The organism is Bifidobacterium sp. ESL0775 (genome assembly GCF_029395475.1).
Lineage (GTDB): Bacteria > Actinomycetota > Actinomycetes > Actinomycetales > Bifidobacteriaceae > Bifidobacterium.
Genome location: NZ_CP113917.1, coordinates 922742 through 1153427 on the forward strand (window position 1 = coordinate 922742; position 230686 = coordinate 1153427).

General features: G+C 58.8%; 177 protein-coding genes, 2 tRNA genes, 2 pseudogenes and 2 riboswitches (1 of these 183 only partly in view). Of the genes and pseudogenes, 126 read left to right on the forward strand and 55 right to left on the reverse strand.

The genetic code is table 11. The annotated features are described in order from the left end of the window. Positions 1 to 183 precede the first annotated feature (183 nt). The gene (locus tag OZX73_RS03175; RefSeq protein ID WP_277150591.1) at positions 184 to 723 is read right to left on the reverse strand and encodes a peptidylprolyl isomerase; all 540 of its coding nucleotides are present in this window, start codon (positions 721 to 723) and stop codon (positions 184 to 186) included. A gap of 258 nt (positions 724 to 981) precedes the next feature. Between OZX73_RS03175 and OZX73_RS03180 the strand changes: the two genes are divergently transcribed. From OZX73_RS03180 to ileS, 6 genes are all read left to right on the forward strand, one after another. Continuing rightward, positions 982 to 2751: an NAD+ synthase gene (locus OZX73_RS03180; RefSeq protein ID WP_277150593.1), complete on the forward strand. Its 1770-nt coding sequence runs from the start codon at positions 982 to 984 to the stop codon at positions 2749 to 2751. A gap of 218 nt (positions 2752 to 2969) precedes the next feature. Further along, positions 2970 to 3857, forward strand: a complete 888-nt coding sequence (locus OZX73_RS03185) for a DUF4234 domain-containing protein (RefSeq protein ID WP_277150595.1) — start codon at positions 2970 to 2972, stop codon at positions 3855 to 3857. Between the two features lie 94 nt (positions 3858 to 3951). Then, positions 3952 to 4221, forward strand: a complete 270-nt coding sequence (locus OZX73_RS03190; protein WP_277150597.1) for a hypothetical protein — start codon at positions 3952 to 3954, stop codon at positions 4219 to 4221. 357 nt (positions 4222 to 4578) lie between these two features. Next, positions 4579 to 6954: a formate C-acetyltransferase gene (gene pflB, locus OZX73_RS03195; RefSeq protein ID WP_277150599.1), complete on the forward strand. Its 2376-nt coding sequence runs from the start codon at positions 4579 to 4581 to the stop codon at positions 6952 to 6954. Positions 6955 to 7194: 240 nt separating this feature from the next. Next, positions 7195 to 8076: a pyruvate formate-lyase-activating protein gene (gene pflA / locus OZX73_RS03200; RefSeq protein WP_277150908.1), complete on the forward strand. Its 882-nt coding sequence runs from the start codon at positions 7195 to 7197 to the stop codon at positions 8074 to 8076. A gap of 327 nt (positions 8077 to 8403) precedes the next feature. Further along, entirely contained in the window at positions 8404 to 11784 is a 3381-nt protein-coding gene (ileS, locus tag OZX73_RS03205) for a mupirocin-resistant isoleucine--tRNA ligase (protein WP_277150601.1), read from the forward strand. 133 nt (positions 11785 to 11917) lie between these two features. On the opposite strand, the gene OZX73_RS03210 is transcribed toward ileS, so the two are convergent. After that, positions 11918 to 12904: a DsbA family protein gene (locus OZX73_RS03210; RefSeq protein ID WP_277150603.1), complete on the reverse strand. Its 987-nt coding sequence runs from the start codon at positions 12902 to 12904 to the stop codon at positions 11918 to 11920. 350 nt (positions 12905 to 13254) lie between these two features. On the opposite strand from OZX73_RS03210, the gene OZX73_RS03215 reads away from it, so the two are divergent. Beyond that, positions 13255 to 14280, forward strand: coding sequence for a TraX family protein (locus tag OZX73_RS03215; protein WP_277150605.1), 1026 nt, complete (start codon positions 13255 to 13257; stop codon positions 14278 to 14280). 251 nt (positions 14281 to 14531) lie between these two features. Here OZX73_RS03215 and OZX73_RS03220 read toward each other — a convergent pair whose 3' ends face one another. After that, a complete protein-coding gene (locus OZX73_RS03220; protein WP_277150607.1) occupies positions 14532 to 15563 on the reverse strand; it encodes a thioredoxin domain-containing protein in 1032 nt (343 codons plus the stop codon). Positions 15564 to 15969: 406 nt separating this feature from the next. Between OZX73_RS03220 and OZX73_RS03225 the strand changes: the two genes are divergently transcribed. From OZX73_RS03225 to OZX73_RS03260, 8 genes are all read left to right on the forward strand, one after another. Further along, entirely contained in the window at positions 15970 to 16293 is a 324-nt protein-coding gene (locus tag OZX73_RS03225) for a type II toxin-antitoxin system RelE/ParE family toxin (RefSeq protein ID WP_277150610.1), read from the forward strand. Between the two features lie 66 nt (positions 16294 to 16359). Then, complete coding sequence (locus OZX73_RS03230; RefSeq protein ID WP_277150612.1) at positions 16360 to 16683, forward strand: type II toxin-antitoxin system Phd/YefM family antitoxin; 324 nt, start codon at positions 16360 to 16362, stop codon at positions 16681 to 16683. 165 nt (positions 16684 to 16848) lie between these two features. Continuing rightward, the gene (locus OZX73_RS03235; RefSeq protein WP_277150614.1) at positions 16849 to 17337 is read left to right on the forward strand and encodes an S-ribosylhomocysteine lyase; all 489 of its coding nucleotides are present in this window, start codon (positions 16849 to 16851) and stop codon (positions 17335 to 17337) included. A gap of 277 nt (positions 17338 to 17614) precedes the next feature. Further along, complete coding sequence (locus OZX73_RS03240) at positions 17615 to 18058, forward strand: N-acetyltransferase (protein ID WP_348519472.1); 444 nt, start codon at positions 17615 to 17617, stop codon at positions 18056 to 18058. A 294-nt stretch (positions 18059 to 18352) separates the two neighbouring features. Next, positions 18353 to 19711, forward strand: coding sequence for an alanine racemase (alr, locus tag OZX73_RS03245; RefSeq protein ID WP_277150618.1), 1359 nt, complete (start codon positions 18353 to 18355; stop codon positions 19709 to 19711). Positions 19712 to 19828: 117 nt separating this feature from the next. Next, positions 19829 to 21121: a deoxyguanosinetriphosphate triphosphohydrolase gene (locus OZX73_RS03250; RefSeq protein ID WP_277150621.1), complete on the forward strand. Its 1293-nt coding sequence runs from the start codon at positions 19829 to 19831 to the stop codon at positions 21119 to 21121. Between the two features lie 173 nt (positions 21122 to 21294). Further along, positions 21295 to 23433, forward strand: coding sequence for a DNA primase (gene dnaG / locus OZX73_RS03255; protein WP_277150623.1), 2139 nt, complete (start codon positions 21295 to 21297; stop codon positions 23431 to 23433). A gap of 560 nt (positions 23434 to 23993) precedes the next feature. Then, positions 23994 to 25187 carry an SLC13 family permease gene (locus tag OZX73_RS03260; RefSeq protein ID WP_277150625.1) on the forward strand — a complete coding sequence of 398 codons (1194 nt, stop codon included), beginning with the start codon at positions 23994 to 23996 and terminating at the stop codon, positions 25185 to 25187. A 15-nt stretch (positions 25188 to 25202) separates the two neighbouring features. On the opposite strand, the gene OZX73_RS03265 is transcribed toward OZX73_RS03260, so the two are convergent. After that, entirely contained in the window at positions 25203 to 26459 is a 1257-nt protein-coding gene (locus OZX73_RS03265; protein WP_277150627.1) for an ATP-binding protein, read from the reverse strand. A gap of 228 nt (positions 26460 to 26687) precedes the next feature. Here OZX73_RS03265 and OZX73_RS03270 point away from each other — a divergent pair, with 228 nt between their 5' ends. Together OZX73_RS03270 and OZX73_RS03275 are read left to right on the forward strand one after the other, a co-directional pair. Further along, a complete protein-coding gene (locus tag OZX73_RS03270; RefSeq protein WP_277150628.1) occupies positions 26688 to 27470 on the forward strand; it encodes an ABC transporter ATP-binding protein in 783 nt (260 codons plus the stop codon). Then, positions 27463 to 29508 (forward strand): hypothetical protein, encoded by a 2046-nt coding sequence (locus tag OZX73_RS03275; RefSeq protein WP_277150630.1) that lies wholly within the window; start codon positions 27463 to 27465, stop codon positions 29506 to 29508. Before OZX73_RS03270 ends, OZX73_RS03275 begins: the two co-directional genes overlap by 8 nt. A 159-nt stretch (positions 29509 to 29667) precedes the next feature. On the opposite strand, the gene OZX73_RS03280 is transcribed toward OZX73_RS03275, so the two are convergent. The 4 genes from OZX73_RS03280 to OZX73_RS03295 all read right to left on the reverse strand — a co-directional run bounded on the left by OZX73_RS03280 (position 29668) and on the right by OZX73_RS03295 (position 33216). Continuing rightward, positions 29668 to 30558 carry a response regulator transcription factor gene (locus OZX73_RS03280; protein ID WP_277150632.1) on the reverse strand — a complete coding sequence of 297 codons (891 nt, stop codon included), beginning with the start codon at positions 30556 to 30558 and terminating at the stop codon, positions 29668 to 29670. Continuing rightward, positions 30555 to 31841: a sensor histidine kinase gene (locus OZX73_RS03285; RefSeq protein WP_277150634.1), complete on the reverse strand. Its 1287-nt coding sequence runs from the start codon at positions 31839 to 31841 to the stop codon at positions 30555 to 30557. The genes OZX73_RS03280 and OZX73_RS03285 overlap by 4 nt, the downstream gene beginning before the upstream one ends. A 69-nt stretch (positions 31842 to 31910) precedes the next feature. Continuing rightward, positions 31911 to 31984, reverse strand: a tRNA-Arg gene (locus OZX73_RS03290). A gap of 128 nt (positions 31985 to 32112) precedes the next feature. Then, the gene (locus tag OZX73_RS03295) at positions 32113 to 33216 is read right to left on the reverse strand and encodes a glycerol dehydrogenase (RefSeq protein ID WP_277150636.1); all 1104 of its coding nucleotides are present in this window, start codon (positions 33214 to 33216) and stop codon (positions 32113 to 32115) included. Between the two features lie 233 nt (positions 33217 to 33449). Between OZX73_RS03295 and OZX73_RS03300 the strand changes: the two genes are divergently transcribed. The 4 genes from OZX73_RS03300 to OZX73_RS03315 all read left to right on the forward strand — a co-directional run bounded on the left by OZX73_RS03300 (position 33450) and on the right by OZX73_RS03315 (position 36357). Next, positions 33450 to 33758 carry a YhbY family RNA-binding protein gene (locus OZX73_RS03300; protein ID WP_277150638.1) on the forward strand — a complete coding sequence of 103 codons (309 nt, stop codon included), beginning with the start codon at positions 33450 to 33452 and terminating at the stop codon, positions 33756 to 33758. A 225-nt stretch (positions 33759 to 33983) separates the two neighbouring features. Continuing rightward, positions 33984 to 34481 carry a 5-(carboxyamino)imidazole ribonucleotide mutase gene (gene purE / locus OZX73_RS03305; RefSeq protein ID WP_277150640.1) on the forward strand — a complete coding sequence of 166 codons (498 nt, stop codon included), beginning with the start codon at positions 33984 to 33986 and terminating at the stop codon, positions 34479 to 34481. Next, the gene (gene purK / locus OZX73_RS03310) at positions 34465 to 35637 is read left to right on the forward strand and encodes a 5-(carboxyamino)imidazole ribonucleotide synthase (RefSeq protein ID WP_277150642.1); all 1173 of its coding nucleotides are present in this window, start codon (positions 34465 to 34467) and stop codon (positions 35635 to 35637) included. Before purE ends, purK begins: the two co-directional genes overlap by 17 nt. A gap of 282 nt (positions 35638 to 35919) precedes the next feature. Beyond that, entirely contained in the window at positions 35920 to 36357 is a 438-nt protein-coding gene (locus OZX73_RS03315; protein WP_277150909.1) for a transcriptional repressor, read from the forward strand. Between the two features lie 110 nt (positions 36358 to 36467). On the opposite strand, the gene OZX73_RS03320 is transcribed toward OZX73_RS03315, so the two are convergent. Together OZX73_RS03320 and OZX73_RS03325 are read right to left on the reverse strand one after the other, a co-directional pair. After that, positions 36468 to 39392, reverse strand: a complete 2925-nt coding sequence (locus OZX73_RS03320) for a DUF2156 domain-containing protein (RefSeq protein WP_277150644.1) — start codon at positions 39390 to 39392, stop codon at positions 36468 to 36470. Between the two features lie 90 nt (positions 39393 to 39482). Beyond that, a complete protein-coding gene (locus tag OZX73_RS03325) occupies positions 39483 to 40874 on the reverse strand; it encodes an alpha/beta hydrolase-fold protein (protein ID WP_277150646.1) in 1392 nt (463 codons plus the stop codon). 250 nt (positions 40875 to 41124) lie between these two features. On the opposite strand from OZX73_RS03325, the gene OZX73_RS03330 reads away from it, so the two are divergent. Further along, positions 41125 to 43383, forward strand: coding sequence for an LTA synthase family protein (locus tag OZX73_RS03330; RefSeq protein ID WP_277150648.1), 2259 nt, complete (start codon positions 41125 to 41127; stop codon positions 43381 to 43383). A 91-nt stretch (positions 43384 to 43474) separates the two neighbouring features. On the opposite strand, the gene OZX73_RS03335 is transcribed toward OZX73_RS03330, so the two are convergent. The 5 genes from OZX73_RS03335 to OZX73_RS03355 all read right to left on the reverse strand — a co-directional run bounded on the left by OZX73_RS03335 (position 43475) and on the right by OZX73_RS03355 (position 48281). Continuing rightward, positions 43475 to 44944 carry an ABC transporter permease gene (locus tag OZX73_RS03335; protein WP_277150650.1) on the reverse strand — a complete coding sequence of 490 codons (1470 nt, stop codon included), beginning with the start codon at positions 44942 to 44944 and terminating at the stop codon, positions 43475 to 43477. Then, complete coding sequence (locus OZX73_RS03340; RefSeq protein WP_277150652.1) at positions 44941 to 46407, reverse strand: ABC transporter permease; 1467 nt, start codon at positions 46405 to 46407, stop codon at positions 44941 to 44943. The genes OZX73_RS03335 and OZX73_RS03340 overlap by 4 nt, the downstream gene beginning before the upstream one ends. 70 nt (positions 46408 to 46477) lie before the next feature. Next, the gene (locus OZX73_RS03345) at positions 46478 to 47314 is read right to left on the reverse strand and encodes an ABC transporter ATP-binding protein (protein ID WP_277150910.1); all 837 of its coding nucleotides are present in this window, start codon (positions 47312 to 47314) and stop codon (positions 46478 to 46480) included. Between the two features lie 212 nt (positions 47315 to 47526). Then, a complete protein-coding gene (locus OZX73_RS03350) occupies positions 47527 to 47880 on the reverse strand; it encodes a hypothetical protein (protein ID WP_277150654.1) in 354 nt (117 codons plus the stop codon). A gap of 50 nt (positions 47881 to 47930) precedes the next feature. Beyond that, entirely contained in the window at positions 47931 to 48281 is a 351-nt protein-coding gene (locus tag OZX73_RS03355) for a hypothetical protein (RefSeq protein WP_277150656.1), read from the reverse strand. 273 nt (positions 48282 to 48554) lie between these two features. Between OZX73_RS03355 and OZX73_RS03360 the strand changes: the two genes are divergently transcribed. Genes OZX73_RS03360 through OZX73_RS03370 form a run of 3 tightly spaced genes read left to right on the forward strand, consistent with a single transcriptional unit; the run spans position 48555 to position 51604 of the window. Then, entirely contained in the window at positions 48555 to 48866 is a 312-nt protein-coding gene (locus tag OZX73_RS03360; RefSeq protein ID WP_277150658.1) for a hypothetical protein, read from the forward strand. Positions 48867 to 48911: 45 nt separating this feature from the next. Beyond that, positions 48912 to 50549, forward strand: coding sequence for an AAA family ATPase (locus OZX73_RS03365; protein ID WP_277150660.1), 1638 nt, complete (start codon positions 48912 to 48914; stop codon positions 50547 to 50549). Between the two features lie 44 nt (positions 50550 to 50593). Further along, the gene (locus OZX73_RS03370; protein ID WP_277150662.1) at positions 50594 to 51604 is read left to right on the forward strand and encodes a hypothetical protein; all 1011 of its coding nucleotides are present in this window, start codon (positions 50594 to 50596) and stop codon (positions 51602 to 51604) included. A gap of 3 nt (positions 51605 to 51607) precedes the next feature. On the opposite strand, the gene purD is transcribed toward OZX73_RS03370, so the two are convergent. The 6 genes and pseudogenes from purD to OZX73_RS03400 all read right to left on the reverse strand — a co-directional run bounded on the left by purD (position 51608) and on the right by OZX73_RS03400 (position 61689). Further along, positions 51608 to 52948 (reverse strand): phosphoribosylamine--glycine ligase, encoded by a 1341-nt coding sequence (gene purD, locus OZX73_RS03375; protein WP_277150664.1) that lies wholly within the window; start codon positions 52946 to 52948, stop codon positions 51608 to 51610. A 113-nt stretch (positions 52949 to 53061) separates the two neighbouring features. Continuing rightward, on the reverse strand, positions 53062 to 54102 hold the full coding sequence (gene purM, locus OZX73_RS03380; protein ID WP_277150666.1) for a phosphoribosylformylglycinamidine cyclo-ligase: 1041 nt from the start codon (positions 54100 to 54102) through the stop codon (positions 53062 to 53064). A gap of 1 nt (position 54103) precedes the next feature. Then, positions 54104 to 55678, reverse strand: coding sequence for an amidophosphoribosyltransferase (gene purF / locus OZX73_RS03385; protein ID WP_277150668.1), 1575 nt, complete (start codon positions 55676 to 55678; stop codon positions 54104 to 54106). Positions 55679 to 55754: 76 nt separating this feature from the next. Then, positions 55755 to 59639: pseudogene (locus OZX73_RS03390) on the reverse strand (phosphoribosylformylglycinamidine synthase); the annotation flags it as partial. Between the two features lie 117 nt (positions 59640 to 59756). After that, positions 59757 to 60506, reverse strand: coding sequence for a phosphoribosylaminoimidazolesuccinocarboxamide synthase (purC, locus tag OZX73_RS03395; protein ID WP_277150671.1), 750 nt, complete (start codon positions 60504 to 60506; stop codon positions 59757 to 59759). Positions 60507 to 60762: 256 nt separating this feature from the next. Then, positions 60763 to 61689 carry an Abi family protein gene (locus OZX73_RS03400; RefSeq protein ID WP_277150674.1) on the reverse strand — a complete coding sequence of 309 codons (927 nt, stop codon included), beginning with the start codon at positions 61687 to 61689 and terminating at the stop codon, positions 60763 to 60765. 350 nt (positions 61690 to 62039) lie between these two features. Here OZX73_RS03400 and OZX73_RS03405 point away from each other — a divergent pair, with 350 nt between their 5' ends. Then, the gene (locus OZX73_RS03405; protein WP_277150677.1) at positions 62040 to 63773 is read left to right on the forward strand and encodes an AAA family ATPase; all 1734 of its coding nucleotides are present in this window, start codon (positions 62040 to 62042) and stop codon (positions 63771 to 63773) included. Further along, positions 63770 to 64894: a hypothetical protein gene (locus OZX73_RS03410; RefSeq protein ID WP_277150679.1), complete on the forward strand. Its 1125-nt coding sequence runs from the start codon at positions 63770 to 63772 to the stop codon at positions 64892 to 64894. Before OZX73_RS03405 ends, OZX73_RS03410 begins: the two co-directional genes overlap by 4 nt. Here the strand turns inward: OZX73_RS03410 and purT are convergent. Then, positions 64872 to 66152: a formate-dependent phosphoribosylglycinamide formyltransferase gene (gene purT / locus OZX73_RS03415; RefSeq protein WP_277150681.1), complete on the reverse strand. Its 1281-nt coding sequence runs from the start codon at positions 66150 to 66152 to the stop codon at positions 64872 to 64874. The two genes, OZX73_RS03410 and purT, sit on opposite strands and share 23 nt — an antisense overlap. Positions 66153 to 66203: 51 nt before the next feature. Between purT and OZX73_RS03420 the strand changes: the two genes are divergently transcribed. Continuing rightward, positions 66204 to 67412: a glycosyltransferase gene (locus tag OZX73_RS03420; protein WP_277150683.1), complete on the forward strand. Its 1209-nt coding sequence runs from the start codon at positions 66204 to 66206 to the stop codon at positions 67410 to 67412. A gap of 181 nt (positions 67413 to 67593) precedes the next feature. Here OZX73_RS03420 and OZX73_RS03425 read toward each other — a convergent pair whose 3' ends face one another. Both OZX73_RS03425 and OZX73_RS03430 read right to left on the reverse strand, forming a co-directional pair. Beyond that, on the reverse strand, positions 67594 to 68619 hold the full coding sequence (locus OZX73_RS03425) for an aminotransferase class I/II-fold pyridoxal phosphate-dependent enzyme (RefSeq protein WP_277150685.1): 1026 nt from the start codon (positions 68617 to 68619) through the stop codon (positions 67594 to 67596). Positions 68620 to 68814: 195 nt separating this feature from the next. Further along, positions 68815 to 69705, reverse strand: coding sequence for a formate/nitrite transporter family protein (locus tag OZX73_RS03430; protein WP_277150688.1), 891 nt, complete (start codon positions 69703 to 69705; stop codon positions 68815 to 68817). Between the two features lie 440 nt (positions 69706 to 70145). Between OZX73_RS03430 and OZX73_RS03435 the strand changes: the two genes are divergently transcribed. From OZX73_RS03435 to OZX73_RS03450, 4 genes are all read left to right on the forward strand, one after another. Then, a complete protein-coding gene (locus tag OZX73_RS03435; RefSeq protein ID WP_277150690.1) occupies positions 70146 to 71186 on the forward strand; it encodes an ATP-binding cassette domain-containing protein in 1041 nt (346 codons plus the stop codon). Continuing rightward, entirely contained in the window at positions 71179 to 71859 is a 681-nt protein-coding gene (locus tag OZX73_RS03440) for a methionine ABC transporter permease (RefSeq protein WP_277150692.1), read from the forward strand. Before OZX73_RS03435 ends, OZX73_RS03440 begins: the two co-directional genes overlap by 8 nt. Before the next feature lie 143 nt (positions 71860 to 72002). After that, positions 72003 to 72860 (forward strand): MetQ/NlpA family ABC transporter substrate-binding protein, encoded by an 858-nt coding sequence (locus OZX73_RS03445; RefSeq protein WP_277150694.1) that lies wholly within the window; start codon positions 72003 to 72005, stop codon positions 72858 to 72860. 152 nt (positions 72861 to 73012) lie between these two features. Further along, positions 73013 to 73088: transfer RNA gene (locus tag OZX73_RS03450), tRNA-His, on the forward strand. Between the two features lie 90 nt (positions 73089 to 73178). Here OZX73_RS03450 and OZX73_RS03455 read toward each other — a convergent pair. Beyond that, on the reverse strand, positions 73179 to 74459 hold the full coding sequence (locus tag OZX73_RS03455) for a site-specific integrase (protein ID WP_277150696.1): 1281 nt from the start codon (positions 74457 to 74459) through the stop codon (positions 73179 to 73181). Positions 74460 to 74461: 2 nt separating this feature from the next. After that, the gene (locus OZX73_RS03460; RefSeq protein WP_277150698.1) at positions 74462 to 75079 is read right to left on the reverse strand and encodes a helix-turn-helix transcriptional regulator; all 618 of its coding nucleotides are present in this window, start codon (positions 75077 to 75079) and stop codon (positions 74462 to 74464) included. Between the two features lie 133 nt (positions 75080 to 75212). On the opposite strand from OZX73_RS03460, the gene OZX73_RS03465 reads away from it, so the two are divergent. Both OZX73_RS03465 and OZX73_RS03470 read left to right on the forward strand, forming a co-directional pair. After that, positions 75213 to 75476: a hypothetical protein gene (locus OZX73_RS03465; protein ID WP_277150701.1), complete on the forward strand. Its 264-nt coding sequence runs from the start codon at positions 75213 to 75215 to the stop codon at positions 75474 to 75476. Between the two features lie 5 nt (positions 75477 to 75481). Next, the gene (locus OZX73_RS03470) at positions 75482 to 75811 is read left to right on the forward strand and encodes a hypothetical protein (protein ID WP_277150703.1); all 330 of its coding nucleotides are present in this window, start codon (positions 75482 to 75484) and stop codon (positions 75809 to 75811) included. A 97-nt stretch (positions 75812 to 75908) separates the two neighbouring features. Here the strand turns inward: OZX73_RS03470 and OZX73_RS03475 are convergent, their stop codons facing one another. Then, positions 75909 to 76220, reverse strand: coding sequence for a hypothetical protein (locus tag OZX73_RS03475; RefSeq protein ID WP_277150705.1), 312 nt, complete (start codon positions 76218 to 76220; stop codon positions 75909 to 75911). Between OZX73_RS03475 and OZX73_RS03480 the strand changes: the two genes are divergently transcribed. From OZX73_RS03480 to OZX73_RS03505, 6 genes are all read left to right on the forward strand, one after another. After that, positions 76201 to 77322: a hypothetical protein gene (locus OZX73_RS03480; protein ID WP_277150706.1), complete on the forward strand. Its 1122-nt coding sequence runs from the start codon at positions 76201 to 76203 to the stop codon at positions 77320 to 77322. The two genes, OZX73_RS03475 and OZX73_RS03480, sit on opposite strands and share 20 nt — an antisense overlap. Before the next feature lie 277 nt (positions 77323 to 77599). Beyond that, positions 77600 to 77881 (forward strand): hypothetical protein, encoded by a 282-nt coding sequence (locus tag OZX73_RS03485; RefSeq protein WP_277150707.1) that lies wholly within the window; start codon positions 77600 to 77602, stop codon positions 77879 to 77881. Beyond that, positions 77866 to 78201 (forward strand): hypothetical protein, encoded by a 336-nt coding sequence (locus OZX73_RS03490; RefSeq protein ID WP_277150708.1) that lies wholly within the window; start codon positions 77866 to 77868, stop codon positions 78199 to 78201. The genes OZX73_RS03485 and OZX73_RS03490 overlap by 16 nt, the downstream gene beginning before the upstream one ends. Continuing rightward, the gene (locus tag OZX73_RS03495; protein ID WP_277150709.1) at positions 78198 to 78722 is read left to right on the forward strand and encodes a hypothetical protein; all 525 of its coding nucleotides are present in this window, start codon (positions 78198 to 78200) and stop codon (positions 78720 to 78722) included. Before OZX73_RS03490 ends, OZX73_RS03495 begins: the two co-directional genes overlap by 4 nt. Before the next feature lie 296 nt (positions 78723 to 79018). Beyond that, positions 79019 to 80785 carry an HK97 family phage prohead protease gene (locus tag OZX73_RS03500; RefSeq protein WP_277150710.1) on the forward strand — a complete coding sequence of 589 codons (1767 nt, stop codon included), beginning with the start codon at positions 79019 to 79021 and terminating at the stop codon, positions 80783 to 80785. After that, a complete protein-coding gene (locus OZX73_RS03505) occupies positions 80782 to 81102 on the forward strand; it encodes a hypothetical protein (protein ID WP_277150711.1) in 321 nt (106 codons plus the stop codon). The genes OZX73_RS03500 and OZX73_RS03505 overlap by 4 nt, the downstream gene beginning before the upstream one ends. Before the next feature lie 507 nt (positions 81103 to 81609). Here OZX73_RS03505 and OZX73_RS03510 read toward each other — a convergent pair. Next, entirely contained in the window at positions 81610 to 82956 is a 1347-nt protein-coding gene (locus tag OZX73_RS03510) for an aldehyde dehydrogenase family protein (protein WP_277150911.1), read from the reverse strand. Positions 82957 to 83140: 184 nt separating this feature from the next. Here OZX73_RS03510 and OZX73_RS03515 point away from each other — a divergent pair, with 184 nt between their 5' ends. The 22 genes and pseudogenes from OZX73_RS03515 to gmk all read left to right on the forward strand — a co-directional run bounded on the left by OZX73_RS03515 (position 83141) and on the right by gmk (position 108698). Next, positions 83141 to 84157, forward strand: a complete 1017-nt coding sequence (locus tag OZX73_RS03515) for an adenosine deaminase (protein WP_277150712.1) — start codon at positions 83141 to 83143, stop codon at positions 84155 to 84157. 446 nt (positions 84158 to 84603) lie between these two features. Next, the gene (gene rpsL, locus OZX73_RS03520; protein WP_277141808.1) at positions 84604 to 84975 is read left to right on the forward strand and encodes a 30S ribosomal protein S12; all 372 of its coding nucleotides are present in this window, start codon (positions 84604 to 84606) and stop codon (positions 84973 to 84975) included. A 5-nt stretch (positions 84976 to 84980) separates the two neighbouring features. Then, positions 84981 to 85451 (forward strand): 30S ribosomal protein S7, encoded by a 471-nt coding sequence (gene rpsG, locus OZX73_RS03525; protein WP_277141807.1) that lies wholly within the window; start codon positions 84981 to 84983, stop codon positions 85449 to 85451. 33 nt (positions 85452 to 85484) lie between these two features. Beyond that, the gene (gene fusA, locus OZX73_RS03530) at positions 85485 to 87614 is read left to right on the forward strand and encodes an elongation factor G (protein WP_277150713.1); all 2130 of its coding nucleotides are present in this window, start codon (positions 85485 to 85487) and stop codon (positions 87612 to 87614) included. 168 nt (positions 87615 to 87782) lie between these two features. Then, the gene (gene tuf, locus OZX73_RS03535) at positions 87783 to 88985 is read left to right on the forward strand and encodes an elongation factor Tu (RefSeq protein ID WP_277150714.1); all 1203 of its coding nucleotides are present in this window, start codon (positions 87783 to 87785) and stop codon (positions 88983 to 88985) included. Positions 88986 to 89175: 190 nt separating this feature from the next. Next, a complete protein-coding gene (efp, locus tag OZX73_RS03540; RefSeq protein WP_277150715.1) occupies positions 89176 to 89742 on the forward strand; it encodes an elongation factor P in 567 nt (188 codons plus the stop codon). A gap of 99 nt (positions 89743 to 89841) precedes the next feature. After that, positions 89842 to 90309 (forward strand): annotated as a pseudogene (gene nusB, locus OZX73_RS03545) (transcription antitermination factor NusB); the annotation flags it as partial. 655 nt (positions 90310 to 90964) lie between these two features. Next, on the forward strand, positions 90965 to 92272 hold the full coding sequence (gene carA / locus OZX73_RS03550) for a glutamine-hydrolyzing carbamoyl-phosphate synthase small subunit (RefSeq protein ID WP_277150716.1): 1308 nt from the start codon (positions 90965 to 90967) through the stop codon (positions 92270 to 92272). Continuing rightward, positions 92272 to 95643, forward strand: coding sequence for a carbamoyl-phosphate synthase large subunit (carB, locus tag OZX73_RS03555; RefSeq protein ID WP_277150717.1), 3372 nt, complete (start codon positions 92272 to 92274; stop codon positions 95641 to 95643). Before carA ends, carB begins: the two co-directional genes overlap by 1 nt. A 141-nt stretch (positions 95644 to 95784) precedes the next feature. Beyond that, entirely contained in the window at positions 95785 to 96771 is a 987-nt protein-coding gene (locus tag OZX73_RS03560) for a LacI family DNA-binding transcriptional regulator (RefSeq protein ID WP_277150718.1), read from the forward strand. A 142-nt stretch (positions 96772 to 96913) separates the two neighbouring features. Beyond that, positions 96914 to 97384, forward strand: a complete 471-nt coding sequence (locus tag OZX73_RS03565; protein ID WP_277150719.1) for a YhcH/YjgK/YiaL family protein — start codon at positions 96914 to 96916, stop codon at positions 97382 to 97384. A gap of 300 nt (positions 97385 to 97684) precedes the next feature. Continuing rightward, complete coding sequence (locus OZX73_RS03570) at positions 97685 to 98638, forward strand: NAD(P)-dependent oxidoreductase (protein WP_277150720.1); 954 nt, start codon at positions 97685 to 97687, stop codon at positions 98636 to 98638. A 24-nt stretch (positions 98639 to 98662) separates the two neighbouring features. Continuing rightward, the gene (locus tag OZX73_RS03575; RefSeq protein ID WP_277150722.1) at positions 98663 to 99676 is read left to right on the forward strand and encodes a hypothetical protein; all 1014 of its coding nucleotides are present in this window, start codon (positions 98663 to 98665) and stop codon (positions 99674 to 99676) included. A 1-nt stretch (position 99677) separates the two neighbouring features. Next, positions 99678 to 101198: an FGGY-family carbohydrate kinase gene (locus tag OZX73_RS03580; RefSeq protein ID WP_277150724.1), complete on the forward strand. Its 1521-nt coding sequence runs from the start codon at positions 99678 to 99680 to the stop codon at positions 101196 to 101198. After that, on the forward strand, positions 101195 to 102064 hold the full coding sequence (locus tag OZX73_RS03585; RefSeq protein ID WP_277150726.1) for an L-ribulose-5-phosphate 3-epimerase: 870 nt from the start codon (positions 101195 to 101197) through the stop codon (positions 102062 to 102064). Before OZX73_RS03580 ends, OZX73_RS03585 begins: the two co-directional genes overlap by 4 nt. A 396-nt stretch (positions 102065 to 102460) precedes the next feature. Next, entirely contained in the window at positions 102461 to 103915 is a 1455-nt protein-coding gene (locus OZX73_RS03590) for a PTS transporter subunit IIC (RefSeq protein ID WP_277150728.1), read from the forward strand. 26 nt (positions 103916 to 103941) lie between these two features. Then, the gene (locus OZX73_RS03595) at positions 103942 to 104910 is read left to right on the forward strand and encodes an amidohydrolase family protein (RefSeq protein WP_277150730.1); all 969 of its coding nucleotides are present in this window, start codon (positions 103942 to 103944) and stop codon (positions 104908 to 104910) included. Positions 104911 to 105260: 350 nt separating this feature from the next. Further along, positions 105261 to 105662 (forward strand): hypothetical protein, encoded by a 402-nt coding sequence (locus OZX73_RS03600; protein WP_277150732.1) that lies wholly within the window; start codon positions 105261 to 105263, stop codon positions 105660 to 105662. A 132-nt stretch (positions 105663 to 105794) separates the two neighbouring features. Next, complete coding sequence (locus OZX73_RS03605; RefSeq protein ID WP_277150734.1) at positions 105795 to 106118, forward strand: hypothetical protein; 324 nt, start codon at positions 105795 to 105797, stop codon at positions 106116 to 106118. Between the two features lie 67 nt (positions 106119 to 106185). After that, entirely contained in the window at positions 106186 to 106782 is a 597-nt protein-coding gene (locus tag OZX73_RS03610; RefSeq protein WP_277150736.1) for a hypothetical protein, read from the forward strand. A 45-nt stretch (positions 106783 to 106827) separates the two neighbouring features. After that, a complete protein-coding gene (locus OZX73_RS03615) occupies positions 106828 to 107970 on the forward strand; it encodes a hypothetical protein (protein ID WP_277150738.1) in 1143 nt (380 codons plus the stop codon). A gap of 83 nt (positions 107971 to 108053) precedes the next feature. After that, the gene (gmk, locus tag OZX73_RS03620) at positions 108054 to 108698 is read left to right on the forward strand and encodes a guanylate kinase (RefSeq protein WP_277150912.1); all 645 of its coding nucleotides are present in this window, start codon (positions 108054 to 108056) and stop codon (positions 108696 to 108698) included. A gap of 217 nt (positions 108699 to 108915) precedes the next feature. Here gmk and ilvD read toward each other — a convergent pair whose 3' ends face one another. After that, positions 108916 to 110775, reverse strand: coding sequence for a dihydroxy-acid dehydratase (gene ilvD / locus OZX73_RS03625; protein WP_277150740.1), 1860 nt, complete (start codon positions 110773 to 110775; stop codon positions 108916 to 108918). A gap of 114 nt (positions 110776 to 110889) precedes the next feature. On the opposite strand from ilvD, the gene OZX73_RS03630 reads away from it, so the two are divergent. The 9 genes from OZX73_RS03630 (at position 110890) to OZX73_RS03670 (ending at position 123140) form a co-directional block, all read left to right on the forward strand. After that, entirely contained in the window at positions 110890 to 111513 is a 624-nt protein-coding gene (locus OZX73_RS03630) for a hypothetical protein (RefSeq protein ID WP_277150742.1), read from the forward strand. 183 nt (positions 111514 to 111696) lie between these two features. Next, positions 111697 to 111990, forward strand: a complete 294-nt coding sequence (rpoZ, locus tag OZX73_RS03635) for a DNA-directed RNA polymerase subunit omega (RefSeq protein ID WP_277150744.1) — start codon at positions 111697 to 111699, stop codon at positions 111988 to 111990. A 211-nt stretch (positions 111991 to 112201) separates the two neighbouring features. Continuing rightward, a complete protein-coding gene (gene metK, locus OZX73_RS03640) occupies positions 112202 to 113425 on the forward strand; it encodes a methionine adenosyltransferase (RefSeq protein WP_277150913.1) in 1224 nt (407 codons plus the stop codon). Positions 113426 to 113640: 215 nt separating this feature from the next. Beyond that, positions 113641 to 114951 carry a class I SAM-dependent methyltransferase gene (locus tag OZX73_RS03645; protein WP_277150746.1) on the forward strand — a complete coding sequence of 437 codons (1311 nt, stop codon included), beginning with the start codon at positions 113641 to 113643 and terminating at the stop codon, positions 114949 to 114951. A gap of 194 nt (positions 114952 to 115145) precedes the next feature. Then, entirely contained in the window at positions 115146 to 117746 is a 2601-nt protein-coding gene (locus OZX73_RS03650; RefSeq protein ID WP_277150748.1) for a primosomal protein N', read from the forward strand. Between the two features lie 86 nt (positions 117747 to 117832). Then, on the forward strand, positions 117833 to 118540 hold the full coding sequence (locus OZX73_RS03655; protein WP_277150750.1) for an HAD family phosphatase: 708 nt from the start codon (positions 117833 to 117835) through the stop codon (positions 118538 to 118540). A 10-nt stretch (positions 118541 to 118550) separates the two neighbouring features. Further along, positions 118551 to 119594 (forward strand): methionyl-tRNA formyltransferase, encoded by a 1044-nt coding sequence (fmt, locus tag OZX73_RS03660; protein WP_277150752.1) that lies wholly within the window; start codon positions 118551 to 118553, stop codon positions 119592 to 119594. A 185-nt stretch (positions 119595 to 119779) separates the two neighbouring features. Beyond that, positions 119780 to 121321 carry a proteasome ATPase gene (gene arc, locus OZX73_RS03665; RefSeq protein WP_277150755.1) on the forward strand — a complete coding sequence of 514 codons (1542 nt, stop codon included), beginning with the start codon at positions 119780 to 119782 and terminating at the stop codon, positions 121319 to 121321. Positions 121322 to 121349: 28 nt separating this feature from the next. Then, the gene (locus OZX73_RS03670) at positions 121350 to 123140 is read left to right on the forward strand and encodes a proteasome accessory factor PafA2 family protein (RefSeq protein WP_277150757.1); all 1791 of its coding nucleotides are present in this window, start codon (positions 121350 to 121352) and stop codon (positions 123138 to 123140) included. 182 nt (positions 123141 to 123322) lie between these two features. Here OZX73_RS03670 and OZX73_RS03675 read toward each other — a convergent pair whose 3' ends face one another. The 13 genes from OZX73_RS03675 to OZX73_RS03735 form a co-directional block, all read right to left on the reverse strand. After that, a complete protein-coding gene (locus OZX73_RS03675; RefSeq protein ID WP_277150760.1) occupies positions 123323 to 124840 on the reverse strand; it encodes a proteasome accessory factor PafA2 family protein in 1518 nt (505 codons plus the stop codon). After that, positions 124840 to 125031, reverse strand: coding sequence for a ubiquitin-like protein Pup (locus tag OZX73_RS03680; RefSeq protein ID WP_277150762.1), 192 nt, complete (start codon positions 125029 to 125031; stop codon positions 124840 to 124842). Before OZX73_RS03680 ends, OZX73_RS03675 begins: the two co-directional genes overlap by 1 nt. A 59-nt stretch (positions 125032 to 125090) precedes the next feature. Beyond that, on the reverse strand, positions 125091 to 125948 hold the full coding sequence (locus tag OZX73_RS03685) for an inositol monophosphatase family protein (protein ID WP_277150764.1): 858 nt from the start codon (positions 125946 to 125948) through the stop codon (positions 125091 to 125093). Between the two features lie 137 nt (positions 125949 to 126085). Then, positions 126086 to 126370, reverse strand: a complete 285-nt coding sequence (locus OZX73_RS03690; protein ID WP_033521170.1) for an HU family DNA-binding protein — start codon at positions 126368 to 126370, stop codon at positions 126086 to 126088. A gap of 290 nt (positions 126371 to 126660) precedes the next feature. Further along, positions 126661 to 129213: a lysylphosphatidylglycerol synthase transmembrane domain-containing protein gene (locus tag OZX73_RS03695; protein WP_277150767.1), complete on the reverse strand. Its 2553-nt coding sequence runs from the start codon at positions 129211 to 129213 to the stop codon at positions 126661 to 126663. Next, positions 129210 to 130655: an adenylosuccinate lyase gene (purB, locus tag OZX73_RS03700; protein WP_277150769.1), complete on the reverse strand. Its 1446-nt coding sequence runs from the start codon at positions 130653 to 130655 to the stop codon at positions 129210 to 129212. Before purB ends, OZX73_RS03695 begins: the two co-directional genes overlap by 4 nt. Before the next feature lie 42 nt (positions 130656 to 130697). Then, a complete protein-coding gene (locus OZX73_RS03705; protein ID WP_277150771.1) occupies positions 130698 to 131369 on the reverse strand; it encodes a DUF6466 family protein in 672 nt (223 codons plus the stop codon). Next, positions 131366 to 132418: a vWA domain-containing protein gene (locus OZX73_RS03710; protein ID WP_277150914.1), complete on the reverse strand. Its 1053-nt coding sequence runs from the start codon at positions 132416 to 132418 to the stop codon at positions 131366 to 131368. Before OZX73_RS03710 ends, OZX73_RS03705 begins: the two co-directional genes overlap by 4 nt. A gap of 11 nt (positions 132419 to 132429) precedes the next feature. After that, the gene (locus tag OZX73_RS03715; protein WP_277150773.1) at positions 132430 to 133488 is read right to left on the reverse strand and encodes a VWA domain-containing protein; all 1059 of its coding nucleotides are present in this window, start codon (positions 133486 to 133488) and stop codon (positions 132430 to 132432) included. Further along, entirely contained in the window at positions 133485 to 134087 is a 603-nt protein-coding gene (locus OZX73_RS03720) for a hypothetical protein (protein ID WP_277150775.1), read from the reverse strand. Before OZX73_RS03720 ends, OZX73_RS03715 begins: the two co-directional genes overlap by 4 nt. Then, complete coding sequence (locus OZX73_RS03725) at positions 134084 to 135052, reverse strand: DUF58 domain-containing protein (protein WP_277150777.1); 969 nt, start codon at positions 135050 to 135052, stop codon at positions 134084 to 134086. The genes OZX73_RS03720 and OZX73_RS03725 overlap by 4 nt, the downstream gene beginning before the upstream one ends. Continuing rightward, a complete protein-coding gene (locus OZX73_RS03730) occupies positions 135049 to 136125 on the reverse strand; it encodes a MoxR family ATPase (protein WP_277150779.1) in 1077 nt (358 codons plus the stop codon). Before OZX73_RS03730 ends, OZX73_RS03725 begins: the two co-directional genes overlap by 4 nt. Before the next feature lie 34 nt (positions 136126 to 136159). Next, positions 136160 to 136909, reverse strand: a complete 750-nt coding sequence (locus OZX73_RS03735) for a uracil-DNA glycosylase (protein WP_277150781.1) — start codon at positions 136907 to 136909, stop codon at positions 136160 to 136162. A 119-nt stretch (positions 136910 to 137028) separates the two neighbouring features. Here OZX73_RS03735 and OZX73_RS03740 point away from each other — a divergent pair, with 119 nt between their 5' ends. From OZX73_RS03740 to OZX73_RS03785, 10 genes are all read left to right on the forward strand, one after another. Next, entirely contained in the window at positions 137029 to 137655 is a 627-nt protein-coding gene (locus OZX73_RS03740) for a LytR C-terminal domain-containing protein (RefSeq protein WP_277150783.1), read from the forward strand. Between the two features lie 213 nt (positions 137656 to 137868). Further along, positions 137869 to 138072, forward strand: a complete 204-nt coding sequence (locus tag OZX73_RS03745) for a cold-shock protein (protein ID WP_277141744.1) — start codon at positions 137869 to 137871, stop codon at positions 138070 to 138072. Between the two features lie 236 nt (positions 138073 to 138308). After that, positions 138309 to 139937 carry a chaperonin GroEL gene (gene groL / locus OZX73_RS03750; RefSeq protein WP_277150785.1) on the forward strand — a complete coding sequence of 543 codons (1629 nt, stop codon included), beginning with the start codon at positions 138309 to 138311 and terminating at the stop codon, positions 139935 to 139937. Between the two features lie 302 nt (positions 139938 to 140239). After that, positions 140240 to 141079 carry a hypothetical protein gene (locus OZX73_RS03755; RefSeq protein ID WP_277150787.1) on the forward strand — a complete coding sequence of 280 codons (840 nt, stop codon included), beginning with the start codon at positions 140240 to 140242 and terminating at the stop codon, positions 141077 to 141079. A 160-nt stretch (positions 141080 to 141239) separates the two neighbouring features. After that, complete coding sequence (locus tag OZX73_RS03760; RefSeq protein ID WP_277150789.1) at positions 141240 to 141983, forward strand: response regulator transcription factor; 744 nt, start codon at positions 141240 to 141242, stop codon at positions 141981 to 141983. Further along, complete coding sequence (locus OZX73_RS03765; RefSeq protein WP_277150791.1) at positions 141980 to 144076, forward strand: HAMP domain-containing sensor histidine kinase; 2097 nt, start codon at positions 141980 to 141982, stop codon at positions 144074 to 144076. Before OZX73_RS03760 ends, OZX73_RS03765 begins: the two co-directional genes overlap by 4 nt. A 128-nt stretch (positions 144077 to 144204) precedes the next feature. Continuing rightward, positions 144205 to 144594: a cold-shock protein gene (locus tag OZX73_RS03770; protein ID WP_277150793.1), complete on the forward strand. Its 390-nt coding sequence runs from the start codon at positions 144205 to 144207 to the stop codon at positions 144592 to 144594. Between the two features lie 35 nt (positions 144595 to 144629). Beyond that, the gene (locus OZX73_RS03775) at positions 144630 to 146180 is read left to right on the forward strand and encodes a DUF3027 domain-containing protein (protein ID WP_277150915.1); all 1551 of its coding nucleotides are present in this window, start codon (positions 144630 to 144632) and stop codon (positions 146178 to 146180) included. A gap of 125 nt (positions 146181 to 146305) precedes the next feature. Further along, positions 146306 to 149047: an ATP-dependent Clp protease ATP-binding subunit gene (locus OZX73_RS03780; protein WP_277150795.1), complete on the forward strand. Its 2742-nt coding sequence runs from the start codon at positions 146306 to 146308 to the stop codon at positions 149045 to 149047. Between the two features lie 329 nt (positions 149048 to 149376). Continuing rightward, positions 149377 to 149850, forward strand: coding sequence for a hypothetical protein (locus OZX73_RS03785; RefSeq protein ID WP_277150797.1), 474 nt, complete (start codon positions 149377 to 149379; stop codon positions 149848 to 149850). A 169-nt stretch (positions 149851 to 150019) separates the two neighbouring features. On the opposite strand, the gene OZX73_RS03790 is transcribed toward OZX73_RS03785, so the two are convergent. After that, on the reverse strand, positions 150020 to 150586 hold the full coding sequence (locus OZX73_RS03790) for a hypothetical protein (protein ID WP_277150799.1): 567 nt from the start codon (positions 150584 to 150586) through the stop codon (positions 150020 to 150022). A 301-nt stretch (positions 150587 to 150887) separates the two neighbouring features. On the opposite strand from OZX73_RS03790, the gene OZX73_RS03795 reads away from it, so the two are divergent. Next, the gene (locus tag OZX73_RS03795) at positions 150888 to 151301 is read left to right on the forward strand and encodes a hypothetical protein (RefSeq protein WP_277150801.1); all 414 of its coding nucleotides are present in this window, start codon (positions 150888 to 150890) and stop codon (positions 151299 to 151301) included. A 92-nt stretch (positions 151302 to 151393) separates the two neighbouring features. Here OZX73_RS03795 and OZX73_RS03800 read toward each other — a convergent pair whose 3' ends face one another. Continuing rightward, positions 151394 to 153004, reverse strand: coding sequence for a DUF349 domain-containing protein (locus OZX73_RS03800; protein ID WP_277150803.1), 1611 nt, complete (start codon positions 153002 to 153004; stop codon positions 151394 to 151396). Positions 153005 to 153095: 91 nt separating this feature from the next. On the opposite strand from OZX73_RS03800, the gene hisS reads away from it, so the two are divergent. The 10 genes from hisS (at position 153096) to OZX73_RS03850 (ending at position 165882) form a co-directional block, all read left to right on the forward strand. Then, on the forward strand, positions 153096 to 154496 hold the full coding sequence (gene hisS, locus OZX73_RS03805; protein WP_277150805.1) for a histidine--tRNA ligase: 1401 nt from the start codon (positions 153096 to 153098) through the stop codon (positions 154494 to 154496). 56 nt (positions 154497 to 154552) lie between these two features. Further along, positions 154553 to 156352 (forward strand): aspartate--tRNA ligase, encoded by a 1800-nt coding sequence (aspS, locus tag OZX73_RS03810; protein ID WP_277150807.1) that lies wholly within the window; start codon positions 154553 to 154555, stop codon positions 156350 to 156352. Positions 156353 to 156681: 329 nt separating this feature from the next. Then, entirely contained in the window at positions 156682 to 157464 is a 783-nt protein-coding gene (locus OZX73_RS03815) for an amino acid ABC transporter ATP-binding protein (protein WP_277150916.1), read from the forward strand. A gap of 153 nt (positions 157465 to 157617) precedes the next feature. Further along, positions 157618 to 158472 carry a glutamate ABC transporter substrate-binding protein gene (locus tag OZX73_RS03820; RefSeq protein WP_277150809.1) on the forward strand — a complete coding sequence of 285 codons (855 nt, stop codon included), beginning with the start codon at positions 157618 to 157620 and terminating at the stop codon, positions 158470 to 158472. Then, positions 158469 to 159146 carry an ABC transporter permease subunit gene (locus OZX73_RS03825; protein WP_277150811.1) on the forward strand — a complete coding sequence of 226 codons (678 nt, stop codon included), beginning with the start codon at positions 158469 to 158471 and terminating at the stop codon, positions 159144 to 159146. The genes OZX73_RS03820 and OZX73_RS03825 overlap by 4 nt, the downstream gene beginning before the upstream one ends. Positions 159147 to 159150: 4 nt before the next feature. Then, complete coding sequence (locus tag OZX73_RS03830) at positions 159151 to 160290, forward strand: amino acid ABC transporter permease (protein WP_277150813.1); 1140 nt, start codon at positions 159151 to 159153, stop codon at positions 160288 to 160290. A 22-nt stretch (positions 160291 to 160312) separates the two neighbouring features. Beyond that, on the forward strand, positions 160313 to 160576 hold the full coding sequence (locus tag OZX73_RS03835) for a hypothetical protein (RefSeq protein ID WP_277150815.1): 264 nt from the start codon (positions 160313 to 160315) through the stop codon (positions 160574 to 160576). Next, positions 160573 to 163143 (forward strand): DEAD/DEAH box helicase, encoded by a 2571-nt coding sequence (locus OZX73_RS03840; protein WP_277150817.1) that lies wholly within the window; start codon positions 160573 to 160575, stop codon positions 163141 to 163143. Before OZX73_RS03835 ends, OZX73_RS03840 begins: the two co-directional genes overlap by 4 nt. Before the next feature lie 62 nt (positions 163144 to 163205). Continuing rightward, positions 163206 to 164660, forward strand: a complete 1455-nt coding sequence (locus OZX73_RS03845; protein WP_277150819.1) for a replication-associated recombination protein A — start codon at positions 163206 to 163208, stop codon at positions 164658 to 164660. A 235-nt stretch (positions 164661 to 164895) separates the two neighbouring features. Next, entirely contained in the window at positions 164896 to 165882 is a 987-nt protein-coding gene (locus OZX73_RS03850) for a D-2-hydroxyacid dehydrogenase (RefSeq protein ID WP_277150917.1), read from the forward strand. A gap of 197 nt (positions 165883 to 166079) precedes the next feature. On the opposite strand, the gene OZX73_RS03855 is transcribed toward OZX73_RS03850, so the two are convergent. From OZX73_RS03855 to OZX73_RS03865, 3 genes are all read right to left on the reverse strand, one after another. Next, a complete protein-coding gene (locus OZX73_RS03855; protein ID WP_277150821.1) occupies positions 166080 to 167426 on the reverse strand; it encodes an amidohydrolase family protein in 1347 nt (448 codons plus the stop codon). Positions 167427 to 167560: 134 nt separating this feature from the next. Then, positions 167561 to 170158: an energy-coupling factor transporter ATPase gene (locus OZX73_RS03860; RefSeq protein WP_277150823.1), complete on the reverse strand. Its 2598-nt coding sequence runs from the start codon at positions 170156 to 170158 to the stop codon at positions 167561 to 167563. Between the two features lie 10 nt (positions 170159 to 170168). Beyond that, positions 170169 to 170927, reverse strand: coding sequence for an ECF transporter S component (locus OZX73_RS03865; protein ID WP_348519464.1), 759 nt, complete (start codon positions 170925 to 170927; stop codon positions 170169 to 170171). A 5-nt stretch (positions 170928 to 170932) separates the two neighbouring features. Continuing rightward, positions 170933 to 171085, reverse strand: a riboswitch (FMN riboswitch). Between the two features lie 182 nt (positions 171086 to 171267). Between OZX73_RS03865 and OZX73_RS03870 the strand changes: the two genes are divergently transcribed. The 3 genes from OZX73_RS03870 (at position 171268) to OZX73_RS03880 (ending at position 174706) form a co-directional block, all read left to right on the forward strand. Continuing rightward, entirely contained in the window at positions 171268 to 172305 is a 1038-nt protein-coding gene (locus tag OZX73_RS03870) for a glycosyltransferase (protein WP_277150919.1), read from the forward strand. Between the two features lie 227 nt (positions 172306 to 172532). Next, positions 172533 to 173300, forward strand: a complete 768-nt coding sequence (gene ppgK / locus OZX73_RS03875) for a polyphosphate--glucose phosphotransferase (RefSeq protein ID WP_277150825.1) — start codon at positions 172533 to 172535, stop codon at positions 173298 to 173300. Positions 173301 to 173506: 206 nt separating this feature from the next. Next, positions 173507 to 174706, forward strand: a complete 1200-nt coding sequence (locus OZX73_RS03880) for a pyridoxal phosphate-dependent aminotransferase (RefSeq protein ID WP_277150827.1) — start codon at positions 173507 to 173509, stop codon at positions 174704 to 174706. 87 nt (positions 174707 to 174793) lie between these two features. On the opposite strand, the gene OZX73_RS03885 is transcribed toward OZX73_RS03880, so the two are convergent. After that, the gene (locus OZX73_RS03885) at positions 174794 to 177244 is read right to left on the reverse strand and encodes a glycosyltransferase (RefSeq protein WP_277150829.1); all 2451 of its coding nucleotides are present in this window, start codon (positions 177242 to 177244) and stop codon (positions 174794 to 174796) included. A 50-nt stretch (positions 177245 to 177294) separates the two neighbouring features. Between OZX73_RS03885 and OZX73_RS03890 the strand changes: the two genes are divergently transcribed. The 3 genes from OZX73_RS03890 (at position 177295) to OZX73_RS03900 (ending at position 185158) form a co-directional block, all read left to right on the forward strand. Beyond that, a complete protein-coding gene (locus OZX73_RS03890) occupies positions 177295 to 180873 on the forward strand; it encodes a tetratricopeptide repeat protein (RefSeq protein WP_277150831.1) in 3579 nt (1192 codons plus the stop codon). Between the two features lie 119 nt (positions 180874 to 180992). Next, positions 180993 to 183836: an NAD-dependent DNA ligase LigA gene (gene ligA, locus OZX73_RS03895; RefSeq protein WP_277150832.1), complete on the forward strand. Its 2844-nt coding sequence runs from the start codon at positions 180993 to 180995 to the stop codon at positions 183834 to 183836. A 206-nt stretch (positions 183837 to 184042) separates the two neighbouring features. Next, on the forward strand, positions 184043 to 185158 hold the full coding sequence (locus OZX73_RS03900) for an Mrp/NBP35 family ATP-binding protein (protein WP_277150834.1): 1116 nt from the start codon (positions 184043 to 184045) through the stop codon (positions 185156 to 185158). A 153-nt stretch (positions 185159 to 185311) separates the two neighbouring features. On the opposite strand, the gene OZX73_RS03905 is transcribed toward OZX73_RS03900, so the two are convergent. The 5 genes from OZX73_RS03905 to OZX73_RS03925 form a co-directional block, all read right to left on the reverse strand. Then, positions 185312 to 186217 carry a zinc ribbon domain-containing protein gene (locus OZX73_RS03905; RefSeq protein ID WP_277150836.1) on the reverse strand — a complete coding sequence of 302 codons (906 nt, stop codon included), beginning with the start codon at positions 186215 to 186217 and terminating at the stop codon, positions 185312 to 185314. Positions 186218 to 186487: 270 nt separating this feature from the next. Beyond that, positions 186488 to 187924: a type I glutamate--ammonia ligase gene (glnA, locus tag OZX73_RS03910; protein WP_277150838.1), complete on the reverse strand. Its 1437-nt coding sequence runs from the start codon at positions 187922 to 187924 to the stop codon at positions 186488 to 186490. 187 nt (positions 187925 to 188111) lie between these two features. Next, positions 188112 to 188906, reverse strand: a complete 795-nt coding sequence (locus OZX73_RS03915) for a DUF4191 family protein (RefSeq protein ID WP_277150840.1) — start codon at positions 188904 to 188906, stop codon at positions 188112 to 188114. A 97-nt stretch (positions 188907 to 189003) separates the two neighbouring features. Then, the gene (locus tag OZX73_RS03920) at positions 189004 to 190530 is read right to left on the reverse strand and encodes an FAD-dependent oxidoreductase (protein ID WP_277150842.1); all 1527 of its coding nucleotides are present in this window, start codon (positions 190528 to 190530) and stop codon (positions 189004 to 189006) included. 142 nt (positions 190531 to 190672) lie between these two features. Then, positions 190673 to 191278, reverse strand: a complete 606-nt coding sequence (locus tag OZX73_RS03925) for a DUF3043 domain-containing protein (protein ID WP_277150844.1) — start codon at positions 191276 to 191278, stop codon at positions 190673 to 190675. 146 nt (positions 191279 to 191424) lie between these two features. Between OZX73_RS03925 and OZX73_RS03930 the strand changes: the two genes are divergently transcribed. From OZX73_RS03930 to OZX73_RS03975, 10 genes are all read left to right on the forward strand, one after another. Further along, entirely contained in the window at positions 191425 to 192792 is a 1368-nt protein-coding gene (locus OZX73_RS03930) for a dipeptidase (protein ID WP_277150920.1), read from the forward strand. Between the two features lie 472 nt (positions 192793 to 193264). Then, positions 193265 to 193386: riboswitch (TPP riboswitch) on the forward strand. 49 nt (positions 193387 to 193435) lie between these two features. Beyond that, the gene (locus OZX73_RS03935) at positions 193436 to 194065 is read left to right on the forward strand and encodes an ECF transporter S component (protein ID WP_277150846.1); all 630 of its coding nucleotides are present in this window, start codon (positions 193436 to 193438) and stop codon (positions 194063 to 194065) included. Positions 194066 to 194149: 84 nt separating this feature from the next. After that, positions 194150 to 196885 carry an ATP-binding cassette domain-containing protein gene (locus OZX73_RS03940; RefSeq protein WP_277150847.1) on the forward strand — a complete coding sequence of 912 codons (2736 nt, stop codon included), beginning with the start codon at positions 194150 to 194152 and terminating at the stop codon, positions 196883 to 196885. 145 nt (positions 196886 to 197030) lie between these two features. Further along, entirely contained in the window at positions 197031 to 198044 is a 1014-nt protein-coding gene (locus OZX73_RS03945; protein ID WP_277150848.1) for an RNA methyltransferase, read from the forward strand. Positions 198045 to 198205: 161 nt separating this feature from the next. Beyond that, positions 198206 to 199273 carry a phenylalanine--tRNA ligase subunit alpha gene (gene pheS, locus OZX73_RS03950; protein WP_277150849.1) on the forward strand — a complete coding sequence of 356 codons (1068 nt, stop codon included), beginning with the start codon at positions 198206 to 198208 and terminating at the stop codon, positions 199271 to 199273. Positions 199274 to 199280: 7 nt separating this feature from the next. Continuing rightward, complete coding sequence (pheT, locus tag OZX73_RS03955; protein WP_277150850.1) at positions 199281 to 201884, forward strand: phenylalanine--tRNA ligase subunit beta; 2604 nt, start codon at positions 199281 to 199283, stop codon at positions 201882 to 201884. A 108-nt stretch (positions 201885 to 201992) separates the two neighbouring features. Next, positions 201993 to 202886, forward strand: a complete 894-nt coding sequence (locus OZX73_RS03960; RefSeq protein ID WP_277150851.1) for a hypothetical protein — start codon at positions 201993 to 201995, stop codon at positions 202884 to 202886. Between the two features lie 105 nt (positions 202887 to 202991). Then, positions 202992 to 203510 carry a hypothetical protein gene (locus OZX73_RS03965; protein WP_277150852.1) on the forward strand — a complete coding sequence of 173 codons (519 nt, stop codon included), beginning with the start codon at positions 202992 to 202994 and terminating at the stop codon, positions 203508 to 203510. Further along, entirely contained in the window at positions 203507 to 203878 is a 372-nt protein-coding gene (locus OZX73_RS03970; protein WP_277150853.1) for a hypothetical protein, read from the forward strand. Before OZX73_RS03965 ends, OZX73_RS03970 begins: the two co-directional genes overlap by 4 nt. 7 nt (positions 203879 to 203885) lie before the next feature. Beyond that, positions 203886 to 204302, forward strand: coding sequence for a hypothetical protein (locus OZX73_RS03975; protein ID WP_277150854.1), 417 nt, complete (start codon positions 203886 to 203888; stop codon positions 204300 to 204302). 632 nt (positions 204303 to 204934) lie between these two features. On the opposite strand, the gene OZX73_RS03980 is transcribed toward OZX73_RS03975, so the two are convergent. After that, a complete protein-coding gene (locus tag OZX73_RS03980; RefSeq protein WP_277147760.1) occupies positions 204935 to 208012 on the reverse strand; it encodes a BspA family leucine-rich repeat surface protein in 3078 nt (1025 codons plus the stop codon). 837 nt (positions 208013 to 208849) lie between these two features. Between OZX73_RS03980 and OZX73_RS03985 the strand changes: the two genes are divergently transcribed. From OZX73_RS03985 to OZX73_RS04050, 14 genes are all read left to right on the forward strand, one after another. Then, positions 208850 to 210103, forward strand: a complete 1254-nt coding sequence (locus tag OZX73_RS03985) for an Asd/ArgC dimerization domain-containing protein (RefSeq protein ID WP_277147762.1) — start codon at positions 208850 to 208852, stop codon at positions 210101 to 210103. Beyond that, on the forward strand, positions 210100 to 211281 hold the full coding sequence (gene argJ / locus OZX73_RS03990) for a bifunctional glutamate N-acetyltransferase/amino-acid acetyltransferase ArgJ (protein ID WP_277147764.1): 1182 nt from the start codon (positions 210100 to 210102) through the stop codon (positions 211279 to 211281). The genes OZX73_RS03985 and argJ overlap by 4 nt, the downstream gene beginning before the upstream one ends. A 96-nt stretch (positions 211282 to 211377) precedes the next feature. Continuing rightward, positions 211378 to 212349 (forward strand): acetylglutamate kinase, encoded by a 972-nt coding sequence (argB, locus tag OZX73_RS03995; RefSeq protein ID WP_277147766.1) that lies wholly within the window; start codon positions 211378 to 211380, stop codon positions 212347 to 212349. A 58-nt stretch (positions 212350 to 212407) separates the two neighbouring features. Next, a complete protein-coding gene (locus OZX73_RS04000) occupies positions 212408 to 213745 on the forward strand; it encodes an acetylornithine transaminase (protein ID WP_277147768.1) in 1338 nt (445 codons plus the stop codon). A 107-nt stretch (positions 213746 to 213852) separates the two neighbouring features. Continuing rightward, entirely contained in the window at positions 213853 to 214818 is a 966-nt protein-coding gene (gene argF, locus OZX73_RS04005) for an ornithine carbamoyltransferase (protein ID WP_277147770.1), read from the forward strand. Positions 214819 to 214886: 68 nt separating this feature from the next. Then, positions 214887 to 215426: an arginine repressor gene (gene argR, locus OZX73_RS04010; RefSeq protein ID WP_277150921.1), complete on the forward strand. Its 540-nt coding sequence runs from the start codon at positions 214887 to 214889 to the stop codon at positions 215424 to 215426. Between the two features lie 156 nt (positions 215427 to 215582). Next, positions 215583 to 216821: an argininosuccinate synthase gene (locus OZX73_RS04015; RefSeq protein WP_277147772.1), complete on the forward strand. Its 1239-nt coding sequence runs from the start codon at positions 215583 to 215585 to the stop codon at positions 216819 to 216821. Between the two features lie 330 nt (positions 216822 to 217151). Further along, positions 217152 to 218639, forward strand: a complete 1488-nt coding sequence (gene argH / locus OZX73_RS04020) for an argininosuccinate lyase (RefSeq protein WP_277147774.1) — start codon at positions 217152 to 217154, stop codon at positions 218637 to 218639. A 74-nt stretch (positions 218640 to 218713) separates the two neighbouring features. Continuing rightward, a complete protein-coding gene (locus tag OZX73_RS04025; protein WP_277147776.1) occupies positions 218714 to 219463 on the forward strand; it encodes a GDSL-type esterase/lipase family protein in 750 nt (249 codons plus the stop codon). Positions 219464 to 219683: 220 nt separating this feature from the next. Further along, a complete protein-coding gene (gene tyrS / locus OZX73_RS04030) occupies positions 219684 to 221006 on the forward strand; it encodes a tyrosine--tRNA ligase (RefSeq protein ID WP_277147778.1) in 1323 nt (440 codons plus the stop codon). Between the two features lie 103 nt (positions 221007 to 221109). After that, positions 221110 to 223317 (forward strand): helicase, encoded by a 2208-nt coding sequence (locus OZX73_RS04035; RefSeq protein WP_277147780.1) that lies wholly within the window; start codon positions 221110 to 221112, stop codon positions 223315 to 223317. Continuing rightward, positions 223317 to 224363: an HAD-IIA family hydrolase gene (locus OZX73_RS04040; protein WP_277150922.1), complete on the forward strand. Its 1047-nt coding sequence runs from the start codon at positions 223317 to 223319 to the stop codon at positions 224361 to 224363. Before OZX73_RS04035 ends, OZX73_RS04040 begins: the two co-directional genes overlap by 1 nt. A gap of 1 nt (position 224364) precedes the next feature. After that, complete coding sequence (locus OZX73_RS04045; protein ID WP_277147782.1) at positions 224365 to 224571, forward strand: hypothetical protein; 207 nt, start codon at positions 224365 to 224367, stop codon at positions 224569 to 224571. A gap of 36 nt (positions 224572 to 224607) precedes the next feature. Further along, a complete protein-coding gene (locus OZX73_RS04050) occupies positions 224608 to 225342 on the forward strand; it encodes a TlyA family RNA methyltransferase (RefSeq protein WP_277147784.1) in 735 nt (244 codons plus the stop codon). On the opposite strand, the gene OZX73_RS04055 is transcribed toward OZX73_RS04050, so the two are convergent. After that, positions 225324 to 226013 carry a hypothetical protein gene (locus tag OZX73_RS04055; protein WP_277147786.1) on the reverse strand — a complete coding sequence of 230 codons (690 nt, stop codon included), beginning with the start codon at positions 226011 to 226013 and terminating at the stop codon, positions 225324 to 225326. The two genes, OZX73_RS04050 and OZX73_RS04055, sit on opposite strands and share 19 nt — an antisense overlap. Positions 226014 to 226367: 354 nt before the next feature. On the opposite strand from OZX73_RS04055, the gene OZX73_RS04060 reads away from it, so the two are divergent. From OZX73_RS04060 to OZX73_RS04075, 4 genes are all read left to right on the forward strand, one after another. Beyond that, positions 226368 to 227321: an NAD kinase gene (locus OZX73_RS04060; RefSeq protein ID WP_277147788.1), complete on the forward strand. Its 954-nt coding sequence runs from the start codon at positions 226368 to 226370 to the stop codon at positions 227319 to 227321. A gap of 5 nt (positions 227322 to 227326) precedes the next feature. Further along, entirely contained in the window at positions 227327 to 229138 is a 1812-nt protein-coding gene (recN, locus tag OZX73_RS04065; RefSeq protein ID WP_277147790.1) for a DNA repair protein RecN, read from the forward strand. A gap of 318 nt (positions 229139 to 229456) precedes the next feature. Beyond that, positions 229457 to 230116, forward strand: a complete 660-nt coding sequence (locus OZX73_RS04070; RefSeq protein ID WP_277147792.1) for an HAD family phosphatase — start codon at positions 229457 to 229459, stop codon at positions 230114 to 230116. A gap of 207 nt (positions 230117 to 230323) precedes the next feature. After that, on the forward strand, positions 230324 to 230686 hold the 5' portion of the coding sequence (locus OZX73_RS04075) for a GntR family transcriptional regulator (RefSeq protein ID WP_277147794.1). Its footprint extends 15 nt past the window's final position; only the first 363 of its 378 coding nucleotides appear in the window; the start codon lies at positions 230324 to 230326; its stop codon lies beyond the right edge, outside the window.

A 230686-nucleotide genomic window follows, 5' to 3' on the forward strand; every position in this document is an offset into this window, starting at 1 on the left:
TTCGTCGCATCCCTTTCGTAAATGCGACCGAAAGCATGAAAAGGTGCGTTTTTATGTGCTTTTGGTCGCGCTTTTGGTTCACCAGGCTTGGGTTCCAAAGTTTCATCGTGTATACGAAAGTCCCTCGCCATCGATACTGGGATGGCGAGGGACTTTATACGTCCGCTCTAAAAGTGGTTGCGCTTACTTCACGACTTCAACCGAGACGATGCCGGCCGGCTCGAGCGGCATGTCGCTGCCGTCGGTGGGCAGGTTCTGCAGGCGGTCGACCACGGACTTGCCCGCGTCATCCGCGACCTCGCCGAAGATGGTGTGATGGCCGTTGAGCCATGGGGTCGGCACGGTGGTGATGAAGAACTGCGAGCCGTTGGTGCCGTGGATCTTGCCGTCGCGACCACGACGCACGCCGGCGTTGGCCATCGCGAGCTTGAAGGGCTCGTCGAATTTGAGGTCCTCGACGATCTCGTCGTCGAAGTCATAGCCGGGGCCGCCGGTGCCGTTGCCCAGCGGGCAGCCGCCCTGGATCATGAAGTCCTTGATGATGCGATGGAAGGTCAGGCCGTCGTAGAAGGGATCGTGTGATTTCTCGCCGGTCTCGGGGTTGGTCCATTCCTTGTCGCCAGTGGCCAGGCCGATGAAATTTTTCACGGTTTCCGGCGCTTTGTCGTCGAAGAGGTTCAGGGCGATGTCGCCCTCGGTGGTATGCATGATTACTTGAGTCATAGGTTTCATTTTCCCACTTGTCACAGACCTGAGGCAAATCAGCCGGTAGGCTAACGCTATTCGGCATTGCTTTTTGGTGGTATGCGAAAGGTTTGCGCTCGCCACGGCACACAGAAACTGTAATACATAAAGATGTGTTCACAGCGGTGCTTGCGTTGGAATGCCCCAAAACCATCACGGTGGATAGGTGCGATGCCGGAAGCCTGCAGGTGTGTCCCGCGATATTTGGGGTTTCCAACGTATGGGTATGATGGCAGCATGACTCAACTTCGTTTCGCTTTGGCCCAGATCGACACGTGCGTGGGCGATCTCGACGGCAACGCCTCCACCGTTCTGCAATTCGCGCGTATGGCAGCCCTCAACCGCGCTCAGGTGGTCGTGTTCCCCGAGATGACGCTTACCGGATACCCCATCGAGGACCTGGCGTTCCGCGCCACCTTCCGCAAGGCCGCGGCGGACAAGGCCGATGAGCTGGCGAAGACGCTGGAGAAGGAGGGCCTGGGCGGACTTTATGTGGTCGTTGGCACCGTTGGCACGGTAAATGGGGGTGGCGCCAAGGCCGCCGAGGACGATGACACGGCGGCCGAACGTCTCGGTGTGGTCGGAGGCGCCGCAGATTCGGCGAAGCCCACAAACCGGCTTGTGGTGTTGCATGGCGGCTCGGTGTGGTCGACCTACGACAAGCATTTTCTACCCAATTACGGCGTGTTCGACGAGTTCCGCATCTTTGAGTCCGGCCAGCGTTCCGTCATCCTTGACATCGACGACGTGAAGGTCGGCGTGGCCATCTGCGAGGACATCTGGCAGGATGGCGGCCCGGTGGCGCAGCTCGCTCATGAGGGTATCGATGTGCTGCTCACCATCAACGGCTCACCGTATGAGGAGGGCAAAACCCATACGCGCCAGGATCTCGCCATTCGCCGTGCGCATGAGGTCAGCGCCCCGCTGATCTACCTGAACCAGGTTGGCGGCCAGGACGACCTGATCTTCGACGGAGGCAGCTTCGTGGTCGACGCCGACGGCACGCTTCTCGAACGTTCGCCGATGTTCGTGGAGGACCTGAGTTACTTCGATTTCGATTCATCCGTCGCGCGTCAAAAGGTTGGTGCCATCGCCGAGCCGCGCGATCCCGACGAAGAGGTCTACACGGCCTGCGTCCTGGGGTTGAAGGACTACATGGCCAAGAACCATTTCACAGGTGTCGTGCTCGGCCTTTCCGGCGGCATCGATTCCGCGCTGGTCGCGGCGATGGCGGCGGACGCCGTGGGCGGGGCGAACGTGCAAGGCATCTCGATGCCGAGCATGTATTCCTCAAGCGGTTCCAAGGACGATGCCGCGGATCTGGCGCGCAACATCGGCGCCCATTATGACATCCAGCCCATCGAGCCGTTGTTCAAGGCCTTCCAGGCCCAACTGGACCTCGACGGGGTGGCCGCCGAGAACCTGCAGGCGCGCATCCGCGGCGTCATCGTCATGGCCTATTCCAATTCCAAGAACCTGTTGGCGCTCGCCACCGGCAACAAGTCCGAGCTGGCCTGTGGCTATTCCACCATCTATGGCGACGCGGTGGGCGGCTACGCGCCGATCAAGGATTTGCTCAAGACCCGTGTCTGGGAGCTTTCCCGCTGGCGCAATCGCGCCGCCGCGGCCGGAGTCGGGGTCGGCGGTTTGAAGATCGTCGGCAACGAGAACGGGGGAGCGGGAGTGCCGCTCAAAGACGGCGTGATGATCCCCGTGGCCAGCATCGAAAAGGCCCCGAGCGCCGAACTGCGTCCCGGTCAGAAGGATTCCGATTCGCTGCCCGAATACGTCCTGCTCGACAAGGTCCTCGAGGCTTATATTGAGAAGGCCCACGGCCGCGCCGATCTCTTGAAAGACGGCTTCGACGAGAAGACGGTGGACACGGTGATGCGTCTGGTCGACCGCGCCGAATGGAAGCGCCGCCAGTACCCGCTTGGCCCCAAGGTCACCTCGCTGGCGTTCGGCCGTGACCGCCGTCTGCCCGTGACCAGCGCCTTCCGCGAATAAACGCAACAAATTACATTCCAGAGGCGGAATTCCGGCGGAATTCGCAACATGGTCGTAGATGCAGGCTGCCAAAACGCCTCGGGATGCAGCCCGTTTACTTGCAATTTGGGCAAACGCCCCAGATGGGTTGCGTTTGGTAGCGTGGGTTGATTATGATTTTGCTTTGGGCGAAGAAGTCCATTGTGGATCACCGGCCCGCGAAGAAGAAAGAAATGCACATGTCCAATCCCATACCGCAGCCCAATGTCCCGCTTCCACCGCTTCCGCAGTCTTCGTCCGGTGCAGGCAATGCCGCCGAGCCGATGCCTCAAACCGGTGCCGTTCCCCAGCCCAATCAGCCGCTTGACGAGATGCCGATGCCAGCCCCGCAGACCCAGCAACCATCGCAGTTCGACTTCCAGAACGCCCAGAATCTTCAGCAATTCGAGGCTCCGGTCGCGCCAAACTACCAGCAGCCGCAGCAAGACGTTTCGCAGTTCGCCATGCAGGATTCGGCTCAATACGCCTCCCAGCCAATGATGGAGGACCCCCAACAGTTTGTCGCGCCGCAACAGCCAGTGATGCAGGAACCCGCGTATGCTGCGGCTCCGGTGCAGAACTACCAGCCGCAACCCAACGCCTTGCCGGCCAATGCGCGTCCCGTCGGGCAATTGAACACCAACCGCAGCTTGGTCAAATGGATACTCTTGGGCTTCATCACGCTGGGTATCTACGACATCGTGATCATGACCGGCGCGACGGATGCGCTCAACACCATCGCCAGCCGCTATGACGGCAAGAAGACCATGCATTACTGCCTGCTCTATTTCCTCGTCGGCCCGATCACTTTCGGAATCGGCACGCTCGTCTGGTTCCACAAGATGAGCGACCGCGTCGGCAACGAGCTGCAGCGCAGGGGATACCAGCCGCCAGAGATCACGGCCACCACGTTCTGGCTGTTCAACGCCCTGCCCAGCTTCTTCGAGATTCCCGTCCTCATTGGCGCGTTCTTCGTTCCGTTCCTGTTCGTCGTTGATTTGGCGCTGTATGCCTTGCAGCTTGTCTACATGTACAAATATCTAGACGCGATGAACACGCTTTGCGCGGATTACAATATGCGCGGCTGAGCCGGCGGCTACGCCCACGGGTAAGCCCGGCTCATACAACGACCGGTCTGGGCTATGGTTGGAACGCTGGCATTGGCGATAAAGGGGAATGGCGATGGCAAAGGACACGCAGTACACGAACGATGACGATGGAAACGGGCAGTGGTATTTCAACATCGTGACCAAAAAGCCCGAACTGGGCAAGCTTTCCCCGTTGGATCAGCGTCTTGGCCCCTATCAGTCGCGTAAGGACGCCGAAGACGCAGGCAAGATCGCCAAAAAGCGCAATCTCAAGTGGAAAGAGCAGAACAAGGAATGGAACGCTTGGGATAAGGCCGGTCAAGACAACGATGATGAAGACGATGAGGATGACTCCGACGACTAACAGGCGTTGGCTTCGGATTTCCGAATATCTTCGGAACTGAATTACTTGAGGATACGGGCTGATAGGCGAGCGTTGTTTATCGGCCCGTTTCTCTTGACTTGAAATGAAAATGTGACTTACATCACTTTATTTTTGGGCAAGAATCGTATGCACTCCAGAAAATAGACATTCTTGCAAATCGTTCTTGCATAAGGGTTTATAGCATTACAGCTCATTTTCGGAAAATGAGATAACGGCGTTGAAAATGAAAAAGTGACGTAGCTCACACCGATTTTGGCTTTTTGTGACACATCCCACTCTACAATGGTAGACGAACGCAACGTGAAGATGCGTTGCTCCATTAACAAGGAGTGTTATATGACCGCAGTAGATCAGACTGCTCTCTCTGCCGAAGAGCTTCAGGCAAAGGCCTGGAATGGCTTCGTCGGAGGAAATTGGCAAAAGGAAATCGATGTTCGTGATTTCATCCAGAAGAACTATACGCCGTATGACGGCGACGAGTCCTTCCTCGCCAAGGCGACCCCGAAGACCAAGGAAATGTGGGAGTATCTCGACAACAACCAGCTTGCCGTAGAGCGCAAGCAGCGTGTGTATGACGTTGACACCCACACCCCGGCCGGCATCGACAACTTCGGCCCCGGCTACATCATGGACAAGGAACACGATAACGTGATCGTCGGCCTGCAGACCGATGAGCCTTGCAAGCGCGCCATGATGCCGAACGGCGGCTGGCGTATGGTCGAGCAGGCCATCATTGAGGCGGGCAAGGAGCCTGACCCCAACATCAAGACCATTTTCACCAAGTACCGCAAGACCCACAATGACGGCGTCTTCGGCGTCTACACCAAGCAGATCAAGCTTGCCCGCCACAACAAGATCCTGACCGGCCTGCCCGATGCTTACGGCCGTGGCCGCATCATCGGCGATTACCGCCGTGTCGCCCTCTATGGCATCAACTATCTGATCGCCCAGAAGAAGATCGACAAGGATTCGATTCCTTATCGCAATGACTTCACCGAGGCTGAGATCGAGCATTGGATCCGCTTCCGCGAAGAGCATTCCGACCAGATCAAGGCCCTGAAGGAACTCATCAACCTCGGCAACGAGTATGGCCTCGACCTCTCCCGTCCGGCGCAGACTGCTCAGGAAGCCGTGCAGTGGACCTATATGGGCTACCTCGCCAGCGTGAAGAGCCAGGATGGCGCGGCCATGAGCTTCGGCCGTAACTCCGCCTTCTTCGATTGCTACTTCGAGCGCGATCTGAAGAACGGCAAGATCACCGAGACCGATGCCCAGGAGATCATCGACCAGCTCGTCATGAAGCTGCGTATCGTCCGCTTCCTGCGTACGAAGGACTACGACAACATCTTCTCCGGCGATCCGTACTGGGCCACCTGGTCCGATGCGGGCTTCGGCGATGACGGACGCCACATGGTCACCAAGACCTCGTTCCGTCTGCTCGCGACCCTGACCATGGACCACCTTGGACCAGGACCGGAGCCAAACATCACGATTTTCTGGGATGCCAAGCTGCCTGAAGGCTACAAGCGCTTCTGCGCCCGCACCTCCATCGACACCTCGGCCATCCAGTATGAGTCCGATCGCGACATCCGCAACCACTGGGGCGACGACGCGGCCATCGCTTGCTGCGTTTCCCCGATGCGTGTTGGCAAGCAGATGCAGTTCTTCGGCGCTCGCGTGAACTCCGCGAAGGCCCTGCTTTACGCGATCAACGGCGGCCGTGACGAGATGACCGGTATGCAGGTCATCGACAAGGGCGTCATCGATCCGATCGAGCCCGAAGCCGACGGCACCCTTGACTATCAGAAGGTCAAGGACAACTACGAGAAGGCCCTTGAGTGGCTCTCCGAGACCTACGTCGAAGCGCTGAACATCATCCACTATATGCATGACAAGTATGCGTATGAGGCCGTTGAGATGGCCCTGCACGACAAGGAAGTCTACCGCACCCTCGGTTGCGGCATGTCCGGCCTGTCGATTGCCGCCGATTCTCTCTCCGCTCTGAAGTATGCGAAGGTCTATCCGATCTACAACAAGGATGCGAAGAACCTCGAAGGCCATGAGGACGAGTATGTCGAAGGCGCGGACGACGACCTGGTGGTCGGCTACCGCACGGTCGGCGACTTCCCGATTTACGGCAACGACGACGATCGCGCCGATGAGCTCGCCAAGTGGACCGTCTCCACGGTCATGGATCAGATCAAGGCCCTGCCGGTCTACCGCAACGCGGTTCCGACGCAGTCCATCCTGACCATCACCTCGAACGTGGTCTACGGCAAGGCGACCGGCTCCTTCCCGAGCGGACACAAGAAGGGCACTCCGTATGCTCCTGGTGCCAACCCGGAGAACGGCATGGATTCGCACGGCATGCTGCCGTCCATGTTCTCGGTCGGCAAGATCGACTACAACGACGCGTTGGATGGCATTTCGCTGACCAACACGATCACCCCTGACGGCCTTGGCCGTGACGAGGAAGAGCGAGTCACCAATCTGGTCGGCATCCTTGATTCCGGCAATGGCCATGGCCTCTACCACGCCAATATCAACGTGCTGCGCAAGGAACAGCTTGAGGACGCCGTCGCGCATCCTGAGAAGTATCCGCACCTCACCGTGCGTGTCTCGGGCTATGCCGTGAACTTCGTCAAGCTCACCCGCGAGCAGCAGCTCGATATCATTTCCCGTACGTTCCACCAGGGCGCTGTCACCGAGTGACGGCTCACCTGAAGTAATGTGGTGAATGCTGATTGAAGGGGCGGGGCTCTGGTTCCGTCCCTTCAATCATGTTTCATGGCCTTGGAAACCGCTTTGGATTAGGAATAAACGCCAAGGATCAGCGGTTTTCAGCTATGGAATATTCAGTGCGTCACATTGTGCTTGAGGCGCACCGAGCGGCTGGGATTTAAGCTTGAAATCCGATAGTATGGAAAGCAGAATTTGACAAGGAGGGCAATGATGTCCGAAACCACTCAGTTTAGAACCACGACGCAGCACATGCTCAAGGAGTCGAAAGTATATGCCAAGCACACGTTGATGGGCGGTCTCTCGGGCTTTGAATCTCCTATTGGCCTCGATCGCCACGACCGCATCAGTGCGCTGCGCACCGGCGACATCGGCTTCGTCCATTCTTGGGACATCAACACCTCCGTCGACGGGCCGGGAACCAGAATGACGGTGTTCATGAGCGGATGCCCGCTGCGTTGCCAGTTCTGCCAGAACCCCGACACCTGGAAGATGCGCGACGGCCAGCCGGTCTATCTCGATGACATGATCGAGCGCGTCACCCGTTACAAGGACGTTTTCCAGAGCACCGGTGGTGGAGTCACCTTTTCCGGCGGCGAGTCCATGATGCAGGGCAAATTCGTCTCGCGCGTCTTCCACGCGGTGCGCCAGGAAGGCATCCACACCTGCCTCGACACCTCCGGCTTCCTCAACAAGGACTGGACCGACGAGATGATCGATGACATCGATCTGTGCCTGCTCGACGTCAAATCCGGCGATGAGGAGACCTATCACAAGGTCACCGGCAGCCAGCTCGCCCCGACCATTCAATTCGGCCAGCGCTTGAACAAGGCTGGCAAGAAGATCTGGGTGCGTTTCGTCCTTGTTCCTGGCCTTACCGACAGCGTCGAGAACGTCGAGAACGTGGCCAAGATCTGCGAGACCTTCGGCGATGCCGTCGAACATATCGACGTGCTGCCGTTCCACCAGCTCGGCCGCCCGAAGTGGCACCAGCTCGGCATCCCATATCCGCTGGAAACCAAGGAAGGCCCGTCCAAAGAACTGAAAAAGCGCGTCCACGACCAGTTCAAGGCCCACGGTTTCGAGGTCTACTAAAGCGTCGGACTGGGCGGTTAATTCGATGTTCATGCACCGGACAGAGGGCTTATGCAATCCTTGTCCGGTGTTATAGTATGCAACATAAGCGCTGATCCGTTATCGGCGGGGAGCTTTTGGAAGAACGGCTGTTCAATTGGTTGGATGGCTTATTAGAACCGACGGGTGGGCCCGAAACAGCCCGTACTTCAAGCGGTTGTGCTGGAGCGATACGTTCAAGTATCCGAACAACATAACAAGCGAGGTGGTACCGCGGTAACGGCGCGTGTTAGCGTCCGTCATCGTCCTCGTGGTAGTTAATGACATCTGCCAAGCGAGGAGACAGCGGTGAGCGAAACCACCAATTCCCATGTGTATCCCAAGGCGTCCGTAGGCGAGCAAAGCGCGCACGTCGCGCCGAACCCGAGCTTCCCCAAAATGGAAGAATCGGTGCTCGATTATTGGGACAAGGACGACACCTTTGAAAAGTCCGTCGAGCGCAATCCAAGCGGTGACCACAGCGACAACGAGTTCGTCTTCTTCGACGGCCCACCGTTCGCCAACGGCTTGCCGCACTACGGCCACTTGCTGACCGGTTACGCCAAGGACGTCATTCCGCGCTACCAGACCATGAAGGGCCGCAAGGTCAGCCGCGTCTTCGGCTGGGACACCCACGGCCTGCCCGCCGAGCTTGAGGCGCAGAAGGAACTGGGGATCGAATCGGTCGACCAGATTGAGGAGATGGGCATCGAGAAGTTCAACGACGCCTGTCGCAAGTCCGTCTTGAAGTATACGAACGAGTGGAAGGATTACGTCCACCGTCAGGCCCGTTGGGTTGATTTCGAGCACGGTTACAAGACCCTGAACACCACCTACATGGAATCGGTGATGTGGGCGTTCAAGACACTGTATGACAAGGGCTTGGCTTACAAGGGCTACCGCGTGCTGCCGTACTGCCCGAAGGACCGCACCCCGCTTTCCGCGCACGAGCTGCGCATGGACGCCGACGTCTATCAGGACCGTCAGGACATCACCCTCTCCGTCGCCGTTAAGATGCGTGATGAGGACGACGCCTACGCCGTCTTTTGGACGACTACGCCTTGGACCGTGCCGACCAACTTCCTTATTGTCGTCGGTGAGGACATCGATTATGTCGAGGTCAAGCCTACTGAAGGCAAGTTCGCTGGGAAGAAGTTCTACCTTGGAAAGCCGCTGCTGGGTTCGTATGCCAAGGAACTTGGCGAGAACTATGAGATCGTCCGCGAGCTCAAGGGCAAGGAACTGGTCGGCCGTCGCTACTGGCCGGTCTTCCCGTATTTCGCGGGGGAGGAAGCCGAGTCTGAAGGCCACATCCCTGGGCCGAACGCCTACCAGATCCTCGCCGCCGACTATGTCGACACCGTCGAAGGTACCGGCATGGTCCATCAGGCTGTCTATGGCGAAGACGATATGAACACGCTGAACGCAGCCGGCGTCAATTGCATCGACGTGCTCGACGCTAGCTGCACCTTCACCGCCGATTGCCCGGATTACGAAGGCATGTACGTCTTCGATGCCAATATGCCGATCCTGCGCAACCTGCGCAACGGTGACGGCCCGCTGGCCCGCATCCCCGAGAATCATCGCGCGCTGCTCTTCCAGGAGAAGAGCTACGTGCACTCCTACCCGCACTGCTGGCGTTGCGGCACCCCGCTGATCTACAAGCCGGTCTCCTCCTGGTTCGTCTCCGTGACCAAGATCAAGGACCGTCTGCTCGCCAACAACCAGCTGATCAACTGGATTCCCGAGAACGTCAAGGACGGCCAGTTCGGCAAATGGCTGCAGAACGCCCGCGACTGGTCAATCTCCCGCAACCGCTTCTGGGGCTCGCCGATTCCCGTGTGGGTTTCAGACGACCCGAAGTACCCGCGCGTCGATGTCTACGGTTCGCTCGACCAGCTCAAGGCCGACTTCGGCGACTACCCGCGCGACGGCGAGGGTAACGTCAACATGCACCGGCCCTATATCGACAACCTGACCCGCGTCAACCCCGACGACCCGACCGGTAAGTCGCACATGCACCGCATCACCGACGTGCTCGACTGCTGGTTCGAGTCCGGCTCCATGCCGTTCGCGCAGTTCCATTACCCCTTCGAGAACAAGGAGTACTTCGAACAGCACTTCCCGGCCGACTACGTGGTCGAATACATCGGCCAGACCCGCGGCTGGTTCTACGTGCTGCACGTCATGGCCACGGCCCTGTTCGACAAGCCCGCCTTCAAGAACGTCATCTGCCACGGTATTGTGCTCGGCGACGACGGCCAGAAGATGAGCAAGCACCTCAGGAACTACCCGGATGTCAACGGCGTGTTCAACGACTACGGCTCCGACGCGATGCGCTGGTTCCTCATGTCCTCGCCGATCCTGCGTGGCGGCAACCTCATCGTCACCGCCGATGGCATCCGCGACACCGTGCGCCAGGTGCTGTTGCCGGTGTGGAGCTCGTATTACTTCTTCACGCTGTACGCCAACGCGGCGAACGGCGGCAAGGGTTACGACGCTCGCGCGCTGAAGCCCGAGGAAGTCGCCGGGCTGCCGCAGATGGACCGCTACCTGTTGGCCCGTACTCGCAGGCTCGTGGTTTCGGTCGAGCATGCGCTCGATACCTTCGCCATCTCCGACGCGTGCGCCGCGGTGCAGGACTTCATCGACATGCTCACCAACTGGTACATCCGCAACAACCGCGAACGCTTCTGGGACGAGGACGAGAACGCCTTCAACACGCTCTACACTGTGCTCGAAGTGCTCATGCGCGTCATGGCGCCGCTGGCCCCGATGGAGTCCGAGTCGATCTGGCGCGGGCTTACCGGTGGGGAATCCGTACATCTGGCCGAATGGCCATTCGTCACCGTGCAGGATGAGAAGTCCCACGATGTCGGCGCCAACGCCGAATCCACCGGCGAGCTCAACCAAGGCAAGGAAACCGAGCTGGGACGTGTGTTGGTCGACGAGCCCAAACTGGTGGAGGCCATGGAACAGGTACGTGAAGTCGTCTCCAGCACGCTTTCGCTGCGCAAGTCCTGCCAGATTCGCGTGCGTCAGCCGCTCGCCAAACTTACCGTTCTGGTCGACAATCCCGATGCCGTCGCCGAGTACGACGACATCTTGAAGACCGAGCTCAACGTCAAGGACGTGGAATTCTCCACGCTCGCCGACGCAGGCAAACATGGCTTGAAGATCGTGCACGACCTGAAGGTCAACGCCCGTGCTGCCGGTCCGAGGCTTGGCAAGCAGGTGCAGTTCGCCATCAAGGGCTCCAAGTCCGGCAACTGGCATGTCGACGAATCCGGTGCGCCAGTGGTCGAGACGCCGAACGGCGACCTGAAGCTGGAGGAGGGCGAATATACCCTGATCAACCAGGTCGAGGAAGTCGGGGCTGAGGATCGCGCCAACGACGTCTCTGCAGCGCTTCCCGGCGGCGGTTTCGTCATTCTCGACACGGCTTTGACCGACGATCTCATCGCCGAAGGCTATGCACGTGACGTCATCCGCGCCGTGCAGGACGCCCGCAAGGACGCCGACCTTGACATCGCTGACCGCATCAGTCTGAAGCTCGATATGCCAACCGCCGACGCTCCGAAAGCCGAGCAGTTCCGAGACCTCATCGCCCATGAGACGCTGGCCACGAAGCTCGACATCAACGCCGAAACGTCCACTGACGAGCTGAAGGTCACGGTCGCCAAGGCATAGCGCACCAGCAACCAATAATGTAATACGTTAAACGGCAATCGGGTCTGCATCCAAAAGGTGCAGACCCGATTCCATATCAATCACACGCCTGTGTTTGCTGGACATATATCCTATGCAAACCAGCTACCTCATCTCATGCGGACTTCGGTGCGTCCGTGGGGCCAAGTGTCGGCAGGACCTTAGCATTGCCGACTTCCTGGGGTTTCAGACCGATGCTGTTCTCGAAGCCGGATACCAGCTCGTCGTAGCTGCGGTCTTTCAACGACCACACGCATTTGTTGACACGAATCAATGGGGTGGCGAAGGTGCCGCCTTGCGGATAAATGGCGGTGTCACACAATTCCGGACGATGGAAAACGGTGTAATTGTTCGCTTTGCTCATGTATTCGGCGTAGGTGCCCTGCGTGGCCTTTCTCGCTGTGGTCTTGTCCACGCCGGCCTTGACGGCCTGGCAGATGATCTGCTCATCGCTCACCGGCTTGTAGGCGGTTTCGCTGGGCTGGAAGTCCTTTTCGAAGAGGGCCGATACGAAATCCATCAGATGGCCCGGGTCCTTGCTGGCGATGTACGCCGCGGCGCTCGCGGTGCGCAGTGAGTAATGGTCGGTCGAATTGCCATCGAGGAACGTGACCGGATGCACCTCGATGTTGATTTGGCGCGCCTTGTTCATCTTCTTCAGCGCGGAGTCCATCGTGCGGTTGATCTCGCCGCAGTTGGGGCACATGAAGTCCAGATAGATTTCGACGGTGGGTGCCTTGGGATTTAGCTTGGCCTTCTTGCAGGCGATCAGGCCGCCTTGGTTGGTGGCGTTGTTGGGCTTTTGGGCGACTGCCTGAAGCTGGCGGTAAGCGTTGGAGGTGGTCTGTGTCTTGATTTGTTGCGTTTTACTGTGCTCGCCCCAAGCGGTGGCGCCGATCACCGCGACCAGCGCCACGACGACAAACGCCACGATCGCGCCGATGATCGTCTGCTGCCGGCGCTCTTTCGCGGTGACTGCGGCCGCTTGCGCCTCTGCCGCCGCCTTGGCCGCGCGTCTTTGTCGCTGGTTTCGCGTCGAAGTCGCATAATCGTTTGATGAACGAACCGGCTCGTTCTGTGGCTTGCGGTGTTTGCGTGACATGCTTTGCCTCTTTTGTTTGCTTCCTTGCGGACTTCGCTCCTCGCGTAACACAACGGGTGCGGTCTTGTCTAACAATTATATAGGCCGCAAGGAAAAGCATCGTATGGCTTGGCTATACGGACCAATGGTTTCGTGCCGGCGTCATTTCAAGTAATTAGACATTCAAAAACGATATTTCATCCTCCGGAACGATGGCGTGACAATCGCGAATGCGTATTCTTGGATATCGGAAAAGGCTGTTGGACTGATCGGTTTCATGTTTACAAGCCAGAGATTGGCGTGATGGCTCACCGAGCAAGGCAAGAACTATTGATATTCGATATTGAGAACTACGAATAGGGGATATACGAATGGGCAAAAGCAACGTTATCGACAATCGCACAACCGGAACCATTGACAAGATTCGTTCCCGTCGCCTGGGATTGACGACCTTCGACATCAAGATGATTGGCGTGGTGCTGATGGTGGTCGATCATGTCCATCAGATGTTCGCCTCGCAAGGTGCGCCAAACTGGCTCGACTGGTTCGGACGGCCCGTGGCCACGCTGTTCTTCTTCGTCAGCGTCATCGGTTTCTCGCACACGCACAGCAAAAAGGCCTATATGGCGCGACTTTACGTGTGCATGGTGTTGATGGCCATACTTGACGTGGTGCTGCAGCAGGTAATCAACTATGACGGTGCCCAGCTGGTCAACAACATCTTCCGCGACCTTTTCATCGGCACGATCTTCATGGCCGCCATCGACTGCTTCGAGGCCGCGTTCAAGAAGCACGGCAACAAGGCCTCCTCCGGGTTCGGCGCTGGCGTGCGCGGCGGTGACGAGCGTGCCGATGCAGTTCATGGGGTTATTGGTCGTAACGCTGTCGCCGGAACTTCCGTCAATAACGTTACCGCCTCCGGGCGGGCTGCGATGTCGGCCAGCAGGCACGCCGGCACTGTCACTCGTGGTTTCCGCGTGAAGAAGACCTTCGAGGGCTTGCTGTTGCTTGCCCTTCCGTTCCTGCTCTCGTTGGCGCTTCTGCCGTTCATGGCCCAAGGCGACGGCACGCAAAGCCCGGTGATGATATGGGTGCTGCGTGTGCTGACCGCCGTCGATCCGGCGATTCTGCTCGCTGAAAACACCGTCATGGTACTACTCATCCCGGTGATGTACGCCCTACGCAACGTCAAGCACAGCGCGGTTTGGCGGAGCGTGGCTATCGCCGTGGTCGCGGCGTGTTACGCCTTCGCCGGGCAGACGCAATGGATGATGATCTTCGCCATCATCCCGATCCTGCTCTACAACGGCGCGAAGGGACGTGGCGACAAGTACTTCTTCTATATCTTCTATCCCGCCCATATCGCCGCGCTGTATATCTTGGCGAGTGTCATCTGAGTGGCTTGAACCTGGCGAGTGTGGTTTGAGCTTTGACTCGGATAGCGCATCGTCACACATATTCGCTTACGGAAGTGCCGTCGCAAATCAGTATGCGACGGCACTTTTGATTTTGGCTCAATAAAACATTGAGTAGGTTGTGAGGGATAGATCAGCGTGGGGCCGAAGAGCAATGTGCCTGACCTTGTGTTGTCTGGTTTGCTCGGCTGGTTTGTTCGCACGCCAAAGTGATTTCAGCGCACTCTCTATGGTCACAGATATTGCTTGGCTATTGCCCCTACTTGGCCGTGCGCGCCTATCGACGGCGTGACTTGGGGGTTGCCGACATCCCGCTCGTTCAGACCGATGACCTGAATCAGTGCTGACGAGACGTTCTCCAGCTTCTGCATGGCGCGGTATTTCCACATGGTGCCGTTGATGGTGATAGTCGGCGACGAGAAGCGGTGCTCACCGCGTACATCGACGAAAAGGTCTTTGCGCAGGAGCGTGTATTTCGTGGCCCTCTGAACGTAATCCGTGTAGGAGCCGTTCGTGGCGGCGGAGGCCACCTGCTTGCTCACGCCAGCCTTTAGCGCTTGATCGATGATTTGTTGGTCAGTGACGTTCTTGCCGTCCAGTGATTGGTGGTGAAAATCTGTGTCATACATTGATGAGGTGAAGTCGAGCAGTTTATCTGGTTCATGAGAGGAGATGTAAGCGGCAACTCCCGCGGCTCGGGTGGAGTAGTGGTTCTTCGTCTTGGCGTCGAGGAAATTGACAGGATGCAGGTACAGGTTGATCTGCCGCGCCTCGGCCAGTTTTTTAAGCGTGGGGGCGGTGTCGTGGTCGAGATCGGCGCAGTCAGGGCAGAAATAATCGACATACAGGTCGACGCTGGGAGCCTTGGGGTTGAAGTCGCTGGCTTTGAACGCCGGTAGCCCGCCCTGCTTGTTCATGCCCTCCGGCTTCTGCGTCAGCCCCTGCAACTGCTGGTAAGCGCGTTCCTCCGCATGTTGTTTGTCCCAATACCCATACCCCACAACCGCCACAATGACCACGACCAACACCGCCGCGATGATTCCAAAGATGGTGAGCGTGAGATGCTTCTGCTTCTTTTCGTCTGTTTTGGTTGCTGTTTCGCTGGTTTCCGGACTTGAATGGTCCACTTTATTCGTGTGGCTGGTTTCTTGTGTTAACTTTGCTGTTGGGGCACCAGTGGTGTTGTTTGCTTGTGTTGTTGAGATATCGTCGGTATCAACCTCGTTTGGCTGTTGAGCGTCTTTCTCGTCACCGTTGTCCACCATGCTGCTGTGTCCCCTTAAATTCGTCTACGTTGCAATGAAGTTTACGTATTATCTTTTTGACACTCTACTATTTTCCACGTATAAATACCAGCGTTCGTAAGGATTATCTCAGTTTTATATCATTGACGAAAGAGTAGTTTAAGAAAAAATTTAAACGTTTGATGTTTCGAAGCAAGCTATTTTCTCTCTTGTTCATAGCTAGTCTGTTGCCTTCAGAATCGGCGCCTCAACTACTTATTTGATTTATTAATATTGTTTTTGTTTATCTGATCAGCTATTGCAAATAAGACTTGAAGTCAAGATAAAAAATCTTGAATTTTTGAGGATTTCTTAAAAATAATTTGAATATTTCTTTTCCGAACTGATAATTTATCAAAAATGAACTTGCAGAAAAAACAGTGAGGTGATGCATTTGAAAGAATGGAAAGTTAGATATTTAGAAATGGCAAAAGTCGATATCAAAAAGCTTGGTGAACCGCGCGCAAGTCATGTGCGTAAAGCGATTCGTAAAGTTTCTCGCAGCCCTTTACCATTTACTGAGGGTGGATACGGTAAGCCCTTAGGAAACAAAAGAAATAATAATTTGACTGGCTTACTGAAAGTTAAATTAAGAAACGATGGAATAAGAATCGTTTATTCTCTTGAACGAATTGGAAAAACTATGACTATTGTAATCGTTGGAGTACGAGATGATGAGGCTGTTTACCGAGAAGCAGCAAAGCGATTATGATAATTAATACTCCTAATTTGAATTATAATGTATATTTTTATATGGTGTATGATGTGAATTATAGATATGAAGAATGAGGATATTATGGGAACTGCTACTCTTCTAAACAATTTGGTTTCTGTTAGTGACTTCAATCATGGTAAAGCAAGTCAGACGTTCAAGCGTGTACAGAATGATAGCCCAGTTGTCGTCTTGAAGAACAACAAACCTGCAGCTGTTATTGTAAGCCCTGACGATTACCGGCGTTTGACTGAAGCTGAAGAGAATTTTGTTCTTTATCAAGAAGCTATGGAAAGGTTGAAGCAGGACGATGGCAAAAGACTGACTGAGGAAGAAGTGTTTGGCAAGGAGCCGGAAGTTGACGATGGTTATGAACCGGAGTTTGAGTAAACGATAAAATCAAATTATTTCAAGTGACAGATTATCTTGTTGTGCCGCAATCGTCTTGCCGCACAATAAGAATGCTCTTGATTGCACATTAATTTCAATAAGTAAGATATAGCGGCGCCGCATTAAAATGTATTTTAAATTGTTGTACGACTGAAAGGAAACCAAATGGCAGAAGAAAACAAGCCGGAACCGGAGAGCTTTAAGCTCGATCACACCAAGGTGAAGGCACCGTATGTGCGCTTTATCGACACTGAGACAGGCGAGAAGGGCGACGTGATCTCCAATTACGACCTGCGCCTCGTGCAGCCCAACGAGAACGCCATTCCGACCGGCGGCCTGCACACCATCGAGCACACCATCGCGGTGCTGCTGCGCGAGCGCATTCCGGGCTATATCGACTGCTCGCCGTTCGGCTGCCGCACCGGTTTCCACCTGCTGACTTGGGGCGAGCACAGCACCGAGGACGTGGCGAAGGCGCTCAAGGAATCGCTCGAGTTCATCGCCTACAAGGCGACTTGGGACGACGTGCCGGCCACGGACATCAAGAGCTGCGGCAACTACCGCGACCACAGCCTCTTCACCGCCAAGGAATGGTGCAAGAAGATTCTCGATGAAGGCATCAGCTCCGATCCGTACGTGCGCAAGGTGGTCTGATTTTGGCGATATCGCGGCTTTTATGAAGGCTGTGATTGCTTGAATACGATAAGGGACGCTGGCAATGTATTTGCTGGCGTCCCTTTTCGTATTCGCAGAAGTCGAATATGGAGTCTCTCGAAAGTCCCTGTCCGTGTTAGGCTTTCGTTCAGTATTGGTCATGATGTATGGGATAGGCGGTTTCATGAGCGGGCAGCAGTCGGGCGAACACATTCGGAAGGCGACGCAGGGGGATTACGAGACCATCCTGCGCAACTTCGATCGGGCGCGGAAGCTCATGGCAGCAAACGGCAACCCGACGCAGTGGGGCACAACATGGCCGCCGGCCGAACTCGTCCAAAAGGACATCAACGGCGGCAATGCGTTTGTTTTGGTGGATAACGAAGGCGAGAACGGCTCGGAGCGCATCCTCGCGCAGTTCGCCATGTTCACGGGGCTGGAGCCGACCTACGCCGAAATCGAGGGCAAGTGGCTTGACAACGACGAATACGCCACAATGCACCGCCTCGCCTCTTCCGGGCTCAAGCGGCACAGCGCCAAGACCTGCCTCGACTGGGCGGTCAAGACATACGGCAACGTGCGCTGCGACACGCATCCCAACAACAAGGCCATGCAGCACGTTTTCGAGGCCGACGGGTTCCAGCATTGCGGGCTGATCCACGTCATGAACGTCACCGACAAGCCGGACGTGCGCATCGCCTACCAGCGGCATGATAGGTGAAGTCGTTCTTGGGCTAGTCACATCACCACGGGAAGTGTTCGGAACTAGCCAAAGGGTGAGTTGAGCGAAGCCTCGCTTTGGCGGGAATTGAGCAACGGCATTCGGACGAAATGATAAGCCTATAGCAAGTTGTTTTTGCGCGGGTAAGTACTGATGGATGAAAGTCTGTTTGATTAATCAGTATCGTATATTTTCGTGTCTTGATTTGTGTGCTGAACCGATGAATTTGCCAGTTGTGTAGCGTTTTCGGCTTGATGTTTGCGTTCGTCACCTGCCCGCGACACAATATTGACTATGACATTGAACGCATTGGAACCATGGCCGTTTTCCTCCACTCTTGGCAAGTCGAACTACACCGCGGCGCTGCGGCGCTATCCTGGGCAAGCCATCGTCGATCTCAAGGCGATGCGCGACAACATGCGCCACATGGTCGAGGTCGTCGGCGGCCCGAAGTCCGGCACAGCCGTGATGGGCGTGGTGAAGGCCGATGGCTACGGGCATGGGCTCATTCCCTCCGCGTTGGCGGCGCTCGCGGGCGGCGCGACTTGGCTGGGAACCGCGCAGCCGCGTGAGGCGCTGCTGCTGCGCATGGCGGGCATCGATTCAAGTCGTTGCCACATTCTCACCTGGATGTACAACGGGCGCAATGCCCCGCTGGTCGAGCTCATCGCCAGCGACATCGACATTTCCGTGGGTTCGCTCGACGGCATCGATGCCGTGGCGGCCGCCGCACGCAAGCTCGGCATGCCGGCGCGTGTGCATATCAAGGTTGACACCGGTTTCGGCCGCAACGGCTTCACTTCCGAAGGCTTCCAAGCCGCGCTCGACAAGCTCGTGCCGCTCGCCAAGGAAGGCGTGCTCGACATCGTGGGGCAGTGGAGTCACTTCTCGGTGGCCGACGCGCCCGATGTCCCCGAGTTCGTGGAGGCGACCGACCAGCAGCTCGAAAGCTTCAAACAGTTCACCGCACGTATGGAGAAGGCCGGCATTCCACCGCGCATCCGCCATATCGCCAACACTGCGGCGACGTTCTCGCGTCCGGAGGCGCGCTTCGAACTGACCCGTCCGGGTATCGGGCTTTACGGTTACGAGGCCGATCCGGCGATGGGCACGCCGTCGAGATATGGTCTGAAGCCGGCGATGACGCTACAGGCGCAACTGGCCACGGTCAAAAGCGTTGAGGCTGGACACGGGATTTCGTACGGGCGCACCTATATCACCGACGAGGTGACCAGCACGGCCATCGTGCCGCTGGGTTACGCCGATGGCATTCACCGCTCCGCCTCCGGGTTCGATGAAGCCGGCGCGAAGCACACAAGCAAGTCGGGCGGACCGGTGCGCGTGATGACCTCCGAAGGACCAAAGCTCATGCGGGTTTCCGGGCGCGTGTGCATGGACCAGTTCATCCTCGATCTGCATGGCGATTCCGAGAAACTTGGCGTGCACGAAGGTGACACCGTGGAGCTCTTCGGGCCTGGGCGCGGCGAGCAGTATGCGGAACCGACCGCCGACGATTGGGCGCGCGCCGCCGACACCATCAGCTACGAGATCTTCACCTGCCTGCGCACGCGCATCCCGCGGCTGTATCTGCATGCGGCCGAGGTGCTCGACGCCCAGGATATGAGCAAACTCAACGCAAAGACCTTGCTGTAAGTTTTGTGTTACGTTGAGGAATTGCGTTGATTTGATTGGCGTTGTTTAGGCACGAATAAAAGTGGTTTTATAGAAACTGCGTTGATGACAAGATGACGTGAAAGACGAAAGGCATACATGGCTAAGACGCGCACCGCGGATGGCGAGGAAATACTGACTGAGGAGGGCTATGACGCCTTCGACGAGGAGCGTTGGGCCCCCGAACCTCCGAAATCCCAATCCCGCACGGCCTTCCAGCGCGACCGCGCGCGTCTCATCCATTCCTCGGCGTTGCGCAGGCTCGGCGCGAAAAGCCAGATTCTGGTGGCCGGAACCGACGATTTCGCCCGTACCCGGCTGACGCACACGCTTGAGGTCGCGCAGATTGGCCGGCAGATTGGTTCGATGCTTGGCTGTGACCCGGACGTGGTCGATTGCGCCTGCCTGGCCCACGATCTCGGACATCCGCCATTCGGGCATAACGGCGAGCGGGTGCTGGCTGATATCGCCTCCGGCATCGGTGGTTTCGAAGGCAACGCGCAGACCTTGCGGTTGCTCACGCGGCTTGAGCCGAAAGTCTTTCATGCCGACGGGCGCTCAGCAGGCGTCAACCTTACCCGTGCCTCGCTTGACGCGGCTGTGAAATATCCCTGGACGCTTGCGGAAGCCTCGAAACACCCGAAAGGGGAGCGGAGCCTGAAATTCTGCGTCTACCCCGATGACGTCGACGTGTTCAACTGGCTCAAGACCGGGGCGCCGAAAGACGCCAAGCCGATGGAATGCCAGGTCATGGACCTTTCCGACGACATCGCCTACAGCGTGCACGATGTAGAAGACGCCATCGCCACCGGCGCGTTCAATCCGCTTGCTTTGGCCGATTCGCGTGTGCTCGACGGCATCGTGGAGGCTACCCGCGAATGGTACGGCCAGCAATGGGACGCCGATGAGCTGCTCGAGGCATTGCACCGCTTGAAGAAACGACACATGTTCCCCTCGCATTTCAACGGCTCGCGACAGGCTTTGGCGCAGTTGAAGAACATCACCAGCTCGCTGATCGGCCGGTTCGCCAGCTCCGTGGAGCAGGCGACGCGCGAGCAGTACGGTCAGGGCCCGCTGACGCGCTACAGCGCCAACGTCGTCATCCCCGACGAGACCAACTACGAGATCGTCGCGCTTAAGGGCATCGCGGTCTACTTCGTCATGGCGCCGCGGGAGCGGGAGCCGTTGTACGATCAGGAGCAGCAGATCGTCGCCGATCTGGTCGATGTGCTGATGGCCAATTCACCGCGTCCCTCCGACGCGCTGGAAACCGTGTTCCTCGAGGACTGGAACGAGTCCACCAACGATGACGAGCGCCTGCGCGTGGCCATCGACCAAGTGGCTAGCTTGACCGACGGCTCCGCCATGACCCTCCATTCCCTGATTTGCTGAATTTCATGCGACTTGCCCGTTGGGAATAAGATTCTAAACGGATGCGGTGTTTTTGGCTTTGTGATGCCAGATTGTTTTCTTCGTGCTATACGGCCAGCAAGATTCCTTGATTCTTATTTTGCACTATGGATTTGGTTGTGTCTCATGCATGGTGCGCGGTAAGGTGAACAGTTATGGTGGGAATGATTCCGAAGGAAGACATTGAGAAGGTGCGTGCGTCGGCGGATCTGTATGAGATCGTCTCGTCGACGGTGACGCTCAAGGCCGCCGGCACCGGCACGTTCATGGGATTATGCCCGTTCCATGATGAGAAGACGCCCAGTTTCAGCGTCCGCCCTTCACTGGGAGTCTGGCATTGCTTCGGTTGTGGGCTCGGCGGCGACGTCTTCGGCTACGTCGAGCACAAGGAGAACATCGATTTCCGCGAGGCCGTGGAACTGCTGGCCGACAAGTACCACATCGAATTGCATTACGTCAACGACAATGGCGACAGGCAGGAGCACCAAGGCTCCAAACGCGCCCGTCTGCTTGAGGCCAATGAGGAGGCCCAGCGCTTTTTCGTCTCCCAGATTATGACGCCAGAGGCGCTCGCAGCTCGCAAGCTGCTCGGCGGACGTAACTTCAGCCAGGCCGACTGCGAACGGTTCGGTTGTGGTTACGCGCCGCAGGGCTGGGACAATCTCGTCCGTCATCTCGCGGGCAAGGGCTTCACCCAGAAGGAGATGCTGGACGCCGGCCTCGCGCGACAAGGGCAGCGCGGCGTCTATGACTACTTCCGTGGCCGCGCCACATGGCCCATCCGCGATTCCACGGGGCGGACGCTGGGTTTTGGCGCTCGCAAGCTCTATGACGACGACACCATCAACGCCAAATACATCAACACGCCCGACACCCAGCTTTACCGCAAGACACAAGTGCTCTACGGCATCGATCTGGCCAAATCCAGCATCGTCAAGAAACGCCAGGCCGTCATCGTCGAAGGTTACACGGACGTGATGGCTTGCCATCTGGCCGGCATCGACACGGCGGTCGCCACCTGCGGCACGGCGTTCGGCGAGGAGCACGCCAAGATCATCCGGCGTTTGATTTCCGATGATTCGTTGGGTGCCGTACAACTGGTCGGTCCACTGAAAGTCGAGGGGCAATCCCTGAGCTCCCGTATCGTCTTCACCTTCGATGGTGACGCGGCGGGGCAGAAGGCCGCGATCCATGCCTTTGGCCTTGATTCGGCGTTCCTCTCTCAGACCTTCGTGGCCGTGGCGGACAACAACCTCGACCCCTGTGATCTGCGCATCCAGCAGGGCAACGAAGCGGTGCGTTCGCTGATCGACCACGCCAAGCCGCTCTATGACTTCGTCATCGACACCGCTATCGGCAGGTTCGACACGTCATACACCACCGGCCAGATGGGGGCGGTGAAGGCCGTGGCGCCGTTGATCGCGCAGATCCGCGACCGTTCGCTGCTGGATATCTACACCCGCAAGGCGACCCGTCGCATCGGTGTGGATCTCGACATCATGCGTCGCGAGGTCGACCGGGCCCGTCGGCAGCTCCACGTGCGTGACGACGATGCGTACGCGCCCAAGCGGCGAGGTGGCAGAGGCTATGATTTCAACGCGCAGAACCGTGAGAACGCCTATGCCAATCCGGCGGCACGCAAGGCATTGCAACACCGCGACGCCGCCGACCAATCCTATTTCCGTGTCGACGATGCGGTCTTCATCTGTGAGCAGCAATTCATGGCTGTGCTCATCCAGGTGCCACGTGCCATCGAGCCCAATGCCTTCGCGCAACTGACATTGGCGGATTTCATGACACCGGTGTTCCGCACCCTGTTCCAGGCGATTGCGGCGGCTGGTGGCCTGCCTGAAAAAGGCACGCCCCAAGGCCTTTGGATGCACAATCTCACCAAGGCTGGTGGCCCGATGCTCGAGCAGGTCATCAACGAACTCGCCGTGATGCCGCTGCCGTTGCCAGGAGGCGATGACCAGAACATCAATGCCAATGGCATGAACGGGTCTTCGGTCGCGCAGGGCGGACAGAACGGCGCTGCCAATGGTGCGGGCGTCGAGATGCCCAATCCCGCTGCGGCCCAATTGCGCGCCCCCACAAGCGAGGAACAGCGCTATGCCTCGGAGTTGACCGCGCGTCTGCTTGATGTCGGCTACATGCGCCGCATCGGCTCTGCAAAACGTAAGATGGCGCAGTTGCCGGACGGCGAGGAGAAAATCAAGCTCCTGGGCAAGATCACCGATATGGAAACCGCGCGGAAGGATCTGCAGGCGCAGGTTTACGGCAACGCTGTGGCGTAAAAACTCAGGCTGTCCCGCAAAAGCAAGGCGGTCGGTGCAAATAGAGGCGTGACGGTTTATGGCCTAATCTGTTCTAGGCGCGTCATCCCATGGTCTAAGTTGCACGAGGTGCCAGAGAAGTGGTGTATCGATTCACGGGTTGTTTCGTTGTCAGAGGCCATGCATCCGGAAGCAAAACACGACGAATCTTCACAAATTTCTTTGGAATTTTGGTCGCTTTTGATCATCTAGAACAATGCCAATAATTTCTAGGATTTCCCCCTACATTTCTTGTAATATTAATGAAAATGGTCGCTGGAAGCGCGTTTTTTCGTCTCATTTCGCTTTCAAATGCCCATACAATAAGAGGTAAGAGAACGAATATGCGTGTTCGGCGTCGAGCCGGAACCTTTTGTGGGGCGCGTCTTCGTTGGCCTGTTTGGTGGCCGAATGACGGATGGGAAATGATGACCGAGACATTGGGGATTGCTGGGCGCAAATGCCGGCGAGCGATTGAGGCGCGCCGATGAGATGCCCTCGTCGTGTCGCGTGTTTCCCGTTGACGGTTGGCTGGTGAGCCGATGCGCAAGTGGATCGTCAAGGAACTGAAAAACGACACCATTTTGGTGGTGGCGACGATACTCGCCATCATTTCGTGTTTCATCGTCCCGCCGGATCGTCAGTACCTTGGTTATATCCACCTGAACACTATTAGCCAGCTGGTCTGCCTCATGCTTGTGGTCTGCGGCTTCCAGCGCATCGGTGTGTTCCACATCATCGGCACCAAGTTGCTCGAACATGTCCATACCGAGAGCGCGCTGATTATCTCGTTGGTCTCCCTGACGTTCTTCTCGGCGATCTTCATCACCAACGACGTTTCGCTGGTCACGTTCATACCCTTCGCGATTTCCGTATTGGTGATGGCGAAAATGGAGGATAAGACCGTTCTGGTCGTCACGTTGATGACCATCGGCGCCAACACCGGCAGCATGCTGACGCCGGTCGGCAACGCCCACAACCTATATCTCAAATCTGTTTCCAAGATGCCGACCTCGGAATTCCTTGAGGTCATGGGGCCTTTCTCGTTTGCTTCGGCGATCCTGCTGCTTGTCGTCATTCTGGTCGTTTTCCGCCGTCGCAGCAGCCAGGCCGATTTCGCGGGGCTGGGGCGCAAGGGTATCGAGCAATCGCTTTTCGCTCCGCAAAGCGAGCAGAAGCCGGACGAGGTCCGTGTGATCAATTACGGTGCTGGGTATGGCGGTTGGCGTTCGATCGTCTACGTGGTTCTGTTCCTCATCTGCATTTTCACGGTCAGCGGCTCGATTCCGCTGTGGCTGATGTGTGTGCTGGTGTTCGGCGCGTTCCTGATCTGCGACCGCCGCGCCTTCCTCAAGGTCGACTGGAGCCTGCCGCTCACCTTCATCATGTTCTTCATCTTCATCGGCAACATGCGCCGCGTGCCGGAGTTCTCGAATTTCGTGGCCTCGATCGTCAACCAGCATCCGATGGAGGTCGCCGTCGCCTCCAGCCAGGTCATCAGCAACGTGCCCACCTCCATCCTGCTTTCCGGCTTCTGCAGCCAGTGGCGCGAGCTGATCATCGGCACGAACTTGGGTGGGCTGGGCACGCTGATCGCCTCGATGGCCTCGCTGATCTCCTACCAGCAAATCGCCCGCAAATACCCTGACAAGAAGGGCCGCTATCTGTTGGTCTACACGGTCACCAACGTGCTGTTCCTGGCGGTGTTGCTGGGATTGGCGTTGATCATCAACTGAGGCGAAAGTGTTTGCCTAGCGTGGTAACGAGTATGTTGTCATTTCGCCACAAGTGATGCTTTGCAATTCGCCTTTTTCTGTGAGGCCTTCAAGCGCGTTGGTGAGTTCTCCGGAATCGGTACCCAGCTCGGTTTGGATATCACGCAGGCTCATGGCCTCTTTCCGTTCCGATAACAGGTGCTTGGTGATTTGCCCGAGCGTGTCAATTTCGAATTGATTCGTTTCCTTGCCGACCATCCATTGTTGCACTTGCGATCTGACGTTATCAGGCAGTGCTTCCAGTGTTTTCGAGTCTGGGTTGCTGTTCAGAAGCTGCCAGATTTTGCTGCCTGCGAAAACCACGGACGACAACGGGGTCGCGGCAAGCACCTTGCTTCCGACAAGCGCTTCTGCGGGGTTGGTGGTGAAGAGGTGCGGTCCGCCGAGCGGGAACGTATAGCGCTTGGCTTTGCCGGAACCAGTGTCAGGATTATCGTTATCGGGGTTATCCGTTTCGTTTTTTGATTGGCCTCCATTCTCATCGCTGCCTTGAGACTCGGGCCACGCGGAATCGAGTACCGGCTTGGGCAGGATCATCGCGACTGAGCCTGGTCCGACACGAAGTTGAGGGCTGGCGAGGCTTTGCGAATAGGCGTCAAGGATGCGTTGCACGCCGGTGCCGCAGTTCTCGCTCAGGCCCAAGGCTTCGAAGACATCCGCAAGCCAGGCGTTGCGCGATTCGCTGACCCCGTTCAACAGGTCGTTGACCTCAAAGCCGTCGACCAGACCGCCGGGGGAGACGATTTCGATGCTCGAAGTGAACAGGCTGATAAGAATAGGCCCGTTCTTTTCATAATCGCGATGAAGGACGGCGTTGACCAACGATTCGCGCAACGCGGCCTCGGGCCACGCGTTTTCGGGATTGTGTCGGTTCAGGAACATCATCGTGGCGTCGATTTGGTTCAATACCGAGCCCGAAACGTTGTGCCGTTCGGTCAGATTCGCCTTGGTGTCGCCGTCGAAAACTGCGCATTTGATGAGGTAGGGGCATTGGTCGGAAAGCAACAAAGCGGCATTAGTGGCTTGTTTTTCGGCATCGAAAAGACGGAGTTTGGTAAGGTTTTCGTCCGACCATTCGAGTCCGGCCGAGGCAAACGCCGGTTTCGCGTATTCAAAGGTCAGGTTCTGGTTCGCGCTCAAACGGTGGTCAAAGGGAGGCGCGGCGGAAAACGGCCCGGCAATCTGCTGAGCATCGTCGCCAACTGTTTGGGGCGTTTCCTTGTCCGTGTCCATGACTTGAGTTTATCGTCACTTTGCGACACGGATTTAAGCTTTCCATTGCAATTCCGCCATATTTTGGCACTTATATGATTACTGTAGTGTTCATTCAGATTCTCTTGATCATGTCAATTTTCATATCGACTGCCGATTATTATCAATCCGATATTTTCCAAATACCTAAGGGAAAACAGTGACTTTCGGCACGGGGCATGGTCTCTTGGAATATGTGACGATGAAAATATGAAAAACGAAGACTTTACAAGCTATACCACACAGACGTATCCCATACAACAACAAATCATAACGGCCAAGGAGGTTTTGCGGGCCGAAGGTCTGATCCGTGATTTCGGGTTCAGGCTGGGACCGATCGACCTGACGGTTCACGAAGGCGAGACGGTGGCGGTCATCGGGCCTTCGGGTTGCGGCAAGTCGTCACTGCTGCGTGCGATGGCCGGAATGGACAAGCCCACCCGAGGCACGGTGACGTTCGACGGCAAGGTGCTGGCCAAGCTCGGTGAGAAGAAACTGGCCCGACTGCGTGCCTCGCGCTTCGCGTTCATTTTCCAGGACTACATGCTGCTTGAGAACCTGACCATAGGGGAGAACGTGGCATTGCCCGCCTCGATTCGTGGCGAGCGGATGGGTGACGACGAGATGTTGCGAGCCTTGGCATGCGTGGGTCTTTCTTACAAACCGCTGGACACGCCCGTCACCAGCCTTTCCGGCGGGCAGCAGCAACGTGTCGCCATCGCCAGAGCGCTCGCCATCGGCGCCGATGTGCTGTTCGCTGACGAGCCGACCGGCAACCTCGACCCGAAAGCGCGCGACGAGGTCATCGACACCATCCATGCCTCCATGCGTGCCGGGCTCAAAGCGGCTCTGATTGTCACTCATGACCCGGTGGTCGCCGCATCGGCCGACCGTGTGGTGCTGATGGCTGATGGTCGGATCGTGCGCGAATACGGCAACGGGATTTCCGCCTCGCAGATTGAGGTTTTGCTGCTTGGAGGCCGTCATGAGTAAGCCGGAAGCCGGGAAAGCGAAGAGTATGAGCGGTACGGGTGCTGCGGCTGGGCGGCATAATACCGCCGGCATGGGTAGCGCAGGCAGCACAGGAAATGGGCTGCGAAACATCGTCAGGATGAGCGGCGTGCGTATCGTTTCCTCGCTTTGGAGAGGTAACAGGCGCTTGCAGTTGCTCAACGGTGCGGCAAACATGGCGGCGATGACTCTGATATTCGTGCTCGCGTGGGCGGTGAACTCGGTTCCCAGTGTGGCCGGTGATTTGGGGACATTTCTGGTCTTCATGGTTGTTGCCGCAGTGCTGATTGACAAGACGACCACCGACCATGCCTTCATTGCCAAGTGGAGTGATCTGATGCGTCTGCGGATGATGGGTGCCACTCCGCGTTGGCTGATTCGGGCGATGATCGGTGTGCAGCTGCCCGTCGCTTTCGTCTCGGCGCTTGGCGCGTGCGTACTCGGTGTGCCGGGCAACGCATTGTTCTACTTCTTCTTCAGACTCATCGGCACGGATGCGGTTAAGCGCACCGGTTCTGGATTCTTCAATGCGGTTTGGCAGACCGTCCTGATTTCCTTGGTTTGCGCGATGGTTTCCGCTTACTTTTCCGGCAGGAAGGTCGGCAAATCGCGACTGGTGCTTTCTGCCGTCCCGGAGCGCGCGACGAGGCGGAGTGTATATACCCGGTTTTCCAACATTGTCCGCAACCTCATTACCGTGGCCATGTTCGTCGTCGGTATCGGCTGGGGTATCGTCTCTTCACGCTCCAACAGCGATGCGGCGCAGGTGGGCAACGGTGTGATGCCGCTCTTGGTCTGTTGGGGTATTGCCCGGCTGGCCAAACCGATGCTGCGTGCTATTGGCGGTGGTATCAGCAGGTGGATGCGGGGTCGTTCGTGGGCGGACATTGCGTTGCGTGACGTGACAGCGCTCAAATCCGTGTCTATTTTCAGCATCACCGTCGTTGCTGTGGCCGTATTTGTGTTTTTCTATGGGATGCAGACCTTCCAGGACCACGCCGCCAACACCTCGTTGCACGCGATTTTCGATGGTACATCGGTGATGGAGACCAGACAGGCAGGGAAAGCAGGCACGAGGAATCTGCGTGCATTGGCGAGAGAAGCCGATCCTCGCGCATTGGTGCTGGCGCCGACCACGCAGGTGAGGTACCTATACTCCGATACGGGTGGCTGTGATAAGCAGATGAAAGAGGATCTGACCGGAGGCTTCCCGTTGGGTGAAGGCCTCTCTTCGGTGATCGATAGCGGCTCGCTCTCGGATTTCATACCGGTCGGCGCGAGGCAAGGCGACGTGGATGCTCGCAATGGCGTGGTATCGGCGGGTGAAAGCAAAATCGGCCAACCCGTCTGCATAGCGGGGGCGGACGGTCACTGGCATCGCAGCAAAGTGACTTCTATCATACGAATGGGCGGTGGGATGACCGGCAATCTCTATGTACCCCGTTCGCTTAACCCAGCGGAAAACCAGCATGGCCACCGTATGGCGATCATTCACCACGACCGTACGGTCCGGGCCCATGGGTTGGTCTCAGATACAGGCAGTCGTTCCGTAAGCGTTTCGAGCACTGGAGATGTCATTGATCGGCTGCCGTTCGGTGCGGTGTCCCAGCGTGAGTTCGCGGGTGGCAACCGCGTCGGCGTTTATTTCTTCGTCTACCCGATTCTGCTCATCTCGGTGGTGGGTCTGGTCTCCGTGGTCGCCAATGATGCTGAATCGCGCCGCCGCGAGGCCAGAGCTGCATGGATGATTGGCATGAGCGGACGGCAATGGGCTATGTCCGGTTGCATTCGTACGGGTATCGAGGTCGGCACGGCAGGGCTGCTCTCGATGGTGGCTGTCGTCATTTCCGTCAATCTTACGGAGCAGCCAAGGCTCTCTGAGTATTGGCATGCGGCGCGGGTCTATGTGCCATGGCCTCAGCTGGGGATGATGGCGCTCGCATTGCTGATTGTTATCGGCTGTGGTGGGCTGCTTTACCGTTCGGTTTATCGCGGCGTTGTCCGGAACGGCGGTCGATGATTGTCAATCTGTACCGTTCGTTGCCCAATAGGATAATTTTTGACCGGCGAATAGCCTTATGCAGCCTCGCCAGTCTGTTCTTCGCTCAAATAAGCATTCCGACAACTTCGCGTGATGGATGGTTGTGTCCGGGCCAATGGAGATATCTGGACTGTAGGTTCAGTCCAATGTGCCACCGAGCATGGCGGTCAGCTCGGTGCGGTTGCGGACGTTGAGGCTGGCGAAGATGTGGCTGGCGTGATTCTTCACCGTTCCGGGGGAGAGGAACAGTTTGTCTGCGATTTCCGAATTGGTGCGGCCTTGGGCGATCAGCAAGGCGATTTGCTGGTTTCTTGGTGTCAGCTCGGCAAGTAGCGCACGGGTCTCCGAACTGGCTTGAGAGATATCCGCATCATTGCCTACAGCCATATAGGAGTTATCGTTGACTACTCTATTTTCGTCAATGTTCCTGCCGGATATAGATTCGTGAGAGGTCTCGGCAGGGTGAATATCAAACTTCCTTGCGGTTCTTTCGTCCGTGGATTGTTCGTCGAAGTTTGCCGAGAGAGCTGCACGCTCATCGTTTCGGTCGTCGTGATTGCCGGATTGCGAGATGAGACGCATGGCATGTGCGGTGGCGCTGGCACCGATGACATGGCCTCCTTTGGCAGCACAATGGATGGCATTGGCGAGATCTGCTGTGGAGATGTCTTTGAGCAGATAGCCAACCGCGCCGGCTTTTAAGGAATTAATCAGATTGTCGTCCTCATCGAACGCGGTGAGCAGAATGCATTTGATGTCGGGATATTTGTCATGCAATTGAGCAATCAGCTCGGGTCCGTCCATCTGCGGCATGTGTGCGTCGACCAGCGCGACATCGATCGAATGGAGTGTGCTGTCAGGCAGTTGAAGCACCGCTTGACCGCTTTGTGATTGTGCAACTACTTCTATGCCAGGCATATAGGTGACGAGTTCGGTAAGTCCTGTGAGGATGAGTTCCTGATCGTCCACGATAAGGAGGTGGATGGGTTGATTGGAAGTGGTTGCTGCAGATTCGACGGCATCGCTCATGACTCGTCCGCTCCTTTCGTGGGTGTCGTTGCCTTATTTTCTCTGGTTTTCTTGGAAGTATGATTTGCGGTATCCAAATTCGATGATCGTGATGGCTCGGCCGGTTCCGTCCCGCTTGGTTTCGGAATAGTCACCGTGATACTGGCCCCACCAAGCGATTGCGATTCCCCTAACATGAGATTTCCGCCGATCTGTTCCATGCGCTGGCGCAACGACGCAAGACCAAAGCCGTGATCGATGTCGTCCGCATCGATACCCGGCCCGTCGTCCTCGACCCGCAACGTCGTCTCGTGGCCGCCGACGGCGATGGCGAGCCGTACTTTGGTGGCATGGGCGTGGCGCACGGCATTGGTCAGAGTTTCCTGCAAGGCGCGGAACAACAGCGTCTGTTCTTCGCTTCCCAGCAAACTGACCTCTCCGGTGATGTCGGTCTGCATCTCAAGTCCGGCTTGGCCAAACGAGCGTGCCATCGCGTCGATCGACTCATTGGTGAGCGTTTGACCGAACGCCGCCGGATCCAGAGCGCGTGCCATCTGACGGACTTCCGACAAGGCGCCTTCGGCGATGTCGTCTGCCCTGGTGATGGGTTTGCTGATGGCTGCCCGTTCCGCTTCGGTCAGGCTGGTGGCGGCGAGTGTTGCATTGGCCGCGGATTCATGAGCATAGTGTATTGTCGTAAGTTGTTGACCCAGGGAATCGTGCATTTCACTGGCCATTCGTGCCCGTTCGCGCGAAAGGGTCAGCGATTCAATCTGCTGTATATTGTCTTGGAGTTGCTCGTTCGCCCGTTGCAGTTTCTCCGATTGTACGGTGTAGACCATGAAGAGGATGCCGGCGAACAGGATGTAGCTTGATGTGGCGATGAAATCAGGGGTATGCAGACTGTGCAGATTATTAAGTATCGGCGAAAGTATCCACATGGCAACCGCGGAAATCACGATGGCGGTGTACCCGAATGTGGCATTGAACAGTATTGATGCTTCGGTTATGACGATATAGGTTAGCAGTTGCCCGCCGTGGCGCAGATACGGTGCCGACCAGATGCAGACCGCTATCAGCATCAGCGCCGCCGCACGTTGCCAGAACAGTTTTGGCGCCTTGAGCATGGCAACATAGAGCAGCAGAATAAGTATCGGCTGCAGAATCATGAGTACGAATCGGCCCATATACGCCGACTCGGGAATCAGAAAAACGAATCCCAAAGCGAAGATTAGCGCGGAATATTTTGGAAACCGGCGTTTGGGTGCCTGCCAGTCGATGCTTATTGTTGAAGATTTCGTCATTGAGGTGTCTTTGTCGTATCGTACCGTTCGGTTTCTTCGGCGGGGGTTGCTTCCCGTCTCCAGACCAAGTGACCCCGGCGAGATTCGAACTCGCGACCTACAGATTAGAAGTCAGTTGCTCTATCCAACTGAGCTACGGGGCCGAACAACAATCCTTTATTGTATCAGCACTCCTGACGCAAGAATGGCATGAACGCCGCCATATCGAGCTTCGACGACGTTCATGCCATTCACGCGGTCACGCCAGCAGACCGCCTTATCGGTTGCCGGTTCAGTAGACCGAGGCCACTTCGGTGGCGGTGCGCAGCGCGATCGCCACGTCCTCGGGCGTCACTTCGAACGGCATGTTGGACATCGTGTCGTCCTTGCTGCAGGCGAGCTCGCCGACCTTCAAGAGGTCCTCGTCACTCGCATCCTCGACGCCGATCTCAGCAAGGGTGGTAGGCAGGCCGACCTTGCGGAAGAAGCCGTAAGCCTCGCGCAGATCCGCTTCGGGACGGTCCTCAAGCACGAACTGGGTGAGCGTGCCGTACGCCACCTTCTCGCCGTGCAGGTACTTGTGGGTGCCGGGCAGCACGGTCAGTGCGTCGTGGATGGCATGCGCCGCGGCGAGTCCGCTGGATTCGAAGCCGAGGCCGCTCAGGAGGGTGTTGGCTTCGATCACGTTCTCGACCGCCGGGCTGCACAGGCCCTGACGCACCGCTGCGACGGCCTTGGGGCCATCGGCGATGAGCAGGTCATGGCAGAGCTTGGCCAGCGCGATGGCCGCGTTGGTGGAATGGCCGCCGGTCATGGTGATTGCGTTCGACTGCTTGCAGGCCAGGGCCTCGAAGTAGGTCGCGTAGGCGTCGCCAAGGCCGGAGATCAGGAAGCGAACCGGGGCCTTCGAGATGATGGTGGTGTCCATGATGACCATGTCCGGGTTCTTGGGCAGGGGCAGGTAGTGGTCGAATTCACCGCCGTCGGTGTAGACCACGGACAGACGCGAGCACGGGGCGTCGGAGGATGCCGCGGTTGGGGAGATGATCACCGGACGCTTGCCGAAGTGCGCGACGGCCTTCGAGGTGTCGAGCGTCTTGCCGCCGCCGATGCCGATGACGGCGTCGTTTTCACCGAGCGCCGCGACATGCTTGTTGATTTCGTTGTCGGAGCATTCGCCGCCGAAGACGACAAGCTGGTACGGGGTGTTGCTGCTTTCGAAGCTGGAGACGATTTGGTCATGATAGGTCTTCTCGATGAACGGGTCGACGATGATGTAGGCGCCTTTGCTGCCGAGAGTGCGGTACTGGTCCGCGAGCTCGTTGATGGCGTTGGGTTCCTGGATATAGCTTCCGGGTGAGCACAGAATTTTCTTCAAGGTGTCCTTCTTTGACATTGGTAAACAAAAACGTGACGTAAGTCACATCACCATTATTATATTGGATATAGCCGTAGTACATGCCGATATGATGAGAGCGTTAACATTTCGCTGTTACGACGGTTCCGCCAGAATATCCGCAGGACAAGCCTTTAGGATACAGTGAAATCATTAAGACCGAACTTTGCCGATAATCCATTGATGGCAGGAGCCGTATGGTGTGATCGGCAATCACGAGGAATGGGATGTAAATGGCGACGAGATTGAACAAACGACAGGTCAAGCAGCTCAAGGCGCTGGCGAGCAAGATCTCGCCGATGCTGTGGATTGGCAAGAACGGGGTCACCGATGCCGCTGTGAAGCAGGCTTCGGAGACGCTCGAATCGCACGAGCTACTGAAAGGCGTGGTGCAGGACGGCTGCCCGGTCGATGAGCAGGAGGTCGGGGAGACCCTTGCCGGCCAGATCGGCGCGCAGCTGGTGCAGGTCATCGGCCATCGTTTCGTGCTGTACCGGCCTTCGAAGAAGCCCGGAATCACCAAGATTGAACTCGTCCACTGACGTCATCCTCTGATCTGGTGCTGGTAATCTGGACAATGTTCAGAGTCCGTTTGCCGGCGCTGGCGCGAACAAAACGATAGTTATCATTCAATGCCATCGGTATATGCCGGTGGCATTTTTGGTGAAACCGTACGTTTTACAGGGAATTGAACAGGCGCATTTTCTCGTTCCCGCCGCGTAAAGTGGGAGCCGGCTCTGGTTTCCCAACGATACTTCGGAGGTATCATGGCAGCTCACGCACCACAAGTAGCAGTTATTATGGGTTCGGCAAGCGATTGGGAGACGATGCGTCACGCTTGCGACACCCTCGACCAGTTCAATGTCTCCTATTCAAAACAAGTCATTTCCGCCCACCGCACGCCAGAATTGATGGCGGATTTTGCGCACAACGCCCGCAAGAACGGCATCAAGGTCATCATCGCGGGAGCCGGGGGAGCCGCGCATCTTCCCGGCATGGTCGCCGCGCAGACCACCCTGCCGGTTATCGGCGTACCGGTGAAGTCGCATGCGCTTTCCGGCGTTGATTCCCTGCTTTCCATCGTCCAGATGCCCGGTGGCATCCCTGTGGCGACCACGGCCATTGGCAATTCCGGCGCGCAGAACGCCGGCCTGTTGGCGGTCAGCATTTTGAGCGTTTCCGACGATTCCTTGGCACAGGCGCTCGCGGATTACCGTGAAGGCCTCAAGAAGAAGGTGGAGGAATCCAATGCCCAGCTTGTCTGAAGAGACTAACGGCAAGATCGAAACGCTGATGCCGGGCGCCACCATCGGCATCATCGGCGGCGGGCAGCTCGGACGCATGATGGCGCTTTCCGCGCGTTACCACGGTTTCCGCATCGGTGTGCTCGACCCGACGCCGGATTGCCCGGTCGCTCAGGTCGCCGATTTCCAGGTCACGGCCGATTACGATGACAAGGCCGCGATTCGCGAGCTGGCTGAACGCAGCGACGTGCTCACCTACGAGTTTGAGAACGTGGACGCCGATGCCATCGATGAGGTGCGTGGCAGCGTCGCCGTCCCGCAGGGAACCGATCTGTTGCGCGTCACGCAGGACCGTGTCTTCGAGAAGCAATTCATCAATGACCATGGCACGCAGACCGCTCCTTGGCGACAAGTGGATAGCCTTGCGGACTTGGATAAGGCCATCGAAGAGATTGGCTATCCGGCTGTGTTGAAAACCCGACGGGGCGGTTATGATGGCCACGGACAAGTCGTTCTGCGTGGGCCTGAGGATTTGGCGAAGGTTCACGAGCGTGACGAAAAGCAAGGCACGTTCCCGCCATCGGTTCTGGAGGGTTTCGTCGATTTCGCGTTCGAGGCCTCGATCCTGATTTCCGGCAACGGCAAGGATTTCGTCACCTTCCCGATCGTACGCAACGAGCATCGCCACAACATCCTGCACCTGACCATCGCGCCCGCGCAGGTCAGTGATGGGATCGCCGAAGAGGCCAAGGCCTTGGCGCTGCGGTTGGCGAAAGGCTTCGAGCTGGCGGGAACGTTGGCCATCGAACTGTTTATCACCGAGGACGGCCGAGTGGTGGTCAACGAGCTTGCCCCGCGTCCGCACAATTCCGGCCATTACACCATCGAGGCCTGCTCCATCGACCAGTTCGATGCGCATATCCGCGGTATCGCCGGTTGGCCGCTGCCGCAGCCGAAGCTGCTGAGCCCGGCCGTGATGGCGAATGTCTTGGGCCAACATGTCGCTCTCACGCGCAAGCTCATCGCCAAGCATCCCGAATGGTATGTCCACGACTATGGCAAGGCCGAGGTGCGTCAGGACCGCAAGATGGGCCATATCACGGTGCTTACCGATGACACGCAACGCACGGTCGACGAACTCGAGGCCACGGGCTGCTGGGACGATTTGCGACAATAAAGAAATCGCGAAAGCGCTTGTGGATAAGGTTGTGCCTTGCCTCGCAAAAGGGATTGTTATCCCCACGTTGTTGATGGCCGGCTTGATGCGGATTTTTCGGCATTTTGATCATGGTTTCGACACTCTTTCGAAATCGGTCAAAAACGAGTAAACTATCATGTACGTCCATAGGAATTCCGTGGAATGATCCAAGCATTTGGTCATAAGCGTGATGTGATATGAAAGAGGTTCTGCGACGTGTTAGCCAACGGGCAAAACGAAAAGGAACGTTCCATGCGTAGGATGCTCGGGCGCAATGGCAGGCGTGGCAGCCAGCATACTTGGCAGAAGGACGCTGTGTTGAAGGCGCTTTCCGGATGCGATGATTTCGTCTCGGCCCAAGATCTGTATCGGATCTTAAGCGAGGACGGCCAGGGCATTGGCCTTTCCACCGTCTACCGGCAGCTGAACGCGCTGGCCGACGACGGCAGAGCCGACACCATCCACTTGAATGACCAGCAGATGTTCCGCATCTGCGACGACGGCGAGCACCATCACCATCTGGTCTGTGAGAATTGCGGCAAGACCGTTGAGATTGAGCCGCCGGAGCAATGGGTGCGCAAGGTGGCCGAGGAGCATGGTTTCACCGTCAGCTCGCACACGCTTGAGGTCTTCGGCCTTTGCCCGGATTGCCAGCGGCTGGAAGCCGAGGCGAAAGCAAAGGGCAACCCCGATTTTTAAGGCCTTTGCGGTGTTGATTTCGTGTCATTGAATCGTTGAACGACAGAATGGCGTCAACCCGGTTGAGGTTGGCGCCATTCTTTTGTTATCTGCTGTGATTTTTGAATTGTCTACTTTTTGTTGGTCTTGTCCGACTTGTCGCCAGAAGTCATGGATTTGACGATTCCGACGACTTCCTTCGGCTTGAGTTCAGGCACGTAGGCGTTGACCACGGCGATGCCGATCTGCGCGAGCTTGGCCGAATCCGGATAGCAGATGTAGATCGGGGCGGGGCTCGGCTGGAACTTCTTCTTGAAGAAGAACAGCGACTTGAAGCCGTACGCGGGCTCAAGCACGTCCGCCGCGATCTGCAGGGCGTGTTCGATGATTTCGGTACCGCTTGGGATCGTGTCGTTGCCTTTGCCTGTGTCCTTGCTTTCGGTTTGGGCGGTTTGGCCGGCTTGATCAGGTTTTTGGTCCGTCTTTCCGGACTTATCGCCTTCGACGGCTTGATCGGCTGCGGCAGGTGCCTTCTCGCCCATGCCGGCCAGCGGGGCTGCGGAAAGGCTCATGAACTCGACCGCATTGGCTGGGTCGGCTTGTCCTTGGTCGCGCAGGCGCTCGGCCATACGGGCGATGAGGAATTCCATGATGCCGTTGGGGCTGTCGGTGCGGTGGCGCATGAAGTCGAGCGTCCAGCCGATGACCCGGCCATCGCGGTAGGTCGGCAGCCAGCTGGTGACGCCGAGCACCACGCCGTCGGCGTCCACCGCGTAGAGCAACGCCACACGGTCGTCGCGCAGCTCCTCGATGCCGCCGAGGGTGAACTTCATTTCCGGCAACGCCTTGAGCTGCGCCCATTGTTCGGAGATGTCCACGATCTGCTGGTCGATGTTGAAACCGGCCTGGTCGTATGTGGTCAGCACATCGGTGATGCCGTCGCGCTTGGCCTTGTTGATGGCGGTGCGGATGTCCTGCCATTTCTTGCCGCGCGTCTGCCAGAGGCTCGGGTTGATGACCATTTCGGTGCCGACCTGGATGGAGGACCATCCCATTGATTCAAGCTCCTTGCGCTGGTCGTCGTGAACGGCATAGAAGGAAGGGGACCAACCGTTGGAATCGCTGAACACGGTAAACGCGCGAAGGTCGTCCATATATTCATTCGGATCGCCGAAGGGGCCGGTGACGGTCAAGGCGATGCCGTGCAGGACGCGGTAGGCGATGGCGGAACGGCCGGTGGGGGAGAACCAATAGTGGTTGCCTTCCCAGGTGGTCATGAAGCTCATGGACTCGCCGCCAAGGGCGACCAGGTCCTCGGCCTTCTTCCGGTCGCGTTCGTCGGGAGTGACGTTGTCGCGGAACCAGAGGATGAAGACGATAAGCACCGTCAGCCAGAAGAGGACTGTCAGTCCTTCGCTCACCAACGTCGCCATTCCGGTTTGCGGGACGATCAGCGCGGTGGATTTGCGTCCGCCGAAGCCAGTGGGCAACAGGCGGCGCATCATGTCAAGCAGCAGCAGTTTGACGGTCGGCCGCGGTCTGAAATCATTCGGCAAGGCCACCGCGAAGCCGATATACACGGCGCTGGTGACCACCAGCATGCCCAGCATGGCGATCAGGCCGTTGCGCACGCGTCCGTGGCCCGCCTTGACGCTGAAATGGGGAAGCTCACGCACCATCAGCACGATAAGCACCAACGGTGGCAACGCGGTGGTGATGAACGCCGGCATGAAGTTGTAACGGCTGGCCATGCTGGGGCTCAACGGGGTGATGGTGAACGGGAAAACAACGTAATACAATACCGCGAACACCACTGCCGCACCATTCAAAACGATGCTGACCCATGCCGCGAGCCTGCGGCCATGATAGAGTCCCCACGCCACCAAGGCCAAGGCCGCTATCGGCAGCAGCAAGTGCAGCCAAAGCCCCGCCATGGCCAGATGCTGGCGGCTGGCCATCAGACGCACGCAACTGGTCACGGAACGGTTGACGCTGCACCGGGTGAGCATGGAGGAATCGCCCCAGACCGAAGACGTGAAGAGGCCGAAGGTGGTCAGCGGACCCAGGTGCGAGGTAGAGGTCAGGGCGAGCAGCGGACCGATGGCGAGCACCAGTTGGGCGAAGGCGAACAGGCGACGGATCTCATAGTCGCTGCTGTTGGCCCAATGGATGTGCTCCTTGACGGGGCCATGCATCAACAGGCCTGTCAGTTGGCCGACGATCGCGGCGCCGAGCGTGCAATAGTCGCCGGGGTTGCCACTGAAGAGCAGCAGCGTGCCGATGACGGTGTAGCCGATGAGCAGGATGCGCCGCCGCCACAGCGCGGATTCGTAGGCGCTTTCAGCCATCAGCGCCCCGATGATGAGGGTCAGCGGCGAAAGCAGCACGGGCAGGCGCTCCATGCTCTGCCAGTCATGCATGGCCATGTCCACCAGGACGCAGACCAGCAGGCCGAGCGTGGAGCCGATGACGGCGCTGAACAGCGCGGCGAACGTGGTTTTCAAAGCGCCGAGGCGTGATTGCGCCACCGCCAGGATGACGACGATCAGCAAGGTGTAGACGATCAGCATCAGCGGGCTGCGTACGATCACCGCGGAGCGCAGGATGCTCTTGAGCCACGGAATGATGTCCTGGCTGTGCAGCGGCTGTTGGAACGGGCCGTTGGGCTTGGCCCCGTTGGCCAGCTTGCCCAGCAGAATCTCCCGCAAACTCATGGTGCTGCCGTATGCAGGTGCGCGCAGGTGGCGGATCGCCGAGAAGACCATGCTGATGACGTTGCCGATCAGGAAGACCGCGGCGACGATGATGGCGAAGAGATGCCCACGCAGCCAGCTGATCAGATCGCGGCCGAGCACGGTCCAGCTTGAGGGGCCGCCTTTTCTGGATTTGTTGGGTTTGCCGGCTTTGTCGCCTTTGCCGTTTGGCTGCCCTTTGCCATTGGGGCGTTCGGTTTGCGGGTTCGTTTTGGCTTCAGGGTTGCCGACGGGCCTGCCGTCGGCCGGTGGGGTCGATACATTCCCGGCCTGGCCGGTGCTGTTCTCAACGTTATTCTGCATCTCAACAACTTTCATTCTTCACTCGTGACACCATTTTATCTGATGCGATAACAAGATTGGGGTCGATGCTGTCTCATGTTTGCTCCAAGGTCAGTCGCTGAATTTGTTCGTATTGGCCGCCACGACTTCCAACAGCGGGTAGGAGTCGATGTCCTTGCCGGTTTTGCCCAGCCCGGTTTCAGTGCCGAACAGATCGATCTGCGTCGTCATTCCCGCGTTGACGGTGTGCCAATCGTGCCCGTTGTCCTTGACGATCACCGTGGTCACCGACATGCCCGCCTTCATGGCCGCGGCGCTGATGGCCTTTTGGTTCTTCTGCGATTTGCTGTCTATCTGGCCCGCCGCCGAGAACCATGTCTGTTTGGAGGGCGCATGACGGTTGATGATGGAGATCGGGACATGCTTGTCGAACTCCTTTTCATTCCCGCCGAAATAATGTTTGACGGTGCTCTTGTGTGAGCCGCTGGTAGGCTCTATCTCGCCGCCCGCGCTATAGATATGGCCGTAGATGCCCGGATGTGCGGGACCGAGTTGCGTGGCGCAGGTCCCTCCTTGCGAGAAGCCGCCGATGAGCCATTTGTCTGGCGATTTCTCGACAGGCAGGTTGCTTTTCACCCAATCGGTGACATCACGGGTCAGATAGGTCTCCGCATTGCCGTACACGGGAGTGTCGGAGCACAGGGAGTTGTGGGTGATGGACCCGTTCTGGTCCGGTGAGATTGCGATGGGGGCCAAACCGTAATGTTTCGCCGCGTACTTGTCGAGCTTCTGCCCGAGTTGGCCCGCGTTGAAGAAACGGTCCGGCGTGCCAGGTTGCCCCGCGAGCACGATCATGACGGGCAGCCTCGGCGGGTTCTTGCTCAACGCCGCCGGCGGAAGGTACACGTTGGCGGTGCGCGCCTTGAAATGCGAGGCCGTGGCCGGAATGTCGACCGAGTGGACCTCGCCATGTTTGGGCATGGCCGGCAGTTTGTCTTCCTTGCCCAGTTTCTGCCAATCCTCGACGGTGTTGGTTTGGTGTTCCGTCGCCTTGCGGATGCTATCGGTGTCGAGCTTGGAAAATTGGTTGTGGCCGAACAACGAGCCCATTGTCGTGTACTCGCCATAGATGCCGTCCACGTGCAACAGGCAGGTGATCAGCGCCAGGATGACGGTGACGATCGCGATGATACGGCGAATCTTCCCCGAATCCACGCATGCGGCCAGCAATATGGAGATCACGGCGATGCCGTACGTGATGGTGATCTCGACCTTGCTGCCCAAGCTGACGCCGAAAACCATGAAGACATCGGAAAGCAGCCAGACGACGAAGTAGCCGACCAGGCCGCCGATGACGCCCCAACCCAGTTGCTGCAGCAGAGGCTTGAACCATCCGCTCTTCGATTTGAGCACGACAAGCAGAATACAGCCGACAAGGGTGGCCACTTCTATGGTGGTCGGAAGCCATCCCTTGAGCAGTTGTATGTTGTAGAACCAATCCATCGTTACTCGTTACCCTTTGCCGTGCCGATATGTTACGTGACGATTCTAGACGCATGCGCTGGATGGTGGAAATCGGTCGCAGGAATGATTTCAGAACCACAACGTTTCCGGAATGGAATATATTATTGTGTCGATATGATTGTGGGCAATGACGGATGGCGGGCGAGGATTGGCACGGTTCTCGCGGTGCGTTGAAAGGCGGAAACGCGTGTTGCCCGGGTAATATGTTTGGCTCAGGGCAAAGGGCCGGATGATTATCGACGAATGCGAATATGGTCATGGCATGGTGAAGCTCAAGGAAAAGAACGGTAAGGGTATGGACGGCGCTGAAAACAAGGCAATCCCCGGAGACGAGACGTTGGATGGCAAAGGGACGGGCGATGCGTCGTCGGATTTCGTGGTCGGGGCCGGCAAGAAACGTTCCGGCTCGCAACGTCTGCATATCCACGGTTGGCTTTACGCGCTGCTGTTCCTGGTCTTCGACATCGTCATGGCGCTCATTTTGCAGCAGGGCGTCTCCCAGAACGATACCCGCGTGAAGCTCGCCAGCCCGCTGACCGGGGTGTGGGGCATGATCTCCAAGATGTGGGAGAAGGGCAATTTCGTCTTTGTGCTGAATTTGCTGCTGTTGGGACTTATCTATCTCGCTGTGATTATGGCGTTCAACCGCTTCTGGATCGCCACACCCGTCATGTTCGTCTTAGTGATCGTCATCGCCGTGGTGGAGCATTTCAAGGTGAGCGTTCGCTATGAGACGATTCTCCCCTCCGATCTGAGTTTCGTCTCCAACGGCGACGCGGGGTCGCTGATGAGTTTCATTCCCTCGGGGTCGGGCGGTCTTATCACGGCTGTCATCATCGCGATAGTGGCGGTCATCGCCTTGTTTGTCGCGTTGAGTCATTTCGACGCAAGGCATGGGAAGGTGTTCGGTTTCGTACGCCATGATGGCGTTAATCGACGCAAAGCCGCGAATAAAAGCGATGTCGAAGATAATGATGTCGATAATAAAGGAAATGGCAGCAATGCAAAGAGCAAAAGCCTTGGTGCCGCGTTGCGTATCGTGCTGATTATAGTGCCTCTGTTGCTGGTGACAGGCTTCAGCTATCAGGTTGGGCAGATCAACACCTTCACCAATTCCTTCGCCAAGACCATGGGCTACATCCCCTCGATGTGGGATTCCGTCTACGACGCGCAGCGTAACGGGCCTCTGGTCTCGTTCCTGGGTCAGGCCCATCCCAAGGTGATGGATCAACCCAGCGACTACAACGAGGCGACGATGAAGCAGGTCGCCAAGCGCTACTCCGCGGAGGCCGCGAAGATCAACAAGACTCGCACGGCCAAGATGGACGACAGCAGCGTCGTCTTCATCCTTTCCGAATCGTATTCCGACCCGTCGCGCGTGCCGGGGCTCAGGATCAATCACGATCCGATTCCCAATACACGCGAAATCAAGCAGCACACGACCGGCGGCTACATGCTTTCCTCAGGCTATGGCGGCGGCACCGCGAACCTTGAGTATATGAGCCTCACGGGCATGTCGATGGTTAATTTCGATCCGTCGCTCACGAGCCCGTACCAGCAGCTCATTCCGGGTGAAAAGTGGACGCCGACCATCAACCAGCTGTGGGGGAGCAAAGAGCATTCCGTGGCCTTCCATCCCTACGAACCGTCGATGTACCTGCGTGCCAACAACTACAAGAAGTTCGGCTTTTCGCACTTCTACTCGCTGGAGCCGCCGGAGGTCATCGCGCATCGCCAGAAGATCGATTCCTCGCCGTATGTTTCCGACGCTTCGGCCTACCAGAGCGTCTACGAATCGATGAAGAAGAACCCGCAGAACGAATTCGTCCAGCTGGCCACAATGCAGAACCACATGCCGTATCACAACTGGTACAAGGGCAATGATTTCAAGGCCGAATCCACCGATCCGTCGCAGCCGCTCGGTGCCGACGAGAACGAGTCGATCAACACTTACGCCAAAGGCGCCAACATCACCGACAAGGCCACCGCCAAGTTCCTGGAGCAGATGGATTCGCTCGATAAGCCCGTCACCGTCGTCTTCTACGGCGACCACCTGCCCGGCATTTACAAGACCGCCTCGGCCGACCAGAAGAACTCCCTGGCGCTGCACACCACCGATTACTTCATCTGGTCGAACAAGGCCAGCGGCAGGCAGGGTTACAAGAGCCCCGACGGGGAATATTCCTCGCCGAACTTCTTCATGGCGCAGGCCGCCGAGCAGACCAACGCCAAGGTCACGCCCTTCCTCGCCTTCCTGACCCAGCTGCACGGCAAGGTTTCCGCGATGGAGCCGCCCGTGGTCAACCAGATCCAGGGTTGGTCACGCATCCCCGAAGGCCAGCCGATCTATCTTGACCCCAAGGGACATCCGATGGCCGCAAGCGACTTCGACAAGGAGACCAAGCAACTGATGCACGACTACAAGCTCATCCAGTACGATGTCACCGCCGGAAAGGGCTATCTCAAAGACGCCGGGTTTATGGGCTGAGGTTCAGCAAAAAGGTCGGTCGATATCAATCATAAAATGGCTATTTTCTGCCATTTCGATTTTGGTATTGACCGACCTTTTTGCTGCAAAGTCATTCCTGATTCTTGATGGCGTCAAAGGCAGGGATACGCACGGCCTTGTTGGCCGGGCCAAATCCGAAAATCAGGCCGATGATCGAGCAGAAGACGAGCGCTGACAAGTAAAGCCACCACGGGATAATGGAAATGTTTGTGGCTTCCTGCCCTGGCATCGTCATCTGTGAAGTGGCGCTGTTGGCGACGGCGTTGATACCCAAGGAAGCCAGTCCGCTCAGAAGGCAGCCAACCACCCCTCCCAACAGGCCGAGCGCCGCCGCTTCCGTCAAGAACATGAGGCGGATGTCGCGCACCCTGCAGCCCAGCGCCTTCATGATGCCGATTTCGCGCGTGCGTTCGGTCACCGACATCACCATGGTGTTGGCGATGCCGATGGCGGCGACGAGAAACGCCACCGCTCCGATGCCGCCCAACGCCAATTGCACCATGTTGGATTCCTTCTGCATCTGTTTGCGCATATCCTCGCTGGAAGTGGCCTGATAGCCGAGCGATTGTATATGTTTCTGGACCTGGGCGACCTTCGAGATGTCGTCGACTTTCACCAGCACCGTCGAATAATCGGAGGGTGTCGGCGCGGATGGGTCGAGGGCCTTGCGCATTTTCTGAAGGTCTTCAAGGCTCATCAGAAAGCCGTTGTGGGTCGATTCGCCAGCGGTCTGATTGCTTTTGAGTGTACCGACCGCGTTGAACTTGAATGTTCCTCCGGGGTTGTTGACATTGGCGGCCTGTGGCGCTGAGGGCCCGTCCCGCGTGATTCCGGCTCCGATGCCGCCGCCATGTCCGTCTTCGTCCTCCGCTGCTTTTGAGGCCGTATAGCTCACGGTCAGCGGATCGAAGAAAGCCGGCTTGTCGCTGGTCTCACAACGATTGGTTTCCGGATTCCATTGGCAGGCTCCTGAGTCTGGGGCGTAGCGGAAGGAATCCTCGTCGGAGCGGAATTTGTCGCCAAAGGAATAGGCGGTGTTCTTGCCTGCAAGCACTTCGCCGCTGCGCAGCGGCTCGCGTCCTTTGACGATGTCGAAGCTCATCGCTTTGAGCTGGGTCATGTCAATGCCTTGAATCACTAGACTGCTGTATTGGTCGGCTTTATACCGCCCTCCTGCTCCTGCTGTAACGTTTACCGGAATGTTCAGTACGTCCATCGGTGTCACTGCTTTGACGTTTTCGATGTTACGAAAGACGGTCAATGCGGTCTTGTTAAGTCGTTTAGGAGAATTCCCACCGTCGTTCGAGCTCGACATCCCCATCATCGGGTTGCCGTCTGCGTTGCTACCTACCGTAATCAGGGTCAGGTCGCCCATTTCCCTGAGCATGGCTTCGTTGGCTGCGCTCATGCCCTGACCCAGCGAAATCATGATGAGAATCGAGCAGGACCCGACGATCACGCCCAGGACGGTGAGGATGGTTCGCGACTTGCGCCGTCGCAGATTCTGAAACGCAAGCCGTATGATGTCGCCGACTCTCATGACCGGCCCTCGTCGGAGGTCAGAGTGGAATCTTGCGAAGCTTCCGGAGCGTTCGGTTTGAAGCGGTCGTCGCTTTGGCTTGACGGGTCGCCGAGCTCTGAGCCGTTTGTCAATGTTGTGGAATCGCTATATTGAGGCTGAGTTTTCGGCAATACCGCGGTGGCTGCCATGTTGTCGTTGACGGTCGGCGTGTTTGCCGGCGTTTCATTTTGGTTGTATGACGTGGTGGGGTTTCCGGCATTGAGAGCGGCGACATTATCGTCGCTGATGTCATCATCCCAATCGTCGTCATCCTCTTCTGCGGCGAGCTTGGCCTTCTTCTTTTTGCGATGGCGGCGAACGAGTACCACGATTAGCGCGATGACGAGGATAAGCACCACGGCAGCGATGATGAGGAAGGGGAGAGGGTTGGGTTTGGGCAGTTCTTCAGAGACGGTCATATTCGCAGGTTCGGCTTTTGCGCCCACGTTCATGCTGATCGGGTATTCCTTGCTTTGCGCCTTGCCGTCCGAGTCCTCATATGAAACCTTGAATTTCGCCTCGAGTTTGCCGGCTTTCTGCGGGGTGAAGAGGTAGCCGATGCTGCCGTTCCCTCCGCTGGCCACATTGCCGAGATACTGTGTGGGCACGCTGGCCTTGAACCCTTCGCCTTCCATGGTGGCCTCAAGGTTGGCGATGTCGCCCTTGCCCTTGTTGACGTAGGCGAGTGTGATGGTGGTCTCTTCGCCGGCCCTGACTTGTTCGGGAATCACCGGATCGTTGATCTGCATGCGTGTGGGCTGGCTCAGCGGCACTGAAACCTTGATGTCGGCCGAGGCTGAGGAACGCTGGTTGTTCTGTACGTACTCGTAGGCGAAATGGATGGTGACGCCCTGCGCGCCGCTTTTCGCGTCCGCCAGCGCCTGCATCGGCACGGTCTGGGATAGCGAGTGCCCGGCCGAGAGCGAGGAGACGTAGAAGGTGTTGGTGCCTCCGGAGATGGCGAGCATATCGCCGCCGTCCACGGTAATCACCATGTTTTGTATGGCTACCTGCCCCTTGTTCTGGTAGGTGAAGACCAGGTTGAAATTGCTGCCGATCGCTACCGGCCCGTTGCCATAGTTGAAGTTGGTGATGATGACGTTGGGTACCGGGCCGGCTATCGGTTCACTGGCAGGTGCGGCGCTGCCTGATTTGGCCATGTCGCTTGACATCTGTTGGGCGGGGATGGACTCGTCTGTTTCCTCGGCGTTCGCCGTACCGTGGTGCATGAAAAATGACGGAACCCACAGCATCACCAGCGTCACCGCGACCGCAAGCAGTGCGGCGAATCGGTGGTGATTGCCGGTCGCCACCTTTGGATCTTTGATGTCATGCGGGGATTCGGACGTGTATATCCCACCGTTCGCGGAGCTTACGGAAGAGATATCGTTTTTTAGATGGCTCGTCGGTGGTTGATCGTGCACGGATACGTTCTGGTTCATGTGGGCTCCTTCGCTCAGTGGTGGTGAATGGTTCGTTGGGTTATGCGTTGGTGGCTGCTGACATCTGTGGTCATTGTCGTGGCTCTTTTGCGCGGATAGTCTGTTGTTGGCTGTTCGCGTTCGCAAGGCGGGCAAGATCCGCTTGACCATCGCCTGACGTTGCTGTGATGTGTGGTATCGAAACCGATGGCCGGAGGAATCCGGTATCGATAAAATCATGGTTCTGGACGGCTATATTTTCTGTCATCACATCACCGACGATATGCCCGTCGAAGAGGGTGACGATCCGGTCAGCGTACTGCGCCATGTGCTCGTCGTGGGTGACCAGCACCAGGGTCTGCCGATAGTGCCGCGCGAAGGCGCACATCATCGTCATCACTTCGTTTTTGGTCTTGGAATCGAGGTTGCCGGTCGGTTCGTCGGCGAAGACGACCTCCGGCTTGGCAATGAACGCGCGGGCGATGCCCACCCGCTGCTGCTGTCCGCCGGACATCTGCGAGGGGAAGTGCTTGAGCCGTTTGCCGAGGCCGACCCGTTTGAGCATTTTGCTTGCTTTTGCTTCCCGCGCTACTTTGTCGATTCCACAGAACATCAGCGGCATCGCCACGTTCTCAACGGCTGTCAGGTGGGGGAGCAGATTGTAGGACTGGAAGACGAAGCCGATATGACGCTGGCGGAACGCGGCCAGCTCGCGCTCGCTCATTTGCGAGATGTTGTTGTGGCCGATATGCACCGATCCCTTCGTCGGTTTCTCCATTCCTGCCATCTGGTTCAACAATGTCGATTTGCCAGAGCCGGATTCCCCGAAAATACAGCAGATCTGCCCGCGTGGGATTTCGAGATTGATACGTGCGAGGGCGACCACCTTGTCGTCGTCGACCGCATAGACCTTGCGAAGATTGTGGATACTGACGAATTCGCGCGGCCGCCGTGGCGGCGGCGCTGAGTCGGGGACGGCGTGCGTCCCGTCGTTGCCTGAGGTCCTGATATCGCTCGCCATTGCCTCCGCCCATCTTCATTGACCGCCGATTGGAAAACAGATATTCCATAAATTACAGGAATCCCACTAATTTCGCAATCATTCCTGAGGATGATTCCGGAGACGTGAAATTGGCATACTTAAAGCGTGGAAAGTTTTACGTCGTGCGCTTCCGCGTCCTTTTCAACCAAGTTACGCAAGTATTCGCTCATGTTGGAAAGATTCTCTCTTTTGGTGGCAGCCTTGGCATATTCCTTCATCGTTGCAGGAAAAGACAGGTGAATCTGAACCGACCGCCTCCTACCTCTTAGCTGTTCTTCAAGCGTCGGCCTTCCCATGACGGTTTTGACCAGCTCTTGTTTATCGCTATCTGGGTTGGTTAGAGCCGCGCCGAATTGCCTGGCGTCTTCACCAGAGCCGTCAGCCAGAGGCGCTTTTTCCAGGTCATGTTGAGGATGAGCCAGATAGTCTTTGTATTCTTCAAAAGTAGCCATGTTCTCTTCTTATAATTTTGAATCGATTTGTTGAATAGGTTGCGGTTCGTTTATCTCAATGCCCTCAGTTTTTCTCCTGCTTCCGGATCATGAGCCCTCCAATATCGTTCCCAAACCTGTGTCAGCTGTTCCACATGGAATACCGTCGTGTGGTTCCCGTCCAGATACAGCAGAATTTCAGCGATACCGCTTCCGAGCGTGTCCGGCGGCATCCAGCACGTCAGGAATATGACGGGTAATGGTCTATTGACTTCTGGGGTGGATAAATCTTTTGGATCTAGAAACGCATAGTAAATCATCCCTTTCGCTATCATCTCTAAGACGATTGAGTCGCTGAGTGACAGCTCGTCGTAATGATGCCGTGCCGATCGTTCGAACCGTATTGGACTTTCAGCTTTCATAATAAGCATACATCCTTTCATGTACATACTTTTATCGTTGACTGAATTGGCTTTTCTTGTATAATTCACATACTTACTTGTATCCTGCAATCCATTTATTGGACTCACGGTAACACTGATAGAGACGAATACCGGTATCTAAAGAAGGGATTAGGCGAAAAATCAAGATTTCTTGATAGCAGCGATTATTGATTTGTAATGTATTCGAATGATTCGAGTAGCATAAATGAAAAGAAGTTAGAGTCGAAAGCGGCAGTGCCGTGCAAAGGAGCGATGATGACAGGGACGTCAGATGAGATAAAACAGCAGCAAAAGTTCACTTGGGTTCCGGTTTATGAAGCCATTGCCACCAAGCTTTTGGATTATCGAGATAATCACGGCGTGCTGGTCGACATCGCTGAGCAGGTTCTGGGAGAGCGGTTTGATGATATGGATCCGTTCACCTTCTTCGCGATGTTCAACGGAAAACGGAGTCAACGTGATAAACGCATTGATGCTATCAGAATCATTCTTTCGCGTTTTGGAATTCAGATGACATTGCCAACAGATTTTGGGGGAGTTCCTGTTAATAATCCGCAGCTTTGAGAATATTGGGATGGAAGCAACGACATAGTTGAACATGATTGGGACATGTTCGAAGCTGCTATACGTTATGCAGATGGTGGCTCGGAGATCTCAACGCGTCAAGATTTTATTGATTCGTTTGATCGGATGAGAGCTCACAAATTCATTGCTGATGCAAGGCAGACAATGGGTCTGTTTTGGATGCGGCCTAACACTTTTCTGTCCTTGGACAGTAATACAAAACAGTATATTGATATGGAATTTCAGGTCAGACCTGTATCGCCGATTGACGGTAAAGGTTATTTTGATGTTTTGCACAAGGTGAAAGAATCGACTATGGAATCTTTTCCTGAGATTTCATTGAAAGCATGGAATCGTGATGGGTGGTTTCCAGATGAGGAGCATCGAAATACAGGTCTCACGGCAACAGAATGGGAGTCGGTACTTGCCAATCCCGATCTAACGACGACGAATAATCTTATTACGCTTGCAAGCCTTGTAGAGCATCCTCAGGGGATGACATGCGTTGAATTGGCTGATCTGTATAAACGAGAGCCGAATTTTTATTCGAGCAACGTCTCTACCTTGAGCGAGAAAGTCGCGAAAAAATTCGGTTTAGCGGATGTCGACCAGCAAAGCGGAACTTTTGAGTATTGGACAGTAATGTGTCTTGGTCGGAAGGTCAAAAAACCTCGGTCGGGAAATTATGAATGGAAATTGCGCTCTGAAGTGATTGAAGCGCTTAACAGCATGGATCTTTCGAGATATCCGCTGTATACCGATAAACCAGAGACTTCAGCTGAGTCCGAGTCCTCGCCGATAAGCAAAGCCGAGGTGGAACCGTATGGCGACAAGGATTTCCTGGATGATGTCTTTTTGACTTCTTCTGATTTGGATGAGCTGAAAGAGTTGCTAGAACGCAAGAAAAACGTCATTCTGCAAGGTGCTCCGGGCACTGGCAAGACATTCACCGCAAAACGGCTTGCGTGGGACATATTGGGGCATAAAGATGGTGGGCATATCGAATTCGTGCAATTCCATCAGAATACGAGCTACGACGAATTCGTCTATGGTTACCGGCCGACCGAGGATGGCAAGGGATTTGAAAAGGTGCCGGGTGTTTTCGTCCAGTTTGTGCGGAAAGCTATTGCCCATCCTGATGAGCCATATTTCTTCATTATCGACGAAATCAATCGGGCCAACATCTCCAAGGTTTTCGGTGAGCTATTGATGACCATTGAAGCCGACCACCGTGGTCCTGACGAGAGCGTGACTCTTACGGTTTCGCAAGAACCGTTTTATGTGCCCCAAAACCTGTATATCATCGGCATGATGAACACAGCCGACCGTGGTCTGGCACTTATCGACTATGCGTTGAGGCGGCGGTTCACATTCTTTACGATGAAACCTGCACTTAAAAACAAGAAATTCACTGATTTAATCGAGGGGCGTCATGATTCGAAATTATCAGCACTGGTAAAGGCAGTCGGAAAGCTCAACGACAAGATTGCGGGTGATGAAACCTTAGGCGAAGGTTTCTGCATCGGTCACAGCTATTTCTGCCAAAACAACGATGACAACGATCCGAATTTCGCGAGTTCAATTGTCAGTTACGAACTCATTCCTTTGATTCAAGAATACTGGTTTGATAACCCTAAGAAAGTCAAAGAAGAATGTGATGCTCTTACGAATAGTGTGAAATAGCCATGTGTGCCGAAGACCATGTCGTCATCAAGAACATCTATTATATGATGACTTATGCGTTCATAGCATTGAAATTCAAGCAATATGCCAGGTTGGAAACCGAGGATTTCGACACTATCAATGATTTGATGGCGGCGATTCTCAACATCGGAATAACTACGCAGCGAAAGCATGGTTTCGAACGCGAATACCAACCCGAGTGCGAGCGGTTGCATGGTATTCGCGGCCGAATCGATATGTCTGACACGGCACGTTTGAGGATGGCAGGGAGTAACAAGATTTCATGTGTTTATGACGATTTATCCGCCGATACCTATAAGAACCAGATACTCAAGACCACGGCCCGGGTGCTCATTGGCGAATCAGACGTGGATGCTGACAGAAAACGAAAATTGAAACGATGCCTTATCAGTATGCAGGACATACAATTCGTCGATATCCATCATGTTGATTGGGCAAGATTGCGGTTCGACCGTAATAATGCCAGTTATCAACTGCTGATGAACGTATGCCGTATGGTTTTGGAAGGCAAACTGCTCGCACAAACCCAGGGCAGAAGGAGACTGGCCAAATATACCGCCCAGAAACTCAGTAACTTGTATGAGAGATTTGTGCTTGAATATTATCGACAGTGCTTTGCCAGTCAGCGTGGAATGACGGTAAGAGCAAAGGAGATTGACCGCCATGTAGGGTCTGATGAACCCAGGTTTTTGCCCCGGTTACAGAGTGATGTCACCCTTCATCAAGGAAACAAAACGCTTATCATCGATGCCAAATGTTATGGGAAGATTCTTCAAATACATTACAATAAGGAAATCTATAACCGGGACAACATCAATCAGATTCAGAGTTATGTCTTACATGAAGCATATGGGATTAGTGACGAGGTCAGTGGCATGCTGCTTTACGCGATGACGGATAATGATGAACAGCATAACGAGACATGGGAGGAGCTGGATCATCGTTTTTCCGTCCGTACCCTCAACCTTAATCAGGATTTTCAGGATATTGCGGCCGAACTTGACGGCATCGCCAATCAGTGGTTACTGCCCTAGAGTTTACTGATTTTTCGTTTCGGAGCTGTCCGGAACAACGGCCTTCAGTGCCTTGGCGCCGATATCGCGGCGGTAGAAGAAACCGGGGGTGTCTAGGGTATCCAACGTGCTGTAGATCTTGGACTGGGCGGCTTGGAGGGTCGGGGCGATGGTTTCGTAGACCAGGACGCGGCCGGAGGATGAGACCAAACCGGTTGAAGAGGCTGGGTCGGCGGTTTTCTGGCCTTCGGGATGCTTTGGCGTTTTCACTCCGGCGTAATAGATATGGGAATCCGCGTCGGTGGGAATGGCCGGAACGGGTGTGCCTTCCTTCGGCTTGCCGGGGTAGCCGTCGGATGCCAGCACCACGCCGAGGGCCGTGGCATCCGTGCGCCAGGTGAAGGTCGGCGATTCATCGTTGAGGATGGCGTTGATGGCCTTGCCAAGGTCGCTCGTGAGTAGCGGCAACACGGCTTCCGTCTCGGGATCGCCGAAACGGGCGTTGAACTCGATGACCTTCGGACCTTCGTCGGTGGCGATGAGACCGGCGTAGAGGATACCGGTGAAGGGGATACCTTCTTCGGCCAGCGCTTCGAGCGTTGGACGGACGATGGTATTGATGGCCTGTTCAACCGTGTCATCGCTGATTTGTGGAACCGGGCTGTAGGCTCCCATGCCGCCGGTGTTCGGGCCTTTGTCGCCGTCATAGGCGCGTTTGTGGTCCTGCGAGATGGGCATCGGCCAGAATTCGGTGCCGTTGACGAAGCTCATCAGCGAGAATTCCTGGCCTTCAAGGAATTCCTCTACCACTACTTTGAGGTCGGTGTTGCCAAAACGATGCTCGACGAAAATGTCTTCGAGGGCACCGAGCGCCGTCTGTGTGTCGAGCGCGACGGTCACGCCCTTTCCTGCGGCCAGCCCGTCGGCCTTGATGACGATGGGCGCCCCATGTTCCATGACATATGCCGCGGCCGCATCATAGTCGGTGAAGGTACGATAGGTGGCGGTCGGGATGGCGTGGCGAGCCATGAGCTGCTTGGCGAAATCCTTGGAACCTTCGACCTGGGCGGCGGCACGGGTGGGTCCGAACGCCTTGAGCCCGACCTCTCGGAAATCGTCGACGATGCCATGGATCAGCGGCACCTCAGGCCCGACGAGCGCCCAATCGTAACCGCTCGATTGCATGAACTCGATCAACGCGGCGTGGTTCGACGGGTCGATGTGGGTGGTGCGGATGCCGTCGAGCTCCATGCCAGGATTGCCGGGAGCGACGGTGACTTCATCGACGCTCGCGCCTTTGAGCAGCGTCGCGGCGATGGCGTGTTCGCGCGCGCCCGATCCGATGACCAAAACCTTCATACCCATTTCGTGTCCTTCCGCAGTTTTTGTCTTATTCAATTATGTTGCTTGGCCTGGTTTTACGCCAATACTTAGTGATTTTCGGGATTCTTGATGTCTCACACATGGGGGGACGGAAATCATTCGAATCGCACGCGTTGCCCGTCGCTGGGTTCGGGAACGATCGAGCCGATGACATGGCCGGTTTCGCCGACGGTTTCAAGCGTCTCAAGCGCTTGCTTCACGTTCGCCGAATCGATGGCCAAGACCATGCCGATACCCATGTTGAAGACGTTGAACATCTCCTTGTGGTCGATGCTACCGGCACGTTCGATGACGTCGAAAATCGGCGAGACGCTCCACGTGCCGACCTTGATCGAGGCTGCCAGACCGTCGGGAATCATGCGGGGGATGTTCTCGATGAACCCGCCGCCGGTGATGTGTGCGACGCCCTTGATAAGTCCTGCGGCGAAAAGCGGCTTGAGCGCCTTGACGTAGATTTTCGTCGGGGTCAAGAGGACGTCGCCCAGCGTCGCATCGCCGAGCTCGTCAAGTTTCGTGTCGATGCTGTATCCGGCTTCGTGGAACAGGGCTTCGCGCACCAGCGAGAATCCGTTGGAATGGACCCCCGAGGATTCCAGACCGATCAGCGCATCACCTTCGCGGATACCCGAGCCGTCAACAATGGCAGACTTTTCGGCGACGCCAACAGCGAATCCAGCCAAATCGTATTCGTCTTGCGCATACATGCCGGGCATTTCCGCCGTCTCGCCGCCGATCAGCGCCGACTCCGCCTGAACGCAACCGTCGGCCACGCCGGAGACGACCTGTTCCAGAAGAGCGGGATCGTTCTTGCCACAGGCGATGTAATCGAGGAAGAACAGCGGCTGGGCGCCTTGGGCGGCGATGTCGTTGACGCACATCGCCACGCAGTCGATGCCGATGGTGTCGTGCTTGCCGGCCATGTTCGCGACCATGAGCTTGGTGCCCACGCCGTCGGTGCCGGAGACCAGCATCGGCTCCTTGTATCCGAGGCTGGCCAGGTCGAAAAGCCCGCCGAAACCGCCGATGCCGCCGACCACGCCGGGACGGTTGGTCCGTGCCACGTGCGATTTGATGCGGCGGACGACCTCGTAGCCGGCCTCGACGCTGACTCCCGCTTGTTCGTATGCTTGAGGCATGCTATGCCCTCCTTGTGGTGGTGGCTGTGGCGCTTATGTTATTTGTATGACTTTTACTGTTGCCATCATGGCTGGATGGTTCGATGTCGCGGTATTCGTTGTCCACGTATTGGCTTTCGTATTTGGCGAAATGCGGCAGGCGCTCGCGTTCCTCGGGTTTGAGCGAAGCGAGGAATTCGACTTCGTAATCGTCCAAGGCGGTGGGGTAGTCGCCGTTGAAGTAGGCGACGCACAGGCCTCCGTAGGGCGCGTCGGCGTTGAGGCCGATCGATTCGATGAGGCCGTCGAGGCTCAGGAATTGCAGGGAATCCGCGCCGATGTATTTCCGAATCCCCTCGACGCTCATGCGCGCGGCGATCAGTTCGCGGGTGGTGGAGATGTCAATGCCGTAGAAGCATGGGTATTTCAGCGGCGGCGAGCTGATGCGCATGTGCACCTCGGCCGCGCCCGCTTCGCGCAGCAGTTGGACGATGCGCTTGGAAGTGGTGCCACGCACGATGGAGTCATCGATGACGATGATCCTTTTGCCTTTGACCACGCCTCGCACCGCCGAAAGCTTCATCCGAACACCCTGTTCGCGTAGTTCCTGCGTGGGTTGGATGAACGTGCGGGCGATGTATTGGTTCTTTATCAGTCCCATCTCATTGGGCAAGCCGCTGGCTTCGGCGTAGCCGGAAGCGGCGGAAAGCGAGGAATTCGGCACTCCGATGACCATGTCGGCGTCGACCGGCGTTTCCTTGGCAAGGCGCGCGCCCATGCGCTTGCGGGCGGAGTGGACGTTGACGCCGTAGATATTGGAATCCGGGCGGGCGAAGTAGATGAACTCCATCGAGCAGATGGCCAGTTGGGTTTTGTCGGTGTATGACATGATGTGATAGCCGTCATCATCCACGACCACGATTTCACCAGGACGAATATCGCGTACGAGTTCTGCGCCCACCGTGTCCAACGCGCAGGTCTCGCTGGCCAGCACATAGGCCCCGTTGCTCATCCGTCCTAGCGAAAGCGGGCGGAAGCCGTTCGGGTCAAGCGCCCCGATCATCGCGTTCTCGGTCATCAAAAGGTAGGCGAAACCGCCATGAACGATGTTCAGCGCCTCCTTGAGCTTCTCGATGAATGTCGGCTTGCTCGAGCGGCGGATCAGGTGCATCAGCACTTCGGTGTCGGAATTCGAGTGGAAGATGGCGCCTTCGTTCTCCAATTTGGCGCGTAATGCAATGCAGTTGGTAAGGTTGCCGTTGTGGGCCAAGGCGAAATCGCCATCGTGGAAACGGAAGATGAACGGCTGGATGTTGTCGATGCCGCTGGAGCCGCTGGTGGCGTAGCGGACGTGCCCGATGGCCCGGTCGCCGGTGAGCCGTTCGATCTCGTGCTCGTCGTGGAACACTTCGGTCAGCAGTCCCAGCCCGCGATGGCCGATGAGCCTGCCGTGGTCATTGGAGACCATGCCGGCGCCTTCCTGCCCGCGGTGTTGCAGCGCGTGCAGGCCGAAATAGGTCAGACGCGAGGCTTCAGGATGGCCCCAGACGCCGAACAGGCCACATTCCTCGTGGACATCCTCGAGTTCGAATGACATCTCAGGCCTCGCTTTCGTCGGTCATGTTGACGGGATTGCTCAGTTCGGTTGCCTCGGTAGCCTTTGCCGTGACATCGGTGAAATAGCGTACGCCGGCCTCGAAAATCGGCTGGAACTCGCGGCCGGGAACGTTCAAATACAACCCGTCGCCACGGCGCTCGGAATGGCCCATCTTGCCGAGCACACGGCCGTCCGGGCTGGTCAGCGCCTCGACGGCGTCCATGGAGCCATTGGGATTGTCGGCAAGATCCATGCTGGCGTTACCGTTTTCGTCCACATATTGCGCGGCGATCTGTCCATTGTCGGCGAGCTGCCTGATTTGTTCAGGAGTGGCCACGAACCGGCCTTCACCGTGGGAGATCGGGATGGTGTAGACATCGCCGACTTCGCTGCCAGCCATCCAAGGTGACAGATTGCTTGACACCCGTGTGCGTACTAGACGGCTTTGATGCCGTCCGATGGTGTTGAAGGTCAGAGTCGGCTGGTTTTCGCTGGGTTCGACGATGTCGCCGTAAGGAACCAGGCCGAGTTTGATCAGCGCCTGGAATCCGTTGCAGATGCCAAGCATCAGGCCGTCACAGTTGCCCAGCAGATCGCGCACGGCATCGGCCACAGCCGGGGCGCGGAAGAACGCGGTGATGAATTTCGCCGATCCGTCCGGTTCATCGCCGCCGGAGAAGCCGCCGGGAATCATGACGATTTGGCTCGCCGCGATTTCCTCGGCAAGTCTGCGTGACGATTCTGCCACGGCCTCAGGGGAGAGGTTGTTGACGATCAGCGTATGCGGGTCGGCGCCTGCCGCCTCGAACGCGGCTGCGGCGTCATATTCGCAGTTGTTGCCGGGGAACACGGGAATGAGTACGCGCGGCTTGGCCTTGAGTGGGTTGCCGATGTAGAAAGCCTTTCGGCCTTTGCGGTAACTGATGGTTTCGGCGGCAGTTTCATCACGAGCCGGAGTTGGCGTGGGAAGGCCATTTGCAGTCGTTTGAACGGTTTCTGCAACGGCTTGTGAAAGACCGTTCTGATTGTCGACGCCATGGCTGCGATAGGGGAAGATCTCCTCCATCGCGGATTCCCAGACATCCTGCACTTCGCCAAGGTCGACGGTCTCGCCGGCCGCGGCGAATTCGTAGGTGGCCGTGGTCGTGCCGATGACTTCGACATCGACTTGTTCGGTGCTCTGTGGCACCTCTGCGCCTTCGGCCAGCTCCACGATGAAGCTTCCATACGCAGGCTCGAACAAGGCATCAAGGTTGATGTCGTTGTTGAGTCTGACACCGAGTTGGTTGCCTAGGGCCATCTTGAACAATGCTTCGGCGCTCGCGCCATAGCCGGGTGTCGAAATCGCGAGAGCCTGGTCGGCGGTGGTCAGTTGCTCAACGGTCGCCATGGTTCCAAGCAAATCGTCGGGATTGGGGATAAGCCGGTAAGCGCTTCCGGTGCCACCCGTGTTTTCGAAGGCTTCGCCGTATTCATACCGTTTCGGCGCGATGCGAACGATGTGATGCCCGTAGCCCTTGAATTCCGGCGATACCGTACGGCTCATGTCTCCGGTCGACACGGCGAAGGAAACCAGTGTCGGCGGCACGTCCAATTCCTTGCCATCCTGTTCGAAGCTGCCGCTCATCGAGTCCTTGCCGCCGATGGCTCCGACCTTCAAGTCAAGCTGGGCGCTCAGCGCGCCAAGCAATGCCGCGGTTGGTTTGCCCCAACGTTCGGGGTCTTGGTGCAGCCTGCCGAAATACTCTTGGAAGCTCAGATAGGCGTTCTCTCTGGTGAAGCCGGTCGCGACGAGCTTGCAGATGGATTCCACCACGGCCAGATAGGCTCCGGCGAACTGGTTGCGTTCCGTGATATACGGGTTGAAGCTCCATGCCATCGCGCTTGCTGTGCTCGTCAACCCACCTGGAACCGGGAGTTTGGCGACCATGGCCTGGCTTGGTGTCAGCTGCTTGCGTCCGCCGAACGGCATCAGCACAGTGCCGGCACCGATGGTGGAATCGAAACGTTCGGCAAGGCCTTTGTTGCCGGCGACGTTGATATCGCTGACCAATGAGGTCAAACGTTCCTTAAGATCGCCGGATTCCCAAGCTTCGGGAACCGAATAATCCTCGGCCGGCAGCACATGGACATTCTGGTGTTTGGCCGCGCCATTCGAGGCGAGGAATTCGCGGGAAAGGTCGACGATTCGCTTACCTCGCCAATCCATGACCATACGAGGCTCGGCGGTGACGGTGGCGATGACCGTGGCCTCAAGGTTCTCCTCACGGGCGTAGCGTAGGAACTCGTCCACATCCTCGGCCGCCACATCGACGGCCATGCGTTCCTGCGATTCGGAAATGGCCAGTTCCGTGCCGTCCAATCCCTCGTATTTCTTGGGGACTTTATCAAGGTCGATTTCCAACCCATCGGCGATTTCGCCGGTCGCTACGGAAACGCCGCCCGCTCCGAAATCGTTGCAGCGCTTGATGAGTACGCTGGCATCGTGCCGACGGAACAACCGTTGCAACTTGCGTTCGACGGTCGCGTTGCCCTTCTGCACCTCGGCTCCCGATTCAACCAAACTGTCGGTATCCTGCGCTTTGGAAGCGCCGGTCGCGCCTCCGATGCCGTCTCGTCCGGTGCGTCCGCCGAGCAGAATTATTTTGTCGCCCGGTGTCGGGGTTTCACGGCGTACATTCTCCGCCGGAGCCGCGCCGACTACCGCCCCGACTTCCATACGCTTGGCGACGTATCCGGGATGATAGATTTCATCGACCTGTCCGGTCGCCAGCCCGATCTGGTTGCCGTATGAGGAATAACCCTGTGCGGCGGTGGTGACGAGTTTGCGTTGCGGCAGCTTGCCTTCCAACGTCTGTGAGACGGGAACGCGCGGGTCGCCAGCCCCGGTGACGCGCATGGCTTGATAGACGTAGGCACGGCCGCTCAGGGGATCGCGGATGCAGCCGCCGATGCAGGTGGCCGCCCCGCCGAACGGCTCGATTTCCGTGGGATGGTTGTGCGTCTCGTTTTTGAAGAGGAAGAGCCAATCCTGCGGTTCGCCGTCGACGTCCACCTTGATTTTGACGGTGCAGGCGTTGATTTCCTCGGACTTGTCGAGTCCGGTCAGCTCGCCTTTGGCCTCGAGCTCCTTGGCGCCGATGGTGCCCATGTCCATAAGCGTGACTGGCTTGTTGGTGCGCCCCAGATCCTGCCGGACCTTGAGATAGCGCTCGAATGCGGCCTTGACCACGCTGTCGTCGATATCGACCCGCGTCAGCTCGGTGCCGAAGGTCGTGTGGCGGCAGTGGTCGGACCAATAGGTGTCGATCACCTTGATTTCGGTGATGGTCGGTTCGCGGTGCTCGCCGCGGAAATAGGTTTGGCAGCACTTGGCGTCGCCCAGATCCATCGCCAGCCCACGCTGGTCGATGAAACGTCGCAATCCGGCATCGTCAAGCTCGTTGAAGCCATCAATCACTTCGACATCGGCTGGAACCTTGACTTGGTTTTCCAAGGTCTCGCGCGTCTCAAGTCCAGTTTCGTGCGCGTCGACAGGATTGATCACATAGCGTTTGATGGCCGCAACGTCCTCGGGGGAGAGGTCGCCGTACAACGCATAGATTTTCGCCGTCCGCACATCCGGTCGTGTTCCTTGGCTGAGCAATTGGATGCACTGGCTGGCCGATTCCGCCCGCTGGTCGAACTGTCCTGGCAGATACTCAACCGCGAAAACCTGCGCGCCTTGCAAATCAGGCAGGCTCCGAGCGGCCGTATCCACTGGCGGTTCACTGAACACGGTAGGAATGGCCGCTTCGAACAGCTCGGAATCCAATCCCTGGGCATCGTAGCGGTTGATGATGCGAATGCGTTCGAGTCCCGTGAGCCCGAGCACATCCCGCAGCTCGCCCGCGAGATTGGAGGCTTCGACGTCGAAGCCGGGTTTCTTTTCTACGTACACACGAAAAACTGGTGAAAGCACTGAAGTTCCTTAGCACTGCTGGTCAAGAAGTTGAAATGAGGAAGTATGGAAAACGAGAAACGATGCGGCAACCAAAAATCGCTCGCATACCAACGATTCAGGTATGCGAGCGATATGTCATTCGACCTTGACGCCTCGGCGGTCGGCCAAATCAAGCAGTCGTTTGTGGATTTCCTCATAGGCGGGAATGATGTCGCCGAGATCCCGCCGGAAGAGGTCCTTGTCGAGATGCTCGACTTTGCCGGACCTGTCCTTCAAATCCCAGAGCCTGCAGGTGTCGGGCGTGATCTCGTCGGCCAGGACGATCTCACCATCCTTGTTCTTGCCCTCCTCGATCTTGAAATCGACCAGTTTCACATCGATGTCGCGGAAAATCTTGGTGAGCTTTTCGTTGATGTCGAGGGCCTGCCGAGAGACTTCGGCCATGTCCTCGTCGGTGGCGAGGCCAAGTGCCACGATGCCATCGACGTTGATGAACGGGTCGTGCAGTTCGTCGGATTTGTAGCAGAACTCGAGAATCGGACGCTTGAGTTCGGTGCCTTCCTCAATGCCGTAACGCTGGGCGAAGGAACCGGCAGCGGTGTTGCGCATGATGATCTCGAGCGGGAACATGGAGATTTTCTCATTGAGCTGTTCGGTGTCGGAGACGCGGCGGATGAAATCCGTTTTGACGCCCTCGGCCTCCAAAAGCCTGAAGAGAACCGTCGTGATGCGGTTGTTGAGGCTTCCCTTTCCTTGAATCTGGGCCTTTTTCGCGCCGTCGCCGGCGGTGGCCTGATTCATATATTCGACCCAGAGAACATTCGGGTCATCCGTTGAATAGAGCTTTTTGGCTTTGCCCTTGTAGAGCATGTCCAGTTTCTCCATGATTCGCCTTCCCGTAGAGTAACGAGATTGATTGAATGAGGTGAACTTACAACAAAAATATACCAACTGAAGCCAACAATTTCGTTCGTCGTCGTGCGCAAAAATGCGACAACAGATACATTATTTATATGGAAGCGTTTTATCTCTTACGTCATTTCCCAATAAATTCGGCCATTGTAAATTTTCTGTTACGACTTATTTCCTCGGTAAAAGAAATAATTCCGCGTTTGGATAGATACCATTATGACAAAGTTATTTAAGAAACTTGCCAAATTTTTTCTTGTTGCCAATTCGCGGGGATACCCATCGAACGAGCGACATCTACTTGTGGAATGTCGCCAGGTATGCTCGACAAAACTTGTAAAAGCCCTCGTAAGCTTGTTTCGGCATTGAGGCTTGACAGTAAGAATACGAGAACTGCAATGCCGCCATACATTTTTGTCGATGACTCAATTGCATGTTCAAGTAAAGATATCGCGGGTGTGATACTTGGAGTGACGATGAGTGAACGGTTGTATAGCCGACCATGGTGGGCGCAGAGATTTCGAATGAAATTGAGACAGTTAAGCCATGATTTGAGAGTCGCCTGATCGGCACCATAAGTAATAGCGATTTGTGTTCGCATCTGGTAAGGAAGAAAACTGTATAGGTTCCGGAGCATTGCGAATTCCATTATTTCGGTTGCTGCCCAAATCGGTATTTCTCCGTCGTAGTCGTGCCTGAAATGTTTAACAAAGTCCTCTCTTGAGTGATTTTGACGCTCGCTAAATTTGGTGATGAATCTGCCATATTCGATAGCGTTCAAAGCAGGATCCAAAACTTTTGGTTTTAAATAAAGGAATGGATCTTGTTTCCCAATGGTATAGGCTAAACGAGAGCGTAAGGAAATCTCAAGACTTGCTATAGCTGAAAATAGTTGGCTGCGTAGTTGTTGGTCAAAATTATATATCCGTAATACGTCTCTAAAGTCAGAGCCGTACATGAAGTCGCTGGAACGAGAATGTGTTGTCTTGTCGATTTTCCGAAACATGTACCAGAAGCCGCTGAGACGGTAATATCCGATTTGAGAAAGTTCGTTACGGTATGGTTCAACGTTTTGCATGCCGTGTGCTTTGAGTTTGGTGCATTGCTCGTCCAGACTCAGCCATGGCTTTTCGTAATGAGGATGGTTCCCTGTCGTCATCGTCGGCTCCCGGAAAAGAAAAAATGATGACCGCCCCTGAGCCGTTTACACGGCATCAGGACGGCCTTGCATTTATCAATCTATCTTATAATTAATGATTTTGCAAGTTTATTGTAGTTAAGGGCCGAGTTTAGGTAACTGATTGATACGGCTGTGCTGTAATATGCCAGGTTTGCCGTGAAGTGGTCTTGTGATACTGAAACCGTCGTTTTGCGAATCGTCAATTGTCGGGTTTCCAAGAACCGGAATTTAGTACATAAGTCTTTTGTAAACGATAAGAATTTATTGCATAAGTCTTTTGTGAACGATAAATTTAGTATTTGTTGAAATAAACAAGCAATGGAGCGGTTATGAGTGAGAACGGCATAGAAGAGGACGAATCAGTATGGGTTGGGCATGACCCGGGTATCACCACTGAGCATTGGGTAAGCCTGCTTCATGACTCATCCATGGTTACAGACAATAACCTCATTACTCTCAGATGTCTTTACGAACAGCCTAATGGTCTTTCCTGTGCTCAGTTGGCTGGCGAATATGGTCGGGATTGGCATTTTTATCTCAGCAATATTTCTACATTAGGTGAAAAAGTAGCAAAAAATATTAATCTAATAAAGCCCGATCAGAACGAAAGAACTTTCGAATACTGGACGGTACTTTGCTTGGGCAAGTCAACGGATGAAGGGCAACATGGATATTTCGTCTGGAAACTGCGCCCTGAACTTCGTGACGCACTTGCACAGATGGATTTGTCGATGTATCCGTTGCGTGCTTCGGAAAGCGAAGGCTCAGACTCTGTCGCGTACTGGTGGTTGGTGGCCAGTCCTAAACAGTGGAAAATCTCCTCGCTAAAGATCGATGAAGAACAGAATTATACAGTTCATAACGAGAACGGCAATTTGCGGCGACTCGCTGCCAACTTCAAAGCCATTAAGAAAGGTGACCGGATCGTTGGCTATGAAGCGAGTCCGACCAAGGCGGCGCTCGCGATATTCGAGGTAAGCCGTCAGCCGAGTGATGAACTGTTGTATTTCAAGAAACTTCGCGATTTTGACGAGCCTGTTCCGTTCTCCTCAATCAAAGCGAACCCGGAATTGTCTGGCATGGAATTTTTTAGGAACATGAACGGGAGTCTTTTCAAACTTTCCAAGGCGGAATATGAAGCGTTGGAAGAGATGGCTGGTGAGGATGATGTTTCGCCTTTGGTTGAGAAAACGCCGGAACTATACAATGACCGTGATTTCCTCAATGAGGTGTTTCTTTCAAAGGATGACCTCAAAGTGTTGAAAGGTCTGTTGCGGCGTAAACACAACCTGATTCTGCAAGGGGCGCCGGGCACAGGCAAGACATTTGCCGCCAAGCGACTGGCCTATGCCATGATGGGTGAAAAGGACGAAAGTCGTATTCAGTCCGTTCAATTCCACCAGAATACCAGTTATGACGAATTCGTCTATGGATATCGTCCCAATGACGATGGCAATGGCTTTGCACCTGTGCCGGGGATTTTCACGCGGTTCGTGCAGAAGGCCAAGCGCGATAGGGACAGGAAATATTTCTTCATCATCGATGAGATTAACCGTGCCAACATCTCCAAAGTGTTCGGCGAATTGCTCTCTACCATCGAGTCCGACCACCGTAGCTCGGATGATGCTGTCGTTCTTTCGATTACAGGCCAGCCGTTCTACGTTCCGGACAATTTTTATATCATTGGCATGATGAACACGGCGGATCGCGGGCTAGCCCTGATTGATTACGCTCTGCGTCGTCGTTTCGCGTTCTTTACGATGAAGCCACAGCTTGATAACGCGAATTTTAAAAACCGTGTTGGCAATCTTGGCGATGCAAGGTTGTTGAATCTTGTAAAGGCCGTGCGTGAGTTAAACAAGGTGATTGTCGAGGATGATGCTTTGGGTGAAGGCTTCTGCATCGGTCATAGCTATTTTTGCGATAATCAAACTAAGGACGGTGAAGGCCTGGCTGCCTCCATTATCGAGTTCGAGTTGGTTCCATTGATTAAGGAATATTGGTTCGACAATAAGAAGCAGGTTAAGACACAGTCCGATTTGCTGCGAAAAGCGATTCAATGACTGTGGGTGTCAAAGAAGCGATGGATGGTGAAAAGCAGCGGACCACTGAAGACAATGTGGTCATCAAGAACATCTACTATATGATGACCTATGCGTTCAAGGCTTTGCGACTCGACGATTATCGGCGTTTGGCAACTGAGGATTTCGATCATATCGACGACCTACTGGCAGCCATTCTGGCTATCGCGATTGGCACACAGCGTCGCCGTGGTTTCGAGCGTGAATATTTGCCGGTCCATGAAAATCTTCATACGGTTCGTGGCCATATCGATATGCCGGCAACCGCTCGGTTGCAAATGGCTGGGTACAACGGGCTGTCGTGCGTCTACGACGTTTTTTCGGAGAATACCTACAAGAACCGTGTGCTCAAGACTACAGCACTGTTGCTGATTGGCCGCAGGGATGTTGATACGGTGAGGAAAACCGATTTGAAGCGATGTCTGATTGCCATGCGTGATGTCGGCGAGGTGGATATTCATCGCGTTGATTGGGCGAGGTTACGTTTCCATCGCAACAATGCGTCGTATGTACTGTTGATGAATGTCTGTCAGATGGTCATCGAGCGAGAGCTGTTCAATCAGGATGAAGGTAATCGGTCGATGCGATACCGGTCGAAGCGAAAACTAAGCAAGCTCTACGAGAAATTTGTACTCGAATACTATCGAGTGCATCATCCGGAACTGTCCGCCAGCGCCAAAACCATTAATCGTCAGGCTCAGGGGAATACAGAATTTCTGCCGAGACTGCTAACTGACGTTACTCTGTCTAAAGGTAAGCGGGAACTTATCATCGACGCAAAATGTTACGGCCATATTCTCGATGTCCATTACGACAAGCCCATCTACGCGCCAAAACATATCAATCAGATTCAAAGTTATGTGCTGCATGAGGCATTCGGCAACGACAAGTTGGTGGATGGTATGCTGCTCTACGCGAAGGTGGGTGATGAGGATGGGCATAATGAGACTTGGTCAGAGCTTGGGCATCGCTTCTCGGTCCGTACGCTGGACCTTAACCGCGATTTTGCTGCCATAGCTGCCGATCTTGACGACATTGCGGTTAGGTGGATCGAGGGAACTGGAGCAAAGTCGGCGGGTGCTATTCTTCTGGAGCCACAGTAGTATCGAGTGCATCCGTTACGGTGGTGGCTTTGGAGCGGGCCTCGGTTTCATCGCTGCCAACTGCCAATGCGACGGCCATACGGCGGTGGCCGTTTACTGTGGGCTTGCCGAAGATGCGTAGGTCGGTATTCGGTTGTGATAACGCTTCGGGAACGTTGGTGAACGTGACTTGGCCGTGTCCCGTGACCACTACGGCGTGACTGGCTGCGACTTCGCCGTTTTTAAGATTTAGGGAGACACTTTCTTCGGTGACGGGAATGCCGAGAACCGCTCTTGCGTGCAGGGTGAACTCGCTTAAATGTTGGGAGATCATGGTCACCATGCCGGTGTCGTGCGGACGAGGGGAGACCTCGTTGAAAAGAACCGCGCCGTTCTTCAGAACGAACAGTTCCACGCCGAAAACGCCCCAGCCGTGTTCACCGTCTTTGTGGGCGATATCGACCAATCCGCTGACGGCCTTGCGGGCGATGGTTTGCGCTTTTTCCAGAACTGCCGGATTCACTTGTGCAGGTTGCCACGATTCGCGGTAGTCGCCGTCTTCCTGTCGTTGGCCGATGGGGGAGCAGACCACGATGCCGGCGCTGGAAGAAACGGTGAGCATGGTCAGTTCATAATCAAGTGGCGCGAACGCCTCGACGACGACACGCGAGATAACGCCGTCTTTGGCATCTCGACGTCCGGTTTGCGCTTCTTGCCAAGCTGTTTCGAGATCGTTATCCGAACGTAATACGGATTGGCCGTGTCCTGAAGAACTCATCACCGGCTTGACCACGCACGGATAGCCGACGGCTTGTGTCCTGGTTTTGAATTCGGCGAACGAACCGGCAAAACGGTACGGGGTGGTCGGCAGATTAAGTTTTTTGTGCATCAACGTTCGTAAAGCTTCGCGATCCATGCAAATCGATGCGATGCGGGAGCTGGGCACGACTTGGATACCATTTGAAGCTGCTTTGGCCAATTCGGCGGTCGCGATGGCCTCGATTTCGGGGATGATGATGGAAGGCTTGACTTCTGCAATAAGACCATTGAGCGCTGTGGTATCCGTCATATCGAGTACACGGCTTTCCTGCGCGATCTGCATGGCCGGCGCGCGCTCGTAGCTGTCGGCTGCGAAGACGAACGCCCCAAGCCGTGTCAGCCCGATGGCGATTTCACGTCCCAATTCGCCAGAACCCAGTAGCAGCACGCGCGTTTGCTGTAAAGGTGCAGGGTTTCCCAGCGGATAATCGACGGATGATGATGCAGTTTCGGCGCTCATGCTTTCATTCTCGCATGAGATAGCCCCAGCGTAGGGGAGTAGGATGAAACCATGCCAGATTCCCGAAACGCCGCAGGCGACGCCAACAAGTCGCTGACCATCGCGCTGGTGGTCGATTCGGTCGGCAACCGGGGCAACGGCACCTCGAATTCGGCGTTGCAATATGCCGAAGAACTTCGGCGGCAAGGCCATCACGTTCGGCTTGTCGGCGTTGGCGCTCCCGATTATCCCGTCGAGGTTCATCATCTGCCGTTTGTCTCGTGGCTTGCGGCCAAGCAGCAGATGCAGTTCGCGCAGCCGGACGACGCGGTGTTCCGCGAGGCGTTCGATGGGGCCGATGTGGTGCATATCTATATGCCGTTCAAATTCGGCAGGCGGGCGTTGGCCGTCGCGCGTTCGATGGACATTCCCGTAACCGCAGGTTTCCATCTTCAGCCTGAAAACATCACGTATTCCGCCGGTCCGTTGCGCTACATTCCCGGCATTCCTTCGCTGATCTACTACTTGTTCGATTTCTGGCTGTATCGCCATATCGGCCACATCCACACTCCGAGCCAGATGATCGCCCGTCAGTTGCGGGCGCATGGCTATCGGGCCCGGCTTCATGTCATCTCCAACGGGTATTCCAGCCGTTTCCACCCGAACGGTACTGGGGTTGATGATGTAATACATGGCGAATATGATGGAATCGACATTCAAGATTCCCGCCATTCTCAACCCGTGTTCCGTATCATCGCTTCTGGCCGTTTGTCCCATGAAAAAGACCATGAGACGCTGATCCGTGCGGTGGCGATGAGCCATCACGCCTTGCACATCGATTTGACCATTTGTGGTACGGGTCCATTGCAACGACGTCTTCGTCGACTTGCCAAGCGATTGTTGCCGCGTCAAGCGCATATCGGATTCCATCCCAATGAGGATATGCCGAATCTGTTGCGCCGGGCCGATTTGCTGGTCCATCCCTCAATCGTGGACATCGAATCACTCAGCGTGCTTGAGGGCATCGCCTCCGGCTTGGTGCCGGTCATCGCTGATTCGCCGCTTTCGGCCGCCAGCCAGTTCGTGTTGACCGATTCGTCGGTTTTCCCCGCCCGCAACGCCAAGGCGCTCGCCCGTCGCATTGATTGGTGGATCGAACACCCGCAAGAGCGTGCGGAGTGGGGACCCAAATACGCGCAGGAAGCCCGCGAGCAATACGCGTTGCCACAGTGTGTGCGCCGTTTTGTCGCCATGGAGCGCGCGGCCATCGCCGATGCGTAGTGCGGTGCCACGGGTCAGCAATGGCATGTGTTATTGCGACGAAAAGCACGGAAAACGCAAGAAAAGTGTGCTTTTGGTCGCATTGCGAGTTTCAACGTGACGAAAAGCATGAAAAATCCTGCTTTTCGTCGCACTGACTTTAAGAGTCCGCGACGCAAAGCAGGATGATTGGCGGTTAAATCTACAGCAGTGCGATGAGCTGGTCGGTGTGCTCCTGGGTTGTTGCCCAGCTGGTGCAAAGGCGCATCACCGAATGCGTGTCATCGTACTTCTCAAGGAAGCCCATGGCGACCTGCGGGGAAAGCCGGTCGATCGTCGGCTGGTCCATGGCCACGAAGACCTGGTTGGTCGTGTTCGGGTAGACGAGCTGATAGCCCTTGGCCCTGAGCGCGGCGCGGATCTGGTCGGCCATGGTGTTGGCGTTCCTGTCGATTTTCGTATACAGTCCGTCGGTGAACAGCGTGTCGAACTGCAAGCCGAGTAGCCAGCCCTTGGCCAAAAGCGCACCGTGTTGCTTGATCTGGGTGAGGAAATGCTTGGGCGTGTTGTGCTTGGTGAAGACGACCGCCTCGCCGAAGAGGGCTCCGACCTTGGTGCCGCCGATATAGAAGACGTCGGTGATGCGCGCGATGTCCTCAAGCGTGAGGTCGTTGCCGGCCGCCGTCAGCCCGTACCCCAGGCGCGCGCCGTCGAGGAAAAGCGGCATGTCATAGCGGTGCGCGACCTCGGCGATGGCCGTGAGCTCGGCCTTGGTATACATCGTTCCGTATTCGGTGGGGTGCGAGACGTAGACGCAGCCGGGGAAGACCATGTGGGTGTAGTTGCCGTCGGCGTAGAAGTCCTTGCAATATTGATCGAGCTCGTCCGCCTCGATCTTGCCCTCGTGGCTCGGCAGAGTGAGCACTTTATGTCCTGTGGATTCCACGGCGCCGGCCTCGTGGACGTTGATGTGCCCGTTGGTGGCGGCCACCGCACCCGCGTAGGCCGGGGTGATGGTGTCGATGACGGTCTGGTTGGTCTGTGTGCCGCCGACGAGGAACCAGACATCGGCGTCCGGGCAGCCGCAGGCCTGGCGGATCTTCTCTTTGGCGGAGTCGCAGTATTTGTCGGAGCCATAGCCTGGAATCTGCTCCATATTGGTCTCGGCCATCCGCTTCAAGATCGCGGGATGGGCGCCTTCCGTGTAATCACTGGTGAAATCCAGCATGTCGCTCCTTGTTTTGCATCCGATTGGTATGCCTCCACCATAATCCCACGGGTGGCTACGCGGCACGGGAGCGGGAATAGCGCCTTATTGGGAAACGATAAAGGGGCATCCGTATTTTGATATGCGAATACCCTTTTATATTGAAGTGTTACGTAGGCTTTGGTTGTGAAGAAGGTCCAGGAATCCGGGCTTGCCTTATTCCTTGCCTGCCTCCGCCGTGATGCCGCGCTCGTCGTTCATCGTCGCGAAGTTGAGGCCGATGAGGATGCCGCCGCCGACGAGATTGCCGAGGATCGCGACCACGATGACCAGAATCGCCTTCCATGCGTTGATTGCCCCATGCAGTCCAAGGATGAGGAACATCGCTGAGTCGGCCACGGAGTGCTCGAAGCCGCAGAAGGTGAAGACCAGCACCGCGACCACCATGATGATGCACTTGGTGAAATCGTTGGAAAGTTTGCCGTTGTATACCATGAGCATGGCGATGTTGATGCAGAAGTTGCAGAAGATCGCGCGCACGAAGAGGTCGCCGACCCCGCCAAAGGAGTTGAGATAGACGAGTTTGGCATTCGCCGCGGCGAGCATGGCGTCGTAGCTGGCCCCGGAGATGATGGTGGAGAAGCGCAGGATGACGGCCACGATAAGCGCGCCCAGAAGGTTGCCGAGCAGACACAATCCCAGCAGTTTCAGCGATTTCAGCCAGCCGATGCGCTTGTGGTAGGCTCCGACGCTGACGACCATCATGTTGGAGGTCAGCAGTTCAGAATTCGTGTAGTAAATGAGCACAAGCGCCCAACCGAAGGTCGTGCCGGCCAGCACTTTGCCCGCAAGCAGCAGCCCCGGTCCACCCGACGAGCTGGCCCCCATGATGACCCAGAAGGCGGTGAAGAAGACGCCGACCAAAATGCCCGCCATGGTCGCGCGCTGGATGTAACGGCCGGTCATCTTGCCGGTCATGGTCTCCTTGCTGTCAAGCACGTCGAGCACGGTCGAGATGAACGCGCGCCCTGGGAAAAGCGGCTTGGTCTCGTCCTCGGTCCCTTCGACTTCGGAAATGGTGGTTTTGAGTTCCGATAGTTTGCCCATGTGTTTCCGTGTGTTCTTTCCGTGAGAATGATTGAAAAAAAATAAAGACTTTTTTCATTATGAGTCGATGGTGTGCCGTCATTCAAGCGAAAGCGGCCCTTTGTAAGCAAGAACACAACAGTTATGTGACGGACGTTACATTAAGCGAGGGTTGCAGGGCAGGTTGATATGTCCACATACTGATAAAAATCCATGGCCGGCGAAATAAAAACCAGAAGAACGTGCCCGGCCTCGCCTGCGGCTTGCGTGATTGATAAATGACTATTGATTCTGCGTATATCGTTCAGGTTGCGATGGCCGAATGTATGCCGATACACTCGGTTGCTAACGCCGGCGATGTCAAGAAAAACGGTGGATTCATTGAGCTGTCCGCGGTTCAGTGGCTTGCAAAAAGCGCGCTTGCACGGTGGATGGATGGGAAAGACGAGGGAGGTGATTCGATGTCACAAGCTATCACGATACGTAACCTGACAAAGAAATATCCCAGTGAAGACGGCGAGAAAGTCGCGTTGAGCGGCGTGGATCTAGATGTCGAAAAAGGGGATATCTACGGCATCATCGGATTGTCCGGTGCCGGCAAGTCCACGCTGGTGCGTTGCATCAACGGGCTTGAGCATTACGATGGCGGCACGCTCGCCGTCAACGGCAAGGAGGTCGCCGATCTGCGCCCCAAGGAGCTACGCGCCTTGAGAAGCGATGTCGGCATGATCTTCCAGTCGTTCAACCTGATGCCCTCGCGCACAGTGGCCGCCAACGTCGAGCTCGCCTTCCGCGGCAAAACCGACGCCAAAACGCGGCAGGAGCGCGTCTCGGAGCTTTTGGAACTGGTCGGCCTGACCGAGAAGGCCGATGCCTATCCCGGCGAGCTTTCCGGCGGCCAGCAGCAGCGCGTCGCCATCGCCAGGGCCTTGGTCAACAGGCCCAGCATATTGTTGAGCGACGAGGCGACGAGTGCGCTCGATCCGACCACGACCAAATCCATCCTCGCCCTGTTGCGCAACCTGCACGACACGCTGGGCCTGACCATCGTCGTCATCACCCACCAGATGGCCGTCATCAAGCAGATCTGCAACAAGGTCGCCGTCATCGACCACGGCACCATCGTCGAGAAGGGCGATGTCTTCGACATCTTCGCAGCGCCAAAGGCCGCGCTCACCAAGGCATTCGTCGCCACGACCTCGAACCTCGACAAGGTCCACGAGCTGCTTGACGACCATTCGCCGCTGGTCGAGCCGCAACCCGGGCAGGTGCTGCTACGCATGAACTACATCGCCAAAGAGGTCTCCGAGGCCTTGGTCTCGCACATCTCGCGCGAGTTCTCGATCGACGTCAACATCATTTTCGCCGACATCGACATCGTCGAGAACGCGCCGCTCGGCGGGCTGGTCGTCATGCTCAAAGGCGATTCCAAGAAAATCAATGACGCGCTCGCCTATTTGAAGGAACGCAATATCGGCATCGAGGTGATCGATCGTGCTTAATCTGCTCAACCTTTGGTTTCCGAACGTGATGAGCCGTCTGCCGGAATTCTTCGACTCGTTCGTGCAGACGATCATCATGGTCGCCATCGCCGGTCTGATCTCCTTCGTCCTGGCGGTCATCCTGGGCGTCGCCGTCACCATCACCAAACCTGGAGGGCTTCGTCCCAACAAGGTCGTCTTCAACGTCATCGACAAGCTCATCAACCTGTTCCGCTCGATTCCGTTCATCATCCTGGCGGCCTCGTTGGTGCCGGTCACCCGCTTCATCGTGGGCACGGCCATCGGCACGAAAGGCGCGTTGTTCCCGCTGGTCGTCGGCATCACCCCGTTCTTCGCCCGCCAGATCCAATCGGCCCTGGCAGGCATTGATTCCAGGTTGATCGAGGCGGCGCAGGCCATGGGCATGAGCCTTCCTGAGATCATCTGGCGCGTCTACCTGCGTGAGGCGATCCCCTCGATCATCCGCGTCAGCGTCATCACCTTGGTCAGCCTCATCGACATGACCGCGGTGGTCGGCGTGGTCGGCGGCGGGGGACTCGGCGATTTCGCCATCCGCTACGGCTACCAGCGCTACATGATGGACGTCACCATCGCCACCATCATCGTCCTGGTGCTCCTCGTTGGCCTGGTCGAACTCATCGGCCGCTTGCTCGTCGAGATCACCGAACACTGACGGAACCGAACCTGTTTCCGATATCGGATACGCGAGAACCGCTACCAAACCTATTTCAATCTCAAAATAACAATCCTCTGACGGCAATCAGTGTCGTGCAAAATGACAAGCCGCCAGGTCGAACACACCCAGAAAGGTTTCCCATGGCCACCAAAAAACAAACCAAAGCCAAGCACCAACTCTTCGCCCTGCTCGCGGCGATCGTCGTGGTGGTGTTGGTCATCGCCGGCATCAGCATCTTCCGCAACGCCAAAGCGAACAAGGAGCAGGTCGTCACCGTGGCCCTGGTCGGCAATTCCGATGATGCCGAATGGAAGGCCGTGCAGGCCCGGCTTGACGAGGAGCACGCCAATATCAAGCTGAAATACCGGACCTTCCAGGACGCCATCTACGCCGATCAGGCGCTTGCCAACCACGAACTCGACATCTCGGCTTGCGAGCATTACGCCTTCCTGAATCAGGACAAAAAGGAGAAGGGCTATAAGTTGACTCCTATCGCCGAAACCTACATCTCGCCGATGAACCTGTATTCGCAAAAATACAAGAGCGTCAAGGACTTCAAACCTGGTGACAAGGTCGCGGTGCCCAACAACGTCACCAACCTCGGCCGCTCGCTCAAGGTGCTGGATTCAGCGGGGCTCATCAAGCTCAAAGACAACACGAAAGCCGACCCCACAACCGATGACATCGTCGCCAATCCCAGCGGCATTGTCGTCGAACTCAACGACGCGGCCTCCATCATCAATCTGTTGCCCGATTATGCCGGCGGTGTCGTCAACACGAACTTCATCGTCGACGCGGGCAAGAAGCCGGAGGACGCCATCTACGCCCCGAAACTCAAGCCTGGCGACCCGAGTTTCAAGCCTTATGTGAACATCATCATAGCCAACACGAGTAATAAGGACAGTGAGAATTTGCGTAAGATTGTTGACGCGTATCACACGCGGGCGGTCGCCGAGCAGCTCATCAAGGACCATAACATCCCCATGTTCAAATACTGAGCGGTTTGCGGGACTTGAGGAACTTGAGGGCAAAAGGTATTCGGTGGTTTGCGACGCGCCGGACGCCTAAGGTCTTGAGAATCATGTATAGTTCTTATCTGTTGTGCGGATGTTGATTGGCTCATTGAGCCGGTCGGTGTTCGACTTCGATGGTGGCCATAGCTCAGCAGGTAGAGCATCTGATTGTGGTTCAGAAGGTCGCGCGTTCGAACCGCGTTGGCCACCCCATCAAATCCTCGGAATATCAATGTTCCGGGGATTTTTCATATCCGCCCCTAAAACGACGCTGGACACGATTAGACACGATGAACGACATTGCTATTGGCGCTCGCGGCTCTTCAGGGCTTCTCTACGACGCAAATCAAGGGCATCGGCAACATTATCCAGCTGTTCTGGCCACAGGTCGGCATAAATGTTCAACGTTTCCGTGGCGTCGGCGTGCCCCATGGCACTCTGAAGCGTCTTCACCGACGCGCCGGCCGCTATGCTGAGCGACGCATAGGTGTGCCGCAGGGAATGGATCACCAAATTCGGCACGTCAAGCCCACTTCCGGCCACGGCCTTCCTCCACACCCGGTCACGCCAGTTAGGATCGGCTATATGCCCTCCCTGCGAGTTCGGGAACAGCCATGAATCAAACGGACGGCCATCGATCTGCTCTTTAATCCTGGGAACAAGAAACGCGGGGATCGGAACTTTGCGAGTGATGCCGCTTTTCGGGGTGCCGAGTATCTGCCGGCCACCGTCCCGCGTCCAGGTCTTCGACACTTTCAGACGCCTCGCCTTCAAATCGACATCCTGCACCTGAAGGGCGAATAGCTCGTTTATCCTCAGCCCCGTATAGGCCAGCGTGAGCACGATAAGGCCGTCCTGTGGCTGGCCGACGCCTTCAGCGGATTCAGCCAGCAGTTCCACCTCGGAATCGGTCAGATATGCCCGCTTCTCTGGCTTGGTGTCCTTGGGTAGACGCACATCCTCCAGCGGATTGAACGCTATCCATTTCCTGGAGGGTTTGGCCGCATAGCGAAGGACGCTACCGAAGGTCACACCCACTACATGCTTGATTGTTCCAGGTGAAAGTGGACTGGGGTCGCCGCCCGACTTCAAATTGGCGGGTGCCGAACCGTCTAGCAGTTGTGCCACCCATTCATTGATTGACGCCTCGCTGATCGCCCTGATCGGTATGGCTCCCCACTTCGGCAGACAATATATCCGCAGCTCCCGGCCGAGTCTGTCCCTGGTAGTTGCTTTCACTGCGTTCTTTGATTTGAACCATTCCGTGGCCACTGAAGCGAACGTTTTGGAACGATCGGCAGGATCGATATACCGTCCGGAACGCAGATCATCCTCCATAGCGGCCGCATAGCTTTCGGCATCTCCCCGGCTTTCGAACTTACGGTTATGACGTGTATTCAGCCCCGTGGAGGGATTTACGGCATACCAGTCAACACGCCAACGCCGGCCTTTTCCATAGCTTGACAACCGCCATTCCTGTGGTACACGGGCGCGCTCGGGTCTTTTAGCTGCATTCAGGGAACGCCGGACTGACGCTGGGGCATCTTTACTCAGCCAGCGATCAGTGACCCAAGCTTTAGCCATTATTATTTCTTTTCTGTTGTTGGCGAATATTTCTCTACCCAGTCTTTGGGGGTGTGAGGATGTGACTTTTCTTCGGAGATGGCTGCTTTCACTTCCCTCCTGTCGACTAAATCGCGATATGGTGTACCGTTCAGTCCTTCACCACGTTTTCCTGACTCTATCCATCCAGTTGCCCAGGAAGCCACATAATCAACATTAAAGATCTCTAGCATCCGTTTAATTTCCGTTTTGGTTGCTTCTGAAGGCTCATATTGTGGTTGGTTTGGTTTGGGCTTTATAGCAATTTCTAGCTCTCGCAGTGCTCCACCGTAATTGTGCATGGCTATCCTCAGCGCATCATAGCAATTTTCAAAATCTGTCTTTGCTTCCCATGCGTATTTTTCATTTTCCGGCATCGTGAGGCTAACCAAATATTTTGCTGGATCGTAGCCAAGACAGGCCAACAAGTCCCTTGCCTCTATGAGTTTCAATTGGCGTTGTCCGGATTCGATGTTGTAAACAGTTTGCTTTTTCCAAGCATGGCCTCGTGAGCGCATTTCACTTGCCACCTCTGCCTGTGAGGTTTCGCCACGTAACTTTTTAACGCGCTCGCCGATTATGGCGTCATCTGAAGTAATCATAAGTATAGATTAAAAACTGTTCATGACATTTAGTTATTTTTCGTGACTCGCCGTAAAGATTCACGTTTGACAATCAAATTTAATTCGATAATATCGAAATCGTTATTTAAAGTAACGATATTTGGAGGTTGAATTGAGTAACACAATAACAATTCCTTCGGCTCTGGAGGAGGTTGCAGCCGCTTTACAACCTTTAAACAGTCCGCAAAAAGTGGAAGAAGTTACCGGGATACCGGTAAACACTCTTGCTTTTTGGCGCTGTGAAGGGTCTCATTTGGCTTTTGTGAAAATGGGGCGAAAGGTCTGTTACCGGCGTGAAGACATTCTGCATTACATTGAAACTCATACTTTTAACAGCAGCAACGAGGCTAAAGAAAAGTCGAGGACAGAAAAATGAAGCAGATGACGATTGAAAAGGTCGCGCCTGCTGGAACAGCCGCGACCCGGAACGGTTCTGAATCTACCAAAGATGGGAACCAAGACTATTCTAGCGTTCTCGGGCTGACTTTGCCTGCGTTCACGCTGAAGCAGTACCAGGCGGTGAAGACGCTGCCGAAGAAATGCACCGAGCGAGTGCTGGCCTCGACGTTGGGTGTGCCGGCGTCGTTGGTGGCCGCGTGGCGCAGGGCGAACATCGGCCTCGCCTCCAGTGTGGGCCTGGATGGTTCGGTGTCGTACCGGCGTGGGGACGTGCTTTCGTTCGTCTACCGGCATGTGGGGGGTTGCGTCTGATGGCGAAACGTCCTGTGATGTCGGCGCTCGCGGACATGGTGCCGGCCGCCGAGGCCGAGAGCGTGATCGATGACATCGAGAGCGTCAACGGCGGCTTCTACGGCGATGCGATCCCGCGTGACGCCTCGGGTCGACCAATTGATCCGCTGGAGGGGACGCCCGATCCGGATGATTCGTTCTGGCTGTCCTCGACGCCCTTGCTGGAGATCCGGCGGTATGCGCGTTCCAGGGGCATCAGGGTGAACCCGTGGGCTTTGCTGGGGGCGGTGCTGACGCGTATCGCGGTGGCGCTGCCGGCGAATGTGGTGGCCGACCCGTTGGACAACGGCCAGCCGATGCCGGTGCAGTTGTTCCTGGCGTTGCTGGGAGGCTCGGGCGCTGGCAAGGGGATGACGGAGCGTGCGGCCAAGACCCTCGTTCCAGACATCCGCGACGCGCAGACGCATATACCGGCGTCCGGCGAGGGGATACCCACGATGTTCGCGGCGCGTGAGCGCAACGAGGACGGCTCCACCAGGCTGAAGCTGCTGTCGAGCCGTGCGCTGCTTTCGGTGCCCGAGATCACCCATCTGGGAGGTGCGGCGAAGCGGATAGGCAGCACGCTGATCAGCACGCTGCTGTCGGCCTACCAGGGCGAGCCTATCGGGGCGGCGAACCGCAACGAGGCCGACCGCTACGAGATTCCCCGCCTGGGCTACCGGCTGTGCCTGATAACGGGCGTGCAACCGTCAAACGCGGGCGTGCTGCTGGACGAGGCGGGTTCCGGCCTGCCGCAGCGGTTCCTGTGGTTCGACGTGCTCGACCCCGAGACACCCTTGGACGCCACGCCCACGCGCAGGGTGCTGGACTCGCTGACCTGCTTCCCCTATGACACCTCGAAGCTGCCGGCCGACCCCGACATGGGAGTGATGCAGGCGTACTGCAACCCCGGCTCCGACGGCCTGCACAAGCCGAACGAATACCCGAGGACGTTCAGACATGTGGGCTACCCGCCCCTGGTGGCCGACGAGTTCGACTACGAGCGGATCAGAACGAACCACGGGGCGCTCGCGAACCCGCTGGACGCCCACCGGCTGCTGGTGACCTCTCGCGTGGCCGCGCTGCTGGCCCTGCTCGACCGTCCCGGCGAGATGCCGGTAGTCACCGAACTGGAGTGGAGGAACGCCAAGACGGTCATGGAGCACAGCGCCACGTACCGCGCCAAGTGCATACGGGACATGAAAACCGCCCGCAGCCACCTGAAGGCCGACGAGCTGGAGATCAACGACTCGGCGCGCGGCGAGGTGCGAGAACGCGGCATCGACAACGCCAAAGGCAAGGTACTCGACTATCTCGAAGCCCTCAGACCATCACGCAAGGGGGTCAAGGGCTGGAAGATCAGGCAGAACATCGCCCGCTCATGCAGGCAATACACGTATCCGGCGCTCGCAGACCTGCGCGACGAAGGCCAGATAGCAATCTGCGGGGATGACACCGGCAAGGAATCAGCGAACTCATGGAGGTTGCGATGAAACATAGGCACTTTATCGGAAGGGTACCTAGTGTACCTAGCCGCCTAGCCTTACTCGCACAACGGTTTACGTACCCAGTAAACCGCCTAGAGTACCTAGTGGCGGCGCAATCGCTAGGTACTCTAGGCACAAACTCTAGGTACGAAACCCCAATGATTCCAACGCCTAGGCGGCTAGGTACGCTAGGTAGCCTCCCAAACACCAACCGAACGGAACCGCACAGGAAAGATGTTCGATTATCCCGATTCCGGCGCTCGCGGACGGGAGACGGGCGGCCATGAGCAATACCAGGAAACCGGTCGAGACGGTGTACTGCCACCAGCCCGATCTGCGGCATCAGGGCGGCAGGTACACCTGGTGCGGCATCGACCGTACCGCGCACGACATGCGCCCCATGTCCACGTTGCCCGAGGGCTACCGGTGGGAGAGCTGCCCGGTCTGCGAGGCCATGATGCTGCTCGACCAAGCCCAACGGGAAACGCAACGGCGCTCGCGGACGTCAACGTGGGTTCAGGGCACGCTGTTCGACGGGGGAGGCTTGCCATGTCCATCAAGGTGACCCGTCTGAAGGCCCCGGAGTCGTACACGTCGTTCGAGCCAGGTGTGGATGTGTCGGCCGAGCGCGAGTGCGCGTCCAGGATCGCCCGCGACTGCCTTAGCGAGGTGGCCACGGCGCTTATCGAGGGTCGGAAGCCGACGGTGAGGGTTCCGTCGCTCGACCCGGTGTTCGCGGCGGTGACGGGCAGGGCGCTCCAGACAATCGCCCGCAACCTCGGCACCACGGCCAACCAAAAGAACGAAGAAACCGAAAAACAAGACGAAGAGGACGGGGAGGAAGCGCAGGGCTGCGCCGACACCCCGGAAAGGAACAGGAAATGACCAGCAACAACCAACTTCAGGAGAACGCCGGCACGATGACGCTGGAACAGCCGCAACGCGGGGACGAAGGGCCGACGATCCTGCACTATGTGCGTAAAACGTCCTGCCAGGCGGGAAGAAGCGACTACTCGCTGTGCGGGCTTCTTATGGATCACCTGACACCGGCCGGCAACCTGCCGGGAGGCTCTGAGACGCTGATATGCCCGATGTGCGAGATGGACGCCCAGGCGGAACTCGACGGATGGCCAGACAGCCCGCTTTCGATAGACCTGCTCGCCATCAGAATGACCCTGAACGCCATGCTCAGAACCGAAGGCCTGACCATACCCGAAGCCGCCGGAAAACTCGGCATGGAACCCGACGACCTGCACCACAAGCTCGCCACCATCCGGCTGAACGTCGAAGAACTCGCCGGAATCTGCGAACTCTGCCACACGTCCCCGGCAATGGCCGCAGACATCACCCAGAAAGCCGCCCAGATCATCAAGCAACGCCGAACAGACGCCGCAAAGACCGAATAAGACGCAACCTCCACCCAAACGATTCCGGCGCTCGCGGGCGGGGTGAACCATAGTGCACCCCGTGTGACCCCTTCAGTATCCGAGGGGGTGGCATAGGGGTGCCGCGGGCTGGCTTTCGGGTGCCCCGGCTGGTATGATTGAAGGCAATCAGCTAGCGGGGGCCGCCCTGAGGGGTCGCCAATCATCCGCACGCCAGATCGTTCGATACCGGAACGCTATCCGGGGCATTGGAAGCCCGTGGAGCCGTCCGGTCACAATCCCATATCTCACATTTGGCATGAAAGCTGTATTCTCTGATGCAACAGAAATCAATACCCATCAACGCGGTGATGCCCGGCGAGAAGGCCGATGACATGAACATGGGCGAAGGCCAGTTCACCGCCTACGCGTCCACCTGGACGCGCGAACCCGACTGCTACGGCGACGTGGTGGCCAAGGGCGCGTTCACCCGCACGCTCAACGAATGGAAGACCTCGGGCGACTCGATACCCATCCTCTACGGGCACAACAGCGCCGACCCCGACTACAACATCGGCTACGTCAAGCAGGCCGTCCAGGACGAGCACGGGCTGAAGATCCTCGGCCAGCTTGACATCGACAACAACCCCAAGGCCGCCCAGGTCTACAAGCTGCTCAAGGGACGCAGGCTCCGGCAGATGAGCTTCGCGTTCACCATCAACAGCAAGGCCAACATACCGCTCACGAACGGCACCAGCGTGCGCGAGCTGCGCGACGTGACCCTCTACGAGGTGTCCATCGTCCCGCTCGGGGCGAACCAGGACACCAGCATCGAGGCGGTGAAAAGCGCCATCGACTCGACCGCAAAGGCCCAGAAGAACCTCAACGAATACGCGCTATGGCAATACAACTACGAAAGAAAGAACAACAACGACATGAACCTGCTACAGAAGCTCGAGAGCATTGAGAAGAAGATCGGCGAGTACAAGTCCCGCCTCGACGCCGGCGAGAACATCCTGCCGGACGAAGAAAAGGACCTGGAACAGAAGACCAAGGAGGCCAAGGAACTCCGCCGCAGAATCGACCTGTTCAAAAGCGTGAACGCCGACCTCGCCGCGAACGGGGTGCCCGAGGTCAAGAACGGCCGGCCCACGCAGGGCGAGGCCGTCGGCACGAAGAAGCGGGGCCACCTCTCGCTGCGATCCATCTCCAGCGAGGCACCGCGCACCGTCATCGGCTACAGCGGCAAGCTGCTCGAGAAGGGACTCGCGCCCCAGGGGCAGGCGCTGTTCCCCGTGCCGATCGTCAACACGGAGCCGATAGCCGCCTACGCCGGCGGCGAGGTGCCGCCGCGCCTGCTGGACTACCTGCAAGCCGTGACCAGGGACGCGCCGACCTACAGCGTCATCCAGGAGGTCGAGAAGGAAGACTCGGGCAAGGCGTCCGTCGTCGCCCCGGGCGAGGAGAAGCCGGTCAAGAAGATCGGCCTGGAACGCCTCGACCAGCGGCTCAAGGTCGTGGCCGTGCTCTCCGAACCGATCGACAAGTTCCTTCTCGAGGACGCCGGCAACATCTACAACTGGCTCGGCACCAGATACGTGATCGAGGTGTTCAACGCCATCGAGGACGAGATCATCAACGGCGACGGCACCGGCGAGCACTTCACCGGCCTCGAGCACGCCAAGGGCACCAAGTCCCTGCCGTACGCCGGCACCATCCTGGACACCATCATGGCCGGCACCAACGCGCTCGAGACCATCGGGCTGGTGCCCGACATCATCGCGCTCTCGCCGGCCGACTGGCTCACCATCCAGAAGCTCCGCGACGACAACGGCGCATACTACATGGGCAACGTCGTCGACCCCGTGCAGCGCACGCTGTGGGGACGCCAGATCGCCACCGTGCCCGGACTGCCGGAAGGCACCGGCTGGGTGATCGGCGCAGGCGCTCTCACACTGTCCACGGACGGCGTGAACCGCATCGAGTGGGACACCTCGGGCGGCTTCACCCGCAACCAGATCCAGGCACGCGTCGAGGGACGCTACAACCTCGACATCCTCAAGCCCCACGCGCTCATCAAGCTCGACCTCAAGGCCAAGGCATGACGCGAGGATCATCGAGGCACGGCATTCGCAAGTACGGCCGGCAGTTCCAGAAAGACCGCAAGGCGTTCTTTGCCAAGTGCAAGGCAAACAACGCCGTGTGCTGGCTGTGCGGGATGCCCATCGACTACGAGGTTCCGCAGAACACCACGGACAACAGCTACAACCTCGACCACATGTATCCCGTCACCAAACGCCCAGACCTCCAGCATGATCCCGCAGGCTTCAGGCCCAGCCACGCAAGCTGCAACAACCTGAGAGGCAACAAGGAACCGCCCGCGCCGCTCGGGACGCTCTCCAGGCAATGGATCAGGCCATAAAGCACAACAACAACAAGCAAAGGCCGGAATCCGCCACAATCGGCGGCGTCCCGGCCTTTTCCATGCCGAAAGCAAGGGGAAGGGGCGGTAAAATCCTCAAAAGCCCGCCGGCCGGACTTCCATCCGCATGGGCCCCATTCCTCTCCCTCCCGAATCCAGAAAAATCTGAGAGGGGGGGGTCGCGCGCGCGAGGCTAAAACAGCATTTTAGGGATTAATTTAGGCTACTAAAACTTTCTGGACACGATACAGACACGATGAACGCTTGATTTTGTCATTTTTAACTAAACAAACTAAGATAGAATAGAGAAAAGAACCGTTGAAATATCAACGATATTAAGGTTTGTCATATTTTCTATAAATCTACCATATTTAGGCAATTTAGTTCAGAAGGTCGCGCGTTCGAACCGCGTTGGCCACCCCATCAATCCCCGGAATCGCAAGGTTTCGGGGATTTTGCGTTATCGGTGATTTTCACGCACAGTCAATATTCGGTCAACATCGCGGATTATCGCAAGATGTTTCTGTACGGCGGATAGGCGATGCGTAGCGTGTCCGGGAACGTGGGTTTGCTGGTCACTGTTTTGACGTGGCTGAACTCGAGGAAACCGGCTTTGCCGTGATAGGAACCCATGCCGGATGCGCCGATGCCGCCGAAGGGGAGGCGGCTGGAAAGCAGATGACCGAGCGGCAGATTGAAGCCGAGCGCGCCCGAGCTGGTATGGCGTTCGAACAGCAGCCGGGTGGCCTTGGAACGGGAGAAGACATATAAAGCCAGTGGTTTCGGACGCCTGTTGATGAATTTGACGGCTTCACGCGCATCGCGCACTGCAAGAATCGGCAGGATCGGTCCGAAGATCTCCTCTTGCATCACCGGATCGTCAGGCCGGACGTTGGTGAGGATGGTCGGCGCGATATAGAGACGTTCGCGATTCGTTTCACCCCCGCTGAACGCTTTTCCATCGGTTGGCAGAAGCCCGGCCAACCTGTCGAATTGTCTGGTGTTGACGATTCTTCCGTAACTTGCGGATTCCGCTGGATTGTCGCCGAAGAACTTGTGTGTGAAAGCGGAAATTTTCTGTGCCAGCGGTTCGACCAGCTCCGGCGTGGTCAAGACATAATCGGGAGCCACGCAGGTCTGTCCGGCGTTGGTGAAGCGACCCCATGCGATGCGCCCCGCGGCGACGTCGAGATTGGCGCTCGCGTCCACGAACACCGGTGATTTGCTGCCAAGTTCAAGGGTGACCGGCGTGAGTTGTTTCGCCGCCGCTTCCATGACGATCGAGCCGACCCTGCCATTGCCGGTATAGAAGATATGGTCGAACGGTTGTCGCAAAAGCTCGGTGGTTTCGGGCACGGCTCCCTGGACGACCGCAAAAGCCCGCGGATCAAGGTATTCGCCGATAAGACGTTGAAGCAACGCGCTGGTATTGGGGGAGAGCTCGGAAGGTTTGAGGCATACGCAATTGCCGGCCGCGATGGCGTCGACCATCGGCTCCAGGCTCAGCATCAGGGGATAGTTCCATGGTGAAATGACCAGGATCACGCCCTTGGGTTCCGTTATCGTCCAGCTTCTCGCAGGTTGCATCAAAAGCGGCATGGTCACATGGTGCCTTCCGCTCCAGCGCGCCAGACGCGGCTCGACGAACTTTATTTCGTCCAAGACCAGTTTGATTTCCATCAGCGCGGTTTCGGCCGCGGGTTTGCCTAGGTCGAGATAAACGGCATGCTCGATGTCCTTTCGATGGGCTGTGATCATCCCCTTCATCCGCCTGAGCTGTTCCCGTCGCCAATCCAAAGGTAAAGTCGCGCCTGTATCGAAAACGCGGTGAAGTCCGGCCACGTTGTCGTTCATATCCATCATCTGTCGCCTCTTATCTGCGTTCGTCGATATGACCTAACTCTATATGGCCGTTGCGAACGGTGGGTGCAACAGTTCTCATGACGATGTAGGGTTTGCTGGCTTGGGAGCATGGTAGATTACATGCTGTAGTGCTGTTAACCAAATGCTGTTCAACTTTATTGGGAAGGCATGTTCAATGACGACCGAAGTCACACGAGAATTCATCCAAAATCTGCCAAAAGCCGAGCTTCATCTCCATATCGAGGGGACGCTGGAACCTGAGCTGAAGCTTGAATTGGCCAAGCGCAACCATATCGACATCGGGCAGACGACGATCGAAGAGGTCCGCAAGACCTACCAATACGACGACCTCGCCTCGTTCCTCGCCGTCTACTATCCGGCCATGGACGTGCTGCAGCATGAACAGGATTTCTACGACCTCGCCTTCGCCTATCTGAAACGTGCCGCCGCCAACCATGTGCGCCATGTCGAGATCTTCTTTGATCCCCAGGCCCACACCTCCCGTGGCATCGCTTTCGAGACCGTGATCCACGGGTTGCATCGTGCCATCGTCGACGCCCGTGCCATCGATGTCGACGCCGATCTGATCATGTGCTTCCTGCGTGATTTCTCCAAGGAATCCGCCCGCAAGACCTTGCTTGAGGCCTTGCCATACAAGGACTGGATTCTGGGCATCGGCTTGGACTCCGACGAACACAACAATCCGCCGCTCAAGTTCGCGCGTCAGTACGAGGATGCCGCGGCAGCTGGGCTCCATCTGACGGCTCATTGCGACATCGACCAGGTCGGCTCGATCGACCACATCCGCCAGGCGCTTGAGATCATGGGTGTGGAACGCATCGACCACGGCACCAATATCGTCGAGGACCCGGATCTGGTCGATTTCGCCGTCAGCCACCACATCGGCATGACCTCCTGCCCGCTTTCCAACTCCTTCGTACGCCCCGAGATGAAGGGCGATGAAATCGTGGAGCTCTTGGGCAAGGGCGTCAGGATCTGCATCAACTCCGACGATCCGGCCTACTTCGGCGGCTATATCAGTGACAACTACTACGCGCTGGCCGACCAGTTCGGCCTGAGCCGCGATCAGGTCATCCAGCTGGCGCGCAACTCCTTCGAGGCTTCGTGGATCAGCGACGAGAAGAAGGCGCTCTATCTGGCCCAGCTCAACGAATACGTGGCCAAGAATTGAGCGTGGAATCGTTCGTGGATAGTGAATTAAGGGGTTTATGCCGCAATCGGTATTGATATAAGTTCAACCCGGATTGCTGATTAAGAAACGTGGTCGAAGGAAACCGATGCATTGTTCGGTTTGTCCTATTGACCACGTTTTGGTTTTATGCCTATTTCATGTTTGCCGAACCGAAGTGATTGAATATCTTCCATATCTTACGGCATAGTTTGTCCGTCGGGGTGTGGTAATCTTCTTACTTGTGTGTGCCAGTGGCATGCCTTATGTGACAGGCGTGGGCACTGGGATATCCCGGAACTTGTTAGATTGCGCGCAGCAATGCGGCGGCAGGAGAGCGAAGGGCCATCGGGCCGGTGGACTGTGGCTGTCTCATTTCGATTCGTCGATTGGGGCTGCAGCGAGGCGGCTCCGCAAGAAATAATGATTAACGAATCGGAGAACTGAAGTTGCCTACTATAGAACAACTTGTCCGCAAAGGACGTAAGGCAAAGTCAAAGAAATCCAAGACTTTGGCCTTGAAGGGTAGCCCGCTGCGTCGTGGCGTGTGCACCCGTGTGTATACCACTACACCGAAGAAGCCGAATTCCGCGTTGCGTAAGGTCGCCCGTGTGCGCCTGAGCTCCGGCATCGAAGTTACCGCCTACATTCCGGGCGAGGGCCACAACCTGCAGGAGCACTCCATCGTGCTCGTCCGCGGTGGCCGTGTGAAGGATCTTCCTGGTGTGCGTTACCACATCGTGCGCGGCGCGCTCGATACCCAGGGTGTCAAGGACCGCAAGCAGGGACGCTCCCTGTACGGCGCAAAGAAGGCGAAGTAAGAGATATGTCACGTAAAGGACCATCCAAGAAGCACCAGCTGCTCCCTGATCCGATCTACGGCTCCACCGTGGTCGCTCAGCTCATCAACAAGATCCTGCTCGACGGCAAGAAGTCGATCGCCGAGGACATCGTCTACTCCGCACTTGACATGGTCAAGGAGAAGACCGATCAGGAACCCGTCGCCGTGCTGAAGCGCGCGCTCGACAACATCCGCCCGTCCCTCGAGGTCCGTTCCCGCCGTGTCGGCGGCGCGACCTACCAGGTCCCGGTCGAGGTCAAGCCCAACCGCGCGAACGCCCTGAGCCTTCGCTGGCTGACCGACTTCTCGCGCAAGCGTCGTGAGAAGACCATGGCCGAGCGTCTCGCCAACGAGATCCTCGATGCCTCCAACGGCCTCGGTGCTTCCGTGAAGCGCCGCGAGGACACGCACAAGATGGCCGAGGCCAACAAGGCCTTCGCTCACTATCGCTGGTAATTTCGACAGACGAGTTAGGGTAAGGATAGATTTATGGCACTTGATGTGCTCAGTGACCTCAACGAGGTCCGCAACATCGGCATCATGGCTCACATCGATGCCGGTAAGACAACGTGTACGGAACGTATTCTGTATTACACCGGTAAGAACTACAAGATCGGCGAGACGCACGAAGGCGCCTCGACCATGGACTTCATGGCCCAGGAAAAGGAACGCGGCATCACCATTCAGTCCGCCGCGACCACCTGCTTCTGGAACCGTCAGACCCATGATCCCGACAAGAAGTTCCAGATCAACATCATCGACACCCCCGGCCACGTGGACTTCACGGCCGAGGTGGAGCGTTCGCTCCGTGTGCTCGATGGCGCCGTCGCCGTCTTCGATGGCAAGGAAGGCGTGGAGCCCCAGAGCGAGACCGTGTGGCGTCAGGCCGACAAGTACGGCGTGCCGCGCATCTGCTTCATCAACAAGATGGACAAGCTCGGCGCTGACTTCTACTACTCCGTCGACACCATCAAGTCGAAGCTGGGAGCCACCCCGTTGGTTGTGCAATTGCCGATTGGCGCTGAGAACGACTTCGTCGGCATGGTCGATTTGATCCGTATGAAGGCCTACGTCTGGAAGGACGTCACCACCGATCTCGGCGCCCACTACGACACCGTCGATATCCCTGATGACCTGAAGGACAAGGCCGAACAGTATCGCTCGGAGCTCCTCGACCAGGTGGCCGAGTCCGACGACGACCTCATGGAGAAGTACCTCGAGTCCGGCGAGATGAGCGAAGAGGAGATCCGTGCAGGTATCCGCAAGCTCACCATCGAGCGCAAGGCCTACCCGGTCCTCTGCGGTTCCGCTTTCAAGGACAAGGGCATTCAGCCGCTGCTCGACGCGGTGGTCGATTACCTCCCCAGCCCTGAGGACGTTCCCGCCATCGTCGGCTTCAAGCCCGGCGACGAGTCCCAGGAGATCGACCGCAAGCCCACGATGGACGATCCGTTCGCCGCACTGGTATTCAAGATTTCGACCCACCCCTTCTATGGCAAGCTCGTGTTCGTGCGCGTCTACTCCGGCTCCATCAAGCCGGGCGACACCGTGCTCGATTCCACGAAGGACAAGAAAGAACGCGTCGGCAAGATTTTCCAGATGCACGCCGACAAGGAGAATCCTGTCGATGCCGCCGAAGCCGGCAACATCTACACGCTCGTGGGGCTCAAGAACGTCTCTACCGGCGACACGCTGTGCGCCGACAACGCTCCGATCTCGCTGGAGTCCATGACCTTCCCCGACCCCGTTATCGAGGTCGCTGTGGAGCCGAAGACCAAGGCCGACCAGGAGAAGATGTCGATCGCTCTGGCGAAGCTCGCCGACGAGGATCCGACCTTCCAGGTCAAGACCGATGAGGAAAGCGGCCAGACGCTGATTTCCGGCATGGGTGAGCTCCAGCTCGACATCATCGTCGACCGTATGCGCCGCGAGTTCAACGTCGATTGCAACGTGGGCAACCCGCAGGTCGCCTACCGCGAGACCATTCGCAAGGCTGTCATGAACCAGGAATACACCCACAAGAAGCAGACGGGTGGTTCCGGCCAGTTCGCGAAGGTCTTGATGAACTTCGAGCCGATCGATCCAGCCGAGGGCAAGGACTACGAGTTCGTCAACGAGGTCACCGGCGGCCACATCACCAAGGAATTCATTCCTTCGATCGATGCTGGTGTGCAGGAAGCCATGGAGTCCGGCATCCTCGCCGGGTTCCCGGTGGTCGGCGTCAAGGCGACCGTCACCGACGGCCAGATCCACGATGTCGATTCCTCTGAGCTCGCCTTCAAGATCGCCGGTTCCATGGCGTTCAAGACCGCGGCCCCGAAGGCCAAGCCCGTCATCCTCGAGCCGATTATGGCCGTCGAGGTGCGTACGCCCGAGGAGTACATGGGCGACGTCATGGGCGACATCAACTCCCGCCGTGGCAACATCACCGAGATGAAGGACGCCACCGGCGTCAAGGTCATCGAGGCGAAGGTCCCGCTGAGCGAGATGTTCGGCTACATCGGCGACCTGCGCTCCAAGACGCAGGGCCGCGCGATGTTCACCATGCAGATGGATTCGTATGCAGAGGTGCCGAAGGCGGTCTCCGAGGAGATCATCAAGGCCCAGCGCGGCGAATAAAATACTTCGCCCAAGGCGTGTCTGTCTCCAGTCGGCGCTAGAATTTTCAAGCGCTGACTGGGTTCGGGCACTTTGTGGCAGGTAACCCAGAAACCCAGTAAACTGTAGCGAGTATCCCGGCGCCGGAAGGCTCGGGAATAACTACGAAACGTCCAGGAGGACAAAGTAATGGCAGAAAAGGAAAAGTACGAGCGGACCAAGCCGCACGTTAACATTGGCACCATTGGCCACGTTGATCACGGTAAGACGACCCTGACCGCGGCCATCTCGAAGGTGCTGCACGAAGAGTACCCCGATCTCAACCCGGAGTATGACTTCGATCAGATCGACGCCGCTCCTGAAGAGAAGCAGCGTGGTATCACCATCAACATCGCCCACATCGAGTATCAGACGGCTAAGCGCCACTATGCTCACGTGGATTGCCCCGGCCACGCCGATTTCGTGAAGAACATGATCACCGGCGCCGCTCAGATGGATGGCGCGATCCTCGTGGTCGCCGCCACTGATGGCCCGATGGCCCAGACCCGCGAGCACGTTCTGCTCGCCCGCCAGGTAGGCGTGCCGAAGATCCTCGTCGCGCTCAACAAGTGCGATATGGTCGACGACGAAGAGCTCATCGAGCTCGTCGAGGAAGAGGTCCGTGACCTCCTCGAAGAAAACGGCTTCGATCGTGACTGCCCGGTCATCCGCACCTCCGCCTATGGCGCTCTGCATGATGACGCTCCGGATCACGACAAGTGGGTCCAGACCATCAAGGAACTCATGGATGCCGTCGACGATTACATCCCGACCCCTGTCCACGACCTTGACAAGCCGTTCCTGATGCCTATCGAAGATGTCTTCACCATCTCCGGCCGTGGCACCGTGGTGACCGGCCGTGTCGAGCGTGGCCGCATCCCGGTCAACGCTCCTGCGGAGATCGTCGGCCTTCGTCCGACCCAGACCACCACCGTCACCTCCATCGAGACCTTCCACAAGCAGATGGACGAGGCCGAGGCTGGCGACAACACCGGTCTGCTGCTCCGTGGCATCAACCGTGACGACGTCGAGCGCGGCCAGGTCGTGGCCAAGCCCGGCACCGTGACCCCGCACCACAAGTTCGAGGGCGAAGTCTACGTCTTGACGAAGGATGAGGGCGGCCGTCATTCGCCGTTCTTCTCCAACTACCGTCCGCAGTTCTACTTCCGCACCACCGACGTCACCGGCGTCATCACGCTGCCGGAAGGCGTCGAGATGGTTCAGCCTGGCGATCACGCCACCTTCTCCGTCGAGCTGATTCAGCCCGTCGCGATGGAAGAGGGCCTGACCTTCGCAGTCCGCGAAGGCGGCCACACCGTCGGTTCAGGCCGTGTCACCAAGGTGATCGAGTAGTTCTAGAACGTAAGTTGTAGATTTGCTTACCAGTTGTGCCCCGCATCTTTAGATGCGGGGCACAACTGTTTATGTGGGTAGAAACTTTCGGACAAGACGGCTTGTTGTCTGTACGTACGTCGTGGCATAATAACCAAGGCATTTTATGAATGCAAATCGTTTGAAAAGTAAATGACTAAGGTGACGAGACGTGGCACAAACTAGCAATGACATCAAAAACGGGTCGGTATTGAACCTTGACGGACAGCTTTGGACCGTCACGAAATTCCAGCACGTCAAGCCCGGCAAGGGACCGGCTTTCGTGCGTACCACCATCAAGAACGTGCTTTCCGGCAAGATCGTCGACAGGACCTTCAACGCCGGCATGAAGATGGACTTCGAGACCGTCGACAACCGCACGCTGCAATATTCCTATGAGGAAGGTGACACCTTCGTCTTCATGGACATGACCACCTATGATCAGGTCAGCATCCCCAAGGAGCTCGTCGGTGACCAGGCCAAGTTCCTGCTCGAAGGCACCGATTGCATCGTCAGCTTCCACGACGGCACTCCGTTGAGTGTCGAGCTGCCGGCATCCGTCATTCTCAAGGTCACCTCGACCGAGCCTGGCGTGCAGGGCAACCGCGCGAACGCCGGTACCAAGCCCGCCACCGTCGAGACCGGTGCCGAGATTCAGGTGCCGCTGTTCGTGGGCGAAGGCGAAATGGTCAAGGTGGATACCCGTGACGGTTCCTACCTCGGCCGCGAAAACAACTGATTTTCCATATTTCCGGCTTGGCAAGGCAACGCTGACCAAGTCGGAATACTGTATTCGTTGCGTTGAACCGCGAAATCTTCATTGGAGGCAACTGGCTACATGGCACGTTCGACAGCTCGTAAGAGGGCGCTGAATACGCTCTACGAAGCGGATGAGAAAGGGCAGGACATCCCGTCACTGCTCGCCGAACGCATCGCCGAGCCTGGGGCGCAGACCCCGTTGCCGGATTATGCCATCCAGATCGTTCGTGGTGTGGCCGACGAGCAGGCCGGCATCGACCGGGCACTCGAGGCGCACTCCACCAAATGGCCGCTGAGACGTATGGCCGTGGTCGACAGGAACATTCTGCGCATTGCAGCTTGGGAGATTCTCTTCAACGACGACGTGCCCGACCGCGTGGCCATCGATGAGGCGTTGGGATTGGCGAAAAGTCTTTCCGACGATGATTCTCCGTCATTCATTCATGGCCTTTTGAGCGCGTTGTGTGACGACAGGGAAGCGGTTCTCACCGATATCAAGGCGGCGCATGAGGCCGAAGCCAAGGAGAAGGCGGAACGTGAGGCGGCCGAGCGTCGGCTCAATTCGCCTACCGCTCCCGGATTCCTGCAATCGCGTGGTATTTCAGGGAAGGGTGACGGTGTGCCGTTCGAGACGGAAGCCGAAACCCAGGTCAAAGCTGAGTCCGGGACCGAGGCTGATTCTGAGAGCGAATCTCAGGTCGATTCCGAAACACAAAGCGAGTTTGAGACCAAATCCGAGACCAAAAGCGATTCTGAAATCGAAACTGCGACTGGGCAGGAATCGGATACGTCGGAAGACGGTAATGACGATTCCTTCGAAGAGGGGAACGTGGATTCGGCCGCTGTGGATGGCACCACTGACGAGGATGGAAGTTCAGGAGAGACGTCGGTTTCTGGCGGAACTGATGCTGATATTGATACCCATACTGATACCGATTCGTCAGGCGTAACTGATGAACCTCCTGTTTCCTCGAGCAAGGTTTCGGACGGGGATGATGAAACCGATTCCTCGTCACCCAATGATGGCGTACCGATCCAGCCTGATTCGACTGGTGAGGGGCAACCATTGCCACCCGATGGCGACAATGATTCAATAATTGTGTAATTAGTCTGACCGCGGTACGGTGGCCGGGCCGCGAATTTGTTTTCCGGTCCAGTTATTTCCGAGTCCGCGCACGGGCCCGGAGCAAGGGGGACTCGTGGTGAGTCAGCAAGAAGCTTCTACGGCACGGTACTCGCAGGACAACGCCGTGCTGTTGTTGGAAGACGGCCAGCTTTACGTGGGTGAGCCTTACGGTGCGCTCGGATCTACGTTCGGTGAGATCGTGTTCGCCACGGCTATGACCGGCTATCAGGAGACGATCACCGACCCAAGCTACGACCAGCAGATTGTGGTGCAGACCTTCCCGCATATCGGCGACACCGGGGTCAATGATGAGGATCCGGAGTCAAAACGTGTTTGGGTGGCCGGTTACGTCGTGCGTCAACCCAGCCCGAACGTCAGCAACTGGCGCGCCAACGACAGCCTCGATGACGATCTCCAAAAAGACTATATCGTCGGCATCAGCAACATCGACACGCGCAAACTGGTCCGCCATCTGCGCAGCGCAGGCGTGATGCGGGCCGGTATCTTCTCCGGTGTCGCTTTGTTGGACAAGGCCACCGGTTCGCTGCGCTCCGTCGATTCTTTGCTTCAGGAAGTTTTGACTTCGCCGAAGATGCAGGGTGCCAGACTGTATGACAATGTCAGCACCGATGAAACCTATACCGTTGAGCCTTGCGGTGATTTCGAAGGCAAGGAGCCGCTGTTCACTGTTACTGCCGTCGATCTCGGCATCAAAGGGATGACACCTCATCGTCTTGCCGAACGCGGTTGCCGCGTGCACGTCATGCCGTCCACCGTCACCTTCGACGAAATCAAGACCCTTAATCCCGACGGCGTCTTCTTCTCCAACGGCCCGGGCGACCCGGAAGAGGCCGCCCCTGAGGTCGACTTGCTGCGCGAAGTGCTTGATGCCGGGTACCCCTTCTTCGGCATCTGCTTCGGCAATCAGCTCTTCGGACGGGCGCTTGGTTTCGACACCTACAAACTCAAATTCGGCCATCACGGTGTCAACCAGCCGGTGAAGGACATGACCACCGGCAAGGTCGAGATCACCGCGCACAACCACGGGTTCGCGGTCGATGCGCCGATCGGCAAGATCGTTGAATCTCCGTATGGCAACGGCAAATTCGGCAAGGTGTTCGTCTCCCATATCGACCTGAACGACGATGTGGTCGAAGGCCTGCAATGCGTCGATATTCCCGCCTTCTCGGTGCAATATCACCCCGAGGCCGCAGCCGGCCCGCACGACGCTGCCTATCTCTTTGACCGTTTCGTCGCGCTGATGCGGGCACACAAGGCGGGGGAGCCGGTTTCGTCCGTGCTCGCGACGCCGACATCATTATCACAACCGAACATTAACGCCACCAGCCAATCCGCCGCCGCTTTTGACAAGGAGAACAAGTAATGCCGAAACGTCAGGACATCAAATCCGTCATGGTCATCGGGTCCGGCCCCATTGTCATCGGCCAGGCAGCGGAATTCGACTATTCCGGCACCCAGGCTTGCCGCGTGCTGCGCGAGGAAGGCATCCGCGTTATTCTCGTCAACTCCAACCCGGCCACCATCATGACCGACCCGGAAATGGCCGATGCCACCTATATCGAACCCATCGATGTGCCGATTCTGGAACGCATCATCGCGCGTGAACGCCCGGACGCCCTGTTGCCGACGCTCGGTGGCCAGACCGCGTTGAACGCCGCCGAAGCGCTGGGCAAGGCCGGAGTGCTTGACAAGTATCATGTCGAACTCATCGGCGCTTCGCTTGAGGCGATCGACCGTGGCGAGGACCGTGAGCAGTTCAAGAAGGTCGTGGAAGCGGCCGGCGGCGAATCCGCGAAAAGCGACGTGGCCCATACCCTTGAGGAAGTCGACGCCATCGTCGCCAAACTTGGTTTTCCCGTGGTCGTGCGCCCGAGTTTCACCATGGGAGGCCTCGGTTCCGGCATCGCACACAACGAGGAGGAGCTATACCGTATCGCCGGCGCGGGCCTCCACGATTCGCCGACCAACGAGGTCCTGATCGAAGAGGGCATCGAAGGCTGGAAGGAATACGAGCTCGAGCTCATGCGCGACCGCAACGACAACGTCGTGGTTGTCTGCCCAATCGAGAACGTCGACCCCGTCGGCGTGCACACCGGCGATTCCATCACCGTCGCCCCGACCTTCACGCTGACCGACCGCGAATACCAGAAGATGCGCGACCTCGGCATCGCCATCATCCGCGGCGTCGGCGTCGACACCGGCGGCTGCAACATTCAGTTCGCCGTCAACCCGAAGAACGGCCGCATCATCATCATCGAGATGAACCCCCGCGTCTCCCGGTCCTCGGCGCTGGCCTCGAAGGCCACCGGTTTCCCGATCGCCAAGATCGCCACGAAACTCGCGCTCGGCTATACGCTTGACGAGATCCAAAACGACATCACCCAATCCACGCCGGCCTGCTTCGAGCCGACCATCGACTACGTGGTCACCAAGGTGCCGCGCTTCACCTTCGAGAAGTTCCCGAACGCCGACCCGACGCTCACCACCTCGATGAAATCCGTGGGCGAGGCTATGGCGCTCGGCGGCAACTTCCAGGAGTCGCTGGGCAAGGCCATGCGCTCCATCGACAAGCGGCACATGGGCTTCAACTGGGACGGCACCAAGCCGAGCCAGGCCGAGGTCGACCAGCTGCTTCAAGACATGCGCACACCCACGGAGAACCGCTATCTTCAGGTGCAACGCGCGCTTTGGGGCGGGGCTACGATCGAACAGCTCTACGATGCCACCAAGATCGACCCGTGGTTCCTGAAGCAGTTCGCGCTGATCAACCAGACCGCGATGGAAGTGCGGTTTACTGAGATCCTTTCCCCGAAGTTACTGAAGAAGGCCAAACTGGCGGGACTTTCCGATTTGCAGATCGCCCACCTGCGTCACCTTGGCGACGAAGGGGAGAACACGATCCGCGAGCTGCGCCACAACTATGGCCTGCGTCCGGTCTACAAGACCGTCGACACCTGCGCCGCCGAATTCGACGCGGTCACGCCGTATTACTATTCCTGCTACGCCGACGAATCCGAGTTGAAACCTCGCGACCGCGAAGCCGTCATCATCCTGGGTTCCGGCCCCAACCGCATCGGCCAGGGCATCGAGTTCGACTACACCTGCGTGCATGCGGTACAGGAGCTTGGCAAGGACTATGACACCATCATGGTCAATTGCAACCCTGAAACCGTCTCCACCGACTACGACATGTCCGACAGGCTTTATTTCGAGCCGCTGACCTTCGAAGACGTCATGGAGATCTATGACGCCGAGAAGAAGCTTGGCCCGATCAAGGGCGTCATCGTGCAGCTCGGCGGCCAGACCCCGCTTTCGCTGGCCGCACGTCTCAAGGCCGCTGGCGTCCCGATTCTGGGAACGTCGCCGGAGTCCATCGACCTGGCCGAAAACCGCGAGCTCTTCGGTGAGGTGTTGCGTCGCGAGAAGCTCAACGCCCCGCGTTACGGCACAGCGCTCAATCTCGAAGAGGCCCGCGAGGCCGCCCATTCCATCGGCTATCCAGTGCTCGTGCGCCCGAGCTACGTGCTCGGTGGGCGTGGCATGGAAATCGTCTATGACGACGAGCAACTTGAGAAATACGTCGACCGTGCACTTGACGAGGCCAAGGCCGACACGGTGGTCTCCGGCCGTCTGCCTTCGCCGCTCCTGATCGACAAGTTCCTTCAGGACGCCATCGAAATCGACGTCGACGCGCTCTATGACGGCAAGGATCTTTACATCGGCGGCATCATGGAGCACGTCGAGGAGGCCGGCGTCCATTCCGGCGACGCGGCCTGTACCCTGCCACCTTCCACGCTTTCCGACGACCAGATCCAACGCCTGCGCAAGGCGACGCTCGCCATCGCCGAAGGTTGTGGCGTGCGAGGCGTGATGAACGTCCAGTTCGCCTACATGGCCAACACGCTCTACGTCATCGAAGCCAACCCGCGCGCCTCCCGCACCATTCCCTTCGCCTCCAAGGCGACCGGCGTGGCGCTCGCCAAGGCCGCGGCGCGCATCATGGTGGGGGAGACCATCGCCGACCAGCGTCGCCGTGGGCTGCTCCTTCCCAAGGGCGACGGCGGCACCATCCGCCCCGGCCAGCAGGTCGCCGTCAAGGAATCCGTGCTGCCGTTCAAGCGTTTCCGCACCGAGGCCGGCAAATCCGTCGACACCTTGCTCGGGCCGGAAATGCACTCGACCGGCGAGGTCATGGGCTTCGACCGCGACTTCCCGCACGCTTTCGCCAAGTCCCAGCTTGCCGCCTACGAAGGCGGTCTGCCCACGCACGGCAACGTGTTCCTCTCGGTCTCCGACACCGACAAGCGCCAGTTGCCGCTCGTCGCCACGAGGCTCAAGGAACTCGGCTTCACGGTATGCGCCACCGAAGGCACCGCCTCCGTCCTGCGCCGCTACGGCATCGATTCCAAGGTCGTCAGCAAGATCTCGGAGACGCCGGAACACGAGCAGGAATTGAAGTCGGAATATGGCGACGATTACATCGGCAAGAACCCCGTCCAGATGATCGAGGACGGCGAGATCGACATGGTCCTGAACACGCCGAGTTCGCGCGGCGCCCGTTCCGATGGCTATGCGATCCGCGCCTCGGCCATCATCGCCGACCTGCCGGAATTTACCACCATCACCGAGTTCTATGCGGTCCTCCTGGCCATCGAGGCCGTGCAGGCCAACGACTACCAGGTGATGAGCATCCAGGAGCATGCCAAGCAGCTGTTCGCCTCCGAGATGGAGTAGACGAAGAATGTCGCCAGCGGCGTCAGCATTGACCTGCCTTTAAGTGGATTTTTCAGGTGGAAAGTTGACGCCGCTTTGGCTGATATTCGTTCGATACGGTATTGTAGAACCTGTCAGTCAGTGTCGAGTTAAAGGCTAAAAATGCATTACACGATTAGGGATATCGCGCGGCGCGCCGGTGTCTCGAAATCGACCGTCTCCCGTTATATCAGAGGGGAGAGGGACAAGATATCGCCGTCAACCCAACAAATCGTGTCGAAGGTCATCCAGGAACTCGACTATCGGCCCAACCAGGTGGCCGTTGGTCTGGCGCGTGGGCAGATGCCGACGGTCGGTGTCGTCGTCTCCGACATCAGCAATCCTTTTTCATCGGTGTTCATGAAAGGCATTTTTGACGCCTGCGCGGAACGCGGGCAGTCCACGGCGTTCGCCATTTCCGATGGAAGCATCAAGCGGGAACGCGACATCATCAAGAATTTCCGGTCATCCAGCGTCGATAGGCTGATCATCCAGACCTGTGGGGACAACGAGAAGTTCCTCTCCAATCTCGACCCGCAGAAAACCGTCATCATCGACCGCCCGCTGAAAAAGGATCTCTTCTCGACCGTCACCTCCGACAACTACGACAGCACCCTGAACGCCATCCGCTATCTCCAGCACCAACAATGCACGCCCATCGCCTTCGTGACGCTCGACCTGAAGTCGGTGACCACCCGTTCCATCCGTTGCGACGCCTACCTCGACGCCGTGAAAGACCAGCAGGAACCGCTGGTCGTTTCCTTTGACACCGCGGATGAGGCCGATGGAAAACTGCTGAGCCTGTTCGTTTCGTCCAAGCGGCCGAAAGGGGTCTTCACCTCCAACGGCGAGGCGCTGAAGATTTTCCTGAAATTCGCCAGGAAACACCACATCGCCATCGGCCGCGATGTCGGCGTGATCTCGTTCGAGGATTGGGACTGGATGGAGTTCCTGAACCCGGCGATCACCGCCGTCCGCCAGGATTCGTACAAGATGGGCTATGTCTCGGCCAAAACGCTGCTCGAAGGTGCGACGCAGGCCGGCCAGAAGCCCGAGACCCAGATCATCCAGTCGAAGCTGGTGATCAGGGATTCGACGGCGCTCCGCTAGGTTTTTGAAGGGTCTTGTTCTGAGACCTGTTCATGAAGCGTGTCGGCAGGCCTCACGCCGTTTTCCAACGTGAGGATTTTTATTTGTCGTTACCAAGAACGATGCTTTCATGTGATTCATTACGATGCAAAGGAGAATCATTATGGAAAACGGAAACGCTGTGGATTATCGCACGGACCCCAAAGTCCGCGCCAGGATCGACAAGGCCATCGACTACCTCAACACGCACTGGCAGGAACTCGCGGACAAGCCCGATGAGACCTACTCGCTGGATGGCAGCGATGACATCGTCGTGCATCTGCAGAGCTACGATTCGATGGACTACGACAAGATCAATTACGAAAGCCACCACGACCACATCGACCTGCATTACCTGCTATCGGGCCAGGAATACGTGCGTTGGTGGGACACCGGCAGCGTGGAGCCGAAGACGGAGTACAACGCGGAGAACGACATCGTCTTCTACCCGCACCCCGAGCACCACAACCGCGTCCTTTTGACACCGAAGCATTACGTGCTCGTCTATCCCGAGGACATGCACGCCCCGCGTGGCATGGTGGGGGACACAGCCGAGCCTGTGCACAAGGTCGTCGTCAAGATCTCGGTGCTCTGAAACATCCGATCCGTTTTTCCTTTCGAGGGATTGACCGACACGCCGGACGCGGCCATGGACGGCGCGCCCAAGGCGAGCAAGATATGTGTTCCATTTGACAACTTTGAATTTGTATTTACAATAAGAGCTATTATTGGAACCGAAAATGATACCGGTGTCATTAGGAGAAGCCTGAAATGCAAGAAATGAAAAAGGCGATTCGTTCCTTATGAGACCGGTGTCATCCTTGCAATGGCAGGGATTTTGATTCCAGAGGATATTCGAGTTAACCGGTTTATTCGCTAACGAAGGAGAGCAATAATGACCGAGAAAATTCTGGTGACGGGGATTGTTCCTCGCGAAGGGCTTGACAAGCTGTTCGACCGTTTCGACGTGACGTATTCCGCCGACAAGCCATTCACCCGCGACTTCGTCCTGGAGCACGGGCACGAATACGACGGCATGATCCTCATGGCGCAGAAGGGCGACCGCGAGCTCATCGACGCCTGCGACAACCTGAAGGTCATTTCGGTCAACGGCGTTGGCTACGACCACGTCGATGTCGCCTACGCCAAGGAGAAGGGCATCGTCGTCTCCAACAGCCCGCGTGAGGTGCGCATTCCCACCGCCGAGTTCACGATGACGCTCATCCTGGCCACGGTCAAGCGTCTGCATTTCTATGACGGCATCGTCCGCCGCGGTGAGTGGATCGATCCCTCCGAACGCAAGTACCAGGGCCGTACGCTCAATGGCCTGACCTTGGGCGTCTTCGGCATGGGCCGCATCGGCAAGACGGTCGCCAAGCTCGCGCAGGCCTTCGGCATGAAGGTCATCTACAACAACGACATCCCCTTCGGCGAGGATTTCGACCGCGAGAACAATTGCGAGTATGTCAGCTTCGATGAGCTCCTGAAGCGCTCCGACGTGGTGACCATTCACGCTCCCGAACTGCCGAGCACGCACGGCGTCTTCAACGCCGACGCGTTCGCCAAGATGAAGGACACTGCCTACCTTGTCAACGCCGCGCGTGGCCCGATCGTCCAGGAGGAGGCGCTCGTCGAGGCGCTGGAATCCGGCCAGATCGCCGGCGCCGGACTCGATGTCTTCGAGTTCGAGCCGAAGGTCTCCGAAGAGCTCCGCTCGCTTTCCAATGTGGTGCTTTCGCCCCACGCAGGCACCGGCACCGTCGAGGCCCGCATCGGCCTGGCCGCTGAGGCCGCCGACAACCTGATCAGCTTCTTCGACGGCAAGCCAATCAACGTCGTCAACAAGTAACAACAAACAGGCATAGGAGAGGTCATGCGATTTTCCAAGGTTTTCAAAGACGAGCTCGACCATGGTTACGCGATTTTGCGGATGAACGAACTCGGACGCGATTTTGTGCTCATCGCTTCCGAGGAAAATCGCCCCTGCTATGCCTACGACCTCGATGACAACTACCGCCGCATCACGGTCTGGCCGGATGTCGGCGGCACGATGACGATGGTCCAGTTGCCGGGGACGCTGGATTTCCTGGCCACCCAGCGTTTCTACCCGGGCTTCAACTCCAAGACCTGCCGCATCGTGCACGCGCATTTCAACGGCACGGACTGGGACGTCAAGCCGATAGCCGACACGCCCTATATCCACCGTTTTGACGTCATCAAGCATGACGGTGGCTATTGGTACGTCGGCTGCTCCATCGCCAACTCCAAGAAGTTCACCGATGACTGGTCTGATCCAGGCAAGGTCTTCGTGGGGAGCTACGACCCGGTGGCCGACTGCCTGAAGGACGTCCGCGAGCTTGGCGTCAGGATCACCAAGAACCATGGATACCGCCGCGAGACCCCAACCACCTCGCTGATTACCGGTCATGAGGGAATCTTCCGTTTGCATTACCCACAAAACGGCGAGGATTGGCGCATCGAACGTCTGGCCGATGACGAGACCAGCGACATCGCCATGATCGACATCGACGGCGACGGCCATGAGGAATACCTGGCCATCCAAGGCTTCCACGGCGACCACCTGAGGCTTTACGACGACCAGTTCAACACCTTGGACTCCACCGAGGGTGGTTCGCCGTTCGGCCACGCCATCGACAGCGAGATGCTCTTTGGCAAGCCCTATTTCCTCTTCGGCTACCGCGGGGGAGACCAGGAGCTGATGACCATCACGGCCCCCGACCGCAAGATGCACAAGACCATCATCGAATCCGGGGTCGGCCCCAGCAACGTCACCGTGTTCCGCAAGGACGGCGAGGACTATCTGCTGAGCGCCAACCGCGAAAGCAATTCGCTGGCCATCTACCACATTACCGACGAGGTGAAATGACATGGCCGCACGTTATTTCCTGATTCTTGACAACGGCGGGACCAACACCCGCGCGTTGATCTTCGACGGGGAAGGGGCCCAGGTCGGGGTCTCCGTCTTCGACACTCCCTGGATCCAGGACACGCCTGAGATGAGGGAGATCGACCTCAAGGGCATGCGCGATTCGCTCTTCGCGGCGATCAGGCAGGTTCTCGACAAGACCGGGGTTGCGCCCAAGGACATCGCCTGCATCACTTGTGTAGGGCATGGCAAGGGCCTTTACATGCTCGACAAGAACGGCCAGATTTTCTGCAACGGCATTCTGTCGACCGACGAGCGGGCCAAAGCCCTGGCGCGCAGCTTCGAGACGCGGATCGAGGAGATCTACCCGATCAGCCACCAGCATGTCATGGCCAGCCAGTCACCGGTGCTGCTGCGCTGGATCAAGGATCACGATCCCGAGCGCTACGTCAACATCGGCAGCGTCCTGTCGGCCAAGGATTTCGTGCGTTATCTGCTGACCGGCGGCATCCACCAGGAGGTCGGCGACGCCTCGGGCAACAACCTCATCAATTTGAGGACCCGCAACTACGATGACAGGCTTCTTGCCTTCTTCGGCATTTCCGAGGCCGCACAATGGCTTCCTGACTTGGTGGAGTCGGCCGATATCGTCGACAAGGTCGATGCCGAAGCTGCACGTGAGACCGGTCTCATCGAAGGGACACCGGTCACCGGCGGGCTCTTCGACATCGATGCGGGGACTTTGGGCTCCGGGGCTCTCGACCACAACCATTATTCGGTGATCGCCGGCACATGGAGCATCAACACCTATCTTTCCAAGGCGCCGACCGCGCGCATGCCAGGCATCATGAACTCCCTGTTCCTGAAGGACCGCGTGCTGGTCGAAGCCTCGAGCCCGACGTCCTCGGGCAACCTCAGCCGGATCCTGCGCCTGCTCTCGCCCGATGGCAAGGACAGCGACGAGGACTACCAGCGTCTGGAAGCGAACCTCAAGCACGAGGACGCCGACTTCACGCAGGTGCTCTACACCCCGTTCCTCTACGGCAGCAACAGCGACCCGGATGCCATGGCCTCGTTTGTGGGCCTGGAAAGCACGACCACGCGCATGCAGCTGATTCGTGCGGTCTATGAGGGCGTGGTTTTCGCGCACCGCCAGCACATTGACCAGTTGCTCAGTTCCGACAGCACACGCCCGGAATCCCTGCGGGTCTGCGGCGGTGCGGCCAATTCGCCTTCCTGGATGCAGATGTTCGCCGACATCCTCGGCCTGCCGGTGGAGACGATCAAAGGCCATGAGATCACCGGCCTTGGCGGTGCGGTGCTTTCTTCATACGCCACGGGCGAATACGCGACTTTGCAGCAGGCCGCGGACCACATGATTCACGTCGATTCGCGCTTCGAGCCTGATGCGGTGCAACACCGCAAATACGACGAGAAGTACGGACGCTATCAGACGTTGCTGGATGCCCTGAACGGTGTCTGGTCAAAATTACAAGCAACCCCTGAGGAAGGAACACGATGAATTCATTGGGTATATACGAAAAGGCATTGCCTGCCGTCGAGTCTTGGCACAAGACCCTGCAGCTGGTGCACGACCTCGGTTTCAATTTCATCGAGTTTTCGGTGGACGAAAGCGACGAACGCCTGGCCCGCCTGGACTGGACGCGTGAGCAGCGCGAGGACCTGCGCAACGCGGCATGGGACACGGGTGTGCGCATCCATACGCTCATGCTGAGCGGCCACCGCCGTTTCCCGATGGGTTCGGCCGACCCCAAGGTGCGTGAGCACAGCCTCGAGATGCTCTACAAGGCCATCGACCTGGCCTATGACCTCGGCATCCGCAACATCCAGATGGCCGGCTACGACGTGTATTACGAGCCCAAGACCCTCGAATCGCGCGAATGGTTCGTCGAGAACCTCAAGAAGGGCGTCGAATACGCGGCGACCCGGCAGGTCATGCTCGACATCGAGACCATGGACGACCCGTTCCTCAACTCTTTGCAGAAGATCATCTACCTGAAGACCCAGATCCACAGCCCGTGGCTGCAGGCCTACCCTGATCTCGGCAACCTCTCCGGCTGGCCGGAGAATGACGTTGGCAAGGAGCTCGAGATGGGCATCGACAACATCGTCTCCGTGCACCTCAAAGACAGCAAGCCCGTGAGCGCGACCAGCAAGGGCCAGTTCCGCGATGTGCCGTTCGGCGATGGCTCCGTCGACTTCGAGGGATGCCTGCGCACCCTGCACCGCCTGGGCTACACCGGCGCGATGACCATCGAGATGTGGACGAACAAGGCCCCGGACCCGGTCGCCGAAGTGAAGAAGGCCAAGAGCTTCTTCGACGACATCTTCCGCAAGGTCGGCATCCAGCAGGAACCCGTCGACTGATTTTTTTATGAGAAACCCCAGGCGGTCCCGCCTGAGGGAACCACGATGAGAAAGAAGGATCTCATGGCAGAACCTGGTGATGAAGGGCTTGTCCCTGGGGTTGGAGCCGAACCGCCCAGCATCTGAATGATGACTCCAACCCCCGTTCAAGAGGGAGGCGCCGGGCTCCATACGCTGGTGAATGAAGGTATGGGCCCCAAAGCGCCATTCCATGGGTGGCAAAACCAAAGCAAGCAATCGATAAAGTTGTCATGATTGCATAGTTGAAGGCGATGAAGCCAACTCCTTCAATGCCGAACAGAGGTGCAGTGACTGCACCGGAAAGTTTCAAGGAATTCGTCGTACACATGTCCTTAGGGGCATGACCTGTACCTTGAAAGGAAAGTGTGAGCGGAAATGCTCCAAACCGTAAATCAAATATTCCAGACCTTCGGGGCCAGCGTCGTCGTCCCGATCATGATCTTCATCGTCGCTCTGTGCCTGCGGGTCAAACCGAAAACCGCCATGATGAGCGCGTTCTACGCCGGCGTCGGTCTGACCGGCTTCACCTGGATCATCCAGGCGTTCACCCCCGTGGTGACCAAGGTCATCAAGCAGATGGTCAACAACACCGGCATCAAGCTGCCGGTGGTCGACATCGGCTGGCAGGCCGGTTCGCTGGCGTCCTTCGGTTCGCCGGTGGGCCTGACGTTCTTCGTGTTCGGCCTGATTGTCGAGCTGCTGCTCTTCGCGTTGGGAATCACCAAGGTCTTCATGGCCTCCAACCTGTGGAACAACTTCGGCTTCATGATCTGGGGCACGCTGTGCTACTACGTCACCCATAACTTCGCCCTCTCCCTGGGCCTCTCCTTCTTCATGCTCTTCTACACCCTGCTGCTGGCCGAAGTCCAGGCCGACCGCTGGTCCGATTACTACGGCGTGAAGAACGCGACGGTCTCCTCCCTGCACAACATCGAGCAGGTCGTCCCGGCCATCCTCCTCGACCCGCTGTGGAACCTCCTCGGCTTCAACAAGGTCAAGATGACCCCGCAGTACTTCAAGAAGAAGCTCGGCGTCTTCGGCGAGCCGACCACACTCGGCATCATCCTGGGCCTGATCATCGGCATCATCGCCAACATCACGAACCTGGCGAGCCTCAAGGCATGGGGCCAGATCCTGACCTTCACCATCGAGCTCTCCGCAGTGATGACCATCTTCCCGCTGGTCACCAACGTCTTCTCCAAGGCCTTCACCCCGTTGGCCGACGAGATCGACCAGAACCACAAGAAGAAGGCCGGCGAAGAGGACGCGAGCGCCGACGAGATCGATGACAAGAAGCGCTGGTTCCTCGGCGTGGACGACGGTGTCGGCTACGGCGAGCCCGCGACCATCATCTCCGGCGTCATCCTCATCCCGATCATGGTGCTCATCGCCTTCCTGCTCCCCGGCAACAAGACCCTGCCCATCGTCGATCTCATCTCCCTGCCGTTCATGGTCGAGTCCATCGTGGCCATCACCCGCGGCAACATCCTGAAGGTCATCGCCAACGGCATCGTCTGGTTCAGCCTCGGCCTTTACGCCTCCAGCTGGCTCGGCGACATCTACACCGGCGCGGTCTCGCAGTATGGTGCGGCCATCCCCGCTGGCGTGGTGCTGATCACCAGCTTCAACCTCATGGCCCGTCCTCTGAACGCGCTCATCTTCGCGGCATTCATCTCGAAGAACCCGTTCATCATCGGCGCCTGCGTGGTTGTCTATCTGATTTTGCTGTTCCTGCTTCGTAAGTATCGCTCTCAGATTTGGCGTTACCTGCGCAAGATGTCCGAAAAGAACGCCGGATATGCGGGCAGCGATGAAAAGATCACGTACTAGTAAAACAAATAACAAAGGAGTATATTATGAAAAAAATTGACGGACATCTGCATCTGGTCCGCTCGGTCTCCGGTTACAACGGCAAAGGCCGCATGACCCCGCTGGGTGAAGGCAAGGCCATCTGGGACAACGGCATGCCCCTGAAGCTCATCCCTGACGGCTGGGGCGACGATGACTTCCTCGCCGAATCGGCGCTCAAGGTCATGGACGACAACGGCATCAACAAGGCAGTGCTCCTGCAGGGCAGCCTCTACGCCTTCCAGAACTACTACACCTATCAGACGGTCAAGAAGTACCCTGATCGTTTCATCGGCGCCTTCTCGTTTGACCCGTTCAGCGATGAGGCGATGACCTCGGTCAAGCGCCATATCGACGACCTCGGCTTCCGTGCGGTCAAGCTTGAGATCAGCCAGGGAGGCGGCCTGATGGGCTACCACCATGCGTTCCGTCTCGACAATGACCCGAGGCTTGGTCTCTTCTTCCACTACATCTCGGATTACCCCGGCTTCGTGGTGACTGTGGACTATGGCGACTACACGCAGCTGAGCCATCAGCCCGAAGCCATCGCCAACCTCGCGCAGCGTTACCCGCAGCTTGACTTTGTGGTCTGCCATCTGTCCTTCCCGAACGCCGACCACCTCAATCGTCTGGAATGCGAGTTGCGTCAGTGGGAGCCGTATCCGAACATCTCCGTCGAGCTTTCCGCGATCGAGGACATCGAGGGCGAGACCGAGTTCCCGTATCCGCGTTGCCAGAAGGATACCGCTCTGGCCAAGAAGGTGCTTGGCGCCAAGCGCATCTTCTGGGGCACTGATTCGCCGTGGTCCTCGACCTTCAACTCGTACCATAACTTGGCTACCTGGCTCGAGGCCACGGATATCTTCACCGAGTCCGAGCTCGAGGATGTGTTCTACAACAACCCCGAGCGCATCTACTTCAAGCCGCAGAACGTCAAGGCTGTGGCCGAAGCCGTCGACCCGGTCACCGGAGAGTGAGTATCATGATGCGATGATCGGATCCGCGAGCCGTGCGAGCCGTTGAGCGTCTAGGCTCGTCGCGTTCGGGTGATTCGGTCTCATCCTTCTCGTTTTGGCCCCGCCAGCATTCATTGCCAGCGGGGCCAAAACGTATTCTCCCAGCGGTTGTTTCTTTCTGGATTCGAGATGGCGCTTAAACTCTGAATGAACCCAGATAAAGACAAAATCATCGTGCTGATTCCTGTGAGTTTTTATACGCCGGTCATGTTATGCTAATAGCTAACTTCGCTGTGATGAAGCGGCAAAGTTCGTTGTTTTGAAGTTTGACATTGGTGCCATTTTGAAATTCAGAGGAAAAGGTCGTAATTATGCGGATAATCAGCGAAGACGCTATTGAACGGAATGAGATTCGCGCACATCAAAACAAAGTCATCGCGTTGCTGGCGATTTTCGCGTGTCTGCTCATGATGGTGGGTGGCTGTGGCGAGAAGCCATTCAGTATCGAGGGCTCGTGGGAGAACGAGGGGCCGGGCACGTATGGCCAGGCTTACGAAAAGGGCAAGCTCATCCAGTTCGGTTCCAATGGCAGGTGCAATCTTTGGAGTCCCAGCGACAAATATGCGCTGAAGAAGGAATCCGACGGTTCCTACAAGCTTATCGTCAACGGTCTGCTCGGTGGCGGCGGCGAGTTCAACGTGCAGGTTAAGGACAATGACCACATCACACTGACCAAAGGCAACATAACACTGAACTTTGAACGGGTCGGTTGATGAGGAGACGCAAAAGGTTCGGACTATTGAAACAAACAACGACGAGGAGGGACAATGATGTCCAATAGTGACATGTCAACCGTTGCATCCGAGGGAAATATTCAATGCAGGCATGCAGGCACGCATAGGTTTATGGCGATCCTGGCGGTGATGGCCTGCGTGCTGAGCATGCTCAGTGGCTGCGGGTCTTTCAGCATTCTCGGAACGTGGAAGAACAATGGTCCCGACAACTGGAGTTCGACACATTCCCAGACGATTACGTTTACAGAGGACAATTGCAACGTCTGTAGCCCCAAAGACGCCTATACGCTCAACAAGAACGCCGATGGCACCTACGATTTGGAAGTCACCGGACGTTCCGGCGGTGGGACGTTCCTCAAGGTGACCTTGAAGGACAATGACCATATCGTGCTTTCCAACCGCGCCACCACGATGAATCTGGAACGTGAGAAATAATCCGTGTGTCGGTATTTGCTCCATATCCGTATAGAACACTATTGATCAAGAATTCAAAGGAAAAATCATGGACAATACCACGAATCCGCCATTGCCGAGTAGGGGCGGGACCGATAACCTGACGGTGCCGTTGCCTTCGATGCCGATGCCGAAACCGAAATCAGAGCCGATACCGAAACCAGAACCAGAGCTGCCCGCTGAGCTGGTTGCGATGGAGCAAAAGGTCATGAACGACAAAAGCCTGGATGACATCGACGATGATTCCAAGAAAGCGTTTGTCATCCAGCTCTACCAGCTTCGGCAACAGGAAAAAGAGGAAAAGGCGGCGAAGGAGAAGCAAACGGCCACTACGGCCACGACGCCTAAAGTGACCACTGCGGCCACCACGGCTAAAGAGACCTCTGCAACAAAAGAGACCAAAACCGAGAAAAGCGACGAGTCCGTCAGTGGGGCGCCAAAGAAGAAGCACCATTCCGTCGGGGCCATCATCCTTTATGTTGTTTATGGTCTGATCGCCTCGGCGGTCGGCATCGCCCTACTCGTTTACAGTGATGGCGATACCACGGGAATCATCGTTGGTTTGGCGCTTCTTGCCTATGGGTTGTGGGTTTTCAGCGGGGCGTTTACCGGTGGTTGGCGGCCGATTTTCTATATTGTCGGATAATCCATGAACCATCGAAAATGTGAGCTGTAGAGAGAAGGAGAAACAATGCAATCAATAGCGATTTTGCTGCTGGTCGTTGCGCTGGCGGTGTTATGCGTTTGTGGTTACGTCGCCCATCACACCAGTCAGGTTCGTCCCACTTGGGGCGGTGAATGGGCATCGATTCTTCGCCCGTTGCTGTATCTCAAATATGGCTGGACGCTTTGGATACCGTTGGTGATTTCGATAATCGGCATGTTGATAAGCGGTTTCAGCGATGCCGGTTCATACGCCGGTTATAGCGCGGGTTCGGTGTTCCACCCTGACGAGTATGAGGACAACCCCAACGAGCTTATCTTCGGTTCCGATATCGGTATCAGCGCACAGGCGCTCAACAGACATTTGGATGATTTGCGTGCCAAGAATCTGCTGTTTCTGGCGCTGTTTGCGCTGCTGTTTGTCGCGGTCTTCCTTCTTTTGGTGACATTGAGTTGGACGATGGCGGCCACCGACGGGTATATGTATGACAAAATGAGGGGTAGCAAACAACTCGAGAGTTTCATGCTTTCCCAGTACCAACGGAAATTCGGGAAGTATGAGCAGGCAGGTCTGGAAAGAAGCTTCCCCTTCAAAATCTGCCAGTTTGCGGTTGAGTATGTGCTTTCTCAGGGATGGATGAAAGCCATGGTCAAGTCAGATGAGTCGGGGAAGTCCAAGCAGATGTGGAAGGACCTGGCAGTGGCGGTGACGGTGCCATGGGGCAAACCCTATCTCTGGTTCCAAGGCCTGAAGCAGGATGAGTATGGATGCTTGGTGTCCTCATCCGCGACGATGTCCGCCACTGAGTCTGCGGATAACGGACAGACCGCTGCCGCCGAGCCTGAACACCAGGAACATGCCGCCGGAGCTGCAGATAACGAACCGACGGGTGAGAAGCCTGCGGATAGCAAATCAGCTGGTGCCAAGCTTGCGGGTAACGAACCGATTGGTGCTATGCCTGTGCCCGGCAAACAAGCCAATACGAAGCAGCCTTCATCGTCAGATCCTCAACGACCGAATCAAGCCGTTTCCAAGTCTTCCCAACCTGCTCAACCTACTCATGTCTCGGATGCGTCCCAACCTTCTGTGTCGCAGCCTGTTCAGACTCCGAATACGGTATCGATGTCATCCGTACCTCTTCCAAAGAGGCCGCAGAGTGAGAAAGAGTGATGAGCCCGTCAACCGAACTGGCTGAAGATATTGTTGATTCGGCGTTCTCGATACACTGGTAGTCAGAACGAGAGGGATTGATGATGTCTGAATCGGTAGAAGCGAACAGTGATGGACTAACGGCATCCAGCGATGAGACACGGTCACATAAGGGCCGTCTCATCGTTTTGACCGGGCCCACGGCCGTCGGCAAGGGGACCGTCGAGGCGAAGCTGCTCAGCGACCATCCGCAGGTCTGGGTTTCCGTGTCCGCCACCACGCGCGATCCGCGGCCAGGGGAGGTCAACGGGAAAAACTACTGGTTCATGAGCGAGGACGAGTTCGTCGCGCGCGAGAAACAGAATTGGTTCCTCGAGACGGCCGTCGTGCATGGCATGGCCCATTACGGCACACCGTTGCAGCCGGTGCTTGATCACTTAGCCAAGAACATTCCCACGATTCTTGAAATCGATCTGCAGGGCGCCCGTCGCGTCAAGCAACGCGCCGCCGAGCTGAACCTTGAGATCGTTTCGGTGTTCATTGCCCCGCCGAGCTACGACGAGCTGGTGAAGCGTCTGATCGGGCGCGGCACGGAGAACGAGGAACAGCGCAAAAAACGTCTTGAAACCGCGAAGGTAGAGCTGGCCGCTGAGCCCGAGTTTGACGTCAAGATCGTCAATGACACCGTCGACCGCGCCGCCGACGAGCTCTGGGACGTCATCGCCAAGGAATACGGCATCAAAGAGTAAACAGATTCATGAATATTGACGTACTTTGATTTTGGTTGTAGATAATAAAAAAGGCTGATTCAATTTGATGAATCAGCCTTTTTATTGTTAAACAGTCAGCACATCACGCAAGACCGCTGAGCTTATTGATGAGCTCGGGGTCTCGGGCCGAACCGTGAAGCGGGGAGTCCTGTGGACTCCCCGTAGGTGAGGTGAGCGACCGCTAAGGTCGCGAAGGCTACTTGAGGCCGGAGAGCTGATTTATCAGCTCGGGGTCTCGAGTAGCTCCCTTATCGGCGGAGCGAGCGAAGGCGGCGTAGGCCTTGAGGGCAAGGGAGACCTTGCGGTCGCGGTGGGCGACGTAGCCGTCTCCGGCTTCAAGCTCCTTGCGACGCTCCTCGAATTGCTCGGGGGTGAGCTCCACGTTGATGGTGCGGTTGGGGATGTCGATGTCGATCATGTCGCCATCCTTGATCAGCGCGATCGGACCCTTGTTGGCCGCCTCGGGGGCGACGTGGCCGATGGCCAGTCCTGACGAACCGCCGGAATAACGGCCGTCGGTGATCAGTGCGACATCCTTGCCGATGCCCTTGCCCTTGACGAACGAGGTGGGGTAGAGCATTTCCTGCATGCCCGGTCCGCCCTTCGGCCCCTCGTAACGAATGACCAGCGCCTCGCCCTTCTTGAGCTTGTCGCCCAGAATGACCTCGACGGCCTGCTCCTGGGACTCGACGATGTGGGCCGGCCCGCGGAACTTCCAGATGTTCTCGGGCACGCCTGCGGTCTTGACGACGCAGCCGTCGGGGGCGAGGTTGCCGCGCAGAATCGCGAGGCCGCCTTCCTTCACGGCTGGATGGTCGATGTCATGGATGGCGCCGTTGACGCGGTCGGTGTCGAGAGAGTCGGAAAGCGTTTCCTGGATGAACGGTTCGGGGGACTTGATGTGGCCCGGAGCCGCACGATAAAGTTCCTTGGCCTTGGCAAGGCAGGTGGGGCGCATGATGTCCCAATCGTTGAGCTTCGATTCAAGGTCAGGATAATCGACGGAATGCACGTCCTTGTGGAGCTTGCCAGCGCGGTCGAGCTCGCCCAGGATGCCGCAGATGCCGCCGGCGCGGTGCACGTCGGAGATCTCCCAGTCGCCGGAGGGGCTGGCCTTGCAGATGCAGGGAACGGTGTGGCTGATGCGCTCGATGTCGTCAAGTGTGAAGTCGACGTCGGCGCTCTGGGCGGCGGCGAGGATGTGCAGCACGGTGTTGGTGGAACCGCCCATGGCCACGTCCATGGTCATGGCGTTCTCGAAGGCGTGCTTGGTGGCGATGGCGCGCGGCAACACGCTCTCGTCGTCCTCGTCATAGTAACGGTGCGCGAGGTCAACGATCTTCTTGCCGGCTTCGATGAAGAGCTGCTTGCGATAGCCGTGCGAGGCTAGCGTGGTGCCGTTGCCGGGCAGGGCCAGGCCAAGCGCTTCGGTCAGGCAGTTCATCGAGTTGGCGGTGAACATGCCGGCGCAGGAGCCGCAGGTAGGGCAGACGGTTTTCTCGTAGGCGAGCAGATCCTCGTCGGAGACGTTGTCGTCGGCAGAGGCATACATCACGTCGATCAAGTCGGTGGTTTCGGTCTTGCCGTTGGACAGTGTGGTCTCGCCGGCCTCCATTGGGCCGCCGGAGACGAAGATGGTGGGGATGTTGAGGCGCAGCGCGGCCATCAGCATGCCGGGGGTGATCTTGTCGCAATTGGAGATGCAGATCAGGGCGTCGGCGCAATGGGCGTTGACGGAGTATTCGATGGCGTCGGCGATGATGTCGCGGCTCGGCAGCGAGTAGAGCATGCCGGTGTGGCCCATGGCGATGCCGTCATCGACGGCGATGGTGTTGAACTCGCGGGGGATGCCGCCGGCTTCTTCGACGGCTTTCGAGACGAGGCGTCCGACCTTGTTGAGGTGGACGTGGCCAGGGACGAACTCGGAGAACGAGTTGGCGATGGCGACGATGGGTTTCCTGCCCAAGTCTTCCCCTGGCACGCCTGCGGCGCGATAGAGTGCTCGGGCACCGGCGAACATGCGGCCGGTCATGATATTATGTGAGCGCATTTGCATAATTCCATATAAGTTCATCGGCGCGGTGTTTGTCGAATGGCGACCAAATGATGAAACGTATGGACGATTTTTTTAGAGGTTTTCATTACGTTGTGTGATTGATTGGCGGATGGCATGAAAAACTGGTATAAAAAGCTCCTGCGCGTGGTGTGGATCGTCCTGGCTGTCATATTGGTGCTGTGCCTGGCGCTTGTCGCCGCCGACGTTGTCAAAGAGGCGTGGCGACAGCATGAAATCAAGGAAGATGAACGGACGATATCCGTTGAACCCGCGGTGAGAAAATCGTTGGATTCCTATATCGCCCTGCTTACAGCGACATTGGAAAACGACCAGACGGTGCTGTCCAATTATTCGCAAAAAGAACGGGATGTCGCGGCGGATTGCGAAGACATCTATCTTCATTCGGACGGCATGCCGAACATGGACCATGTGAAAATCAACGTGGATGTTCGCTATATGCAACATGAGAACGGCCGTGTCGCGCTGGGCGTCGACACCAGCACCATGGTTTTGGCGAATAAGCCCAGTTGCCTGACCGGCTCGGGATGGCAGAACACCGATTGCGAACTCACTGCTTGGAGCGATGACCACGTGCTGACCTTCATCACCCCATCGATGGTGGGTTTGGGAGGGAAAACCAAGGTGCCGTATGTCATTCATGACGACGAGACGTTGTTCTGGCCGGATGAGCCCGGATATAAGCCTCTGAAAGACCTGCGCAAGTGGGATAAGCGGTAAGGCTTGCGTATGCGCGTTGTCTTTAGGATTCCAGCTTTTGCATTAAGGGTTTTGAATAGAAAGATTCTTTCGACAACTGGTATATTTTTCATTTCTCTTTTCAATGAAAGCAGCGAAATATCATAGGTATTGAGTATAATAAATCTTTTGAGTAGCTTTATTCTTCTTTAGGGAGCAAACAATATGGCATTTGGCACCGAGCCTACACCGAGCGGTCTTGCCGATCCGACGATCGACCAGTTGATGGAGCATTCCGAGCACAACAAGTATTCGCTGTCGATTTTCGCCGCGAAGCGCGCCCGTCAGATCAATTCTTATTTCACCCAGCTCAACGAAGGCCTTCTGCAGAACGTCGGCCCGCTGGTGGAGTACCAGAACAACGAGAAGCCGCTTTCCATCGCCTTCCGCGAGATCAACGAAGGCCTCTTGGAAGAGACCCTCGGCGAGGACGATTTGAGCGAAGGCAGCATCGACTAGTCTCGTTCATTTCCAAGCGTTTTTCTTTAGCCCGATTCCGTTTAAGGAGTCGGGCTTTTGTCTGTTTGTAGGCGATATTCATACTTGGATTTTGATAAGCATATTGATATTTCGATATATAGACATGCGCGTAGAGTGACGTCTCGTATGTATACACGTCGGCCGCTTGCGGCTCTGGCATGGAAGAAAGAAGTTCACTGTGTCTACAGAAGTGACAAAAGAGCGTCGCCTGATTTCAGCGGAATCGGTTACCGAAGGGCATCCGGACAAGGTCTGCGATCAGATTTCGGACGCGATTCTTGACGATATGCTTCGTCAGGACCCCCATTCCCATGTGGCCGTGGAAACGTCGGCCGCCATCGGACAATTCCTTATTTTTGGCGAGGTAACCAGTTCCGGTTATTCCGACATCCAGCGCATCGTGCGCGATGTCGTCAAGAACATTGGCTACACCTCCTCCGAGGTCGGCCTTGACGCCGATTCCTGCGGCGTGCTGGTCTCGTTGACCGAACAGAGCGCCGAGATCAACCAAGGCGTCGACCGCCTTAACCCCGAGCAGGAATCCGCGGTTTCGCGCGAGGAACGCTACGAGGCGCAGGGCGCCGGCGACCAGGGCATCATGTTCGGTTACGCCTGCGACGAGACGGACGTGTTGATGCCGCTTCCTATCTATCTTTCGCATCGCTTGGCCTTCCGTCTGGCCCAGGTTCGCAAGGAAGGCATCGTGCCGCACCTCCGCCCGGACGGCAAGACGCAGGTCACCATCGAATATGACGACAACGACCGTCCCGTCCGCGTCGATACCGTCTTGATCTCCACGCAGCACGATCCCGAGGTCGGCCATGACTGGCTTATGGAGCAGTTGCAGGAGCACGTCATCAAGCCGGTGCTTGAAGAGGTCTGCGGCACGCGTATTCGCCACGACGATTACCGCGTTTTGGTCAACCCGACCGGCTCCTTCATCCTCGGCGGCCCGGCGGCCGACGCGGGACTCACCGGCCGCAAGATCATCGTCGACACTTATGGCGGGGCGGCCCACCACGGCGGCGGCGCCTTCTCCGGCAAGGACCCGAGCAAGGTCGACCGTTCCGCGGCCTACGCCACGCGCTGGGTGGCCAAGAACATCGTCGCCGCGGGCTTGGCGCACAAGGTCGAGGTGCAGGTGGCCTACGCCATCGGCGTCGCCGACCCGGTGAGCGTCAACGTCAACACCTTCGGCACCGAGATCGGCGGCGTGACCCGCGAGCAGATCCAGGCCGCGGTGCGCAAGGTTTTCGACCTGCGTCCGGCCGCGATCATCGACGAGCTCGACCTGCTGCGCCCGATCTACCTGAAGACCGCGGCATACGGCCACTTCGGCCGCACTGACCCCGACTTCACCTGGGAGGCCACCGACAAGGTCGACGAGCTCAAGGCGGCCATCGCCGAAGGCTGAGCCTCGAGCTGGCCGGTTGCAACTGGCTTGTATATAGAGAGTCGCATCCTAGGGATTTCCGAGGGTGCGGCTCTCTTTGTGTTTCCTAGGCTTGCGAAAATATCCAAGAATTTCACGGCCAGCAAAACCGTTACGGTGTCGTAACTGGGCAATAGGCTGAATATGATTTTGCATGAGGAAAATGCAATGGAATGCACTTATTTTGGAGGTTGCGCATGGCCGCTATGACCGTAGCCGATATGGTCTCAATGTTCCTCGAGGACAATGGGAAAATCAACATCACCGCGTTCGACGGCTCTTCGTTCGGGCCGCAGGACGCCCCGCTGCACATCACGGTGAACAACTCACGCGCTGTGTATTACATGGTCGACCATCCCAACGATCTCGGCCTCGCGCGCGCCTACCTGCAGGGCGACATCGCCTCGCCGGAACTCATCCCCGGTGACCCGTATGAGGTGTTCAAGGAGCTCATGGCCCTGAAGCCCGACACGAAGAAGCCGAATCCGGCCGACCTGGCCCGCATCGTCGCCTCCGTCTATTCGCACGGCATCCGCCACCCTGAAGCCCCGTCGATTGAGGGCCCAAGCCGCTGGAAGCGCCGTACCGAAGGGCTGCTGCCGCATTCCAAGGCCGGCGACGAGGCCACCGTGAGCTATCACTACGACCAGTCCAACGAGTTCTACCGTCTCTTCCTCGGCTCCTCGATGACCTACACCTGTGGCGTGTTCACCTCGCCCGAGGATTCGCTTGAGGACGCCGAATGGCGCAAACTCGACCTCGTGCTCGACAAGCTCAACCTCAAGCCCGGCGATCGCCTGCTCGACATCGGTTGCGGCTGGGGCTCCATGGAAATCCGCGCCGCGCAGCGTGGCATCAAGGTCTTGGGCGTCACCCTGGCCGGGGAGCAGGTCAAATGGGCCAAGGAATGGATCAAGCGCGAAGGTCTCGAGGACCTCGCCGAGGTGCGTCAGATGGATTATCGTGACGTGCCGGAAGGCGACTTCGACGGCATCTGCTCGATCGGCATGATGGAGCACGTCGGCTTCAAGCACTATCCCTCCTACTTCAAGGAGATCTTCGACAAGCTCAAGCCCAACGGCCGCCTGCTGAACCACCAGATCACCCGCGTCAACTCCATGACGGGCAAGGCCGCCGGCGAGTTCATCGACCGCTACATCTTCCCCGACGGCCAGCTGGCCTCCCCGGGCGAGATTGAGACCGTCATCCAGGACACCGGCTTCGAGGTCGTCAACCAGGAGAACCTGCGCCAGCACTACGCGCTGACCCTGCACAACTGGAACAAGAACCTGGTCGCCGGCTGGGATCGCGCCGTCGAGCTGATGGGCGAGCCCAAGGCACGCCTGTGGGGCCTCTACATGGCCGGTTGCGCCCTGAACTTCGAACTCAACAACATCCAGATCCACCAGTTCCTCTGCGTGCGCCCGGACGACGAGAAGATGACCGACACCTACCTGCTGCGTCCGTGGTGGGTCGAGGATTCGACCGTCAAGCCGACTGAGATCTGAGTTTCTTTTTTCTACTCTGTTTTTTGTATGTGGCTGCATGCTTTTGGCATGCGGCCACATTTCGTTGGTGTTGCTAAAGTTTTTAATCGACTGTTTACTATACTTGTAATACGTTTTGATTCTCGGCGTGATTATATTGGCGGACGACGCGATTCCAGGTTTTTGTGTATCCGCGGCCTTGCTATCCTTGAAGCATGAGTGAACCGCAGGCCGAACAACCGGCGCTCGCCGGGCTGGCCCCGCGCAAACGCCGCAAGACGGTCACCCATACCCCAGCTGGGGAGAACCCGATCGCACAGGTCGTGCTGGACGTGCAGGCCACCCATTTGGGGCAGACTTTTGATTATCTCATCGATGAGAAATTCTCCGAGGCGGCGCAACCGGGCGTGATGGTCCGCGTTCGTTTCGGCGGCAGACGCGTCAACGGCGTCATCTGGGACCGCGTCGAGAAAAGCCATACCGCGGCTTCCGCGTTGCGTTACATCGAACGGGTCATGACCCCCGACGTCTTGGTGTCGGCCTCGATGCGGCGTGACATCAGCGCTATTGCTGAAGCCTATGGCGGCACTCCCGCCAATATCCTGCGTTTGGCCGTGCCTCCTCGTGTGGCCAAAGTCGATAAGGAACAGCATCTGGCGATGGCCGGAACGTGGGCGGGCAGCCGTGGCAAGGTCCGGCTGGATGACGACGCGCTTGGGCGCGGGGGTGAACGATTGCTGTCGAGTTACGACAACGCTCCGGCGCTGCAACGGGCACTGACTGGCGGGGGTTTCGCCTCGTTCGTGGTGGATGCTCTGCCGGGGGCAACGCGTTGGGCCGACGATTTGGCCTATATGGCCTCTGCCGCTCTGCAAGTTGGTCGAGCCGCCGTTCTGGTGCTGCCGACCATGCGCGAGGTCAACGATGTGGCGGCGGCCCTGCGGCGATTCGGCCTCAAGCCGTTCAGACAGACTGCCGCGACGCATGGCGGCTATGACGGTGATTTCGCGTTGCTGGCGGCGGCCATGGCTCCGGCCGAACGGTATCGCTCCTATCTGGCGGCGGCGAGCGGTCAGGTGCGCTGCGTCATCGGCACCAGGGCAGCGATGTATGCGCCGGTTGAGGGACCGGGGCTGTTCGCCATCATCGAGGACGTGGCCTACCAGAACGCCGACGGCATGATGCCGTACGCCGCCGCACGCGGAGTGCTCCGCCTGCGCGCGAAGCTTCATGGCGGCATGTTTGTGGCTATGGCCAATGCCCGTAGTGCCACGAGCGAATGGGAAGTGAGCGCGGGTTCCGGTGGCGCGACCTCGCATAGGGCCAATGCCATGAATTATGACGCGAACGGTACGAGAAATATCGACACGGCGGAAAGCGCTGACAAGGCAGAAAACAAATTCACCGATAACGGTGGTAATGATTCCCATGCCATTGCTGAAGAAAGCAAAACCGTTGGTTCTGCAAGCGACTCAGCGGACGCCATTGGGATAGACAAGAATCCAATATCCAAAAGTAATGCAAATCAACCAGAGCCAATACTGGAGACCGGCGAGACCTATCCGTTGGATATGGGCGGGAAGGACAAAACAAAACAGGCCGAAGAAACCGCAAAAGAGCAGAAGGCTGAGGCGGACGACGCGATATTCTCCACCGAACCGACCTGCCAAGTCGAAGTCTGCGAGACGCCAGTCAGCGGGTTCAGCACTCCGGTGCATCCGCTTCCGGCTGTGGTCGAAAACGTTTTGCCGTGGATCCGATGGCTCAACCGTGACGAATTGGCGCGTCTGGCCGACCCGTCGATTGGCGCCCGCGTGCCGCACACCGCGGTCCGTGTCCTTTCCGAGGCCTTGGAACGGGGCCCGATCCTCTTTTCCATTCCCCATGACGGCGTCGCCGAAGTCCTGAGTTGCGCGCGTTGCCACCGCCAGGCCCGTTGCCCGCGCTGCACCGGGCCGTTGCAGCGGGTCCGTGGGGGAGCGCCGCGTTGTCGCTGGTGCGGGGCGCCGGCCAGTGATTGGACCTGTCCCCAATGCCATGGCAAGCGGATGAGTGTCGTGCGTGTGGGGGCGGCGGGCACGGCGGCGCAATTGCAGCACCTGTTCCGTAGCATCCCCATGGTCCTTTCCAGTCCAAGCCAGCCCAATGGCATCGTCGAATGGATTCCGGACCAGCCGCTGATCGTCATCGCCACGCCCGAGGCCGAGCCGCGGGTGAGGAAAGAGGACGGGACCGTCGGCCATTACCAGGCCGTGGCCATTCTCGATGCTTGGACGAGCCTTTACGCGCCGGGGGTCGATGCTCGCATCGATGCGCTGACCGCTTGGATGCGCGCCGCGTCGATGTGCGCCTGCCGTGAGGAAGGCGGGCAGGTGCTCCTGCTCGGCGAGACGGACCCCGCGATCGCCGAATCGCTGGTGCGATGGGACTCGCGCATCCTCGCCGCCCGCGAGCTGGACGAACGCGCGGAGACCGGGCTTCCACCTGTTTTCGCGGTCGCCTGCGTCTGGGGAAGGCGGGACGCGGTGACGGCGACCCTGGCCCATATCGGGGCGTTGGACGGCGATTGGAGCCAGGTCCAGACGCAGGTCGGGCTGTTGCCAGCCGTTTTGGGGCCGGTGCCCATCGCCCAGCCGCGCACGGTGGACGCCCGCGAGCTGGAGGCCACGCAGGATCGTGTCAAGGCCGTGGTACGCGTGCCGCAAGGGCTGCGGGCGCAACTGGCCCAGCGCCTGCACACCGAGGTCGCCAGGCACGTCGCCACGCGCACGCCGGGGGAGTTGCGGTTCCAGCTTGATCCCAAGGATTTGATCTGATTCGATATGGCGTTTTCGGTTCCATCGTCGCCGTGCTATGGAAACATGGAAACTAATAATGCCAACGTGTTGTTGAAGGAGGAGCCATGAAAGGCTGGCCGGGCGAACCGGAGATGGACTATAACGTGATCAAGGCTGAGGACGCGGCGCAAGGTGCCGCGGGCGAGCCCATTGAGAACGTGATTTTCGATTTCGGCAACGTGCTGGTGCGTTGGGACCCGCAGGCGGCGATGTTGCCGCGGTATTCGCAGGAGCTGACCGACAAGTTCCTCGACAACGACGTCTCAGGCTTCTACGACGCCAGTGATTCCATGGACATCGGTGGCACGGAGGCGGAGGCCATAGCCCGGTCCCGTAAGAAATACGGCGATTTCTGGGCTGACATGATGGTCTATTACTATGACAATTTCGAGGATTCGCTGGTCGGCCCGGTGGAGGGCATGCGTGTGCTGGTTAACGACCTCAAGGCGGCCGGCATCGGCGTGTGGGGGTTGTCGAACTGGGCGACCGAGCTGTTCCCGCCGGCCAAGAGGATGTACCCGATTCTGAGCGATCTGGACGACGCGGTGGTCTCCGGCTATGTCAAGCTGCGCAAGCCGCACCGCGACATTTTCGAATACGCGCTGAAACGCTTCGCCATCGACGCCAAAACCGCTGTCTTCATTGACGACAAGGCGATGAACATCGTCGGCGCCAACGCCTCCGGCATACGCGGTGTGCGGTTCGACGATTCCTACAAGCTGCGGGCGCTGCTGCGGCAGCAAGGTCTGAATATCCCTGGTATCCAGCGCTGAAAGGGGCTCCATGCTGAAAGTGTTGTTCGCGGGCACGCCGGACGTGGCGGTTCCCGGGTTGCGTCGGCTCGCCGGCGACAAGGAGCATTTCGAGGTCGTTGCCGTGCTCACCAGGCCCGACGCGCCGCAGGGGCGCGGGCGCAAGCTGACGCCAAGCCCTGTCAAAGAGGCCGCGCTTGAGCTGGACATCCCCGTGCTGGAAGGTGATCCGAAGGAACCATCGTTCATCGCCGAGCTCAAGGCCACGGGCGCGCAGGCCGGGGCCATTGTCGCCTATGGCAAGATCCTCAAGAAGGACGTGCTCGCCGCTCTGCCGATGGGTTGGTACAACCTGCATTTCTCGTTGTTGCCGCAGTGGCGCGGCGCGGCTCCCGTCCAGCGCTCGATCTGGAGGGGCGACACCGTCACCGGGGCCACCGTCTTCAGACTGACCGAAGGCATGGATACCGGCCCAATTCTGGCGCAGTCGACCTGCGAGATCGGCCCGCACGACACTTCCGGGGACCTTCTGGACCGCCTCGCCGAGGACGGCTCGCATCTGCTGGCCTCAGCGCTTGAGGCCATGGCAGAAGGGCGGATTGTCATGCAGGAGCAGCCGCAAGGCGCCTATGAGGTGGCCAAGAAGATCTCCCACGACGACGCGCGCATCCGCTTCGATGTGCCTGTGTTTGCCGTCGACCGGCAGATTCGCGCCTGCACGCCCGAGCCGGGTGCGTGGTGCATGCTGCATCCGCAGGGAGTGGTCTCCGCTGATAACGGGAATGGTGATCGTGCCTCGGCTGGTGAGGATGTCGAAAAGGATATGGGCGACGCAGAACCGTTCCATGTGCTTGAGGCTCGTCCGGCGGACGAACAGGACCCACAAGTGCCCTCGGATCTGAAACCGGGCATGCTGGCCACCACCAAGAAGCATGTCTGGATTGGAACCGCCACGGCACCAATCGAGTTGCTGCGGGTCAAGGCACAGGGCAAAAAGGCCATGCGCGCCGCCGACTGGGCCCGAGGCGCCCGTCTCGCCCCCCGATGCCTACGTCGACTGAATCCGCGTTGTTGATTAGGGACCAATTTCCGTTTTCCTATAAGGATTATGTTTTTCCATCGTGATGGTTGCTTTCCGAATATGTTGCGAATTACATATCGACAACGTCCAGAATACATGACGAGGGCGTAAAACTTTCGTCTGACTCCCTAAGATGGGGAGAGATATCTACGGATAGAGGATTCTGATGCGGGGGATATATGAGTGATGACGAGGATAGCCCGGAGGCGTTGGCGCGGGAGAACGACAACCTGCGGGCCAAGAACCATGCGTTGGCCGTGGCGCTCACGCGGGCCGGCAAGGAGTTGCAGAAGGCCAAGTCCCAGCTCGGATTGATGGCCTCGCCGCCGTTGAACTTCGCCACGATGGTGCGTGTGGACTCGTGTGCTACAGACGAACAGGGTGTGCAGCACGCCAAGGCCGAGGTGCTTTCGGGCAATCGGCGGCTGATCGTGCCGGTGGCCTCGAACGTCCCTGCCTCGCGTCTGGTCGGCGGCAGGACCGTGCTCTTGAACGAGAACATGGTGTTGGTCGAGCAGCGCGGGCTTGAGATTTCCGGTGCGGTGCGCGTCGTCAAACAGGCTTTGGACGACGGTAGGTTGATGGTCGCAGACGAATCCGGTAACGTCACGCTTGTCGAGCGGGCCAGCGCGCTCGCGGATGTCGCCATCGAGTCGTCCGCCCGGATTCTGGTGGACGGCGCCGCCCGTTTGGCGCTGGAGGTCTTGCCGGGTGAGAACGCGACCGATCTGGTGCTGGAGCAGACGCCCGACGCCACCTTCGACGACATCGGCGGGCTTGATTCGCAGATCGAGCGCATCAAGGACGCCGTCGAGCTGCCCTTCCTGCACCGCAAGCTTTTCGAACGGTACGATTTGCGGCCACCCAAGGGCGTGTTGCTGTATGGGCCTCCAGGCAATGGCAAGACGCTGATCGCCAAGGCCGTCGCCAATGCGCTTTCCGGAGGCGATGCCGAGAACGGCGTGTTCCTTTCAGTCAAGGGCCCGGAACTGCTCAACAAATACGTGGGCGAGTCCGAGCGGCTCATTCGCCTGATTTTCAAGCGGGCCCGTGCCCGTGCCGCCGAGGGCAAGCCGGTCATCGTCTTCATCGACGAGATGGACTCGCTGTTGCGTACGCGCGGTTCCGGTGTGTCCAGCGACGTGGAGACCACCATCGTCCCGCAGTTCCTGGCCGAGCTCGACGGTGTGGAAAGTCTTGATAACGTCATCGTCATCGGCGCCTCGAACCGCGTCGATATGATCGATCCCGCTGTGCTGCGCCCGGGGCGTCTCGATGTCAAGATTCGCATAGACCGGCCCGATGAAAAGGCGGCGGCGCAGATCGTATCGCACTATCTCACCGATAATCTTCCCTACAAGACTGGGCAGGACGCGGCGTCGCTGACCAAAGTCCTGGTCGACAGCGTTTACGCGGACGGCCCACAGCGCCATATCTGCGACGTGTGCGACGAGCAGGGGCGTTGGTCGAGAGTCATGTTGGCCGATGTGATGTGCGGGGCGATGCTCAAGAACATCGTCGACCGCGTCAAGACGCACGCCGTCAAGGATTCGATCACACAAGGGCGGCCGATGGAGATCGGGGCCGATACAGTGCTTCGTGCCGTCGACGACGAATTCGCCGAGACCAGCGATTCCGTCATGGATTCCGACCCGGTGCAATGGTCGAAGATCAACGGCATCGCCGGCGGCCATGCCGTGCGCATCCGGCCGGCGCAATGATTGGTAATACAAGAAAGGCGTAATGCGAATGACTGTACGTAGGATGATGGGCACCGAGACGGAGTATGCGGTTTCCGACTTGGGGCAGTCGCATTACAATCCCGTCCAGCTTTCGTTCGATGTGGTTAGTGGTGCGGCGGACCCTGAAACACAGCACATCCGCTGGGATTACCGGCAGGAGGACCCGTTGAACGACGCCCGTGGCACACGCTTGCCGCGTGCCGCCGCGCGTGCGGATATGCTCACCGACGAGCCGCAACGGCAGATCGTCAACGTCATTGCGCCCAACGGCGGCCGCGTCTACGTTGACCACGCGCATCCTGAATATTCCGCGCCCGAGACCATGGACCCTTTCGAGGCTGTCTGCTACGACCACGCCGGAGATCGCATCATGCTTGAGGCCGCCCGGAAAGCCAACGAGCGCAAGGGTTCCCATATCGTTTTGCATCGCAACAACGTGGACGGCAAAGGCGCCAGCTGGGGCACCCATGAGAACTATGTGATGTTGCGTCGCGTCCCGTTCAACCGGGTGGCCGCGCTGATGACCTTGCATTTCATCTCTCGCCAGATCTACACGGGTTCCGGCCGTGTCGGCATCGGCGAGAAAAGCGAGGAAGCTGGATTCCAGCTCAGCCAACGCGCCGATTATATCCATTCCATCGTCGGCCTGCAGACCACTTTCGACCGGCCGATTATCAACGCCCGCGACGAATCCCATGTCACCGGCGATTACCGGCGCCTCCATGTCATCGTCGGTGACGCCAACCGCATGGACGTGCCGCAAGCCCTGAAACTCGGTACGACGAGCATGCTGTTGTGGCTGCTTGAGCAAACCATGCTAGGAAATAGTCATACGAACGATGCCAATGACACCTCGAATTTTGAGCATGAAGGCGAACGCGGAGTTCAAGCTGGTGAGATTGGCGATGATGCGCCGATGATTAGTGATGACAATGCATTCGATCTTGACGGTTTGCTCGCCGATTTGCAACTGGTCGACCCGGTAGGGGCCATGCATATCGTCTCCCATGATTTGACACTTGGGGCGACATTGCCGTTTGAGCATGGAGGCGACACGACCGCATGGCAGATCCAAGTGCGCCTGCTCTCGGCCGTATCCGCGCAAGGTGCGGCCACCTACGGCACTGACAGCAGGGGAGAGCCGCTCTGGCCGGATGAGCCGACCAAACGGATCATGGCGATGTGGCGTCAGGCGCTCGCCGATGTGGCCAAAGTCCGCCACGCCACCGGCGACGAACGCCTCATCATGGCCGGCGAAGGCTCCCGCCTGGAATGGTTGCTGAAGTGGCAACTCCTGGAACGCCTGCGCCGCAAGACCAGCGAACCGTGGTCCAGCCCCAAACTCGCCGCCCTTGACCTGAGCTGGGCCGCCCTCGACCCGTCGCGATCGGTCTTCGCCCGCCTGCAATCGCAGACCGAGCGCGTGGCTCTCGACCAAGCCGAAGACCCAAGCCAAGCCGATATCGAAGTCCAACGCGCCACATCAATGCCGCCCGAGGACACGAGGGCATGGCTGCGCGCCGAAATTATCAAGCGTTTCCCTCAAGACGTCATCGCCGCCTCGTGGTCCCACGTCACGGTTCGTGCCGCCCAAGACGACAGTGCCGGTGCCGATACCGACTACACAACGGATGCCGAAGGCAACCGCATGTCCCGCACCTCGTCCCATCTTTTCTCGCTGGATATCTCAGAACCAACTTATTGGTCCAAGTCCCGCTGTGAACAAGTACTATCAGATTCTGAAACTCACAACGAATCTGCAGTACAGACTTTAAAACGTCTAGCAAGTCAAAAATAAGTAGTCAAAAGTGTAAACGTAAGATTATAAGCCAAAGTGAGTGGAGGGCTGGGATATGCGATGGCTAGACATAAAGCTTGGCCTACCGGCCTGGAGGGTGTCTAGACATTGTATATCCCAGCCCTCCACGGTGACGCTGGAAAATAGATAAAGCAATTAAATGACAGCTAATAAAAGTAAATCTACAAACTTTCTATTAGTTGCTTATAATCTGCATCATCTTCAAACGCAAACGGATCGATGAGTTCGGCTTCGCGGCGGGTCGGAGCTGTCGTCTTCAAATGCGTCCAATCGCAACTGAACGAAGCTCCGCTATGCAGAGCTTGACGAATGAATCCTCCACGCAAGGCTGCGCGGGTATCCTCCGGCGGATTGTTCAGCGCTTGTGCAACTGTATCGTCGCCAACCAGTTCCTTCATGAGACCGTGCTTCATCAGTGATGGATAGATGCTCCCGTTGACGATGTCGTGGTAATTCAGGTCGATCTCACGCGCTTGGACTTGCGAAAGCGAGGGGTTGCGGCGTTTCATCTGCGTCAACAGCTGGTACTTCGCCACCCAGTCGACCCGATCGCTCAATGAGTCGAAATCGCGTTCCGAAAGCGCGTCCAGTGTCCGCTTCCATTCGTTGAGAATGTCCCTGCAGCTGGTCTGCGGTAAGGAGTTTACGACTCCATCGCCATGTTCTTCAAGGAAACGATCGACGATGTGCCAGTAAAGATATTGGATTTCCAGAGCGGTGACGCTGTCAGTTTCGCCGGGATTCTCAGTCGTCTCGGCCCCAAACTTCCGTTGCATTGTGCGGAACGCTTCGATATCCTCAAGTTGCATTACAGATTCTCCACAACTCAAATCGACGCTCATCGCTTGGTTCGAAGCACTCGGATCGGTCAATCCGCAGGCTTCGAACCCGGAGGGCACACCTCGCCGGGCCGCGTCCTCGATGACACAGAGCACCAGATGCGTGGTCGCCAGTTTCATGAACGTGGCCCATTGCGAGCGGTTCGAGTCGCCGATGATGACGTGCAGGCGGCGGAACTCGTCGGGGTCGGCGTGTGGCTCGTCGCGGGTGTTGACCATCGGGCGAGAACGTGTGGTGGACGAGGAGACGCCCTCGTCGAGGAATGCCGCGCGTTGCGTGATTTCAAACCCGTTTTCGCTCACACGTCCGGCTCCGGTGAAAAGCTGCCGGGTCACCAGGAACGGCAGCAGCTGTTGCTTGATGATGGGCAGCGAGATGTAGCGCCGCACCAGATAGTTCTCATGGCAGCCGAACGAGTGGCCAGCCGAGTCGACGTTGTTCTTGAAGAGGTGGATGGTGGCGTGTTCGCCGTGCGTTCTGCGTAGCCGCTCCTGCGCGCCTTTGGCGAGCCGACGCATGATTTCCTCGCCGGCCAGATCCTGCGCCAACGCCTGCGAGGGGTCACGGGCCTCGGCGGTGGCGTACTCGGGGTGTGAGCCGACATCGAGATAAAGTCGAGAGCCGTTCTCCAAGTACGTGTTGGTCGAGCGCGAACGCGAGAGGATTGGCGCGAACATCATCATGGCGACCTGACCTGGGTCACAAGGCTGGTTCGCCCCGGTCACGGAGACGCCATGCTCCGTTTCGATACCGAAAATGCGGGCGAAGGAATCGTATTCGGGGGAGCGCCGCGTGCGGTTGCCGGGCCCTTGGTTGCTGCTGTCGCGCAGCTGTGGCATCACTCGCCGCCTTTTTGCACGAAGCTGGAGACATACTGCTCAGCGTCGGTCTCCAGGGTCGAGGAGATGTCGTCAAGCACCGCGTCCAAGGCGTCACCTTGTTCTTGCGTGTCAGGCGCTTTCCTGACCTGTTCCTCGGCCTTGTTTTCAGGCTCGTTCTGTTGCCGTTGCTGCTTGAATTGCTGCGCCATGTCACTCCTTAACGCGGGAAAACTGGAATGAGCTTCCGCTCTTACTGTTAACGATTGTATTACTGGAAGGGATACACCAGATCGACCAGATAAGGCTCGAGCTCCTTGTCGATGAGCCCATTGGTGGCCACCACATCGTTCTCGCTGCGCCAATGGATTGGTTTGCCGTTCCAACGGCTCACCTTGCCCTGCGCCTGCTGCACCACGACGGTGCCGGCCGAGACGGCGGGGATGTCCCAACGGTGGAGATGCGGTTCGAAATAGGCGTCATAGGTGCCGTCAGCCACTTTGCACAGATCCAGCGAGGCCGGGCCCACACGCTTGACGTCGGCGGGCTTCCCAGCGATGTCGCTCAGGACATGGAACGCCCGTTCCGACTCCTCGGGCACATGCGACATGCCGAAACTGACCACCGAGCCGGTGAGGGTCCTCGTGGTGGAGGGGATGGCCTTGCCACGTTTCTCGCCGATCGGCGTGCGGCGGATGCGGATGGCGCCCTGCCCTTGGGCGGCCAGGTACGTCAAGCCCAGCGCCGGAGCATGCACCACACCCAGGATTGGCTGCGCGGAGTTCTCCTCGTTGAATTCGAACAGCGAGACGGTGATGGTCCATTCACTCATGTTGCGCCGGAAATTGATGGCGCCGTCGATGGGGCCCACACACCAGAACCTGTCACCGGGCTTGGCGTCATCCGGCCGGTCGCGCCACATGCCGTCATAGGGTTCCAAGTAGTTGAGGCGGTTCTCGATGAAGGCGATGAGCTTCTTGTCGATGCTGCTGCCGACCTTTTGGCTGGTGGCTGGAATCTCGAAGACGTCGAAATCCTGGGGGTTGATCTGGTCGTGCAGGGCGTGCTTGCCCGCATCCTGCGTCACTTGGGCCACCTTCAGAGCGAGTGCCCGTGGATTCGTCGTCATATTGCCTGCCACCTCTACTTTTTGCTGTCTCTATAGTATCCCGCAGGCTTTATAACTTTCCAACGTACACGCCATGAAAAAACCTCCGATCGGATTGGCGATCGGAGGCATACAGATCATAAAGACCTGCCTTCAGCTCACTTGGAGGCGACGGCCTTCTTGAGGAGGCTGCCTGCGGAGATGCGGACACCGTAGGAAGCAGGGATCTTGATCGTTTCGCCGGTACGCGGGTTGCGGCCGGTGCGGGCGGCGCGACGAACGCGCTCAGCGGAGAACAGACCGGTGAGCTTCAGGCCTTCGCCGGACTGCATTGCCTCGACGAACACATCCTGGAAGGCGTTGACGGCCGCTTCGGCCTGTGCCTTGGTCAGGTTGGACTTCTGTGCAATCTTCGAAACGAGATCAGACTTGTTGTATGCCATGAAGAATCCTTCTTGATTAGGGGCTTTCCTGTTTGGTGAAAGCCACGTTTCAGTTACATAGTTTAGCCTAAAGTCTCGCCAAATACCGCCAATTTCGAGTGATTTTTCCTTGATTTGTAAAGATTTGACCCGATTGGGGGTCCATTTTCACTTGAGACGGCCGTCTGTTGGTTGCCGAGGACGTCGTTTGCATAAAAACGGCATTGCCAGGACGCTGATTCTACAGTGCCATGTATGTCTTGGCATGTTGCTTCAGGCGTTCGATGCGTATGAATCCCAGCGTGTGGGACTTAGAGGAGGTTGTGCTTGTCGAGTCGCTTCATGGCCAGCGCGCCGATGGGGATGCGCAGCCAATAGAACCCGACGCGGTAGAGCAGCGTGGCGCTCAGGGCCACGGCCGGGGGCACGCCGATGGAGGTGAAGGCGAAGGTCAGCGCCGCCTCTACCGCGCCCAGGCCGCCGGGGGTGGGCATCGCGCTGCCAAGTGTGTTGGCCAAAAGGAAGACGAAGATGGTCTCCAGGGGATTCGCGCTCGTGCCGAACGCCAGCAGCGCCACCCAAAAGCCAAGCCCCGTGGCGATGTTGAGGATCAGCGCGCCGACGAGGCCGCCGACGAGTTTCGTGGGCTGGGCCAAAACCTCGACCAATTGGTGGGCGTAGGAACGCAGCAGCGGCAGGTATTTGTCGACCAGCAGGCGGCGGATCGGTGGAATGGCCATGCACAGGCACAGTGCGAGCACGATGGCGCCGATGACGACGACCAGCGTGTTGGTGGGCACCATGCCGGAGAACATGTTGCGCCCTGTGAAGAGTCCCATGACCAGCAAAAGCACGATGGTGGTCAGTCCCTGCACGGCCCAGGTCACGCTCATGATGGCCGTGGCGGCGGTGTTCTTGTAGCCGTTCTTGCGCAGGAACTGGAGGTTGACGAAGGCCGGCCCCACTCCTGCGGGCATGGAGACGGCGGTGAACCCGGAGGCGGCCTGGGAGCAGAAGAGGTCGAACCAATGGCGTTTGCCGTCGTCCATGAACGAGCCCAGGGTGATGGCCGAGCCGACCCAGGCGAGCATCGAGAAGAGCAGGCAGACCAAGGCCCAGCCGAGGTTCGCGTGCCGCACCGCGTCGATGACCTCGTTGGGGCGCAGCTGGGTGAAGATGACGGCGACGGCGATGATGAGCAGGGTGATGGAGACGAACGATTTGACGTTGAAACGGGCCAGCGTCACCGGTTCGGCCGCGTCGACCTCCTCGTGGGGCGCCAAGGCGTTGAGCCGGTCGCGCACCTCGCCGATGGCCTGCTTGTTCCATCCGGGCAGGTTGCGGGTGGCCGAGGGCACGGCGACCTTCTGCACGAACGGGGCCAGGGCGACCAAGGTCTCTCGTCCCCAGGCCTTCATGGCGGTGTCGATGGCGAGTTCCGGGCTGGTCAGCGTGCACAGGAGCATCAGCAGCTGTACTTTGTCCATGGCGATGTTGGCGCTTCCGCTGGCGTAATCGCCGTTCTGCCAACCCACGATGGCGGGTTGGCCGTCGATCCGCGCCAAGGTGTCCGGCGTGATGCGGCGGTGGGTGTAGCCGCGGCTGTTCGCTCGGGCGAGGTAGTCCATATATCCGGCCATCGTGTCCGCGTCGAGGTATTGCGGATCGCAAGGGCTTGGTGTGTCGGTGACGTTGAAGACGAGCACCGATGATTCCTCGCTGTCCGCGACCCCGTAGGCGCTGGGAGTGGTCAGTCCACAGGACTTGAGGCCCAGGAGCATGTCGAAATGGTGGTGGATTGCGTCGCTCGCCGAACGGTCACGACGCATGCTGACCCCGGTGAAACGAAGTCCTTGCCATAGCTGGTTCAGGTAGCCGGCGGCGTGGGGCAGCGAGTCCAGAACGGAGATGATATAACGATGTCCTTGACCATCGCGGGCGTCGTAGATGCGGGAGTTCTCGATGAGGTCGTCGTCAAGCCTGGTCTTGAGCACGCCCGGCTCGTTGTCGGCGTCCATGCGGCGGTGCAGTTCGGTGATGTCAAGACCGATGCCACGCACGGCCTGGACGACGCCCGTGCCCCAAAGTCCTTGGGTCCGCGTGCCCATGGCGAAACGCAGGACGAGGCCGATGACGCGGCCGACGGCGAAGGAGACGATGACCCCGGCCACGGAATGCCAGGAGACGATGACGAACACGGCCGCCGCGACCAGGAGGGTGTTCCAGCTCCATTTGACCGACGAGCGCGAGCGTTTCGGCCCCGCGACGGTGAGGAAGGCGCCGATGCCCGCGTAGAAATCGGGCAGCATCGCCGGCCCGGACCCCTCACCGGAACGCACGGCGGCCAGCAATGCGGGGACGCCCAGATGGGCGAGGATGAACGAAAGCCCCAGAATAAGGGCGTAACCGCAGAACAGGGCCACCACGGAGACCGCGGATTGCAGCCATTCCCGGTTGATGAGCAGATCCACCAAGACACCGATGACGATGACGAAGCTCAGGAACTGCTGGAGCACCGAGACCGGCAGGTCCATCAGCCAGTTTATGGCCTGCCCTGCGGTTTTCGCGTCGTATTCCACGCCGGTGGTGATGCCCCTCATGTAGGTGGCGAACACGATGACGACGACGGCGAGGATCAGCGCCCCCGCCGCATGGAGCAGGTCGTTGGCGTTGTGCGTGCGCTGCGGGGCGACGTCGTCGATGTCCGCGGGCCGGTGGTGCCTCGGCGTGGACGGCGTGCCTGAAGCGTCCGAAGTATCCGGGGCATTCGTTCCGGCGCCGGCCTCCGGTTTCGTGCCATCCAGTTCCGGGGTCGCCGTTGTCGGCTCGTCGGTCGGCGAGGTTGCAAACGTCTCGTTGGTCATTGCCGGTCGAAATCCACCAATCGCGCGGCGAGGCCGGTATAGGTCTGTGGGGTGAGCGCCTTCAGACGGGCCGCCGTGGCCTCGTCGAAGTCCAACGAGTCGATGAACTCCTCGATGTCGGCCTTGGATATGCTCTTGCCGCGCATAAGCTCCTTGACCTTCTCGTATGGGCGTTCCATGCCTTGTCGTCCGGCGAATTCCTGGGCGCGCATGGCCGTCTGGATGGGCTCGCCAAGCACCTCCCAGTTCTCGTCGAGCTCACGCGTGATGACCTCGAAATTGGGATGGATGGACTTGAGGCCGCCCAAAAGGTTGTCCAGCGCCAGCAGCGAATAGCCGAGCGCCGCGCCGATGTTGCGTTGCGTGGTGGAATCGGTCAGGTCGCGTTGCCAGCGGCTTTCGACCAGCGTGCTGGAAAGCGTGTCAAGGAACGAGCAGGAAAGCTCGAGGTTCGCTTCGGCGTTCTCGAAACGGATCGGGTTGACCTTGTGCGGCATGGTCGACGAGCCGGTCGCGCCTTTGACGGGGACCTGGGCGAAGACGCCGCGGGAGATGTACATCCAGATGTCCACCGCGAGGTTGTGCAGGATGCGGTTGACATGACTGATGGTGCCATAGAGCTCGGCCTGCCAGTCATGGCTTTCGATCTGCGTGGTCAGCGGATTCCATGTCAAGCCCATGCGGTTGGTGACGAATTCACGCGAGATGGCGAGCCAGTCGGCATCGGGGCAGGCGACGGTGTGGGCGCCGAAGGTGCCGGTCGCCCCGTTGATCTTGCCGAGGTATTCCTGTTCGTCGACATGCTTCAGCTGCCGGTTCAGGCGATGGACGAAGACCGCCAGTTCCTTGCCCAGTGTCGTGGGGGTGGCCGGCTGGCCGTGAGTCAGCGCGAGCATCGGCAGGTCTTTGAACTCCTCGGCCTTCGAGGCCAGGAAATCCGTCAGCTCACGGGCTTTGGGCAGCCACACCAAGGTGACGGCCTTTTTGATGCAACGGGCGTTGGCCAGGTTGTTGATGTCCTCTGAGGTGCAGGCGAAATGCACCAGGGTCTTGAGGTTCGGCAGTTGCGTGTCAGGGCCCAAAACGTCGGCGGCGCGGTCGAGCTCGTCGTCGATGTAATATTCCACGGCTTTCACGTCGTGATGCGTTTTGGCCTCATAGGCCGCGTGGCGGGCGATGCCCTCCGCTCCGAAGTTTTCAGGGATGGTCCGCAGATACTCGATTTCCGCGGCGGTGAGCGGTTTGACCCCTTCGAGCACGGGTTTGTCGCCGTTGCCTTCGAAGCCGTTGGCCAAAAGGATCATCCATTCGATCTCGACGGTGATCCGTTCGCGGTTCAACGCCGGCTCGCTCAAATACTCGACGAGCGGGGCGGTTTGCTTGTGGTAGCGTCCATCCAATGAAGTCAACGCGATTGCCGGTGAAATTTGGGTCAGCTGCATAAGCCCCAAGCCTAGCGCAACCCGTTGTCTGCCCGGGCGTTTTCACCAAGGCTTGACGTTGGCGCTGTCGTCCTTCTTCGTCGGGGTTTTCTTGTCGCCGTTGACCGGGCCGTTGGGCTGGTTGGCCTTGAGCGTGTCCTCGACCTGCTTGCGCTGCTCGTCGGTCAGCCCTTGGTTGTTGCCTTTGCCGGATGTCGACGATCCCGAGCCCTGGCCGTTCGCCTTGCCGCCGGTTCCCTTCCCGCTGCCGTTGCCATCGTCCTTGGCTATCTTGCGTGCGGTGGAGGAGGTGAGTTTGCCGGAGATGTCGCTGTTGACGTTGATGACCTCTTTGGTGCTTGGCGTCAGCAGCAAGCCCAAGCGGCGCGCCTCATCGAACTGGGCGTTCGTCTGGTCGAGCTGCGCCTTCAACTGTTGCTGGTCCGCGTTCGGCTTCTTGGCGTATTCGAGGCTGGCGTTGAGCGATGCGGTGGCCTGGTTGTAGGTGTCGATCGCCGTCATGTTCGCCATCAGCACCCCGGCGACGACCAGGAGGATGACGGCCACCACGCCCATCGCCACGCGGATGGGCAGGGACACGATGGCCTGGCGCCTCACACCTTTGGCCTTGGCGTTAGTGGCACGGCTCGCGTCGCGCTTTTTGCCGTTTGGTTTCGGCGCCTTGACTGGTGCCGAGGGAGGGGCGAGCGTGGTGGTTTTCCCGTTCTTCTTCACAGCAGCCTCCTTGAGGTCGCCAGCCAGCTGCCCATCTCCATGGCCAGCAACGCGGCGAGGGCGATGGAAAAGGGCCAGACCACGGGCATGACGCGCTCGCGCCGTTTGGGGGTCTCCACGGTCCTGAAATGCTTGGAGATCGAGGTGACCGAACGTTTGTCGAGTTTGTGGGTGGCGTCAAGGATGACGCATTTGCCACTCATCTCGTCGGCTATCGCTTTCAGATTCTTCTCGTCCATCTTCGAGACGCCGGGTTGCCCGGTGGCCGGGTCCTTCACCCAGTCATCGTTGGCACCGCTGGCATTGGAATCGTCATCCGGGGAGGAATCGTCCACGCCGGCCTTGATCTCGGGAATCTGCCCGCCTTGCGCGCTGCCGACGCCGATGGTGAAGGCGTCGTCGAGGTATTGGCGCAGCGAGGAGAAGGTGCGCCGGGCTTTCGCCGAGGTCTGCTCACCGTCAGATATGTAATACAGGACGATGCGGTCTTTCGGATGCGACGAACGCATGGATTTGAGCGTCACGAGCAACGGGTCGATCGGGGCGTCCAGGGTGGAACCCGCCGAGACGGCGGTCGGCTCCGGCTGAAGCCCGGTGGCCCAGTTGCGTATCGCGCCGACATCGGGGGTCAGGGGCACGTCCAGCGTCGCGCTGGCGCCGAAATGCACCGCCGCGAAACTGGAGTTCTCATAGATGTCGGTCAGGTCATCGATGGCTTTCCTGGCCGCGTCCAGACGTGTGATTGTCGCCTGGGAGCCGTAATGGGCGTCGTTGACCGCCATGGAACCGGTCACGTCCGTGGCCAGCACGACGTCGGTGGTGTTGACCGCCCGGCTGGTCGTGGTGGCCAGCGTCGAAGGAGTCAGCGCCAGCACGGCGATGAGCACGCAGATGGCGCAACGGCGTATCGAGGCCCATGCCGTCTCGTCGCTTTGGCCTTTCCGCTTCTGATGCAACACGATGATGGCCACCGCGAAACCAATCATGACCGCCGCGATGGCGATGCCAGCCGGCCAGCCCAAAGCCGGGGCGAAACGCCAGTTCCTCAATTCCTGTAGGTTCATCGCTTGAGCCTCCAAGCCATGCAGATCCAGATGGCGACCAGCACCGCCAGCGCCAGCGTCCACCAGCCGGGCGCATCCACCAAAGCGGCCTTGCGCGCCCGTTGCTCGTCCCGGTTCTTGCGTTTCTCGATGCTGCGCACCAGGTTCTCGATCGGCGTGCCGGAATGGACCGAGAAATACGAGCCGCCGTGCGAGGTGATGTCGCGTTGCATCTCGATGGTCGTGGCATCCTTTTCGCTGCTCGCCGGCCCCGCATAGAGCCCGTCGACCACGATGCCGGCCTTATGCGTCAGGTCGAGTGCCGAGTCGAGCGTGTACGTCGATTTGCCGGAGAAGTTATCGGTGGCCAGCACGATGGAGGCCTTGTCGCGCTTGGTGTCCGCCTTGCTGGTCTTGCCGTAGACGAATCCCGGAAGCATCGCCGCGCAGCTCACGAGTCCGTCGCCGATGAGGCTGGTCTGGTCCTTGCGGTTCTGGGTGCCTTCGATCAGGTCGGAGAATTCCTGCAGGGTGCGCGGATCGGTCTTGTCGATCTTGTCCTGCGAGGAGATGCGCCCCAGGATGTCGCCCGCGTACTTGAGCTGTCCCGAGGCCAGTTGGTAGTCGTCGGTCAGGGGGAAGAGCGTGCGCGAGGTCGAGTTGAACAGGCTCAGTCCGATGCGTTCGCCTTTGAAGCTGGAGATGAGCCGTTGGTAGGAGGCGAGCACCTCGTGGTCATAGGAGAGCATCGAGGGGGAGACGTCCAGGCACAGCACGATGTCGCGGTTGCCGGTCCGTTCGTCGGCCTCGTCGACGGTGGACGGGCGCGAGAGCGTGGCCAACGAGAGCAGCAACGAGACGGCCAACGCAACGGTGGCCACGCGTCCAAGCACGCGCCACTGGCGGAACCGCTCCTCGACGTGTTCGGTGTTGAGGTCCTCGTCAAGATTGAACACCGGTATCTGGGGGACCTTGGGGTGGCGCCGCGAAGAGACCAACACCCATGCGACAATCAAAACGATCGCCAGGAGCAGTCCTATCACCGCGGCCCAAGGCCAATGCCATTCGAGGTTCATTTGCGCCACCTTTCGATGAGGTTGGCGACCCATTCCCCGGCCTGCTCCACGCTGGTCTCACGGGCCTGGGCATGGCGTTGGGCGTCCGCGAATTCCGGGGGGTAAAGCGCGCTGATGGTCTGGCGCAGCAGTTTCATGCCCGGGTCGGCGGAGACGGAGACCGGCATCCGGTTGATGTCGGAAAGCGTGTATGAGCTCATGTCCTTGCCGGTCTGCATGCTCGCGAAATCGCGGGCGACCTGCGCCAGATCACGCAAGGCCTCGTCACGTGTCGAGGCGCCTTGGGCATGGCCTTCGACGATTTCATTGATGCGCTCGCGCCACGCACTTTTGTCGTTGCCGAGGCTGTGGGCGCCGCGTGGTCTCGCGTCCGCCTGTTTTCTCGGCCGTGAGAGCACCGCTATCGCGATGATCAGCAACGCCGCCAGGCACAGGCAAAGGACGAGGGAAACGATGAGCGCTCCGGGCACCTCGATAAGCCCTTCCGGCTTGGGTGCCGAGATGGTGGATCCGGTGGTTCCTTGATAGGTAAATCCTTGCGCCAAAGCGAACCGCCAGTTGCGGCCTGCTTCTGGGATGGTCCATTGCATCGCCGTCATAACACCGCCCCCGCCCCGAGAGCCAGCGGCGTCGTGTAGACGTTGCCCGATGAGGTCTGCTTCAACGCCACGCTCACCAGGCGGATGAACTTGGAGAACATGTCCTCGCTGGAGGTGGCGCGCAGCAATGTCGCCTTGCTTTTCTTCAGTTCGTCCTCGAGCCGCGTGGCCAGGTATTGGCGATGCGTGTCGACGGCGGACGCGGTTTTCTCGTCGATCAGGAAGGCGGGGATCCGACGCCCGTCGAGTCCGTCCGTGATCTGGCCGAAGGGAATCGAACGGAACGGGTTGAGTGTCGACACGTCGATGAGCATCAGTGGATGCAGGGCGGCGATCAGCCGGATGTTGTGCAGATGCTCTTCGCTCAAGGCATGGTCGTCGGTGGCGATGACCACCAAGGAGCCTTTGTCGTCCAGTGTGCGGGCGTAATCGAGCAGCGCGCCGAAGTTGCGCGGGGAGTGGGTCTCGTCGCCGGTGCCGGAGTCGATGGCCTGCTCGAATTGCGCCAGGCCGCCTTTGAACGGCTTGCGGATGATGCTCTTGCTGTCGGCGAACACCAATGAGATGCTGTCATGGCGCCTGGTGCTCAACGCTGCGAACATGCACATCGCGTTGATCGCGACCTGCGCTGCGGTCTCGCCGCTGGCGGTGCGCCCTTGCATTTCAAGGCCGTTGTCAAGAAGTAAATGGACACGCGAGGTGACGAGGCGCTCGCGGTCGACGACCATGGGATGGCCGCTCTTGGCGCTGGCCTTCCAGTCGATGAGCCGTGCCTCGTCCTCGAAAGTGTAGTCCCTGGTGGAGATGGGGTCGTTATTGCCGCCGAGCCGTGAGGACGAGTGCTCGCCTTCGAGCACGCCCAACGCGCGGCGCACGGTCGGCAGGGTCAAGGTCGATGAAAGGGTCTCGATCTTCCTGCGTACTCTCGCCGCGTCCGGTGAGACCTCACGTAAGGAGGGACTCATGGAACAGGCACCGTTTCCACGATCGAATCGATGATCTGGTCGGCGCTCACGCCATCGGCCTGCGCCTCGAAGGTCAGGAGGATGCGGTGGCGCAGAATCTCGTGGACGAATCTCCTGACGTCTTCGGGCACGACGTAGTCGCGTCCGCCCAACAACGCCTGGGCCTGGCCGATGCGCACCAGGGCGATGGAGGCTCGCGGGCTGGCGCCGAGTCGGACCTGGGCCGCAAGGTTCTTGATCGGGTGGCTTCCGGCGCCTCGCGAGGTCGCCACCAGATCCACCGCGTAGTTCATGATCGATTCGCTGACATGGACGCGACGCGCCGCGGCCCGCAGGAAATCAACGTCGGCGACGCTCAGCGCATCTTGGGCGGGAGCTGTGGGATCGACCACATCCGTGCCGCGCTGGGTCAAGAGGGCCAGCATGCGCGCCTCGTCGTTGGCGCTCGGGTAGGTCATGACGGCCTTCATCATGAAACGGTCCATCTGGGCCTCGGGAAGGGTGAAGGTGCCTTCCTCCTCGATCGGGTTCTCCGTGGCGATGACCATGAACGGCTTGGGCAGCGCGATGCGCTTGCCGCCGATCGTGGTGGCCCCCTCGGCCATAGCCTCGAGCATGGCCGACTGCGTCTTGGCGTTGGAGCGGTTGATCTCGTCGAGCAGCACGAAATTGGCGTGGATGGGGCCGATCTGTGTGGAGAACTGCTGCGTGGAGAAATCGAAGATCTGTGTGCCCACCAAATCCGAGGGCATCAGGTCCGGGGTGCATTGCACACGGCGGAACGAGCCGGAGACGGAGGTCGCCAGCGTCTGCGCCGCGGTGGTCTTGGCAAGTCCCGGCACCGATTCGATGAGGATGTGGCCGCCGGCGATCATCGTGGTGATCAGGGCCTCGCGCAGGTTCTCCTGGCCGATGAGCGTCTGGGCGAAGCGCACGCGGATGCGGTCGGCCAGCTGCTTGGCCCGCGCGCCATCCGTGGCTCCCGCGCTTGGTGTCGTAGGAGCCGGTATTGATGTATTACGTTGTTGCCCCATGGGTTGCGCTTGCTGCGGACGTGGTGGGAAAAATGCCATGATGATTCAATTCTTGCTTGTGATTTTCGTGTGCTTAATGCTCTGTGTGAGGCATTGTAGCGGCTGGGGCGGTCGGGGAGGTGGTGAGATCCCAGTTGATGGGTTCGGCTCCCATTTGTTGCAATGCCGCGTTGGTCCGAGAGAACGGCCGTGAGCCGAAGAATCCGCGTGAGGCGGAAAGCGGGCTGGGGTGGGGTGACTTGATGATGTAGGCGTTGGTCAGCTTCGGCTCGAGGCTCTGCGCGTTGCGGCCCCAGAGGATGGCGACCAGTGGCTTGGGCCTGCCTTGCTCGTCGGTGCGCGCGTTGAGGGCGGTGATGGCCGCGTCCGTTACCTTTTCCCAACCTTTGCCTTGGTGGCTGTTGGGCCGGCCGACGCCCACGGTCAGGCAACGGTTCAGGAGCATGACGCCTTGCGCGCACCACGGGGTCAGGTCGCCGTTTTGCGGGATCGGCACACCCAGATCGTCGTGCATCTCCTTATAGATGTTCTGCAGGCTTTTCGGCACCGGGCGCACGTCCGGCGCCACGCAGAAGCTCAGCCCCACCGGATGGCCGGGAGTGGGGTAGGGGTCCTGTCCGACGATCAGCACCTTGATGGAGTCGAAGGGGATGGTGAAGGCCCGGAGGATGTTGTGGCTCGCGGGAAGGGAGGGGCGCCCGGCCCGGTGCTCCGCGCGTAGGAAGTCGCCCATGCGGTGGATGTCCGGCTCGACGTCGGCCAGCGCTTGGGCCCAACCGGCCTCGACCAGCTGCGACAATGGTTTGATATGGGTTTCGCTCATGGCTATAACCTTAGGTTCCGGTCCCTATGTTCGCTAGGTTTTCTCGGTAGTGGCCTTTTGACAGTGCCAAACGCTACACTTGCACGTAAGCTCTTGGAAAGAATATTTGGAGGGGAAATATGGCGCGCGATGAACGAGAAACGTACGAGTCCTATCCGAAGGACGCGTTCGACAATCCTCCCAGGGGTCCGGTGGGCGTCCATCGTGGCAACACCTCCCTGATCTCCCGTTTCGTGCCTTATCTCATCGTGGTCATCGTGGCCGTCCTCGCCGGGCTTCTGGTGTGGGGCCTTTATTCCGGTGAGCTCCAGAAGACGTTCTCCGGGCATGGCCAAAGCTCTTCGCAGACGGCCAGCGCCCCCAAGACGGAGAAAAAGAAGACCGTGACCAAGAAGAAGGAAACGACCACCAAGCCGGACACTTCTTCCGATTCCACGCAGCAGCAACAGCAGCAGGCGGCTCCGCAGCCCACCCCGCAGGTGAACAAGCAGACCGCGGTCCAGGTCGTCAACGGGACGCGCATCAACGGCTACGCCGCCAAGAAGCAGGCCGTGCTGCAGCAGTCCGGGTATTCCAGCGTCACCGCGGCGAACCCCACTGGCAAGCTGCCCACCACCTCGGTGGTCTGGTACCAGAACGAAAGCGACAAGGCTACCGCGCAGGACGTGGCGAACGCTTTGGGCATCACCGCAGTCCAGCAACAAAGCGGAATAGCTCAACCAATCGTTGCGGTTCTTCTGAATTAATTAGACACATATCTGATAGTTGACCAGTAGAACCTTTTAGTATGAGGGCTGTGCTTGACTTTCAGCCGCGTTTTGTTTATTTTTTCGGCGTGTTGCGACATTTTGACCGTGGTCTTGGCTATAGTTGGGACTATGTCGCGTGATGTGGTATCCGGAATCAGCCGGATTCTTCATATTGTTTTCGCGTGACACTCGGATGAGAGAATGGTTATTATGGCACAAGGTACCGTGAAGTTCTTCAATGCTGGCAAGGGTTACGGATTCATCAGCCCCGATGACGGGAGCGAGGATGTGTTCGTTCACTATTCCGCTATTCAAAGCGATGGCTTCAAGAAGCTTGACGACGGCGACAAGGTGGAATATGAGTTTGAGCAGGGCCCGAAGGGTCTGCAGGCGACAAGCGTCACCAAGCTCTGAAAAGCTAGCGAATAAATAGATTTAACGTCGGTTACGATTCTCATGAATCGTGACCGACGTTTTTTCATGCCAACAGCGCAATTTCACAACTTTTGGCACTCGACGGGTGGGAGTGCTAATCTTGCAATTAGCACTCGAAGCCCGAGAGTGATAATCGGCAGCTGACGGTTGGTTATCGTGCTTCAAGGATTTTGGGTGAGTCAATATTAGCTGTGAAGCCACTTGTGGAGGAAACAATGGCAAAGATGATTGCATACGACGAGGAAGCTCGCCAAGGAATGCTTGCGGGTCTCGATGAACTCGCCAACACCGTCAAGGTCACGCTGGGCCCGAAGGGCCGCAACGTCGTGCTCGACAAGAGCTATGGCGCCCCGACCATCACCAATGATGGCGTCTCGATCGCCAAGGAGATCGACCTCGAGGATCCTTATGCGCGCATCGGTGCGGAACTGGTCAAGGAAGTCGCCAAGAAGACCGATGACGTCGCAGGCGACGGCACCACCACCGCGACCGTGCTCGCGCAGTCGCTCGTGCACGAGGGTCTGAAGAACGTGGTCGCCGGATCCAACCCGGTGGCTCTGCGCCGTGGCATTGAGAAGGCTTCGGACGCTGTCGTGAAGCAGCTCGTCTCCGTGGCCAAGGATGTGGAGACCAAGGACCAGATCGCCGCCACCGCGACGATTTCCGCTGGCGACCCCGAGATCGGCGAGAAGATTGCCGAGGCGCTCGACAAGGTCGGCCAGGATGGCGTCGTGACCGTCGAGGACAACAACCGCTTCGGCCTTGACCTCGAGTTCACCGAGGGCATGCGCTTCGACAAGGGCTACATCTCCCCGTACTTCGTCACCAACAACGATGACCAGACCGCGGTGCTTGACAACCCGTACATCCTGCTCACGAGCGGCAAGCTCTCCAGCCAGGAGGATGTCGTCCACATCGCCGAGCTCGTCATGAAGAGCGGCAAGCCGCTGCTCATCATCGCCGAGGACGTCGACGGCGAAGCGCTGCCGACCCTGATCCTGAACAAGATCCGTGGCACTTTCAACTCCTGCGCCGTCAAGGCCCCTGGCTTCGGCGACCGTCGCAAGGCCATGCTGCAGGACATCGCCATCCTGACCGGCGCGCAGGTCGTCTCCGACGATCTGGGCTTGAAACTCAACTCCATCGACATGTCGGTGCTGGGCCAGGCCAAGAAGGTCATCGTCTCCAAGGACGAGACCACCATCGTCTCCGGTGAGGGCTCCAAGGAGGACGTGGAAGCCCGCGTCTCCCAGATCCGCGCCGAGATCGAGAACACCGATTCCGACTATGACCGTGAGAAGCTGCAGGAGCGTCTCGCCAAGCTCGCTGGTGGCGTGGCCGTCATCAAGGTTGGCGCCGCCACCGAGGTCGAGGCCAAGGAACGCAAGCACCGCATCGAGGATGCCGTGCGCAACGCCAAGGCCGCCATCGAAGAGGGCCTGCTGCCCGGCGGTGGCGTCGCGCTCGTCCAGGCCGCCAAGAAGGCCGAGGATTCCGCGGACATCAAGGCTCTGACCGATGAGGAGGCCACTGGTGCCGCCATCGTCTTCCGCGCCATCGAGGCCCCGATCAAGCAGATCGCCGAGAACTCCGGTGTCTCCGGTGACGTCGTCTTGAACAAGGTGCGCGAGCTGCCTGAAGGCCAAGGCTTCAACGCCGCGACCAACAAGTACGAGGACCTGCTCGAGGCCGGCGTGGCCGACCCGCTGAAGGTCACCCGTTCCGCCCTCCAGAACGCCGCTTCCATCGCCGGCCTGTTCCTGACCACCGAAGCCGTGGTGGCCAACAAGCCGGAACCGAAGCCGGCTCCTGCCCAGGGCCAGGGCGCCGACATGGGCTACTGATCCCGTCTGATGCCCGGCAATCCACGAACGTTTCGGCGTTCGGGATGACGTAGGCGTCAAAAAGGATGTTGAGGAAGCCGATATCTTGTGATGAGGTATCGGCTTCCTCGTATTTTGTTATGAGATGAAGTTCGTAAGGTTTTTGAAGACAAGGTGCGGACAGGCTACCTGTAACGGGACTGGAGAACGGGTTTGCCGAATTTGATTTGAGTGTAGATCGCTCGCCGACGTCAGGGACTTGGGTGAAAATGCCCGTAGCGGATGTGGTTTCGTTGGTGAAGCTCTCCGCTAGAGTGGTGGATATGTCAGTCAGCATGCCACAACGTTCAAGAACCATCAATGCCGCCACTGATACTGGTTCGGCATGGGGCCATCGCTTCAGCCAGTCCGGGGAAAGGCATCGTTTACGTCTTTTGGCTTGGTCTGTGCTGATGGTGGTGATGTTGGCCGTAGGACTGGGATTTGGCACGGTTGGCACCGGCATGGCCGCGGCCGGGGCGCCCAAAAAGCCAGATGTCAGCGCGAATGTCACCGATCCCCAGAACCTTCTGGGTGGCGATGTCTCGCGCGTCGACGATGCGATCTCATCGGTCAAGGAAGAGACCGGGGTGAGCGTGCGCCTGCTTTATCTGGCCAATTTCACCGGGACGAAAAATCCGGACAAATGGGCCGGGGATGTCTTGCAATCCACGAATCCGCCCGCCAACACAGTGCTGCTCGCCGTGGCTTCCAACGACGGCCGGCTTGTGGTGGCCGTCTCGCACAACTCGGACAATTGGCTGAAGGACAAGGACCATGTCTCCGAACTCTCGCAGGCCGCGCTGGGACCGTTGCAGAAGGGCGACAACCCCGATTGGTCCGGTTCCGCCTGCGCCATGATGGACGAGATCAAAACGTTGCATCGGCAGGAGGCGTCGAAGAAGCCCAAGATCATCATCGGTGTGGCGGGTGCCGTGGCTGTTGTGGTGCTTGTCGCTATAGCGGTGTTGCTGCTACGCCGCAAGCGTAAGTCCAAGAGCGCCGGTGTTGAAGGGTCCGGTGAAGGCGAGAAGAACGTCGGGAAAACCGGAGCTGATTCCGGACTCGCTGGAAAACCCCGCAAAGGCAAGGCGAAAGGCCCCAGACACCGCAAAAAGCACTGACCTTTGGGTTTGGCAATGCGGCAAAATATCAATCGATATGATGCATTCATTGGTGATTCGTATGGTTTTTCTTATGCCTTCTTTAGCTGAGTGAAGAATCGACTGCATTATGCAGGAGACGTTCAGGAAACGTACAGCATGGTGAGTAAATCTTAGGGTTATGAGCAAACCGATAGAAGCATCAATCGTCGTGGTGGATGACGAGCCGTCGATCCGTGACCTGCTGGTCGCGTCCCTGCATTTCTCCGGGTTCGAAGTGGCCACGGCCGCCTCGGGTACCGAGGCCATCGAGGTGATTGAGAAGACCCAGCCCGACCTGATCGTCCTCGACGTGATGCTGCCGGACATCGACGGCTTCACCGTCACCCGCCGCATCCGCCAGGAAGGCATCGACGCGCCGGTCCTCTTCCTGACCGCGCGCGACGACACCCAGGACAAGATCATGGGCCTGACCGTCGGCGGCGACGATTATGTCACCAAGCCCTTCAGCCTTGAGGAGGTGGTCGCCCGCATCCGCGCCATCCTGCGCCGCACACACGAGCAGGTGGAGGACGATCCGGTCATCCGCGTCGGCGACCTCGAGATCAACGAGGACTCCCACGACGTCTCACGCGCCGGGCAGACCATCGACCTGAGCCCGACCGAATACAAGCTGCTGCGTTACCTGATGGACAACCAGGGCAGGGTGCTTTCCAAGGCGCAGATCCTCGACCATGTCTGGCAATACGACTGGGGCGGGGACGCGGCCATCGTCGAATCCTATATCTCCTATCTGCGCAAGAAGGTCGATGGCGTCGTCGTCACCGACGCCGATGGCACCAAGCACAAGGTGGCCCCGTTGATCGAGACCAAGCGCGGCATCGGCTACATGATCCGTGAGCCGAAGGAACAGCAGGGGCAATGACGGATCCGCAAGCATCGTTTAAGCCGGTGGGTGGTGTGGCCGGCGCAGGGCATCAGACCGCCGGGCCAACCGATGGGCAGGATGTCGGAGACTATGGCGACAATGTTGCCACGACTTCCGGCACTCCCGGTGAACTCGGCACGGCTTCCGGCGCGTCCGGCGGATTCGGCAAGAAAGACGCTGCCGGTAAACCTGGCAAACCCGCCAAAGGGGGCAAACCCAGCAGGTTCCCCGCTCTCGCCAGATTGCGCAAGCGTTGGTTGGGACGCCTTGACGCGGTTCCCCTTTCCACCAAACTCGTCGCGTGCACGCTTGTGCTGCTGATGGTGGGCACCTTCGGCATCTCCCTGACGATCCGCCAGCTGGTCAGCAGCTATCTGGTGCAAAAAACCGACACCCAGCTGCGTGACCAGGCCCAATTGGTGTATAGCAACGTCGACCTGCTGAGCAGCAAGAACGAGAACGAGAACGTCGGCCCCAACGAATACTTCATGCAGCTTCGTGACACCGACAACAACATCGTGAGCACCCCGTTGGTCCCCGTGCTGCGCGACAGCATCCTCTCCGAACCGGTGCTGCCACCCAATGGATCCATGGGCGATGTCAAATTCGACAAGCCCTTCACCGCCTCAGCCAAGGTCCGCGCGCTGAGCCCGGCCGTGAAGGCCGACAAACGCACGATGCAGGTGGCTCAGGCCCCCTGGCGCGTCCTGGCGCTCGAAGGCCGGGAACGCGGGCCCGATGGCACCAGCGTGGTCAAGATGACCGTCTACATCGGCGTTTCGATGGCCGACCAGATCGACATCATCAACACGCTGACCCAATACTCCATTTTCGTCAGCATCATCATCGTGCTGCTCGGCGCGGTGGTCGCCACGCTGATCATCCAGCGAACGTTGCTGCCGCTGAAACGCATCGAGAAGACCGCCGCCAAGATCGCCGCCGGCGACCTGAGCCAACGTGTGCCCACCGCCCCGGAGAACACCGAGGTCGGCTCCCTGGCCGCTTCCCTGAACGCGATGCTCGCCCGCATCGAATCCAGCTTCCGTGAGCAGCAGGAGACCACCGAGAAGATGAAGCAGTTCGTCTCCGACGCCAGCCACGAGCTGCGCACGCCTTTGGCCACCATCCATGGCTATTCCGAGCTTTACCACATGCAACGCGAATTCCCGGGGGCATTGGAACGCGCCGACGAGTCCATCGACCACATCGAGGCATCAAGCCAGCGGATGACCGTGCTGGTGGAAGACCTGCTTTCGCTCGCGCGCCTTGACGAGGGCCGCGGCATCGACATCACCCAGCAGGTCAATCTGACCCAGCAGCTCAAAGACGCCGTCGACGATCTGCACGCGCTTGATTCCGAGCGTGGCATACGGCGCGGAAGGCTCGAGCTCAACGCCAAGGACGGCAGCAATCCGGCCTATCTGGTGTTCAAGGAAGGCGAGTTCCCCGAGGTCACGCTGACCGGTGACGGCTCCAGGCTGCGCCAGGTCATCACCAACATCGTCGGCAACATCCACCGCTATACGCCCTCGGATTCGCCGGTGGAGGTGGGCCTTGCCATCATGCCGGCCTCCATCAGTCCGGAATCGTTGCAGCGCATGCCTTCCGACGCGCAGTCCCTGCGGTATTTCCTCGAGGCTGTCGAGGTGGGGCAATCCATGCAGATGGGCATGAACTACGCCGTGTTCAGTTTCATCGACCACGGTCCGGGCGTGCCGGCGGACCGGCAATCCCAGATTTTCGAGCGGTTCTACACAGCCGATCCCTCGCGTGCCCGACAGAAAGGCGGCACGGGTCTTGGCATGTCCATCGCGCAGTCCGTGGTTCGGGCGCATCATGGCTTCATCGACGCCACGACCACCAGGCTTGGCGGAGGGCTCACCCTGACCGTGATTCTGCCGATCGCCCCTGTGGAGCCGCAAGTTCCCAATCACGCCATGGCAGCGGGAACGCCGGATAAACCAAACAACAGGAAGTCCGGCAGACAAGGCAAACAGAGCAGGCAAGGCATGTGGCCGCACCGAGATAAAAACAAGACGAAAGCCGCCGATGGTGGACAGCAAGGAAACATCGCGTCCAACGGTGTCTGAGCTTGGATGGTTCATAGGACCGCCGTTTCGCGGTTTGCGTAGCCGTTACGCTAGACTGGTGGTAGTACGTAATTAATGGCTCCGAGCGGCCTTGCCGTTTCGAGGATATGGAATGAATGAGGTGTGTCATGCCCAGCGGCAAAGTGCGTTGGTTCGATTCGAAGAGGGGATACGGTTTCATCACCGACGAAGAAGGCAACGATGTGTTCCTGCCCGCGGCGGCGCTTCCGGCCGGCACGTCGACGCTGCGTAAAGGGGCCAAGGTCGAGTTCTCGCTGGTCGACGGACGCAAAGGGCCGCAAGCCATGGATCTGCACGTTCTGGGGCCTGCGCCTTCGGTGGTGCGGGCGACCAGGCCCAAGCCCGATGACATGACCGCCATCGTCGAGGACCTCATCAAGCTGTTGGACCAGGCCGGCAATTCGTTGCGGCGCCATCGTTATCCCAATCCCGGCGAGAGCCGCAAGCTGGCCACGTTGCTGAGGGCCGTGGCCGATGATTTCGATGTCGAAGACTGAGGATGAAAACGGAAGACGGTATGGCAGAAGACAATATGGCACAGACAACGGCGGATGCGGGCGCACAGGACGAAGAGGCGAAGCTTGACCCTCGGTCTTTGGCGAAATCGGTGGTGCTGAGCGTCGCCGAAGAGCCCGAAGAGGTGGGGGACTTCGCGCAGAGCATCGACTTGGGCGACAATGTCACCGATTTTCGTTTCGTGTGCCATAGAAAAGGCTATGAGGGCTGGCAATGGGCGGTGACGCTCTACCATGATGTCGAACTGGACTCGTGGAGCGTCAACGAATCCACGCTGGTTCCCACGAAGGATTCCCTTTTGGCGCCGGCCTGGATTCCTTGGAAGGACAGGCTTGAGGCCGCCGACCTTTCGGTGACGGACTCTCTGGGCACCGACCCGGACGATCCGCGCATGGAAGACGGGTTCCGCAAGACCGAGGTCGTTGAAAAGGATTCGGTGAACGTTGCGGAAACAAGTCAGGATGACTCCGGCTCCTCGGTTTCCGGCCAGAAAATCGCCGAGAACGATGTCGAACCGAATGGCTCCGGGAGTTCTGAGACGTCGTTGGCCTCCGATCAAGCCGCCACGGCCGCCACAAGCGGTGATAAGGCTGAAATCGCCGACGTTCAGGTCGAAGAGACAGCGGAAACCGATGCTCAAACGCAATCCGATGCGGATATCGACCCTGAGACGGGGCTGAGCCGTGAACTTGAGGATGCCGTCGAGGAATTCGGCCTGTCACGCCGGCATGTGATGAGCGAGCTCGGGCGCTCGCAGACTGCCAAGCGTTGGTATGACGGGCAGCACGGGCCGAAATCACTTTCCACCAAGACCGCCGAGGGCAACCTTTGCTCGACGTGTGCGTTCTTCATCGGGCTCAAGGGCGACCTTGACACCATGTTCGGCGTGTGCGCGAACCGCTGGAGCCCCGACGACGGGCGCGTGGTCTCGCTTGACCACGGCTGTGGCGAGCATTCCGAGATCGAGCAGCCTGAGCCCTCGCATCTGTGGGTGCAGTCCAAGCCCGCCTTCGACGATCTGCATATCGACATCATCGCCCAGGCGCCGCGCGAGGAACGCGGCCAGGTGGAGCTCATCGAATCGATCGATGAGGATGACGAATCGGACGATGACGAGACCGCGACCGAAAACGACATCGCCGAGCACGCCATTCCAGGTTCGCTGGAAGACGATGATGACGAGAATGAGGACGAGGACGACGCGCAGGGCACGGTAGGCAGTGCCGTCACCGCCGATGTCGCTGTCGAATCCACCATCGATCTGAGTGACGAGGACGATTCGGATGAGGACGATGCCGATGATGAATCGGCGGATGATGATTCCGATGACGAGACCGATCAGTCGGCTGACGATGAACCGGAAGATGATGGTCCAGACGAGGCTGATGACGAGGACGAGGAAACCGAAACGTCTGATAACGATGACACTGAGGACTCAATTGAAGCCGGGAACTCCGAGGATGCGAATGCCTCCGACACCTCAACGCAAGCCGACGATGTGGTGGACCAAAAGAACACGAAAGCCGACACCGGTGATGATGAGGACGATGAGTCGAAAACCGCATGAATGATAGGATTCTAGCCGTTTCCATCACGTTTGTTGCGTTCTCAGCGCAATCGTCGCACCACGTGAAATAAACGTCACCATAAATCGGTAGAGTTAAATGGATTATCAACAGTGGAAGGACAAGTATGTTCGAACGGTTTACTGACCGTGCCAGGCGCGTGATCGTGCTGGCGCAGGAAGAAGCCAAGGCCCTCCAGCACAACTATATCGGCACCGAACATCTGCTGCTCGGCCTGATTCGTGAAGGCGAAGGAATCGCGGCCAAGGCGCTCGCCGCCAAGGGCGTCACCTTGGAAGACACCCGCAAGCAGGTGGAGGAAATGATCGGCAAGGGCAACGCCGCGCCGAATGGTCATATTCCGTTCACCCCTCATGCCAAGCAGGTTCTGGAACTGAGCCTGCGCGAGGCGCTGCAGCTGGGTCATAGCTATATCGGCACCGAGCACATCCTGCTCGGCCTCATCCGTGAGGGCGAGGGCGTGGGCACTCAGGTGCTCATCAAGATGGACGTCGATCTGGGCGAGCTCCGTAGCTCCACCATCGACCTGATCCGTGGCAACTCCGGTGGTGCCGAAGGTGAAGGCAAGGGTGACCTGGCCAACGCGGGCGGCGTGGAGAACAAGGGTCGTCAGACCGGCTCCGCCATCCTCGACCAGTTCGGCCGCAACCTCACCGCGGAAGCCGCGGAAGGCAAGCTGGACCCGGTTATCGGCCGCGCCAAGGAGATCGAGCGCGTCATGGTCGTGCTCTCGCGGCGCACCAAGAACAATCCGGTGCTGATCGGCGAGCCCGGCGTCGGCAAGACCGCCGTCGTCGAAGGCTTGGCTCAGAAGATTCACGCGGGCGACGTGCCGGAGACGTTGAAGGGTAAGCAGGTCTATTCGCTTGATCTGGCCTCCATGGTGGCCGGTTCGCGCTACCGCGGCGATTTCGAGGAACGCCTGAAGAAGGTTTTGAAGGAAATCAAGACCCGCGGCGATATCGTCCTCTTCATCGATGAGATCCATACCATCGTCGGCGCAGGTTCGGCGGACGGCGCATTGGGCGCTTCCGACATTCTGAAGCCGATGCTGGCCCGCGGCGAGCTCCAGACCATCGGTGCCACCACGACCGACGAATATCGCAAGTACATTGAGAAGGACGCGGCGCTCGAACGTCGTTTCCAACCCATTCAGGTTGATGAGCCGTCCATCGCGGACACCATCGAGATTTTGAAGGGCTTGCGCAGCAGGTACGAGAACCACCACAAGGTGACCATCACCGACGGTGCGCTCCAGGCCGCCGCTGAGCTTTCGTCCCGCTATATCCAGGACCGCAACCTTCCCGACAAGGCCATCGACCTTATCGACGAGGCTGGCGCGCGCCTGCGCATCAAGCGTCTCACCGCGCCGCCAGAGCTCAAGGAGCTTGACGGCAAGATCGCCAAGATCTCCGACGAGAAGGACAAGGCCATCAAGGGCCAGGACTTCGAGAAGGCCGCGGAACTGCGCGATCAGGAAGACAAGCTGCAGGCCGAGCGCAAGGAGAAGGAAAAGACCTGGCGCGAGGGTGGCAGCGATGTCAAAATGGTCGTGGACGAAGAAGTGATCGCCGAGGTCGTTTCCTCGACCACCGGCATTCCCGTCTTCAAGCTCACGCAGGCCGAATCGAAGAAGCTTCTCAATATGGAGTCCGAGCTGCACAAGCGCATCATCGGCCAGGACGAGGCGGTCTCCGCACTTGCCCGCTCGATTCGCCGTACGCGTGTCGGTTTGAAGGATCCGAAGCGCCCTGCGGGCTCGTTCATCTTCGCAGGTCCCACCGGCGTCGGCAAGACCGAGCTGGCCAAGGCATTGGCGCAGTTCCTCTTCGACGACGAGGACGCGCTGATCCGCGTCGATATGTCCGAGTTCTCCGAGAAGTACGCCGCTTCGCGTCTCTTTGGTGCACCCCCGGGGTACGTAGGGTATGAAGAAGGCGGCGAGCTCACCGAGAAGGTGCGTCGCAAGCCGTTCTCCGTCGTTCTCTTTGACGAGATTGAAAAGGCCCATCCCGACATCTTCAATACGCTGTTGCAGGTGCTGGACGATGGCCATCTGACCGACGGCCAGGGACGCAAGGTGGACTTCAAGAACACCATCATCATCCTGACGACCAACCTTGGCACCAAGGACATCGCCAAGGCCGCCAATACCGGCTTCAGCTCCGGCAACGACCAGGAGTCGAGCTACGAGCGCATGAAGAGCCAGGTGACCAGCGAGCTCAAGCAGCAGTTCCGTCCCGAGTTCCTGAACCGCTTGGACGACATCATCGTCTTCCGCCAGTTGACCGAGCCACAGGTTCGCCAGATCGTCGATCTCGACCTGAATCAGCTCAACGACCGTCTCTTCGAGCGTCACATGACCATCGAGCTGACGGACGCCGCCAAGGATCTGCTTGCGCAGAAGGGCTTCGACCCGCTGCTCGGAGCCCGTCCGCTGCGTCGCGTCATCACGCGCGACATCGAGGACGCCGTCTCCGAGAAGATTCTGATGGGCGACCTGAAGAACGGCGAAAAGGTGGAGGTCGACGCCGAAGGCGAAGGCATCCTGGGCGAGTTCACCTTCAAGGGTGTGCCCTTCGAAGATCCCAATGCCAAGTCGGCTGACGAGGCCAACACTGAAGGTAAGCAGCCTGAGTTGGTAGGCGTCGGTGCGCCAGTTGAGGCCGCTGCTGCATCCACTGATTCGGGCGATGCGCCGGCTGGTTCGTCTGCTTCGTCACCCGCACCAGCGTCCGGCCCGTCTTCGGATACGCCGTCGAGCACATCGAACGATTCAGCAGCAGATGGTTCCAATGCCAGTTCCGATGTTCCAAGCACGGATGGTCCGACCACTCCAAGCGAGTGAAGTTAACCTAAGTGGTCGCTGATTCCCGGCGCCCGCAACGTGAAGACCCGGTTTCTCAATCGAGGAGCCGGGTCTTCGCATGCTCAATCTCAAAAGGTGCTTATCTCCTCAGTCAAACAGCTCATCAGTGAGAAAAGCATCATGTTGTCCCTATTTTGCTGCTTTTCTCACTTCTTTCATGAGAAACTGCGACGAAAAGCACGAAATATGGCTTGAAAACGTGCTTTTGGTCGCAGTTCTGTAGAATGTGAGTAGGGGAGGGCTGATAATCTGGCAACTAGAAAGAAACAATCATTGCTGTGTTGTGTGTCCAAGGAAGGGTACGAACAATGCGAAAGAACGTGCGAGGTATTGCTGCCTTAGTAGCTTGCCTTATTCTGCCATTGGCAGTAAGCGCATGTGGGAATAATGGTTCGTTGCCGCATGGTAATGAAAGCGTTGCTTCTTCCGAATCTTCGAAGGTCAAGGATACGGGCAAACACTTTTTTAAAGAAATGTACGAAGGTGATTCAAAATCAATTATGAGTTATGCCAGTAAGCGTTGCTCGGACGATACGTCTCTGGCTAAGAAATACGATTTAAACGGCTCATTGAGACTTGATAAAAATTGGCATAAGAATCTTCAGCACATCACTCAAGGCATTGATAAGGGCAAGGTGGTGAAGGGAGATTCGGATTCTTCAGCGGTCCTGACCAGTGATGCGGTGATGGATCTAGGTTTTGTGCAGGAAAATAACCAATGGAAAATCGACTATCAGACTTGTAAGTCGGTCAGTGAAGGTGGATTCCTCAAAGACGACTGATTCTGTTTTCTTTTATTATTGCTGGGTAACGCACCTGGACAAGTTTGTAAGTAACGCGAAAGCCGGCCCCTATGAGAGACACAGGCACTCCGGCTTTCACTTCCCTTTCCCCAGCGGGGTGGGCTTCATTTTTAAGTATACACGAATATGGTTCGAATCCAAATTTATGTTAACTGCAAAAACCTGCACTTCGATAGTCTATGGGGAATGAAGAATTTCTTACTTTGTCAGTAGCGTTTTGAGTATTATATATTCCTAGCATTTGATCGGGTAGCCACAACCTGGCATCGTTTGCTCCTGGTACGAAATTTATATGCAAATCGTTAATGAACTTTCTTGAGCGTAAACCATCAATCATTTTAAGATCACGAATATCCTGATGGCGTTCGCGAGATTCCATAGTCAATACTTTGATTTCGTACTCATTTTCAAGGATTGGGAGTAAGACTTCGAAGCACTTTCGTCTTGCTCGCTCAGTTCGTGTGAGTCCGCTCATAGATATAGAGACAATGACATTCTGAAGTGGAAGATGTTGGAGCATGCTGCATGATTGTTTTTGCTGTGATTCAGTGATAGCGCGCCAATGTAACTTTGATGCGTGAGCTGGTTTGATTAAATCTAGAGTTTTACGTACGCTGTCTTCATCTAATGAGCAGATACAGACTCCAAGCATATAAATCGGATATGGGGTCGCATGAGTGAGAATGCTTTCGTCTCCCCATGCTTTGAGTTCCAATATCCTGCTCCGTCTCTGTCTTCAGATTTGTGATATGTTTAAAATGCAAATCCACAGATTGCTTCTTATTTTTAAAATAGCCTAACGATGGCGATTTATCCAAACGAAACTAAAGAACTGTAGAAATTCAAGATTCTTGATAATACATAATGATAAAAGTAATAACTTAAGACAGAAGCGAAATACTTTTCGAAATATATCTAAAGTCATAATGGGAAAACATGAGTAGGGGGGCTGATACTGTGACGCATAAGAAAAAATAAAACATCTAAAACGATGTGTCCAAAGAAGGGTGCAGGCAATGGGAAAGAGTATAAGGGGAATTATCGGTGCAGTGACGGCGCTGCTTTGCGTCGGTAGTCTTGCGGGGTGTGGAGCCAATAGCACAGAGCCGAGCGTGAGCGAGGTGGCAGACAGATTCTCGAAAATGGAAAAGTATGATGTCAACTCCGACGGTAGTGCAACCACTATCACTGTTTCCAAAAGCGGTACACTTTATGTTCTGACTTATCGTGATGATCTCAAAAAGATGAAAGCCGAAAGTTGCACAGTCGACGGCAATCCGATGAAGACAAGTACGGAAGATCTCAACTACCCAGATTCCAAGGGCAAGAATCTCTTCGCATTTGCACAAGCAAAGGTCGGGAAATCCGGTGACCATAAGCTCAGCTGCAATCAGTCCGGGACGACCAATCTAAAAGCGTTGTTTGAATAAGTAAATAAATAATTAAATCGGTAAATATGAAAAGTGGCTTGCACCAAATCATGATGCAAGCCACTTTTTGTTGCGCTATGAAACTTTAGCTTTTACTTCACGGCGTTGAGCCATTGCTCCTTGGTGGCCTTTTCGGCCTCGAGCTTGGACTTCTTGGCGGGGTCGGACTCGGCGGCGATCTGGGCGTCGAGCTCATCGAGCTGGGCCTTCAACTGGGTCTCGAAGCTGGAGACGCGGGCATCAGCCTCAGGGTCGCTCTTCTGCCAAGCAGCCTGTTCGACGGCCTTGATCTTGTTGTCGACGGCGTCGAGGCGGCTTTCGATGCGGTGCATGTCCTCGCGGGGCACGTAGCCGATCTGATCCCACTCGTCCTGGATGTCGGCGAGCGCCTGACGGGCCTTCTTGGCGGCTTTCTCATCAGCGACCGGCACCAAGGCCTCGGCCTTCTTCAGAAGCTCCTCCTTCTTGGCGAGGTTGTCCTTTTCGTTCGAGCTCATCTGGTCACGGTCTGCCTGACGCGCATTGAAGAAGACATCGCAGGCTTCGCGGAAACGCGCCCACAGCTCGTCGTCCTCCTTGCGTCCGGCGCGGCCGGCGGCCTTCCAGCGGTCCATGAGCTCGTTGAACTGGTGCGAAGTGGCGCCCCAATCGGTGGAGTCCTTGATCTCGTTGGCTTCCTTGATGATCTCTTCCTTGACGCGCTTGGTCTCCTCGCGGGAGGCGTCGCGGGCCTGAGCCCACTTGCGGCGGTGCTGGTTGAAGGTGGTGCGGGCGGCGGAGAAGCGCTTCCACAGGGCGTCGGCGGTCGGCTTGTCGATGCGGATGGTGGTGCGCTGGTGTTCCTGCCACTGCTCAAAGAGCGAACGGAACTTGTCGGCGGTGGAACGCCAGTTCGTGTTCTCTCCCAGCGAATTTGCAAGCGCTTCGGCCTTCTCGACGATGGCGGTGCGTTCCTTGATGGCCTTCTCAAGTGCGGCCTTGCGGGCTTCGGCGAGTTCGGACTTCTTGGTCTCGCCGGCCTTCTTCAGCTCCTCGTATTGGGCCTTGAGCGCGGCGATGTCGCCGACGATGGCCGGATTGGTGGTCTCCTCGCCGAGCGTCTTGATGGATTCGTCGATTTCGTGAGGCTTGATGTTCGCGGCTTTGAGGCGTGTGGCGAACAAATTGAGCTTGGCCTTCAAATCGAGGTAACGACGCGCGTAAAGCGTCAGCGCCTCATCGTTGGTGGCTCCTGGGAACTCGCCGACCTCGCGCTCGGTTTCGCCTTCCTTGACATAGACGGTACCTTTATCGTCCACGCGGCCGAACGCCTCGGCGGCCTTGACATCGGCTTCGGAATAGGTGGGGGCAGGAGCCGCGACCGGATGCTTCGCCGGCTTCTTGGCGAAGGCCAGGGGAGAGGGGACATGCGGTTTCGGCGCGGGCTTGGCAGGTGCTGCTGGTGCGGCCGGAGCAGGTGCAGGCGTTTCCGCGGCAGGTGCGGCAGCTGGAGTGGCCGGCGTGTCGTCCGTCTTCGGTGCTTCCGGAGCGGCGGGTGCGGTCGCCTCTTCAACCTTGGCCGCAACGGGAGCGGCAGGTGCTTCTGGTGCTGCTGGCTCTGCTGGCTTGGACGTGGCGCTGGCCTGTGCGTCCGCGGCAGGCTGCGCTGCCTGTGCGTTGGGTTCGTTGGTGTTTTCGGGTTCAGTGACTTGTTCGTCGGCCATGGCCAGCTCCTTGAGAGTCTTCGTGTAACAGGCGTTGCGGAGCCGAGACGGACGCCTCGATTTTCCACAACAACACTTATTATAGGGAGTTATGGCTAAAGGCGCATCAATTTCAGGATTTCCGGAGTGGCTACCTCAAGAAAGGGTGGTCGAACAGCGTGTGATCGATACGGTCCGCAGGGTTTTCGAACTCAACGGATTCATCGGCATCGAGACCAGAGCGGTGGAGGAAGGCTCAAGTCTCCTCAAAAAAGGCGAGACCAGCAAAGAGATTTATCTGTTGTCTCGCTTGCAGGAAGTGGGCCATGAATCCGACACGCCTATCGAGCATCGCCTTGGCTTGCATTTTGATCTGACGGTTCCGCTGAGCCGTTACGTGGTCGAGCATTCCGGTCAGCTTACCTTCCCGTTCAAGCGTTGGCAGATCCAGAAGGTCTGGCGCGGCGAGCGTCCGCAGGAAGGCCGCTTCCGCGAGTTTGTCCAGGCCGATATCGACGTAATCGGCAACGGCGAGCTTGAGGACCACTATGAGGTCGAGCTGCCGTTGGTCATGGTGCAGGCGCTTGAGGAGCTGCGCAAGTTCGGCTTGCCCAAGGCCACCGTGCACGCCAACAACCGCAAGCTTTCCGAAGGCTTCTATCGTGGGCTTGGGCTTACGGATATCGAAGGCGTGTTGCGTGAGATCGACAAGCTCGACAAGATCGGTGCCGATGAAGTGATCAAGCTGCTCGTGAGCGAATGTGGCGCGACCGAGGCACAGGCCCGTGCCTGCCTTGAATTGGCGGAACTCACTGCCGCAGATGGTGAGGAGCTCTTACAGAAGTTCGATGAACTTTGTGCCAAGCACGATATTGCGCAGGACAGCGATGCATACAAGCTTGCCCGCGAAGGTCTTGACACGCTGGCGATGATTGTCGATGAAGCGGCCATCACCCGCCCGGGTTCCGTCATCGCGGACTTGAAGATCGCCCGTGGCCTTGATTATTACACCGGTTCCGTCTACGAGACATTCCTCGACGGTGCCGACCAACTTGGCTCCATCTGCTCTGGTGGCCGTTACGATAATCTCGCCTCGCAAGGCAATCGTAAGTATCCCGGTGTCGGCCTGTCCATTGGCCTGTCTCGTCTCGTCTCCTACATGCTGCATACCGCTGGCGCGCACGCCTCCCGTGTCTCGCCCGCTGCAGTGATGGTGGCCGTCTGGAACGAGGATGACCGCTTGGATTGCAACCATATCGCCGCGAATCTGCGCAAGCGTGGCATCGCCGCCGACGTGGCCCCGAAGGCCGCAAAGCTCGGCAAGCAGATCAAATACGCCGACAAACTGGGCATCCCGTATGTCTGGTTCCCGGCCGACGCATCAGGCGACGGGGAGGGCAGCGACCATGACGAGGTGAAGAACATCATCACCGGCGAGCAGGTTCCCGCCGATGTCAAGTCATGGCAACCCGATAGTGTTTATGCTCAGCAAACCGTCTCTTTGGACAAGTAAAAGAGCGCGGATTTTCGCGGTTTTCGAGCGGTTAGTAGATAAGGAATAGAGGGAGCATGAGCCAGACGGCTTATAGAACACACCATGCCACTGAAGTGACCGAGGAGCTGATCGGCCAGAAGGTAACCCTTGCGGGCTGGGTCGACCGCAGACGCGACCACGGCGGCGTCGCCTTCATCGATTTACGCGACAGCACCGGCCTGGTGCAGATCGTCATTTATGACGAGGAGATTGCCCGTCCGCTGCGCAGCGAGTTCGTGGTGCAGGTCGTCGGCGAGGTGCGTGAGCGTCCGGACGGCAACGAGAACGAGCATCTTTCCACCGGCAAGGTGGAGGTCGTCGTCGAAAGCCTCAAGGTACTGGCCAAGTCCGATGCACTGCCGTTCCAGGTGTCCACCGCCCTCGAGAACGAGGCTGAGAACAAGCTTCCGGGCGAGGATGTCCGCTTGAAGTACCGTTACCTCGATTTGCGCCGTCCTTCCATGCAGAAGAACCTGAAGCTGCGCAGCGACATGACCCGTGCGGCACGCCATGCGCTGGAGGATATGGACTTCACCGAGGTCGAGACCCCGACGTTCATCAAGTCCACGCCTGAAGGCGCGCGCGACTTCGTGGTGCCGGCTCGCCTGGTGCCCGGTTCCTGGTACGCGTTGCCGCAGTCCCCGCAGCTCTTGAAGCAGCTCTTGATGGTCGGTGGCGTCGAGCGCTACTTCCAGCTTGCACGCTGCTATCGCGACGAGGACTTCCGTGCCGACCGCCAGCCCGAGTTCACCCAGCTTGATATGGAAATGAGCTACGTGGATCAGGAAGACGTGATGGCCATGGCCGAGAAGGTCATCGCCGCCATCTGGAAGACCCAAGGTTACGACATCAAGCTGCCAATCGACCGCATCACCTGGCAGGACGCCATGGACAAGTATGGTTCCGACAAGCCCGACCTGCGCTTCGGCAACCCGATCGTCGAACTCACCGATTACTTCAAGAACACGCCGTTCCGCGTTTTCCAGGCACCGTACGTCGGTGCTGTGGTCTTCGAAGGCGGAGCCGATACGCCGCGTCGCCAGTTCGACGCATGGCAGGAATGGGCACGCCAGCGCGGGGCCAAGGGCCTTGCCTACGTCCAGTTCACTGGCGACGGCACCCTCAAGGGACCTGTGGCCAAGAACCTTTCCGAAGAGGAACGCAACGGGCTCAAAGAAGCCGTGGGCGCCAAGGATGGGGATGCCGTGTTCTTCGCTGCCGGTACCCGCGAATCCTCGCAGTTGCTGCTCGGTGCCGCCCGCGTCGAGATTGCGCGTCGCGCAGGTCTGCTCGATCCGAAGAAGTTCGCTTTCACCTGGGTGGTCGACTTCCCGCTCTTCAAGCGCACCGACGACCCGGACGACGATGATGTGGCCGTGGGCCATTCCAAGTGGACCTCCATGCACCACCCGTTCACCATGCCGAGCGCCGACTGGATCGACAAGTTCGATCGTGACCCGGAACACGCCATGAGCGACTCCTATGACATCGTGTGCAACGGCGAGGAGATGGGCGGCGGCTCCGTGCGTATCCACCGCAACGACATCCAGGAGCGCGTGCTCGACGTGCTTGGCATCGGCGAAGAGGAAGCCCAGGAGAAGTTCGGCTTCCTGCTCGAAGCGTTCAAGTACGGTGCTCCGCCTCACGCGGGCATCGCGCTGGGCTGGGACCGTACGGTCTCGCTGCTCGCCGGCGTCGACACCATCCGCGACGTCATCGCCTTCCCGAAAGCCGGCGGCGGCCGCGACCCGCTCACCGGTGCCCCGGCTCCGATTTCCGACGCCCAGCGCGCGGAGACCGGCGTCGACTACGATCCCGATGAGGACAAGGACTAGTCCGGTTCTCTGGCCTTTCGGCCAGGGTAAGTAGATGTTTCAATGTGTCCAGTTCATTTTTGAGCTGGGCACATTTGTATGTCAGATAACCGGTATTGTGTAATAATCCAGAATATTATGAGATAACAGATGTGCTTTCGTGATTGTTGAGAACCTGTGCTGGAAAGTGGTTTGATATATCAAGAAATTGCAATGAAATATATACACGCAATTTTATGTAATACATGCATGGCAATGAATGCTGATATTCGTTAATAATTTCGCTGGTAACTATGTGGTAACAGTGTGCAGGTATACTGCTTTTCATGTCTGAAACAAAAGAAACCACTATGAAAACGCGCGAAAACGGCGCGTCAGGCCTGGCGGTGGACGAGAACCATCCGCTGGTCGAGCTCTCGCACGTCGAGAAACATTTCGGCAAGCTCCATGTCTTGAAGGACATCAATCTCAAGGTCAACAAGGGCGAGGTGCTCGTCGTCGTTGGGCCTTCCGGCTCCGGCAAATCCACGATGTGTCGCACCATCAATCGTCTTGAGACCATCGATTCCGGCACCATCCGAATCGACGGCCAGCCTCTGCCGCAGGAAGGCCGTGATCTGGCGAACCTGCGCGCCGAGGTCGGCATGGTCTTCCAGCAATTCAATCTTTTCGCCAACAAGACCATCCTGCAGAACGTCACGCTCGCGCCGGTCAAGGTGCGCCACATGGACAAGAAGGACGCCGATGACCTCGGCATGGATCTTCTGGCCCGCGTGGGCGTCGAGAACCAGGCCAACAAGATGCCTTCGCAGCTTTCCGGCGGCCAGCAGCAGCGCGTCGCCATCGCCCGTGCGCTTGCCATGCAACCCAAGATCATGCTCTTCGACGAGCCCACCAGCGCCCTTGACCCGGAGATGGTCAACGAGGTGCTTGACGTGATGATCAAGCTCGCCTCGGAGGGCATGACGATGATCTGCGTGACCCACGAGATGGGCTTCGCACGCAAGGCCGCCGACCACATCGTCTTCATGGCCGATGGCAAGATCCTCGAGAAGGGAACACCCGACGAGTTCTTCGACCATCCTCAGACTGAACGTGCCAAGGACTTCCTCTCCAAGATTCTCACGCACTGACTTCTTCGTTATCAGCGCGTTGGCATGGATTCCGTTCCGGTAAAAAGATATCGGATAGGAATTGGCAACCGCCACGCACGTTTCAGTAATAGCAAGAGAGCAATCGTTAATCCGCTAAAAAGCAATGGGGAAGTATCGGGAAAGCAATAATCTATGAAACCATTATCCAAACATCTCTCGCGCACTTGGCGCAGGGTCCTCGCGGCCTTCTGCGCGCTGGCATGCGTGTTCACCGTGGCCGCCTGCGGTTCGGGCAGCGAGGCGGGCAAGATCCGCATCGGCATCAAATTCGACCAGCCTGGAGTCGGCTTCAAGAAATCCGGCACCTACGTCGGCTTCGACGTGGATGTGGCGCGCTACATCGCCCGCAAACTCGGCTATTCCGACGACGAGATCGTCTGGAAGGAAGCGCCGAGCAAGCAGCGTGAGGCCATGCTGCAGAACGGCGACGTCGACATGATCGTCGCCAGCTATTCCATCACCGACGAGCGCAAGAAGGCCGTCAGCTTCGCTGGACCGTATTTCGTGGCCGGGCAGGACCTCATGGTCCGCAAGGACGACCACGAGATCACCGGGCCGGACAGCCTCAACGGCAAGCGCCTCTGCTCGGTGACTGGCTCGACGTCGGCCGAAGTGGTCAAGCAGAAGTTTTCATCCAAGGTGCAGCTGATGGAGCAGCCCGGCTACGCGGAATGCGCGACCGCGTTGTTCAGCGGCATCGTCGACGCGGTGACCACCGACGACATCATCCTGGCCGGCCTCGCCTCGAACGCCCGCGGAAGGCTGCGCCTGATCGGCAAGCCGTTCACGCAGGAATATTACGGTGTCGGCGTCAAGAAAGGCGATGTCAAATTCGCCAAGAAGATCGACAAGGCGATCGCCCAGATGGAGAAGGACGGCTCCTGGAAGCGCTATATCAACGACAACACGCGTGGCGTCGACTATAAACCGAATATGAAATACAATCCGCCGAAGCCGGACCTCGGGGAGACGGGAGCCGCGAAATGAATGAATTCCTGCAACTGTTCAGCCAGTACAACGTGCCGGGCGCATTCCTCGTCAACATCGAGCTGACGCTTTGGTCCGCGCTGTTCTCGCTGATTCTTGGCGTCATCCTGCTGATGATGCGCATCTCGCCGATTTCCTCGCTGCGCACCGTGGCAGGCGCTTACGTCGAGTTCTTCAAGAACATGCCGTTGACCATCATCATGGTCTTCATGGTGCTCGGCGCCTTCGCCCAACTCAAACTCACGTTCTCCGATACCTTCGCCACGAACTTCTTCTGGCTTGCGGTCACCGGCCTCTCGCTATACACGGCGGCCTTCGTCTGCGAATCCCTGCGTTCCGGCATTAACACCGTTCCGTTGGGGCAGGCCGAGGCGGCTCGTGCGCTGGGCTTGAACTTCATGCAGTCGGCCACGCAGATCATCCTGCCGCAGGCCTTCCGCGGTTCCGTCGCACCGCTTGGCAACACGCTGATCGCGTTGCTCAAGAACTCGACGGTCGCCGCGGCCGCATCGGTGGCCACCGAGACATCAAGCCTGATGAGCGAGATGATCGAGTTCCACGCAAACTCCATCGTCGCCATCTTCCTGATCTTCGCGTTCGGCTACGTGATCCTGATCATTCCCATCGGGGCGTTGACCACGTTCCTGTCTAACAAGCTCGCGGTACGGAGGTGAACGCATGAGCAAGAACAACAACGAATCGGCCGTCCTCTTCGATGAGCCGGGGCCGAAAGGCAAACGCAACATCCGCATCGCCAACTGGATCGGCGGCATCATCGTCGCCATCCTCGTGGTGCTTATCCTCATGCGCCTGCACAACCCGCCGGACGGCGAGAACCAGCTCGATTGGGCGCTGTGGAAACCGGCGCTTGACGGCGAGGCATGGACGGACTTCTACCTGCCAGGGCTTTGGATGACCATCAAGGCGGCCGTGCTCGCGGTCATCGGCTCCGTCGTCTTCGGTTTGATTTTCGGTGTCGGCAGGCTTCTGCCGAGCAGGATCGTGCGAGGCGTCTCAGGCGTCATCGTCGAATTCTGCCGCGCGGTGCCCGTCCTGATGTTCATGATCTTCTTCTGGCGCTTGTTCTCCTTCATGGGCATCCAAAGCGCCTCCTACTGGGCCGTGGTGCTGGGTCTGATCCTCTACAACGGCTCCGTGGTCGCGGAACTCGTGCGAAGCGGCGTCGGCAACCTGCCCGGCGGCCAGCGCGAGGCCTCGTTGGCCTTGGGCCTGACCACCACGCAATCGCTGATGCAGATCGAAGTGCCGCAGGCGGTCTACGCCATGTTGCCGGCGGCGGTCACCCAGCTGGTCGTGGTCCTGAAGGACACGGCGCTCGGCTCGATCATCATGTACACGGATCTGTTGCAGGAATCCCGCCGCTTGGGATCGATGTACTTCAACATCCTGCAGACATTGGTGGTCGCCGGTGTGGTCTACTTCATCGTCTGCGCGCTGCTTTCCAAGCTCGCGGAATGGCTGCCGAGCCGTATGCAGGAGCGTACCGCCGCCCCGGCAGAGCCCGAGCCGGTCGCGCCGATCGCCATCATGGATGCCTCGAACGTCAACCAGATCGCCGTGGCCAAGGAAGTGGATGAGGACCGTTACGGCGGTGCTCCTCGCCAGTACCATGTCCATCATCGTGGCACCAATGCCTCGGTGCGTCACTGGAGGCAGACCCGTTACGAACAGGGCTACGATGCCACGCATCCCGAAAGCGAAAAGGAACCCGACCACGTCGAGCTGCCCGACATCCCGATTCCGGGCAAGAAGTCGCACCTGCATGGAGATAAGTCTGATAAGCACAAAGATGAGTAGTTTGTTGGTATGAATTATAGGAATGGTGACCATTGCTTTTGCAGTGGTCACCATTTTATTTTTACGTATTTTTCGTAGTGGGCCGTGGGATGGCGGGATATACAATGTTCGAGACACTCAAGGCCGTTCGGCCAAGCCTACGCTCGAACATCGCATATCCCGCCATCCCACTCAGCTTCGTAAAATAGTTGTTGCATATGTGTATATGAATTGTTATAAAAAATTAGATTTCGTCGTTGAAATAAAAATGAAGAGTAGCGAGCGGACGATAGAGTTGGGGTTATGACACAGAGTTTAGGGGAATTGGCGCCAAGTTGGGATGGCAGCGGGGACGAGAAGCGCAACATCGATGCCGACGAGATTTATGACAGGTTCTTCGGGTGGGTCCGTGAAACCAAGGGCATCGATCCGTGGCCGCATCAGGAAGAGGCCGTTATGGACCTCTTGGCCGGCGACCATGTCATCCTGAGCACGCCGACCGGGTCCGGTAAGTCGCTGGTGGCGTTGGGCATGCATTTTGCGGCGTTGTGCACTGGGCGGCGTTCGTATTACACCGCTCCCATCAAGGCTCTCGTCTCCGAGAAGTTCTTCGACTTGGTTGAAGCTTTTGGTCGAGACAATGTAGGCATGATCACAGGAGATACCAGCATCAATTCGGATGCGCCGATCATCTGCTGCACCGCCGAGATCCTGGCCAACCAAGCCTTGCGCGAGGGCGTGAACGCCGACATCGGGTGCGTGGCGATGGACGAGTTCCATTACTACGGCGACGCCGATCGTGGCTGGGCTTGGCAGGTGCCCCTCTTGACACTGCCCAAGACCCAGTTCCTGCTGATGAGCGCGACGCTTGGCAACGTCACCGCCATCGCCGACAAGCTCGAGGACATGACACGCCGCGACGTGGACGTCATCGACGACGCGCCGAGGCCGGTGCCGCTGAGCTATGAATACACCGACAAACAACTCGCCAGCACCGTTGAGTTGCTCTTCAACCGCAGCGATACCCCCATCTATGTCGTCCATTTCTCGCAGGACGCGGCGCTTGAGACCGCGCAGGCGCTCGCCAGCTCGGGCGTCTCCAGCAAGGAGCAACGCAAGGCCATCACCGAAGCCATCAAGGGAACGCGGTTCACCACGGCGTTCGGCAAGATCCTGCAACGGCTGTTGCGTACCGGCGTCGGCATCCATCACGCGGGCATGCTGCCGCGTTATCGTCGACTGGTCGAACAGCTGGCCCAGCAAGGCCTATTGCCGGTCATCTGCGGCACCGATACGCTTGGTGTCGGCATCAATGTGCCGATCCATTCCGTGGTGCTGACCGGATTGACCAAATTCGACGGATTCAAGATGCGCAGGCTGCGCGCCCGCGAATTCCACCAGATCGCCGGACGCGCCGGGCGCATGGGCTTCGACACGGAAGGGCTGGTGGTGGCCGAGGCCCCAGAGTTCGAGATCGAGAACGCCCGGGCCATCGCCAAGGCCAATGGCGACCCGAAGAAGCTCAAGAAAATCAAGCGCAAGAAGCCGCAGGAAGGCTTCGTCACATGGAATGAGGGCACCTTCGACAAACTCATCGAGGCGGCTCCCGAAACGCTTGTGCCGCACATGAAGATCAGCCATTCCATGGTCTTGAACGAGGTGGCGCAGGGTGGCGACGCGCGTGCCCGTATCGATAAGCTCATCGACGACTCCTCACAGACCCCGGAGCAGAAGGAGCACCTGCACGAGCGTGCCGACGAGATCTTCCAGACCATGTTCGACTCGTCCTTCATCGAGGCCGAGGACAATGGTCGTGGTGGCAAGGATTACTTCCTGGCTGTCGATGTGCCCGACAACTTCGCCCTCGACCAGCCGCTTTCGCCGTTCCTGTTGGCGGCGCTGGAACTGCTCGACCCCGAATCCGACACCTACGCGCTCGACGTCATCTCGATGGTCGAGGCGACGCTTGAGGATCCCAAGCAGGTCCTGAAAGCCCAGCAGCGGCAGGCGCGCGACAAGGCGATGGCCGAGATGAAGGCTGACGGACTCGATTACGACGAGCGCATGGACAAGCTTCAGGAGGTCACCTGGCCCAAGCCGCTTGAGGAGATGCTCGACGCCGCCTTCGACGAATACCGCCACGATGTGCCGTGGGCCAACGACTACGAGTTGAGCCCCAAATCCGTGGTGCGCGACATGGTGGAGACGGCCAGCGATTTCACCGGCTACATCGCCCGCTACAACATCGCGCGGAGCGAAGGCACGCTCTTGCGCTACCTTTCCGACGCCTATCGGTCGCTCGCACGCACAGTTCCCGTCGAGAAACGCAACGATGAGCTTGAAGACATCATCTCCTGGCTGCGTGTGGTCGTGCGCTCCGTTGATTCCAGCCTCGTGGATGAATGGGAGAACGCAGGCAGCGAGACGGCCGCCGATGCCGAAAGCGCCGCGCTGACCGCAGCCGCACCCGGAGGCAAAGCCGCCGTGGTGGAGGATAGGCGAGGGCTCATCGTGCTCATCCGCAACGCCATGTTCCGCCGCATCCAGCTCATGGATCAGGACAGGCCGGAGGAACTCGGCGCGCTCGACAAGGATTGGGACTACGGCGTCCACGAATGGGAGGATGCGCTCGACGACTACTACGACGAGCACGAATATGTCGGCATCGACCAGAAGGCCCGCAGCGGCAATCTTTTCATTCTGGACGATCGCAACGAGGCCAAGGAACACACCTGGAAAGTGCGGCAGATCATCGACGATTCCGACGGCGATCACGACTGGGCCATCACCGGCACCGTCGACCTTGACGCCACGCAGGAAAGCGGCGAGGTGGTCTTCGTGGACTACCGCGTCGACAATGATGGGCTTGACTGACGAAAGACAGACTCGAATAGGCATACGAACAAATGTTCGAATGTGGAGTATAGAATACGAATATGACCGAAGATCTGTTCAGTGCCGCTGATGCGCCCGAAGACGTGACCCGTCCGCTCGCCGTGCGGATGCGGCCGACGACGCTTGATGACGTGGTGGGGCAGCAGCAGGTGCTGGGGGAGGGCTCGCCATTGCGCCGGCTTGCCAGTCCGGCGTCGAAAGGGTCGCTGACCGCACCAAGCTCAATCATCCTGTTTGGCCCTCCGGGGGTTGGTAAGACCACCTTGGCCTATATCGTCGCGCAGCAATCCGGGCGTGATTTCGAGGAACTTTCCGCCGTCACCTCCGGTGTCAAGGATGTGCGAGCCGTGTTGGAACGCGCCCATGAGCGGTTGGTGACGCAGGGGCGCGAGACCGTGCTGTTCATCGACGAGGTGCACCGCTTCTCCAAGTCCCAGCAGGACGCGTTGCTTCCCAGCGTCGAGAACCGCGATGTTACGTTCATCGGGGCCACCACGGAGAACCCGAGTTTCTCCATCAACAAGCCGTTGTTGAGCCGGTCGGTGGTCGTGAAACTTGAATCGTTGGAACCTGACGACCTGAAAACCTTGATTGTCCGTGCGCTGGAAAGCGAACACGGGCTTAAGGGCGAAGTGAAAGCCAGCGACGAGGCGGTGGGCGAGATCATCCGCATGGCCGGGGGAGACGGGCGCAAGACGCTGACCATCCTCGAGGCGGCGGCGGGCGCGGTCACCGGCGACAAGGAACGCAAGAAGGGCGCTCGCAAACCGGTCATCACCCCTGACATCGTCTCGAAGGTGATGGATTCGGCCACCGTGCGCTACGACAAGGACGGCGACGACCATTACGATGTCGCCTCCGCGTTCATCAAATCGATGCGGGGCTCGGACCCCGATGCCGCGTTGCATTATCTCGCGCGCATGCTGCGGGCGGGGGAGGATCCCCGTTTCATCGCCCGTCGCATCATGATCGCTTCGGCCGAAGAGGTCGGTATGGCCGCTCCGCAGATCCTGGAACTCACCGTCGCCGCGGCGCAGGCCGTCGCCATGGTCGGCATGCCCGAGGCACGGATCATCCTTTCGGAGGCGGTCATCGCCGTGGCCACCGCGCCCAAATCCAACGCCAGCTACAACGCCATCAACCAGGCGCTCGCCGACGTCGACGCGGGTATGATCGGCCAGGTGCCGCTCTGGCTGCGCAACGCGCCAACCAAGCTCATGAAGGACTGGGGCAACAAGGACGGCTATATCTACGCTCATGATGCGCCGGGGGCCGTGGCCACGCAGCAGTACATGCCTGACGAGCTGGTGGGGCACGAATACTACCATCCCAACGACCGCGGCTATGAACGTGAGGTTGGGCCGAGGCTTGAAAGAATCCGCGGGATCTTGCATGGTGGGGTGCCGCGGGAACATGGCGATGGCCGGAAACCGAATGATCGTACAGAGGGCGATGATCGCCATCGGACTGATGGAAACGAGCCTGGAAACGATTGATGTCGGTCTTTCAGGGCTTTGCCGTCGATTTTGGTCTTTAGGCGATTGTTGTTGATATGGCTAATATAATAGGAATCACGATTCTGTTGTCGATTCAGTGATGACCGCTTGATGGTCGTCGTTGGTTGATAACCGATTCAGAGCCAACGACGTACTCGGATTCAGCAATCGTTTTTCAGATGCGTCGGTTATTGTTAAGTAATAGAAGTTATTGATTTATAGGAGGAACATGGCCATGAACGCGCAGAGCAACGATAAACTCATTGTCAACTGCATACCTGTCGGTGATCAGGACAAGCAACGATTCATCGATGCGGCGGGCGATGTTCCCATCGAATTCTGCGGTGATCCGAACCTTTTCGGCGACATGAAAGTGAAGGCGGATGTCCCTGAAGCGCTACGCGGAAAAGCCACGGCGGTGCTCGGCAATTTCGACCCGTCGCTGGCCGGCCAATTCACCAACCTCGAATGGCTGCAGACCTGGAGCGCCGGTGTCGACGCGTATCTCAAGCCGGGCCTGTTTGCCCAAGACGTCACCATCACCAGCGCTACCGGCGCGTACGGGCAGGCCGTCTCCGAACACATGATCGCGATGATGTGGGCGCTGATGAAAAACTTCACGCTCTACGTGCGCGACCAGACGGCATATCACTGGCACGATGAGGGGACGGTGCTCACTCCCAACGGCGCCACCGCGTTGGTCATCGGCACCGGTGACATCGGCTCGCATTTCGCCCGGCTCGCCAAGGGCGCCGGCATGCATACCGTTGGCGTGCGCCGCAGCGCCGACAAGCCCGTTGACGGCATCGACGAGATGCATGGTTTCGATGAGCTGGATACGCTGTTGCCACAGGCCGATGTGGTCGCGTTGTCATTGCCGCGCGCGGCCGATACCCATCATCTCATCGACGCGCGCAGGCTCGCGATGCTCAAAAAGGACGCCATCGTCATCAACGGCGGCCGTGGCGATGCCGTCGATGACGACGCCTTGGCCGAGGCATTGAGCCGCAAGGCGATTCGCGGCGCCGGCGTCGACGTGTTCGAAACGGAGCCGTTGCCGGCCTCCCATCCGCTCTGGGACGAGCCGCGTTGCCTGATCACCCCGCATGTCGCCGGCGGCGACCATCTGGCGAGCAACACCGCCCGCATCATCGACATCGCCGTGGCCAACGTGCGCCGTTACGCCCATGTCGAGCCGTTGCAGGACAACGCGCATCGCTGAAGTCCAAGCATGTTCTAGCCTCGCGTGTTTTGCTGCGTACGGATGAGGATTTTCATGTTGCCATGATTTGACGGTTGTAATACATGTAAGTCAGACGATTCTCATGCATGGAACAGAGAGCAAGCTACAAGAAATCCGCCGCCGATACATAAGATCGGCGGCGGATTTCTTTGTATATGATTTTGAGAAATTAGGCTTTACTTATAGGCCTCGTCGAGCTGGGCCTCCATGTCATCGAAGCGTTCGACCTGCGGATGGAAGATCGGGTGTCCGGCGGCGACCACGAGCAGCGGCTTCTCAAGCGTGCGCAGATTGTCGACGGGGTTCTCGCTCAACACCAGCAGATCAGCGGACTTGCCGACCTCCAACGAACCGGTCTCGTCGCTCAGGCCGAGGATCTCGGCGGTGACCTGCGTGCCGGCGTGGAAGGCCTCGGCGGGAGTGAAGCCCGCGAAGCGGACCAGCAGCGCCATCTCGCGCCAGGTGCCGTACTGCGGCACGAATGGCATGGCGGTGTCAGTGCCGACGCCGACCTTGATGCCGGCCTCGTGCGCCTGCTTGGCCCCGTTGACCATGCCCTCGACCACGGGCACGGAGTTCTGCATCTGGATATCGGTCATGTTCAAGGTCTCTTGCGAGAGGTACTTCATCGGCAGGCCCGCGGAAAGCGTGGGCTCCAGCGCGCTGTAGCCACGAAGCGAGTTCGGGTTGTTCAGGAAGAGTTCGGTCAGCTCGTCATCCAGCGCGCAGCCGTGCTCGATGGTGTCGACGCCGGCCTTCAACGCACGGCGGACACCTTCCTCGCTCTGGGCGTGCGCCGCGACGATGATGTCGTTGGCGTGTGCGGCTTCGCAGATGGCGCGCATCTGCTCGGTGGTCATCTGCGGGGCGCCGGCCTCGCCGAGCACCTGGGAGTCGGTGACGCCGCCGGTGGCCGCGATCTTCAGCGCGTTGACGCCGTGGTCGATGCTGTATTCGGCCTCGCTGCGTGATTCCTCGGGTGTGCTGCTTTCCAAAGCGACCAGCGGCGCGCCGTGGCCGTCGGGAATCGCGAGCATCGGGCCGGAGGCCATGATGCGCGGGCCGACCATCTTGCCGGCGTTGATGCGGTCGCGTATGGCGACGACCTCATAGCCGACGTCGCCCACGGTGCGGATCGTGGTGACGCCCGAGTTCAGAAGCGTCATGATGTTGGACTTGCTGGTCTCGTACATGAAGAGCTTGCCCGGCGCCGAGTGCATGATTTTCGCGGTCTTGCGCTGGCCTTCGGGGGTGCTGCCCTTGGGGTCGAGCGGTTTGCCCTGCGAGAACGTGTGGGTGTGGCCGTTGATCATGCCGGGGGAGACGACCTTGCCGGTGCCGTCCAGCTTGTGGTAGCCCGGAGGCACCACAACAGCCGACGAGGGGCCGATTTCACGGATCTTGCCGAGGCCGTCCACGACGATGGTGGTGTCGCTCAGGGTGCGGCCGTCGAGGTCGCCAGTGGCCACGGTGGCGTGCTCGATGGCGAATGGTTCTATAGCAGTATTACGTGGTGCGTGCATATCGTCTCCTTTGAAAAGCAAAACAGTCTGATTGAGGCTTGGTTCCACTCTATCAGGATTTGTCAGATAACGTCGCAAAAGAGATGAATTCGAGGTTTCGTTTTTGTCCTTTTGCGACTTGATTTCCGGTTTTCCTAGAGCCGGACCACCGACAGGATCCCGGTCTTAAGACTGATCAGTGCCATCAGGTACAGCGCGCACAGAACCATGAAGACGACATCCTTTGCGCTCACCCGCATCGCGTGCCAGTGCGTGCGGTGGATCCCCTCCTCGTAGCTTCGCGCGTCGAGCGCCAGCGAAAGGTTGTCCGAATGGCGCAGCGCCCCGGCGAAAATGGGGACGATAATGGCGCCCAGAGCCTTGATTCGCTTGGTCGGAGAGCCGGTTTCGATGCTGCCGCCGCGAGCGGCCTGCGCGTCCATGATGTTGCGGGCCTCGGCGGCCAGCGTCGGCAGGAAGCGCAACGCCAGGCTCATCACCAGCGCCAGCTCCTGGGTATGCAACCCGAGTCTGCGCAACGGGGAGAGCAGGGAGCCGAAACCATCGGTCAGCGCCGTGGGCGTCGTGGTCTGCAGGAGGATGATCCCCAGCAGGATCACCAGTCCGAAACGGCAGGTGTAGAGCACGGCGGCCATCACGCCCTCGTCGGTGATTGGGAAATTCCAGAACGTCACTAGCGGCTTGCCGGTGCGCACGAAGAGCATGTTGACGACGCCCATCACCAATAGCAGTATCAGGAATCCGCGCATCGAACGGAACAGCCGCTTGGGGCCGAGTTGCGCCGCGGCGGCCAGGACGACGACCATCACGGCGGTCAAGGCGAGCTGTGGCAGGGAGCTGACCATGAACGAGGTGAACATCAGCACAAGGAATACGACCAGTTTCACGCGCGGGTCGAGCCGCTCGATGACGCTTTGCCGATGGGCTTGATTGACGGGCTTACTTACAGTGCTGGATTCATCTTGAGCTTTGGCTTTGCTCTTTGAGTCGGATTGGCTATTGATTTCGGATTTTTCGGTTCGCCGGGCCGATGTGGGTTTGTCGGGCTTGTCTGACTTGTTGCTCGCCGGCGAGGACGAGGAATCGGCGGCTTCATCGATTGCGGAGGGCGTGCCGGTTTCGCCGTTGGCCTGGTCATTGCGTTGGATGGGGTTGCCATTTTCGCTTTTTTTGCCATTCCGATCTGCCACAGGCTCGCCCAGCGTGATGACACGGTCGGCGAGCTGACGCGCCTGGCGCGGGGAATGGGTGATCAGGACTATCGTCACGCCGTGCGCGTTGAGCGTGCGCATCAGCGCGTAGATGCGCTCGCTGGCGCTTGCGTCGAGCCCGGCCGTAGGTTCGTCGAGGATGAGGATACGCGGGTCGCAAGCGATGATGCCGGCGATGGCCGTGAGCCGTTGCTGCCCGCCGGAAAGTGAGAACGGGGAGCGCTCGGCGAGTCCGCTGAGGCCGAGCAGGTTCAGCGCCCGGTTGACGCGCTGGTCGACGACCTGTTGCGGCAGCCCTTGGTTGCTGGGCCCATAGGCCACGTCCTGCCGTACGGTCTCGGCGAAAAGCTGTTGTTCCGGCTGTTGCATCACCAGACCGACACTCGAGCGCAGCGCCTTCTTGTCGCGCCGTGACATCGAGGTGAGGTCGATGCCCGCCACTTGAATGGCGCCGCTGTCGGGTTTCGCCAACGCGGTGATGAGCCTGGTCAGCGTCGTCTTGCCGGTGCCGTTGCGCCCCATGATGGCCACGACCTCGCCCTGTTCGATACGCATCGAGAAATCATGCAGCGTGTCCGTGCTTGATTTCGGATACCGATAGGAGACGTGGTTGAAACGGATGGCTGGTTCATTTGAGGACGCCGTGGAATCATTGGTTTCCTTGGGAACGCGGGCTTTCCGGGAATCGTCTTCGATGATGAGCCCATCCGGCTTCAGCAGGCCAGTGTCGTCGGCATTGGTCACCGAAAGCCTCAACGCGGCCTGCGTCTGGTCCAGCTCGACGAGCCTGCCGTGTTCCAGGCTCAGGATGCGGTCGGCGTGTTTGAGTTCCTCGGGCCGGTGGGTGACGTGGATGATGGTGGTTCCGGAGCGCTGCAGGTTATCGAGGACTTGTAATACATCATGCTGCGCCTCGAGGTCGAGCATCGCGGTGGGCTCGTCAAGAACGATCATGGACGGCGACATGGCCAGTATCCCCGCGATGGCGATGCGCTGCTGCTGGCCGCCGCTCATGCGTGACGGATCGTCAAGCAGGGTGTTGCCCATATCCACGGCATCCAACGATTCGTAGACGCGCTCGGTGATGAGCTGCGGGTCGAGGGCCAGGTTCTCGGGGCCGAACGCGACATCGTCGCCCACCACGGTGGTGATGATCTGGTCCATCGGGTTCTGGAAGACGGCGCCGATGCTCTTGCGGGCGTTGCGGTAGTTGTCGCTGTCGGGTTTTCCGTCGTGGAACACGTTGCGGCCAAGCAGGGTGATGGAGCCTTTGTCGGGCGAGGCGAGTCCCACGATGAGACGTGCCAGCGTGGATTTGCCCGAGCCGTTCGGACCCACCAGGCAGATGCGCTCGCCGGCCTTGATGTCGAGGTCGATGCCGTCCAACACCCAGGAGGCCCCGCCGTCATAGCTGAATCCGACATCGCGCAGACGCGCGGCCACGCATGCTGGCGCCGGGCCCGTCTCGTTGATGGGCGAGGAGGACTCGGCGTTGGCTGGTTTGTCGAAGGCGATGGTCATTGGAGGATGTCTATCGATTCAAGAGGTTCGAAATCGGCTTGTAGATGATGAAGGTCACCACGCCGTGGATCGCGAATTTGATGAGGTTGAACGGCAGGAGGATCGGCACGACCATCTTCAGCACCTGCGCCGTGGTCATGTGCGCGTAGATGGGCGTGATCAGCAGGTTGCCGCCGATGGCCGCGATGAGGCCGAAGAGCACGCCGACGAGGATGCCGGCCAACGCGCCCATGCGGGTGCGTATGCGCTTGTAGACCATGGCCGCCGGAACGCTCAGGAACACCGAGACCGCGATCGACATGATCGCGCCCCACGGGTTCATGAAGAGGTGGGGAATCCAGCTCAGGACACTGACGATGAAGGCCGCCATGGGTCCGAACGCGAAGCCCGCGACCAGGCAGATGATGCCCGAAAGATCGTATTTGAGCCACGGAACGCCGGGCATGATGGGGAATTCGATGAACGAGGCGGCCATCGCCAACGCCACGAACAGCGAGTAGATGGCGATGCGCTGCGTCGACCAGCGGCCTTTGTCGGCCACGCCGGTGGAGTGCGACGACTGTGTTTTGTCGTGGTGGGCACCGCCGTTTTCCTCAGGGATTTCGGTGTCGGTCGGATCCGTGACCGTTGTGGAATCCTTGGTTTCGGCGGCGTTCGTGGAATTTACGGAGTCTATGGAATCTGCCGAATTTGTGGTTTCCGTCGAATCCGCAGTGCCGTGATCGTCATTGGTTAATGACGGATTTTGGGTATCAGAAATATCGCTCATGATGAGCCCCGTTTCTTTCATCCGGACTGTAACCGTTGGCCCCGGATTCTTACCGGATCGACCGCTTTCGCGGCTCGCGGGCTTCGGCAATGCTGTCGTTATGAAACCGACAGTGTCGTTACCGCCAATAAGGAATTTCACCTTCCCTGAAACTTGCCTCTCCATCTATACCCGTATGTGTGGTCATCGCGCAAGGCCTGTCCGTGCAAAGCCGAAAGGTGGATTGCTTTATGCGTGAGATTGGCTTCATTCCGCCATTTTCGTGATGGGCCTGATTGGGCGATGGCTCGCCATCGAGTGGCGGTGCAAGAATAAGGATATGACTGAAAACGAGGAACCCATGGAAGTTAGCGAAACCGAAGATAAGGGCGTCAAGGTCTCGGACGTCTCTCCGATCGACAAACTGGCCATCGTCGTGGTGACCTACAAGCGCCAGAAGCTCTTGGCGCGGCTGTTCGATTCCATCAAGGCGCTGAAAGTCGCCCCATGGCGCGTGGTCGTGGTCGACAACGAGCACAGTGGGGACACCGAGGTGATGGTCCGCCAGTTCCGCGACGCGCTCGACGCCCACTGGGGCAGGACCGAACCGGACGAGAGCGGCAACACCAGCCGTGTGGTCTACGCGCCCCAGGAAGGCAATATCGGCGGTTCCGGCGGTTTCTCCAACGGGGTCAAGAAGGCCTACGAGCTTGGCGCCGAATGGTTCTGGGTGATGGACGACGACGTGGCCGTGCTCCCCAACGCCATCGGGCAGCTCGCCAAATGGACGCCGCGCCACGATGTCATTCAGGGCTCGCGTCTCGATTATGATGGCGGCGACTTCTACTGGCAGTACGATTTCATCGTCCCGCTCGGCATCCCCAACCCCATCGCCCCCGCGGCGTTCGGGCCTTCCGGCTACCGCACGATGGACACGATGTGCTTCGAGGGCGGCCTGTTCCGTCGCAACATCGTCGAGCAGATCGGCCTGCCCGACCCGCGCTTCTTCATCTACTGGGACGACACGATTTACGGCTACCTCGCCAGCAAGGTGACCGACCCGATCGTGGTCAACGACAAGATCATCCAGCGCACCCGCGATATCGGCAACTGGGACATCGCCGGCCTGCGCCAGCTGAACTCGACCTCCGACATGAACCGTTACCACATCATGCGCAACCGCGGCTACATGGCCCGTTACTTCATGACCCATGGCGATTTCCGTCCGGCCCTGTTCGGCCTGGGCACGTTGCTCACCGCCATCAAAGAGGTCATCCGACTCGTCGCCGTCGACCGTGAGCACGTCAAGACTGGTCTCAAGGCCATTGCCAAGGGCTGGGTCGATTCGCGCAAGCTGCTCCACGACCCGAACTGGCAGCCGATGCCGCCGCTGAAGTGACCGGAGTTTTCGATCATTCTTGACTTGTATATGCTGAATGGGATAAGAATCATCGCTATTTAAAAGCGGAACTGATTCATTGAAATCTGGCGTTGGCTTTAGCGCAGCGTTCGACAGACTATGCGCCGTTGGGGCTGATTTGGCAGTGGATTCGTGCCGTTTGGCTATCGGATGCTATAGAATGTCAACGATTCTTTTATTCCGCAGTGTACCAAGAGGGGTTAGCGATGATTGAAACAGCACAGGCCTTTGGCGTGGATATTGGCGGTTCGGGTATCAAGGCTGCGCCCGTGGACTTGGAAAAGGGCGAGTTCGCCCTGCCTCGTTTGAAGATCCTCACCCCCGAGGTCTCCACCCCGGATGCCATCGCGGCCGTTGTGCGCGAGGAACTCGAGCATTTCGAGGTTCCCGCTGGCGCTCCGGTGGGCATCGCCTTCCCCGCCCCCATCAAGCCTGGCAAGCCGCTTGATTTCATGGCCAACCTCGACAAGTCGTGGATCGGCCTTGACGTCACCGAGGTCTTCTCCCAGGCCTGCGGACGCCCGGTCACCGTGGTCAACGACGCGGACGCGGCGGGTCTTGCCGAGCAGCAGTACGGCGCGGCCAAGGGCGAGGATGGCCTGGTCATCGCCACCACACTGGGCACCGGCATCGGCACGGCGCTCATCTATCACGGCGTGCTGCTCCCCAACACGGAGCTCGGCCATATCCAGCTCGAAAAGGGCAAGGGCGACGCCGAGAAGTACGCGGCCTCCTCGGTGCGCGACAAGAAGAGCCTCGGCTACAAGAAATGGGCCAAGCGCCTGACCAAGTATTACAGCCTGCTGGAGAAGTACTTCAGCCCTGACCTCTTCGTTGTGGGCGGCGGCGTGAGCCGTATGGCCGACAAGTTCCTGCCCTACATCGACATCAAGACCCCGATTGTGCAGGCCAAGCTGCGCAACGAGGCGGGCATCGTCGGCGCCGCGTATTACGCGACCACCAAGCTCGTCTGAGATCTCTTTATGGGTTCCGTCCAACGTAAGGTTGGGCGGAACTTTTCCGTTGTGACGGTGCTTTGTAGTGTTGTTTTTAATTGCGAATCCTTGGGCGTTGAAAGTCGGTAGTCATTGATGGCGTTTGGCGGCCGTCGGTGTCGTCAGTGCCGGAAATCGATGATTGAAAATCAGTATTCGCGAATCAGTATCTGGGATGGAGGATCATGCGTTTTTCGTCAAGGGTTGGTTCGACCAGGCTTAATCGCATTGCCGAGGCCGAAGCCGCGGCCAGAAGCCGGGGAATCAAGCTCGGCACCGTCAATGATTCCAACCCGACTAGGCATGGCCTTGCCCCCAAGGAGGTGCCGGGCGTCTACACCGCCGAGCCGCGTGGGCCGTTGTCGGCGCGCCGGCAATTGGCCGAGTTTCTGACGAAGCGAAATCTCGAGGAAACCAGTGGAGGCCGAAATCCTTTAGCATCGGTCGATCCCGACCGGCTTTACCTGCTCAGTTCCACATCCGAGGCATATACCTGGCTGTTCAAGCTGATGTGCGACCCGGGCGACATCGTTCTGGGGCCCAAGCCCGGCTATCCGTTGATCGAGTCCATTGGTGGGCTCGAAAACGTGGTCACCTTGGAATACCAGCTGGGGTTCGACGGGTCGTGGTTCATCGACGTGGCGTGGCTGCGTGCGCTTCTGGAAAGCCCGGAAGGCCACAAGGTGCGGGCCATCGTCCTCATCAACCCCAACAACCCCACGGGCTCCTACGTCAAACCCGACGAGCGCGAGGCTCTGGTGGCGCTGTGCCGCGAGCATGGGGTCGCCATCATCGCCGACGAGGTGTTCTTCGACTATTCGTTGGAGCCATTCACCGGCAACCGTCGGCTGGCGGGGGAGCCGGGCGCGCTGGTCTTTGCGCTTGACGGCTTCTCCAAGTTGCTGGCCGCCCCGCACGCCAAGGTCGGGTGGATTGAGGTCAGCGGGCCGGATGACCTGGTCGCCGAGGCGCAGCGCAGGCTTGACATCATCGCGGACGACTACCTGCCGTTCAGCGACATCATCGCCACGCGGATGCCGGAGCTGCTTGCGGCGGTTCCCGTTCAGCTGGAGCGTGTGCGACAACGCACCCGAACCAATCTCAAGTGCCTGCACGCCATGCTTGACGAGGACACAGCCGGCTTGGTCTCGGTGCTTCGCGTCGAAGGAGGCTGGAACGTGCTCCTGCGTTTCCCCTCGGTCGTCGACGAAAACGCCTTGGTGTTGCGGCTCGTCCGCGATTTCAACCTGACCGGCCAGCCCGGCTATTACTTCGACATGACCGAGAACGGCTATCTCGCCGTCTCCCTGCTGCCCGAGCCGGAAGTTTTCGAACGTAATATTCGTGCCGTTCTTGCCGCCGTTTCTAAAGAGATCGAGGCATAAGGCCTGATTTGTTCGTGCCTATTTCAATGATGACGGGCGAACCCCCGGAAACTTCATTCGCGCCTTATTTGATGTATTACATTAATCTCACCAGACCATGAACCAAGACATGACGGCTTGGAAAAGGACGGGATCGGTGCGCGTCAGGGCGTCCTCACGGCCGGGGACGAACATGATGAGGAACGCCAGGACGATGCTCAGCATGACAAGCAGCAGCATGATGAGGCGGATGGCCACACGGCCCCAATCGATACGCGGGCGTGAAGTTTTGGATGTAGCGTCACGATGAAGCCTCAGTCTTCCAAACTGATGACGCCGGTTCGGTTCCGGTGACGATACAGGTATTCCGCCCTTTGCCATATCGGTTGGTGACGCCATCGAAGTGCGTTCCGTGGCGCGGCAAGGCCCGGCTTCGCCGGTTACCGCGGCCATTACCACGGTGGCGGCCAAGGCCACAATCCAGCTGAAATCGACCATGTAGCGCCAGCCGATGCCACCTTTGAGGGTGTCGACCAGAAGCAACAGCAGGGCAAGCGGCAGGGACGTCAATGTGACGCGGAGCAGGCCGGAACGACGGATGCGCCGCCGTACTCGGGGGAGGAGCAGCAAGGCCACCAGCAACAGCGCCGGGCACAGTACGAACAACCCGCCCACCATCGGTTCGGTGTAGCTCCACGACGGCAAGGGCGTCGGATTGATGGTGGTGAAGGGGAACTCGTGTGAGAGGCGCAACGGCAGGAACAAATAGTAGCCAAGCGTTGGCAGCAGGTTCACCAGGGCGTTGCGGTAATGGGTCATGTCGGCGACCGTGATCTGGTAGCGCTCGCCGAAGTCGATGGGGGAGCCGAAACGGGCCGCGTTGTAGGCGCAAAGCGGTATCACGACGATCAGTGCGGGCAGCAGGACGGCGGCCAGCGCGCCGATGATGGCCTTGCGTTTGGATGGGGCGGCTGAGGTTGGGGCCTTATGGAACATCGCGCGGATCTGCGGCCAGAAGATCGGGAAGGCGAGCAGGGCGATCAACGTGAACGTCGGCCGGCAGCCGAAATTGGCCGCGAGGCACAGCGACCCGGCCGCCAGATGCGGCCAGGACAGCGCAGGGGCGTCGCCAATGGCCAGCGTATGACGTTGAGAAGATGGTGATGTGTCGTCGTCGTGGGCTTTTCCGGCTGGGGAGGAGATATGGCCATCTTGGTTTGGGGACACGATGGCGCCCAGCCAGAACCACAGGCCCATGACGCTCAGGGCCAGCGAGGCCGCGAACGGCACGGAGTAGAAGTTCATGCGGAATGCCAGATATCCGGCCTGGGAGCCCAGTAAGAAAACGGTGATGGCCATGCTGGTGGCGGCCAAGGAGATGGAAGGCCTTGCCATCTTGAGCACCCTGATGACGAGCAGCGAGCCGAACACCACGAAGACGAACAGCAGCAGGGCCACGGCGACGCCAGATGGCAGCATCAACCCGCCAGGGGTAAACCACGAGGTGACCAGACGGTACGGCGCGAAGAGCAAGAGGGCCGGCAGGACGCCGAAATACGAATACCAGTGGCCGTCGTGATAGGCATAGTCCCAGTAGATCGGCGAGACGCCGTGGGCGAGCAATGCCTCACGGGCCTGCGGATCGTAGGGGTTGGCGGCCTGTCTCAGTGCGTCGGGGACCGGCAGGTCGACTGAAACACGGCCGTGCAGCAATGCGTCGGCCAGGTGGCCATATTGGTTGAAATCGTAAGTGTAGTTGCCGGGTTCGTGGAAGGCGGCGGCATTGGCCGACCAAAGCTCGCGCACAATGGCCAGGGCGGCCAGGACGCCGGCGATGGCGATGAATCCCGCGAATGTGAGATGCTGTCGGCCGCTCGCGGTGTTGAGCCGGACGCGCCACAGCTTTGAGCCAGGCATCCACAGGGCGAGCAACGCCATCACGGCGGCCATGGCCAGCACGCGTCCCCAGTCGGCGTGGAACGGCACGCGGACGTTGGCATGCACGGCGGCGATGTCCACCTGCGTGCCCGCAGGCTCCTCTATCCAGACCTTGAAATGGGTTACCTGCGGTGAGGGGTTGAGCGATGGAACCGTCAGGAAAAGGGAATTGGGCACGTGCGTGGAGACGGAACGTGTGCGCGAGGCCCGTCCGTTGGCGTCGATGCGGATATGGAACGAGGACCGAAGGCCTTGGTGGGCCGCTCCCGGCCCCGTTTGGCTTGCCGTCTCATCCTTGTTGGCGCCAAACACTTCGGCCGGTGAGGTGAAACGGAACGTCGACTCGGCCGGGTCGAGACGCACGAAACGCGAGCTGCCGTCCGCGTCCACCATGAGGAACGCCGAAGCGGGGTCGTTCACACGTATCGTGCCGTCCGACTGCCGGGAGAGTCCCGGTCCGAGGGTGTTCAGGGCCGCCTGTGAATCGCGGCTCGCGCTCAGGGTGGTCCAGAAGGGAAGGTTGAAGACGACGCACTCGAGTAGGAGTATGACGGCCCCCGCCAGGGCCGCGAATACGGCGGTCTTGTGGCGGGAGAGGAAGCTATGCTCGGCAGTGTTCACATGTTTATTCTATAAGCTTTATGTCTGGCTGAATTGAAACAATTATCTATATGTCCAATTTCACACAGCATTTGCATGATTTCGCCGATTCCTCATCCCAAGGCGGGTTCATGGCGCAGGTGCGTCGCGTTGCGCGCCGTGTGAACACCATGGTCGGCACCGGCGTGTCGCGGCATGAAGTCGATGTGAATTCCTCTTCTCCGGCTTCGTCGCAGAATCCGAACGGCGATATTGGAGACATGATGAAGGAGCTGGCCGGCCATGCTGTCCAGCTGGGGCCGATGGTCAAACGGCGCATTTTCGATGATTTTCCCAACATTCCCGAAGGTCTTGCACTTGGCTGGGCCCAGCTGCCCCAACTCGATGGGCGTTTCTTCTCCATCGGCGTGTTCTTGGATCGCAAGGAATTCTGCCAGGTCGCCTTGGTCGATGGCAAGGGACGCGTGTTCCTGGGGGCTGACCCGCAGATGGACACCCATGGCCTCGATCCGGTGCTGGTGTTCGGCAAGGAAGGCGATTTCTCCTTGCGCGACGACGCGAGGATACGTGGCGACGAGCCCCATTCCACCTCGATTTCAGGCATAGACGCCACCGGCGGATCCGCGGCGGAGGATGATGGCCGGGCTGCGGGGGATCGCAGCGTCGAGGTGGTGCAAGGCGGCATCGTCGGACGCGATATGTTCGGCAACATGGCCTGGCTGGCCTCATGGCTCAAAACCGGCAACCGGTACACGTTGGAGCAGATGCGTTTGCGTCTGCCCGAATCGTTGCGCCTCGACCTGGAATACCGCGACGCGATGGCCATCGCCTTCTTCGCCACCTACATGCTCCCGCAGATGAGCGGGCAGATGATGATTGGTTTCGGCGCGGGCAACATCTTCCGCAGGCTCAACCGCGAGGCGCCGCTGGGGGCGATCCGGCGCAGCGTGCGCGACAGCCTCGAGGCGCGCAGCCACGGCTTGCGTGTCTCCGGTCTTGAGGATTACTTCGCCGACCTTATGCGCGAATCCGGGGCGTTGAAGCCCTCGGCCGGACTCGAGGCCGTGCACGGCGCCGAGCCGTTGCATCTCTACACTTCCAGCTACTCGGGTGCCTATTTCTTCACTTGGGACGATTCCCTGAACCTGGCGCCGGCGCTCGAGGCGTTGAACATCGAGGGGAACCTCAACCGTTTCGCCTTGGTGAGTGCTTGGCTCGAGCACAACGCGCACACCGGCGCGCTGCCCATCGAGGACACCGTCACGCGTGCGCAGGCCGCGCAGATCGACCACGCCCTGCTGCAGAACCCCGCGTTGATGGCGCTGAAACCGCTCTCCGGCCGGGCGTTGGAACTGGATGAGCCGAGCTCCGTGTCATTGCGTCGCATGGTCGGCATCGCCGCCCAGACCGCCGACGGGATCGCGGCCAAGGCGCCGCTTGCGGAGGTGTCCGATGACGCCTCTTCCGCCTCGCCATCGCAGGCGAAAGGCCGTGGCGAATGGGTGTACCGCCAGGCCGTCGCCACGCTGTTGCGGCGCCTGCGCCTGCCGTATCGCTTCGACACCGAATTCCGCTCCAACCTCTGTGAGGGCAACGTGGCCGTGTCGTTCACCACCGCCGGGCGCACGATGATGCCGACCAGTCGTTACGACAAACGCAGTCATACCTGGATTTCCCTGAGCGACGAGGAACGCACCGAGATGAGCGAGCGGTACAACCTTCGCGTCGGGCTGATGATCGCCGCGCTGTGCTTCGGAGTCGACGAAACGGTGTCCAACGTCTCCATCCGCATTGATTCGATGGGCTTGGAGGAAGCCGTCGCCCAGCAGGATTCGGCGATTTCCAAGCTCATGGCGCAGGCGTTGGGTGCCTTCGAGCGCATGCCCACCGGCGACATCCACAGGGGAGGATCGAAAGCCGATCCCAAGGACGGCGACATCCATGGCGACCCCACGCATTCCGGTTCGATGGCCTCGGGCCAGGATTCCATGCCGTTCGCGCCGTCAACCGCGGGCTCATCCCAGGAAGACGGGGATGATTCGGCACGGTCCGATCAAGACGCCGAACAAGCCGGCGACAATGGCGAAAACGGTAATGCGGAGAATACCGGTTCTTCTGATGCCGGTTTTACGAGCGATGGCGATTCCAGGGACGCGAATGGTGACGGCGAAGGGATCGACGCGCAATTCGAGGATTTGATGAAAGGCGTCGATTTCGACAGCATAGCCCTTTCCGTGCCGCAAGGCGGGCAGGACGCGGATATCGACGATGGCGAAGAGCACCAGAATGGCCAAGGCGGGCGGGACGATGACCCGTTGGCGGTGCTGCGCAGCGGCCCGACGGCGCACAACATGGCGACCGTGACGTTCACCCGCGAGGAGTTCATGCGCCACATTCAAGCCGACGGGCTGGCCCATCCGGTCGCGACCTACCGCGCGTTCGGCGCCTCGCTCAACATCAGCGGGGCCATGCCTCGCAACGCCAATCCACAGTTCACCTTGCGGGACAAGCGGTTCTCGCCCCTGGGCAGCCAAGAGGAGCCAGAGCTTTCCGACGTCAGGCTCAGCGGCGAGGCGAGCAGGATCCTCGGGACCGACAACATCACCGGCTTGTCGATTCAACGGGCCGACCTCCTGCAGCGGGCGGTCTCCGATTTCCACCGCATTGCCGCCGACGAGGGCCTGCCCACCGTGTCCAAGGCCCAGCGGGCCATGGCGATCGTCGAGGCCAACGGCGACCCCGAGCTCAAGAAACTCGCGCCAAGTGTGAGCAGCGCGCTCATCGACGGCGTGGACACCCCGGACCTTGATTTCACCCTTTCCAATGACCTTGACGGGCAGCGTATCAAGGCCCGTGACCTCTTGTTCTCCGGCCAGGTCGACCAGGCCATCGCCAGCCTTGAGGAGGCGGTCTCCAAGGTCGACGCGCTTTACGCAGGCACCGGCGCGCCGCGTTATTTCAACTCCTACGCCGAACGCGTGGTCTACAACCGGCTCTTCGCTACCAGCGACGAGCGCACCGTGCTGATCCCCGACAACCTCTTTTACGCGCACATGGAGCTCGCCGACGTCCTAGCCCAGCTGCAAGGGGCCAAGGAGGCGTTGCCGCACCTGAACGCCATGGTCTCTTACGCGCCCGCCTATCCGCTTTCGCACATGCGTCTGGCGGTGCAGCTGGCGCGTGAGGAGGACTGGAACTCCGCACGCGCGGCCTGTCTCAACGCCCTGCGTGTCTCGCTGGACCGGGACGACGCGGCCTACGCCTATTACCGCCTGGCCTATGCGGAATGGATGCTTGGTGACTTCGACGTCGCCGTCGCGAGCTACATCATGAGCGAACACATCTCACCGGGCAAGATCGCCTCGCTCGACGGGGAGTTGCAGGAGCTTCTGGCCCGTGCCCAATCGCAATGCATCCTGGTGCCGGTCTCCTTCGAAGGCGCCCAGCAGGTGCTCGCCTCCCATGACCTGCCGGTCTGGCCGCACACTGAGGTCGCCGACATCGTGCGCGACGCCGCCAGGGTGAGCGTCGACAAGGCCATGTTCGTGCCGGCGCGCACGCTTTCGGTCGCCGCGGCCCGCATGGACGACAGCGCCGACGACGGCATCGACATGGCGCAGGCGCAGTTCCTGCGTTCACTCAATGCATAAGGTGCGACGCCCTTCGCGGTTCCCTCTCGGCTTGACCGTACAATCGTAATGGAACGGGATGGGCCCTGTATTGTATTGCAATATGGTGATTTGGGTTTGATGTGAACGAGTGAGGCGACATGGTCAAGGCGACAAAAATTGGCGGAAACCGGGGGAAGTCCGGCGAATCGGGTCAAAGTGACCAACTGGCTTGGGATTTCGACAGCGACAAGCCGGAAGTGGTGGAGGACTCCGGAGCCACGCAGTACGCACCAGGGTCGATGGAGTGGATCGCGTCGTTGCAACACACCGACGCCGACGCGGCGAGGCTCGACAAATTCGACGTCGCGGAACTTTCCAGCGAGGCCGCGGCGAGGCTTTGGGCGAGGGTGGCCGCTTGGGTGGAGACCGACCAGATGGCCTATTACATCGATTCCCAGCCCGTCTCCTCCGACGCCGCCTACGATGCCTTCCTGCGTTGCCTGCAACGGCTTGAGGCCGATTTCCCCGCGCTGGACAACCCCCAGTCGCCCACGCACGGGGTGGGTGGCACGTTCTCCAACGAATTCCCCGATGTCAAGCTGCCCTCCAAGATGCTGAGCCTCGACGACGTGTTCTCCATCGACGAGCTCCGGGATTGGTACGACGGCGTGTTGAGGGCCCTGGATTGGCCGGAAGACAAGGCGCTGCCGATGACCTGCGAGGTCAAGATCGACGGGTTGGCCCTCGACCTGCTCTACCGTGACGGTGTCTTGGAGCAAGGGCTCACGCGTGGCGACGGCACGACCGGCGAGGACATCACCACCAACGTGCGCACCATCTCGACCATTCCCCAAAACCTCAAGGGCGAGGCACAGGACATCCCCGAATTCGTGGAGATCCGCGGTGAGGTGTTCATGCGCTGGGACGATTTCCGCGCTTTGAACGCCAAGAACGAGGATGAGGGCAAACCCCCGTTCGCCAACCCGCGCAACGCCGCCGCGGGTTCGCTGCGCCAGAAGGACCCGCGCATCACGGCCACCCGTCCGCTGAGCTTCTACGCGCATGGCCTGGGCACCCTGCAATGGGCGCCAGGCTCGGCGAACGCCGGCCACGATGCCGTCAACGACCAGTCCGAAGCCTACGAGCTGTACCGGAAGTGGGGCATTCCGGTCTCACCACACAACCGCGAGATCACCTCGTTCGACCAGATTCTCGAGATGATCGACTATTACGGCGAGCACCGCGGCGACATCGAACACGCGCTCGACGGCATCGTGGTCAAAGTCGACGATCTGGGGCTGCAGCGCCGCCTCGGCGCCACCTCGCGCGCCCCGCGCTGGGCCATCGCCTACAAATACCCGCCCGAAGAGGTCAACACCAAGCTGCGTGACATCGTTGTACAGGTCGGTCGCACCGGCCGCGTCACACCAGTGGCTGTATTGCAACCTGTCTATGTCGCCGGGTCCACGGTGGCCTCCGCGACCTTGCACAACCCCTTCGAGGTCAAGCACAAGAACGTATTGATCGGCGACACCGTCGTGGTACGCAAGGCGGGCGATGTCATCCCCGAAATCGTGGGCCCGGTGCTGGAACGTCGCAAAGGCCACGAAAGCGAGCTGCGGGAGTTCGTCATGCCCGAATACTGCCCGTCCTGCGGCACCAAGCTGGGGCCCGCCAAGGAAGGGGAGAAGGACATCCGCTGCCCGAATGTGGAGAGCTGCCCGGCCCAGTTCACCCAGCGGGTGATGAACCTCGCCAGCCGAAAGGCGCTTGACATCGAGCACTTGGGCGAGCAGAGCGCCATCGCGCTGACCAATCCCGAAGAGAACCGGCCGGACTCAGTCGCCACCTACGCGCCCGACCTGCGCGACATCGAGGTCGGACCGGGCGAGGAGCCGGAGCCGTACGAACCGGTTGCGGGCCTGCAGCTGCCAGCCAGGCAGGAGCCGGTGCTCACCAGCGAGGCGGATGTTTTCTCGCTGACCGCCAAGGACCTGAAGGATGTCAAGGTCTGGAGGGAGTCCTCGATCATCGAGATCAGCGAGCATCTCGACGAGAATGGGCGCAAGCGAAGCAGGCGCAAGAACCGCGGCGGTTCCGGGCTGTGGCATCAAGTGCCGGCGTTCTGGACGCTCGCCATGCCGGCGAAAAAGCTCAAGGGAAAGGCGGGCGTATCAGGCGGCGCTTCGAACGTAGACGCCTCGGATTCGTCGGATTCCGCCTCGTCGGCTGCCCTTTTCAGTTCCGCGAACGCCTCGGCGCCGGCCTCTGTGCCACGCCAATGGCCCGGCTATGACGTACCCGATGACGCGATTGTGGTCGGCGAGCAGAGCAAGAAAGACAGGGACGGGAGCTTCAGCGAGCAGCCGATCTACATCCGTCCCAGCGAATACACCAAACAGATGCTCCAGGAGATTGACAAAGCCAAGCAGGCCGACCTCTGGCGGGTCATCGTGGCGCTTTCGATACGTCATCTCGGGCCGCCGACGGCAAGGCTCATCGCCAACCATTTCGGTTCGCTCGACGCCATCTCCCAGGCGAGTGTCGAGGATCTGGTGGCCATCAACGGCATCGGCGAGGAGATCGCGGAATCCGTGGTCTCATGGTTCGCTGACGCCCGCAAGCCGGGGGACTGGCGGGGCAGAATCCTCGAAGCGTGGAAGGCCGCCGGTGTGGGGCAGAGCGTCGAAGAGAACACACTGGAGCAGACGCTGGCCGGCAAGACGGTGGTGGTCACCGGCTCGCTGGAAGGTTACAGCCGTGAATCCGCCAAGGAGGCCATCGTCGAGCGTGGCGGCAAGGCCGCGGGATCGGTGAGCAGGAAAACCGATTACGTGGTCGTCGGCGCGAACGCCGGTTCCAAGGAGGCCAAGGCCGAGGAACTGGGCGTGCCGATGCTTGACGAGGCGCAGTTCACGACATTGCTTGAGACCGGTGAACCCGGAGAGCCTGGGGAGCCGGGCAAGGCGGGTGAGACCAACGAATCCGCAGGCCAAGAATGATGCCGACAAGTAGCTACAGGTAACGGATTGTAGAAGAAAACCGACGATACCGTGAAGCTTTAGCTGCAGACCAAGCCTCATTTACGTATTACAATCATGTCGCTTAATCTCACTTTTGCTCACAAGTCGTGGAAAATGTCCGCCAAACATACTGGCGTGCCGCCCAGTGTGGCGATACAGTGGAAAGTATCGACAAGGAAGGCACAATGACGGATAGCGGCACGATTGAACGGCGGATCTACGAACGTCTGGGCCACGTCATCGACCCGGAGCTGGGGCGTTCGGTCACCGACTTGGGGATGGTCCCCTGCGTCGAGGCGGCCAAGGCGGATGACGGAGACGACAACCATTACGTGCTCACCGTCCATGTCGAGCTCACCGTGCCCGGATGCCCGCTCTCCAAGACCATCAGCGAACGCATCGAGGAGGCTGTGCGCACCTATCCCGACGCGAGACTCACACCGAAGATCGAGATTGGCGCGATGAGCCGCGAAAAGCTTGGGAAACTGGTGGACGAGCTCAAGGCCGAGCGCCGGCAGAACCCCTTCAACAAGCCGGGCACCAAGACCCGCGTTTTCGCCATCGCCTCCGGCAAAGGCGGGGTGGGCAAGTCATCGGTCACCGCCAACCTCGCGGCCACCTTCTCGGCGCTCGGCTACGACACCGCCGCCATCGACGCGGACATCTACGGGTTCTCCCTGCCGTCGCTTTTCGGCGTGCATTCGCGGCCTACGGATTTGAACGGCATGCTGATGCCGGTGGTCGCCTGGGGCGTCAAGTTGATCTCCATCGGCATGTTCGCTGGGGCCGACCGGGCGATTCTTTGGCGCGGGCCGCGCCTGCAACGCTCGCTTGAGCAGTTCCTTGCCGACGTCTGGTGGGGCAGCCCCGACGTCCTGCTGCTCGACCTGGCCCCAGGAACGGGCGACATGGCTATTTCCGTGGCCCAGGCGCTGCCGAACGCCGAGCTCATCGTGGTCACCACCCCGCAGCCGAGCGCCTCCGACGTGGCCGTGCGCTCCGGGCTCGTCGCCTTGCAGGTGCCGATGAAGGTACGAGGTGTGGTGGAGAACATGAGCTATTTCGACCACAAGGGCGAGCGTCTGCGCATCTTCGGCGAAGGCGGCGGCCAGCGGGTGAGCGACCAGTTGACAGAGGCGCTCGACTACGATGTCCCGCTGTTGACCCAGCTGCCGTTGCAGCCTGAAATCCGTGAGATTGATGAATCCGGCCGTCCTGCGGTCCTGAACCCGGACGGGACATTGGCCGCCAGCGCCTTGGCCGATTCGTTCAAGACCTTGGCGCAGCGTCTGATGCGTTAGCTCATGGGGCTATGGCTATTACGCAAAGCGGCTATGGCATCGTGTGACTGATCAGCTCGGCGTATATCAGAAAGCGTGTTTCTGAGAGAAGGACGTCTCTGGAACACGCTTGTTCATTGAATCAGCGAACAAAAGTTGAAAGCGATATCAGCTTCAACGATTGGACGGTACGGTGAACACCATTTTCACGCTGTCGGCGTCATTGTCGGTGCCATCGAGGAACGGCCTCGCCAATCTCCACGAATCGTCAATCTCGTAGGTATTGCCGTCGCCGCCGCTCTCGCCTTTCTTCCACGTGGCATCGATGGAGTCGCTGCTGTAGCGGTTGTCCCAGTTGAACGAGACGTCGTGGTTGCTTTTCACGTCCATCCCGTATTTCCAGTTTTCGTCGTCGATTTTCATATTGACGGTCCAGTTGCCCACCACGCCCGTTCGAGGCATGGTGATGCTTCTGAAACTGTCGTCTCCATCGTCATTGGAGACCAGCGCTTTCATGTCATCGACATCGTAGGTGACGCTCTCTTTGTCATAATCGGAGACCCTGAGATCCGCCTTCGCGTACTTTTTGCCGAGCATGCTCAGCGTTGCGCCGCCGTCCTTGTCCACGTCGATGGTGATGGCCGTGATGGTCGCCCCCGGCGTCTTGACGCTGAACGACCATGTCCCGGCAGGGGCTCCGGGCTTGCCAAGCCCGCCGGAGGAGGAACCGCCTGAAGGCGAAGAGGGCCGGCTGAACACGACAAGGCCGACGACCACAAGCACGGCGACCACGGCCGCGATGACGGCGATGATGGTGCTGCGGTTCCTGTTGGATTTCACCGGCGCCGGCTGCTGGGGCGCATTCCCGTAAGGCGCCGAGGGCATGGGCGGCATCGCGGGAACCTGGCCGAATTGCTGCGGTGGAATGTTGCCTGGCGCGGCCGGAGGGTTCTGGTATTGCTGCGTCTGGGGCTGGCCTTGGGGCTGGAATTGCTGTTGGGGCGCGTTCGGAGCGCCGCAATTGGGGCAGAACCGCACGCCTTCGGGTAACTGGGCTCCACAGTTGTTGCAGAATTTCAAGGCTGCCTTCTTCCTTGCGCCGGTGCATTCGATGACTCAAGGATATCGGTAAGTCTGGAATTGGTGTGCCATGCCCAATGTGTCTGGAGGTGGCGCAGCGCCGGAAAGCAAGGCGATTATTCATCGAGGTTGCAGGGAGATTGCATGACATTCGCAGGTGATGCCGGCAATCAACATACGGCAGGCAGCACAAAGGCCGTCATACCAAATCTTGTGGTATGACGGCCTTCCTGATGTCCGATCAACGTGAATCGAACGAAAACGCGAAGCTCAGCAGTTGAAGTAGAGCTCGTACTCGAGCGGAGTCGGGGCCAGACGCTGCTGGTCGATTTCGTCGCGCTTGAGGGCAACCCAGGTCTCGAGAAGGTCGGTGGTGAAGACGTCGCCGGCGGTCAGGAAGTCGTTGTCCTCCTCGAGCGCGTCCATTGCTTCGCCAAGCGAGGCTGGGACGTGCTTCATGTTGTCCAGCTCCTCTGGCGGCAGCTCGTAGATGTCCTTGTCGACAGGGGCCGGAGGCTCGATGTGGTTCAGGACGCCGTCCATACCGGCCATCAGCTGGGCCGAGAAGGCGAGGAACGGGTTGCAAGAGGGATCGGGGACGCGGAACTCGATGCGCTTGGCCGCGGGCGCGGTGCCGGCGAACGGGATGCGGATGGCGGCCGAACGGTTGCGGGCCGAGTAGACAAGGTTCGTCGGGGCTTCGTAGCCGGGCACCAGACGCTTGTATGAGTTGAGCGACGGGTTGGTAAAGGCGAGCACCGAGGAAGCGTGCTTGATGAGGCCGCCGATGTACCAGCGGGCGATGTCGGAGAGACCGCCGTAGCCGTTCTCATCGTAGAAGAGCGGCTTGCCGTCCTTCCACAGCGACTGGTGGCAGTGCATGCCGGTGCCGTTGTCGCCTGCGATGGGCTTGGGCATGAAGGTCACGGCCTTGCCCGCCTCGAAGGCGGTCTCGTGCACGACGTACTTGTACTTCTGCAGGTCATCACCTGCGTGCTGCAGGGTGTTGAAGCGGTAGTTGATCTCCTGCTGGCCTGCGCCGCCGACCTCGTGGTGGCTGCGCTCGAGGATCAGGCCGACCTTCTGGAGGTTGGCGACCATGTCGTCGCGCAGGTCCTGGTTGTGGTCCTGCGGGGCCGGCGGGAAATAGCCGCCCTTGACGCGGTTCTTGAAGCCGATGTTGGCCGAGCCGTCGGCCTCGACCTCAGCGCCTGTGTTCCAAGGGGCCTCGACGGAATCGACCTCGTAGAAGGAACGCTGCATCGTGTTCTCGTAACGCACGGAATCGAAGAGGAAGAACTCGGCTTCGGGGGCGAAGCAGGCGGTGTCGGCCACGCCGGTCGACTTGATGTAGGCTTCGGCCTTGGCGGCGACTTGGCGCGGATCGCGGGAATAAGGCTCCATGGTGATCGGGTCGACCACTGAATGCGAGACGACGAGCGTCTTGTGCTTGCGGAACGGGTCGAGAAAGGCCGTGGAGACATCCGGCACGAGCTTCATGTCAGAGTTCTGGATGGCCTGGAAGCCGCGGATGGAGGATCCGTCGAACGGCTCGCCATCGGTGAAGGCGTCCTTGAGGAATTCGCTGGCGGGCACCGTGAAGTGCTGCTGGCCGCCTAAGAGGTCGGTGAAGCGCACGGAGATGTATTCCACACCTTCCGTGTTGATGAGGGCTTCGAGGTCTTCCTTCGTTTCGAGTGCAGTCAATGGACCGCTCCTTTCGTAGTGCTAACAATGTCCAAGTGTAAGGTAACGAGTTTCAGGAGGTCGCGGTTTGGGTTACGAATATGTTTCGTATCGTGATTTTCCATTGAAATTCGTTGATTTTCTGGGTTTTACGAGTGATGGCGATATGAAAAATCCTCTCGCGATGTGGTCACGAGAGGATGAGAGGTCACCGGCCGCGCATGGCCCGGCGGCTGATGTGCTGCGGTCGTGTGGGGTCCATGCCTTTGGGAATCCCGAGCCCGCGCTTCTCCTGCAGGGTTTGCAGGCGGAAGTTCAGTGTCTCGAGCTCGTCTTTGGTGAGCACGAAACGGCGGCGCGGATGGATCTTCTTCATCAGGAAGAAGGAATAGTCGGTCGGCTCGTAGCTCTTGCACTTGACGACCTTCTTGCGCAGGTCCTTGAGGCGCACCTGGCCTTGACCTTGGCCGACGGAGATGAGGTAAACGGGGATATTGCTGCCCGCGGTGACGCCTTTGATGGCTTGTTGCTGACGTTCGAGCGGCCGCTTCGTGCGGCTGGGGTTGCCTTCGGCCAACAGATAGATGCCGTTGTAGCCGGTGCCACGCCAGATGGCGTCCTTGGTCTTCGGGTCCACCCACACCGGGGTCTGCGGGAAGTTGAATCCGGCCTTGTTGATGTTGCCGAGCACACTGATGGCGGCGCCGGGCTTGCCATCGAGCTTCTCATAGCCCACTTTGTCGGCGCGTTTGGTCAATACGAAGGTGAACAGCAATACGCCGAGCATCACCATCAGGATCATCATGAAGATCCAGGTCAGCCAGCGCCAATGCATGAGCAGGCCGGCGACGACGCCGACGACCACCGGAAGCAGGAAAGCGACGAGCAAGAGCCAGGGGAGGGCCTTGTCTTCCTGATGGGTGTATTTGTAGATCTCGCGGATCTGATTGATGACTTTCGGGCCTTTTTTCTTGTCTTTCTTGGCCTTTTTCGCTTCTGCCATCTACTCCCTCACTTGCTATTGAAAAAACGGACGCACTAGTTGATTATGGTATCAGTGGTGGCGGAAGTCCGACGATGCGGGTTTTCGCCTTGCGCGCCTATCTGGTATGCAGCGGACGCCCGTCGGCCTTGAGCAGCGCCTCGCCGAACGCCTCGCTGAAAGTGGGGTGCGGGTGGATCAGGCGCGCCGCGTCGGCCAGGGGGACGCGGTTGCCGACCAGTTCTTCCGCTTCGGCGATCAGATCGCCGGCGTCCGGGGCGAGCATGTGGACGCCCAGGACCACCGGCGTATCCGGTTTGTCGGCGTAGGCGCCGGTCACCACCGACATCGAGGCGGCTTCACCGCTCATCAGCACCCGTGCGTTGCTCATCATCGGATAGGCGGTTTCTTTTGCCTCGTCGATGTCCGGGTCCGCCTTGGCCTGCTCGACCGTCAGCCCAACGCTGGCGAATTCCGGGGTGGAGAAGACCACTTCGGGAACCGTGTTGTTCTCCACCGGTTTCGGGTCGAGCCCGGCGATGGATTCCGCGATGACGATGCCCTGCTCGAAGGCGCGGTAGGCCAGTGCCGGGCCCGGGGTGATGTCGCCCAACGCCCAGATTGCCGGCTGGTTGGTGCGGCCGTATGCGTCGGTTTTCACCAGGCCGTTCTCGTCCAACGCGATGCCGGCGTCGGCGAACCAGCCGGCATCGGTGTTGGGATCACGACCGATGGCGGCCAGCACCACATCCGCTTTCGTGTTCCTTATCGTCTCATCCTTGTCGGTGCGATAGCTCACGCTCGCCGCGCCAGACTCGCCGTTTTCGATATCGGCGACACTGCTGTGGGCGACGATATGCACGCCATCTTTGGCCAGCGCCCGAGTCAAAGCCATCGATGTGCGGCGGTGAGCGTGCGAAAGCACGCGTTCGTGGCGGATGAGCATGGTGACGTCCACGCCCGCCGCGTTCCACATCGAGGCGAACTCGACGGCCACGGCACCCGCCCCGATGATGATGGCGGATTTCGGGAAACGGGTAAGCGCCAGCGCCTGCGTGGAATCGATCAACGCTCCGGCGAAAGGATGCCCAGGCAGCGGGCGTGGGCGTGAGCCGGTGGCCACCACGATGTTGTCGGCGTTCAGCTCGATGGTGGAGCTTTGCGTGCCGCCAACACGTCCTTGATTGGGGTTGGCGTTGTCGTCTTGCTCTTGATTTCGTCCTTGAAAGTCAGCTGGGGCGCTTTTCATATCAGTTTCAGAGAGTTTTACTGAAACGTGATGTTTTGCGGTAACGGAGGCCTCTCCGTGAATCACCGTCACTTTTCGCATGGCGAGCAAGGAGGCCAGTCCGTCGGTCATCGAGGTGACGGCATGGTCCTTGAAAGCTGTCAGTTTCGGGAAATCGATGCCATTGATGCTTGCGTTGACACCCATGCGTTCGGCGTCGCCGACGGTACGCATTGCGCGTGTGGCGATGATCAGCGCTTTGGAGGGTATGCAGCCGCGGTTGAGGCAGGTGCCTCCGAGCCGCTCCTCGCGGTTGATTAAGGCCACCGAAAGCCCGAGTTGCGCGGCCCGCAGCGCTGTGGCGTAGCCGCCAGGCCCGCCGCCGATGATGACGATGTCGAAATGAGTGCTCTGCATGTCTACCTCCGAAATGGTCTAACGACCATCATAAAGCGTTGCAAAATAGTATGGGCGATTCTGTGGATACCAGAGAAATGAAGAAAACCCGCGGACATGCCATGCACGCCCACGGGTTATCAAAACAAATAAGAAATCCGGCTTACTTCGGCCAGTTGCCGCGCTTTTTCGAGGTCGGCACGGGGATGCGCCAGCGACGCAGCTGCAGCGCGCGGCCCCAGGCGTAGGAACCCATGTGCGTACCCTTGCCCACGGCCTTTTCGCCGAATTTCTCGATGAGCTTCTTCTTGAGCTTGCGCCACATGATGACGATATCGATGAGCGCGGCGATGATGTAGACGTACATCAACAGCATGAGCGGTGTGTAAAGCCACGGCCAGATCATGTAGACGACCAGCGTGAAGATCATGACTGCGAACAGCACCGGGATGAAGTACTCGGCGATGTTGAAGCGGGCATCCACGTAATTGCGGACATAGATATGGACGGGGTCGCGCTCGGAACGCGGCATGTGGGCCACGTCGCCGGTGCGCATCGCCTCGTACTGCTCGTCCTCTTTCTCCTTGATGCGCTCCTTGGCGGCTTTCCTGTCCGCCTTGCGGTCCCTGGGGACGAGGGGATGGAGGTTGCGCTCCTGGGCGACCTTGCGCTTCGGGGTGGGATGGCCCTTGCCCTCCTGCTCCGGTTGTTCGTCGGACTGTTGCGCCGATTCCTTGCTCTTGTCCTTGTTGAAAGGATTCCATGTCATGGTTTTGAGACTACGGGAAAGCCTCGACTCGCTCGGGTCGCGAATCGTCTTGGTATGGCTCGTTTTTCACCGGTTTCTGGCGTTTTTCGTGGGGCTGTGTGATTATCGAAGTGGATATGACTGAATCTCAAGAAAAGGAGCATGACATGGCTGCGTTGGCTGTTGAAGAGGTACGTTCGCGTGTGGACGGCGATTTCGGGCGGATCGTCGATTTGCTGAGCAAAAAGGTGGCACTGAAATCCATCTCGGCCGAAGGCATCACCGGCGAGCACATGCGTCGTTCGGCGCAATTCGTGGCCGATGAACTGCGCGCACGCGGCGTGGATGCCAAAGTGGTCCAGTCCAAGAACCCCGACGGCACTCCGGGCGCCTTTGAGGTTGTCGGCTCGAAGATCGTCGATCCCAACGCGCCGACCGTCTTGCTGTATGCGCACCATGACGTCCAGCCGGTGCCGGACGCCTCCGCATGGGACACCGACCCGTTTGTGGCCACCGAGGTCGATGGCCGTCTTTACGGACGCGGCGCGACCGATGACGGCGGCGGCATCGCCATCCATTCCGGCGCGCTGCATGCGCTCGGCGACGACCTCAAGGTCAATATCAAGGTCTTCATCGAAGGCGAGGAGGAGATGGGCTCGCCGAGCTTCATCCCCTTCATCGAGGCGCATCAGGACGAATTCGACTCCGACGTGATCATCGTGGCCGATTCCGGCAACTGGAGCGCCGAGATCCCCAGCCTCACCACGAGCCTGCGTGGCAACACCGATCTGGATGTCACCGTCAAGGCCTTGGAGCATCCGGTGCATTCCGGCCAATTCGGCGGCCCGATCCTCGACACCAACACGCTCTCGTCCATGTTGATTGCCTCGATGTATGACAAAGATGGTGCTTTGGATATTCCGGGACTGGAAGGTGGAGACCCGGTCGGCGGGCTCCAGCGCGACCTCGACGAGGCCAGTGTGCGGGCCGATTCCGGTGTGGTCGACTCCTATCGTTTCGCCGGCACCGGCTCATTGGCCTCGCGCCTGTGGACCAAGCCGAGCATCTCTGTCATCGGCTTCGACGCGCATCCGGTCGAAGGCTCGTTCAATGTCATCGCCAACGAGACCCGCTTCCGCCTCTCCATCCGCACCGCCCCTGGCCAGCGTCACGAAGAAGCGGCCAAGGCCGTCACCGACTTCCTCACCTCGCACGTGCCGTTCGGCGCCGAAGTCACGGTCTCGACGCTCGATGGCGGCATGGGCTGGAGCATGGATCCCAATGCCGAGGCCACGCAGGACGCGCTCGAGTCGATGCGTGAGGCGTTCGGCGTTAATCCGATCAACAAGGGCGAAGGCGGCTCGATCCCGTTCATCCCCGAACTGCAGCGCATCTTCCCGAAGGCCCAGGTCCTGGTCACCGGCCCCGAAGACCCCAAGGGCAACGCCCACAGCCCCAACGAGTCCGTCGACCTCACGAGCCTCAAAAACAACGTGATCACCGAGGCCCTGATCCTAGACAAACTGGCGAAGTAAGCAACATACTCGCTCGTCCCAACGGTTAGTCGTGGCGGAGCGGGATATACAATGTTCGGGACGCTCCTTGGCCGCTCGGCCGTGTCTTACGCCCGAACATCGCATATCCCGCTCCGCCACTAATGTATGAGGTTCCCTACTAGCTGTAACCGTAAAAATGATAAAGACCAAGGTCGATGTCACTGAAAGCGAATAGCTGCCGCATGCTCTAGGTCTTTTGCTATAGGTGGGCGCAATTGCGAGACCGCTGTCAATAGATTTCTTACTTCTGCGGCAGCTATTCGCTGGTGAGCCGCCTCCCGCAAGTACCTGTCAGTCAGATTCTTCCGCTACGCATTAGTGTGGGGTTGGGGCATGCGATGCTCGACCGTAAAGACTTGGCCAGAGCGGCCCGGAGCGTGTCGAGCATTGTATGCCCCAACCCCACACGACTCACGTCTCAAGATGTTTGACAGGGGATTGCTCTAGGATGACGAATTGACACGGGGGCTGTCTGCCTGCGCAAGCTGGCAGATGGCTGAGATGAGGATTTCCTCGACCGAATGAACGTGAGTCCGGACAATGCCGGCGCACGGACGTCTCTCTTTTCCCGTGCCTTATATGCGCGCCGATAGGCGGTGCGCACAGTGGAAAGGCACAAATCATGTCATCATCGAATCAAACGACCGTCATCTCGAAACCGAACCTCAAATGGCGCGTGGTCGATATCGCCGTCGCCTCGGTCATCGGCGTCGCCAGCGCGTTGATCTATTGGGCCGCGGCGTTGCTCTATGGCCCGGTCGCCTCGCCTCTTGACGCACTCGTTCCCGGGCTCGGAGGCCTGATGAACGGCTTCTGGCTCTTCGCCGGCCCCCTCGCCGCGGTCATCGTGCGCAAGCCGGGAGCCGCAATATACGCCGAAGTCGTCGCGGGAGTGCTCGAAGCGCTCTGGGGCAACACCTGGGGCGGCATGCAGACGTTTCTCATCGCGTTGGTGCAGGGGATCTTCGCTGAGATCGTCTTCCTTGTGGTGATGTACAAGGTCTGGAACCTCGTCACGGTCACGCTTTCCGGGACGATTTCCGCCATCAGCTGCTGGGCCTACACCTTCTTCACAAATCTGCAGGGATTCAAGATCACCGGCGTCTACGGCATCTGGAACCTCGTCGCCACGGTGATTTCCGGGGCGTTGGTGGCAGGCGTGCTGATGTGGTACCTCTACATCGCCATCGCCAAGACCGGCGCGATCGACAAGTTCGCCTCGGGCCGTCAGGTCCGTGCCTCATCCAAGTGAGCGTATTCATTAGGATTTTAGGTATCGATGGGAGAACGTATGCAAGGCGAGCAATCGAAGACATCCGATAGCCGAGAAGATGGCATGACGGTACAGTCCGTTTCGCATGCCAACGCGGCTATTGCCTCGACGGTTCCGCAGGATGGGGAACCTGCTGCCAGTACGGCTTCTCCCAAGGTGCCGCCCGCTTCGATCCGTTTCGAGAACTGGGGCTATCGTCACGCCTCACGCCGGCATTTCGCCGTGCGCGGCCTCAATCTTGACATCAAGCCAGGCGAGCGTGTGCTTTTGCTTGGGGCCTCAGGCATCGGCAAGTCGACGATACTGGAAGGCGCTTCCGGCCTGCTTGGCGGGGATGTGGTGGAAGCCACGAACGAAGGCGGACAAGGCGAAACCGGCCAGGTCGTCGCCGTCGAGGATTCGGAAGGCGGGGTGACCGAAGGCGGTGTCTTCATCGATGGCGACGTTCCGGCCGCCTGCGCCCATGGCCGGGTCGGACTCGTTTTGCAGGACCCCGACGCGCAGGCGATTTTCGAGCGTCTTGGTGACAATGTCGCCTTTGGCCCGGAGAACATGGGCGTGCCACGTTCCGAGATTTGGCAGCGGGTCAGGCAAAGCCTTGCCGCTGTAGGGCTTGAAGGCTTGCAGTTGCACCGTTCCACCATGCACTTGAGTGGCGGGCAGATGCAACGGCTCGCGTTGGCCGGGGCGTTGGCCATGCAGCCGGGGGCGTTGCTTCTGGACGAGCCGACGGCGAACCTCGATCCGGAAGGCGTCGAACAAGTCATTGGTGCGGTTGCTGATGTATTACATAATACCGAAGCGACCATGTTGTTGGTCGAGCATCGCGCTGGCCCGTGGATTGACCTTATCGATAGGGTCATCGTCCTTGGTCTCGAATCCGACGACCAGGTCAAGGCCCGCGTCACGCAGGTCGGTGACGATGCCGAGATCGACCACAGTGGGTTCCGCCGGACCATCGTGGTGGCGGATGGCACGCCTGACGAGGTGTTCGAGAACCGTGACCTTGATTTCGCCGCGCTCGGCATCTGGATGCCAGACAAATACCGCCGTCCAGAAGACGAGATCCACCGCATCCATACCGATGACGAGCCGGCCAGCGATCCTGCGCTTGGCGACGGCAAGGCGCTGCTTTCCACCAAAGGACTGTCCATCGGCCGCAACGGCAAAGCCATAGCCGAACATATCAACGTCTCCTTCGCCGCCGAGCAGATCACCGCGTTGGTGGGCCGCAACGGTGTCGGCAAATCCACGCTGTCATTGACGTTGGCTGGACTATTGGAGCCTGTGGCTGGTAGCGTTGAAGCCTCACCGGAACTGGCGAAAGGGGCAACCGGCAATGCGCCGATGGAGTGGAAATCGACGGAACTGGCGGCGCGCATCTCCTACGTCTTCCAGAACCCCGAGCACCAGTTCGCGCGAGGAAGCGTGGTCGAAGAGGTCATGCTTGGGCTTTTGCGCACTGGAACGCTGGAGGATGAGGCCAAGGAGAAGGCCATGGCGTTGTTGCGCCGATTCAGGCTTTCGCAATATGCCTCGGTCAACCCGTATACGCTTTCCGGCGGCGAGAAGCGGCGCTTGACCGTTGCGGCCTCGCTGGCTGCCGCGCCACGCGTCATCATCCTCGACGAGCCCACCTTCGGGCAGGACCGACGCACATGGATGCAGATCGTCTCGCTGATCCATTCCCTGCGCGGTGATGGTGTCAGCGTCATTGTGGTGACCCATGACCGCGATCTGGTCACGGCTCTTGGCGCCCGCGTCATCGAACTGCAGGCGCAAGGCGATGACGAAGGCGTCCGTTCGATGCATGTGTCGGAAACCGCTCCACTTACCGATGGCAATGGTGATGATTCTCGGCATCACGATGATGATTTGCCTGAGAATGATACGGGAATGGCAGATACCGAGGCGAGTTCTTACGGCGAGCATATTGATGACAAAACCATTACGACTCCTTCAAAAGACGGCGAAAAACTGGATGCCACCATCACCGTCAGTCCGGTCAACGAGCGCGACGAACAGGAACGACAGTCCAGCCGCTCGCCGTTCCTCGCCTCGCTCAATCCGTCATTTCGCTTGCTGGGCGGCTTCATCGCCGCGTTGCCACTGATCCTGAGCCTCGACTGGGTCTCGGCAAGTGTCGCATTGCTGATCGAATTCATCCTGCTGGCCTGTATCCGTCTCTCGCCGTGGCGCGTGGTCAAATCGACCTGGCCGGTCTTCATCGGCGCTCCTGGCTCGGCGCTCGCCGTCCTGCTCTATGGCAAGGAAGGCGGCCGCGTCTGGTGGCATTGGGCGATGATCACCGTCACCGACCGCTCGGCCGTGTTGGCGCTAGCGACCGGCATCCGCATCCTGGCCATCGGCATACCGGCCATTATCGCTGTGCTGGGCGTGGAAACCACGGATTTGGCCGATTCCTTCAGCCAGATCCTCCACCTGCCCGACCGTTTCGTCTACGGCGGCCTCGCCGGCATGCGCCTTTTCTCGGTCTTGCGCGACGACTGGGCCGCGCTCACCGCCTCCCGCCGTTCCCGCGGCCTAGGCGATGAGAATAAGGTCAAGGCCTTCTTCCCGCAGACTTTCGCGCTGTTGGTGCTTTCCATCCGCCGTTCCACCACGTTGGCCACCGCCATGGAAGCCCGGGGCTTCGGCGGCGACATCCCGCGCACCCACGCCCGCGTAAGCCATGTAAACACCCGCGATTGGGCCTTCGTCATCGTCTGCGCGCTCGTCCCCACTGTCTCCCTGATAGCCGCCGCCATCGCCGGCACCTTCACCTTCTTCGGTGGGTGAGAACAGCGCTGGTTTGACTGAGACGATCTCAGACGGTCGTGGATTAGCGGCGGCTTGTTTTGCGCGATCTCATGTTGTCTTGCAGATCAGGCATGGATAAACATGCTCTGTGAATCATGGTAATGACTTCGCGTAAAGTGTAATTATGCCTTTTAATCAGCACATCATTGACAATCCCAAGTCCGAGCGCGTGCGGCGCGTGGCGGAGCTGGAGAAGAGCAAAGGCCGCAAGAAAGCCGGGAAGTTCCTTATTGAGGGGCCGCAATCCGTGCGTGAGGCCGTGCGGTGGATGCCCGATGTGGTCGAGGACTGCTATGTGCAGATGGATGAGCGGCGGGACGGATTGCTTTCCCCGGTGGTCGAGGACATCGCGCGAGAGGCCGACGGACAGGGACTTTATATTCATCAGGTGACCGGTGATGTAATGCATCGTATGAGCACTGATTCGCAGGGCATCGTCGCCGTCGGTGATCTGGAAGCCATGAAACAGCGGATGTCGGATGAATTTGAAACGCCTCAAAACCGCGAAGTTTCCAAAAATCAAGCGGATAAAACTTTGGCCGCGTTCTGGCAGATACGCGATCCGGGCAACGCGGGGACGGTGATTCGCTCGGCTGATGCCGCTGGGTGCCGTGCGGTTATTTTCGTCGACGATTGCGTCGACCGGTTCAACCCCAAGGTCATCCGTTCCACGGCGGGCTCGCTGTTCCATCTGCCGGTGGTCACCATGGGCACCGATGAGCTCTTCACGTGGGCGCAGGCCCAGGAGCTCGAAGTGATGGCGGCCGATGTATACGGAACAGAAAAAGTGAAACCGGAATCGTTGATTGACGTGGTGACTGAATCCGGCCATTCTTCAACGGGTAACGGCGGAAATCGGAGCGGCAGGGGGAATGATGCCTTGCGGCATGATGGGAATGACAATATTGCCCGAAGCAAGCCCGATGACGAAAATGCAGCCAACCAAAGCAAGCGAACTTCTCGTGTGATTTTGTTCGGCAACGAGGCCCGTGGCTTGCCTCATGATGTATTGGAGCGCGTGCAGCGCATCGTGTCCATCCCGCTGTATGGCAAGGCCGAATCGCTGAATCTCGCCACCAGCACCTCGGTGATGCTCTTTACGCTGGCGATGGCCCGTGACGCAGCAAAACGTCAATAAAACGGTTTCATCATGATGTGATAATCGGCACAAACGCGCATGGCGCTATGTCGAGTCATATTGAAACAATGAAAAGGCTGTAAATGCTTGGGATTCATGACTTTTGCGCGTGTAATCGCAAACGTTTCAAGGTTTGAAAAAACTTAAAGGAAAGGGTACTCGTGGCACAGAGTGCGTCATTCGATGCAGGAGCGGTGACCGATGCGGTCGCCGAGGGCATCTCGAAAATCAAAAGTGCCTCCACCATGGAGGAGCTCAAAGCCATCAAGGCGGAATACGCCGGCGCCGAGTCAGCGATGACCCAGGCCAGCCGCGCCATCGGAGGGCTTCCCGCAGACGAGAAGAAAGGCGCCGGCCAGCTCATGGGCAAGTTGCGCGCCGATTTCGGACGCGCCTACGGGCTCAAAGAGACGCAGGTCAAGGCCGAAGAGGAGACCCGTCAACTCGCCTCCGAGACAGTTGACATGACCCTTCCGGTCAACCGCAAGCCGCTGGGTGCCCGCCATCCGCTTCCGAAGCTGATGGAGGACGTCGAGGACCTCTTCATCTCCATGGGGTGGCAAATCTCTGCGGGTCCAGAAGTGGAAACCGAATGGTACGACTTTGACGCGCTGAACTTCGGGCCGGACCATCCTGCCCGCCAGATGCAGGACACCTTCTATGTCAAGGGCAACCAGGCCAAGGACGCCGCAGGATTTGTGGGCTCCAATATGGTCCTGCGCACGCAGACTTCCTCCGATCAGGTGCGTGCCTTGCTGACCCGCGGTGTGCCGCTCTACATCGCTTCCCCCGGCCGCGTGTTCCGCACCGACGAGCTCGATGCCACGCATACGCCTGTCTTCCACCAGTGCGAGGCGCTGGCTGTCGACAAGGGCCTGACCATGGGCGACCTCAAAGGTGTGCTTGATAAGCTCGCTGTTTCGATGTTCGGCCCAGAGGCCAAGAGCCGCCTGCGCCCAAGCTACTTCCCGTTCACCGAACCCAGCGCCGAGCTCGATCTGTGGTTCCCCGACAAGAAGGGCGGCCCCGGCTGGATCGAATGGGGCGGCTGCGGCATGGTCAACCCGAATGTATTACGTTCGGCCGGCCTTGACCCGGACGTCTACACCGGCTTCGCGTTCGGCGTGGGCATGGAGCGCACGTTGCTGCTGCGCCATGATATCAACGATATGCACGACCTCGTCGAAGGCGACGTGCGTTTCAGCAAACAGTTTGTGATGGGGGAGTGAACCAACAATGCCAATGGTAGATATTGACTGGCTCAAGGAGCACGTCGAGGTTCCGGCTGGTCTTACATACGAACAGCTTGCCAAGGATCTGGTTCACGTCGGCCTTGAGGAAGAGGAGATTCACGCCTCGCAGGTCACCGGCCCGATCGTGGTCGGCTATGTGGTGGACTGCACGCCCGAGCCGCAGAAGAACGGCAAGACCATCAACTGGTGCCACGTCGATGTCGGCGAGAAATACAACGACACTGACGAAAATGGCAACAAGGTGCCGCGCGGCATCGTCTGCGGCGCGCCGAACATGGCGGCCGGCGAGAAGGTCGTCGTCACCCTGCCGGGAGCGGTATTGCCCGGCGATTTCAAGATCGAACCGCGCAAGACCTACGGCCACATCTCCAACGGCATGTGTGCCTCGGAGCGTGAGCTGGGGCTGGGCAGCGACCACAGCGGCATCATCCTCCTGAACCACTACGGTTTCAGCAAGGAAGAGACCGACGCGCTGAAGCCCGGCGACGACGCGATGCACCTGCTGCATCTCGATCAACCGGTGCTCGAGATCAACATCACCCCGGATCGCGGCTATACGATGTCCTACCGTGGCGTGGCGCGCGAATACCACCATTCCACCGGTGCGGCCTACACTGATCCGGTCGTCGCGCTCAACGCCGAGACCCCGAAGGTCGCCGAGAATGGCAAGGGCGACATCGAAGTCGAGATCGAGGACAACAACCCGATCCACGGTGTGCCCGGATGCGACCGCTATTATGCGCGTATCGTGCGTAACTTCGACCCGTCGGCCGAGACGCCGAGCTGGATGCGGCGTCGCCTGATCCGCGCCGGCATGCGTTCGATCTCGCTGGCTGTGGACGTCACCAACTATGTGATGATGGACTTGGGTCAGCCGATGCACGCCTACGACCTCGACAAGATTTGCGGGCCGATCGTCGTCCGCCGCGCGAATCAGGGCGAGACCCTGACGACACTCGACGGCAAGAAGCATGACCTGAGCGTCGAGGATCTGCTCATCACCGATTCGCCCGATGGCAAGCGCGGCTCCCGTATCCTTGGCCTCGCCGGCGTTATGGGCGGCCTTTACGGCGAAGTCACCGCCGACACCAAGAACATTCTTCTGGAGTCTGCCCACTTCGATCAGGTGACCATCGCCCGTTCCGCTCGTCGTCACAAGACCCCGTCCGAGGCGTCCAAGCGCTACGAGCGCGGTGTGGATTATGCGTTGCAGCCTGCAGCTGCTCAGATGGCCGCCGACCTGATGGCCAAGTACGGCCACGGCGAACCATCCGATACGCCTATCGACGTCAACAACACCCAGCCGCGTGAGGCCATCGATTTCAAGTTCACCGAGACCAAGCGTCTCACCGGACTCGACACCTCCGACCAGCGTATCCGCGAGATTCTCGAGGACATCGGCTGCAAGGTCAGCGACGGCAAGGAAGAAGGCCACATTTCCGTGGTGCCTCCGACCTGGCGTCCGGATCTCACGATGCCCTGCGACCTGGTTGAGGAAATCGCGCGTCTCGTCGGTTATGACGAGATTCCGATCACCATGCCTCCGGCGCCTGTCGAAGGCGAAGTCGGGCTGACCCCTGACCAGCAGCGCCAGCGCGACGTGGCCAATGAGCTTGCCGAATATGGTCTCGTGGAGACGTTGAGCTATCCGTTCGTCGGCGATGCCGACTTCAAGGCATTCGGCTACGACGCCGACGAAATCAAGCCGGTGAGCGTCGAAGTCGCCAACCCGTTGGCCGGCGACCGTCCGTACCTGCGTCGTGAAGTCCTGCCGACACTGGCCCAGACCGTGCAACGCAATCTGCGTCGCGGCCTCGAGAACATCTCGCTCTACGAGATTGGTCACGTCTATCTCTGGGATCCGAACGCCCCGGCCATTCCGGCTCTGCCCGGTGGCCAGCGCCCGAGCGAAGAGGAGCTCAAGGCGCTCGATGCCGGTCTGCCCGAACAGCCGTTGCACGTCGCCGCGATTCTGACCGGCAAGGCCATCGAAACTGGTTGGCTCGGCGAAAGCCGCGACGTCGACTATAGCGATGCCGTTGAAGCGATGAACCGCGTTGCCGACCGTCTCGGCGCCAAGGTCCAGATCGTGCAGCCCGAACCGCAGGACGTGCCGATGCAATGGCATCCGGGTCGCGCCGCCAAGGTCATGGCCGGCGACACGTTCGTCGGCATGGTTGGCGAGCTGCATCCGCACGTCAATGCCGCGCTCGGCTTCCCTGAGCATTCCGCTGCGTTCGAACTGAACCTGACCGCCCTCTTCGCCACGCTGAGTGGCAAGCCGGTGCAGGCCAAGCCGATTTCGACCTTCCCGCCGGTCAAACAGGATCTTGCGTTCACGGTTTCCGATACGGTCACCGCCGCGCAATTGCAGCAGGTCATCGAAGAGGCCGCAGGTGACAATCTCGAGTCCATCGAGCTCTTCGACGTGTTCTCCGGCGACCAGCTGGGCGAGCACCAGAAGTCCCTTGCTTACTCGGTCACTTTCCGCTCTCCGGATAAGACGCTCACCAGCGACGACACGGAGGCCATCCGCAAGGCTATCGTCGATAAGGCGAAAGCCATCGGCGCCGAGCTGAGGGCCTGAACGGTTTAACCACAAGATCGGTGTCTCAGGATGCCAGAAAATAACGGAGTCTACGTGCAGATTGGCGTAGACTCCGTATTGATATTGTCCTTACATGGAAAGTGCACGATGAACGAATCGCAGAACCCGTTTGACAGCTCGGAGCAGAACGGCAACGCCTCGTCGCCCAATGCCCCGCAGCAAGTCGGGCAAGATCCAAGCCAGATGCCGCGCAATGACGTAGGTACAAGCCCTTCGGGTGAAGGTAACGTCAACAGTGCCCGCCAAGACCAGCCCCAGTCGCAGACCCAACTCCAGCCTGCCATCAAGCAGCCGGAATATGGGCAGATCAAGGTTCCGGAGTATGGCGCGATGGCCAGCCAGTTCCCGGCCAACTACAATCCGTATGTCTACGGCAAGCCGGACCAGACGCAGCAACAGAACAATAACAACGGCAACCAACCACGCCACGCCCGCAACGGCCAAGACAACCAGTTCGTCGGCAACGGCAACGGGATGGGCCAGTACCAGGGCAACCAGAACGGCCAGAACAACATGCCCAACGGCGGATTCGGCCAGATGCCCGGCAACGGCTACGGCAACAACCAGAACTATCCATACGGCCAGCCCTACAACAACGGGCAGGGCATGGCGCCCGACGGCCCTGGTACACCCGGCTACCAGCCCGATTACCACAACGGCATCGACATGAACGACCCGGCCCAGAACCCGCTCAAGGGCCACTGGGACCCGATGGCCATCGTCTCGATCATCCTCCTGTTCTTCCCCATGACGTTCCTGCCCATCATCACCGGCGCGATCTCGATGTGGCGCACGAAGAAGTACCACATGAAGGGCTTCTGGACGGCCACCGTGTGCATGGTCCTTGGCGTCATCGCCACCCTCTTCGAGCTGTGGCTGATCTCCAAGGGCGTCAACCTGAACGACTGGATGCAGCAGATGCTGAACCAATACACGTCCGGCGGCTCCACCGGCGGCGGCGATGGCCCCGTCAGTACCTGAGCGGCAACTCCGCTAGATCGGTTCGGCAGTTTGTCTGTCCTCTTTTCCAGTAACATTGTTTATGTAGCAGATGGTGTCTTAATCTCGTAGGGTGGTGATGGAGCAGTGAACAAACGGTCTGATAAAGATTCAATGTGCTTTACCCCATCTGATCGGCCGAGAGTGTTTCATAAGTGCACCCACGCCAACGGCTGCTTCCTTGATGAGGAAGCAAGTGCGTTGATGATTCCCATGCCGATGGCTGTGCAGAATCGCTTCAAAGGAGAGTTGCGGATTCTGATGAGTAAGGCTTGCATGGGAAAATTAGATTATTCCGAAAACGCCCGAGGCAAAAGTCCTGTGTCTCCTTGTAGAAGTCAGCCGGATATCTGGGAGTTGAGGCTGAACATACGCGATCAAAAATATCGTATTTACTATTCCGAACAAGACGGCGCTCCCGATTTTGTCGCCTTGCGTATCCATTCCAAGAAGATAGCCCGAACGGACGCGGAGACCAACCGTTTGCAAGACAATGAAATGCGGCTGGCGCAAGAGCGTTATACTGAATACAAGCCCCAACGTTGGGGGCATGAAGACAGGCATTGCCGGTATTGCATCACGCCTGTTTCGGAGGAACGAAAATGACCGTATACGACCAGCACAGTGGCGGCGAATTCGATGAGATCGCCGCTTTGAACTATGGTGATTACCTTGATTTGAAACACGAGCTCGTGTCCCGTAGAAGAAAATTCTGCAATCTCAAGGAGATGTCTGAATTCCTTGGACGGAGTGAAGAGGACATATCAGAGTTTGAGAAATATGATTATGATCCGAGGGCTTCGGAGATTCGTGAATATGCCTTGGCCATTATGACTGTGATTCATTCGGAAGCGACTGATTCGCAAGCACCCACGATGAAGGCTTTGCCGTATTCCTGGGAAGGGACGTCCAAAATGCCCAGCATGGATAGTTCGGTGTCCTCTCAGGATTTCCTTCCCCTAACGAGAATATGAGATGCCGATGGAAGATGCCGAAATCAAGACCATATCGCTTATAGAGTCGAGCGGAGTAATACGCAAACAGACGGCGGATGACGACAGCAGGCTAGCTTCAAGTGTCAAACTATCGTACGACCCTCAGGGCAATACTGATAAGAAACATATAGAACGATTCGCGTTAAGGGTGGATGTGGACATAAAATCGGTTGCTGACGAGAAAAAGCAAACGACTTTAGGCCAGTTCTTTGATGCCACAGTAACGGTCGTTTATGCGGTCGTTTTCAATGCTGAGACTTCACTTGAAGAGGCCGTGAGGCAGATGTGGCCTTACATGAGGACTTCCGCGCTTACCCAGCTTCGTTTGATGGGGCTTGGAACGATAGAGGGAAGCCTGCCAGTAACTTTGAAGAAGATCAAGGGAAAGGACACTGGTGAGTAGCCTGTCTTTTTCAGTGCGTTTTCAGTGCCGCCGCTAGCGTTCTAGTCCATCAGGCTGCAGCATAAACAAAGATGCCAACCTTGTTCGGGTTGGCATCTTGATTGCGATTGTGGGACTCTCCCCACTCGCTGGTATCAATGCTAGCGGAATATCCTGCATGTTTCAAATCATGGATGATGTGGATCACAGACAGTTTTTTTCTTGAGTTTGATGTTATTGGCAGTGATTTGGTTGGTGCGTAGCTGATTCGTATATGATTCATGACACTGGGTCCCATTCCTTTGGTTGGAATGGGACCCAGTGCGTTGAGAGTGGGTGTCGGCGCGGTGGTTGGTTTGGGTTTGGTTGCCGTGCCGGCACCCGGTTGGGTTCCCGCCGGGCCGGGGTGTTGGTTGGCTTGGCGGGAAGTCTTTGATTATTCAGGCCACGGGACGTCGGGTTGTGGTTTTGTGGTCCTCGAGCGTTCCGTACCGTGGGAACAACCGGTGTTGTGGCCGTGGGTCTGGTCTGCTTCTGGTTGTTGTTTGGGACGTCTGGCCGGCTGGTGTCATCGGCTTTGGTCTGGCTTGGTTTTGTAACATGTCTCCGCTTGGTTGTGTGTTGTGGTCTTGGGATCGGGCCATACGGGGTGCTCACCTGCTGTGGCGGGCTTTGGCCTGGCGTTGGTGGCGCAGCCGGTTGGCGGCGGCGAGCAGGAGGAGGGCCAGGGCGAGCCCGGTAGCGAGGAGCGTGGCGAGGCGTTGGGGTCGTCCGCCGGTCATCGGCAGGCTGCTCTGGTAGGCGTTGCTGATGCGCACCGTCGTTTCGGCTGATTTGGTGAGGGTGCCGGTTTGGGTGGTGCCGTCGCCGCGCCAGGTGTCGGTGGTGCCGGGTGTGGTCAGGGTGGTCTTGATGTCGTATTGTCCGCCTTGGGGCAGTTGTGTGCTGGTGTAGTCCTTGTTGATGGTGTAGTCGCCGTTGGTCCACCCGCTGGTGGTGGTTGGCGTGGTGCAGTCGGTGTAGGCGGGTTGGGTGTGTGGTTTGACGCATAGGGTGATGGTGTCGGTGTTGGTCCATGGCTGGCCGGTGGCGGTGAACCTGACGCCGTTGTCGGCCGGGGAGCGCCGGCCGGCGCCGGTGGGGGCGTTGAGGATGTTCCATACGGGGTGGAGGGTGACACTGGTGTGCCCGTTGCTGTCGGTGGTGCCGTCCGTGGTGGGGATGGCGGTCGCTCCGGGTGTGGTGTATTCAGCTGTGGACTGTCCTGTCTGGTGGTTCCAGCCGGTGAGGTAGCCGCCGGCCACGCTGATGCCGCCCGTCGCGGCGAGCCTGGGCAGGCTGGGGTAGGCCTTGTTGTCGCCGGTGTCGGTGAGCGCGTTGGGCACGGTGGGGACGCTGCCGGTGGCGCCGTCCTTGCTCAGGGTGGTGGTGGTCCATGGGAGGGTGCCGGTGAGGGTGGTGTCGGGTCCGGTGACGGTGGTGTTGGTGGTGGGGTCGTGGGCCTGCGCGTTCACCGTCACCGTGTAAACAGTGCCGATCGGGTACAGGCCGGTGAATGTGCCCGTGGGGAAGCCGATTGTCCACGCGCCGCCGGCGGTGGTGGTTGTGGTCTGGCAGGTGGTGGGGTTGAGGCAGGCGGTGGCCGACCCGTCGCCCGCGGCCGTCCCGGTGACCTGGATGGTGTCGCCCGTGTGGTGGTAGGTGATGGCGGGGTTGGTGGTGGAGGCTTGGACGGTGCCCCATTGGGCGTAGAGGGTGATGACGCCGTGGGGGAAGTACTCGCCGATGCCGATCTGGTCGATGGCCTGTCCGGGCTGGTAGGGGGTGCCGGTGCCGTCGCGTTTCGTGTTCCATCCGGTGAAGACGCTGTGGGGCTTGTGGCCGGTGAGCACGCCGGCCTCCGGTGCGGACAGGGTGGCGGGGCTGCTGGTGGTGTCGTAGTCCTGGATGCTCCAGCCGGCGCCCCCGTTGGCGTCGGCCACCACGGTGGCGCCCTTGTAGTCGCGGTCGGTGTAATAGCCCGCCGGGTTCGCGCTGGCGGCGCGCGCGGCCATGTCGGGTGTGGTGCCGATGTGCTCCTGGAACGCGGCGTGCGGCTGGAAACCAGCCATCCTATCCCACTGGATACTCTGGTCCACGGCGGCGAAGGAGTTGGGGTAGGTTCCTCCGCTGTTGACAATGGTCTGGTTCTGGAGTTTGGTGTTGGGTCCGAGGGCGAGCATGCGCAGGCCGGATGGCAGCAGGTTGCTGGTGCCGAAGTTGAGGAGTTGGCTGGTGTCCCAGCCGCTCAGGTCCAGGATCCTGAGGTTGGTGTCGCCGTCGAACATCCAGGACAGGAAATTGGTGTGGGTGATGTCGAAGCCGGACGGGTTCAAAACGGTGAGGTTGGGGCAGTCGGCGAACATCCAGCCGAAGAAGGTGACCTGTCGGGTGTCGAATCCGGTGACGTCGATGTCCACGAGGCTGTGGCAGCCCTGAAACATGTATCCCGTGTTGGTGACGTGGCTGGTGTCGAAATGGGATGCGTCCACGCTGGCGAGGCTGTGGCAATCCTGGAACATGCTCCTCATGGTGGTGACGTGGCTGGTGTCGAAATGGGATACGTCCACGCTCGTCAGGCTCGTGTCCTGGCTGAACATGCTGTTCATGCTGGTGACGCCGGTTGTGTCCCAGTCCTTCAACCCGATGATGCTGGTGAGGTTTGGGTCGCTGGTGAACATGCCGTTCATGCTGGTGAGGTGGCTGGTGTCCCAGCCCGACACATCAATGCTCTTCAGAGTGGTCCACTGCGCTAGAAGGCTGGCATAATGGATGGAGGATGACACGCCTGTTACGACGGTGCCTGACAGGTCGTTGGGGACATAGGCGAGTCCGGCGAGATTAAGGAAGGCGATATTGGGCGCCTCCCGGAAAGCCTCAAGCCAGTTGTTGGCGAAGGCGAACCTCATGCCGTGTGCGTCGACGGTGGCCAGCGCGGTGCAGTCATGAAGAAGACCTGACACATACACACCCGTAAATCCAAAATACTCTATATGGGCGTTGAGTCCTGTCACGCTACCTTGGGCCTGCCAGCCATGCATGTCAAGGGTGGCCAAGCTGGTGCAGCTCTTGAACATCTCGGACAGGTAGGCGCCGGAAGCGAGATGAAGGTTGGGCAGGATGACCGTGGTGAGGGCGGTGTCGCCCTTGAACATGCTGCTGGCGTTGCTGATCTTGTTGTCGCCGGTGGCCAAACCGGTCATGTCGACCTTGGTGAGGCTGGTGCAGTTGTAGAACATGCCGGAGAAGTCGCCGGTGGCAGTCGCGTTGAGGTTCTTCATGCTGATGCTGGTGAGGCTGGTGCAGCTGGTGAACATGCCGCTCAACTGATTGGATTGGCTGACGTCCCATCCTTGGGTGTCGACGGAGGTGAGCTGGGTATCGGAGTAGAACATGGCGTTGCCGCCGTCGCCGGTGGGCGCGAACCGGGCGCCAGGGGCCATGCGGAAACGGGTGAGGGACGGCCACATCCAGAACGCGGCGTTGGCGCGCATGGTCAGGTCGCCCTTGATGAGGATGTCGACTGTGTCATGGGCCACCGTGCCGGTTGTGCCGTAGCTGCCGAAGACGGTGGCGCTGGACAGGCTTCCCGTGTCGCCGCCGTTGATGGTCAGCGTGCAATCGGCATCCAGCGTCCATGAGGCCGTTCCCCACGAGCCGGTTCTGGACGTGCACGATGCCTGCGGTCCCACGGACGGCTCGTCACGCGTCGACAGAGACGGTTCCTCTGAAGGGGTTTGGTTCTGGCCTTCGACGGTGTGCGAGACGGAATGGGTGGGGGAAGAAGCGGAAGTGCCGCTGAAAGGCGTTGCTTGAGAGAATCCGGAAGATTTGGGAGAGGATGTGGGCCGAGATGGGTTGGAAAGACGTGCGGAACCGGAAGGCTTAGAAGGAAAAGAAAACCGGGAAGTTCTACGGGATGAAGATGGGGATTGGGATTGGGTGGTGTCGGGAAGTGATGGGAAAGCTTCGTTTAGACTAGAATTGCGGGGGGGTTAGTGTTGACATCGTTGCAATACAAACCAGCACCGAGACCAACGCGCGGATGACACCCATATTGAACACCGACCTTTTTCAAATTAAATCGAACGCCGGCGATGTAATACATTGTCGTATGGCTCCGCCGTTCCGATGAATCCACACCTTAACGGCTTTCCGGTACAAAAACAACCGTCCGCAAGCGCGTGGAAACCGCGTCACGTGATGGTTTTGTGAACACGCTTAAAAGGTTTGCAACCCGACAATGCCAAGTATTTTGATATGGTACGTAGAAGTTTTGATGTCGCAAGAGATGGCCATATGAAATGCGTCCCACAAACTGGTGCTACGGCGTGTCGCATTTTCTGATGATTGTCTACAAATCTGAACGAAATCAGTCTGAAAACAGGAAGAAGACAAAAGCAATCATTGTGGATTCTTAGTCTCTGATAAAAAGTCTCTACTTAAAAACTGTCCACTATGTGGATGCATAAGTATGCAGAGTTGTGAATATATGTAATGTAGGCATCAACTTTTAGGAAGGGGATGCCATGGAGAAGTTGACGGTGGCGGTGGCTGGAGCCAGCGGGTACGCCGGGGGCGAGATGCTGCGGATATTGGCGGCGCATCCGGCGTTCGAGGTCACCACGGTGACCGGGGATTCCTCGGCGGGGGACAAGCTCGGCAAGCACATGCCGCATATTCCGGCGCTCAAGGACATGGTCATCGAGCCGACCACGCCAGAGGCGCTTAACGGGCACGACGTCATCGTGCTGGCGTTGCCGCATGGCGTGTCTGGAGCGCTGGCCGAGAAGTCGCATGCGAATCGTGCGATCGTCGATCTGGGCGCTGATCACCGTTTGGAATCCAGCGACGCGTGGGCGCAATACTATGGCGGCGAGTTCCATCAGCCTTGGGTTTACGGCATGCCCGAGCTCATTATCGGCAAAAACGCTGAAGGCGATTATGTACGCCAACGCGGAAAGCTTATTGGCGATGATCAAAGTGCCGTTGATGGTGGCGGCAATGACGACACGGCAGATCCGCTTTTGACGGGAATGGATGCGAGCAATTCGAACGCCAAGTTCATCGCGGGTCCTGGTTGCAACGTGACGGCGGTGACGTTGGCTTTCCAGCCAGCGTTGGCAGAAGGGCTGGTGGAGACCGACGACATCGTGGCCGATCTGGCGGTTGGATATTCCGGGGCGGGCAAGAACCTCAAACGGACCAACCTGCTGGCGGCTGAGGCGATGGGGTCGGCGACGCCGTATTCCGTGGGCGGAGTGCATCGGCATATCCCCGAAATCGTGCAGAATCTCGCGCATGCGGCCTGTGCCGGGGCTGACGGCCATGTTCCTCGATTCGACGCCAAGGCTGGTGATGAAAATGACCAGTCGCAAGGGTCAGGCGAGCCAAGCGAATTGGCGAAGGGCATCAAGGTCGGTTTCACGCCGGTGTTGGTGCCCATGGCCCGTGGCATCCTCGCCGTGGTCTCGGCCAAATTAAGCGACAAAGGCGCGGCGTTGAACGACGCGGATATCCGCGCGGCGTGGAGCAAGGCCTATCAGGGCCAGCGGTTCATCCAATTGCTGGATGAGGGCGAGATGCCCGCGACGGCCAACGTGCTGGGTTCCAACGCGGCCGAGGTGCAGGTGGCGGTCGACCGACATTCCGGGCGTCTGTATGGCTTCGCGGCCATCGACAATCTGAACCGTGGAACGGCCGGGCAGGCGGTGCAATCGCTGAACATCGCGCTCGGGCTTCCTGAGGACCAAGGACTGACAACGATAGGGGTGGCGCCATGAGCGTGACATTTGCACAAGGTTTCTCGGCCGCCGGCGTCAACGCCGGAATCTCGGCCAACAAGGCGAAAAGCGACCTGGCACTGGTGGTTAACAACGGGCCGCTTGACGCCGCGGCCGGGGTGTTCACCTCCAACCGTTTCTGCGCGGCGCCTGTGCAGTGGTCGCGCAAGGCCGTGGCCGACGGGCACATCAAGGCGGTCGTGCTCAACTCCGGCGGGGCCAACGCCTGCACCGGCGAGGAGGGGCTTGCGCAGAGCAAGGCAAGCGCGGCCAAGGTCGCCGAGGTACTTGGAGAGGGACATGCGATCGCCGTGGACGACATCGCGGTTTGCTCGACGGGCCTGATCGGGGAGTTATTACCTTTGGATAACGTGCTGGACGGCATCGGCAAGGCGGCTTCGGCCTTGAGCGACGATGCCGAGGCCGGAGTCGATGCGGCGACGGCCATCATGACCACGGACACCAAGCCGAAAACCGTGAAACTGCAGGGCTCCGGCTATCGCGTGGGCGGCATGGTCAAAGGCTCGGGGATGATCGCCCCGCAGCTGGCCACGATGCTTTGCGTCATCACCACCGACGCTGTGGTGGATTCCTCGCAGCTGCAGGAGGTGTTGGCGTCCGCCACCGACAAGTCGTTCAACCGCATCGACGTGGACGGCTGCATGTCCACCAACGACACGGTGCTGCTGCTCGCTTCCGGCGCTTCCGGTGTCACTCCCGATTCGCAAGAATTCGCTGATTTGGTTCATCAGGCGTGCTCCAGTCTGGCCCGACAGATCGTCGGCGACGGCGAGGGCTCCAGCCATGACATCAAGGTGACGGTGAACGGGGCGGAAAGCGAGGACGCGGCGCTGGCCTGCGCCCGAGCGGTGGCCGGATCGAATCTTCTCAAATGCGCGATTTACGGCAACGACCCCAACTGGGGGCGCATCGTCAGTTCCCTGGGTACGGTTCCGGTGGACGTTGCCGCCTACGATTCGCAGGACGTCACTGTTGACATCAATGGCGTACGCGTCTGTGAGCACGGCGGCGCGGGCGTCGACCGCTCCGAGGTCAAGATGGACGAACGCGAGGTCGACATCGACATCGACCTCAACTACGGCGCGGAAAGCGCCACGGTATGGACGGACGACCTCACCCACGAGTACGTGCACATCAACGCCGACTACGAATCCTGACAGATGTAAAAGATTTTCCCAGGTGAATGCATATAATCATCCACCTGGGTTATCCGATTATGATAATGCGACTGAAACAGGCAATGAAGGACACCAATGACAAGTAACGAGAAGCCGACCTCTCAAACCGTGACGGATGCGGACGACACCTTCGACGTGCATAACGACTTGAAGGACGAGCAGAAGGCCGAGGTGCTTATCGAGGCGCTGCCGTGGCTCGAGGAATTCGCCGGGCAACGCATCGTCATCAAATACGGTGGCAACGCGATGGTCGACGAGCATCTCAAACGCTGCTTCGCCCAGGACATGGTTTTCCTGCGGCAGGTCGGCATGCACCCCATCGTCGTGCATGGCGGTGGGCCGCAGATTTCCAGCATGCTCAAAGACCTGGGCATTCATTCCGAGTTCAAGGCTGGCTTGCGCGTCACCACGCCCGAGATCATGAAAGTCGTTCGCATGATTCTCACCGGTTCCGTCTCGCGTGAGCTCATTGGTCTCATCAACGCCCATGGCCCGCACGCGGTCGGGCTTTCCGGCGAGGACGGTTCACTGTTCGGAGCCAAGCGTTATCGTCCGGTCATCGACGGGGTGGAAACCGACATCGGGTTGGTGGGCGAAGTCACCGAAGTCAACCCTTCGGCGGTGGAAAACCTCATCGCACAGGACCGGATCCCCGTGGTCTCCTCGATTGCGCCCAATGCCGACGACCCGACCCAAGTGTTCAACGTCAATGCTGATTCCGCCGCTGCCGCACTTGCGGTCGCGCTGCATGCCCGCAAGCTGGTCATTCTGACCGACGTGGACGGCCTTTATGCCGATTGGCCTGACAAGAACTCGCTCATCAGCTCCATCGGTGTCGACCGCTTGCGTGAAGTGCTGCCGAAGCTGCAAAGCGGCATGGTGCCGAAGATGCGCGCCTGCGTGCGGGCGCTTGACGGCGGGGTGGCCCAGGCCCATATCATCGACGGACGCCAGCCACATTCGCTCTTGAACGAGGTGTTCACCAGCGCCGGCATCGGCACCATGGTCGTGCCGGGCGACGGGATGAAACTGCGACGAAACCGGTAGACGCGCAGGCGTGAAGGCTCACTGGACGAACGAACATAAACGTAGAAAGCACAGAAAAATGAAGAACGACAATCAACAGAAAACGGCGTCAGACGGCTTGGACGAGGGAACTAACCTTGTCTCGACCCCGATTGGCCCCGAAAGCGATAAGTGGATCGCACAATACGAGCAGGTGCACACCCACGCCTTCGGCACTCCGCTGCGCGTGATGGACCACGGCCAGGGCACGCGCATCTGGGACGTGGACGGCAATGAATACCTGGATTTCCTCGCGGGCATCGCCGTCAATTCGCTGGGCTACGCGCACCCCAAATGGGTTCGTGCCGTAAGTGAGCAGGCGCAGAAAGTCGCGCATATCAGCAACTACTTCGCCTCCGTGCCGCAAATCAAACTGGCGGAGAAACTGCTCGAGATCGCGGGAGCGCCCGAGGGGTCGCGCGTCTATTTCGGCAATTCGGGGGCCGAAGCCAACGAGGCGGCCATGAAGATGGCGAAACTTTACGGCAAGACGTTGCCCGGCGGCGACCCGGAGCAAGGCGGGGCACCGGCGCGGATCATCGCACTGACCAAAGGCTTCCACGGGCGCACCATGGGAGCGCTGAGCGCCACTTGGAAACTCTCGATTCGCGAGCCGTACAATCCGTTGTTGCCAGCCGTCGAGTTCGTCGAGGCCGGGGACCTGCAGGCGATGCGCGCCGCGTTCGATAGGACGGGACACGGCGGCGCCGGCCCGGTGGCCGCGGTGATGATGGAACTCATCCAGGGCGAGGCCGGCGTGCGGCCGCTCGACCCGGCGTACGTCAAGGGCGTGCGCGAGCTGTGCGATGAGCATCACGCATTGATGATCCTCGACGAGGTGCAGACCGGCATCGGACGCACCGGCAAGTGGTTCGCCTTCCAGCGCGAGGACCTTTCCGGCGGCATCACCCCCGACATCATCACTTTCGCCAAAGGCGTGGCCGGCGGGTTCCCGATGGGCGGCATGATCGCGTTCGGCAAGCCCTTGGCCTCGCTGTTTTCGCCGGGACTGCACGGCTCGACCTTCGCCGGTGGCCCGCTCGCTACTTCGGCCGGGTTGGCGACGCTGCAGACCATCGAAGAGGACGGGCTGTTGGCCAACGCCGAGGAACGTGGAAAGCAGCTGCGCGACGGCATCACGGCCTGCGGCAACCCGCTGTTCGTCTCCGTGCGCGGGCGCGGCCTGCTCAACGCTATACAACTCGCGCACCCGTGCTCCCATGCCGCGATGAACTGGGCGCTCGACCACGGACTCATCGTCAACGCCGTCGCGCCAGATGCCCTGCGTCTCGCCCCGCCGTTGATCGTCAGCGAGGCCGACGTTGATGAAGCTATATCGATTTTGGCTCGAATCCCCGCGGATTTGCCGGACGACTGAAAGTATATATACCAATATGCGGATAGAACGCGAATATTTGGTGATTATGCGGTATATTTTGGATAGTTGATGCGTTTGGATAGCCAAACGCGGTAAAAGGAGACGCTATGGCAGGTCAATTGCGGCACATGTTGCGCGATGATGACGTCACCCACGACGAGCAAAAGGAAATACTCGAACTGGGCATGAAATTCTGGAAAGATCGTTACTACCACCGTCCCTTCGAAGGGCCGCAGGGCGTCGCGGTGATCTTTGACAAGCCCAGCACCCGCACGCGCTCCAGCTTCTCCGTGGGCGTCGCGGAACTCGGCGGGTACCCGCTGGTCATCGACAAATCCGGTTCCCAGCTTGGCCGCGGCGAGCCGGTGGCCGACACAGCCCGCGTGCTCACTCGCATGACCAGCGCCATCGTCTGGCGCACCTTCGGCCAGGAACGTGTGGAGACGATGGCGAAATACGCCACCGTGCCCGTTGTCAACGCCTTGACCGACCAGTTCCACCCCTGCCAGATCCTCGCCGATTTCCTCACCATCGCGCAGCATCGCGGGGGAGTCGACGCCCTCAAAGGCATGACCATCGCCTATCTCGGCGACGCGGCCAACAACATGGCCAACTCCTACCTGCTCGGCGGCGCGACAGCCGGCATGAACGTGCGTGTCTCCGGACCGGAAGGCTTCCTTCCAGACCCGACGATCGTCGCGGACGCAGAACGTATAGCGGCCGAGAACGGCGGCTCGATTCTGATCACCACCGACCCGCGCGAGGCCGTCGCCGACGCCGATTGCATCTTCACCGACACGTGGGTGTCGATGGGCGAGGAAAGCGAATACGCGGTGCGTTCCAAGCCGTTCTGGGACTACCAAGTCAACGACGAGCTCATGGGCCTTGCCAAGCCAGACGCGATGTTCCAGCACTGCCTTCCCGCCTACCGCGGCAAGGAAGTCACGGCCAGCGTCATCGATGGGCCGCAATCGGTGGTCTGGGACGAGGCCGAGAACCGCCTGCACGCCCAGAAGGCGCTGCTGACCTGGCTGATCGGCCAACAACGAGACGACAAGGACCTGCTCAAATGACAGATACGGACGATTCCGGCATTATTGGCGGCATTGGCACGCAAGACGATGGTTCTGATGCTTCGCAGATGAACGATTCGCAAAGCGAGTCGAAGCTGCGCCATCCGATGAACAGGACGGCGCGCCTGAGCGTCATCCAGGACATCCTGACGAATTCCGTGGTCTCCTCGCAGGCCCAGCTTTCGCAGATTCTGGCAGATCGTGGCATCGAGGTCACGCAGGCGACGCTGAGCCGCGACCTCGACGAGATGAAGGCCGTCAAGACCAGGCTCAAAAGCGGCGAGATGGCCTATACGCTGGGCGTCGAGCCCGAACATGACGACGTGACCGCCGAGAAAATCGACCAGCAGCTTTCGCGCGGGCTTTCGGGGCTGATCACCTCGGCCGCGGCGGCGCGCAACCTGGTCATCGTGCACACGCCATCCGGCGCGGCGCAATACATGGCCAGCGTCATCGACAAGCAGCCGATCGAGGACATCCTCGGCACGGTCGCCGGCGACGACACAGTGCTGCTGGTATGCAGCGACGATGACGCCGCGATTGGGCGGGTGAAATGGTTGCTCGACATCGTCTCGCGCGGGCAGAACGCAAAGGCGAACAAAAGGTAAGTAGAGCGTGATTTTGGCTTAATTGGTCGGTTTGAACGGTTTCTGGGTAATTTCATGTGCTGAATAATCTCAAAATCCGGACAAAACACAAATCGAATTGAATATTTATACGAAGTGACGTATATTAAACGTATAAAACGTTGAAGAAAGGCTATCATGAGCGATAAGAACCGCATCGTACTCGCGTATTCCGGAGGTCTTGACACCTCCGTGGCCATCCCGTATCTGAAGGAGCGCACCGGCAAGGACGTCGTCGCCGTCTCCCTCGACGTCGGCCAAGGCGGCGAAAGCCTCGAGACCATCCGCCAGCGCGCGTTGGCTTGCGGTGCCGTCGAAGCCTACGTCGTCGACGCCCGCGAGGAATTCGCCAAGGAATACTGCATGCTGGCGCTCAAGGCTAACGCCAAGTACGAAGGCGTCTATCCTCTGGTTTCCGCCATTTCCCGTCCGCTGATTTCGAAGCATCTCGTGCGTGCCGCCCACCAGTTCGGCGCCGACACCATTTCGCACGGCTGCACCGGCAAAGGCAACGACCAGGTGCGTTTCGAGGTCTCCATCGCCTCGATCGATCCGAACTTGAAAGCCATCAGCCCGATTCGCGACCTCTCGCTGACTCGTGACGTCGAGATCCAGTTCGCCAAGGACCACAAGCTTCCCATCACGCAGACCGAGAAGAGCCCGTATTCCATCGACCAGAACGTCTGGGGACGCGCCATCGAGACCGGTTTCCTCGAGGATCCGTGGAACGGCCCGACCAAGGACTGCTATACCTACACCGACGATCCCGCGTTCCCGCCCGTTGAGGATGAGGTCGTCATCGAATTCAAGCAGGGCGTGCCCGTGAAGATCGACGGCAAGGACGTCACCCCGCTGCAAGCCATCGAAGAAATGAACCGCCGCGCCGGAGCCCAGGGCATTGGCCGCATCGATCTCATCGAAGACCGCCTGGTCGGCATCAAGTCCCGCGAGCTCTACGAAGCGCCAGGCGCCATGGCGCTCATCACCGCACATGAAGAGCTCGAGAACTGCTGCCTCGAACGCGAGCAGCACCGCATCAAGCGCGACATCGACAAGCGTTGGGCCGAACTGGTCTACGACGCCCAATGGTTCTCGCCCGCGGTCCGTTCGCTCAACGCCTTCATCGAAGACACGCAACGCTACGTTTCCGGCGAGATCCGCATGGTCATGCACGGAGGCCGCGCCGTGGTCACTGGCCGTCGCAGCGATTCCTCGCTCTACGACTACAAGCTCGCCACCTACGATTCCGGCGATACATACGACCAGAACGCCTCCAACGGATTCATTTCGATTTACGGCCTGCCCGACAAGGTCGCCGCCGCCCGTGATGTGAAATTCGGCAACGGCATCGAAGTCCCGGACAACTCCGTCGAGTGATTGTTTATTCATTATTAAAAACATTGTTTAAGAATCCTTATCTTTAAGGATTCTGACTATGGGGAGACTCGGAGATATACAATGTTCGGGACACTCAAGGCCGTTCGGCCAAGCCTACGCCCGAACATCGCATATCTCCGAGTCTCTTTTGACTTATGTCTTGTAATAGATAATGCTCATTAGCCCATTGAGGTCTGGGGATATGCGTTGTTACGGCGTAAGACACGGCCGAGCGGCCAAGGAGCGTCCGGAACAACGCATATCCCCAGACCTCCGCACAGTCAGTTATGTTTAAAGCGTTGTTGGTTAAGCAATGAAGGGACTTGAAGGATGACGGAGCAGGAAAAGAACGGGAATGAGCACTTGGCGCTGTGGGGCGGACGGTTTAAGTCTGGGCCGTCTCCGGAGCTGGCGCGACTCTCCAAATCGACGCAGTTTGATTGGCGGCTCGCCGATGACGATATCGCGGGATCGCGGGCGCATGCTCGGGCGCTCGGCAAGGCCGGGCTGCTGAGTGACGATGAGTTGAAACGCATGGAAGAGGCGCTCAACAAGTTGCAGAAGCTTGTGGATTCAGGGGAGTTTGCTCCTGTCGAAGACGACGAGGACGAGGCCACGGCGCTGGAACGTGGGCTGCTCGAGATCGCGGGGGACGAACTCGGCGGCAAGCTGCGCGCCGGGCGTTCGCGCAACGACCAGATCGCCTGCCTCATCCGCATGTGGCTGCGTCGTCATGCGCGCACAGTCGCCGGTCTGGTGCTCGGTGTGGTCGATGCGCTGATTGGTCAGGCCGAGAAGGCCGGGGAAGCCGTGATGCCAGGGCGCACGCACATGCAGCATGCCCAGCCCGTGCTGCTCGCGCATCAGCTGATGGCCCATGTCTGGCCGCTCTTGCGCGATGTCGACAGGCTCGCCGATTGGGACAAGCGCATGGATGAAAGCCCGTACGGTTCCGGCGCGTTGGCTGGTAATACACTTGGGCTTGACCCGGAAGCCGTGGCTCACGAGCTCGGATTCTCGCGCGTCACCGCCAATTCGATTGACGGCACCGCAAGCCGTGATTTGGTGGCCGAGTTCTCGTTCATCGCCGCCATGATCGGTGTTGACCTGAGCCGCCTATCCGAAGAAATCATCATCTGGAACACGCAGGAATTCGCCTTCGTGCGTCTCGACGACGCCTATTCCACCGGTTCCTCGATCATGCCGCAGAAGAAGAACCCGGACATCGCGGAACTCACTCGCGGCAAGTCCGGCAGGCTTATCGGCGATCTGACCGGCCTTATGGCCACGCTCAAGGGCCTGCCGACGGCCTATGCTCGCGATTTGCAGGAAGACAAGGAAGCGGTGTTCGATCAGGTCGACACGCTTGAGACCTTGCTGCCTGCCTTCGCCGGCATGGTGCGCACGATGGTCTTTGACCTCGACCGTCTCAAGGCGCAGGCGCCTACCGGTTTCGCCCTGGCCACCGACATCGCCGAATGGCTGGTCAAACAGGGTGTCCCGTTCAGGCACGCCCACGAGCTTTCCGGCGCATGCGTCCAAATGGCGGAAAGCCGCGGCGTGGAGCTTTGGGATCTGAACGATGACGATTTCGTCACCGTATTCAAGGATTTCCTACCCGCCGATGTCGCACCGCAAGTCCGCAAGGTCCTTTCGGTGGAAGGTTCCGTCGACCAGCGTAATGGCAAGGGCGGCACCGCGCCCGTCCGCGTGCGTGAGCAGATCGCCGAGGCCAAGCAAGTCGCGGTCAAGGCGCAAATGTTTGCCGATTCCGTTAGCGATGGCCCGGCATACGTAAAACCAGACGCAGTGCGCTGATTTGCCGTTTTTTACCTCGCCTTGAGTACGATGGCATGCTGAAAGCCGGGTACTGCAGAAAGGCGTGAGACCGTATGACATTGGGTATCGGAACTCCGATAGCGACCATTCAGGCATTGTGGGCGAAGCACACGATTCATCTGGCGGACCCGCCGGAAGGTGAGCCGTTCGGGGTCCGAAAATTCGACCAGTCAATGTCCAACGATGTCAAACCGCTGACCATCTGCGCCATCGGCGATTCCATGGTTGCCGCCTGCGGTACGCAGAACCAGCAGGAAGGGTTGATTCCCGACATCGCAGAAGGTTTTGCGCATAAGTTCCGTCGCGATGTCAGCTGGGAAGCGCACGGAAAACTGGGTGCCACGATGCGTCGTGTACGCTATCGTCTGCTTCCTGAAGTCCTCAAATCCGGCAAGACGTTCGACATCCTCCTGCTGTGCGCCGGTTCCAACGACATCATGGCCAACCGCACGCTTGACGAATGGCGTGCCGATCTTTCCGTCGTGCTCGACGAAGCCAAGCCGCTTAGCGACCATATCGTCGTCTTGAGCCCCGGCCAGATGCAGCATGAGCCTTCGCTGGGCAAGGCTTTGCGTCGTGCACTTGAGCGCGAGATGGACGAGCAGGCTGCCGTAAGCAAGGAAGTCTGCGCCGAACATGGTGCCACCTATGTCGATATGATCCACGAGAACGTGCATGCCGACGCGCCGGATTTCTTCTCGCCGGACCATTTCCATCCCAGCGCGCAGGGCTACCAATACATGGTCGACGGCGTGATCGCCAAGCTCGGACCCGCATTTGTGCAACAGTTCGTCGTCCAGTGATTGTCCGGTTTTCCTGAAGTTTCTGTCACTTTAGGATTTTGATTCCGTTTGGTGACTCCGCTTTTGCAAAAGTTAACGGATTGAATGATTCGGTTGGGTGGAATCTAGAAAATCCCACAATCGAAGTGACGTTGTTGTGTCGCTATCATCTGTGAAAATGGATTGGTTATGGAGCCATCGGCTCTGGTTGTTTTGATACAAAAGAATAGGGGAATAGGTTATGGCTCACGTCACCAACTTCAAGGAAGCGGGATTCGACTCCCTCTTCGATGAATTGAACTGGCGCGGGTTGATTTCCCAGTCCACGGACCGGGATCAGCTCGCTAAAGCGCTCAACGGCGGGCCGATCACCTATTATTGCGGTTTCGACCCCACTGCGGCCTCCCTGCACATCGGCAATCTCGTGCAGTTGATCAACATGCGCCACCTGCAGGAGGCTGGCCACCATCCCATCGCGTTGGTCGGCGGTGCCACCGGGCTTATCGGCGATCCCCGCCAAAGCGGCGAACGTACGTTAAACCCCAAGGATGTCGTGGAAGGCTGGGCGCGGCGCCTCAAGAAGCAGATCGGCACGATTCTGGTGACCGATGGCGATAATCCCGTGCGTTTTGTCTCCAACTACGACTGGACCGCGCAGATGTCGGTCATCGACTTCCTGCGCGACGTCGGCAAGAACTTCCGCATGGGCACCATGCTCGCCAAGGACACCGTGGCGCGCCGGCTCAAGAGCGACGAGGGCATCTCCTTCACTGAGTTCAGCTATCAGGTCCTGCAGGGCAACGATTTCCTCCATCTTTTCGATGAATACGATTGCACGTTGGAACTAGGTGGCTCCGACCAGTGGGGCAACCTCACCAGCGGCCTCGACCTGATTCGCAAGGTGCGCGGCGAGAACGTCAACGTTTTCACCAGCCCGATCATCACCGACAGCCAAGGCAAGAAATTCGGCAAGTCCGAAGGCAACGCCGTCTGGCTTGACCCGACGATGCTGAGCCCCTACAAGTTCTACCAGTTCTGGTACAACCAGCCCGATGGCGAGATGCTGAAGCTTCTGAAGGCCTTCACCTTCCTGCCCAAGGCCGAGATCGAGCGGCTCGCCCACGAGGCCGAGGTCAACCCCGGTGCACGCGAGGCGCAGAAGGCGCTGGCTTGGGAGGTCACCAGCTTCGTGCACGGCGAGAAGGTCACGCAGGAGGCGCTTGATGCGGCTTCGGCGCTGTTCGGACGCGGCGGGGACTTGAAATCCATCAGCTCCGACATGCTGCGTTCCTCCATCGACGGCCTCAAGATCGAGAACGAGGAAGGCGAGAAGGTCTTCGCCAAGGCGGTCATCGGCGAGCGCATCGCCCAGGCGGCGGTTTCCGCGGGTCTGTTCAAGTCGATCTCCGAGGCGCGCAAGACCATCAAGTCCGGCGGCGTCTACGTCAACAACGCGCGCGTCGAGGACCAGGACCAGGAGCTGAAAGGCGACGATTTCCTCGCCGACCACTACGCGCTGATCCGCAGGGGCAAGAAGGCTGTAGGGGTCGTCGAGCTTGGCTGACAGCAAGCTTTCATTGAAATGATTAGAATTTATTAGAAAATAACAATATTTGGATGTCACGCTGGTAGCGCGAAACGGCAAAAGAAAAGCAAAGGTAAAGCATATGGCAGAAGAACAGCGCGGCAACCGCGACGGCAATTCATACGGTCACGGTTCGTCCCGTCCCAGTGGCGGCTACAGGGGTCACGGCGGGTATCGCGGCAACAATCGCGGCGGAGGTTTCCACAAGGGTGGCCACGGCGGATACCGTGGACATGACGACGATAGGCGCGGCGGCTACCGCGGCAACGGCGGGCACCGCGACTTCCATCGTGACGGCGAACGTAGCGGCGGTTACCGCGGACACGGTGACGGGGATCGTCGTGATTTCCATCGTGATGGCGAACGTGGCGGCTATCGCGGCGATGGCGACCGTAGGGACTTCCATCGCAACGATGACCATCGCGGAGGCTACCGTTCCGGTGGCTATCGTGGGCGTGACGACGACAGGCGCGGGGGTTACCGCGGCAATGGTGGTCACCGTGACTTCCATCGTGACGGTGAGCGTGGCGGATACCGTGGTGACGGCGACCGCAGGAACTTCCGTCGCGATGACGACAGGCGCGATTTCCACAAAGACGGCGACCGCAGGGACTTCCACAAAGGCGGTTACCGCGGACACGACGATGACAGGCGCGGGGGTTACCGCGGCGGGGATGACCGTAGGGACTTCCATCGCAATGATGACCGTCGTGGCGGCTACCGTTCCGGCGGCTATCGCGGGCATGACGACGATCGTCGTGGCGGCTACCGCGGCAACGACCGTCGTGATGGCGATCGCCGTGACTTCCATCGCAACGACGACCGCAGGGGCGGCTACAACTCCCGCGGCAACGACCGTCGTGACTTCCACCGTGATGATCGGCGAGACGGCGATCGTGGCGGCTACAAGGGCTACAACGACCGTCGCGATGATCGACGTGACGACCGCCGTGGCGGCTTCCACAATGACGGCCGTGAGGAATACATGCACAACGGCCCGCGCCGCAATTCAGATGGCACGGTCTCGTTCCCCTCGCAGAACCCGTATACCGACCGCCGTCCTGGCGAGCCGCGCATGCCCAAGGGCATGGAATGGTCGATGCTTTCCAAGGACGAGAAGGAACGTCTGAGGGGGCTTTCCAAGGAGCACGCCGAGAACATTGGACTGCACATCCTCGCCGCCTATGCGCTTGAGGAAAGCGACCCGAAGGCCGCGCGTGACCACGCCGAATGGGTGGCACATCAGGCCTCACGCATCGATTTCTCGCGCGAGACGCTGGCGTTCATAGCTTACCGTCAGGGTGACTACAAGACCGCGCTGAAGGAGTTCCGTACCGCGCACCGCATGAATGGCTACAACGATTACCTGCCGTTCATCGCCGATTGCGAACGCGGCCTCGGCAACCCGAAGCGCGCCATCGAGATGGCGATGTCCGACGACGCCAAGGCGCTCACCGGCGAATCCAAGGCCGAGATGTTCCTGGTCTATGCCGGCGCACTCGGCGACTTGGGGCTTTGGGACAAGGCCGTCGATGTGGTCAGCAAGCTGGCGGACACCAAGGGCCTTCCCGGTGCCTACCGCATGCGTGCGCTGCAGGCCGAGCAGTACTTCCTTGAGGAATCCGGCCATGGAGACGAGGCCGCCGACCTCGACACCACCATCGAGGCGCTTGAGAACAAGTACGCCGATGAGGATGAGGACGACGAGGACGCTGACGAGGTGGTCATCGATTACGATCTCGAACGCCTGCCCGACGACATGATGGAAGAGCTCGGCATCACCGAAGACGACGCCCAGTATGCGCCCGATCCCTATGAGGATGACGACGATTACGACCGTGATTCCGATTCCGAAAACTCCGATGGCGACGACGAAGATTCAGATGAGTCTGATGAGGATCATTCCGATGACGACGGTACCGATTCGGACGAGGCGTTAGGTGAGGAACTGGATACGGACGCCAATCTTGATGACCAGTCCCAGTCCGCGCTCGACCCGCAGACCCTGGAAGCCCAGGAAAGCGCCGAAGCCACCGCCAAGGAAAATGCAGACAGCATGGAAGTCGTCGATGAGTCCGGTGAATCCGATGAGTCCGAGGATTCCGAGGCTGACCAAGAGGCGCAAGGCGAAGTCGGCGAGGACGACGAGGCCGAGACCGAAGGCGACGCAGATGACGACGAGAACGAGTTGTCCGCGGAGGAAACCACCGAGGGCGCCGAGGATTCGGACGACCCCGCGGTGAAGCAGGAAGTCGCGGACGAAAAAGACGAGTCCGGCGAAGAGGAGTAATACAAACAGTGCTCAAGGCAACCGAACAACCAATCGAGCAGGCCTACGGGCTCGCATTGCTGGATCTCGACGGCGTGGTCTACCGGGGCAAGAACCCGGTGGATTACGCCAGCGAGGCCATCACCAAGGCCCAGCAGGCCGGGATGACGGTGGAATACACCACCAACAATTCCTCGCGCTACCAGCAGACCGTGGCCGACCAGCTTCAGGGCTTCGGCCTTGAGGTCGAGCCATGGCAGATCATCACCTCATCGGTTGTGGCCGCCCGCATGGTGGCACGTGCCGTGCCGAAAGGCGCGAAAGTGCTCATCGTCGGCGCCGGACATCTGCGTGAGGAACTGGAAAAGCAGGGGCTTGTCGTCGTTGATCGTGTTGAGGACAATCCGGCCGCAGTAGTGCAGGGCTGGTATCCCGAGGTCGGCTGGAACGAGCTCGCGAACGCCTCGTACGCCGTGGAGCGCGGCGCGCAATACTTCGTGACGAACCGGGATCTGACGATTCCGCGGGAACTGGGCATCGCTCCCGGTAGCGGCTCGCTGATCCAGGCCGTCATCACGGCCACCGGCGTCGAACCGGTCGCCTCCGCCGGAAAACCGGAAGCCGCCATGTATGACGAGGCGCGTCTTCTGGCCTCGCACGACGGTGCCACGTTGGTCCCCAAGGACCGTTGCCTGGCCATCGGCGACAGGCTTGACACGGACATCGAGGCGGGCAACCGCGGTGGCTACGATTCGCTGGTCGTTCTCACTGGCGTGGCCGACCCCGAGCAGCTGATGCTGGCCCCGGCCCATCTGCGCCCGACCTACATCTCACGTGATCTGCGTGACCTGCATGTGGCGATGCCACAGTTGGTCCGGGTTTCCGATACCGAATGGCGATGCGAGAACGCCACCGCCGAGCTTGCAGGTGACGAGGTCCGTGTCAGCGACGTCCATGACATCAACGCGTTGCGGGCCGCGTGCAATCTGCTTTGGAGCCTTGCCGATGGCGGCAAGGTGGATACGGCCTCGCTAAGGCTTCCAGAATTCCAACTGCAGGAGTCCTGAAATGGCTTCCGACTATGAAAACGACCGTCAAGCGGATATGGACGATTCGGCGGTTGCAGCAGGACACGACGCCACTTCCGCTGAGGACTTGCGTGAGCGTTATCCCCAGCTCCGTGGTTTCGCGGATATGGACGACGGACAGAAAATCGAGGCGTTCAGGAATGTGCTGGGCAGCCTTCATGATGAGCTGAACCAGCAGCAGATTTAACAAGCTGGTTTTCAAGTTCCCAAAAAGGTGGCTGAAATGCGTCTGGACGCTTACATGGCTTCTACGGGTCTGGCGCGCAGCCGTACCCAGGCGCAGCGGCTTATCCGCTCCGGCAAGGTGAGTGTCGATGGCCGGCTTGCCTCCAAATCGTCCTTCAACGTCGAATCCGGCGCTGATGTCTCTGTTGATAAAGGCGACGATTACGTCTCCCGTGGCGCCTACAAGCTGCTTGGTGCTTTCGGACGGTTCGCGGATGTTGGTCTGCCGACGCCGAAGGGCTTGCGATGCCTGGACATCGGCGCGTCCACCGGCGGCTTCTGCGACGTGTTGCTCCGGCATGGCGCGGCCAAGGTCATCGCCCTCGACGTGGGGCATGGCCAGCTTGATCCGCGCATCGTCGCCGACCCACGCATCATCGAGATGAGTGGCGTCAACATCCGCGATGTCGCGGCCGAGGATCTGCCATACCGTCCTTCCCTCATCGTCTCCGATGTGTCGTTCATCTCACTGACCTACGTGATTCCGGTCATCGCCAAGATCGCGGCGACACCCGCCGACATCGTGTTGCTGGTCAAACCGCAATTCGAAGTAGGCAAAGGACATCTCGGTAAGAACGGTGTGGTCGAGGACCTCGCGTTACGCGAGTCCGCCCTGAAAACCGTATGCGACTGCGCGCAGGCCAATGGCCTCAAGGTGGTGTCCACCTGTCCATCGCCGATACAGGGCACCCACGGCAACGCGGAATACCTGCTCTATGCGACCTTGCGCTGAGGCTCATCATCCTCGTCCTCCTTCCAACGGTGCTCGATGACGGTCACGCTGGAAGTCCTGTCAAGTCTCAAATCGTTGTCATACTTGACTTTTTGTGCGTGGCTGTTGCCGGCCAGGCGCACGGTGTCGGCGGTGATGTCGCCGCACACGGTGTTGCGAAGCGTCACCGTTCGCGCCTCGATGCCCTGTATCTCGTTGGGTTTGAGGTACTCATCCATGCCGAACCGTTCGAACATCGCGGTGTGCAACCGCGACACTTCGATGCGCTCGGCCTCGAGATGGTCCTGTACGCGGATATGTCCGGTGACGTTGGCATCTTGGGCGCGAAACACCTGTGCTTCGACCGAGCCTTTCACGCGGATTCGTCCGGTGGCGGACAGGAGCCGGTCGCTGGCCAGGTCGCCGGTGAAATCGATTTGGGCGGCACGCAGCGAAGTGGCGGCGTGGACGCTGCCGTGCCCGGATATAGAATCGGCGATGATGCCCGACGAAGAGCTGAGCATGCCGCCCTCGAGCACGATTCGTCTGCCTTGGCAGGTTCCTGTCTGCAAGATTCCTTCGACCACCAAAGTGTCGAAAATAGCGCGCTCGGAGAGCACGGCGTTGCCGTGGGTGATGATGACGTCGTAATCGCCGTCCTTGATATAGCCGCCAAAGGTGTTGAGATTCATGCCGCCTCCTTGCGCGCGTCCTCATCCTCTTTGTTGTCTCCGGCGATGCCCTGCCGCATCGTCTTGTTTTCTTTCTATCGGATTTTGTGGCCAAATGGGAAATCAGCTGATGAAAACAATGAATAAATCAAGATTTCTTGATATTTCTCAAGATTTGTGGTCAAGATTTCCGGATTTTCTCGGAATGCTCGACATTGATGTCCACGTGGTTGTCCGCCAGTTCCAACGGAAAACCGAAACGTCATGGATTCACTGTTCCGTGTGGTTTTCGGAGTAAGCTCGTTGTTGTAGGCACTATCCGGTTAGGATATGGGTAAAGCGTCGATATATATCATCGAGACGAAAGAGGCAGGCATGAGCGGGAATCGACACGCGGTCGTGGTCACCCACGCCCGGCTGCGCGAAACCAGTCTTCTGGTGCGCGAGGCGGTTGAGCAGCTGCAACATGCCGGTTTCACCGTCCGTGTCGTAGATAGCCTTCAGCCTCCGAAATTCGGAGAGCCTTCGCCCGTCGTCACCGCTGACACCGAGATCGTGGTGGTGCTGGGAGGAGACGGCACGATCCTCGGTGCCGCCGAATTGGTGCATGACACCGGAATCCCCATTCTCGGCGTCAATCTGGGCCATGTCGGCTTCCTTGCCGAATTCGAGAGCTTCCAATTGAGCGAAGCCATTGCGCGGGTGGCCGACCGCGACTATTCCATTGACGAGCGCCGGCTGGCGAGCGTTTGCGTGACCTCGCCGGATGGAAAGAGAACGCTCAACGATTGGGCGTTGAACGACATCACCGTCCAACAGGAGGAACGTGACCACATGATCGAGTTGTCCGTGGGGGTCGACGGGGTGGAGGCCAGCTCGTTCAGTTGCGATGGCGTCATCGTTTCGACGCCCACAGGGTCGACGGCATACGCTTTCTCGGCTGGCGGGCCGATCATCTGGCCGGACGTCCAAGCGCTGCAACTGATACCGCTTGCCGCGCATGCCCTGTTCACGCGCCCTATGGTCATCGGCGAACATTCCAGCTTCTCCGTCGATGTGCTTCCCGATTCGTTGACGGCCGGATGGATCTGCTGCGACGGCAGGAGGAAGATGAAGTTGGAATATGGCTCCCGCACCACCGTCCGCCTTTCCTCGCATTCGTTGCGGTTGGCCAGTCTCTCAGGTGTGCCGTTCACCAACCGTCTGGTCACGAAATTCAACCTGCCGAGCGTGAGTCTGCGCCAGCGCTCGCTGCTCGAGGAACGCAAACGGGAGCACATGATCGCCAATGAGGACAAGGAACGTTCTCAAGGCGCGTCTGAAAGGTGAGATCCATGCTTGAGGAACTGGAAGTTCGTAACTTGGGGCCGATTCGCTCTGCGGTGCTGGCTCCAGGCAAAGGTATGACGGCGATTACAGGCGAGACGGGAGCCGGTAAATCCATGCTCTTAAGCGCGATACGGCTCATTTCCGGCGCGACTGCAGGCGTGGGCCGTGTCGCGTCAGGCGCGGACGCCGCTTGGGCCCAAGGCATTTTCGATGTGGATGCTTCCGGCAAGGCAGCCGGGTTGGCCCGTGACGCCGGTGTGTTGGACGAAGACGGAGACGCGGCTGGCACGGATTCGGACGAAAGCGGCAGACAGGAGCTTTTTCTTTCGCGTACCGTTCCCGCATCCGGGCGTTCGCGGGCCGTGCTGTGCGGTCACAGCGTGCCCCGGAACGTGCTGGGCAATGTCGCCGGCGAATTGGTGACGATCCACGGCCAGGCAGACCAGTTGCGCCTCGCCTCGCCGGCACGGCAGCGTGAGTTCCTCGATATGGCGGCTGATGACCAAGCCGAAAGGGAAGCTTATCGTGCGGCTTGGGAGAAGTTGCAGGCGATGGACGAGCGGTTGCACAACCTCACCAACCAGGAGGCTTCGGCCCGGCAGCGCGCCGATTATCTGCGCGAGTCCATCGAGCAGATCAACAAGGTCGATCCCAAACCCGGCGAGGATGACGAGCTCAAGGAGAAACGCTCCCGTGTTGAGAATGCCGCGGAGATCGCGCAGGGTGTGGGTTCTGCGCTTTCCGCTCTGGATACCGCGCAGGTTGATGCCGACAGCGATGGGTTGGGTGCCTCGGAGGCGATCAACCACGCCATCGCGGCGTTGCGCGCCATCCATGTCGGCGGATCGTTCGAGCAGGCCGCGGACCGTTTGGAATCGCTGAACGCCGACCTTTCCGACATCATCTTCACGCTTTCCAACGAGGTGGACACCGACGAGGACGCCGAAGGACTGGATGCCATCAACTCGCGCATCCATGAGCTTGACGAGCTCACCCGCCGCTGGGGGCCGACGCTTGAGGACGTCATCGCGTGGCGTGACAAGGCGGCGTTTGAGGTCGAGGACCTGGACGCCTCGCCGGAAAAGGTGGAGGAGCTCAAGGCGCAACGTCAACAGGCTTTTGACGATGCCATGAAAGCAGCCGATGCGTTAAGTAAGAAACGCAAACTTGCGGCGAAGGCGTTGGCGGGCACGGTCACCAAGGAGCTTTCGGCTTTGGCCATGGCCGGGGCCGGCTTGGAGATTCGCGTGGTTCGGCGCGATGCCTCATCCACGAACCAACAGAACACCGTCCACGACGATGAGTCTGGCAGCTCTGCCTCGACCTGGCCGTTGGATGTCAACGGCATTGATGACATCGAATTCCTGTTCACGCCATTCCCGGGCTCGCCGCAACTGCCAATGGGCAAAAGCGCATCCGGCGGTGAACTGAGTCGGCTCATGCTGGCGCTGGAGTTGGCTGTGGCCGAAAAGCGGACTTCCGGGTCAAGCGACATGACGTTCATCTTCGATGAGGTCGACGCCGGAGTAGGTGGCAAAGCCGCCGTCGAGCTGGGCAAGCGCATCGCCAGGCTCTCCCGAACCTCGCAGGTCATCGTGGTCACCCACCTGGCCCAGGTCGCCTCCTGGGCCGATACCCAGTTCGTGGTCAGCAAAGGCAGTACCCAAGGCTCTGGCTCAAAGGCGCCAATCGAGACCACAGTCAATGAGGTCACCGGCGATGCCCGAGTCCATGAGATTGCCAGAATGCTCTCCGGCAGCGAATCCGCCACGTCCCTAAGTCATGCTCAAGAGCTTCTGGCCTCCAGTAAGCTATAGTTTGGTTTGTCAACTTGCGATATTGCGTTGGCCGTTGGGGGTTCCGATAAACTTTCACGGGACACTCAAGGCCGTTCGGCCAAGCCTACGCCCGAGAAAGTTTATCGGAGCCCCCAACTCCTAAGTTTGATGGTTGCGTTTCGAATATAAATTATTCGCTTCAGGCTGTATCTTTGCGCAAGTGAGTTAAGTCGGTTTCTTTTAGCATTAGCTGGTGGTCGGGGCATGCGATGTTCGGGCGTAAGACACGGCCGAGCGGCCAAGGAGCGTCCCGAACATTGTATGCCCCGACCACCAGCGACTAACGTCAGGAGGAGTATGAAGACGAACGAAGGCAAAGCAGCCATCTTTGATTTGGATGGGACGTTGCTTGATTCGATGGACGTATGGCATCAGGTCGACGTCGACTTCTTCCGTAGCCGCAATATCCCTTTGACGGACGATTATATGGGCATCGTCAACGCGATGCGTCCCGACGAAGTGGCCCGCTACACCATCGAGCGGTATGGTCTGCGTGACACTCCCGCCGAGCTGGCCAAGCTGTGGGATTCGATGGTGCTTGAGGCGTATGGCACCACCGTCGAGGCCAAACCGCATGCGGTGGAATATCTCGATTATCTCAAGTCGAGTGGCGCACGTCTGGCAGTGGCGACTTCGCTTTCGCCGCAGGTACGTGAGGTTGGCATGGAACATGTGGGCATTCGGAAGTTCTTCGATGTGGTGGTCAGTGTGGAGGATACCGACGCAAGAAGCAAGCACAGCTCGGAGGTATATCTCGTTGCAGCGTCACGGCTGGGAGTGGCGGCTAAGAATTGCACCGTGTTCGAGGATCTGCTGGTGGCGGTGAAAGCTGCGAAAACCGCTGGCATGCACGTATGGGCGATGGAAGACAACTATTCATTGGAGGATAGGCCGACTATCACAGAGATTGCGGATGGAGTCATTGATGACTTTGCCAATGCGCCGAAGGTTCTTTGAAATGGCATCGGATTATCGGATTGGTGAATCCAATATCGGCGATATCGGAGTAAACGCTTATATGCAAGTATTTCCAAAAGAAAACATACTGTTATATAACAGACTTGCACAGTGAATGAAACTGTTATATAGTTCTACTTAACAGTAGAACTGTTGAGGAAACTCAGGAATTCTGCTGGACACTGATCAGCAAAGAAAGGGGCATAGATGAAACTGATCATCTCATCCGTGTCCGGAGAACCGATTTACGAGCAAATCAAACGCCAGATTCGCGAGGCCGTGTTGAACGGCGAGCTCAAGAGCGGGGAAGCGCTGCCGAGCCTGCGCAAGCTGGCACGCGAGCTGCGCATCTCCGTGCTCACCGTCACTCGTGCCTATAACGAACTGGCTGATGAGGGCATCATCGTCAATGTGCAGGGCAAAGGTTCGTTCGTCGCGGAAAAGGGCGATGAGCGGATGAAGAAGGAGCTCACCGGCCAGGTACGCAACGCTTTGCGGCAGGTGGGAGTGGCTGCGAAAGCGGCCGACATCCCGCTCATTGACCTGATGGATATGCTCGAGACTGAGTAC

Excerpts from the sequence above, each read along its gene's own strand:
- ilvD (WP_277150740.1), bottom strand. The coding sequence starts at position 110,775 with ATGCAAATGCGCTCACATAATATCATGACCGGCCGCATGTTCGCCGGT.
- OZX73_RS03480 (WP_277150706.1), top strand. The coding sequence starts at position 76,201 with ATGACGGAGCGTGCGGCCAAGACCCTCGTTCCAGACATCCGCGACGCG.
- OZX73_RS03460 (WP_277150698.1), bottom strand. The coding sequence starts at position 75,079 with ATGATTACTTCAGATGACGCCATAATCGGCGAGCGCGTTAAAAAGTTA.
- OZX73_RS03300 (WP_277150638.1), top strand. The coding sequence starts at position 33,450 with ATGGCGACGAGATTGAACAAACGACAGGTCAAGCAGCTCAAGGCGCTG.
- OZX73_RS03785 (WP_277150797.1), top strand. The coding sequence starts at position 149,377 with ATGCGAAAGAACGTGCGAGGTATTGCTGCCTTAGTAGCTTGCCTTATT.
- OZX73_RS03870 (WP_277150919.1), top strand. The coding sequence starts at position 171,268 with ATGGAAGTTAGCGAAACCGAAGATAAGGGCGTCAAGGTCTCGGACGTC.
- OZX73_RS03280 (WP_277150632.1), bottom strand. The coding sequence starts at position 30,558 with ATGAGCGATGCCGTCGAATCTGCAGCAACCACTTCCAATCAACCCATC.
- OZX73_RS03190 (WP_277150597.1), top strand. The coding sequence starts at position 3,952 with ATGGCAAAGGACACGCAGTACACGAACGATGACGATGGAAACGGGCAG.
- OZX73_RS03630 (WP_277150742.1), top strand. The coding sequence starts at position 110,890 with ATGAAAAACTGGTATAAAAAGCTCCTGCGCGTGGTGTGGATCGTCCTG.
- OZX73_RS03695 (WP_277150767.1), bottom strand. The coding sequence starts at position 129,213 with ATGACCAACGAGACGTTTGCAACCTCGCCGACCGACGAGCCGACAACG.
- OZX73_RS03900 (WP_277150834.1), top strand. The coding sequence starts at position 184,043 with ATGACGGATAGCGGCACGATTGAACGGCGGATCTACGAACGTCTGGGC.
- OZX73_RS03250 (WP_277150621.1), top strand. The coding sequence starts at position 19,829 with ATGGCTAAGACGCGCACCGCGGATGGCGAGGAAATACTGACTGAGGAG.
- OZX73_RS03495 (WP_277150709.1), top strand. The coding sequence starts at position 78,198 with ATGACCAGCAACAACCAACTTCAGGAGAACGCCGGCACGATGACGCTG.
- OZX73_RS03740 (WP_277150783.1), top strand. The coding sequence starts at position 137,029 with ATGGCGCGCGATGAACGAGAAACGTACGAGTCCTATCCGAAGGACGCG.
- tyrS (WP_277147778.1), top strand. The coding sequence starts at position 219,684 with ATGGCTCACGTCACCAACTTCAAGGAAGCGGGATTCGACTCCCTCTTC.
- argH (WP_277147774.1), top strand. The coding sequence starts at position 217,152 with ATGACGGAGCAGGAAAAGAACGGGAATGAGCACTTGGCGCTGTGGGGC.
- OZX73_RS03855 (WP_277150821.1), bottom strand. The coding sequence starts at position 167,426 with ATGCACGCACCACGTAATACTGCTATAGAACCATTCGCCATCGAGCAC.
- gmk (WP_277150912.1), top strand. The coding sequence starts at position 108,054 with ATGTCTGAATCGGTAGAAGCGAACAGTGATGGACTAACGGCATCCAGC.
- OZX73_RS03220 (WP_277150607.1), bottom strand. The coding sequence starts at position 15,563 with ATGGTGGACAACGGTGACGAGAAAGACGCTCAACAGCCAAACGAGGTT.
- OZX73_RS03650 (WP_277150748.1), top strand. The coding sequence starts at position 115,146 with ATGAGTGAACCGCAGGCCGAACAACCGGCGCTCGCCGGGCTGGCCCCG.
- OZX73_RS03685 (WP_277150764.1), bottom strand. The coding sequence starts at position 125,948 with ATGACGACGAATCCACGGGCACTCGCTCTGAAGGTGGCCCAAGTGACG.
- purT (WP_277150681.1), bottom strand. The coding sequence starts at position 66,152 with ATGAGCGCCGAAACTGCATCATCATCCGTCGATTATCCGCTGGGAAAC.
- OZX73_RS03420 (WP_277150683.1), top strand. The coding sequence starts at position 66,204 with ATGCCAGATTCCCGAAACGCCGCAGGCGACGCCAACAAGTCGCTGACC.
- OZX73_RS03605 (WP_277150734.1), top strand. The coding sequence starts at position 105,795 with ATGGCGATCCTGGCGGTGATGGCCTGCGTGCTGAGCATGCTCAGTGGC.
- OZX73_RS03335 (WP_277150650.1), bottom strand. The coding sequence starts at position 44,944 with ATGAGAGTCGGCGACATCATACGGCTTGCGTTTCAGAATCTGCGACGG.
- OZX73_RS03565 (WP_277150719.1), top strand. The coding sequence starts at position 96,914 with ATGGAAAACGGAAACGCTGTGGATTATCGCACGGACCCCAAAGTCCGC.
- OZX73_RS03775 (WP_277150915.1), top strand. The coding sequence starts at position 144,630 with ATGGCACAGACAACGGCGGATGCGGGCGCACAGGACGAAGAGGCGAAG.
- rpoZ (WP_277150744.1), top strand. The coding sequence starts at position 111,697 with ATGGCATTTGGCACCGAGCCTACACCGAGCGGTCTTGCCGATCCGACG.
- fmt (WP_277150752.1), top strand. The coding sequence starts at position 118,551 with ATGCTGAAAGTGTTGTTCGCGGGCACGCCGGACGTGGCGGTTCCCGGG.
- OZX73_RS03735 (WP_277150781.1), bottom strand. The coding sequence starts at position 136,909 with ATGAGCGAAACCCATATCAAACCATTGTCGCAGCTGGTCGAGGCCGGT.
- OZX73_RS04070 (WP_277147792.1), top strand. The coding sequence starts at position 229,457 with ATGAAGACGAACGAAGGCAAAGCAGCCATCTTTGATTTGGATGGGACG.
- pflB (WP_277150599.1), top strand. The coding sequence starts at position 4,579 with ATGACCGCAGTAGATCAGACTGCTCTCTCTGCCGAAGAGCTTCAGGCA.
- OZX73_RS03830 (WP_277150813.1), top strand. The coding sequence starts at position 159,151 with ATGAGCAAGAACAACAACGAATCGGCCGTCCTCTTCGATGAGCCGGGG.
- OZX73_RS03315 (WP_277150909.1), top strand. The coding sequence starts at position 35,920 with ATGCTCGGGCGCAATGGCAGGCGTGGCAGCCAGCATACTTGGCAGAAG.
- OZX73_RS03355 (WP_277150656.1), bottom strand. The coding sequence starts at position 48,281 with ATGAAAGCTGAAAGTCCAATACGGTTCGAACGATCGGCACGGCATCAT.
- OZX73_RS03925 (WP_277150844.1), bottom strand. The coding sequence starts at position 191,278 with ATGACATGGAATCCTTTCAACAAGGACAAGAGCAAGGAATCGGCGCAA.
- pheT (WP_277150850.1), top strand. The coding sequence starts at position 199,281 with ATGCCAATGGTAGATATTGACTGGCTCAAGGAGCACGTCGAGGTTCCG.
- OZX73_RS03715 (WP_277150773.1), bottom strand. The coding sequence starts at position 133,488 with ATGAACCTCGAATGGCATTGGCCTTGGGCCGCGGTGATAGGACTGCTC.
- arc (WP_277150755.1), top strand. The coding sequence starts at position 119,780 with ATGAGTGATGACGAGGATAGCCCGGAGGCGTTGGCGCGGGAGAACGAC.
- OZX73_RS04045 (WP_277147782.1), top strand. The coding sequence starts at position 224,365 with ATGGCTTCCGACTATGAAAACGACCGTCAAGCGGATATGGACGATTCG.
- OZX73_RS04000 (WP_277147768.1), top strand. The coding sequence starts at position 212,408 with ATGAAGAACGACAATCAACAGAAAACGGCGTCAGACGGCTTGGACGAG.
- OZX73_RS04035 (WP_277147780.1), top strand. The coding sequence starts at position 221,110 with ATGGCAGAAGAACAGCGCGGCAACCGCGACGGCAATTCATACGGTCAC.
- OZX73_RS03765 (WP_277150791.1), top strand. The coding sequence starts at position 141,980 with ATGACGGATCCGCAAGCATCGTTTAAGCCGGTGGGTGGTGTGGCCGGC.
- OZX73_RS03405 (WP_277150677.1), top strand. The coding sequence starts at position 62,040 with ATGAGTGAGAACGGCATAGAAGAGGACGAATCAGTATGGGTTGGGCAT.
- OZX73_RS03880 (WP_277150827.1), top strand. The coding sequence starts at position 173,507 with ATGCGTTTTTCGTCAAGGGTTGGTTCGACCAGGCTTAATCGCATTGCC.
- OZX73_RS03940 (WP_277150847.1), top strand. The coding sequence starts at position 194,150 with ATGACGGTACAGTCCGTTTCGCATGCCAACGCGGCTATTGCCTCGACG.
- OZX73_RS03945 (WP_277150848.1), top strand. The coding sequence starts at position 197,031 with ATGCCTTTTAATCAGCACATCATTGACAATCCCAAGTCCGAGCGCGTG.
- OZX73_RS03445 (WP_277150694.1), top strand. The coding sequence starts at position 72,003 with ATGGCCACCAAAAAACAAACCAAAGCCAAGCACCAACTCTTCGCCCTG.
- OZX73_RS03600 (WP_277150732.1), top strand. The coding sequence starts at position 105,261 with ATGCGGATAATCAGCGAAGACGCTATTGAACGGAATGAGATTCGCGCA.
- argB (WP_277147766.1), top strand. The coding sequence starts at position 211,378 with ATGACAAGTAACGAGAAGCCGACCTCTCAAACCGTGACGGATGCGGAC.
- carB (WP_277150717.1), top strand. The coding sequence starts at position 92,272 with ATGCCGAAACGTCAGGACATCAAATCCGTCATGGTCATCGGGTCCGGC.
- OZX73_RS03225 (WP_277150610.1), top strand. The coding sequence starts at position 15,970 with ATGCATTTGAAAGAATGGAAAGTTAGATATTTAGAAATGGCAAAAGTC.
- OZX73_RS03590 (WP_277150728.1), top strand. The coding sequence starts at position 102,461 with ATGCTCCAAACCGTAAATCAAATATTCCAGACCTTCGGGGCCAGCGTC.
- OZX73_RS03890 (WP_277150831.1), top strand. The coding sequence starts at position 177,295 with ATGTCCAATTTCACACAGCATTTGCATGATTTCGCCGATTCCTCATCC.
- groL (WP_277150785.1), top strand. The coding sequence starts at position 138,309 with ATGGCAAAGATGATTGCATACGACGAGGAAGCTCGCCAAGGAATGCTT.
- OZX73_RS03840 (WP_277150817.1), top strand. The coding sequence starts at position 160,573 with ATGACACAGAGTTTAGGGGAATTGGCGCCAAGTTGGGATGGCAGCGGG.
- tuf (WP_277150714.1), top strand. The coding sequence starts at position 87,783 with ATGGCAGAAAAGGAAAAGTACGAGCGGACCAAGCCGCACGTTAACATT.
- OZX73_RS03400 (WP_277150674.1), bottom strand. The coding sequence starts at position 61,689 with ATGACGACAGGGAACCATCCTCATTACGAAAAGCCATGGCTGAGTCTG.
- OZX73_RS03655 (WP_277150750.1), top strand. The coding sequence starts at position 117,833 with ATGAAAGGCTGGCCGGGCGAACCGGAGATGGACTATAACGTGATCAAG.
- OZX73_RS03865 (WP_348519464.1), bottom strand. The coding sequence starts at position 170,927 with ATGAGCGATATTTCTGATACCCAAAATCCGTCATTAACCAATGACGAT.
- OZX73_RS03585 (WP_277150726.1), top strand. The coding sequence starts at position 101,195 with ATGAATTCATTGGGTATATACGAAAAGGCATTGCCTGCCGTCGAGTCT.
- OZX73_RS03350 (WP_277150654.1), bottom strand. The coding sequence starts at position 47,880 with ATGGCTACTTTTGAAGAATACAAAGACTATCTGGCTCATCCTCAACAT.
- OZX73_RS03860 (WP_277150823.1), bottom strand. The coding sequence starts at position 170,158 with ATGACCATCGCCTTCGACAAACCAGCCAACGCCGAGTCCTCCTCGCCC.
- OZX73_RS03720 (WP_277150775.1), bottom strand. The coding sequence starts at position 134,087 with ATGACGGCGATGCAATGGACCATCCCAGAAGCAGGCCGCAACTGGCGG.
- rpsG (WP_277141807.1), top strand. The coding sequence starts at position 84,981 with ATGTCACGTAAAGGACCATCCAAGAAGCACCAGCTGCTCCCTGATCCG.
- OZX73_RS03815 (WP_277150916.1), top strand. The coding sequence starts at position 156,682 with ATGAAAACGCGCGAAAACGGCGCGTCAGGCCTGGCGGTGGACGAGAAC.
- OZX73_RS03430 (WP_277150688.1), bottom strand. The coding sequence starts at position 69,705 with ATGGGCAAACTATCGGAACTCAAAACCACCATTTCCGAAGTCGAAGGG.
- OZX73_RS03485 (WP_277150707.1), top strand. The coding sequence starts at position 77,600 with ATGAGCAATACCAGGAAACCGGTCGAGACGGTGTACTGCCACCAGCCC.
- OZX73_RS03915 (WP_277150840.1), bottom strand. The coding sequence starts at position 188,906 with ATGGCAGAAGCGAAAAAGGCCAAGAAAGACAAGAAAAAAGGCCCGAAA.
- OZX73_RS03960 (WP_277150851.1), top strand. The coding sequence starts at position 201,993 with ATGAACGAATCGCAGAACCCGTTTGACAGCTCGGAGCAGAACGGCAAC.
- OZX73_RS03850 (WP_277150917.1), top strand. The coding sequence starts at position 164,896 with ATGAACGCGCAGAGCAACGATAAACTCATTGTCAACTGCATACCTGTC.
- alr (WP_277150618.1), top strand. The coding sequence starts at position 18,353 with ATGACATTGAACGCATTGGAACCATGGCCGTTTTCCTCCACTCTTGGC.
- OZX73_RS03845 (WP_277150819.1), top strand. The coding sequence starts at position 163,206 with ATGACCGAAGATCTGTTCAGTGCCGCTGATGCGCCCGAAGACGTGACC.
- argR (WP_277150921.1), top strand. The coding sequence starts at position 214,887 with ATGAACGATTCGCAAAGCGAGTCGAAGCTGCGCCATCCGATGAACAGG.
- OZX73_RS03230 (WP_277150612.1), top strand. The coding sequence starts at position 16,360 with ATGAAGAATGAGGATATTATGGGAACTGCTACTCTTCTAAACAATTTG.
- OZX73_RS03260 (WP_277150625.1), top strand. The coding sequence starts at position 23,994 with ATGCGCAAGTGGATCGTCAAGGAACTGAAAAACGACACCATTTTGGTG.
- ligA (WP_277150832.1), top strand. The coding sequence starts at position 180,993 with ATGGTCAAGGCGACAAAAATTGGCGGAAACCGGGGGAAGTCCGGCGAA.
- OZX73_RS03265 (WP_277150627.1), bottom strand. The coding sequence starts at position 26,459 with ATGGACACGGACAAGGAAACGCCCCAAACAGTTGGCGACGATGCTCAG.
- OZX73_RS03270 (WP_277150628.1), top strand. The coding sequence starts at position 26,688 with ATGAAAAACGAAGACTTTACAAGCTATACCACACAGACGTATCCCATA.
- OZX73_RS04025 (WP_277147776.1), top strand. The coding sequence starts at position 218,714 with ATGACATTGGGTATCGGAACTCCGATAGCGACCATTCAGGCATTGTGG.
- argJ (WP_277147764.1), top strand. The coding sequence starts at position 210,100 with ATGAGCGTGACATTTGCACAAGGTTTCTCGGCCGCCGGCGTCAACGCC.
- OZX73_RS03920 (WP_277150842.1), bottom strand. The coding sequence starts at position 190,530 with ATGCAGAGCACTCATTTCGACATCGTCATCATCGGCGGCGGGCCTGGC.
- OZX73_RS03725 (WP_277150777.1), bottom strand. The coding sequence starts at position 135,052 with ATGAGTCCCTCCTTACGTGAGGTCTCACCGGACGCGGCGAGAGTACGC.
- OZX73_RS03435 (WP_277150690.1), top strand. The coding sequence starts at position 70,146 with ATGTCACAAGCTATCACGATACGTAACCTGACAAAGAAATATCCCAGT.
- OZX73_RS03370 (WP_277150662.1), top strand. The coding sequence starts at position 50,594 with ATGATGACTTATGCGTTCATAGCATTGAAATTCAAGCAATATGCCAGG.
- OZX73_RS03675 (WP_277150760.1), bottom strand. The coding sequence starts at position 124,840 with ATGCCACAGCTGCGCGACAGCAGCAACCAAGGGCCCGGCAACCGCACG.
- OZX73_RS03505 (WP_277150711.1), top strand. The coding sequence starts at position 80,782 with ATGACGCGAGGATCATCGAGGCACGGCATTCGCAAGTACGGCCGGCAG.
- OZX73_RS03325 (WP_277150646.1), bottom strand. The coding sequence starts at position 40,874 with ATGGATTGGTTCTACAACATACAACTGCTCAAGGGATGGCTTCCGACC.
- OZX73_RS03360 (WP_277150658.1), top strand. The coding sequence starts at position 48,555 with ATGATGACAGGGACGTCAGATGAGATAAAACAGCAGCAAAAGTTCACT.
- OZX73_RS04015 (WP_277147772.1), top strand. The coding sequence starts at position 215,583 with ATGAGCGATAAGAACCGCATCGTACTCGCGTATTCCGGAGGTCTTGAC.
- recN (WP_277147790.1), top strand. The coding sequence starts at position 227,327 with ATGCTTGAGGAACTGGAAGTTCGTAACTTGGGGCCGATTCGCTCTGCG.
- OZX73_RS03510 (WP_277150911.1), bottom strand. The coding sequence starts at position 82,956 with ATGAACGACAACGTGGCCGGACTTCACCGCGTTTTCGATACAGGCGCG.
- purF (WP_277150668.1), bottom strand. The coding sequence starts at position 55,678 with ATGTCATTCGAACTCGAGGATGTCCACGAGGAATGTGGCCTGTTCGGC.
- OZX73_RS03745 (WP_277141744.1), top strand. The coding sequence starts at position 137,869 with ATGGCACAAGGTACCGTGAAGTTCTTCAATGCTGGCAAGGGTTACGGA.
- OZX73_RS03825 (WP_277150811.1), top strand. The coding sequence starts at position 158,469 with ATGAATGAATTCCTGCAACTGTTCAGCCAGTACAACGTGCCGGGCGCA.
- OZX73_RS03690 (WP_033521170.1), bottom strand. The coding sequence starts at position 126,370 with ATGGCATACAACAAGTCTGATCTCGTTTCGAAGATTGCACAGAAGTCC.
- OZX73_RS03295 (WP_277150636.1), bottom strand. The coding sequence starts at position 33,216 with ATGTCAAAGAAGGACACCTTGAAGAAAATTCTGTGCTCACCCGGAAGC.
- OZX73_RS03215 (WP_277150605.1), top strand. The coding sequence starts at position 13,255 with ATGGGCAAAAGCAACGTTATCGACAATCGCACAACCGGAACCATTGAC.
- OZX73_RS03800 (WP_277150803.1), bottom strand. The coding sequence starts at position 153,004 with ATGGCCGACGAACAAGTCACTGAACCCGAAAACACCAACGAACCCAAC.
- OZX73_RS03240 (WP_348519472.1), top strand. The coding sequence starts at position 17,615 with ATGGCAGCAAACGGCAACCCGACGCAGTGGGGCACAACATGGCCGCCG.
- OZX73_RS03595 (WP_277150730.1), top strand. The coding sequence starts at position 103,942 with ATGAAAAAAATTGACGGACATCTGCATCTGGTCCGCTCGGTCTCCGGT.
- OZX73_RS03365 (WP_277150660.1), top strand. The coding sequence starts at position 48,912 with ATGTTCGAAGCTGCTATACGTTATGCAGATGGTGGCTCGGAGATCTCA.
- OZX73_RS03320 (WP_277150644.1), bottom strand. The coding sequence starts at position 39,392 with ATGCAGAATAACGTTGAGAACAGCACCGGCCAGGCCGGGAATGTATCG.
- OZX73_RS03175 (WP_277150591.1), bottom strand. The coding sequence starts at position 723 with ATGACTCAAGTAATCATGCATACCACCGAGGGCGACATCGCCCTGAAC.
- OZX73_RS03235 (WP_277150614.1), top strand. The coding sequence starts at position 16,849 with ATGGCAGAAGAAAACAAGCCGGAACCGGAGAGCTTTAAGCTCGATCAC.
- OZX73_RS03935 (WP_277150846.1), top strand. The coding sequence starts at position 193,436 with ATGTCATCATCGAATCAAACGACCGTCATCTCGAAACCGAACCTCAAA.
- OZX73_RS03780 (WP_277150795.1), top strand. The coding sequence starts at position 146,306 with ATGTTCGAACGGTTTACTGACCGTGCCAGGCGCGTGATCGTGCTGGCG.
- OZX73_RS03760 (WP_277150789.1), top strand. The coding sequence starts at position 141,240 with ATGAGCAAACCGATAGAAGCATCAATCGTCGTGGTGGATGACGAGCCG.
- OZX73_RS03795 (WP_277150801.1), top strand. The coding sequence starts at position 150,888 with ATGGGAAAGAGTATAAGGGGAATTATCGGTGCAGTGACGGCGCTGCTT.
- OZX73_RS03770 (WP_277150793.1), top strand. The coding sequence starts at position 144,205 with ATGCCCAGCGGCAAAGTGCGTTGGTTCGATTCGAAGAGGGGATACGGT.
- OZX73_RS03410 (WP_277150679.1), top strand. The coding sequence starts at position 63,770 with ATGACTGTGGGTGTCAAAGAAGCGATGGATGGTGAAAAGCAGCGGACC.
- OZX73_RS03730 (WP_277150779.1), bottom strand. The coding sequence starts at position 136,125 with ATGGCATTTTTCCCACCACGTCCGCAGCAAGCGCAACCCATGGGGCAA.
- OZX73_RS03755 (WP_277150787.1), top strand. The coding sequence starts at position 140,240 with ATGTCAGTCAGCATGCCACAACGTTCAAGAACCATCAATGCCGCCACT.
- OZX73_RS03820 (WP_277150809.1), top strand. The coding sequence starts at position 157,618 with ATGAAACCATTATCCAAACATCTCTCGCGCACTTGGCGCAGGGTCCTC.
- OZX73_RS03515 (WP_277150712.1), top strand. The coding sequence starts at position 83,141 with ATGACGACCGAAGTCACACGAGAATTCATCCAAAATCTGCCAAAAGCC.
- OZX73_RS03490 (WP_277150708.1), top strand. The coding sequence starts at position 77,866 with ATGTCCATCAAGGTGACCCGTCTGAAGGCCCCGGAGTCGTACACGTCG.
- purM (WP_277150666.1), bottom strand. The coding sequence starts at position 54,102 with ATGCCTCAAGCATACGAACAAGCGGGAGTCAGCGTCGAGGCCGGCTAC.
- OZX73_RS03670 (WP_277150757.1), top strand. The coding sequence starts at position 121,350 with ATGACTGTACGTAGGATGATGGGCACCGAGACGGAGTATGCGGTTTCC.
- OZX73_RS04055 (WP_277147786.1), bottom strand. The coding sequence starts at position 226,013 with ATGAATCTCAACACCTTTGGCGGCTATATCAAGGACGGCGATTACGAC.
- OZX73_RS03930 (WP_277150920.1), top strand. The coding sequence starts at position 191,425 with ATGGCTGCGTTGGCTGTTGAAGAGGTACGTTCGCGTGTGGACGGCGAT.
- OZX73_RS03580 (WP_277150724.1), top strand. The coding sequence starts at position 99,678 with ATGGCCGCACGTTATTTCCTGATTCTTGACAACGGCGGGACCAACACC.
- OZX73_RS04050 (WP_277147784.1), top strand. The coding sequence starts at position 224,608 with ATGCGTCTGGACGCTTACATGGCTTCTACGGGTCTGGCGCGCAGCCGT.
- OZX73_RS03180 (WP_277150593.1), top strand. The coding sequence starts at position 982 with ATGACTCAACTTCGTTTCGCTTTGGCCCAGATCGACACGTGCGTGGGC.
- OZX73_RS03340 (WP_277150652.1), bottom strand. The coding sequence starts at position 46,407 with ATGAACCAGAACGTATCCGTGCACGATCAACCACCGACGAGCCATCTA.
- fusA (WP_277150713.1), top strand. The coding sequence starts at position 85,485 with ATGGCACTTGATGTGCTCAGTGACCTCAACGAGGTCCGCAACATCGGC.
- OZX73_RS03210 (WP_277150603.1), bottom strand. The coding sequence starts at position 12,904 with ATGTCACGCAAACACCGCAAGCCACAGAACGAGCCGGTTCGTTCATCA.
- purE (WP_277150640.1), top strand. The coding sequence starts at position 33,984 with ATGGCAGCTCACGCACCACAAGTAGCAGTTATTATGGGTTCGGCAAGC.
- hisS (WP_277150805.1), top strand. The coding sequence starts at position 153,096 with ATGGCTAAAGGCGCATCAATTTCAGGATTTCCGGAGTGGCTACCTCAA.
- OZX73_RS04060 (WP_277147788.1), top strand. The coding sequence starts at position 226,368 with ATGAGCGGGAATCGACACGCGGTCGTGGTCACCCACGCCCGGCTGCGC.
- OZX73_RS03975 (WP_277150854.1), top strand. The coding sequence starts at position 203,886 with ATGGAAGATGCCGAAATCAAGACCATATCGCTTATAGAGTCGAGCGGA.
- OZX73_RS03285 (WP_277150634.1), bottom strand. The coding sequence starts at position 31,841 with ATGACGAAATCTTCAACAATAAGCATCGACTGGCAGGCACCCAAACGC.
- OZX73_RS03610 (WP_277150736.1), top strand. The coding sequence starts at position 106,186 with ATGGACAATACCACGAATCCGCCATTGCCGAGTAGGGGCGGGACCGAT.
- OZX73_RS03570 (WP_277150720.1), top strand. The coding sequence starts at position 97,685 with ATGACCGAGAAAATTCTGGTGACGGGGATTGTTCCTCGCGAAGGGCTT.
- OZX73_RS03275 (WP_277150630.1), top strand. The coding sequence starts at position 27,463 with ATGAGTAAGCCGGAAGCCGGGAAAGCGAAGAGTATGAGCGGTACGGGT.
- OZX73_RS03470 (WP_277150703.1), top strand. The coding sequence starts at position 75,482 with ATGACGATTGAAAAGGTCGCGCCTGCTGGAACAGCCGCGACCCGGAAC.
- dnaG (WP_277150623.1), top strand. The coding sequence starts at position 21,295 with ATGGTGGGAATGATTCCGAAGGAAGACATTGAGAAGGTGCGTGCGTCG.
- OZX73_RS03645 (WP_277150746.1), top strand. The coding sequence starts at position 113,641 with ATGGCCGCTATGACCGTAGCCGATATGGTCTCAATGTTCCTCGAGGAC.
- purB (WP_277150769.1), bottom strand. The coding sequence starts at position 130,655 with ATGCAGCTGACCCAAATTTCACCGGCAATCGCGTTGACTTCATTGGAT.
- OZX73_RS03985 (WP_277147762.1), top strand. The coding sequence starts at position 208,850 with ATGGAGAAGTTGACGGTGGCGGTGGCTGGAGCCAGCGGGTACGCCGGG.
- purK (WP_277150642.1), top strand. The coding sequence starts at position 34,465 with ATGCCCAGCTTGTCTGAAGAGACTAACGGCAAGATCGAAACGCTGATG.
- OZX73_RS03425 (WP_277150685.1), bottom strand. The coding sequence starts at position 68,619 with ATGCTGGATTTCACCAGTGATTACACGGAAGGCGCCCATCCCGCGATC.
- OZX73_RS03970 (WP_277150853.1), top strand. The coding sequence starts at position 203,507 with ATGACCGTATACGACCAGCACAGTGGCGGCGAATTCGATGAGATCGCC.
- OZX73_RS03575 (WP_277150722.1), top strand. The coding sequence starts at position 98,663 with ATGCGATTTTCCAAGGTTTTCAAAGACGAGCTCGACCATGGTTACGCG.
- OZX73_RS03330 (WP_277150648.1), top strand. The coding sequence starts at position 41,125 with ATGATTATCGACGAATGCGAATATGGTCATGGCATGGTGAAGCTCAAG.
- OZX73_RS03680 (WP_277150762.1), bottom strand. The coding sequence starts at position 125,031 with ATGGCGCAGCAATTCAAGCAGCAACGGCAACAGAACGAGCCTGAAAAC.
- OZX73_RS03455 (WP_277150696.1), bottom strand. The coding sequence starts at position 74,459 with ATGGCTAAAGCTTGGGTCACTGATCGCTGGCTGAGTAAAGATGCCCCA.
- pflA (WP_277150908.1), top strand. The coding sequence starts at position 7,195 with ATGTCCGAAACCACTCAGTTTAGAACCACGACGCAGCACATGCTCAAG.
- OZX73_RS03615 (WP_277150738.1), top strand. The coding sequence starts at position 106,828 with ATGCAATCAATAGCGATTTTGCTGCTGGTCGTTGCGCTGGCGGTGTTA.
- ppgK (WP_277150825.1), top strand. The coding sequence starts at position 172,533 with ATGATTGAAACAGCACAGGCCTTTGGCGTGGATATTGGCGGTTCGGGT.
- OZX73_RS03500 (WP_277150710.1), top strand. The coding sequence starts at position 79,019 with ATGCAACAGAAATCAATACCCATCAACGCGGTGATGCCCGGCGAGAAG.
- purD (WP_277150664.1), bottom strand. The coding sequence starts at position 52,948 with ATGGGTATGAAGGTTTTGGTCATCGGATCGGGCGCGCGCGAACACGCC.
- aspS (WP_277150807.1), top strand. The coding sequence starts at position 154,553 with ATGAGCCAGACGGCTTATAGAACACACCATGCCACTGAAGTGACCGAG.
- OZX73_RS03560 (WP_277150718.1), top strand. The coding sequence starts at position 95,785 with ATGCATTACACGATTAGGGATATCGCGCGGCGCGCCGGTGTCTCGAAA.
- OZX73_RS03835 (WP_277150815.1), top strand. The coding sequence starts at position 160,313 with ATGGTGACCATTGCTTTTGCAGTGGTCACCATTTTATTTTTACGTATT.
- argF (WP_277147770.1), top strand. The coding sequence starts at position 213,853 with ATGGCAGGTCAATTGCGGCACATGTTGCGCGATGATGACGTCACCCAC.
- purC (WP_277150671.1), bottom strand. The coding sequence starts at position 60,506 with ATGGAGAAACTGGACATGCTCTACAAGGGCAAAGCCAAAAAGCTCTAT.
- OZX73_RS03185 (WP_277150595.1), top strand. The coding sequence starts at position 2,970 with ATGTCCAATCCCATACCGCAGCCCAATGTCCCGCTTCCACCGCTTCCG.